Origin of the sequence: Robertmurraya kyonggiensis, assembly GCF_005116465.1 — a bacterium.
GTDB lineage: Bacteria > Bacillota > Bacilli > Bacillales > Cytobacillaceae > Robertmurraya > Robertmurraya kyonggiensis.
Genome location: NZ_SWBM01000004.1, coordinates 1 through 230,686, shown reverse-complemented (window position 1 = coordinate 230,686; position 230,686 = coordinate 1). Strand labels below are relative to the sequence as shown.

At 38.2% G+C, this 230,686-nt stretch carries 238 protein-coding genes, 1 tRNA gene, 2 pseudogenes, 1 riboswitch and 5 other annotated features (1 of these 247 cut by a window edge); of the genes and pseudogenes, 202 read left to right on the top strand and 39 right to left on the bottom strand.

Annotated features, from left to right (window positions below):
• From spoVAC to FA727_RS17050, 8 genes are all read left to right on the top strand, one after another.
• Positions 1-472, top strand: the 3' portion of a protein-coding gene (gene spoVAC, locus FA727_RS17085) for a stage V sporulation protein AC (RefSeq protein ID WP_136832776.1). It extends 8 nt beyond the left edge of the window; 472 of the gene's 480 nt are visible here — the last part of the coding sequence; its start codon lies beyond the left edge, outside the window; it ends in the stop codon at positions 470-472.
• On the top strand, positions 472-1,485 hold the full coding sequence (gene spoVAD / locus FA727_RS17080; RefSeq protein WP_136832775.1) for a stage V sporulation protein AD: 1,014 nt from the start codon (positions 472-474) through the stop codon (positions 1,483-1,485). Before spoVAC ends, spoVAD begins: the two co-directional genes overlap by 1 nt.
• Positions 1,486-1,487: 2 nt before the next feature.
• Positions 1,488-1,838 (top strand): stage V sporulation protein AE, encoded by a 351-nt coding sequence (gene spoVAE / locus FA727_RS17075; RefSeq protein ID WP_136832774.1) that lies wholly within the window; start codon positions 1,488-1,490, stop codon positions 1,836-1,838.
• A 13-nt stretch (positions 1,839-1,851) separates the two neighbouring features.
• The gene (locus FA727_RS17070; RefSeq protein WP_136832773.1) at positions 1,852-2,058 is read left to right on the top strand and encodes a DUF1657 domain-containing protein; all 207 of its coding nucleotides are present in this window, start codon (positions 1,852-1,854) and stop codon (positions 2,056-2,058) included.
• Positions 2,059-2,088: 30 nt separating this feature from the next.
• Positions 2,089-2,949: a DUF421 domain-containing protein gene (locus FA727_RS17065; protein ID WP_136832772.1), complete on the top strand. Its 861-nt coding sequence runs from the start codon at positions 2,089-2,091 to the stop codon at positions 2,947-2,949.
• A gap of 185 nt (positions 2,950-3,134) precedes the next feature.
• Entirely contained in the window at positions 3,135-3,806 is a 672-nt protein-coding gene (locus tag FA727_RS17060; RefSeq protein ID WP_136832771.1) for a DUF421 domain-containing protein, read from the top strand.
• 142 nt (positions 3,807-3,948) lie between these two features.
• The gene (locus tag FA727_RS17055) at positions 3,949-4,188 is read left to right on the top strand and encodes a hypothetical protein (RefSeq protein ID WP_136832770.1); all 240 of its coding nucleotides are present in this window, start codon (positions 3,949-3,951) and stop codon (positions 4,186-4,188) included.
• A 144-nt stretch (positions 4,189-4,332) separates the two neighbouring features.
• On the top strand, positions 4,333-4,599 hold the full coding sequence (locus FA727_RS17050) for a hypothetical protein (RefSeq protein WP_246041939.1): 267 nt from the start codon (positions 4,333-4,335) through the stop codon (positions 4,597-4,599).
• Positions 4,600-5,014: 415 nt separating this feature from the next.
• Here the strand turns inward: FA727_RS17050 and FA727_RS17045 are convergent, their stop codons facing one another.
• From FA727_RS17045 to FA727_RS17025, 4 genes are all read right to left on the bottom strand, one after another.
• Positions 5,015-6,520 carry a phospholipase D-like domain-containing protein gene (locus FA727_RS17045; protein ID WP_136832768.1) on the bottom strand — a complete coding sequence of 502 codons (1,506 nt, stop codon included), beginning with the start codon at positions 6,518-6,520 and terminating at the stop codon, positions 5,015-5,017.
• Between the two features lie 454 nt (positions 6,521-6,974).
• The gene (locus FA727_RS17040) at positions 6,975-7,523 is read right to left on the bottom strand and encodes a YkoP family protein (RefSeq protein WP_136832767.1); all 549 of its coding nucleotides are present in this window, start codon (positions 7,521-7,523) and stop codon (positions 6,975-6,977) included.
• Positions 7,524-7,970: 447 nt separating this feature from the next.
• Complete coding sequence (locus FA727_RS17030; protein WP_136832765.1) at positions 7,971-8,186, bottom strand: hypothetical protein; 216 nt, start codon at positions 8,184-8,186, stop codon at positions 7,971-7,973.
• 255 nt (positions 8,187-8,441) lie between these two features.
• Positions 8,442-8,735 carry a hypothetical protein gene (locus FA727_RS17025; protein ID WP_136832764.1) on the bottom strand — a complete coding sequence of 98 codons (294 nt, stop codon included), beginning with the start codon at positions 8,733-8,735 and terminating at the stop codon, positions 8,442-8,444.
• A gap of 396 nt (positions 8,736-9,131) precedes the next feature.
• On the opposite strand from FA727_RS17025, the gene FA727_RS17020 reads away from it, so the two are divergent.
• Both FA727_RS17020 and FA727_RS17015 read left to right on the top strand, forming a co-directional pair.
• Positions 9,132-9,698 (top strand): YitT family protein, encoded by a 567-nt coding sequence (locus tag FA727_RS17020; protein WP_136832864.1) that lies wholly within the window; start codon positions 9,132-9,134, stop codon positions 9,696-9,698.
• 238 nt (positions 9,699-9,936) lie between these two features.
• Positions 9,937-10,179 (top strand): hypothetical protein, encoded by a 243-nt coding sequence (locus tag FA727_RS17015; protein WP_246041938.1) that lies wholly within the window; start codon positions 9,937-9,939, stop codon positions 10,177-10,179.
• Between the two features lie 130 nt (positions 10,180-10,309).
• On the opposite strand, the gene FA727_RS24130 is transcribed toward FA727_RS17015, so the two are convergent.
• Both FA727_RS24130 and rpsD read right to left on the bottom strand, forming a co-directional pair.
• Positions 10,310-10,483: a hypothetical protein gene (locus FA727_RS24130; protein ID WP_158318905.1), complete on the bottom strand. Its 174-nt coding sequence runs from the start codon at positions 10,481-10,483 to the stop codon at positions 10,310-10,312.
• Positions 10,484-10,569: 86 nt separating this feature from the next.
• Entirely contained in the window at positions 10,570-11,172 is a 603-nt protein-coding gene (gene rpsD, locus FA727_RS17010) for a 30S ribosomal protein S4 (protein ID WP_126409568.1), read from the bottom strand.
• Between the two features lie 539 nt (positions 11,173-11,711).
• On the opposite strand from rpsD, the gene FA727_RS17005 reads away from it, so the two are divergent.
• Complete coding sequence (locus tag FA727_RS17005) at positions 11,712-13,577, top strand: sensor domain-containing diguanylate cyclase (protein WP_136832763.1); 1,866 nt, start codon at positions 11,712-11,714, stop codon at positions 13,575-13,577.
• 40 nt (positions 13,578-13,617) lie between these two features.
• Here FA727_RS17005 and FA727_RS17000 read toward each other — a convergent pair whose 3' ends face one another.
• Entirely contained in the window at positions 13,618-14,097 is a 480-nt protein-coding gene (locus tag FA727_RS17000; RefSeq protein ID WP_136832762.1) for a GAF domain-containing protein, read from the bottom strand.
• Positions 14,098-14,240: 143 nt separating this feature from the next.
• Between FA727_RS17000 and refZ the strand changes: the two genes are divergently transcribed.
• Positions 14,241-14,873, top strand: a complete 633-nt coding sequence (gene refZ / locus FA727_RS16995) for a forespore capture DNA-binding protein RefZ (RefSeq protein WP_136832761.1) — start codon at positions 14,241-14,243, stop codon at positions 14,871-14,873.
• A 38-nt stretch (positions 14,874-14,911) separates the two neighbouring features.
• Here refZ and hisJ read toward each other — a convergent pair whose 3' ends face one another.
• Positions 14,912-15,703, bottom strand: coding sequence for a histidinol-phosphatase HisJ (gene hisJ / locus FA727_RS16990; RefSeq protein ID WP_136832760.1), 792 nt, complete (start codon positions 15,701-15,703; stop codon positions 14,912-14,914).
• Between the two features lie 288 nt (positions 15,704-15,991).
• Here hisJ and ezrA point away from each other — a divergent pair, with 288 nt between their 5' ends.
• The 7 genes from ezrA (at position 15,992) to rarD (ending at position 25,147) form a co-directional block, all read left to right on the top strand.
• Positions 15,992-17,686: a septation ring formation regulator EzrA gene (gene ezrA, locus FA727_RS16985; protein ID WP_136832759.1), complete on the top strand. Its 1,695-nt coding sequence runs from the start codon at positions 15,992-15,994 to the stop codon at positions 17,684-17,686.
• A 124-nt stretch (positions 17,687-17,810) separates the two neighbouring features.
• Complete coding sequence (locus tag FA727_RS16980) at positions 17,811-18,947, top strand: cysteine desulfurase family protein (RefSeq protein WP_136832758.1); 1,137 nt, start codon at positions 17,811-17,813, stop codon at positions 18,945-18,947.
• 1 nt (position 18,948) lies between these two features.
• The gene (gene thiI / locus FA727_RS16975) at positions 18,949-20,151 is read left to right on the top strand and encodes a tRNA uracil 4-sulfurtransferase ThiI (protein WP_136832757.1); all 1,203 of its coding nucleotides are present in this window, start codon (positions 18,949-18,951) and stop codon (positions 20,149-20,151) included.
• 314 nt (positions 20,152-20,465) lie between these two features.
• Positions 20,466-20,669: an alpha/beta-type small acid-soluble spore protein gene (locus FA727_RS16970; RefSeq protein ID WP_136832756.1), complete on the top strand. Its 204-nt coding sequence runs from the start codon at positions 20,466-20,468 to the stop codon at positions 20,667-20,669.
• 184 nt (positions 20,670-20,853) lie between these two features.
• Positions 20,854-22,440 (top strand): acyl-CoA synthetase MbcS, encoded by a 1,587-nt coding sequence (mbcS, locus tag FA727_RS16965; RefSeq protein ID WP_136832755.1) that lies wholly within the window; start codon positions 20,854-20,856, stop codon positions 22,438-22,440.
• A 73-nt stretch (positions 22,441-22,513) separates the two neighbouring features.
• On the top strand, positions 22,514-24,103 hold the full coding sequence (locus FA727_RS16960) for an amidohydrolase (RefSeq protein WP_136832754.1): 1,590 nt from the start codon (positions 22,514-22,516) through the stop codon (positions 24,101-24,103).
• Between the two features lie 111 nt (positions 24,104-24,214).
• On the top strand, positions 24,215-25,147 hold the full coding sequence (rarD, locus tag FA727_RS16955; protein ID WP_136832753.1) for an EamA family transporter RarD: 933 nt from the start codon (positions 24,215-24,217) through the stop codon (positions 25,145-25,147).
• A 319-nt stretch (positions 25,148-25,466) separates the two neighbouring features.
• Here the strand turns inward: rarD and FA727_RS16950 are convergent, their stop codons facing one another.
• Positions 25,467-26,267 (bottom strand): NAD kinase, encoded by an 801-nt coding sequence (locus FA727_RS16950; RefSeq protein ID WP_136832752.1) that lies wholly within the window; start codon positions 26,265-26,267, stop codon positions 25,467-25,469.
• Between the two features lie 161 nt (positions 26,268-26,428).
• Between FA727_RS16950 and sppA the strand changes: the two genes are divergently transcribed.
• From sppA to FA727_RS16900, 10 genes are all read left to right on the top strand, one after another.
• Positions 26,429-27,439 (top strand): signal peptide peptidase SppA, encoded by a 1,011-nt coding sequence (gene sppA / locus FA727_RS16945; RefSeq protein WP_136832751.1) that lies wholly within the window; start codon positions 26,429-26,431, stop codon positions 27,437-27,439.
• Between the two features lie 13 nt (positions 27,440-27,452).
• The gene (locus FA727_RS16940; RefSeq protein WP_136832750.1) at positions 27,453-27,923 is read left to right on the top strand and encodes an RDD family protein; all 471 of its coding nucleotides are present in this window, start codon (positions 27,453-27,455) and stop codon (positions 27,921-27,923) included.
• An 84-nt stretch (positions 27,924-28,007) separates the two neighbouring features.
• On the top strand, positions 28,008-28,709 hold the full coding sequence (locus tag FA727_RS16935; protein ID WP_136832749.1) for a DUF2953 domain-containing protein: 702 nt from the start codon (positions 28,008-28,010) through the stop codon (positions 28,707-28,709).
• A gap of 14 nt (positions 28,710-28,723) precedes the next feature.
• Positions 28,724-29,221, top strand: coding sequence for a GerW family sporulation protein (gene ytfJ / locus FA727_RS16930; RefSeq protein WP_136832748.1), 498 nt, complete (start codon positions 28,724-28,726; stop codon positions 29,219-29,221).
• Positions 29,222-29,353: 132 nt separating this feature from the next.
• Positions 29,354-29,854, top strand: coding sequence for a thiol peroxidase (gene tpx / locus FA727_RS16925; protein WP_136832747.1), 501 nt, complete (start codon positions 29,354-29,356; stop codon positions 29,852-29,854).
• A gap of 146 nt (positions 29,855-30,000) precedes the next feature.
• On the top strand, positions 30,001-30,984 hold the full coding sequence (locus tag FA727_RS16920) for a class I SAM-dependent methyltransferase (RefSeq protein WP_136832746.1): 984 nt from the start codon (positions 30,001-30,003) through the stop codon (positions 30,982-30,984).
• Positions 30,985-31,237: 253 nt separating this feature from the next.
• Positions 31,238-32,425, top strand: coding sequence for an acetate kinase (locus FA727_RS16915; protein WP_136832745.1), 1,188 nt, complete (start codon positions 31,238-31,240; stop codon positions 32,423-32,425).
• Positions 32,426-32,565: 140 nt separating this feature from the next.
• On the top strand, positions 32,566-33,069 hold the full coding sequence (locus tag FA727_RS16910; protein ID WP_136832744.1) for a hypothetical protein: 504 nt from the start codon (positions 32,566-32,568) through the stop codon (positions 33,067-33,069).
• 103 nt (positions 33,070-33,172) lie between these two features.
• Positions 33,173-34,003 carry an EcsC family protein gene (locus FA727_RS16905; protein ID WP_136832743.1) on the top strand — a complete coding sequence of 277 codons (831 nt, stop codon included), beginning with the start codon at positions 33,173-33,175 and terminating at the stop codon, positions 34,001-34,003.
• 2 nt (positions 34,004-34,005) lie between these two features.
• Positions 34,006-34,518: a MogA/MoaB family molybdenum cofactor biosynthesis protein gene (locus tag FA727_RS16900; protein WP_136832742.1), complete on the top strand. Its 513-nt coding sequence runs from the start codon at positions 34,006-34,008 to the stop codon at positions 34,516-34,518.
• Between the two features lie 55 nt (positions 34,519-34,573).
• On the opposite strand, the gene FA727_RS16895 is transcribed toward FA727_RS16900, so the two are convergent.
• Positions 34,574-34,888 (bottom strand): hypothetical protein, encoded by a 315-nt coding sequence (locus tag FA727_RS16895; protein WP_136832741.1) that lies wholly within the window; start codon positions 34,886-34,888, stop codon positions 34,574-34,576.
• A 245-nt stretch (positions 34,889-35,133) separates the two neighbouring features.
• Here FA727_RS16895 and FA727_RS16890 point away from each other — a divergent pair, with 245 nt between their 5' ends.
• Together FA727_RS16890 and argH are read left to right on the top strand one after the other, a co-directional pair.
• Positions 35,134-36,339 (top strand): argininosuccinate synthase, encoded by a 1,206-nt coding sequence (locus FA727_RS16890; RefSeq protein WP_126409593.1) that lies wholly within the window; start codon positions 35,134-35,136, stop codon positions 36,337-36,339.
• Complete coding sequence (gene argH / locus FA727_RS16885) at positions 36,336-37,709, top strand: argininosuccinate lyase (RefSeq protein ID WP_136832740.1); 1,374 nt, start codon at positions 36,336-36,338, stop codon at positions 37,707-37,709. Before FA727_RS16890 ends, argH begins: the two co-directional genes overlap by 4 nt.
• 228 nt (positions 37,710-37,937) lie before the next feature.
• Here argH and FA727_RS16880 read toward each other — a convergent pair whose 3' ends face one another.
• Positions 37,938-38,387: a universal stress protein gene (locus FA727_RS16880; protein ID WP_136832739.1), complete on the bottom strand. Its 450-nt coding sequence runs from the start codon at positions 38,385-38,387 to the stop codon at positions 37,938-37,940.
• Between the two features lie 109 nt (positions 38,388-38,496).
• On the opposite strand from FA727_RS16880, the gene FA727_RS24445 reads away from it, so the two are divergent.
• Positions 38,497-38,658 carry a hypothetical protein gene (locus FA727_RS24445; protein WP_170209281.1) on the top strand — a complete coding sequence of 54 codons (162 nt, stop codon included), beginning with the start codon at positions 38,497-38,499 and terminating at the stop codon, positions 38,656-38,658.
• Between the two features lie 130 nt (positions 38,659-38,788).
• Positions 38,789-39,907 (top strand): alanine dehydrogenase, encoded by a 1,119-nt coding sequence (ald, locus tag FA727_RS16875; protein WP_136832738.1) that lies wholly within the window; start codon positions 38,789-38,791, stop codon positions 39,905-39,907.
• A gap of 48 nt (positions 39,908-39,955) precedes the next feature.
• Here ald and FA727_RS16870 read toward each other — a convergent pair whose 3' ends face one another.
• Positions 39,956-41,032: a M24 family metallopeptidase gene (locus FA727_RS16870; RefSeq protein ID WP_136832863.1), complete on the bottom strand. Its 1,077-nt coding sequence runs from the start codon at positions 41,030-41,032 to the stop codon at positions 39,956-39,958.
• A 385-nt stretch (positions 41,033-41,417) separates the two neighbouring features.
• On the opposite strand from FA727_RS16870, the gene FA727_RS16865 reads away from it, so the two are divergent.
• The 3 genes from FA727_RS16865 (at position 41,418) to FA727_RS16855 (ending at position 43,875) form a co-directional block, all read left to right on the top strand.
• On the top strand, positions 41,418-42,098 hold the full coding sequence (locus FA727_RS16865) for a metal-dependent hydrolase (protein ID WP_136832737.1): 681 nt from the start codon (positions 41,418-41,420) through the stop codon (positions 42,096-42,098).
• Between the two features lie 105 nt (positions 42,099-42,203).
• Positions 42,204-42,446: a hypothetical protein gene (locus FA727_RS16860; protein ID WP_136832736.1), complete on the top strand. Its 243-nt coding sequence runs from the start codon at positions 42,204-42,206 to the stop codon at positions 42,444-42,446.
• Positions 42,447-42,555: 109 nt separating this feature from the next.
• Entirely contained in the window at positions 42,556-43,875 is a 1,320-nt protein-coding gene (locus FA727_RS16855) for a CBS domain-containing protein (protein WP_136832735.1), read from the top strand.
• Between the two features lie 48 nt (positions 43,876-43,923).
• Here the strand turns inward: FA727_RS16855 and FA727_RS16850 are convergent, their stop codons facing one another.
• Positions 43,924-44,226, bottom strand: a complete 303-nt coding sequence (locus FA727_RS16850) for a YtpI family protein (protein ID WP_136832734.1) — start codon at positions 44,224-44,226, stop codon at positions 43,924-43,926.
• 225 nt (positions 44,227-44,451) lie between these two features.
• Between FA727_RS16850 and FA727_RS16845 the strand changes: the two genes are divergently transcribed.
• A complete protein-coding gene (locus tag FA727_RS16845) occupies positions 44,452-45,393 on the top strand; it encodes a DHH family phosphoesterase (protein WP_136832733.1) in 942 nt (313 codons plus the stop codon).
• A gap of 38 nt (positions 45,394-45,431) precedes the next feature.
• Here FA727_RS16845 and ytrI read toward each other — a convergent pair whose 3' ends face one another.
• Positions 45,432-45,932, bottom strand: coding sequence for a sporulation membrane protein YtrI (gene ytrI / locus FA727_RS16840; RefSeq protein ID WP_136832732.1), 501 nt, complete (start codon positions 45,930-45,932; stop codon positions 45,432-45,434).
• A complete protein-coding gene (ytrH, locus tag FA727_RS16835) occupies positions 45,929-46,267 on the bottom strand; it encodes a sporulation membrane protein YtrH (protein ID WP_126409603.1) in 339 nt (112 codons plus the stop codon). The genes ytrI and ytrH overlap by 4 nt, the downstream gene beginning before the upstream one ends.
• 287 nt (positions 46,268-46,554) lie before the next feature.
• Between ytrH and dnaE the strand changes: the two genes are divergently transcribed.
• The 8 genes from dnaE to FA727_RS16795 all read left to right on the top strand — a co-directional run bounded on the left by dnaE (position 46,555) and on the right by FA727_RS16795 (position 57,662).
• On the top strand, positions 46,555-49,923 hold the full coding sequence (dnaE, locus tag FA727_RS16830; RefSeq protein ID WP_136832731.1) for a DNA polymerase III subunit alpha: 3,369 nt from the start codon (positions 46,555-46,557) through the stop codon (positions 49,921-49,923).
• A 189-nt stretch (positions 49,924-50,112) separates the two neighbouring features.
• Positions 50,113-51,351 (top strand): NADP-dependent malic enzyme, encoded by a 1,239-nt coding sequence (gene ystJ, locus FA727_RS16825; protein ID WP_136832730.1) that lies wholly within the window; start codon positions 50,113-50,115, stop codon positions 51,349-51,351.
• Positions 51,352-51,360: 9 nt separating this feature from the next.
• Positions 51,361-51,978, top strand: a complete 618-nt coding sequence (locus tag FA727_RS16820; protein ID WP_136832729.1) for a FadR/GntR family transcriptional regulator — start codon at positions 51,361-51,363, stop codon at positions 51,976-51,978.
• 214 nt (positions 51,979-52,192) lie between these two features.
• Positions 52,193-53,071 (top strand): acetyl-CoA carboxylase, carboxyltransferase subunit beta, encoded by an 879-nt coding sequence (gene accD, locus FA727_RS16815; RefSeq protein WP_136832728.1) that lies wholly within the window; start codon positions 52,193-52,195, stop codon positions 53,069-53,071.
• Positions 53,056-54,033 carry an acetyl-CoA carboxylase carboxyl transferase subunit alpha gene (gene accA, locus FA727_RS16810; RefSeq protein ID WP_136832727.1) on the top strand — a complete coding sequence of 326 codons (978 nt, stop codon included), beginning with the start codon at positions 53,056-53,058 and terminating at the stop codon, positions 54,031-54,033. Before accD ends, accA begins: the two co-directional genes overlap by 16 nt.
• Positions 54,034-54,447: 414 nt before the next feature.
• On the top strand, positions 54,448-55,410 hold the full coding sequence (gene pfkA, locus FA727_RS16805; protein ID WP_136832726.1) for a 6-phosphofructokinase: 963 nt from the start codon (positions 54,448-54,450) through the stop codon (positions 55,408-55,410).
• A gap of 38 nt (positions 55,411-55,448) precedes the next feature.
• Positions 55,449-57,209, top strand: a complete 1,761-nt coding sequence (gene pyk / locus FA727_RS16800; protein ID WP_136832725.1) for a pyruvate kinase — start codon at positions 55,449-55,451, stop codon at positions 57,207-57,209.
• A 60-nt stretch (positions 57,210-57,269) separates the two neighbouring features.
• Positions 57,270-57,662 carry an FxsA family protein gene (locus FA727_RS16795; RefSeq protein ID WP_136832724.1) on the top strand — a complete coding sequence of 131 codons (393 nt, stop codon included), beginning with the start codon at positions 57,270-57,272 and terminating at the stop codon, positions 57,660-57,662.
• Positions 57,663-58,043: 381 nt separating this feature from the next.
• Here FA727_RS16795 and ytvI read toward each other — a convergent pair whose 3' ends face one another.
• A complete protein-coding gene (gene ytvI, locus FA727_RS16790; RefSeq protein WP_136832723.1) occupies positions 58,044-59,150 on the bottom strand; it encodes a sporulation integral membrane protein YtvI in 1,107 nt (368 codons plus the stop codon).
• A gap of 187 nt (positions 59,151-59,337) precedes the next feature.
• Between ytvI and FA727_RS16785 the strand changes: the two genes are divergently transcribed.
• The 24 genes from FA727_RS16785 (at position 59,338) to FA727_RS16670 (ending at position 85,075) form a co-directional block, all read left to right on the top strand.
• On the top strand, positions 59,338-59,781 hold the full coding sequence (locus FA727_RS16785) for a DUF441 domain-containing protein (RefSeq protein WP_438646632.1): 444 nt from the start codon (positions 59,338-59,340) through the stop codon (positions 59,779-59,781).
• A 385-nt stretch (positions 59,782-60,166) separates the two neighbouring features.
• On the top strand, positions 60,167-61,288 hold the full coding sequence (gene citZ / locus FA727_RS16780) for a citrate synthase (protein ID WP_136832721.1): 1,122 nt from the start codon (positions 60,167-60,169) through the stop codon (positions 61,286-61,288).
• A gap of 239 nt (positions 61,289-61,527) precedes the next feature.
• The gene (gene icd, locus FA727_RS16775) at positions 61,528-62,796 is read left to right on the top strand and encodes an NADP-dependent isocitrate dehydrogenase (RefSeq protein ID WP_194138546.1); all 1,269 of its coding nucleotides are present in this window, start codon (positions 61,528-61,530) and stop codon (positions 62,794-62,796) included.
• 89 nt (positions 62,797-62,885) lie between these two features.
• Entirely contained in the window at positions 62,886-63,824 is a 939-nt protein-coding gene (gene mdh / locus FA727_RS16770; RefSeq protein ID WP_136832719.1) for a malate dehydrogenase, read from the top strand.
• 117 nt (positions 63,825-63,941) lie between these two features.
• The gene (locus tag FA727_RS16765) at positions 63,942-64,418 is read left to right on the top strand and encodes a MaoC/PaaZ C-terminal domain-containing protein (RefSeq protein ID WP_136832718.1); all 477 of its coding nucleotides are present in this window, start codon (positions 63,942-63,944) and stop codon (positions 64,416-64,418) included.
• 199 nt (positions 64,419-64,617) lie between these two features.
• Positions 64,618-65,334, top strand: coding sequence for a response regulator transcription factor (locus FA727_RS16760; RefSeq protein WP_136832717.1), 717 nt, complete (start codon positions 64,618-64,620; stop codon positions 65,332-65,334).
• Positions 65,331-67,109: a two-component system histidine kinase PnpS gene (pnpS, locus tag FA727_RS16755; protein ID WP_136832716.1), complete on the top strand. Its 1,779-nt coding sequence runs from the start codon at positions 65,331-65,333 to the stop codon at positions 67,107-67,109. The genes FA727_RS16760 and pnpS overlap by 4 nt, the downstream gene beginning before the upstream one ends.
• 160 nt (positions 67,110-67,269) lie before the next feature.
• On the top strand, positions 67,270-68,238 hold the full coding sequence (hflK, locus tag FA727_RS16750) for an FtsH protease activity modulator HflK (RefSeq protein WP_136832715.1): 969 nt from the start codon (positions 67,270-67,272) through the stop codon (positions 68,236-68,238).
• Positions 68,231-69,166: a protease modulator HflC gene (gene hflC, locus FA727_RS16745; RefSeq protein WP_136832714.1), complete on the top strand. Its 936-nt coding sequence runs from the start codon at positions 68,231-68,233 to the stop codon at positions 69,164-69,166. Before hflK ends, hflC begins: the two co-directional genes overlap by 8 nt.
• Before the next feature lie 121 nt (positions 69,167-69,287).
• Positions 69,288-71,912: a DNA polymerase I gene (polA, locus tag FA727_RS16740; protein ID WP_136832713.1), complete on the top strand. Its 2,625-nt coding sequence runs from the start codon at positions 69,288-69,290 to the stop codon at positions 71,910-71,912.
• A 240-nt stretch (positions 71,913-72,152) separates the two neighbouring features.
• The gene (gene mutM, locus FA727_RS16735) at positions 72,153-72,998 is read left to right on the top strand and encodes a DNA-formamidopyrimidine glycosylase (protein ID WP_136832712.1); all 846 of its coding nucleotides are present in this window, start codon (positions 72,153-72,155) and stop codon (positions 72,996-72,998) included.
• A 67-nt stretch (positions 72,999-73,065) separates the two neighbouring features.
• Positions 73,066-73,698, top strand: a complete 633-nt coding sequence (ytaF, locus tag FA727_RS16730) for a sporulation membrane protein YtaF (protein ID WP_136832711.1) — start codon at positions 73,066-73,068, stop codon at positions 73,696-73,698.
• Positions 73,699-73,772: 74 nt separating this feature from the next.
• The gene (gene coaE, locus FA727_RS16725) at positions 73,773-74,369 is read left to right on the top strand and encodes a dephospho-CoA kinase (RefSeq protein ID WP_136832862.1); all 597 of its coding nucleotides are present in this window, start codon (positions 73,773-73,775) and stop codon (positions 74,367-74,369) included.
• A gap of 235 nt (positions 74,370-74,604) precedes the next feature.
• Positions 74,605-75,636 carry a glyceraldehyde-3-phosphate dehydrogenase gene (locus FA727_RS16720; RefSeq protein WP_136832710.1) on the top strand — a complete coding sequence of 344 codons (1,032 nt, stop codon included), beginning with the start codon at positions 74,605-74,607 and terminating at the stop codon, positions 75,634-75,636.
• A 316-nt stretch (positions 75,637-75,952) separates the two neighbouring features.
• Positions 75,953-76,411: a transcriptional regulator NrdR gene (gene nrdR / locus FA727_RS16715; RefSeq protein ID WP_126409629.1), complete on the top strand. Its 459-nt coding sequence runs from the start codon at positions 75,953-75,955 to the stop codon at positions 76,409-76,411.
• 115 nt (positions 76,412-76,526) lie between these two features.
• Positions 76,527-77,903, top strand: coding sequence for a replication initiation and membrane attachment family protein (locus FA727_RS16710; protein WP_136832709.1), 1,377 nt, complete (start codon positions 76,527-76,529; stop codon positions 77,901-77,903).
• Positions 77,904-77,908: 5 nt separating this feature from the next.
• Positions 77,909-78,841, top strand: coding sequence for a primosomal protein DnaI (gene dnaI / locus FA727_RS16705; protein WP_136832708.1), 933 nt, complete (start codon positions 77,909-77,911; stop codon positions 78,839-78,841).
• Between the two features lie 175 nt (positions 78,842-79,016).
• Positions 79,017-79,871 (top strand): putative sporulation protein YtxC, encoded by an 855-nt coding sequence (gene ytxC / locus FA727_RS16700; RefSeq protein WP_136832707.1) that lies wholly within the window; start codon positions 79,017-79,019, stop codon positions 79,869-79,871.
• A 70-nt stretch (positions 79,872-79,941) separates the two neighbouring features.
• Positions 79,942-80,179: a binding site (T-box leader), on the top strand.
• A 374-nt stretch (positions 80,180-80,553) separates the two neighbouring features.
• Complete coding sequence (gene thrS, locus FA727_RS16695) at positions 80,554-82,488, top strand: threonine--tRNA ligase (protein ID WP_136832706.1); 1,935 nt, start codon at positions 80,554-80,556, stop codon at positions 82,486-82,488.
• A 206-nt stretch (positions 82,489-82,694) separates the two neighbouring features.
• Positions 82,695-82,831: a sequence feature (ribosomal protein L20 leader region), on the top strand.
• A 117-nt stretch (positions 82,832-82,948) separates the two neighbouring features.
• Positions 82,949-83,452, top strand: a complete 504-nt coding sequence (gene infC, locus FA727_RS16690; RefSeq protein WP_136832705.1) for a translation initiation factor IF-3 — start codon at positions 82,949-82,951, stop codon at positions 83,450-83,452.
• 16 nt (positions 83,453-83,468) lie between these two features.
• Complete coding sequence (rpmI, locus tag FA727_RS16685; protein ID WP_019154796.1) at positions 83,469-83,669, top strand: 50S ribosomal protein L35; 201 nt, start codon at positions 83,469-83,471, stop codon at positions 83,667-83,669.
• 63 nt (positions 83,670-83,732) lie between these two features.
• Positions 83,733-84,092 (top strand): 50S ribosomal protein L20, encoded by a 360-nt coding sequence (gene rplT, locus FA727_RS16680; RefSeq protein WP_126409635.1) that lies wholly within the window; start codon positions 83,733-83,735, stop codon positions 84,090-84,092.
• Positions 84,093-84,168: 76 nt separating this feature from the next.
• A complete protein-coding gene (locus tag FA727_RS16675) occupies positions 84,169-84,426 on the top strand; it encodes a DUF1294 domain-containing protein (RefSeq protein ID WP_281280908.1) in 258 nt (85 codons plus the stop codon).
• Between the two features lie 76 nt (positions 84,427-84,502).
• Complete coding sequence (locus tag FA727_RS16670; protein WP_136832704.1) at positions 84,503-85,075, top strand: TVP38/TMEM64 family protein; 573 nt, start codon at positions 84,503-84,505, stop codon at positions 85,073-85,075.
• Between the two features lie 32 nt (positions 85,076-85,107).
• On the opposite strand, the gene FA727_RS16665 is transcribed toward FA727_RS16670, so the two are convergent.
• Positions 85,108-85,518 carry a sigma-w pathway protein ysdB gene (locus tag FA727_RS16665; RefSeq protein ID WP_136832703.1) on the bottom strand — a complete coding sequence of 137 codons (411 nt, stop codon included), beginning with the start codon at positions 85,516-85,518 and terminating at the stop codon, positions 85,108-85,110.
• Between the two features lie 129 nt (positions 85,519-85,647).
• Between FA727_RS16665 and FA727_RS16660 the strand changes: the two genes are divergently transcribed.
• The 9 genes from FA727_RS16660 to FA727_RS16615 all read left to right on the top strand — a co-directional run bounded on the left by FA727_RS16660 (position 85,648) and on the right by FA727_RS16615 (position 94,226).
• Positions 85,648-86,139: a dUTP diphosphatase gene (locus FA727_RS16660; RefSeq protein ID WP_136832702.1), complete on the top strand. Its 492-nt coding sequence runs from the start codon at positions 85,648-85,650 to the stop codon at positions 86,137-86,139.
• Positions 86,140-86,215: 76 nt separating this feature from the next.
• A complete protein-coding gene (locus FA727_RS16655) occupies positions 86,216-87,301 on the top strand; it encodes a M42 family metallopeptidase (RefSeq protein WP_136832701.1) in 1,086 nt (361 codons plus the stop codon).
• Between the two features lie 148 nt (positions 87,302-87,449).
• Positions 87,450-87,896 carry an NUDIX hydrolase gene (locus FA727_RS16650; RefSeq protein WP_136832700.1) on the top strand — a complete coding sequence of 149 codons (447 nt, stop codon included), beginning with the start codon at positions 87,450-87,452 and terminating at the stop codon, positions 87,894-87,896.
• Positions 87,897-87,956: 60 nt separating this feature from the next.
• Positions 87,957-88,487: an SF0329 family protein gene (locus FA727_RS16645; RefSeq protein WP_136832699.1), complete on the top strand. Its 531-nt coding sequence runs from the start codon at positions 87,957-87,959 to the stop codon at positions 88,485-88,487.
• A 281-nt stretch (positions 88,488-88,768) separates the two neighbouring features.
• Positions 88,769-89,437, top strand: coding sequence for a Type 1 glutamine amidotransferase-like domain-containing protein (locus tag FA727_RS16640; RefSeq protein WP_136832698.1), 669 nt, complete (start codon positions 88,769-88,771; stop codon positions 89,435-89,437).
• 450 nt (positions 89,438-89,887) lie between these two features.
• Positions 89,888-90,505, top strand: coding sequence for an HAD family hydrolase (locus FA727_RS16635; protein ID WP_136832697.1), 618 nt, complete (start codon positions 89,888-89,890; stop codon positions 90,503-90,505).
• A gap of 377 nt (positions 90,506-90,882) precedes the next feature.
• The gene (locus FA727_RS16630) at positions 90,883-91,815 is read left to right on the top strand and encodes a GNAT family N-acetyltransferase (protein WP_136832696.1); all 933 of its coding nucleotides are present in this window, start codon (positions 90,883-90,885) and stop codon (positions 91,813-91,815) included.
• A gap of 422 nt (positions 91,816-92,237) precedes the next feature.
• The gene (locus FA727_RS16625; protein ID WP_136832695.1) at positions 92,238-92,906 is read left to right on the top strand and encodes a DNA alkylation repair protein; all 669 of its coding nucleotides are present in this window, start codon (positions 92,238-92,240) and stop codon (positions 92,904-92,906) included.
• 528 nt (positions 92,907-93,434) lie between these two features.
• Positions 93,435-94,226: an alpha/beta hydrolase gene (locus FA727_RS16615; RefSeq protein WP_136832694.1), complete on the top strand. Its 792-nt coding sequence runs from the start codon at positions 93,435-93,437 to the stop codon at positions 94,224-94,226.
• A 170-nt stretch (positions 94,227-94,396) separates the two neighbouring features.
• Here FA727_RS16615 and FA727_RS16610 read toward each other — a convergent pair whose 3' ends face one another.
• Complete coding sequence (locus tag FA727_RS16610) at positions 94,397-95,485, bottom strand: citrate synthase/methylcitrate synthase (RefSeq protein ID WP_136832693.1); 1,089 nt, start codon at positions 95,483-95,485, stop codon at positions 94,397-94,399.
• A gap of 109 nt (positions 95,486-95,594) precedes the next feature.
• Between FA727_RS16610 and FA727_RS16605 the strand changes: the two genes are divergently transcribed.
• A complete protein-coding gene (locus tag FA727_RS16605) occupies positions 95,595-96,473 on the top strand; it encodes a LysR family transcriptional regulator (protein ID WP_136832692.1) in 879 nt (292 codons plus the stop codon).
• A gap of 31 nt (positions 96,474-96,504) precedes the next feature.
• Here FA727_RS16605 and sspI read toward each other — a convergent pair whose 3' ends face one another.
• Entirely contained in the window at positions 96,505-96,711 is a 207-nt protein-coding gene (gene sspI, locus FA727_RS16600; protein ID WP_136832691.1) for a small acid-soluble spore protein SspI, read from the bottom strand.
• A gap of 156 nt (positions 96,712-96,867) precedes the next feature.
• On the opposite strand from sspI, the gene FA727_RS16595 reads away from it, so the two are divergent.
• The 3 genes from FA727_RS16595 to pheT all read left to right on the top strand — a co-directional run bounded on the left by FA727_RS16595 (position 96,868) and on the right by pheT (position 101,480).
• Positions 96,868-97,617: a TrmH family RNA methyltransferase gene (locus FA727_RS16595; RefSeq protein ID WP_136832690.1), complete on the top strand. Its 750-nt coding sequence runs from the start codon at positions 96,868-96,870 to the stop codon at positions 97,615-97,617.
• Between the two features lie 49 nt (positions 97,618-97,666).
• Positions 97,667-97,923: a binding site (T-box leader), on the top strand.
• A gap of 90 nt (positions 97,924-98,013) precedes the next feature.
• Entirely contained in the window at positions 98,014-99,051 is a 1,038-nt protein-coding gene (gene pheS, locus FA727_RS16590; RefSeq protein WP_136832689.1) for a phenylalanine--tRNA ligase subunit alpha, read from the top strand.
• Positions 99,052-99,065: 14 nt separating this feature from the next.
• On the top strand, positions 99,066-101,480 hold the full coding sequence (gene pheT / locus FA727_RS16585) for a phenylalanine--tRNA ligase subunit beta (protein ID WP_136832688.1): 2,415 nt from the start codon (positions 99,066-99,068) through the stop codon (positions 101,478-101,480).
• A gap of 538 nt (positions 101,481-102,018) precedes the next feature.
• Here pheT and rnhC read toward each other — a convergent pair.
• Positions 102,019-102,948: a ribonuclease HIII gene (gene rnhC / locus FA727_RS16580; RefSeq protein ID WP_136832687.1), complete on the bottom strand. Its 930-nt coding sequence runs from the start codon at positions 102,946-102,948 to the stop codon at positions 102,019-102,021.
• Between the two features lie 134 nt (positions 102,949-103,082).
• On the opposite strand from rnhC, the gene zapA reads away from it, so the two are divergent.
• The 14 genes from zapA to FA727_RS16510 all read left to right on the top strand — a co-directional run bounded on the left by zapA (position 103,083) and on the right by FA727_RS16510 (position 119,534).
• Positions 103,083-103,343: a cell division protein ZapA gene (zapA, locus tag FA727_RS16575; RefSeq protein ID WP_136832686.1), complete on the top strand. Its 261-nt coding sequence runs from the start codon at positions 103,083-103,085 to the stop codon at positions 103,341-103,343.
• A gap of 7 nt (positions 103,344-103,350) precedes the next feature.
• Positions 103,351-103,890: a CvpA family protein gene (locus tag FA727_RS16570; RefSeq protein WP_136832685.1), complete on the top strand. Its 540-nt coding sequence runs from the start codon at positions 103,351-103,353 to the stop codon at positions 103,888-103,890.
• 427 nt (positions 103,891-104,317) lie between these two features.
• Positions 104,318-106,030 carry a DNA polymerase/3'-5' exonuclease PolX gene (gene polX, locus FA727_RS16565; protein WP_136832684.1) on the top strand — a complete coding sequence of 571 codons (1,713 nt, stop codon included), beginning with the start codon at positions 104,318-104,320 and terminating at the stop codon, positions 106,028-106,030.
• 48 nt (positions 106,031-106,078) lie between these two features.
• Positions 106,079-108,436, top strand: coding sequence for an endonuclease MutS2 (locus FA727_RS16560; protein WP_136832683.1), 2,358 nt, complete (start codon positions 106,079-106,081; stop codon positions 108,434-108,436).
• Between the two features lie 15 nt (positions 108,437-108,451).
• Positions 108,452-108,856: a DUF350 domain-containing protein gene (locus tag FA727_RS16555; RefSeq protein ID WP_136832682.1), complete on the top strand. Its 405-nt coding sequence runs from the start codon at positions 108,452-108,454 to the stop codon at positions 108,854-108,856.
• 407 nt (positions 108,857-109,263) lie between these two features.
• Positions 109,264-109,689: a hypothetical protein gene (locus tag FA727_RS16550; protein WP_136832681.1), complete on the top strand. Its 426-nt coding sequence runs from the start codon at positions 109,264-109,266 to the stop codon at positions 109,687-109,689.
• A gap of 184 nt (positions 109,690-109,873) precedes the next feature.
• Positions 109,874-111,574, top strand: a complete 1,701-nt coding sequence (locus FA727_RS16545; RefSeq protein WP_136832680.1) for a long-chain-fatty-acid--CoA ligase — start codon at positions 109,874-109,876, stop codon at positions 111,572-111,574.
• A 220-nt stretch (positions 111,575-111,794) separates the two neighbouring features.
• Positions 111,795-112,379 carry a fatty acid metabolism transcriptional regulator FadR gene (gene fadR, locus FA727_RS16540; RefSeq protein WP_136832679.1) on the top strand — a complete coding sequence of 195 codons (585 nt, stop codon included), beginning with the start codon at positions 111,795-111,797 and terminating at the stop codon, positions 112,377-112,379.
• A 15-nt stretch (positions 112,380-112,394) separates the two neighbouring features.
• The gene (locus FA727_RS16535) at positions 112,395-113,168 is read left to right on the top strand and encodes an enoyl-CoA hydratase (RefSeq protein WP_136832678.1); all 774 of its coding nucleotides are present in this window, start codon (positions 112,395-112,397) and stop codon (positions 113,166-113,168) included.
• Between the two features lie 162 nt (positions 113,169-113,330).
• Complete coding sequence (locus FA727_RS16530; RefSeq protein WP_126410450.1) at positions 113,331-114,104, top strand: electron transfer flavoprotein subunit beta/FixA family protein; 774 nt, start codon at positions 113,331-113,333, stop codon at positions 114,102-114,104.
• 42 nt (positions 114,105-114,146) lie between these two features.
• Complete coding sequence (locus FA727_RS16525; RefSeq protein WP_136832677.1) at positions 114,147-115,124, top strand: electron transfer flavoprotein subunit alpha/FixB family protein; 978 nt, start codon at positions 114,147-114,149, stop codon at positions 115,122-115,124.
• Between the two features lie 230 nt (positions 115,125-115,354).
• Positions 115,355-115,669, top strand: coding sequence for a thioredoxin (gene trxA / locus FA727_RS16520; RefSeq protein ID WP_126410448.1), 315 nt, complete (start codon positions 115,355-115,357; stop codon positions 115,667-115,669).
• A gap of 476 nt (positions 115,670-116,145) precedes the next feature.
• Positions 116,146-117,918 carry an excinuclease ABC subunit UvrC gene (gene uvrC / locus FA727_RS16515; RefSeq protein WP_136832676.1) on the top strand — a complete coding sequence of 591 codons (1,773 nt, stop codon included), beginning with the start codon at positions 116,146-116,148 and terminating at the stop codon, positions 117,916-117,918.
• A gap of 69 nt (positions 117,919-117,987) precedes the next feature.
• Positions 117,988-118,166, top strand: a riboswitch (Lysine riboswitch).
• A 138-nt stretch (positions 118,167-118,304) separates the two neighbouring features.
• Positions 118,305-119,534 (top strand): aspartate kinase, encoded by a 1,230-nt coding sequence (locus tag FA727_RS16510; RefSeq protein ID WP_136832675.1) that lies wholly within the window; start codon positions 118,305-118,307, stop codon positions 119,532-119,534.
• 58 nt (positions 119,535-119,592) lie between these two features.
• On the opposite strand, the gene FA727_RS16505 is transcribed toward FA727_RS16510, so the two are convergent.
• Entirely contained in the window at positions 119,593-120,045 is a 453-nt protein-coding gene (locus FA727_RS16505) for a YslB family protein (RefSeq protein ID WP_136832674.1), read from the bottom strand.
• 358 nt (positions 120,046-120,403) lie between these two features.
• Here FA727_RS16505 and FA727_RS16500 point away from each other — a divergent pair, with 358 nt between their 5' ends.
• From FA727_RS16500 to FA727_RS16440, 13 genes and pseudogenes are all read left to right on the top strand, one after another.
• On the top strand, positions 120,404-121,012 hold the full coding sequence (locus tag FA727_RS16500; RefSeq protein ID WP_136832673.1) for a succinate dehydrogenase cytochrome b558 subunit: 609 nt from the start codon (positions 120,404-120,406) through the stop codon (positions 121,010-121,012).
• A gap of 35 nt (positions 121,013-121,047) precedes the next feature.
• Positions 121,048-122,808: a succinate dehydrogenase flavoprotein subunit gene (gene sdhA, locus FA727_RS16495; RefSeq protein WP_136832672.1), complete on the top strand. Its 1,761-nt coding sequence runs from the start codon at positions 121,048-121,050 to the stop codon at positions 122,806-122,808.
• Between the two features lie 3 nt (positions 122,809-122,811).
• On the top strand, positions 122,812-123,573 hold the full coding sequence (sdhB, locus tag FA727_RS16490; protein WP_126410442.1) for a succinate dehydrogenase iron-sulfur subunit: 762 nt from the start codon (positions 122,812-122,814) through the stop codon (positions 123,571-123,573).
• Positions 123,574-123,620: 47 nt separating this feature from the next.
• Positions 123,621-123,902 (top strand): hypothetical protein, encoded by a 282-nt coding sequence (locus tag FA727_RS16485; protein ID WP_158318904.1) that lies wholly within the window; start codon positions 123,621-123,623, stop codon positions 123,900-123,902.
• Between the two features lie 148 nt (positions 123,903-124,050).
• Positions 124,051-124,511: pseudogene (locus tag FA727_RS16480) on the top strand (acyl-CoA thioesterase).
• 151 nt (positions 124,512-124,662) lie between these two features.
• A complete protein-coding gene (gene gerE, locus FA727_RS16475; RefSeq protein ID WP_019154738.1) occupies positions 124,663-124,887 on the top strand; it encodes a spore germination transcription factor GerE in 225 nt (74 codons plus the stop codon).
• Positions 124,888-125,045: 158 nt separating this feature from the next.
• Entirely contained in the window at positions 125,046-125,501 is a 456-nt protein-coding gene (locus FA727_RS16470; RefSeq protein ID WP_136832670.1) for a MarR family winged helix-turn-helix transcriptional regulator, read from the top strand.
• Positions 125,502-125,511: 10 nt separating this feature from the next.
• Positions 125,512-126,324 (top strand): glutamate racemase, encoded by an 813-nt coding sequence (racE, locus tag FA727_RS16465; RefSeq protein ID WP_136832669.1) that lies wholly within the window; start codon positions 125,512-125,514, stop codon positions 126,322-126,324.
• Between the two features lie 139 nt (positions 126,325-126,463).
• Positions 126,464-127,516, top strand: coding sequence for a GerMN domain-containing protein (locus FA727_RS16460; protein ID WP_136832668.1), 1,053 nt, complete (start codon positions 126,464-126,466; stop codon positions 127,514-127,516).
• A gap of 221 nt (positions 127,517-127,737) precedes the next feature.
• A complete protein-coding gene (rph, locus tag FA727_RS16455; protein ID WP_136832667.1) occupies positions 127,738-128,493 on the top strand; it encodes a ribonuclease PH in 756 nt (251 codons plus the stop codon).
• Positions 128,490-129,092 carry an XTP/dITP diphosphatase gene (locus FA727_RS16450; RefSeq protein WP_136832666.1) on the top strand — a complete coding sequence of 201 codons (603 nt, stop codon included), beginning with the start codon at positions 128,490-128,492 and terminating at the stop codon, positions 129,090-129,092. Before rph ends, FA727_RS16450 begins: the two co-directional genes overlap by 4 nt.
• Positions 129,093-129,106: 14 nt before the next feature.
• Positions 129,107-129,622 (top strand): metallophosphoesterase family protein, encoded by a 516-nt coding sequence (locus tag FA727_RS16445; protein WP_136832665.1) that lies wholly within the window; start codon positions 129,107-129,109, stop codon positions 129,620-129,622.
• A 146-nt stretch (positions 129,623-129,768) separates the two neighbouring features.
• Positions 129,769-129,845 (top strand) — tRNA-Arg (locus FA727_RS16440).
• A gap of 146 nt (positions 129,846-129,991) precedes the next feature.
• Here the strand turns inward: FA727_RS16440 and FA727_RS16435 are convergent.
• From FA727_RS16435 to FA727_RS16425, 3 genes are read right to left on the bottom strand one after another with little or no spacing between them, the layout of a single operon-like run.
• A complete protein-coding gene (locus FA727_RS16435; RefSeq protein WP_136832664.1) occupies positions 129,992-131,116 on the bottom strand; it encodes a site-specific integrase in 1,125 nt (374 codons plus the stop codon).
• Positions 131,117-131,155: 39 nt separating this feature from the next.
• Positions 131,156-131,581: an ImmA/IrrE family metallo-endopeptidase gene (locus tag FA727_RS16430; RefSeq protein WP_136832663.1), complete on the bottom strand. Its 426-nt coding sequence runs from the start codon at positions 131,579-131,581 to the stop codon at positions 131,156-131,158.
• A gap of 14 nt (positions 131,582-131,595) precedes the next feature.
• Entirely contained in the window at positions 131,596-132,048 is a 453-nt protein-coding gene (locus FA727_RS16425; protein ID WP_136832662.1) for a helix-turn-helix domain-containing protein, read from the bottom strand.
• Between the two features lie 178 nt (positions 132,049-132,226).
• Between FA727_RS16425 and FA727_RS16420 the strand changes: the two genes are divergently transcribed.
• From FA727_RS16420 to FA727_RS24100, 46 genes are all read left to right on the top strand, one after another.
• On the top strand, positions 132,227-132,472 hold the full coding sequence (locus tag FA727_RS16420; protein WP_136832661.1) for a helix-turn-helix domain-containing protein: 246 nt from the start codon (positions 132,227-132,229) through the stop codon (positions 132,470-132,472).
• Between the two features lie 19 nt (positions 132,473-132,491).
• Complete coding sequence (locus FA727_RS16415; protein ID WP_136832660.1) at positions 132,492-132,812, top strand: DUF771 domain-containing protein; 321 nt, start codon at positions 132,492-132,494, stop codon at positions 132,810-132,812.
• A gap of 71 nt (positions 132,813-132,883) precedes the next feature.
• A complete protein-coding gene (locus FA727_RS16410) occupies positions 132,884-133,339 on the top strand; it encodes a DUF5348 domain-containing protein (RefSeq protein WP_136832659.1) in 456 nt (151 codons plus the stop codon).
• 171 nt (positions 133,340-133,510) lie between these two features.
• Entirely contained in the window at positions 133,511-133,687 is a 177-nt protein-coding gene (locus tag FA727_RS24125) for a hypothetical protein (protein WP_158318903.1), read from the top strand.
• A gap of 31 nt (positions 133,688-133,718) precedes the next feature.
• Positions 133,719-133,883, top strand: a complete 165-nt coding sequence (locus FA727_RS24120; protein WP_158318902.1) for a hypothetical protein — start codon at positions 133,719-133,721, stop codon at positions 133,881-133,883.
• 21 nt (positions 133,884-133,904) lie between these two features.
• Entirely contained in the window at positions 133,905-134,171 is a 267-nt protein-coding gene (locus FA727_RS16405; protein ID WP_136832658.1) for an AbrB/MazE/SpoVT family DNA-binding domain-containing protein, read from the top strand.
• A gap of 86 nt (positions 134,172-134,257) precedes the next feature.
• Positions 134,258-134,410: a DUF6906 family protein gene (locus FA727_RS25450; protein ID WP_438646631.1), complete on the top strand. Its 153-nt coding sequence runs from the start codon at positions 134,258-134,260 to the stop codon at positions 134,408-134,410.
• A gap of 34 nt (positions 134,411-134,444) precedes the next feature.
• Positions 134,445-135,764, top strand: a complete 1,320-nt coding sequence (locus tag FA727_RS16400) for an AAA family ATPase (protein WP_136832657.1) — start codon at positions 134,445-134,447, stop codon at positions 135,762-135,764.
• Positions 135,764-136,852 carry an ATP-binding protein gene (locus FA727_RS16395; RefSeq protein ID WP_136832656.1) on the top strand — a complete coding sequence of 363 codons (1,089 nt, stop codon included), beginning with the start codon at positions 135,764-135,766 and terminating at the stop codon, positions 136,850-136,852. Before FA727_RS16400 ends, FA727_RS16395 begins: the two co-directional genes overlap by 1 nt.
• A 22-nt stretch (positions 136,853-136,874) precedes the next feature.
• Positions 136,875-137,438, top strand: coding sequence for a hypothetical protein (locus FA727_RS16390; RefSeq protein ID WP_136832655.1), 564 nt, complete (start codon positions 136,875-136,877; stop codon positions 137,436-137,438).
• Between the two features lie 10 nt (positions 137,439-137,448).
• Positions 137,449-139,029 carry a DEAD/DEAH box helicase gene (locus FA727_RS16385; protein ID WP_136832654.1) on the top strand — a complete coding sequence of 527 codons (1,581 nt, stop codon included), beginning with the start codon at positions 137,449-137,451 and terminating at the stop codon, positions 139,027-139,029.
• Between the two features lie 199 nt (positions 139,030-139,228).
• The gene (locus tag FA727_RS16380) at positions 139,229-139,444 is read left to right on the top strand and encodes a hypothetical protein (RefSeq protein ID WP_136832653.1); all 216 of its coding nucleotides are present in this window, start codon (positions 139,229-139,231) and stop codon (positions 139,442-139,444) included.
• A gap of 12 nt (positions 139,445-139,456) precedes the next feature.
• Positions 139,457-141,706 (top strand): AAA family ATPase, encoded by a 2,250-nt coding sequence (locus FA727_RS16375; protein WP_246041937.1) that lies wholly within the window; start codon positions 139,457-139,459, stop codon positions 141,704-141,706.
• 334 nt (positions 141,707-142,040) lie between these two features.
• Positions 142,041-142,343, top strand: coding sequence for a MazG-like family protein (locus tag FA727_RS16370; protein ID WP_136832652.1), 303 nt, complete (start codon positions 142,041-142,043; stop codon positions 142,341-142,343).
• Positions 142,340-142,813: a RusA family crossover junction endodeoxyribonuclease gene (locus tag FA727_RS16365; RefSeq protein WP_136832651.1), complete on the top strand. Its 474-nt coding sequence runs from the start codon at positions 142,340-142,342 to the stop codon at positions 142,811-142,813. Before FA727_RS16370 ends, FA727_RS16365 begins: the two co-directional genes overlap by 4 nt.
• On the top strand, positions 142,813-143,040 hold the full coding sequence (locus tag FA727_RS16360; protein ID WP_136832650.1) for a hypothetical protein: 228 nt from the start codon (positions 142,813-142,815) through the stop codon (positions 143,038-143,040). The genes FA727_RS16365 and FA727_RS16360 overlap by 1 nt, the downstream gene beginning before the upstream one ends.
• Positions 143,033-143,173: a hypothetical protein gene (locus FA727_RS24115; protein WP_158318901.1), complete on the top strand. Its 141-nt coding sequence runs from the start codon at positions 143,033-143,035 to the stop codon at positions 143,171-143,173. The genes FA727_RS16360 and FA727_RS24115 overlap by 8 nt, the downstream gene beginning before the upstream one ends.
• Positions 143,170-143,829: a hypothetical protein gene (locus tag FA727_RS16355; RefSeq protein WP_136832649.1), complete on the top strand. Its 660-nt coding sequence runs from the start codon at positions 143,170-143,172 to the stop codon at positions 143,827-143,829. Before FA727_RS24115 ends, FA727_RS16355 begins: the two co-directional genes overlap by 4 nt.
• A gap of 30 nt (positions 143,830-143,859) precedes the next feature.
• The gene (locus tag FA727_RS16350) at positions 143,860-144,144 is read left to right on the top strand and encodes a hypothetical protein (protein ID WP_158318900.1); all 285 of its coding nucleotides are present in this window, start codon (positions 143,860-143,862) and stop codon (positions 144,142-144,144) included.
• Between the two features lie 142 nt (positions 144,145-144,286).
• Positions 144,287-144,448 carry a hypothetical protein gene (locus FA727_RS24110; RefSeq protein WP_158318899.1) on the top strand — a complete coding sequence of 54 codons (162 nt, stop codon included), beginning with the start codon at positions 144,287-144,289 and terminating at the stop codon, positions 144,446-144,448.
• Positions 144,441-144,722, top strand: a complete 282-nt coding sequence (locus FA727_RS16345; RefSeq protein WP_136832647.1) for a hypothetical protein — start codon at positions 144,441-144,443, stop codon at positions 144,720-144,722. The genes FA727_RS24110 and FA727_RS16345 overlap by 8 nt, the downstream gene beginning before the upstream one ends.
• An 11-nt stretch (positions 144,723-144,733) precedes the next feature.
• A complete protein-coding gene (locus tag FA727_RS24105; RefSeq protein ID WP_158318898.1) occupies positions 144,734-144,904 on the top strand; it encodes a hypothetical protein in 171 nt (56 codons plus the stop codon).
• Positions 144,905-144,932: 28 nt separating this feature from the next.
• On the top strand, positions 144,933-145,454 hold the full coding sequence (locus FA727_RS16340; RefSeq protein ID WP_136832646.1) for a hypothetical protein: 522 nt from the start codon (positions 144,933-144,935) through the stop codon (positions 145,452-145,454).
• Between the two features lie 211 nt (positions 145,455-145,665).
• Positions 145,666-146,214: a hypothetical protein gene (locus FA727_RS16335; RefSeq protein WP_136832645.1), complete on the top strand. Its 549-nt coding sequence runs from the start codon at positions 145,666-145,668 to the stop codon at positions 146,212-146,214.
• A 55-nt stretch (positions 146,215-146,269) separates the two neighbouring features.
• Positions 146,270-146,740 carry a transposase gene (locus FA727_RS16330; protein WP_136832644.1) on the top strand — a complete coding sequence of 157 codons (471 nt, stop codon included), beginning with the start codon at positions 146,270-146,272 and terminating at the stop codon, positions 146,738-146,740.
• A gap of 163 nt (positions 146,741-146,903) precedes the next feature.
• Positions 146,904-148,124, top strand: coding sequence for a phage terminase large subunit (gene terL, locus FA727_RS16325; protein ID WP_246041936.1), 1,221 nt, complete (start codon positions 146,904-146,906; stop codon positions 148,122-148,124).
• On the top strand, positions 148,125-149,429 hold the full coding sequence (locus FA727_RS16320; RefSeq protein WP_136832642.1) for a phage portal protein: 1,305 nt from the start codon (positions 148,125-148,127) through the stop codon (positions 149,427-149,429).
• Positions 149,429-150,352 (top strand): minor capsid protein, encoded by a 924-nt coding sequence (locus FA727_RS16315; RefSeq protein ID WP_136832640.1) that lies wholly within the window; start codon positions 149,429-149,431, stop codon positions 150,350-150,352. The genes FA727_RS16320 and FA727_RS16315 overlap by 1 nt, the downstream gene beginning before the upstream one ends.
• An 11-nt stretch (positions 150,353-150,363) precedes the next feature.
• Positions 150,364-150,663 (top strand): hypothetical protein, encoded by a 300-nt coding sequence (locus FA727_RS16310; RefSeq protein ID WP_136832638.1) that lies wholly within the window; start codon positions 150,364-150,366, stop codon positions 150,661-150,663.
• Between the two features lies 1 nt (position 150,664).
• Complete coding sequence (locus tag FA727_RS16305; protein WP_136832636.1) at positions 150,665-150,970, top strand: ImmA/IrrE family metallo-endopeptidase; 306 nt, start codon at positions 150,665-150,667, stop codon at positions 150,968-150,970.
• Entirely contained in the window at positions 150,961-151,176 is a 216-nt protein-coding gene (locus tag FA727_RS16300) for a hypothetical protein (protein WP_136832634.1), read from the top strand. Before FA727_RS16305 ends, FA727_RS16300 begins: the two co-directional genes overlap by 10 nt.
• Positions 151,177-151,363: 187 nt before the next feature.
• Positions 151,364-152,029: a DUF4355 domain-containing protein gene (locus FA727_RS16295; RefSeq protein WP_136832632.1), complete on the top strand. Its 666-nt coding sequence runs from the start codon at positions 151,364-151,366 to the stop codon at positions 152,027-152,029.
• A 13-nt stretch (positions 152,030-152,042) separates the two neighbouring features.
• Positions 152,043-152,957, top strand: a complete 915-nt coding sequence (locus FA727_RS16290) for a hypothetical protein (protein ID WP_136832630.1) — start codon at positions 152,043-152,045, stop codon at positions 152,955-152,957.
• Between the two features lie 29 nt (positions 152,958-152,986).
• Positions 152,987-153,301: a hypothetical protein gene (locus tag FA727_RS16285; RefSeq protein ID WP_136832629.1), complete on the top strand. Its 315-nt coding sequence runs from the start codon at positions 152,987-152,989 to the stop codon at positions 153,299-153,301.
• A 1-nt stretch (position 153,302) separates the two neighbouring features.
• Entirely contained in the window at positions 153,303-153,635 is a 333-nt protein-coding gene (locus FA727_RS16280; protein ID WP_136832627.1) for a phage head-tail connector protein, read from the top strand.
• Positions 153,632-153,979 carry a hypothetical protein gene (locus FA727_RS16275; RefSeq protein WP_136832625.1) on the top strand — a complete coding sequence of 116 codons (348 nt, stop codon included), beginning with the start codon at positions 153,632-153,634 and terminating at the stop codon, positions 153,977-153,979. The genes FA727_RS16280 and FA727_RS16275 overlap by 4 nt, the downstream gene beginning before the upstream one ends.
• A complete protein-coding gene (locus tag FA727_RS16270) occupies positions 153,969-154,304 on the top strand; it encodes an HK97 gp10 family phage protein (protein ID WP_136832623.1) in 336 nt (111 codons plus the stop codon). Before FA727_RS16275 ends, FA727_RS16270 begins: the two co-directional genes overlap by 11 nt.
• Positions 154,305-154,309: 5 nt before the next feature.
• Complete coding sequence (gp17, locus tag FA727_RS16265; protein ID WP_136832621.1) at positions 154,310-154,717, top strand: tail completion protein gp17; 408 nt, start codon at positions 154,310-154,312, stop codon at positions 154,715-154,717.
• A gap of 11 nt (positions 154,718-154,728) precedes the next feature.
• Positions 154,729-155,205 (top strand): phage major tail protein, TP901-1 family, encoded by a 477-nt coding sequence (locus tag FA727_RS16260; RefSeq protein WP_136832619.1) that lies wholly within the window; start codon positions 154,729-154,731, stop codon positions 155,203-155,205.
• A 33-nt stretch (positions 155,206-155,238) separates the two neighbouring features.
• Complete coding sequence (locus tag FA727_RS16255) at positions 155,239-155,541, top strand: segregation and condensation protein B (protein WP_136832616.1); 303 nt, start codon at positions 155,239-155,241, stop codon at positions 155,539-155,541.
• 65 nt (positions 155,542-155,606) lie between these two features.
• A complete protein-coding gene (locus FA727_RS16250; protein WP_170209280.1) occupies positions 155,607-155,972 on the top strand; it encodes a phenylalanine racemase in 366 nt (121 codons plus the stop codon).
• A complete protein-coding gene (locus FA727_RS16245; RefSeq protein ID WP_136832614.1) occupies positions 155,973-159,008 on the top strand; it encodes a phage tail tape measure protein in 3,036 nt (1,011 codons plus the stop codon).
• Positions 159,009-159,010: 2 nt separating this feature from the next.
• Positions 159,011-159,862: a phage tail family protein gene (locus tag FA727_RS16240; RefSeq protein ID WP_246041934.1), complete on the top strand. Its 852-nt coding sequence runs from the start codon at positions 159,011-159,013 to the stop codon at positions 159,860-159,862.
• Between the two features lie 116 nt (positions 159,863-159,978).
• The gene (locus tag FA727_RS16235) at positions 159,979-162,114 is read left to right on the top strand and encodes a hypothetical protein (protein ID WP_136832610.1); all 2,136 of its coding nucleotides are present in this window, start codon (positions 159,979-159,981) and stop codon (positions 162,112-162,114) included.
• Positions 162,115-162,126: 12 nt separating this feature from the next.
• Positions 162,127-162,411, top strand: coding sequence for a hypothetical protein (locus FA727_RS16230; protein WP_136832608.1), 285 nt, complete (start codon positions 162,127-162,129; stop codon positions 162,409-162,411).
• Positions 162,408-162,578: a CD1375 family protein gene (locus FA727_RS24100; protein WP_158318897.1), complete on the top strand. Its 171-nt coding sequence runs from the start codon at positions 162,408-162,410 to the stop codon at positions 162,576-162,578. Before FA727_RS16230 ends, FA727_RS24100 begins: the two co-directional genes overlap by 4 nt.
• Positions 162,579-162,744: 166 nt before the next feature.
• Here FA727_RS24100 and FA727_RS16225 read toward each other — a convergent pair whose 3' ends face one another.
• Positions 162,745-163,140, bottom strand: coding sequence for a hypothetical protein (locus FA727_RS16225; RefSeq protein WP_136832606.1), 396 nt, complete (start codon positions 163,138-163,140; stop codon positions 162,745-162,747).
• Between the two features lie 70 nt (positions 163,141-163,210).
• Here FA727_RS16225 and FA727_RS16220 point away from each other — a divergent pair, with 70 nt between their 5' ends.
• The 3 genes from FA727_RS16220 to FA727_RS16210 all read left to right on the top strand — a co-directional run bounded on the left by FA727_RS16220 (position 163,211) and on the right by FA727_RS16210 (position 165,832).
• Positions 163,211-164,350 (top strand): siphovirus ReqiPepy6 Gp37-like family protein, encoded by a 1,140-nt coding sequence (locus FA727_RS16220; protein ID WP_136832604.1) that lies wholly within the window; start codon positions 163,211-163,213, stop codon positions 164,348-164,350.
• A 94-nt stretch (positions 164,351-164,444) separates the two neighbouring features.
• On the top strand, positions 164,445-164,852 hold the full coding sequence (locus FA727_RS16215; protein ID WP_158318896.1) for a phage holin family protein: 408 nt from the start codon (positions 164,445-164,447) through the stop codon (positions 164,850-164,852).
• Entirely contained in the window at positions 164,852-165,832 is a 981-nt protein-coding gene (locus tag FA727_RS16210; protein ID WP_136832600.1) for an N-acetylmuramoyl-L-alanine amidase, read from the top strand. The genes FA727_RS16215 and FA727_RS16210 overlap by 1 nt, the downstream gene beginning before the upstream one ends.
• Positions 165,833-165,871: 39 nt before the next feature.
• Here FA727_RS16210 and FA727_RS16205 read toward each other — a convergent pair whose 3' ends face one another.
• From FA727_RS16205 to FA727_RS24510, 6 genes are all read right to left on the bottom strand, one after another.
• Positions 165,872-166,114: a hypothetical protein gene (locus tag FA727_RS16205; RefSeq protein WP_136832598.1), complete on the bottom strand. Its 243-nt coding sequence runs from the start codon at positions 166,112-166,114 to the stop codon at positions 165,872-165,874.
• A gap of 94 nt (positions 166,115-166,208) precedes the next feature.
• Positions 166,209-166,379: a hypothetical protein gene (locus tag FA727_RS24095; protein ID WP_158318895.1), complete on the bottom strand. Its 171-nt coding sequence runs from the start codon at positions 166,377-166,379 to the stop codon at positions 166,209-166,211.
• A 42-nt stretch (positions 166,380-166,421) separates the two neighbouring features.
• Positions 166,422-166,805 carry a helix-turn-helix domain-containing protein gene (locus FA727_RS16200; protein ID WP_158318894.1) on the bottom strand — a complete coding sequence of 128 codons (384 nt, stop codon included), beginning with the start codon at positions 166,803-166,805 and terminating at the stop codon, positions 166,422-166,424.
• 39 nt (positions 166,806-166,844) lie between these two features.
• Positions 166,845-167,153 carry a helix-turn-helix domain-containing protein gene (locus FA727_RS16195; RefSeq protein WP_136832594.1) on the bottom strand — a complete coding sequence of 103 codons (309 nt, stop codon included), beginning with the start codon at positions 167,151-167,153 and terminating at the stop codon, positions 166,845-166,847.
• Positions 167,154-167,196: 43 nt separating this feature from the next.
• The gene (locus FA727_RS16190; RefSeq protein ID WP_136832592.1) at positions 167,197-167,472 is read right to left on the bottom strand and encodes a hypothetical protein; all 276 of its coding nucleotides are present in this window, start codon (positions 167,470-167,472) and stop codon (positions 167,197-167,199) included.
• 7 nt (positions 167,473-167,479) lie between these two features.
• Positions 167,480-167,989, bottom strand: coding sequence for a PH domain-containing protein (locus FA727_RS24510; RefSeq protein WP_136832858.1), 510 nt, complete (start codon positions 167,987-167,989; stop codon positions 167,480-167,482).
• A gap of 136 nt (positions 167,990-168,125) precedes the next feature.
• On the opposite strand from FA727_RS24510, the gene FA727_RS16180 reads away from it, so the two are divergent.
• The 3 genes from FA727_RS16180 (at position 168,126) to FA727_RS16170 (ending at position 168,960) form a co-directional block, all read left to right on the top strand.
• Positions 168,126-168,329 carry a hypothetical protein gene (locus FA727_RS16180; RefSeq protein ID WP_136832590.1) on the top strand — a complete coding sequence of 68 codons (204 nt, stop codon included), beginning with the start codon at positions 168,126-168,128 and terminating at the stop codon, positions 168,327-168,329.
• Between the two features lie 90 nt (positions 168,330-168,419).
• The gene (locus tag FA727_RS16175; protein ID WP_136832588.1) at positions 168,420-168,686 is read left to right on the top strand and encodes a hypothetical protein; all 267 of its coding nucleotides are present in this window, start codon (positions 168,420-168,422) and stop codon (positions 168,684-168,686) included.
• A gap of 10 nt (positions 168,687-168,696) precedes the next feature.
• Positions 168,697-168,960 (top strand): hypothetical protein, encoded by a 264-nt coding sequence (locus FA727_RS16170; RefSeq protein WP_136832587.1) that lies wholly within the window; start codon positions 168,697-168,699, stop codon positions 168,958-168,960.
• Between the two features lie 554 nt (positions 168,961-169,514).
• Here the strand turns inward: FA727_RS16170 and FA727_RS16165 are convergent.
• Positions 169,515-170,267: a DUF3888 domain-containing protein gene (locus FA727_RS16165; protein WP_136832585.1), complete on the bottom strand. Its 753-nt coding sequence runs from the start codon at positions 170,265-170,267 to the stop codon at positions 169,515-169,517.
• 211 nt (positions 170,268-170,478) lie between these two features.
• On the opposite strand from FA727_RS16165, the gene FA727_RS16160 reads away from it, so the two are divergent.
• The 14 genes from FA727_RS16160 to yihA all read left to right on the top strand — a co-directional run bounded on the left by FA727_RS16160 (position 170,479) and on the right by yihA (position 189,183).
• Positions 170,479-171,294 carry an alpha/beta fold hydrolase gene (locus FA727_RS16160; protein ID WP_136832583.1) on the top strand — a complete coding sequence of 272 codons (816 nt, stop codon included), beginning with the start codon at positions 170,479-170,481 and terminating at the stop codon, positions 171,292-171,294.
• A 487-nt stretch (positions 171,295-171,781) separates the two neighbouring features.
• Complete coding sequence (gene ilvE, locus FA727_RS16155) at positions 171,782-172,684, top strand: branched-chain-amino-acid transaminase (RefSeq protein ID WP_136832581.1); 903 nt, start codon at positions 171,782-171,784, stop codon at positions 172,682-172,684.
• 14 nt (positions 172,685-172,698) lie between these two features.
• Positions 172,699-172,954 (top strand) — a binding site (T-box leader).
• A gap of 95 nt (positions 172,955-173,049) precedes the next feature.
• Positions 173,050-174,768: an acetolactate synthase large subunit gene (gene ilvB / locus FA727_RS16150; RefSeq protein ID WP_136832579.1), complete on the top strand. Its 1,719-nt coding sequence runs from the start codon at positions 173,050-173,052 to the stop codon at positions 174,766-174,768.
• Positions 174,765-175,283, top strand: a complete 519-nt coding sequence (gene ilvN, locus FA727_RS16145) for an acetolactate synthase small subunit (RefSeq protein ID WP_126410432.1) — start codon at positions 174,765-174,767, stop codon at positions 175,281-175,283. Before ilvB ends, ilvN begins: the two co-directional genes overlap by 4 nt.
• 29 nt (positions 175,284-175,312) lie before the next feature.
• Positions 175,313-176,326: a ketol-acid reductoisomerase gene (gene ilvC, locus FA727_RS16140; RefSeq protein WP_136832578.1), complete on the top strand. Its 1,014-nt coding sequence runs from the start codon at positions 175,313-175,315 to the stop codon at positions 176,324-176,326.
• 19 nt (positions 176,327-176,345) lie between these two features.
• Positions 176,346-177,458 carry a 3-isopropylmalate dehydrogenase gene (leuB, locus tag FA727_RS16135; RefSeq protein WP_136832576.1) on the top strand — a complete coding sequence of 371 codons (1,113 nt, stop codon included), beginning with the start codon at positions 176,346-176,348 and terminating at the stop codon, positions 177,456-177,458.
• Between the two features lie 82 nt (positions 177,459-177,540).
• Positions 177,541-178,950 carry a 3-isopropylmalate dehydratase large subunit gene (gene leuC, locus FA727_RS16130; RefSeq protein WP_136832575.1) on the top strand — a complete coding sequence of 470 codons (1,410 nt, stop codon included), beginning with the start codon at positions 177,541-177,543 and terminating at the stop codon, positions 178,948-178,950.
• A gap of 13 nt (positions 178,951-178,963) precedes the next feature.
• Positions 178,964-179,563 (top strand): 3-isopropylmalate dehydratase small subunit, encoded by a 600-nt coding sequence (leuD, locus tag FA727_RS16125; RefSeq protein ID WP_136832573.1) that lies wholly within the window; start codon positions 178,964-178,966, stop codon positions 179,561-179,563.
• Between the two features lie 115 nt (positions 179,564-179,678).
• Complete coding sequence (locus FA727_RS16120; protein WP_136832572.1) at positions 179,679-180,707, top strand: tetratricopeptide repeat protein; 1,029 nt, start codon at positions 179,679-179,681, stop codon at positions 180,705-180,707.
• Positions 180,708-180,865: 158 nt separating this feature from the next.
• The gene (gene tig / locus FA727_RS16115) at positions 180,866-182,149 is read left to right on the top strand and encodes a trigger factor (protein ID WP_136832570.1); all 1,284 of its coding nucleotides are present in this window, start codon (positions 180,866-180,868) and stop codon (positions 182,147-182,149) included.
• 459 nt (positions 182,150-182,608) lie between these two features.
• Positions 182,609-183,874, top strand: a complete 1,266-nt coding sequence (gene clpX, locus FA727_RS16110) for an ATP-dependent protease ATP-binding subunit ClpX (RefSeq protein WP_136832569.1) — start codon at positions 182,609-182,611, stop codon at positions 183,872-183,874.
• 540 nt (positions 183,875-184,414) lie between these two features.
• Positions 184,415-186,082 (top strand): ATP-dependent protease LonB, encoded by a 1,668-nt coding sequence (gene lonB, locus FA727_RS16105; RefSeq protein WP_136832568.1) that lies wholly within the window; start codon positions 184,415-184,417, stop codon positions 186,080-186,082.
• A 195-nt stretch (positions 186,083-186,277) separates the two neighbouring features.
• Entirely contained in the window at positions 186,278-188,602 is a 2,325-nt protein-coding gene (lon, locus tag FA727_RS16100; protein WP_136832566.1) for an endopeptidase La, read from the top strand.
• A complete protein-coding gene (yihA, locus tag FA727_RS16095; RefSeq protein WP_136832565.1) occupies positions 188,602-189,183 on the top strand; it encodes a ribosome biogenesis GTP-binding protein YihA/YsxC in 582 nt (193 codons plus the stop codon). The genes lon and yihA overlap by 1 nt, the downstream gene beginning before the upstream one ends.
• A gap of 332 nt (positions 189,184-189,515) precedes the next feature.
• On the opposite strand, the gene FA727_RS16090 is transcribed toward yihA, so the two are convergent.
• The gene (locus FA727_RS16090; RefSeq protein WP_136832563.1) at positions 189,516-190,001 is read right to left on the bottom strand and encodes a LiaI-LiaF-like domain-containing protein; all 486 of its coding nucleotides are present in this window, start codon (positions 189,999-190,001) and stop codon (positions 189,516-189,518) included.
• Positions 190,002-190,244: 243 nt separating this feature from the next.
• On the opposite strand from FA727_RS16090, the gene hemA reads away from it, so the two are divergent.
• Genes hemA through hemL form a run of 6 tightly spaced genes read left to right on the top strand, consistent with a single transcriptional unit; the run spans position 190,245 to position 196,482 of the window.
• On the top strand, positions 190,245-191,594 hold the full coding sequence (gene hemA / locus FA727_RS16085) for a glutamyl-tRNA reductase (protein WP_136832562.1): 1,350 nt from the start codon (positions 190,245-190,247) through the stop codon (positions 191,592-191,594).
• A 15-nt stretch (positions 191,595-191,609) separates the two neighbouring features.
• Complete coding sequence (locus FA727_RS16080; RefSeq protein ID WP_136832561.1) at positions 191,610-192,443, top strand: cytochrome C assembly family protein; 834 nt, start codon at positions 191,610-191,612, stop codon at positions 192,441-192,443.
• A 27-nt stretch (positions 192,444-192,470) separates the two neighbouring features.
• A complete protein-coding gene (gene hemC, locus FA727_RS16075) occupies positions 192,471-193,403 on the top strand; it encodes a hydroxymethylbilane synthase (RefSeq protein ID WP_136832559.1) in 933 nt (310 codons plus the stop codon).
• Positions 193,403-194,167 (top strand): uroporphyrinogen-III synthase, encoded by a 765-nt coding sequence (locus FA727_RS16070; RefSeq protein ID WP_136832558.1) that lies wholly within the window; start codon positions 193,403-193,405, stop codon positions 194,165-194,167. Before hemC ends, FA727_RS16070 begins: the two co-directional genes overlap by 1 nt.
• 12 nt (positions 194,168-194,179) lie before the next feature.
• On the top strand, positions 194,180-195,157 hold the full coding sequence (hemB, locus tag FA727_RS16065; protein WP_136832556.1) for a porphobilinogen synthase: 978 nt from the start codon (positions 194,180-194,182) through the stop codon (positions 195,155-195,157).
• Between the two features lie 38 nt (positions 195,158-195,195).
• Positions 195,196-196,482, top strand: coding sequence for a glutamate-1-semialdehyde 2,1-aminomutase (gene hemL, locus FA727_RS16060; protein ID WP_136832554.1), 1,287 nt, complete (start codon positions 195,196-195,198; stop codon positions 196,480-196,482).
• Between the two features lie 480 nt (positions 196,483-196,962).
• Here hemL and FA727_RS16055 read toward each other — a convergent pair whose 3' ends face one another.
• Both FA727_RS16055 and FA727_RS16050 read right to left on the bottom strand, forming a co-directional pair.
• The gene (locus FA727_RS16055; RefSeq protein WP_136832552.1) at positions 196,963-197,724 is read right to left on the bottom strand and encodes an SDR family oxidoreductase; all 762 of its coding nucleotides are present in this window, start codon (positions 197,722-197,724) and stop codon (positions 196,963-196,965) included.
• A gap of 210 nt (positions 197,725-197,934) precedes the next feature.
• Entirely contained in the window at positions 197,935-199,119 is a 1,185-nt protein-coding gene (locus tag FA727_RS16050; RefSeq protein WP_136832857.1) for a YhgE/Pip domain-containing protein, read from the bottom strand.
• 252 nt (positions 199,120-199,371) lie between these two features.
• Between FA727_RS16050 and FA727_RS16045 the strand changes: the two genes are divergently transcribed.
• From FA727_RS16045 to ysxE, 3 genes are all read left to right on the top strand, one after another.
• Complete coding sequence (locus FA727_RS16045) at positions 199,372-199,977, top strand: TetR/AcrR family transcriptional regulator (protein ID WP_136832550.1); 606 nt, start codon at positions 199,372-199,374, stop codon at positions 199,975-199,977.
• Between the two features lie 167 nt (positions 199,978-200,144).
• Positions 200,145-201,233 (top strand): stage VI sporulation protein D, encoded by a 1,089-nt coding sequence (spoVID, locus tag FA727_RS16040; protein WP_136832548.1) that lies wholly within the window; start codon positions 200,145-200,147, stop codon positions 201,231-201,233.
• A gap of 301 nt (positions 201,234-201,534) precedes the next feature.
• Positions 201,535-202,596 carry a spore coat protein YsxE gene (ysxE, locus tag FA727_RS16035; protein ID WP_136832546.1) on the top strand — a complete coding sequence of 354 codons (1,062 nt, stop codon included), beginning with the start codon at positions 201,535-201,537 and terminating at the stop codon, positions 202,594-202,596.
• Positions 202,597-202,610: 14 nt separating this feature from the next.
• Here the strand turns inward: ysxE and FA727_RS16030 are convergent, their stop codons facing one another.
• Entirely contained in the window at positions 202,611-202,802 is a 192-nt protein-coding gene (locus tag FA727_RS16030) for a YszA family small membrane protein (RefSeq protein WP_136832544.1), read from the bottom strand.
• A gap of 186 nt (positions 202,803-202,988) precedes the next feature.
• Positions 202,989-203,221 (top strand) — a binding site (T-box leader).
• 53 nt (positions 203,222-203,274) lie between these two features.
• On the opposite strand from FA727_RS16030, the gene FA727_RS16025 reads away from it, so the two are divergent.
• The 4 genes from FA727_RS16025 to FA727_RS16010 all read left to right on the top strand — a co-directional run bounded on the left by FA727_RS16025 (position 203,275) and on the right by FA727_RS16010 (position 213,506).
• Positions 203,275-205,920, top strand: coding sequence for a valine--tRNA ligase (locus tag FA727_RS16025; RefSeq protein WP_136832542.1), 2,646 nt, complete (start codon positions 203,275-203,277; stop codon positions 205,918-205,920).
• Positions 205,921-206,032: 112 nt separating this feature from the next.
• Positions 206,033-207,328 (top strand): bifunctional folylpolyglutamate synthase/dihydrofolate synthase, encoded by a 1,296-nt coding sequence (locus FA727_RS16020; RefSeq protein ID WP_136832540.1) that lies wholly within the window; start codon positions 206,033-206,035, stop codon positions 207,326-207,328.
• A gap of 106 nt (positions 207,329-207,434) precedes the next feature.
• A complete protein-coding gene (locus FA727_RS16015; protein WP_136832538.1) occupies positions 207,435-209,150 on the top strand; it encodes a GGDEF domain-containing protein in 1,716 nt (571 codons plus the stop codon).
• Positions 209,151-209,369: 219 nt separating this feature from the next.
• Positions 209,370-213,506 (top strand): VWA domain-containing protein, encoded by a 4,137-nt coding sequence (locus FA727_RS16010; RefSeq protein WP_136832536.1) that lies wholly within the window; start codon positions 209,370-209,372, stop codon positions 213,504-213,506.
• Positions 213,507-213,541: 35 nt separating this feature from the next.
• On the opposite strand, the gene FA727_RS16005 is transcribed toward FA727_RS16010, so the two are convergent.
• Genes FA727_RS16005 through FA727_RS15995 form a run of 3 tightly spaced genes read right to left on the bottom strand, consistent with a single transcriptional unit; the run spans position 213,542 to position 216,280 of the window.
• Positions 213,542-215,116: a hypothetical protein gene (locus FA727_RS16005; RefSeq protein WP_136832534.1), complete on the bottom strand. Its 1,575-nt coding sequence runs from the start codon at positions 215,114-215,116 to the stop codon at positions 213,542-213,544.
• Between the two features lie 13 nt (positions 215,117-215,129).
• Entirely contained in the window at positions 215,130-215,765 is a 636-nt protein-coding gene (locus tag FA727_RS16000; RefSeq protein WP_136832532.1) for a type IV pilus modification PilV family protein, read from the bottom strand.
• Positions 215,762-216,280: a type II secretion system protein gene (locus tag FA727_RS15995; RefSeq protein WP_158318893.1), complete on the bottom strand. Its 519-nt coding sequence runs from the start codon at positions 216,278-216,280 to the stop codon at positions 215,762-215,764. Before FA727_RS15995 ends, FA727_RS16000 begins: the two co-directional genes overlap by 4 nt.
• A 188-nt stretch (positions 216,281-216,468) precedes the next feature.
• On the opposite strand from FA727_RS15995, the gene FA727_RS15990 reads away from it, so the two are divergent.
• The 14 genes and pseudogenes from FA727_RS15990 to radC all read left to right on the top strand — a co-directional run.
• Entirely contained in the window at positions 216,469-218,052 is a 1,584-nt protein-coding gene (locus FA727_RS15990) for a hypothetical protein (protein ID WP_136832528.1), read from the top strand.
• Between the two features lie 129 nt (positions 218,053-218,181).
• Complete coding sequence (locus FA727_RS15985; RefSeq protein WP_136832526.1) at positions 218,182-218,934, top strand: PRC-barrel domain-containing protein; 753 nt, start codon at positions 218,182-218,184, stop codon at positions 218,932-218,934.
• Between the two features lie 16 nt (positions 218,935-218,950).
• The gene (locus FA727_RS15980) at positions 218,951-220,273 is read left to right on the top strand and encodes a VanW family protein (RefSeq protein ID WP_158318892.1); all 1,323 of its coding nucleotides are present in this window, start codon (positions 218,951-218,953) and stop codon (positions 220,271-220,273) included.
• A gap of 24 nt (positions 220,274-220,297) precedes the next feature.
• Positions 220,298-221,962: a GspE/PulE family protein gene (locus tag FA727_RS15975; RefSeq protein ID WP_136832522.1), complete on the top strand. Its 1,665-nt coding sequence runs from the start codon at positions 220,298-220,300 to the stop codon at positions 221,960-221,962.
• Positions 221,963-221,982: 20 nt separating this feature from the next.
• Positions 221,983-223,014 (top strand): type IV pilus twitching motility protein PilT, encoded by a 1,032-nt coding sequence (locus FA727_RS15970; RefSeq protein WP_438646633.1) that lies wholly within the window; start codon positions 221,983-221,985, stop codon positions 223,012-223,014.
• A gap of 1 nt (position 223,015) precedes the next feature.
• Positions 223,016-224,221 (top strand): type II secretion system F family protein, encoded by a 1,206-nt coding sequence (locus tag FA727_RS15965; RefSeq protein ID WP_136832518.1) that lies wholly within the window; start codon positions 223,016-223,018, stop codon positions 224,219-224,221.
• A gap of 93 nt (positions 224,222-224,314) precedes the next feature.
• On the top strand, positions 224,315-224,758 hold the full coding sequence (locus tag FA727_RS15960; protein WP_136832516.1) for a prepilin-type N-terminal cleavage/methylation domain-containing protein: 444 nt from the start codon (positions 224,315-224,317) through the stop codon (positions 224,756-224,758).
• Between the two features lie 8 nt (positions 224,759-224,766).
• A complete protein-coding gene (locus FA727_RS15955) occupies positions 224,767-225,519 on the top strand; it encodes a prepilin peptidase (protein ID WP_136832514.1) in 753 nt (250 codons plus the stop codon).
• Between the two features lie 11 nt (positions 225,520-225,530).
• Positions 225,531-226,520: a type IV pilus biogenesis protein PilM gene (gene pilM / locus FA727_RS15950; protein WP_136832512.1), complete on the top strand. Its 990-nt coding sequence runs from the start codon at positions 225,531-225,533 to the stop codon at positions 226,518-226,520.
• Positions 226,521-226,523: 3 nt separating this feature from the next.
• A complete protein-coding gene (locus FA727_RS15945) occupies positions 226,524-227,174 on the top strand; it encodes a fimbrial protein (RefSeq protein ID WP_136832510.1) in 651 nt (216 codons plus the stop codon).
• Entirely contained in the window at positions 227,174-227,962 is a 789-nt protein-coding gene (locus FA727_RS15940; protein ID WP_136832508.1) for a hypothetical protein, read from the top strand. The genes FA727_RS15945 and FA727_RS15940 overlap by 1 nt, the downstream gene beginning before the upstream one ends.
• Before the next feature lie 153 nt (positions 227,963-228,115).
• Positions 228,116-229,186 (top strand): SPOR domain-containing protein, encoded by a 1,071-nt coding sequence (locus tag FA727_RS15935; protein WP_158318891.1) that lies wholly within the window; start codon positions 228,116-228,118, stop codon positions 229,184-229,186.
• Positions 229,187-229,470: 284 nt separating this feature from the next.
• Positions 229,471-230,043: a Maf family protein gene (locus FA727_RS15930; RefSeq protein WP_136832505.1), complete on the top strand. Its 573-nt coding sequence runs from the start codon at positions 229,471-229,473 to the stop codon at positions 230,041-230,043.
• A gap of 54 nt (positions 230,044-230,097) precedes the next feature.
• Positions 230,098-230,571, top strand: a pseudogene (gene radC, locus FA727_RS15925) (RadC family protein); the annotation flags it as partial.
• Positions 230,572-230,686 lie beyond the last annotated feature (115 nt).

The following is a 230,686-nucleotide window of genomic DNA, read 5'->3' as shown; positions in this document are numbered from 1 at the left end:
CAATCAAAAGAAACAACTCACTCCTGTGCAACAGGAATACCAGAAGTTGCAAAACCAACGAGAAATCAAAAGACCGGTTGTTAAAAATTGCATAAAGGCCTTTTTAACTGGTGGACTTATTTGTCTGATTGGTCAGTGTATTTCAGACTTTTACATTTATTATTTTAATTTTACTGAGCAAACTGCAGGAAATCCAACGGTGGGTACGTTAATTTTTATTACGATGCTTCTTACTGGTTTTGGCGTATATGATCGAATGGCCCAATTTGGAGGAGCTGGAACAGCTGTACCCGTAACGGGTTTTGGCAATGCTGTTATATCACCTGCCATTGAGCATCGAACCGAAGGATTTGTACTGGGCGTAGGCGGCAACATGTTTAAATTAGCAGGGGCGGTTATTTTATTTGGTGTTTTTTCTGCTTTTGTCATTGCCCTCATCAAAACCATTTTAATCCAGCGGGGTGGTTTATAATGCTTAAAGGTCATCGTACATGGATCTTCGAACAAAAGCCTGTCATTATTTCAACTGGAACCGTTGGTGGACCATTCGAAGCCAATGGTGCTATCCCAGATGATTTCGATATTCTTCATGCAGATTTATGGCTTGGACAAGATTCCTATGAAAAAGCACATAAAGTCCTTTTTGAAGAAGCTTGTCAAAAGGCAATGGAAAAGGGAGGCATCCAAAAGGACCAAGTTCAATTTGTCCTTGCAGGCGATCTGATTAACCAGATAACTCCGACAAGTTTTGCCAGCCGAACCATTGGAGCGCCTTATTTTGGATTGTTTGGCGCCTGTTCCACCTCTATGGAAGGATTGGCTCTAGGTGCCTATATCGTTAATACAAATGGGGCTAAATATTTGTTAACAGGAGCTTCCAGTCATGATACAGCTGTTGAAAAACAATTTCGGTATCCAACGGAGTATGGTGGACAAAAACCTCCTACGGCACAATGGACGGTTACTGGTGCTGGCGCCGCTCTTTTAAGCGATTCTGGGGATGGACCTCGTGTCACTTCTGCCACAATTGGCCGGGTGATTGATATGGGTCTGACTGATCCGTTTAATATGGGAGGGGCTATGGCACCTGCTGCAGTTGATACCATTGAAGCGCATTTAAAAGAAAGAAACGTCGAGCCATCTTATTACGATTTAATTGTAACCGGAGATCTTGGTCAGATTGGACAAGAAGTTTCCATCGATCTATTTAAAAAGCATGGAATCCCTATTCGTGAAGAGCAATACCAAGATTGTGGCCTTATGATTTATCGGGAGGGGCAACCGGTTCTAGCAGGAGCAAGTGGAGCAGGATGTTCAGCAACGGTAGTTTATGGTCATCTGCTAAATCGGATGAAAAAAGGTGAATTTAAAAGAATGTTAGTAGTAGCAACAGGAGCTTTATTATCCCCTCTTTCTTTTCAGCAAAATGAAACGATTCCCTGTATTGCACATGCGGTGTCGATTGAATATGTAGGTGAACAATAAATATGACCTATTTTTGGGCTTTTACAGTAGGTGGTTTGATATGTGTGATTGGGCAAATTATGTTTGATGTTTTCAAGCTTACACCGGGGCATACGTTAAGTACCCTTGTAGTAGTGGGAGCAATTTTAGATGGGTTTGGTTTATATGAACCCTTGATTGACTTTGCTGGAGCAGGAGCTACCGTTCCGATTACAAGTTTCGGAAATTCACTTGTTCATGGTGCCATGCAGGAAGCAGAAAAACATGGGTTAGTTGGTGTACTCACTGGGATGTTCGAAGTCACAAGTTCAGGTATTTCAGCAGCCATTATTTTTGGAATGCTCGGAGCCTTAATTTTTAAACCAAAAGGATAAGGAGAACGATTCAATGACTATAGCATCAGATGTAAAGCAGTCTCTTGCAAGCCTTAAAGGTGTAGAAGCCGATTTATCTAGCTTAGCACTCAGGACTCAAGACCATGAATCGAAGCGTACACTACATGAAACGATGATGATTGTGCATGAGGTAGTGACGGATTTAAAAAAGCGAATTGGAGAAATTGAACTAGAGGAATTTCAGTACAAAGGTTTCTAGTTAAATTATATTTGCAGGGGGTGTCAAGCAGTGCCTGAATGGTTAGATATTGCTGTACGGTCAGCAATCTTTGTTGCTGTTTTATTTGTCATTACAAAATGGTTAGGAAAAAAGCAAATTTCTGAACTATCTTTCTTTGAATATGTGACCGGTATTTCCATTGGAAGTATTGGTGCAGAAGTGTCTATGGGACTTGAACGAAACATTTTTCACGGAATTATTGGAATTGTCATCTTTGCAGCTATCCCCTTTATTGCTGGTTTAATTTCCTTGAAAAGCAAAGGTTTTCGCAATTTTATAGAAGGGAAAGCAACTGTATTTATAAAAGATGGAAAAATCATGGAAGATAATTTGAAAAAAGAAAGATACGCGACAGATGAATTGTTAGAATTACTTCGTAAGAAGGATGTTTATCAGGTAGCTGATGTAGAATTTGCTGTATTAGAGGCAACAGGAGATTTATCCGTCATGTTAAAAAAGGAGAACCAACCTTTAACAGCAAAGGATTTAAACTTATCCGTTCCTTCCATCAAAGAACCTCAGACTGTCATTATGGATGGTGTCATAATGGATGAACCACTAGCTACAATTGGACGAAATCGTGCTTGGTTACACACTGAGTTAGAAAAATTAGGGGTTACGGTTGAAAATATCTTTCTTGGACAGATTAATTCTTTTGGAGAATTAACGGTGGATCTTTTTGATGATAAGTTGCAAATTGCATCCCCTCAAGAAAGACCTTTAATTCTTTCAACTCTGAAAAAATGTCAAGCCGATTTAGAACTGTTTGCTCTTGGAACGGAATCAAAAGAGGCCAAACAAATGTATGGGTTAAATAGCGAAAAATTACAAAAAGCTATCGAAAAAGTAACCCCTATTTTAAAAGGATAATTTTTTTTTGTATTACGTTGTGATGTATGACAAAAAGGGGGGAGACCATTCTTTACACTCTTATTAGTCGAATCTTGAAATTATATAATCTTTGGAATTTGGTTGCAGAGTCAAAGAGATGAAAAAAGGTTAAAAACCTTAGTCCAATTTCGGACTAAGGTGAATTTTCCTAAGAGGTGTTAGAAGTGTCTATTTTTTTAGCCAAAGTTATTTTTATTTATATTGTATTTATTATCGCAGTAAAAATTTTAGGAAAATCAGCTCTAGCCCAACTTACCCCTCATGATTTTGGAGCGATTCTTTTTTTATCTTATTTAGCTTTTGGTTCTATTAAAGTAAACGGAGTGATGGAGGGGATTATTGGAATCAATGTAATAACATGCATTCATCTATTTATATCAAAGTTAAGTTTATTAAATAAGTTAAACCCTTTTATTGTCGGAAAACCGACTATTCTAATTAAACATGGTAAAATTATCTATCGAAATTTAAAGGAACGTAGATATCCTTTATCTGAGCTGTTGTCTAATTTAAGAACATCAGGATACCCGGATATTCAGGATATTGAATATGCGATTTTGGAAGCAACAGGTGAAATTAGCATTTTACCTAGAAAAGAATTAGTTCCGATTACTCCAAAGGATTTACATATGAAAGTGGAATACCGGGGATTACCCATAGCCGTTGTCATTGAAGGGAAAGTGCAAAAGCGTAATTTAAAATTATTCCACAAAAATGAAAAGTGGTTAAAGGAAGAACTAAAGGCAAAGGGATATCATCAAATCAAAGATATTTTTTATGCTGCTGTTAGAGATACCGACCATTCATTAACCATTAACAAGGATGTTAACGATTAATATTAAGACGATTCCCCTCCCTATATTTTAATTCTTAGATAGGTAAATATGGATTTTTAATGGTACAAACAACCAAAATCTTACCTTATCATAAGATACCATCAAGTTCTAAGTATTTTTGAGGAAGGATCTGAGAAACCAAATGCATAATTATACCCCTTTTCATACCCCAGTTTATATGTCCTATGGGGATTTAAAAAATGAAACTTTGCGTGCTGTAATACCTTTTGTAAACTATGGTTTTCAAGAAGCAGCATTTACATCCTATCATCACGCACTTACAGAAGTGGCAGCCATTGCTTATTTACTTGGAAAAGGATTTGATCCACGAACTGCTTATAAAACAGTTGAATCATGGGAAGTAAATGAAACATTTTATTGAGAACATATAAGATTCAGCCATTAATGATCTATCAAACATTACCAGCATATTTAAATATTTGAATGTAAATATTAGATTTGGAAGCGAGATTCATTTTACCTTCCAATTACTCGATTGAGGAAGTGTTTGATATTGAATAACCGGATGAATCTTATTAATATGGGCAAAAGACTAAACTTATTCAATATGTTTAACAGAAGAAGAAATAATAGGGGAATTTTATGGGCCTCTTTGATTGGTTTAGGAGCTAGTGCTGCTGTTTTTGGATTTAGAAGAAATGGAAACAGGAATATGTTGGCCCCTATCCAAAACCTTACTAATAATGTTCAAAATAATGGTCAAATGAAAAGAATGGTTACAGCTATAACAGAGTTTTCAAAAGAATTAGTCCCTAATCAATATCAAAAATAAATAAATAAATAAATAAATAAATTTCCTTAGAAAAAAGGGCTATCTCATAGGGATTATCCTGAGAAAGCCCTTTTCCATTTAATTAAACGTTACATAGTTAAGAATTTGTCATGCTCCAGTTAACAAGTTATTTATCGCATTAAAATATTAGCTATTATTGTTTTAGACGCCTCTTAATATCCAAAAGTTGATGGGAAAAGATGTCCAGAATCTGCTAGATACTTTGACCAAATACAAAGTAGGAGCTATCAATGCTGTGAAGATACATAGTAGGGGAAGATGGGGGTAAATAGAGAAATTTTTTTATATTTTTATTACAACCCATACCAGTAAACATAATTATTCAAAAAGCCCTCAGATTTTGATTATCTGATGGCTTTTGGAAATTATTTAATGATTAACATCAAATTTATGGCTACAACAGAGGAAAAAGGAGGCAGGCACCCTGCTGCATTAATCGCTCTGAAAGAGACCGTTGAACTAAATCTTCCATTCGCAATAAGACAGAATCCTTTAGGTCTCGCTCGAATTGTTCTGTAAGATCTGTCGCAACATCTTTACTGTAAAAAAATTCACTCACTTCGTAATTCAAACGAAAACTTCTCATATCGTAGTTTGCTGCTCCTACTTCTGCTACTTCCCCATCGATAACCATTGTCTTCGCGTGAAGCATTCCTTTGTTATATAAGTAGATTTGGACCCCTGCTTCCAATAACTCTCCATAATAAGTAAAGCTTGCACGTTCTACCATATTTTGATTTACTTGACGAGGAACCAGCAATCTTACACGTACTCCAAGTTGCACAGCCGTCTTAAGCCCCATAATAATATCCTGATCTGGTACAAAGTAGGGTGTGGTGATATCAACGGCCTTGGTGGCTTGTGTTAACCCTATAAAGTACGCTTGCCTAATAAAAGGTGTAGGAATACTTGGATTACCTTCTACTGTCTGAAAATAGGCTTGGTGCATTTTCTCATTAGTCGGAACTTTATTCGTCTTTGTTCGTTCAACAGTTCCCAACTCTGTGCTCCATTCTGTCATCATGGTAAGTGGTTTTAACCTGCTGGTTTTAGGAATGATTGAGGAACCATCTTTTACTGTTGTTGTTTTCATTCCAGATTTCCCCCTTATGTGTTCAGTTGAGGCAATCTTCCAATGGTTCTCGAAAATCATTTTCAAATCAGATGAAGCTTCACCAACTATTCTTACATGAGTGTCACGCCAGTAGCCTACATTTGGCTTTAATCCAGTATATTCATCCCCAATATTAATCCCACCGGTAAAAGCTTCTTTGCAGTCGATTAGGGTAATCTTACAATGATCCCGGTTATTCAATGTTGAAAATATCCAAGGGGGACGTAAAGGAAAAATAGTCCGACATTCTATTCCAGCATCCATCATCCGAAATACCTGATTTTTGGATAATTTCCTGCTCCCCCAACCGTCTCTTATAAACCGGATATGTACACCTTCCAATGACCGTTCAATCAGTAAGTCCGCAATACGCCTTCCGATTTCGTCGTCTCTATATATGTAATATTCAAGGTCAATCGTTTTTTTTGCGTTCTGTATAGATTCCATAAGTTTTTCATAAGTATTAATCCCATTTACAAGAACTTGTACTTGACCAGACTTTAATCCACTTCCGGTTAAATGTTTCAATGCTTTTGCTATTTGCTGAGCTGAGTTGCAAAAGGAATCAGGAAGCATGTCTGATTCAGAAGAAATAAAAGCTGGCTTTTTACTTCGATTCATACGTATTGGATTTGATGTAATAAGATAGAGCCCATAACCAATCACAGGGAAGATAAAACTAATGGTTATCCAATTTAAAGCCACTGCTGGTCGCCTTACCTCGCGAACCGCCATAATGATCATAAAAACAGTATTTAATAAATAGAGTCCAAAAATCCATACCAATATAAAGCGCCCTCCTTTCTCTTTTAAAATGTATAAATGGTAACACGTTTATAAGTATCTTTAAAATTTAGTTGCATAAGGAAAAGTTGTAACGGGTCGCTAAAACCTTGGAAAAATAGCAAAGTCCCACTTAAGGAATACATTATCCCCAAGAGGCTAAAATAATTAAGTAATATTAATATTCTCTACTGAGGTGGTTATTATAAGCACTCGCCATGAAAATATTGAGAAAGTCCGATTGTTGGAAGACAAGTTATTTGCGTTGGATGCCACGGGGTGGCTGGAGTATGAGTTTTTAACATGGAAATGGTGGAAGTCGACCTGAAATTACGATTCATGAACTAACATTATCCATTGCTCAAAAAGAAGTAGTACAAGCAGTATAATGAAGGAAAAAGCTGTTACGGCTTTTTCCTTTTTTAAAAAGTTTAAAGACGAATTATTCAGTTTTCACTTAATGTTTGTACATATTTGTTAGTTTTCTTGTGGATACTAATAAATAACTCGGCTTATGGGTATTTAAGTAAACTTTATACAGCGAAATTTTTACAGGATAAAATCCCAATTGGTAAGAATGCGATCGTTTAAACCATTTATATATGGGATGAGATATATCGAAAACCTCAAAGCCAAGCCTTTCACAGCCTTTATTTAATGTTGTAATACCGATAATCCCTTTAATATTGGTATTATCAATATGAATTTGAATATAAAGATCAATTTCGGGTAAAGACTTTTTAACGTAGTTATAAATTATCTTTGCTTTTCTTATTTCACTGTTTATGTTTTTAAACTCCTTTAACAACCTAACATTGTGAAGATGAATCTTAACTAATGTGTCATTTTTATTGATCCCATCTGAAAGGACGATATTCCTGCCTTTATATTTTGTCAGTCTAACCCGAAAAATATTACCATCATGACTGGAAAGGTATGTTAGTCTTGTGCAATGATAGTATATAGGATTAATTAACTCCCAAATAGAGATAAAATAATCTCTCATGTTTCCTTACTCCTTTTAAATTCATTTTGACATTTTATTTTTAATAGAATCGAAAAATTTATTTGTGGAAAATCTGGACTAAAAACTTAATTATTAGAAGAAGAGCATGAAAATTCAAGGTAACGTAACAAATGTATAAGTAAGGAAGGCTGACTTATGGAGGGAATTGCCTTCTAGCATACATTTGATGAATACTAACCATTTATAAGGCATATAAGTACAATTTAAAGGTATTAATCGATGATCAACAGAGTTAATAAACATAGCATTGCTATAAGAAGCTAATATCCTTTTTAAATAAACCAATTTAGAAAAAACGATGGTTTATAAAAATAAAAAAAGGACTTTGCATCTCGCAAAATCCTTAATATATCTAGTTCTATAAAACCGTGCTTTTGATGTGATTATTATATATTACCAAATGGTATCCATAAAAGAATGGATGATTTATTCTTCTAAAGTTGATTGAGTTTGGAGCTGCGATTGTACTTGACTAATTAATGTTTGTATTTGTGCAACTTCACTTGATGCTTGTTTTAATGCTTCTGAAGCAAGAGTGGTATTAGCGGCAGATTGTTCAATTGCAGAAGTTATCATATCTTTTACAATAGAAGAAGCTGCCTCTGCTTGCTTCAATTTATTTGTATCGATTTGATTAGCCATTATTAATTTCCTCCTATTTGTTTTAGTACAAAATATAGAATGCTTCAAAGAAATTTTTTTATCCTTATTTCTTTGCCATAATATACGATTTCATTTTTAAATTATTTATCAACAATATCGTTGAATAGAACCTACATTTATTAACAAATGATAAATAATATCCTAATGTTTACAGAGTACTAATTCATTAAAAAAGCTGATTTTCCTGTACTGTAAGGAGAACCAGCTTTTTCAAATTAGTATTTGGTAAAGCTATTACTCATCTTTGTTATCCCCATCACCTATATCTTCCGCATCTTCTACTGGTTCTTCTGGATCTGGGTCTTTATCATTTTCATCATCTTTAAACATGTTATCATTTTCATCAACGCCGGGTGCATTTTCAAGATCGCCATTATCATTTTGATTATTATTACCATTGTTATCACCGTTTTCAATAACATTATTGTTATCTTCTGGTGGCGGATCCTGATCATCATTGTTACAACCCACCATTAACATAGTAGATAAAAATGTACCTGCAAGAAATAGAAACCATTTTTTGTTCATGGTTGTTCTCCTTTCATAGTCTATGTAATTTAAACTCAGTTAGTATCGTTCCCGATAAAAGTAAGATTATGATTGTATTTGAAAACTAAAATCCAATATGATTATTCTTAATCCTATTAAATTTGCTTCCTGTTCACGGAACACAACGATACTAATGACGTTTTTTTGAAATACTAGTTTAAAATTTATTAATGGTTGAAAGTATTCTAATATTTCGAGGGAAAATCCGTTTTAAAAAGTGGAAATTTTATACGGAATAATGTTATTGTTTACACTAACTTTAAGTCATCTGTCCTTCCCATTTTTTCACAACTCTCAGTCTAATTCTAAAATATCCTGCTTGTACATAAATTTATAGTAAACAGAGGATAAAAGGTGATTTATATTTTTGAGAAAATGGCTGCTATTATTATAGGAAGTTTACTAATAGGTGTAGGAATAAACGGTTTTTTAATCCCTTATCATTTGTTAGATGGTGGAGTTACAGGTATTTCCCTCATCCTACATTATTATTTTGGCTTTCCAACAGGATTAGGTTTGTTTCTTTTAAGCCTTCCTTTTTTTATATTTGCATGGTTTTATAAACGAACCTATTTTTATAATAATTTTCTTGGTTTAATTGTTGCAGCAATATTTATTGATTGGTTAGAACCTTTAAGAACACAATTTTTATTTTCTATCTTTACTAGTGTGTTATTAGGTGGAGCGTTTATTGGTATAGGAGTAGGAGTCATGCTTCTAAATAACGTAAGTACTGGGGGTACAGATATGTTAGCCCAATTCATATCGGAAGCTTTCTCCTTAAATGTAGGGGTTATCATTTTCTTAATTGATGGTCTAATTATAACAGTAGCGTTTAATGTGTTAGGATTAAAAGCATTTCTTTTTTCTTGCTTGATAATTTGCATTATTGGAATGATTACTTCCTTGATTGTTAGTCATAGAATTACTAAGGATAACTAAAATACATAAACGATTAAAAATAAAAATGATACAGAATAAAGTGAAACTGACTCTATTCTATATCACTTTTTGTTTATTGCAAAATAGTAGTGCAGAGCTTTGCAAGAGAAAAATGCAGAGTCCTGCACTATTTTTATAGGCATGGAAAATAAAAAAAGACTTGCCAGTCACCCCAAGTCCCTCTACTGTAATTGGTGTCGAATCAACTTAGAGTGGAGGAAAAGAAAGGAAGCTAGCAATGTCTGATATTAATTGTATCAAACACTTAAGAAACAACAAAGGCTTATCTATTACCAAAATACAACAAACATTAAATATAAATTGGAGAACAGCAAAGGAGTATGCAGATGAGGAACAATTACCAACAACAAAATCCTTTCCAAGAAAAGGAAGGATATATGAGGAAAACTGGGGAGAGATTGTATCGGATTGGTTGTTTGAGGACTCGAGAGATACACCTAAGATTGAACCAAAAAGATAAATTTATTATGACAAAATAGCCTATTTCTCTAATTTCATTAATTGGGAGGATACCTCTAAACTTCGTAAACAAGTATGTAAAGGATAAGTATAGTAGTCCAAACCTAAAAGGCATCGGTAAGATTGTTGCTTTACCAATGCCCATTTTTTTCTCTTAAATTACCGCGATGAACCTTAACACAACAAGTCCAATTTACATCATTATCTTTTTTATTCCATGCTAGCAGTATTTTTCTTTCCATTCCTTCACCCATGCTATTATTTTTTTGGCCCAAATTAGTGCAGTATCTTGCTTTATTTTGCAAAATAAATAAAAATGAAAAAACCCCTGAAACGTTGATTTAACAACATTTCAAGGGTTTTATTAGCATTAAAATGCTTAATGCTAATATTAACGAGAATAGAATTCAACGATTAGAGATTCGTTAACTTCAGCAGGAAGTTCAGAACGCTCTGGAAGACGAGTGAATGTACCTTCTAGCTTATCAGCATCGAAAGTTAAGAAGTCAGGTACGAAATTGTTTACTTCGATAGCTTCTTTGATGATGTCAAGGTTACGTGATTTTTCGCGAACGCCGATTGTTTGACCAGCAGCTACGCGGTAAGATGGAATATCTACACGCTTACCATCAACTAGGATATGACCATGGTTTACAAGCTGACGTGCTTGACGACGAGTACGTGCTAAACCTAAACGGTAAACAACGTTATCTAAACGTGACTCAAGTAGAGCCATGAAGTTTTCACCATGTACACCAGACATTTTGCCTGCTTTGTCGAATAGGTTACGGAATTGACGCTCGTTTACACCATACATATGACGAAGCTTTTGCTTCTCTTGTAATTGTAAACCGTATTCTGATAATTTTTTACGTTGGTTTGGACCATGTTGTCCTGGAGCGTAAGGACGCTTCTCTAATTCTTTACCTGTACCGCTTAATGAAATACCAAGACGGCGAGATAATTTCCAGCTTGGACCTGTATAACGAGCCATTGATGACTCCTCCTTGTGTTTTTATTTGGGTAAAATAAAAACAGACGTGACAGCAACAATTATGATCATTTTGTTTTCATGTACCTTCGCCCTCGCAGCAGAGGGTTACGCAGTACCCCATCAAGTTGAGGAACAAAATGAAACACAAAAGGTGTTCACATAGGCTGCGATATTTTACACAAAGACTATTATAACTATATTGAAGAAATAAAGTCAAGAAATTCTATAAAAAAGAGAAAAATTAATGAAGCTTTATAAAAGGAATGTGATATAATAGACAATGGTTGTTTTAATGAGGTGTACGTTTGTTTGTGTCGAAAAAACACTGATTATACATAGTCTAAGGCAGAGTCAAATGGAAAAATGTCAGATAAATGGAATAAATGAAACTATTTGGATTAAACGTCTCTATTCGTAAACAAGTTTACATCTTTGAAACGAAAAATACAAAGTTTCGACAAATTTTAAAATACATTATTATATAATGAAAATATAATAACTCGTCTAAGAAAACGTGATGATAATAGGTGATGATAGCAATGGAAGTGCTCGAGAAACAATTAATAGCAAACCTCAAAAGTCACTTTTTTGATCTAATAGATACAGAGAAAGGCTTATTATATTATGAACAGTTTTTAAAGGAAATGCTCTACGCGGTGAAAAGCTTCATCGGAGTAGATGAATTGACTGCTTTCAATTGCAATCATTGGAGTAGAGAACTGTTTATAGAAGCTTCGACCAATGAGGAGCTTAATACGAACCAACAATTCACTTTGTTATATGACGAGTTTCAGGATTATGTTACAAGAAAGTCTATCATCCACCAGCCCATCCCATTTACGAACTTTGAACAGTATGAAATATTAATTCCTTTAAAAAGAAATCAAGAAGTCTTTGGTTATCTTGCTTTTAGAGGAATAGCCAATTGTGATTGTTCCGATGCTTTACTTGTGGAAATTGCTAAGGAGTGCTGCAGTTTTCTCCATAAGGCAAGAGGCTTATGTGATGTCATTTTTAAAGAAAAACGCTATAAACAATTATTTCGTGTCACGGAAAAATTTCATTCTTCGATGGACATGGACGCCGTCCTCGAAGAAATAATTGATACTTTGCAAGAAGTATATCCAACCTTTACCTATTATTTGATGCTATCGCATGATAATAATAGTCATAAAAATTTGCCGATCAAAGATTTGGAATACGACAGCGAGAATATTTCGGCCATGCAAGCTTACTTAACAGGAACGATTCAATTAGAGGATTCCATACAAGAGAAAAAATCGATGCTTTATGCCCCTTTAAAAGGAAAACAGGGTGTCTATGGTGTGCTTCAGGTAATTGCACCAAATGCCATGACCTTCCCTAACAGCGAAATAGAATTTATTACCTTACTGGCCAATACGGCTGGTACTGCAATGGAGAATGCTCAGTTATACCAACAATCGCGAAAGCTGATTTCTGATCTTCAATTGATCAATGAAACATCTCACCGGTTAAATTCAAATCTTCGTCTTTCAGATACGATTAGCTTTATGACAGAGCATTTTCAGTCTTCCTTCGATGCAGAAGAAGTAGGCTTTGTTCTTGTATCTGACGATTTTGAACAATGGAAGGTCATCAAAGGGAGCACTTCGTTCTTCTTTTCAGATGGAGCCTCAGCCTATTTAAAATATATTTCAAAGAAAATTAAAAATGAAAGAGACTCCATCTTTTTGGGTGATCTAAATATTGAATATCTTTTAACTAAGTTTAAATCAGTGATGGCTGTGCCAATGGTGCAATCGGAAAAAATCATGGGCTTTGCATTGGTCATGAACCGTTTGCCGTATCATTTTTCTTTCGAAACATTTAAATTGATGCAATCACTAATTCATCACTCTACATTAGCTTTTACGAATTCAATGCTACGAGAAGAATTGGAAAAAATGGTCATAACCGATCATTTAACAAAACTGCATTCACGTAATTTCCTCACCGAAAAAATTCAACGTTCCATGTCTGAAGATGCTTATGGAACGTTCATTTTAATTGATATTGATAATTTTAAACAAATTAATGATTCGTATGGTCATCAAGTAGGTGACGAGGTCCTTATTCAAGTATCTTCCGTTATTCAGGATAATATTCGTGATGGAGATATTGGAGCACGATGGGGTGGAGAAGAATTAGCATTATACCTTCCAAAAATTCAACTTGATGTTGCGGTGGTTATCGCAGAACGTTTGGTTCGAAAAGTGAGCGAATTAACACATCCGCCTATTACCATTTCGTGTGGGGTATCCAACTGGACGAAGGACCATGATGATGATAACTTCACGAAGCTATTCAAAAGAGCCGACCAGGCCCTTTACGTGGCGAAAGAAACAGGCAAAAACAAAGTAATCATTCAAGAAGTAATTGGTTGATAAAAAAGGCGTGAGATCAAAATCTCACGCCTTTCCTTATTTACATAAACCGAACTAATTCTCGAACAAATTTTTCTAAATTTTCTTGATCAATTTCATCAAAACGGTTTTTCTCTGGTGAATCGATATCAAGCACCCCGATAACTTCCCCGTTCTTTATTATTGGAACGACAATTTCAGATTGTGAAGCAGCATCACAGGCAATATGTCCAGGAAATTGATGAACATCTTCAACGCGAAGTGTTTTCTTTTCGCTAGCACTTGTTCCGCAGACCCCTTTTCCGTATGGAATTCTTACGCATGCAGGGAGTCCTTGGAAAGGTCCTAGAACAAGTTCATTTCCTTCTGTTAAATAAAATCCTACCCAGTTCACTCTATCGAAAAATTGATTCAATAATGCTGATGCATTACTTAAATTAGCGATTTGGTTTGTTTCATCTTCTAGCAACGCAACAAGCTGCTTACGAAGGAGATTGTATTGGTCTTGTCGATTTTTACCATATGATTCGACTTTAAACATGTTTTTTCACCTGACTTTTCTAAATTGTACTTAGTATTGTATCAAATTAAGAAGAAAAATAGGAGACTTTGTCTACTTTTTTATAGAGGAAAACGAAGGAATGAAAAGAAGTATAAAGGGAGAAAGAAAAAGGAGGTCCAATCATGGTGCAGAGTACAAAGGATGCAATAGTGGAAGCTGCAATTTTATTATTCAATGAACACGGTTTTAACGGTACCTCCATTAGAGATATTGCGAAGAAAGCGAATGTGAATGTCTCTAATATCGCGTATTATTTTGAAAATAAAAAAGGACTTCTCGAACATTGCTTTACAGAGTACTTTGAGGCCTATTTAAATCAAATTGAATCAGGCTTTAATTTTACGGAAGAAGGCGCTTTAGGCCGAATTAAGAAAATAACAGAGAAGATTCTTCAGTTTCAATGTGAGAATATCCATTTAACGAGGCTTGTTTTACGAGAAATCTCGATCGATTCACAGATGATTAGAGAGATTATGTCGACTTATTGTGTAAAAGAACGGTACTTCTTTAAGAGAGCTTTTGAAGAAGGGATTCGCACAAAGGAATTTCACTCATTTTCAATTAATTACATGATTATTCAATATAAAAGCTTGTTAGCAATGCCGTTCTTAAATACGTATTATTTAGCTGAAGTACTTCAAGTGTTCACGAATGAATCGTATTTTATTAAAAAGTATGTAAAGGAAGTAAATGTTTGGTTGGAGAATGTCGTTTGCAATCAAGAGCAACAAAAGCTAGCCCTTGTAAGTACTTAAGACAAGCTGTCCCAAGCACTCATGGGACAGCTTTTTTTCTATACAAAAAGAGCATTATATCCTTGCTTCAATTCTTTCACTTGATGCGCATCTGAGCCATATACAAGTGGAATTTGTAATTTGATGGCTTCTTCTGAAACCCATTTTGGAGGATAAGTCTCCCCGCATAATGGCTTTGATGTGCCAGCCCCATTATAATCAAGCTCATAACCTCGCTCTTTCATTGCTTGTAGAATCTGTAAAATTTCACTCCTATAGTCATGCGCCATAGGGAATTTTTTTTGAAACTTTCTTACTAAGGTTATGTGGCCGATTCTTTTTGGCTTAAAGGGTCCTAAATCAGATTGGATCGATTTTAGTAGAGTACGAAAATAGTTCTCATAGACATGTTGTATAGAACCGTATTGTCGGATCATTTTTTCAAATACGTTTGGACTGTAATCAAGGCAGTCATAAGTATCCCCATGCTTCAAAAAATGAACGGAGAGAACGGCGTCATCCAGCTTATGCCCATAATAATTGAGGAAATCCTTCGTTTGTGCTTCGAACCCTTCGACATAATCTACTTCTAGTCCACAGTTGATGCGAATCTTATCCTTATACATCGGCTTTAATTGGTTGATCTGTTCAAAATACGCCTCAAGTTCTTCAAGCTTCATGCCACTATCCTGATCTGGTGTTGTATCAATAAACCCTTCTGGTAAAGGAGCATGCTCAGTAAAGGATATTTCTGAAAATCCTAACTGAATTGCTTTTTCGATATATTCTTCAAAAGCATCCTTTGTTCCATGAGGACAAAATGGGGTATGGATATGCCCATCCTTTTTCATCTATGTTCCTCCTCGTACAGTCGAATTTCTGTTCGAAAAAAGAAAAAATACTGGTGGGAATACAAAAATTTTGAAATTAATAGTCAAAAAATGTCGTTTACATGGTATCATAAAAACATTGAAATGCACATCATAAAACGGTTTTAACATAGTGAAAAAGTATGAGAATTTATAATTGATATATTACTATAAAAAATGTATGTTCGGTTGAGGCCCAATAATGTAATTGCGAAGGCATTTAGTTCAATAAAAGACTAAAGTTATTGGAGCTGGACAGGGGGCTTAAAAATGGAATTTATTATCGTTGGATTAGTTTTAATTCTTATTTTATATATAACTGGTTACGTGATGAAGAAAAAATATTATAAAGAAATTGACCGGTTGGAAGCATGGAAAATTGATGTGATGAATCGTCCTGTATTGGATGAGATGTCTAAGGTCAAAAAATTAAATATGACTGGACAGACAGAAGAACTTTTTGAGAAATGGCGTAGAGAATGGGACGAGATTGTCACAACAGGTCTTCCAGATGTAGAAGAATTTCTTTTTGACTCAGAGGAATATATTGATAAATATCGCTTTAAGAAAGCAAAACAAATCTTAAACGCGATTGAAAAAGATTTGACTGAAACAGAAGAGAATATTCAAGCTTTAATTGATGAAATTAAAGACCTTGTGGGTAGTGAAGAAAAAAGCCGTAATGAAATTGAGGAATTAAAAGAGATATATCGTGTGAGTAAAAAGAAACTTCTCACTCATCATCGGAACTATGGCATTGCAGAGAAAAATTTGGAGTTACAGCTTGATGAAATCATTGTAAACTTCCAACAATTCGATGAGCTTACGAGCAATGGAAATTATTTTAATGCCAGAGAAATTGTCCTTTCGATTAAAACGAGGCTTGAAGAAATAAGCAATAAATTAGAAATTATCCCGGAACTGCTACTAGAGTGCCAGTCAAAAATTCCTTCGCAGCTTCAAGAGCTAAAAGAAGGATACGATGAAATGGTCAAGCAGGGCTACATTTTGGATCATATCCAATTAGATAAAGAAGTAGAGAGAATTGAAACTGTCCTTGATACATATAAACAATTCCTCGAAAAAACAGAAACAGAAGAAGTAGAGAACGGACTTGTGGAATTAAAGGAAGGCATCGAGCTTCTCTATGATTTATTAGAAGAGGAAGTCAATGCGAAGCAATTCCTGATAGAAAATCAGGAGCAAACAAAGCAATTGCTTGAGCTCACTCAACAAGCGGATGAAACACTTAAGTCTGAAATCGATGAAATCAAACATAGCTATCATTTATCGCAAGGCAAGCTAGAAGAGCAAAGTAAGCTGGAGAAGCTGTTGCACCAATTGATGAAGCGTTTTGAACTATTAGAAGCAAGAATTGAAAATGATGAGACGGCACATTCTCTTTTAAAAATTGAGTTAAGCAATATTAAAGCAGAGCTTGAACAGGTTAACGGTGAATTTGCAACATTCTTTGAGATGCTACAAATGTTAAGAAAAGATGAGCTTGCCGCTAGAGAAAAGGTTCAGGAGCTGGCTCGAAAAATGGCAGAAACGATTAAGCTTGCTTCTAAAAATAATATTCCTGGTGTACCGGAAGACTACATGGTAATGATCCAAGAATCAAAGGAAAGCATCAGTGAAGTCAAAGCAAGGTTGGAAGAAAAGCCGTTAGATATCCCAACTGTACAAAAGGCGCTTGAGCTAGCAGTAATAAATGTGGAAAAAACCTACGACATAACGAACGATATGATCGAAACAGTTATGTTGGTGGAAAAAGTCATCCAGTATGGAAATCGTTATCGTAGCCGCTACGCTACAGTAGATAGAGGCTTAAGAGAAGCGGAAAAATCCTTCAGAGGCTATGACTATCAGGCTGCACTAGAGCAAGCAGCTACCGCTATTGAAGAAATAGAACCAGGCTCTCTTAAACGAATTCAAGCTATGCTAGAAGAGCAAGTGTTATAAAGAAGAGGCTCGCAATCAATTTGCGGGCCTTTCCCTTTGCCAGAGGACACCTTCATTTTCAATTGAATCGATATATGTTAACATTTACTGTTAGCGAAAGTGATTTTCCTAGGGGGATTTTGAAATGATTTATTTCGATAACAGTGCAACCACCAAACCATATAAAGAAGTGGTTGATTCCTTTGTAAAAGTAAGCACCGATTTTTTCGGAAACCCCTCTTCCCTACATCGTATTGGTGGGGAAGCAGATAAACTACTGATTAAAGCTAGAAAACAAATTGCTGACCTTCTACATATCAAAGCGAATGAAATTATTTTTACTTCAGGTGGAACTGAGAGTAATAACCTAGCCGTTAAGGGTGCGGCTCTTATGTATAAAAATAGAGGTAAACATATTATTACGACAGAAATTGAGCATGCTTCAGTTCGGGAAACATTCGAGCAACTAGAGGAGTTAGGATTTGATGTTACTTATCTTCCTGTTGACGAGGAAGGAAGAATTAATGTTGCGGACATGGAGAAAGCTATTTCACAACATACGATCTTAGTTTCCGTGATGCATGTGAATAATGAAGTAGGAACCATTCAGCCAATTGAGGAAATTGGTCGCTTGCTAAAAAACTATCCAAAAATACTTTTCCATGTCGACCATGTCCAAGGAGTAGGAAAAGTTCCGTTAGATTTGAATCTTGTTGATTTATGTTCTTTTTCTGCTCATAAATTTCATGGCTTAAAAGGAACAGGCTTCTTGTATATTCGTGAAGGGATCCAAATTTCTCCTCTATTAACTGGGGGAGGACAGGAACGAAAATATCGGAGTGGAACAGAGAATGTAGCAGGCTTTGTGGCACTAGCAAAGGCACTGCGCATGACGCTAGAAAACGAGAAAAAGTCTCTTCAAAATATCGTTAAGACAAAAGAAACGGTTATTAAGGGCATCCAAGAAATAGAAGAGATTACGATTCATACACCAGCACAGGGGTCAGCTCCTCATATTATTAATTTTTCGATTAAAGGGTTTAAGGCAGAGGTCTTCCTACACGCCCTTGAGGAAAAGGGCATATACGTCTCTACGACCAGTGCTTGCTCTTCTAAAAAACATGCAACAAGCAGTACGTTACTCTCGATGGGCGTACCAGAAGATATCGCTAAAAGTGCGTTAAGAATTAGCCTATCGTATGAAAATACGATGGAGGAAGCACTATTTGTCGTGAAGACAATTAAAGAAACGGTAAATAAGTTGAAAGAGGTTATGAATTAAGATGAACTATGATCGGATTTTAATACGTTACGGTGAAATTTCCACAAAAGGAAGAAATCGCAATCTATTTGTTGATAAGTTGAAAAAAAGTATTCAACGGGCCATTAGTGATTTTCCAAATGCGAAGGTGCAAGGTCAACGTGAACGTATGTACATCGTTTTGAATGGTGAAAATGGTGCTGAAATTATTGAAAGAATTAGAGGGATATTTGGGATATCCTCATTCAGTCCAGCGGTAAAAACAAGCAAAGAGATTGAAGAAATGAAGGATGCTGCGCTTCAATTATTTCAAGAAGTGTATGAAGAGGGAAAAACCTTTAAGATTTCCGCTAGAAGAGCGGATAAAACGTATGCTCTAGATACAAATGAGTTGAATCATACCCTTGGTGCTCATTTGTTAAAAAATGTTCCGAATTTGAAAGTCGATGTGAAAAATCCTGATATCGATCTACGTGTGGAAGTTCGTGAAGAAGCGACCTATTTATCCTGCGAAAATATCACTGGAGCGGGCGGTCTTCCGATTGGTTCAAGTGGGAAGGCCATGCTTATGCTTTCAGGTGGAATTGATAGCCCGGTAGCTGGATTTTTAGCCATGAAGCGCGGATTAGAAATTGAAGCAGTTCATTTCTTTAGCCCGCCGTTTACAAGTGAACGTTCAAAACAAAAGGTTATTGAGCTAGCTGAAAAATTGGCGAAAGCAAACGGAGGTTATTTTACCCTTCATGTTGTTCCATTTACGGCGACACAGCAATTAATCCATAAGCAGGTGCCAGAAAATTACACAATGACGACAACAAGAAGGTTGATGCTGCGCATCACAGACGCTTTACGTGAAAGACATGAGGCGCTAGCAATAGTCACAGGGGAAAGCTTAGGACAGGTGGCTAGTCAGACGTTAGAAAGCATGTTTGCGATTAATGATGTGACGTCTACGCCGATTTTACGACCATTGATTATGATGGATAAAACGGACATCATCAAAATTGCTCGAGACATCGATACACATGATATTTCGATCCAACCATTTGAGGATTGCTGTACCGTGTTTGTTCCAGCTTCACCGAAAACGAAACCGAAAAAGGACAAAGTTGAGTATTACGAGAGCTTTGTTGATTTTGAACCACTTATTAAGGAAGCGGTTGAAGGAACAGAAACAATTCACATTAGTCCAAAGGTGAAAGAAGAGATTGACGATCTTTTTTAATTTTAATAGGAAATTATAGATTTCGCTTTTGTGGATTACTTTTTTATTAAGTGTGTCTACGTTTAGCTCCAGCGCCTAGCCCCTCTTTTGAAAAATAAAGTTCAATTTTTCATTGGTCGCTTCAGACCCACTGGGTCCGCAAGCAGCTGTCGGACACACTGGGTCCGCAAGCAGCTGTCGGGGCTGAGCAAGGCGCTTGTGCTTTTGTTCTTATGCATAAAATAAAAACCTTTTTTGTGAACAATTACCAACACTTAAATTGAATGAAGGTCATACGGATAACACATTCTATATTCACAAGGAGGTGATATCCTATGGCAAACAACAGCAGCTCAAACCAATTATTAGTTTCTGGTGCTCAACAAGCTCTTGACCAAATGAAGTATGAGATTGCTTCTGAATTTGGTGTAAATCTTGGAGCTGATACAACTTCTCGTGCTAACGGTTCAGTTGGGGGAGAAATTACAAAGCGTCTTGTTTCAATGGCTGAATCACAATTAGGTGGAGGCTTCAAATAATACAAATAAATAAAATGGCTACAAGAAGCGGGTTTTGGCCCGCTTCTTTTTTTAGTCCAATTAAATTCTGAAAATTAAATATAGAAATTATATTTGAAAAAATGTAAGATAGTATTACAACTAACTATTATGACTAGATAACAATTTTTAGCCGACTTAATTCAAAATGAACGGGGGAATCATGATGAAGAGAGAAGACCTTTTAGCACCAAGTAATTATAATCTCGTCTCAGAAATGGAAAAGTTTGCGGAGGATCCAAATCGACTTGCTCTAAAATGGGAATCTGAGGATGGCTCTACACAAGAAATAACTTACAAACAATTAATTGAGAATGCCAATCGAATTGGAAATGTCTTCTTAAATAGTGGACTAGAAAAAGGCGATGTCGTTTTAATTATTGTCCCTAGATTAATTGATGCTTACCAAGTATACATAGCAGCTTTGAAAAGTGGTCTTGTTGTTATTCCGAGCTCAGAAATGCTGCGGACAAAGGATCTCCAATATCGGGTCACACATGGCGATGTGAAAGCGATTATTAGCTATCATCTTTATGTCGATCAAATGAAGGATATTGTAGGGGGAGACCAGCTTTCCAAATTTGTTGTAGGGGAGAAAGCACCTGGATGGATTCATTTAGATAAAGAAATGGAACTGGCGTCACCTGAATTAGCACTGGCTACTACAGATAAAGAGGATATGGCGTTTCTTTCTTATACCTCAGGAACCACGGGGAATCCCAAAGGGGTTGTGCACACGCATGGATGGGCTTATGCCCATTTAAGAGCAGCTACTCCAAACTGGCTTTGTATTGAAGAAGGAGATACGGTTTGGGCAACAGCTGGTCCAGGCTGGCAAAAGTGGATTTGGAGTCCATTCTTATCGGTGCTTGGTTCGGGAGCAACTGGCTTTGTCTATCATGGAAAATTTGAACCGAATAAATATTTACAACTCCTTGAAAAATATTCGGTGAATGTCCTTTGTTGTACACCAACAGAATATCGTTTAATGGCAAAAGTTGAAAATCTAGAAGAATATACATTATCGAATCTCCGCAGTGCTGTATCTGCTGGGGAACCTTTAAACAGAAACGTTATTGATACATTCAAGAAATACTTCAATTTAGAGGTTCGAGATGGCTATGGCCAAACGGAAAATACACTGCTAGTCGGGATCACGAAAGGAATGGAACTAAAAGCTGGCTCAATGGGCAAACCAATCCCTGGAAATACTGTGGAAATAATCGACGAAACCGGAAAACCATGTGCTCCTGGTGAAGTAGGAGATATTGCTGTTCATATCGAGACTCCTGCACTATTTAAGCATTATTATAAGGATCCTGAGAGAACAGCCATGCAGTTCCGTGGCGACTACTATGTTACAGGTGATAGAGCGAAGAAGGATGAGGAAGGCTATTTCTGGTTTGAAGGGCGCGGCGATGATATTATTATAAGCTCTGGTTATACAATCGGACCGTTTGAGGTAGAAGATGCCCTTGTTAAACATCCGTCTGTTAAGGAATGCGCGGTTGTAGCGAGTCCAGATGAAACAAGAGGCAATGTAGTAAAAGCCTTTATCGTTTTAAAAGACGGTGTAGATGCGGAAAATCCAAATCTTGTTCAAGAGTTACAGGACCATGTTAAAGGATTAACAGCTCCTTACAAGTATCCTCGAAAAATAGAATTTGTCTCAGACTTACCGAAAACCACTTCAGGTAAAATTAGAAGAGTTGAATTAAGGCAGAAGGAATTAGAACTAGCCGAGCAGAATTAATATAGAAAACCTACATGCAGACGAGACCTTTCGTCTGCATTATTATTTTTATGTAAAAAGGAGGAATGTGATCATGGCTACACTTTGGTATGGTTGTTCTATTTATACACTTCAAGAAGAAGGGCATCTCGTTGAAGCGGTAGTAACCGAAGGAGATAAAATCATCGGACTTGGTTCTATTGAAGAGCTAGAGAATTCTTTTAATATCACAATCAAACATAACTTAAATGGGAGTACGATGTTCCCAGGTTTTGTCGACAGCCATATTCATTTAATAGGTCACGGTGAAAAGTTGGTTCGGCTAGATTTGTCTTCCTATCACTCCAAGCAGGAAGTCTTACAAGCGGTTAGAGAGTACGCTATGAAGTTAGAAGACGGTGAATGGGTCATTGGTGAAGGTTGGAACGAAAATCAATGGGACGAGCCAGTACCAATTGTCCGAAGTGAGCTTGATGAAGTGGTTCCCGATCATCCTGTTTTGTTAAAAAGGGTCTGCCGTCATGCGATGGTAGTCAACTCAGTGGCATTAAAGGAAGCTTCCATTAATAAGCATTCAGAATGTCCTCCTGGAGGAGTGTTTGGTAAGGATCTGGATGGCGAACTGAATGGAATCTTCAAGGAAAATGCTCAAGATTTAATTTTGAATGCTGTACCCAATCCTTCAGAGGACTATTTAAAAAAAGCATTGCGGACTGCCATTGCAGATGCTCATCAAAAAGGATTAACAGGAGTACATACGGAGGACCTCGCCTATTATAACGGATTTGAGGATACCTATAAACTTTTTCAAGAGGTAATTGAGAAAGAAGGGAATAAGCTTCGGGCTCATCTGTTAGTTAATCATGAGGTCATGAACGATTTCGAGTCTGCAGGTAGTTCTTTTTTAAAGGGGAGCAAATGGATTGAGTTTGGTGCTATCAAGATTTTCACAGATGGATCATTGGGTGGAAGAACGGCGTTGTTGAGCCACCCTTATGCAGATGACCCGACAACCAATGGAGTCGCGATATTTCCACAAAACGAACTTAATGAACTTGTAGCAAGAGCGAGAGAGTTAGATATGCCAGTAGCCATCCATGCGATTGGTGATTTAGCATTTGAAATGGTGCTTCAGGCGATTGAAGAACATCCTTTGAAAGGAGCAGGCATAGACCGCTTGATTCATGCTCAGATTCTAAGACTAGATCTTATTGAGCGAGCAAAAAAGCTTCCTGTGATCTTGGATATCCAACCGAGCTTTGTTGCCTCTGACTTTCCTTGGGTTATCGAGCGAGTCGGTGAAGACCATATGGAATATTGTTACGCCTGGAAAACCTTAAAGGAGCATCTTCATTGTGCAGGTGGTTCAGACGCACCTGTGGAAGAAATAGCTCCATTACTTGGCATACAGGCTGCTGTTACGAGGACAAATCCTTTTGACATGGAAAGGGTAGCCTATCAACCAAATGAGTCCCTATCTGTTTATGAGGCAGTTTGCTTATATACGAAAGGGAGTGCAATGGCTGCTTGTCATGAGGAAGACCGAGGAATGATCCAAAAAGGATTTTTAGCAGATTTCACGATTCTTGCTGAAAATATTTTTAATATTGATCCGCATGATATTTCTCGCATACAAGTCGATAGGACGGTTATCGGTGGAGAAGTCGTATTTGAGAGGGCTTAGAATTATGCCAAAAAATAGTTTGCCTTTTTCGAGCAAAAGGAATGGAGATATCTGCCTAGACTCGTTATAATGGATATATTTCGAGAATAGAAAGAATCGAGGCAAATGATAATGAAAGATAATGAAATTAAGTCCGGAGCGATACAAGCGGGGATTTCCTATGTACTTTGGGGACTTCTACCGATTTATTGGAAGTTCCTTAGTGATGTCGGTGCCGATGAAATTTTAGCAAGCAGAATTGTGTGGGCATTTATTTTAATGGTCTTACTACTTCTTATAACAAAAAAATGGACCCCATTCATGACTACCTTAAAAGGGTTAAAGGATAATCAAAAGCGACTATGGGCATTGGTGATTGCCTCTTTATTAATAAGTGGCAACTGGTTCGTCTATATTTGGGCAGTCAATCATGACCAAATGATTCAGGCTAGCCTAGGCTATTATATTAATCCTCTAGTCAGTGTTTTATTAGGAGTCTTATTCTTAAAAGAAAAGCTTTCTCCTGCTCAATATGTATCGTTTTTCATGGCGATAATCGGGGTAGTTATCCTAAGCATTTCTTATGGACAAATCCCGTGGATTTCACTCGCTTTAGCTTTTTCATTTGGGTTCTATGGCTTAGCGAAAAAATTAATCAAGGTAGACTCTTCAATTGGTTTAACTTTGGAAACGATGGCTGTTACGCCAATTGCGCTTGCATATATCATTTTCTTATTTGTGCAAGGAAACCAAGCCTTTTTATCTGTATCGATTTCGACCGATTTATTGTTAATGGGTTCTGGTTTAGCAACAGCTCTACCACTTTTGTATTTTGCAAAAGGCGCACAAAAGATTCCGTTATCAATGCTTGGATTCATCCAGTATATTGCCCCGACACTTACTTTAATACTAGGAGTATTTCTTTATAATGAGACGTTCTCAAAGGCTCATCTTCTAGCATTTATGTTTATTTGGGGTGCTTTAACCGTCTATTCCTTATCTAAAACGAAACTATTTGTGCACTTTGGTCTAAAATCCAAAAAAGGCAATGGGCTTGGCCTATAACTAACAAAAATCGAGTGATTCGCTCACTCGATTTTTTTGTTTATAGACTCTGTTATTGTTCAATTTTTGCTCTTCGACAGGTGATGAAACCACTTTAACCGGACAAATTCCGTCTATCTTGAAGAATTAATAGATATCAGATGAAATAGGCGGAGATTTTCCGTTAAAATGATCTAAAAAACCTTAAAATCATGAAAAATGTCTAGCTTTACCAGACAAATTCCGCTTATTTATAGAGAAATAGGTAGAGTTCTTAAGTCAGGCGGAATTTTTTCTCCTATTTTTCAATGTAAACAACACTCACCTTGACTGAGCTTATTTATAAAAACGTTCTCTTTACTTTTTCCCAGAAGGAGTTGTCTTTCAATTTAACGGTTTTGATTTTTTTATCGGTTAATTTAACGCGGATGTTTTCTACATGCTGGATGCTGAGGGCTTCGTTATCCATTCCCATTGTTGGATAGTCGTTTCCATCTTGGACAACTCTAATGATAAGCTCCCGTTCCCCACTAAGAAGAAATGGAGAGCCAAGTGTCCGATATTGATTATTGTTGTACGAGGCTAGTTCACTCACTTGGATGGATGGAAGTAGTGGATCAACGATAGCCCCATGAGCAGACTTATTGTATGCTGTGCTGCCCGTAGGAGTCGAAACGATGATTCCATCACCTCTGAAGGTTTCAAAAGGAAGTCCATCGATATATATTTCCAATACAATCGCCTTGATGATGGAAGAACGTACACTAAATTCACTTAGACATTGAAAGGAGAATTCATTGTCAATCGTCACCTCAATGGTTGGGTAGCGTCTTACCTCAATTAATTCATTGGACACGGCCTCGATAATTTTCCCTTTGTCACCAATATAGAAATCGCAATAAATGTTAAGTTTTTCTTCTGTTGAAATTCCAGCATACAACACATCTTCACGGAAGCCTGTTTTTCTTACAGCTTGCAAGAAGGTACTATCGCTACCAATACTCACGATGATATTCGCTTTGGTAAAATCATTGACGATTGTAAAACCATAGTATTCTGCACGATCGTATAAGGGTCGAACATGTTCAAGGATTTCAGGATCATTCTTATGAAATAAGTAGACATTTTTTCGATTTGGCATTCTGTACCTCCCGTTGATTTTGAAAGGAATGTTAACGCTAACAAAAGTTCTTATATTTATAGTGTATAAATATTTGAAACATTTTTAAAGATAAGCCGTAAATAATTTGTGTCTATTTTAAGTCAGGAATTGCCATTTTAGAGAAAAAGGAGGACGACTACTTGACTGGAAAACGCTGGGCCGCTTTAGGAATAGCAGCTGTATTATTATTCTTCTCCATTGCGGTGAATACATTTTCAATATTTGCATTTAGTGATTTAGAAAAATCTTTTGATGAAATGTTTGGTGCTACAGATGAGTTGTTTATGGAAGAAGTGATTGAGGAAGGAGACGCGTTTAATCGGATTGCCGTTTTAGATATAAATGGGACTATCCAAGATACAGGGAATGTGACTTCGTTATTTGCGAGTGAGGGATATAATCATCGTACCTTCATGGAGAAACTTGAACAGGTGAAAGAAGACGAGACGGTTAAGGCTGTTGTCATCCGTGTGAATACACCTGGTGGTGGAGTCGTGGAAAGTGCGGAAATCCATGACAAAATTGTTGAAATTCAAACAGAAGCGAAGAAACCAGTGTATATTTCAATGGGATCGATGGCAGCTTCAGGAGGTTATTATGTTTCTGCACCGGCTCATAAAATTTTCGCTAGCCCTGAAACATTAACCGGTTCTCTTGGCGTTATTATGCAGGGTTATAATTTTGCTGGTCTTGCGGAGAAATATGGAGTGGAGTTCGTCACAATTAAAAGCGGACCATACAAAGACATTATGAGCTCGACAAGAGACATGACAGAGGAAGAGAGAAACATACTTCAATCAATGATTTCAAACTCTTATGAAGGCTTTGTAGACGTTATTGCTGAAGGCAGAGATATGACAGAGGAACAAGTTAAAAAAATTGCCGATGGAAGGATTTATGATGGAAGACAAGCAAAGGAACTTGGTTTAATAGATGATTTTGGTTATTTTGTAGATGTTGTGGATGCGGTAAAGAAAGAGCAAAAAATCTCTGATGCTCAAGTGGTTAGCTACACAGAAAACTTTGGCATTGGTTCGTTCTTAAGTATGGGTGCACAAAAATTCATGGGTGGGGATCAAGAAATTTCGAGTTTAATTAACATACTATCTCAAACCCATTCTCCGCGCCTTATGTATATGTATGCGGAATAAGGAGGGAGCATAAATGGAAGATACAACTCAATTTGAACAAGAGACTTCATTAGAGCTGAGTCAGCAAGATGAGCTAAAATATGCTGGGTTTTGGATGAGATTTTGGGCTTATCTCCTAGATTTAGTTGTGATCGGAAGTGTTAATCGTCTCTTGATTAACCCGACTTTTCGTGCCTTAGACATTGATTTAAATGCCTTCAGTATTTTTGCGCCAGTAACGATTGCAACAGCCATTACGTTTTATGCCTACTTTGTTCTGATGACGAAGTACTTTGGGCAAACATTAGGGAAAATGGTATTTGGCTTAAAAGTGGTGCCTTTAAAAGGAAACAAATTATCTTGGGGCACAATCTTATTTAGGGAATGGATTGGCCGCTTTATTTCAACGACCGTGTGGATTTCTTATGCAGTTGTGGCATTTTTACCGAAAAAACAAGGAATACATGATTTATTCTCGGATACATCCGTGGTCCATGAAAGATAAATATAAACTTAAACCTGTCTGGTTGACAGGTTTATTTTTTTTGTCCTTCGTCGATAATGATAGGCTGAAAGGTAGTGAATTTAGATGATGTGGGTTGCAATCGCAGTAGTCGCGATAATTTTACTAATCATAGTGGTCTTGATTATGAAAATAAGCGTAATCATTGATTATTACCATGGAAATGATGATGACCATTTGAAGATTACATTGAAGGCATTATTTGGACTCCTTAGATATAAAATCAATATCCCCGTCATCAAAATGGATAAGGACTCCCCTGCCATTGTTGTGAAGGAAAATGTAGAAATGAAAGTTGGTCCACAAGAAAATGAGCAAAAAAAGGGAAAAGAGAAATTCACTGTAGATGAATTGTTAGCTAGTTTGAAGGATATGAAGTTGCTTTTAAAGCATGTTGCTGGATTACATAGAATTATTCGTTCGTTTCTCAAAAAAGTCACAGTCTCTAAAGTTGAATGGAATACGATTGTTGGTGTAGGAGATGCAGCGTATACAGGGATGCTAACGGGTGCGATTTGGACAGTAAAAGGAAGTATCATTGGTCTGATGTGTTCATTGATGAAAGTACAAGAAACTCCTCAAATCATGATCACTCCAGATTTTAACAGATCCATAAGTCAAACTTCATTAAAATGTATGATTCATTTTCGGATCGGGCATGCTATTTTTGCAGGAATTAAACTATTCAAATACTGGAAGGGCGACATCCCGCAATTCAAGACGAAGCCTCTATCTAGTATATTTGGCAATAAGACTAAATCCGTTTAAAGGGAGGAACCAAAGTGTCTGATCATCCAATACAAGGCTTAATGACGACTGCAATGGAAAATCTAAAAGAAATGATTGATGTGAACACGATCATTGGCGATCCAGTGGAGACCCCGGATGGCAGTGTTATCTTAACAGTTTCGAAAGTAGGTTTCGGCTTTGCGGCTGGAGGAAGTGAATTTATTTTAGATGGTAGCTCCAATAGTGGCTCTAGCTCCAAAGATGGTAGCAATCAGTCCAAGCACCCATTTGGTGGTGGTAGTGGTGGCGGAGTTTCCATCACTCCAATTGCATTTCTTATCGTGAACTCCAAAGAAGTAAAAATGGTTCATTTAGATGAAAGCACTCATCTATATGAAAAAATTCTAGACTTAGCACCGCAAGCTGTTGATAAAATTCAACAAATGCTGTCTAGCAAAAATGATCAAAACGGTCAAAGTAATGGCCAACAGAAGCAAAATCAGTACCAGAACCCAGAATATGGCGGTGCCAAAGAGGAACTTGATATGTAGCTCATCGAAGGTTAGCTCTCTTATCTCGAGGGCTAACTTTTTTGTGGTAAAAAAAGATTTAATATTTGCAATATAAGCTTTGAATGGTTATGATTTACACTGTACATATGATGTTAAGGAGGATGAGCTGAGATGGCATCAGTAACTTTTAAAGGAAACCCAGTTACCCTAATTGGAACAGAAGTGAAGGTTGGCGACAAAGCACCTAACTTCACAGTTTTAGCAAATGATTTATCTCCAGTAACGCTTGAAGATACAAAAGGTCAAGTACGTCTAATTAGTGTCGTACCTTCTGTTGACACAGGAGTGTGTGACGCTCAAACTCGTCGTTTCAACGAAGAAGCAGCGAAACTTGATAACGTAAAGGTACTAACTGTAAGTGTTGACTTACCGTTTGCACAAAAACGTTGGTGTGCGGCAGCTGGCATTGAAAATGTACAGACTGTATCCGATCATCGCGATTTATCATTTGGTGAAGCATACGGAGTTGTCATGCAAGAATTAAGATTATTAGCTCGTTCCGTATTTGTTGTAGATTCTACTGATACAGTTACATATGTTGAATATGTAAGTGAAGGTACAGATCATCCAAATTACGAAGCAGCTATTGAAGCGGCAAAAGCAGCGAAATAATAAAGGACAAGACCTTGGGAATACTCCCGGGGTCTTGCTTCTTTTTTAGATTCAACCGCTCTCATATTCCTCTAATCGATTCTCTCCACTTGTACAAGGTGAATAATCCCGCTAGAATATAAAAATAGAATGAGGAGGAATGTGTAGTGAAAATATCTCCAGTTGAAGATTTATTTTCAGTGATCAATGATACAGCAACTATTTTACAAGAAGAATTATCCATTACGTTTCTAGAAGCTTTAGCGGAAACAGGAGAAAATATATTTCAAAATTCGATCCTTCAAGAGGACCTAAGTGAATTAACAGAGAAAAGGCTGAAAAAAAGCTATGAGTCCCTTCAACTTAATTCGCATACTGCTGAAGAAATTCGTAAATCCTTTCAATTAGCGATTTTAAAAGGGATGAAGGAAAGTGCGCAACCTAACCACCAAATGACTCCAGACGCAGTGGGATTACTGGTAGGTTACTTAGTGAATAAATTTGTAACGAAGTCTACATATCGCTTGTTTGATCCAGCTGTCGGTACAGGAAACCTATTAACGACAGTGATGAACCAACAACTAGATAAAGAAGTTGAAGGTATGGGAATTGATATCGATGATTTGTTGATTAAACTGGCGTATGTAAACGCGAATTTACAACAGCATCCAGTGGAGTTGTATAATCAAGATAGTCTTGAGCCATTGTTTATCGAGCTTGCAGATGCAGTCGTTAGTGACTTGCCAGTCGGATATTATCCGAATGACATTCGAGCTAATGATTTTCAACTTAAATCTGAAAAGGGCCACGCCTATGCACATCATTTATTTATTGAACAAAGTATAAATTATACAAAGCCTGGTGGCTATTTATTCTTTGTAATTCCGAATGGGCTTTTTGAAAGTGAAGAAGCACCGAAGCTTCATCAGTATTTGAAAGAAACAGCTCATATTCAAGGGATCTTACAGCTTCCATTATCGATGTTCCGCCAGCAAAATGCTGCCAAGAGCATCTTGATTCTGCAAAAACAGGGAGAGGGCGTAAAAGCTCCTAAGCAGGTGCTACTCGTAAATCTTCCTAGCCTTTCAAATGGTGTACAGGTAGAAAGTATTCTCGGTAAAATTGATGTTTGGATGACTGAAAATAAATAGTTCATAAAATATATTCCGCTACTTCTACGTAGCGGTTTTTTTATTCTCAAGATTGTGATATTCTGAACATGTCTTTAAAAATCAGAAAATAATTACTTTATTGTGAAAACGGTAACAAAATATCCTTTGTCTTGAATTGTCGAAATGACAGTGATTAAATGAGAAATTGAGAGATAGAAATAGCCTTACCTGAACAAAATAAGTAAGGATTATCAATACATATTTTGAAGTTAGTCTAAAGGAGCTAAAAATCATGGCAAAAGTAATTGCAATCAACGCAGGAAGTTCATCTTTGAAATTCCAATTATTTGAAATGCCTTCTGAAGATGTTATTACAAAAGGTCTGATCGAAAGAATTGGCTTAAAGGATTCAATTTTCACTATTTCTGTGAACGGGGAAAAGAAAACAGAAACAACTGATATTCCGAATCATAGCGTAGCAGTTAAAATGCTACTTGATAAATTAACTAATGAAGGAATTATTAAATCCTTAGATGAAATCGAGGGTATTGGTCATCGTGTAGTTCACGGTGGAGAAGAATTTGCAGATTCTGTTTTAATTACAGAAGACGTTTTACAAAAGATTGAAGCTCTATCTGAATTAGCACCACTTCATAACCCAGCCAATTTAACTGGTATTAAAGCATTCCAAGAAGTACTTCCAAACGTGCCAGCAGTAGCTGTGTTTGATACTGCGTTCCACCAAACTATGCCAGCGAACTCTTACTTGTATAGCTTGCCATATGAATATTATGAGAAATACGGAATTCGTAAGTATGGCTTCCACGGAACTTCTCATAAATATGTTTCCCAACGTGCGGCAGAAATGCTTGGTCGTCCATTAGAGCAGTTACGTTTACTTTCTTGTCACCTAGGAAATGGTGCAAGTATCGCAGCTATTCAAGGCGGAAAATCAATCGACACATCTATGGGCTTCACGCCACTTGCAGGTGTGACAATGGGAACTCGTTCTGGAAATATTGACCCAGCGCTAATTCCTTATATCATGGAAAAAACAAATAAAACTGCAGATGAAGTTTTAGATGTATTGAATAAAGAAAGCGGTATGCTTGCGATTTCTGGATTTTCAAGCGATCTAAGAGATATTACGCAAGAAGCTGAAAAAGGAAATGAGCGTGCTGAATTAGCATTACAAGTATTCGGTGACCGTATTCATAAATACATCGGTTCTTATGCAGCTCGTATGTACGGAGTTGATGCGATTATCTTCACTGCTGGTATCGGTGAAAATAGCTCAGCTATCCGTGAAAGAGTCCTAAGAGGATTAGAATTCATGGGTGTTTATTTTGACCCAGCATTAAACGAAGTGCATGGAGAAGAAGCGTTTATTAGCTTCCCGCATTCACCAGTAAAAGTATTAGTCATTCCAACGAACGAAGAAGTTATGATTGCTCGTGACGTTGTAAGATTGACTCATTAATTCTTTAATTATTAAAGTAATCTTTTTTCTGTTAACGATTAGCAGGAAAAAGATTACTTTTTTTATTTGCAAATTTGGTATCATTTGTTATAATTAGTGTAAAATTACACTTTATTAAAAAAGAGGAGAAAAACAAGAAAATGAAAGTATATAATGTGATTTTTCCAATTTGGATGTTGCTGTTTTTTCCACCAGTGATTTTCATTGCCTTAGCAGGAAATTTTGTAATTGATTCATTAGTCATCATTGCTTGCTTCTTTTTGTTTAAACTAACCAATCAAGGTCTTGGCCTTAAAACTTTCTATAAGAAGAGCATTCTAAAAGTGTGGCTGTTCGGATTTTTGGCTGATATTATCGGCGCAGGGTTTTTGTTCTTGGTTTTGATGGTTGGGAGTGGCCTAGGACTTCCTTATGAGATCGAAGCAGGAATCGCCTACGATCCCTTTAGTTCTCCAGTGGCTGTAGTTATCATCATCATTTCCATGCTAATCTCGTCTTTCTTTATCTTTCTTTTTAATTATAAATTTACTTTTAGACGGTTAATTGTAGAAAAAGCATTGAGAATAAAAGTTGCACTTACTATTGCGATTGTTACAACTCCATGGACATTCTTATTACCCACGAAGTGGTTCTATAATTTTTAAAGATTTGGGGATGTGTTATTCAAGCACATCCCTCTTTTCTTTCTCAGGACCTTCATGTGCTATACTAAACAGTAGAGTATAGTCCTGTGAGGAGGATTGTTATATGTTTACGGATAGAGAAAACAAGTTGTATTTAGAGATTAAAGATTGGGAGCAAAGTCTATATAGCTACGAGCCCAATGATTTAGTTTTAACATATGAAAAATATTTAGAACGTGCTTTTGCACTCTTGCCTGAACAGACCCAGAAGGAGTTCTTTTCCGTCCTTGATACATGGCTCTTTCATCTTCATGCTTTAATTCAAGGAAGCAGCTTGCAACACGATGCCAAAGAGCGAATTCTGGCTGCTGGCCGAGTATTTCATGAAGACATTAGCCAACTAGACGATTTAAGAATACTATCCATTGATCAACTTCAATACATAGCTAAGCAACAAATAGCGCGCCATCGTTTATATTCATTTGCACAAGGAGGGCTTTCAGGAACTGGTGGAGCACTCGTACTTGGTGCAGATATTCCTGCCATCATTGTCATCAATCTTCGTGTCGTCCAATTGATTGCCATGACTTATGGATATGAAGTGAATAATCCATTTGAAATGATGACTTCATTGAAGGTTTTTCATGCTGCTACCCTTCCGAATAGATTGCTTGGTCAGGGATGGAATCAGCTAATGGACGAATTGCATTCAACGGATGAATTTTATTTTTATGACGGTGAAGATAAGCTGACAGATACTACCTGGCTTGAACAACCGTTAAAACAAATTTTAAAAGGGTGGACGATTCTTTTATTCAAAAATAAAAAGATTCAAGGAATCCCTGTTTTGAGCATGGCACTAGGTGCAGGAATGAATTATCAATTAACGAGAAAAGTAACGGAATTTGCCCATAATTATTATCAAATGAGATATTTGCTTGAAAAGGAGCAATAAAAGTGAGTACGACAGAACATAAAAAAGAGGCACCCCAGCAGGTTGCTTGTAAAGTGATTACAGTGAGTGATACGAGAACGAAGGAAACGGATAAAAGTGGTCAGACGATGATTTCATTATTGGAGGCTGCCGGTCATGTGATTCGTGAATATGTCATTGTGAAGGATGAGATAGAGGCGATTCGGGAGGCTGTCGTAAAAGGCTGTGAGAATCCTGCAATTGATGTTGTCTTAACCAATGGTGGAACTGGTATAGCAAAAAGAGACGTTACGATCGAAACGGTTCAAAGCTTGTTTGAAAAAGAGATTTCTGGCTTCGGTGAACTCTTTCGCATGCTAAGCTATCAAGAAGATATCGGTTCAGCCGCGATTCTTTCCCGTGCCATTGCAGGTGTTGTGAACGATAAAGCGGTGTTCTCCACACCGGGTTCAACTGGGGCTGTGAAGCTTGCAATGAATCGTTTAATCATCCCTGAAATCGGCCATGTTGTGAGAGAATTGAAAAAAGATTTATAAGATAAATACTACTGTTAAGGACAGAGAGCTTAATCTCTGTCCTTTTTATATTCCACTATTGATGGATCTTCCCAGAAATATCTTGATTAGTCCGATACCAAAGCCATAAATCATTAATAATTGATGCCAACTCGGCGATTTCACTATTTAGTTTGCAAGAGCGTACAAAATCAGCTTCATTTGAAAGCTCATCTTGCTTTTTGTTAATTGTTCCCTCTAACTCAGCAATTCGGTCAGGAATTTTCCCACGAATGATTTCCCATCGTAATAAAATCGATTGTTTTGTTTCCTCAGAGTACTCGTCCCAATCTAGGTGAAAGCTTGGGATGGCTATACCTAATCTCTTATCTTCGATAAAATGCTCACTCATAAAAAGGCCCCCAAAGGTAAGTCCCGATTAAACCGGTTGTATTTGCTTTTATTCTACTACACTTAGAAAATGCCTTCATCAATTAATTTTTATACAAAATAACGAATAAGTATTGAAAAATGAAAAGAATCTTGGTAAATTGGTAATCAAGGAAAAGAATAAAAATATATCATGATGAATATTTATTCATATTGAGAGGAATCTATAAAGCTACAAGTTTAGTACTTAAGGGAGGACATTTTAAAATGGCAAATCAAAAAATCGTGTTAGCATACTCTGGAGGTTTAGACACCTCTGTTGCAATTAAATGGTTACAGGAACAAGGATACGCAGTAGTCGCATGCTGTCTTGATGTGGGAGAAGGAAAGGACTTAGACTTCATTAAAGAAAAAGCATTACAAGTTGGAGCAGTTAGCTCATACGTGCTTGATGTAAAAGAAGAATTTGCTAATGATTATGCATTGGTTGCACTTCAAGCTCATGCACTTTACGAAGGGAAATATCCTTTAGTTTCAGCTTTATCTCGTCCGCTTATTGCGAAAAAGCTTGTAGAAGTGGCAGAGAAAGAAGGAGCAGTCGCAGTTGCTCACGGTTGTACAGGTAAAGGAAATGACCAAGTAAGATTTGAAGTTTCAATTAATGCATTAAATCCTGACTTAAAGGTGCTTGCTCCTGTACGTGAGTGGAGCTGGTCACGTGAAGAAGAAATCGAATATGCAAAAAATAACGGAATTCCAATTCCAATTAATTTAGATAGTCCATACTCAATTGACCAAAATTTATGGGGACGTAGCAATGAGTGTGGTGTGCTAGAAGATCCTTGGGCAGCTCCGCCAGAAGATGCTTATGACTTAACGACTAGCTTAGAATATACACCAGACACACCAGAGTTTGTGGAAATTGAATTTGAGCAAGGCGTTCCAGTTAAAATCAACGGAAAGTCTTACCCTCTTTCTGAATTAATTTTAGAAATGAATATTATTGCAGGGAAACATGGAGTAGGCCGTATCGACCACGTAGAAAATCGTTTAGTAGGGATTAAATCTCGAGAAGTCTATGAATGTCCTGGTGCAATGACTCTAATTAAAGCTCATAAAGAACTTGAGGATTTAACACTTGTGAAAGAAGTGGCTCATTTCAAACCTGTTATCGAAAAGAAAATTACAGAGGTTATTTATGAAGCTCTATGGTTTTCACCATTAACTTCTGCACTGCTTGCGTTCTTAAAGGATACGCAAAAATATGTAACTGGTACAGTGAGAGTGAAGTTCTTCAAGGGTCATGCGATTGTTGAAGGAAGAAAATCACCTTATTCTTTATATGATGAAAAATTAGCTACGTATACAAAAGAGGATGAGTTTGATCATAGTGCTGCTGTTGGCTTCATTCAATTATATGGATTACCAACAAAGGTTCAAAGTATGGTGCAAAACAAGAAGGTGACAGTGTGAAAAAACTTTGGGGAGGAAGATTCACCAAAACAGCAGAAGAATGGGTAGATGAATTCGGTGCTTCCATTTCCTTTGACCAAGAACTTGTACTAGAAGATTTAGAAGGTAGTATTGCCCATGTACAGATGCTTGGAAAATGTGGAATTATCTCGGAGGAAGATGCTGAATCCATTAAGAAGGGCTTGCAGGTTCTTCAAGAAAAGGCACATAATAATGAGCTCGAGTATTCTGTGAAGCTAGAGGACATTCATCTTAATTTAGAAAGCAAGTTAACAGACATGATTGGACCTGTGGGAGGGAAACTTCACACTGGTCGAAGTCGAAATGACCAGGTTGCAACAGATATGCATTTATATTTACGCAAACAAACGGTGCAGGTCATTCAGCTTATAAATGAGATGCAAAATGCGTTACTTACACAAGCGAAAGCTCATGTTGAGACGATAATGCCTGGATATACCCATTTACAAAGAGCACAACCGATTTCCTTCGCTCATCATCTTATGGCTTATTTTTGGATGCTGGAGCGGGATAAGGAAAGATTTCAAGAATCACAAAAGCGTATCAATGTATCACCTCTAGGTGCTGGGGCGTTGGCTGGTACAACATTCCCGATTGACCGTGAATTAACAGCAGAGCTTCTTGGTTTTCAAGGGATCTACGAGAATAGTCTGGATGCTGTCAGTGATCGGGATTTTATCTTGGAATTTTTATCTGCGAGCTCTATATTGATGATGCATTTGTCGCGCTTAGGTGAAGAAATCATTCTTTGGTCATCACAAGAATTCCGTTTTATTGAACTAGATGATGCATTTTCAACTGGTTCAAGTATTATGCCGCAAAAAAAGAATCCTGACATGGCTGAGTTAATCCGTGGAAAAACTGGCCGAGTGTACGGAAATTTGATGGGACTCCTTACCGTCTTAAAGGGGCTTCCTCTTGCTTACAATAAGGACATGCAGGAGGATAAGGAAGGTATGTTTGATACAGTGAAAACTGTAACAGGCTCTCTGAAAATTTTTGCTGGGATGATCGAGTCGATGAGAGTGAATACGGGCCAAATGGAAACTGCAACGAAAAATGATTTCTCAAATGCAACGGAGCTTGCAGACTATTTATCCGGGAAAGGGATTCCTTTCCGTGAAAGTCATGAGATTGTTGGCCAGCTAGTATTGACTTGCGTGAAGAAGCAATGCTATCTTGCAGACTTATCCATTGAGGAATTTAAAGAGGCACATCCTCTTTTCGAAAAGGATATTTACGAAGTATTAAATCCGGTGACTGCCGTTCAAAGAAGAAATAGTGCAGGTGGAACAGGATTTGAGCAAATTAAATTGGCTCTACAAAAAGCAGAAGCAAAAATGAACTAGAGAAAAAGCACACTGCAATGAAAAACGCAGTGTGCTTATTTATATTAAAATGACGGGATCTTGACTTCGAGAATTGTCTAGCTCCAGCGCCTATCGCCTAGCAAACTTCAGGGCCCCTCCCTACGATAAGTCAATCACGATTCGCTAAAGCTCATCGGATTTCCTTTATCTCAGTCGCGGCTCTTCCAGTTTGTACGGCGATGACCAAGGCGATTCCGCTTTTCAATGTCATTCATCTTTTTCTGTCCGTATTATCATAACATCACAGGATGCATAGCGAACGATATGCTCGGAAACGCTTCCAATTAGGAACCGTTCTACAGCATTAAGTCCAGTTGCTCCACAAATAATCAAATCAATATTTTGCTTTTTGGCAATATCCTTTGGAATTCTTACTTTTGGAGATCCATAATCCACAATATAAGTGACATCCTTCACTCCTGCTTCGAGTGCTAAGTGCTTATAATTCTCCAACAGCTCAGTAGCAAATTGGTCAGCTCTCTCGGCGATTGTTCGATCGTAAGCTTCCACTGCGGCAAATGTACGTGTGTCGATAATATGTGCAAGAAGAATTTTTGCGTCATTCCTTTTAGCAATTTCAATCGATTTCTTAAATGCCCATTCTGCTTCTGTAGAACCATCAACAGCAACTAGTATGTTTTTATACTTGAGACCCATGTTTATCTCCTCCTTTACCTTAATTATACAACTCCTTTTTATGAATATCTGTAACAAATTTTCGAAAAATAATGATGCAGATTAATTTTTCCTGAGGGGAGTTGGCAAAATGAAAAAGGATCCGACAAAGGATTTTGTTTATTATTATGATGAGCAAGGGACGGATCAAGTAAGCGAGCAAATCATGAATGCTTACAATAGTGGCGTAATTGATCAAGCTGATGGTCAGTTTGATATGTCTCAATTCCCTAGTGCTGAAGAAACAGAATAGGTTGTAGTGGAAATTTAAGAGGTGTGTAAAAGGCACCTCTTTTTTATATGCCAAAAAATTCTCTTTATTCTTTCTCCAATTAGGTGTTATAGTAGAATCGAATTTGACATTTTTTTTGGGAGGGGCAAACATGCGTATAGGGGTACCAAAAGAGATAAAAAATAATGAAAATCGTGTTGCTATGACACCAGCTGGTGTGCTTAATTTAGTGAATTTTGGACATGAAGTTTACATAGAAACGGACGCAGGTTTAGGTTCTGGATTTACAGATTCTGATTATATGAATGCAGGCGCAACCATTGTAAGCACAGCTGAAGAAGCTTGGACTAAGGAAATGGTTATGAAAGTAAAAGAACCACTTCCATCTGAATACGGTTATTTCCGTCAAGGCTTAATTTTATTTACATACTTGCATTTAGCTGCAGAGCCACATTTAACAGAGGCTCTATTAGAAAATAAGGTAGTCGCGATCGCATATGAAACGGTGCAGTTACCAAATCGTTCATTGCCACTTTTGACACCAATGAGTGAAGTTGCAGGTAGAATGGCTGCTCAGGTCGGTGCACAATATTTGGAAAAGGTGAACGGAGGAAAAGGAATATTATTATCCGGTGTTCCTGGGGTAAAACGTGCCAAAGTTACAGTTGTTGGCGGCGGAGTAGCAGGAACAAATGCAGCGAAGCTAGCAGTTGGATTAGGTGCAAATGTAACCATTATTGATTTAAACCCTGAACGTCTTCGTCAATTAGATGATATCTTTGGCAGCGATGTGACCACGTTAATGTCTAACCCTTATAACATTGCTGAAGCGGTTAAGGAATCAGATCTTGTCATTGGGGCAGTTCTTATTCCGGGAGCGAAGGCTCCAAAACTTGTTACGGAAGAAATGATTGAATCGATGTCTCCTGGTTCAGTTGTCGTCGATATTGCAATTGATCAAGGTGGTATTTTTGAAACAACGGATAGAATTACAACTCATGACAATCCAACCTATAATAAATATGATGTGGTACACTATGCTGTGGCTAATATGCCTGGAGCAGTTCCTCGTACTTCAACGATTGCTTTAACAAATGTGACAGTTCCGTATGCACTCGAAATTGCTAATAAAGGATATCGTCAAGCATGTTTGAAAAATGAAAGTCTATTAAAAGGAATCAATGCCCTTAATGGCGTTGTCACTTATGAAGCTGTTGCTTCTTCATTAGGTTTAGAATATACACCGGTGAAGAATTTACTTGAACAATAATCGCTCATTAAAAAATCCTCTAGGACAAGCCCTAGAGGATTTCTTTTATTAAATAGTTTGCAGTTCTTTTGGAAACTTCGTTAAAATTTCTACACCATTTTCAGTAACGTATACATCATCTTCAATGCGAACGCCAGCTACTCCTGGAACATAGATACCTGGTTCGATTGTATAAACCATTCCTTTTTCAAGAAGGAGGTCATTGGTTTCTGTTAACGAAGGGTACTCATGAACACTGATTCCTAATCCATGACCAAGACGATGTGGGAAGTATTCACCATATCCTGCGTCTGCAATAATTTTACGAGCCGTTAAATCAACTTCAGAGCAAGTAACACCTGGTTTGCTTGCTTCAACTGCAGCTAATTGGGCTTTTAAAACTGTGTCGTAAATTTCCCTTTGTTTATCACTAATATCGCCATATGCAACGGTTCTTGTGATATCAGAGCAATATCCGTCAACAACAACGCCTAAGTCAAAAAGAACAAGGTCTCCTTTTTGAATTTTCGTTTGCCCTGGATTTCCATGAGGAGAAGCTCCGTTTGCACCAGTTAAGACCATTGTGGAAAAGGACATAGCAGTAACGCCTTTTTTCTTTAAGGCAAATTCAATCGCTGCTAAAATTTCTAATTCCGTTTTACCTTCTTTAATTTCGGAGCAGCCAACCTCGATTGCATAGTCAGCTAAAGCACATGCTTCTTTGATTGTAGATAATTCCTTTTCATCCTTAACCATACGAAGCTTTCTTAGCTTTTCTTCTGCTGAGACAAAAGAAGTGCCTGGGAAAAGTTTGTTCAGTTCTTCGTATCTTTCAACATTCATATGTTCTTTTTCAATTCCAATTTGGGTAACTTTGTTCACACGCTTGGAAACAGCTTTTTGTACAATTTCCCATTGGTTTTCGATATCGCTGTAGCCAATGATTTCATAGGGCCAGCCAGCTTTCTTCGCATCTTCTTTTTCCATCGCTGGGCAAATAAGGAATGGTTCTTCCTCTTGGAAAACTGCAACTCCAAGGAGTCTTTCGTGTGGGTCACTGTAAAAACCGCTTAAATAAAAGACGCTTTCGGTTGAAGTAAGGAAGCTCATTTCGATATCTTTTTCTTTCATCCATTGGGAAAGCATATGTATTCTATCCACTCTAATTCCCCCTAATTATTTTCTACTTTTAAACTTATCAACTTCTTGGTTAAATGTAAACTTTTGAATACATTCATAATGTTAAAAGAATTATGTCCGTTGATTTCCGCTACAGGCACTTGCTTTCCGGGGGGCCTTCGCCGTGCCTCCTCGTCGCAAGCTCCTGCGGGGTCACGCCTGTAACGCTAATCCCCCAGGAGTCAAGCACCTTCCGCTCCAATCAACTCTGTGTTTTATATTAGGAATGAATTTCTACGAAGTCTACCTTATTATTCGTTAATTTTATCAATTGAAAGTAATATTAGGGAGGAATGTTGGATATTTTGTTGAAGTAAAGATATAAGAATAGAATTGAAAGGAGAATTAGAACATGAAAATTACTTATCATGGTCATTCGGTTTTGAGGATTGAAACAAATGGGAAGACGATTTTAATTGATCCGTTTATCACTGGCAATCCAAAGACAGATTTAAAGGCAGATGAGGTAAAAGTAGATTATATTTTATTAACACACGGACATGGGGATCATTTGGGAGATACGATTCCATTAGCAAAAGATAATGATGCCCTTATTATTGCGAGCCCAGAGCTTTCTTCTTACTTAACATGGAAAGGTGTTAAAACGCATGAGATGAATATTGGTGGTGCCCGTGATTTTGAATTTGGACGAGTAAAGTTTACACAAGCTTTCCACTCAACTGGATTTGAAACAGAGGATCAGCAAATCATTTATCTAGGTATGCCAGCTGGACTTCTCGTTACGATTGAAGGAAAAACAATCTATCATGCTGGAGACACGTCATTATTTTATGATATGAAGCTGATTGGAGAGAGACATCCGATTGATGTAGCTTTCCTACCAATTGGTGACAATTACACGATGGGACCGGAGGATGCTGCTTATGCTGCTGAACTTTTAGGTGCTAAGCAAGTCGTTCCAATCCATTATAGTACATTCCCTGTGATCGAACAGGATCCACATAAGTTTGTTGAATTGCTTCCAAATGGACAAGGAAAGGTACTAGAAGTAGGAGAATCAATAGAGTTATAAAGTGCAAGCGCAGTCGTAACAGGACTGCGCTTTTATCATGTGAAAAAAGACTTTTTTCTAACTTGTCCGCATACAAATATAATAAAAACAGTTTTGGAGGTAACTATGAATAAGAACCGTTACTTGCTTTGTCTACTTGTTTGTGGAGTGATGTTATACTATGCTCTACCAAAATTGTCAGTTACGGCAGATGGACTGGCGGGAATTTTCTCGATTTCCTGGCTTCTACTTTGTCTCTTTGTGATTGCTGGTAATTTATCTGCACTACTGTATGCTCCGAAAAAATCTAAAACGGCAAATAAGACAACTTCCATTAAATCACGGAAAAAACTTCGCCAATACAATTAAATCTTTGAATTAATATTCTGTCGATTGAATCTATAGTATGCTTCCCCTTATAATAGGATTATACATACGCACGAATCGGATGTTTAAATTTATTTTAAGGGTGAAGCGCTTGGCTACTAAGCATGAACAAATAATCGAATATATTGATCAGTTACCGATTGGGGAAAAAATTTCCGTAAGACAGATTGCCAAGGCATTAAATGTCAGCGAAGGTACTGCATATCGAGCGATTAAGGATGCAGAAAACAAAGGATATGTTAGTACGATTGAACGGGTCGGTACGATTCGCATAGAAAGAAAGAAAAAAGAAAATATCGAGAAGCTTACGTACGCAGAGGTTGTTAATATTGTAGAAGGGCAAGTTTTAGGGGGCCGTTCTGGATTACATAAAACCTTAAATAAATTTGTCATCGGTGCAATGAAGTTGGAAGCGATGATGCGTTACACGGGTGCGGGAAATTTATTGATTGTTGGAAACCGGACAAAAGCACACGAATATGCTTTAAATGCTGGAGCAGCTGTGTTGATAACAGGTGGTTTTGATACAGATGACGATGTAAAAAAACTAGCGGACGAGTTACAACTTCCGATTATTTCGACAAGCTATGATACATTCACTGTTGCGGCAATGATTAACCGTGCCATCTACGACCAATTAATTAAAAAAGAAATTATATTAGTGGAAGATATATTAACGCCTGTCACGGATACGATCTATCTTAAAACAGCGGATAAGGTGTCAAAATGGCATGAATACAATCGAGAAACGCTACATAGTCGTTATCCGGTAGTAGATGAGAATATGAGGGTTCAAGGTATGGTGACTTCGAAGGACGTTATTGGTGCCGAACCAGAGCAATTGATTGAAAAAATCATGACTAAAAACCCTATGACTGTTAGTGGACAGACAAGTGTTGCTTCATCTGCCCATATGATGGTTTGGGAAGGTATAGAGTTATTACCTGTTACCGATGGCAATAATAAGCTTCTAGGGATTATTAGTAGACAGGATGTCTTAAAGGCATTACAAATGATCCAACGTCAGCCTCAGGTTGGGGAAACGATTGATGATATTGTCACAAGCCAGATTACCTTGATAAAAGGAAAATTGAAAAACGAAGATTTATATCGATGTGAAGTTACTCCACAAATGACCAATCATTTAGGGACGATTTCATATGGGGTATTTACGACAATTGTGACAGAAGCAGCGAATCGAGTATTACGTAGCTTCAAAAAAGGAGATTTAGTTGTAGAAAATATGACAATCTATTTCCTTAAGCCAGTTCAAATTGATAGTATGTTAGAAATTAATCCTCGCGTCTTAGAGGTCGGGCGTAAGTTTGGAAAGGTAGACGTTGAGGTGTTTAATGAAGGTGTATTAGTGGGAAAAGCTATGATGATGTGCCAGCTGATTGATAGACATTAAATTACGAAAGCCGCTTTCTATTTGAGAAGGCGGCTTTCTAAATTCATACTATTTTTTTAGTTGCTCAGCCTCTTCGATGGCATGAGGGAGATAAAACTTATAGGATTTCAATCCAGCCCAAGCATTATAGGCTCCTAAAAGAATGAATATGCATCCGACAATATAGCCGACAGCTGTTTGGTTAATGAAAAATTGGTTAAGACCAAAAAGGGCAATAAAAAGGCCTAAAGCAATTCCTGATTTTGCAGAAATCCATTTTTTCTCCGCAGGTTTTTGCGAGCGGAAGTACTTTACTTTATAAAAAATGTAAAATGATAGAGAGAACACAAATAGAATAACAAGTACAGGCATCTGATTTTTTCCTCCAAGCTTGGACAGTTTCACTTCATTTTACCGATTATCGTGAAAAAATGCTACTGATGATGACGAGTTTGTGAGGGCAAATTAGATTTGTTTGAAATATTAACAAAAATTAAGAAAAGAGCCTTTTCTTTTAACTTTTTTATGGTAAAAATGAAGTAAGACTTTCTTAAATACGATCGAGAACCGAGCAAATTTGTTTGTGAAGGAGTTAATATGAAAGAGAAAATTTTAGAAACCATTAAACAATATGAAACCATTATTATTCATCGACATGTTCGTCCGGATCCAGATGCTTATGGTTCACAAGGAGGATTAGCTGAAATTCTAAAAGCATCCTTTCCAGAAAAAAATATCTACACGGTAGGAAAAGAAGAACAATCACTCAATTTCTTACGCCGACTTGATCAAATTCCAGACGAAATATATACAGGTGCTTTAGTTATCGTGACCGATACGGCAAATGAAGCAAGAATTTGTGATAGTCGTTATGGACTTGGAGATAAGTTAATTAAGATTGATCATCATCCGAATGAAGAGCCATATGGAGATATAGTTTGGGTCGACACGAATGCTAGCTCATGCAGTGAGATGATTTATGAATTCTATTTGGCAGGCGAAGAATCAGGTTTGAAGATGTCAGATGAAGCAGCAAGGCTTTTATACGCTGGAATTGTCGGAGATACTGGACGATTCCTTTATCCAAGCACGACTGAAAAGACCTTTACTTATGCAAGCGAGTTAATTAAGTATAAGTTTGATCGGACCGAGCTTTTTGATCGGATGTATGAGCTAGCCCCTAATCTTATTAAATTGAACGGTTATGTTCTGCAAAATTTTAACATGAACGAGAATGGCGTAGCTTCAATGGTGTTAAACAAGGAATTGTTAACGGAGTATCAAGCGAAACCTTCAGATGCCTCTCTCCTAGTGAGTACGTTAGGAAATGTTGTAGGGATTTTAGCTTGGGCTTTCTTTATTGAAGAAGACGACCAAATTCGTGTACGTCTACGTTCTAAGGGTCCAATCGTGAATACGATTGCTCGAAAATATTCAGGTGGTGGACATCCACTAGCATCAGGAGCGTCCATTTATTCATGGGACGAGATGGAGAACGTTATGAAGGATTTAGACGAGGCTTGTATTCATTACAAATAACAATGGGTAGCTTAGAGATAACTAACTTCTCTAAGCTACTATTCAAACTCTAGATTTAATTGAATGGATAAGGTTGTATAGTAAGCAATTTCCTTGATTTTGAGACGATAGCGTTTGTCATGTACTTTAAAGCTTCTATTTTCAATCGCTCTCCGTGTGAGTTCTCTACTTTTAAAAGCAGTCTCAATATCCTTTGATAAAAGGGTCTCTATATCCTCTTTCACAGCTTCCTCAATTTCATAGACACTAAGCTCATCTAGCTCATATTTTTCATAGTTTGTAATTTTCACCTCAATACTTTGGATCGTAAGTTTTTCCTCATTTTCTTTATTGAATTTCTCAACGTCTTCCTGCCAAATCTTTTTTTCTTTCTCTAGATCACGAATGGTTTCTTCTTGTTGTCGAATTTGTACACTATATTCCTCCTGCCATTCACCGTATATGTATAAAAAAATAAGCCAACTCAGAATAGCTCCAATCGCCATCCCAGCAAACAATCTTCTTACTTCCTGCAACCGATAATAAGGTGGAACTCTCATTCCGATACATGCTCCCCTGTAAGAAAAGTGATCAATAAAGAGCCTGTTTGTGCTCCTCCTACTGCTGCTAAGATGTGTAAAAAGGTTTTAAATATATCCTTCGTATCCCCGTCGAACAACCCTCTTTCAAAACTATAAACGGCATCAAACGTGCCACCAATGGCTGCAACAATTGCCCAAATTCGGATGGAGGATGAAATACGATATATTTCTGTCATTAACGGCTTCCCTGTTAAAAAAGCGCCAATACCACCAATTAATGCGCCTCCAAGTAAAACACCTAAAGCAATAAAATAGCTATCAATTAAATGGGTAAAAAAGGGTTGCTCCTTCATTTGCATTCATCCTAACTTCATAGAATAGCTTCCTATTACATTCATATGGACAAACCTTTTACATTATGTTTTCAAGGATGAAATAAACAAGTTTTTTCAGTTTGAAAAAACATCAATTCAATTTAAAAAGGAGAACATATTTTCTTTTTTTCGATAGTGGCTCTATAATAAAATTAGCAAATGAAATTTATGATAGAACGCTATCAAAATATACAACGAACTTTACATAAATTATTTATCAAATAAATCTAGTATTAATTTACGCAAACGAGAAAGGTGGGATATTTATGTCATTTGTTCACCTTCATGTATATAGTGCATACAGTCTATTATCGAGTACGGCAACCATTGAGGAACTCGTTCAAGATGCCAAAAGGAAGGGCTTTAAGGCGATTGCATTAACTGACCAGAATGTGATGTACGGAACGATTGCCTTTTATAAGGCTTGTTTAAAAGCTTCGATTAAACCAATTATCGGATTAACTGTTCAAGTTCAAAGTGAACGGAAGGAAGAACAATCATTTCCGCTGGTGTTACTAGCACAAAATCAACAAGGTTTTTATAATCTATTAAAAATATCAAGTGTTGTTCAAACGAACTCTCCATCTGGAATCCCAATGAAATGGCTCCGTGGTTATGCAAGTGGACTTATAGGAATAACGCCGGGAATAAAGGGTGAGGTGGAAGAGAGTCTTGCTGCAGGAGACATTGAAGATGCAACCCATTGTGTACATGCCTATCAGCGTATTTTTGGAAAAGAAAATTTCTATCTAGGTATTCAAAATCATGGTCTTCGCATAGAAGCATCGGTAAATGAACAACTAATCGAGTTATCACAACAACTGCAAATTCAACTTGTGGCCACAAATGAGGTTCATTATCTCGAGAAAGAAGACTCTTTTGCCCATGAATGCCTCCTCTCTATTAAAAATGGGGATAAACTCCAGGATGAATCGAGAGAACGGTTAGAGTCGGATCAATATTATTTAAAAACGTCACAAGAAATGGTCGAGATTTTTACAGTTCTACCAGATGCACTGGAAAATTCTCTAAAAATTGCTGAAGCATGTAATGTCATGATTGAGTTAAACCAAATGAATCTACCAAAGTATCCGACTACAGGTGAAAAAACTACAGCAGAACTGCTAGAGGAGCTATGTCTCAAGGGATTTAACGAAAGGTATACCAATCCTACAGAAGAACACAAAACAAGACTTTTCTATGAACTAGAGATCATTAAGAAAATGAAATTTGCCGACTATTTTTTAATTGTTTGGGATTTCATGAAGTTTTCGAGGGAGAATGGAATTTTAACAGGACCAGGAAGGGGTTCCGCTGCTGGTTCGATGGTAGCTTATGTTCTGTATATTACAGACGTTGATCCAATTGAATACAATCTATTATTTGAACGTTTCTTAAATCCAGAAAGAATTTCCATGCCAGATATTGATATAGATTTCCCTGATCACAGAAGAGATGAAGTGATCGAGTATGTTTCTGAAAAATATGGGAAGCTCCATGTGGCGCAAATCATCACTTTTGGAACACTTGCAACAAAGGCCGTAATGAGAGATGTAGGGAGAGTTTTCGGATTAAATCCAAAAGAGCTCGATCAAGTATCACGCTTAATCCCATCACGACCAGGAATTACATTAAAGAAAGCTATAGCAGAATCTCCAGAACTAAAGAAATTCACGGAAGACTCGTCGCTGAATCAACGATTATTTGAAGTGGCAACGAAATTAGAGGGGCTTCCTCGTCATACTTCTACACATGCTGCAGGGGTTGTATTAACAGAGAAACCATTAGTTGAATCCATTCCGATCCAAGGTGGCCATAACGATATTTATTTGACGCAATATACGATGGACCATTTAGAGGAAGTAGGATTATTAAAAATGGATTTTCTTGGATTGAGAAATCTATCTTTAATGGAATCAATCCTAGACTCGATTTATCGTAAAATAGGAAAAAAATTGCCTATTAAAGAACTGCCTTTTGATGATGAAGAGACGTTCAAGCTTCTGGCAAAAGGAGAAACAACAGGAGTCTTCCAATTAGAGTCTGATGGAATGAGAAGTGTCTTAAAAAGGCTAAAGCCGACTCATTTTGAGGATATTGTTGCCGTCAATGCTTTATATCGTCCAGGCCCAATGGAAAATATTCCTCTTTATATCGAGCGAAAGCATGGCAATGAACCGGTTAATTATCCTCATCCAGATTTAAAGCCGATTCTTGAAAACACATACGGGGTTATTGTCTACCAGGAGCAAATTATGCAGATTGCTGCAAAGATGGCGGGCTTTTCTCTGGGAGAAGCGGATTTACTGAGAAGGGCTGTATCGAAAAAGAAAAAGGAAGTTCTTGATAAGGAAAGAGAGCATTTTGTCCAAGGCGCCTTGAATAAAGGGTATGACCAAGTGACAGCAAATGATATCTATGATTTAATCGTTAAGTTTGCTAATTACGGTTTTAACAGAAGTCACGCAGTTGCGTATAGTGTCATCGCTTATCAGCTTGCTTATTTAAAGGTACATTATCCACTGTTTTTTATGGCAGCTCTATTATCCACAGTTAGTGGAAACGAAGGAAAGATTGTTCAATATGTTCGGGAAATTAAGGAGATGGACATTTCCTTACTTCCTCCTTCGATTAACCTGAGTGGATATTCATTTTTAGTTGAAAAAGAAGGAATTCGTTATAGCCTAGCAGGAATAAAAGGAGTCGGTGTTGCCGCCTTAAAAGAAATCTTTCAAGCACGTAAAAAGAGAAAGTTTTCCGATCTCTTTGATTTTTGCATGAGAGTTTCTTCGAGAGCGGTGAATCGAAAGGTGCTTGAAGCCCTCGTGCATTCTGGTAGCTTTGATGAATTTGGTGAGGACAGAGCGGTTTTATTAGCAAGCATAGATGTGGCAATTGAGCATGCAGAGCTTGTTAGTCCCGAAGAGTTAGGGGATACGGATCTGTTTGCAGATGAGGATGGATTTTTTCTTAAACCAAAGTATACGGAAGTCGACCCGATTGGAATTGAACAAAAGCTACAATATGAAAAAGAAGTGCTCGGATTTTATTTATCTGATCACCCCGTTTCCGTTTATGATGAATTCCTTGAGCCACTGGGCGCAACAGCACTTTTAGCGGTATCCCCACAACAAAAAATGGTCAAATCACTTGTTCACATTACAGATGTGAAAAAGATTCGCACGAAAAAAGGCGAAGAAATGGCTTTTCTTGCTCTCTCTGATCAAAGTGGAGATTTAGATGGTGTCGTGTTTCCTGTGGTATTTAAACGTTTCATGCTGCTTCTGCAAAAAGGGAATATCGTTTTTATTGAGGGAAAGATTGATTTTAGAGATGGGAAAAAACAATTTGTCATTCAAAATGTGCAAGATGTAAATACAGCAGTAGACAAAGTGAAAAATCAACAAGGTACTTTGTATGTGAGAATTGAAAAGGAACGTGAATCAAGTGATCTGTTAAATAGACTAAAAGAATTATTGAAGGATTATAAAGGGAATGTGAGTGTAGTACTTTTTTACGAGAAGAATGAGAGAACCATTCGTCTAGGAAAAGAAGACAGAATCACCCCTTCCGCTGAGTGTTTATCGAAGTTAAAAGCATTACTTGGAGATAGTAATGTCGTGTTAAAAGGATAAGGAAATTAAAGGTAGTTTAGTACTATGTTTGTCTAAGTGTCTTAACTTTGTAGGCACTATTATGCCAGTTATGTATCATATTCACCTCTTTACAACTACGGTGAATATGGTATATTGTTCTAATATACAGCGTGGTCAGACCACCGTCGGAATGAACAAGGTCAAATTAATTAGGGGAGTGAATTTTGCTTGACTTTACGTGAAGAAGCATTACACATGCATAAAGTGAATAAGGGGAAACTGGAATCAAAATCAAAGATACCAGTTCGAAATGCGAAGGATTTAAGTTTGGCCTATTCACCGGGAGTTGCTGAACCCTGTAAGGCGATCTATGACAAGCCGGAGACCGTCTACGATTATACAATGAAAGGCAATATGGTGGCTGTCGTCTCAGATGGAACAGCTGTGTTAGGTCTTGGAAATATTGGTCCACAAGCAGCATTGCCTGTTATGGAGGGGAAGGCTGTCTTATTTAAAAGCTTTGCCGGTGTAGATGCTTTTCCGATTTGTTTAAATACAACCGATGTTGAAAAGATCATTGAAACTGTAAAATTACTAGAACCAACATTTGGTGGCGTGAATCTAGAGGATATTGCAGCACCAAAATGCTTTGAGATTGAAGAAAGATTGAAGAAAGAAACCTCGATTCCAATTTTTCACGACGATCAGCATGGAACTGCGATTGTAACGGTAGCAGGTCTAGTCAACGCACTGAAAATTGTTGGCAAAAAAATAACCGATATAAAGGTCGTAGCAAGTGGAGCAGGCGCCGCTGGAATTGCCATTATCAAATTATTATATAATTACGGCGTTCGCGATATTATTATGTGTGATACCAAAGGTGCAATCTATGAAGGTCGTTCTTTCGGAATGAATGCGATTAAGGATGAAGTAGCCAAATTTACGAACCTTAATAATGAAGAAGGCAGCTTGGCTGATGTGATTAAAAATGCTGATGTCTTTATCGGTGTTTCAGCTGAGGGAGCTTTAACAAAAGAAATGATTCAAACCATGAATGCGGATCCGATTATTTTTGCGATGGCAAATCCGAATCCGGAGATTATGCCTGATGAGGCAAAGAGTGCTGGGGCGAAGGTAGTTGGAACAGGTCGTTCTGATTTTCCTAATCAAGTGAATAATGTCCTCGCGTTTCCTGGTATTTTCCGTGGCGCACTAGACGTTCGGGCAACGCATATCAATGAAGAAATGAAGGTAGCAGCGGTAGAAGCGATTGCGAGCCTCGTTTCAGCTGAGGAATTATCAGCAGATTATGTCATCCCGGCCCCATTCGATTCGCGAGTAGCACCTGAAGTTGCGGCAGCAGTAGCAAGGGCAGCAATGGAAACAGGAGTTGCTAGAATTAAAGTGGACCCTGAGGAAGTAAAATTGAAAACAAGCAGTCTTTCGATCATTGGAAAAAGTGAGTGATTTCTAAATTTGAATAAAGAAGCGAGCAATAAGGTTTATATTGAAATTGTTAAGAAAATCAGAACCATGATTGTAGAAGACGGACTTAAAATAGGGGATAAAATTCCTTCAGAACGTGAACTGTCGGAGCGCCTTCAAGTAGGGCGCTCTTCCGTTCGTGAAGCATTACGGGCGTTAGAGCTGTTGGGACTAATTGAGACAAGAAGAGGAGAAGGGACTTTTCTTCGAGATGCTCGTGGGAACCAGCTCGTTCAGTTAGTAAGTACATTTATTCTACAAGATGAAAAAGCAAAAGAAGATGTGAAAGACACTCTACAACTTATTGAAATGGATTGTTTAAGACTTGTTTTACAAAGAAATAATGTAGAACAGATTGTTTCATTTCGGAAATTATTAGAGTCAGTGAATGTAAGTGATGAAGAATTCTTTCTCAAGATGATTGAATTAGGAGATAACCATTTGATGTATCGTATCTGGATTATCTTAAGTAATTTTTATCGTTCCTTAAATTTTCCAGAAGAGCCATACTCGAAAGCTAAGTATCTTACCTTACTTGATGCACTTCTCCAAGGGGATGAGAATTTAGTTTTAGAAAAATATCTACTGTTAAGGAAATTGTCGACTTGAAACTGACAAATTTTTTAAGCAATTATTCGTATGTTGATTTATATTGAAAAGAAATACATTAGCCTGTACAAAAAAAGAACATTTTGCGTAGAATGTGGTATTACTGCCTTAAATTAGCCTACAGGAAAAACTCCTTAAGGCACTACTCTATCCACTAGTGGTCTGACCACTCAGGAAATTGTACAAAATGTATAGCAAGGGGAGGTTTGAGACCGTGATTAAGGATCTTTTTACAAAACCGAAGAAGAAAAAATATGCAACCATTCCTTCAGAGGCGGCAAAACAAGATGTCCCAGAAGGAATTATGACGAAATGTCCTAATTGCAAAAAAATCATGTACTCAAAAGAATTAACCAAAAATCTTAAAGTTTGTTTCCATTGTGATTACCACTACCCAATGAACTCACAAGAGAGACTTGCTAGTTTCTTAGATGAAGATAGCTTTCAAGAAATAGATCGAGAATTAGTATCGACGAATCCACTTGGTTTTCCTGAGTACCTAGAAAAACTTGAAAAGGATAAGGAAAAGACCAATTTAAATGAGGCAGTTGTCACTGGTATAGGGCGAGTAGACCAGCATGAAGTGGCTGTGGCTGTGATGGACTCGACTTTCCGAATGGGAAGCATGGGCTCTGTTGTTGGAGAAAAAATTACGCGCGCGATTGAAAAGGCAGACGAATTGTCAGTTCCTTTTATCATCTTTACAGCTTCCGGTGGGGCGAGAATGCAAGAAGGCGTATTAAGCTTGATGCAAATGGCAAAAACAAGTGTCGCTTTGAAACGATTCAGCGATAACGGCGGACTTATTATTTCTATAATGACTCATCCAACTACAGGTGGGGTATCAGCAAGCTTTGCATCCTTAGGTGATTATAATTTTGCAGAGCCTGGTGCCTTAATTGGATTTGCAGGTCGCCGTATTATTGAACAAACAATACGTGAAGAATTACCAGAAGATTTCCAGACAGCTGAATTCCTTTTAGAAAAAGGTCAGCTTGATGCAGTGATTGCAAGGGCCGAATTGAAGGAAAAGATTGCAACAATTTTAGACATTCATCAACCGGGAGGTGATCTAGTATGGTTGGAGAATTAGAATTTGAAAAGCCAGTGCTCGAATTAAGAAAGAAAATTGCTGAGTTAAAAGAGATTACAAAAGAAGCAGACGTTGATCTGACAGATGAAATTGAAAAACTGGAAGTGCGTCTAGAACGTTTAGAAAAAGAGATATACGAAAATATGAAGCCTTGGGATCGGGTTCAAATCGCTCGACACCCGAACCGACCAACTACATTAGATTATATTCCTCTCCTTTTTACTGACTTCATTGAAGTACATGGAGATCGTACATTTGGGGATGATGCGGCAATTGTTGCAGGAATTGGAAAATTTCAAGGTCTGCCTGTAACCATTATTGGTCATCAGCGCGGGAAGGACACGAAGGAGAATATTCGCAGAAATTTTGGGATGCCTCATCCAGAAGGATATCGCAAAGCATTGCGGATTATGAAGCAAGCCGATAAGTTTGGAAGACCGATTATATGTTTTATTGATACAAAAGGTGCTTTTCCAGGAAAGGCCGCTGAAGAACGTGGACAAAGCGAAGCGATCGCTCGTAATTTATTTGAGATGGCAGGCCTTAAGGTTCCGGTTATTTGTATCGTCATTGGGGAAGGCGGAAGTGGTGGTGCCCTTGCGTTAGGCGTTGGAAACCACCTTCATATGCTCGAGAATTCGACGTACTCTGTTATTTCTCCTGAGGGTGCTGCATCGATCCTTTGGAAGGATGCTTCTAAGGCGAAGCAGGCTGCTGAAAAAATGAAGATTACTGCTCCCGACTTGAAGGAATTAAATGTTATTGATGAAATAATTCCTGAGGTGAAAGGTGGGGCCCATAAGGATAAGGATTTACAAGCTCAAGCCATTCATGAAGTGATTTTGAAATCCCTTAAAGAACTGCTCAAGCTTTCTGAGCAGGAGCTTATTAATCAACGCTATGAAAAGTATAAAGCAATTGGCCAGTTTGATCTTCAAAATGAATACATCACGACAAATTAATGAAGCGAATTAAGGTAGAAACTCAAAACGCGCTTGATAAAAGTGCGTTTTTTGAGTTTAATAAGAGTGAACTAAAATTCTTTTTTAGAATATTATTAAACGCTTTCATTTAATAAATTATTCTGCCTATTTGCGAAAACGTTTCCGTTAGTTGAGTAAGCTATGTCATTCGTGGTATTTTAGAGATAAATAATACACTACATTCTGTCTATAATAAGAAAGTGAATTTAATCTCAGGTGTAGGAGGATCGATTTCATAATGTCCTAAGACCAATTAAAAAGCGAACTGAATGCATCAAAAGTAACATTTCGTGATTAGCTTATAAGACTTTCTAATGTTCGTTTTTTATGTGCCGTTGTGAAATTAATTCTATTAGATATTGAAATCAAGATAAATTTCTGAGGTGATTTTTTTTGAAGAAGATTGGCGTATTAACAAGTGGGGGCGACGCACCTGGAATGAATGCTGCAGTTCGTGCAGTAGTACGAAAAGGCATTTACCATGATTTAGAGGTTTACGGAATCTATGGAGGTTACGCTGGCTTAATTAGCGGTAACATCAAAAAATTAGAGTTAGGCTCAGTTGGGGACATTATACATAGAGGCGGTACTGTTCTATATTCTGCGCGTTGCGAGGAATTTAAGACAAAAGAAGGACAACAAAAAGGAATTGAGCAATTAAAGAAATTAGGTATTGAAGGACTTGTTGTTATCGGTGGAGATGGTTCTTACATGGGAGCTAAGAAGCTTACTGAGCAAGGATTCCCATGTGTAGGTGTACCAGGTACAATCGATAATGATATTCCAGGAACTGAATTTACAATTGGTTTTGATACAGCTTTAAATACAGTTATTGATGCAATCGATAAGATTCGTGATACAGCAACATCCCATGAAAGAACTTTTATTATTGAAGTAATGGGGCGTGATGCTGGTGATATCGCTTTATGGGCTGGACTAGCTGGTGGAGCAGAAACAATTCTTGTTCCTGAGGAGAACTTCTCAATGGACGATATTTGTGACCGTTTGAAAAAAGGTAGTGAACGTGGCAAAAAGCACAGTATCATTATCGTAGCTGAAGGTGTCGGTAGTGGTGTTGAAATTAGTCAAAAAATCAAAGAATTGACGAACTATGATACTCGTGTTTCCGTACTAGGACATATGCAACGCGGTGGTTCACCGACTGCAAGTGATAGAGTATTAGCTAGTCGTTTAGGAGCACGTGCGGTAGAACTACTAATTGAAGGTAGAGGCGGTCGTGCCGTTGGTATCGTAAAAAACGAACTTGTCGACTATGACATTATCGAAGCACTTGAAACGAAGAAGCATGAAATTGATATGGGTATGTTGAAGCTATCAAAAGAATTATCGATTTAATAATTTGTAGGAATTTATAATGGGGGTTGGCATTTTAAATGCGTAAAACAAAAATAGTTTGTACGATCGGACCAGCGAGTGAAAGTGTAGAAAAGCTTACACAGTTGATGGAAGCAGGAATGAATGTAGCACGATTGAACTTTTCTCATGGAGATTTTGAGGAACATGGCAATCGTATTAAAAATATCCGTGAAGCTTCACAAAAATTAAACAAAAACGTTGCGATTTTACTTGATACAAAAGGTCCTGAAATCCGTACTAATAATATGGTGAATGGTGCGATTGAATTAGAAGCAGGAAAGAACATCACTATTTCCATGACGGAAGTAGAAGGAACTGAAGATAAATTTTCTATTACATATGAAGGTTTAATCGATGATGTCGAAGCAGGCTCAAAGATTTTACTTGATGATGGACTAATTGGACTGGAAGTAATTGAAATCGATCGTTCTGCAAAGGAAATCCATACAAAGATTTTAAATAGTGGTACCCTGAAAAATAAAAAAGGGGTAAACGTTCCAGGTGTTTCTGTAAAACTTCCAGGAATTACTGAAAAAGACGCTAAGGATATTCTATTTGGAATTGAGCAAGGGGTTGATTTTATTGCAGCTTCTTTCGTTCGCCGTGCATCTGATGTGATGGAAATTCGCAAGCTTCTTGAAGAAAATAACGGAACACATATCAACATTATTCCGAAAATCGAAAACCAAGAGGGCGTTGATAACATCGACGAAATTCTTGAAGTTTCTGATGGTTTAATGGTTGCTCGTGGGGATCTTGGAGTTGAAATTCCTGCAGAAGAAGTACCATTAGTTCAGAAGAACTTGATTAAGAAATGTAATGATCTTGGAAAGCCTGTTATCACTGCTACGCAAATGCTTGATTCAATGCAAAGAAATCCACGTCCGACTCGTGCAGAGGCAAGTGACGTTGCGAACGCTATCTTTGATGGAACAGATGCAATCATGCTTTCTGGTGAAACAGCTGCAGGTATGTATCCAGTTGAAGCAGTGCAAACCATGCACAATATTGCTTCTCGTGCAGAAACTGCGCTTGATCATAAGCGTCTATTATCGAAGCGTACAAAAGAAAGTGATACAAATATTACGGATGCAATTGGTCAATCCGTTGCACATACGGCTTTGAATTTATCTGTAAGTGCGATTATCACACCTACAGAGAGCGGACATACAGCACGTATGATTTCTAAGTATCGTCCAAAGGCTCCGATTGTAGCTGTTACTTCACATCCTTCGGTTTACCGTCGTCTTGCACTTGTATGGGGTGTATATCCTCAGTTAGGAGTACAAGCAGACACGACTGACGATATGTTAGATACTGCAGTTCAAGCAAGCTTAAATTGCCAAATTGTAAAGCATGGAGACCTTGTTGTTATTACAGCAGGAGTACCAGTTGGAGAATCTGGCACAACGAACTTAATGAAAATTCATCTTGTTGGAGATGTGCTTGTAAAAGCGCAAGGAATCGGACGCAAGTCTTCTTACGGTAAAGTAGTCGTTGCTCGTGATGCAAAAGAAGCTATATCTAAAGTGACAGAAGGATCTGTCCTCGTGACAATTGGTTCTGATGCAGACATGGTTCCAGCCATCGAGAAAAGCAGTGCGTTAATTACAGAAGAAGGTGGCTTAACAAGCCATGCTGCTGTAGTAGGCTTAAGCTTAGGAATTCCAGTTATCGTTGGTGCAGAAAATGCTACATCGATTTTAAAAGATGGACAAGAAATTACTGTAGATGCAAACCGTGGTGTCGTTTATAACGGTCATGCAAGCGTACTTTAATAAGCTGTAAAAAGGAAGGGAGACTCCCTTCCTTTTTTTAGAATTAAAAGGGAGGGGAGCATGGTGAGGAATTTTCTCTTATTGTTATTTATCGTTATACCAGCTTGTGAGATTGGCGTATTACTCTTATCCGGGAATTTAATCGGTGTGTGGCCAACCGTTGGGCTTATCATCCTAACCGGTGTACTTGGAACGTATTTAGCGAAAAAACAAGGCTTAGAAACGTTAAGACGTGCGCAAACTGAAATGCAATATGGAAGACCACCTGGAGAATCGATAATCGATGGTGTTTGCATCCTAGTCGGAGGCGTATTGCTTCTTTCGCCGGGCTTCCTAACGGATATTGCGGGATTATTATTACTGATTCCACAAACGAGGAGACCTTTTAGAGGACTTATTAAAAGTGGATTAAGAAAATGGATGGAGCGAAATACATTTACGATCATTAGGTAGGTATACGTTTCTTGGGGGAGGAACCGGGCTAGGCACCGAACCGAGCACCGAAAAATAGACGGAGAAATTCCGCTAAACTAGTGGTTTTTATTTAAAAAATGCTTATATAGACGGAGAAATTCCCCTTATTGACTAGCAAACAGTGAAAATGAGGGGTATTTCTTTGCATAGTCGGAAAAACTCCGCTTATATATCCCGAAACAACCTTCATTCTATATTTAACCGGAAAAACTCCGTTTATTTTCCTTTTGATATTTACTCAATTAAGCACATGGCATCATATTTAAAAAAGAGTGAGTCCAAGAGTACCTGTTTTGGTTATTTTCCCCCTAAAAAGTAAAACTCACCAATCTTTGGCGAGTTTTACATTTTTTATAAGAATTATCCTTTAATATAGCCCCATAGATCCTTAAACACATTAGCTCGGTGCAACGTAGTAATGATAACTAAAGTTACTGGACCAACGATCAGGCCTAAAAAGCCAATCAGCTTAAATCCTACAAACAAGGCAATTAGTGTGGCTAGCGGGTCTAGTCCAATATTTGAGGAAAGGACCTTTGGCTCCATGACTTGTCTTTGCACGAGAACAATAATGTACAAAACCCCTAAACCTATCGCCAGAGGTATCTCGCCAATAAGCGCTTCATAGATAATCCAAGGTACAAATATTAATCCTGTTCCTAAATAAGGGATAATATCGACCAGTCCTGTTACAAGGGCTATCGTGATTGCATAATCTACTCGAAGAATCAGTAAACCGACTAGGATGATAATGGTTGTAATTGAAATTAACGTGAGCTGGGCTTTTCCAAATCCAAACAAGGCCTTTTTTAAATCGCTAAAAACAGTCTTTCCACTCGATTTTGCTTTTGCCGGAAGGAGCTTTCCGATTTTTGCTGATAATTGATACCAATCCTTGCTAATGAAAAATGTGGCAAGCAATGAAAAGATCACGACGGTTGCAGCATTAGGAAACCATGAAAAGATATTCGGAATCTTTTCAAAAAAGTTTTGAATGAAGTCACCTAAGGTTGTACCAATTGTTCTTCCGACGTTTTCGATATTCTCTAGTATCGTGTTTTGTTGGCCTGTCCCAAGATTGTCAAACATATTGGAGAGCTGATTATAAAGTGGAATGATTTGTGATGCAAACAGGTGCTCAATATAATCAATCAATGTCTCGAGATGTGTTGGAACAACTGTAGCTAAATAGTCAGCTCCTGAAACAATTTCAGCGACTAGTAACGTAATTAATCCTGCGAAAAAGGCAAAAATAATCAAAAGACTCAGGATTACCGCTAGCACTCTTGGCATTCTTGCTTTTGTATGAAAAAAATTGACCAAAGGATTCATCAAAAAAGCGATGAGAAAGCCTATGATAAAAGGATAGGTTACCTTTGAAAGGTAGAAAAGTGCTAGAAAACCAACAATAACGATGCTTATGACTAATATAAATCTAAGGGTACGATGTAGATACGTATAGTTCATAGGAACCTCCTTTTGCAAATTTTTTACCTGTGGTTCATACTTTGTTTAATACTACGTTTATTAACAGTAAAAGATTCTTTTAGGCATATTTTTTTTGAGAGCTTGTCTACTATTTATGACTAATTTCTATGTTGAGATAACAATACATCGAGAAAGGGTGGAGAAATCTGTGTTTTCCCAGTCACTTATGTTTTTACTTCTTTTGTTGGGGATTGGTTTGGTTGCTAAAAATAACTCACTCATTATTGCTATTGCTTTCCTTATTATTATGAAAGTTATTGGTGTAGATTCAAAGTATTTTGCATTCATTCAGTCTAAAGGTATCAATTGGGGAGTTATCGTCATCACAATCGCCGTTCTTGCACCGATTGCGAGTGGAGAAATTGGTTTTAAAGATTTATCAAGTGCATTTAAATCTCCATACGCATGGATCGCGTTGATTTCGGGGATGGTTGTCGCCTTATTAGCGAAAAACGGGATTACTTTATTAGCAAAGGATCCACATATCACATCGGCTCTTGTCCTTGGGACAATACTAGCGGTGTCTATCTTTAAAGGTGTGGCGGTTGGTCCCTTAATCGGTGCTGGAATTGCTTATATGGTCATGAGGGTCTTCGAATTTTTTAAGTAGAAGACTCTTAATCTTGCTTTATGAGTATTAAAAATGATAACCTTTTCATAAGCGGTGAAATTATTCTTTATTTTTCTAATAAAATATTAATTTTTTCACATTTTAGCCACTTTTCGTTCACAAAAGTCAGATAATTGTTTATAATAGGACTTGTAAGCGCATCCGTCTTATAATCCGCAACAAACAATAATTTGGTTCTATTAAAGAAAATGAAAGCATTTTCTTTTCGATGTTATTGAGCAAGCGCTCAACGAGTTTAAGGAATGGTCTGTGGTTCGGCATATGTTGCCGACTTATTGGTCTAACGAAGACCGCATAGATAGATGTTTGTATATGAACAGACAAAGGGTATGGGGAAATTTATTTGGTAAAGGAGAGAGTGAAGATGACTGTTACACGTGGTCTGGAAGGGGTAGTCGCAACAACATCCTCCATTAGTTCAATCATCGATGATACACTAACTTATGTAGGGTATGACATTGATGATTTAGCCGTAAACGCCACTTTTGAGGAAGTAATCTATCTTCTTTGGCACAGAAAGCTACCTACAAAATTAGAGCTAGAAGAGCTTACTAAGCAGCTAGCCGAAAATGCAGAATTACCGAAAGAAGTTATCGACCATTTTAAAATGTATCCAATTGACAAAGTACATCCTATGGGAGCTCTTCGTTCAGCAGTCTCACTACTAGGATTGTACGATGAAGAAGCGGATGCGATGGACCCAGAAGCTAATTATCGTAAAGCGATTCGTTTACAAGCGAAGCTTCCTACTATAGTGACGACATTTGCTCGCATTAGAAAAGGTTTAGAGCCTGTTGCTCCACGCACAGATTTAAGCTTTGCAGCGAACTTCCTTTATATGTTATCTGGTCAGGAACCTGAACCAATTGCGATTGAAGCTTTCAATAAGGCATTAGTGCTTCATGCAGATCATGAACTAAACGCTTCTACATTTACTGCTCGTGTTTGCGTAGCGACTTTATCAGATGTTTATTCTGGTATTACAGCCGCTATTGGAGCGCTAAAGGGGCCACTTCACGGTGGAGCAAACGAAGCAGTTATGAAGATGCTAACTGAAATTGGATCTGTTGATCAAGTAGATTCATATGTTCGTGAAAAACTTGAGAATAAGGAAAAAATCATGGGCTTTGGTCATCGTGTGTATAGAAAAGGGGATCCACGTGCCAAGCATTTAAAGGTTATGTCTGAGAAGTTAACGAACCTTACTGGCAAGCCTGAATACTACGAAATGTCCACACGTATTGAAAACATTGTAACTGGTGAGAAGAATTTGCCACCAAATGTGGATTTCTATTCAGCTTCCGTGTATGACAGCTTAGGTATTGATCATGATCTTTTCACACCGATTTTTGCTGTTAGCCGAGTGTCTGGCTGGCTAGCTCACATTCTAGAACAATATGAAAATAACCGCTTAATTCGTCCACGTGCCGATTACACAGGGCCTGGCATGCAAAAATACATTCCAGTTGAACAAAGAGGCTTATAAAAAATAGAAAGCGGCATTTTACTTTTATAGATTTTTTTCTCTGACTATTGCTACAATTTATGCTAGAATTAGTGAGGGGAAACTAGTTTATATTGGGATTTTTAGTAAAAATTGCTGTAGTGGAATGAGAAAAGGTTAGATGACACAGCCACCCTTTAGGTGGCAAGGTCGCTAACCTTTGATTTTCGTAACTAGATAGCAAAACATTTTAGAAAGTCATCGAATTTGGAGGGAGAATCATTATGTCAGGTCAAAAAATCACAGTAACAAATGGGGTATTAAACGTACCAAATAATCCAGTCGTTCCTTTTATTGAAGGAGACGGAATTGGTCCAGATATCTGGGCTTCTGCATCACGCGTGTTAGATGCTGCCGTTGATAAGGCATATAAAGGTGAACGTAAGATTGAATGGAAAGAAGTTTTAGCTGGGGAAAAAGCATTTAATCAAACAGGCGAATGGTTACCTCAAGAAACTCTTGATGTTATTAATGAATACTTAATCGCGATTAAAGGGCCACTTACGACTCCTATCGGTGGAGGAATCCGTTCCCTAAACGTAGCACTTCGTCAAGAGCTTGATCTTTTTGTATGTCTACGTCCTGTCCGCTGGTTTGAAGGAGTACCTTCTCCAGTTAAGCGTCCACAAGACACTGATATGGTAATCTTCCGTGAAAACACAGAAGATATCTATGCAGGTATTGAGTATGCAAAAGGTTCTGATGAAGTGAAGAAATTAATCAACTTCCTTCAAACTGAACTAGGTGTTAATAAAATTCGCTTCCCTGAAACTTCAGGTCTTGGTATTAAGCCAGTTTCTGAAGAAGGCACAAGCCGTTTAGTACGCGCTGCGATTGAGTATGCAATTAAAGAAGGCCGTAAATCTCTAACACTTGTTCATAAAGGAAACATCATGAAATTTACAGAAGGTGCTTTCAAGAACTGGGGATATGAGCTTGCAGAAAAAGAATACGGCGATAAAGTATTCACTTGGGCTCAATATGACAGAATCAAAGACGCAGAAGGTACTGAAGCTGCTAATAAAGCTCAAGCAGAAGCAGAAGCTGCTGGCAAAATCATCGTTAAAGATGCGATTGCTGATATTTTCTTACAACAAATCTTAACTCGTCCAAAAGAGTTCGATGTTGTGGCAACAATGAACTTAAATGGTGACTATATTTCTGACGCACTGGCTGCGCAGGTTGGTGGAATCGGTATCGCTCCTGGTGCCAACATTAACTATGAAACTGGACATGCTATTTTCGAAGCAACTCACGGTACAGCTCCGAAATATGCAGGTTTAGATAAAGTAAACCCATCATCTGTACTTCTTTCTGGAGTACTTTTATTAGAACACTTAGGATGGAATGAAGCTGCAGACCTTATCACCAAGTCTGTAGAAAAGACCATTGCTTCTAAAGTTGTAACTTACGACTTTGCTCGTCTAATGGACGGTGCTACAGAAGTGAAGTGCTCTGAATTTGGTGATGAGTTAATTAAAAATTTATAATAGGTACGGCATAAAAATAGACTGACTCATTTTTTTTGAGTCAGTCTCCTTTGCATAATAAATTTTAATCCTTGAGGAGGAAAAATATTATGTCATTAAAACGTAAAAAGGTATCTGTTATTGGTGGAGGATTTACTGGAGCAACAACTGCATTTTTACTAGCACAAAAGGAACTTGGAGATGTTGTATTAGTAGACATTCCACAAATGGAAAACCCAACTAAAGGAAAAGCGCTCGACATGCTTGAAGCTAGTCCAGTTCAAGGGTTTGATGCGAATATTACCGGTACATCAAACTACGAGGATACAAAGGATTCAGATATTGTCGTCATCACAGCTGGAATCGCACGTAAGCCTGGAATGAGTCGTGATGATTTAGTCCAAACCAATCAAAAAATCATGAAATCTGTCACACAGGAAATTGTTAAATATTCTCCAAACAGTACGATCATTGTTTTAACTAACCCCGTAGATGCTATGACTTATACCGTTTTTAAAGAATCTGGTTTCCCGAAAAATCGTGTCATCGGTCAATCCGGCGTTCTTGATACAGCGCGTTTCCGTACATTTATCTCACAAGAATTAAATTTATCGGTAAAAGATATCACTGGCTTTGTATTAGGAGGCCACGGTGATGATATGGTACCACTTGTTCGCTATTCGTACGCTGGTGGGATTCCGTTAGAAACATTAATTTCAAAGGATCGTTTAGATGCCATTGTCGAGCGTACACGTAAAGGTGGCGGTGAGATTGTTAACTTACTAGGAAACGGTAGTGCTTATTACGCCCCAGCGGCCTCACTAGTTGAAATGTGTGAAGCGATTCTTAAAGACCAACGCCGTGTGTTGCCATCGATTGCTTACTTAGAAGGTGAATTCGGCTATGAAGGAATTTATTTAGGTGTTCCGACGATTTTAGGCGCCAATGGAATTGAAAAGGTTATCGAGCTTGAACTAACGGCTGATGAAAAAGCAGCTCTAGACAAATCGGTAGAATCAGTTAGAAATGTTATGGCTGTGTTAGTGTAATAGGCGTCGCTATAGAAAAATCTAGGAATCAGTCCTGGATTTTTCTATTTTTAGCTTTTTATGGTAAGATTAAATAAAAAAATGAAACCGTTTACAAACATTGGAGGTGGAAATTCTATGTTGCTTGGAAGAAAAAGAAAGCAAGGGAGAAAAATAACTGAAATCACGATTGGTGAAAAGCTAACGCTGTCTGAAAAAATCGAGGATAAGGATTTATTATTGTATTTGGGTCTTACCGATGATGCTAACCCTCTTTATATTCAACATGACTATGCTGCGCAAACTTCTTATAAAAAGCCAGTAGTACCAACCATTATGTTGACTGGAATTATCAGCTCTACGATTTCAAAATATCTTCCTGGCCCAGGAAGCCATATTCACAAGCAAAATATTGATTTTCTCAAACCCGTTTATCATTATGGAATTATTCATCTATTATTTGAGGTAGTGGATGTGAATCCTGAAATGAATATGATTCAATTAAGTGTAAAAGGAACAAATGAGGAAGAAGAAGTTGTGATTCAAGGACTCATGCAAGTTTCCCCGCCTGAGCGTTTAGAAGGCATGGACGGAAAAGCATTAGAAAATTTTTAAGAAAAATTTTAGAAAATTTTTAAATAGACTTGGGGAGAAGATGTACAATTTTGTATATCTTTTTCTTTTTCTTCGCAATCTAGTACATTTAAAATTTCATGTCTACAATGTAAAAGAATTGTAAATTTACTTTAATGTAGAAAATTTATATTATAATGAAATTGTAAATGTAAGAAAAATTTCAAACCCGGAGGAGCTTATCGTGAAAAAAGTTCTTGTCGTTGATGATGAACAATCAATTGTAACGTTGCTACAATATAATTTACAGCAGTCAGGATACGAGGTTATAACTGCTATGGACGGAGAAGAAGGAAAAAATCTTGCCCTAAGCGAAAATCCGGATTTTATTATCCTCGATTTAATGCTGCCTAAATTAGATGGAATCGACGTGTGCAAACAGCTAAGACAGCAAAAAGTCTCAACTCCAATCTTAATGCTAACGGCAAAAGATGAAGAGTTTGATAAAGTTCTTGGTTTGGAATTAGGTGCGGACGATTATATGACAAAGCCTTTCAGTCCTAGAGAAGTAATTGCACGAGTGAAGGCGATTTTAAGAAGAATACAGGTTCAACCTGCTATGCCTGGACAACTTCCAGCAGATACAGAGTATATTAAAATTAGTAGCCTAAAAATATTTCCTGAGCATTATGAGGCCTATTTTGATGAAGAGTTGCTAGAGTTAACCCCAAAAGAGTTTGAGTTATTGCTATATTTAGCAAAACATAAAGGCAGAGTATTAACAAGAGACCAATTATTAAGCGCGGTTTGGAATTATGATTTCGCGGGTGATACGCGGATTGTGGATGTTCATATTAGTCACCTTCGTGAAAAAATTGAACAAGATTCAAAAAAACCAACCTTTATCAAGACGATTCGTGGGCTTGGATATAAAATGGAGGAGCCTAAAGGAGAATGAGGGGATATAGGACAAAGCTATTCGTTGGCTTAGTCACCCTCATTTTTGCCGTATTAATAGGGTTAGGGTTACTTTTAGGCCAATTATTTAAAAGTCATTATATGAGTACCTACGATTCTCGTCTAAATAAGGAAAGCAGTATACTAGCTGCCTTTTTGGAAGAATCGGGTGGATTGAATCATTTGGATCAAGAAAAACTCGAATGGTACAGCGAAACACTAGATAGCAGAATCACTATCGTCAATTCAGATGAAAAGATTGTTTTTGATAGTGGTAGCATCAATAATCTTGAACAAGCGCGTCATGAATCGATTATTCATGATATTATTGAAAACCGCATCGGAAATAAAAAACAAGAGAAAACCCTAGAGGTTGGTGGGGGCTATAATCTCCAATATTACTGGGGCCAAATTAAGCAGGATGATAAGGTAGAGGGATACCTTTTCCTAAGTGCAAAGCTCTCTGAGGTTCAAAAGGCTTATCAACAAATTTGGTGGCTCCTCATTGGATGCCTCGGTACAGCTCTTGTTGTGATATTAATTTTAGGAGCGCGGATTACCTCAAGGTATACGAAACCGATCGAATCGGCTACTAAAGTTGCGATCGAATTAGCAAAGGGAAATTACAGAGCTAGAACCTATGAAGATTCTTTAGAAGAAACAGGTATGTTAAGTACGTCTATTAATATACTAGCAAGAAATCTTCAAGCGATGGTAAAGGCAAATGAAAACCAACAAGGACGTTTAAGTGCCCTCATTGAAAATATGGGAAGTGGTCTGCTTCTCATTAATAGTAAGGGGCATATCAATTTAATTAATCGTACTTTTATTGAAGTATTCCATGTAGAAAAACAAGTGTACTTAAATAAGCTCTATTATGAAGTAATTAAGTATAAAGAAATATCCGAGATCATCGAAGAAATTTTTATGACCGAACATAAAGTAAGAAGGCAAGTGGTACTCCCGATTGGTATTGAAAGACGATACTTTGAGGTGTACGGTGTTCCAATTTTAGGGACGAATGAAGAGTGGAAGGGTATTCTCCTTGTTTTTCACGATATTACGGAAATTAAGAAGCTGGAACAGGTTAGAAAAGATTTCGTGGCTAATGTTTCGCATGAACTGAAGACTCCAATCACATCAATCAAAGGGTTTACGGAAACTTTATTAGATGGAGCAAAAGAGAATAAGGAAACATTAGAAAACTTTCTGCACATTATTTTAGAGGAAAGTAATCGAATCCAGTCGCTCATTTTAGATTTATTGGAGCTTTCAAAAATCGAACAGCAAGGCTATACTCTGTCGATTCAAAGTATTAACCTTGTTCGATTATTTGAAGAGATGCTGCCGATTTTAACACCGAAAGCGGAAGATAAAAACATTCAGGTTCTAATGGAAGGTTCTGTGGAAGCGATCGAAATCGAAGGAGATGCTTATCGCTTAAAGCAAATCTTTATCAACTTGATTAGTAATGCTATCTCATACACATTAAATGGTGGAGAAGTTTCTATTTCGATCGTGGAAAATGCAAAAACGGTTTCTGTTTCCATTAAGGATACGGGAATTGGGATTGAACAAGAGGAAATCCCACGTATTTTCGAAAGATTTTATCGCGTTGATAAAGCAAGAAGTCGAAATTCGGGTGGAACAGGACTCGGCCTTGCAATCGTCAAGCATCTAGTGGAAGCGCATAAAGGAAAAATCACTGTAGAAAGTGAAGTCGGAAAAGGAACAACTTTCACAATTCAACTGCATAAAAAATTTCCTGTTAAATAGGAAGACTGCACCTAAAGGTAGTGATGCTTACACCTAGGGTGTGGTCTTTTTTTTTTCAAAATAACATTGTAAATCTTCAGTATTTCAGAATTATGAAACCTTTTTGTAACAAAAACGTAAAGAAGAATAGACAAAAATCTGCAGGAGGAAAGGAGACTATATGGTAAGTCTTAAGCGAATTTATACGATACTTGGTTTGGTCATAGGAGTTTTGATACTCGGTCTTGTTGCTTTTACCACTTGGTATACGGTGGATGAATCAGAGCAAGCCGTTCTATTAACCTTTGGAAAAGTGGAAGAAGGGGTAGAAGAGCCGGGCTTGAATTTCAAATTGCCATGGCCAATCCAAAGTGTAGAAAAATTATCGAAAGAGACATTTAGTTTACAGTTTGGATATGAAGAAAACGAGGATGGGGTTATCAAGGAATTTCCCGAAGAAACAAAGATGATCACGGGAGATGAAAATATTGTCTTAGCTGATCTGGTTGTGCAGTGGAAAATAAATGAACCATCAAAATATCTGTTTAATGCAGATAATCCAGAAGAAATATTACGAGATGCTACTTCTGCCTCTTTAAGAAGTATAATCGGGAACTCCGCAATTGATGCTGCTTTAACATCTGGAAAAGCAGATATTGAAGCAGATGTACATGATTTGCTATCTCAATTAATTCAGAAATATGACATTGGGATTTCGATTCTGGCTGTAAAACTACAAGACGTAGAACTTCCGAATGATGAAGTACGTCAGGCATTTACTCAAGTGACGGATGCGCGTGAAACGATGAATACGAAATTAAATGAAGCAAATAAATACAAGAACCAAAAAGAAAATGAAGCGGTAGGGGAACAAAAGGCCATCATTTCTCGAGCACAAGGGGATAAGGCAGCTCGTGTACAAGCGGCTCGTGGTAGTGTTGCTGTCTTTAATGAATTGTACAAGGAATATAAGAATAATCCTGAAATCACGAAACAGCGTCTCGTTCTTGAAACATTAGAGCAAGTTCTTCCAGGAACGGAAATTTACATTATGAATGATGATGGGAATACACTGAAATACTTCCCGATACGTCCACTTGAAAGCGCGAAAGAAACAACTGAGGAAGGAGTGAAAAAGAAGGATGAGTGATCAAAATGTAATTGATATGAATGAACGTGGCGGAAATGGCTTCAAGGGGCGAGGCTATATTAAGCTCGGTATCTTTGCTGTCATTGTAATTGCGGTTATTATCCTGATTTTTACGAATCTCTTCGTTGTCAAAGAAGGGGAGTATAAAGTCATTCGTCAATTTGGTGAGGTTGTCAGAATTGATAACACACCAGGCATTACTTATAAAATTCCGTTCATCCAAACGGTTACTACATTACCAAAATATCAAATGACCTATGATGTGAAGGAAGCGGAAATCAATACAAAAGATAAAAAACGTGTTTTAATTGATAATTATGCGGTTTGGCGAATTGAAGATCCGAAAAAGATGATTTCAAATGCTAGAACAGTTGTCAATGTGGAAACTCGTATGCAAGAGTTTATTTATTCTGTTGTTCGTGCAGAATTAGGGCAACTAAACTATGAAGAAATTATCAATGATGAGAAGTCATCTAGAGGTTCCTTGAATGATCGAATTACCGAAAGAGTAAACGAACTATTAGCAAACGATAATTATGGGATTGTCGTAACCGATGTACGTATTAAACGGACGGATTTACCAGCTGAAAATGAACAGTCCGTCTTTACGAGAATGATATCTGAACGTCAATCTACTGCTCAAGGCTATCTGTCACAAGGTGACGCTGAAAAAAATCGTATTGAAGCAGACACAGATAAAAACGTGAAGGAAGTACTTGCGCAAGCATCGGCTGATGCTGAGATAATTCGAGCTGAAGGTGAGGCAGAAGCTGCAAAGATCTACAATGAGGCTTTTTCAAAGGATCCGGAATTCTATTCTTTATTTAGAACGCTCGAGTCCTATAAAAAGACAATTAATGATGAAACTGTCATTGTGCTTCCATCCGATTCTCCATATGCACGACTATTAATGGGGTACACGGAGTAACTTAGACATTGTGTACGAAAAGAACAAATCTAAAAGACCGTTGTTTTTCCTTCTCTACATTCTCATGATAGAATAAGGGGAGGAAAACAACGGTTATTTTTTTGAAGTGAGGGAGATGTAAATGTCGAAAAAACTTGTATTGATTGATGGAAATAGTATTGCATATCGCGCTTTTTTTGCGCTACCACTGCTTAATAATGATAAGGGTATACATACAAATGCTATTTATGGTTTTACGATGATGCTGATGAAAATACTCGAGGATGAGAAACCAACTCATATTATGGTTGCGTTTGATGCGGGGAAAACAACGATTCGTCATAGTACCTTTAGCGAATATAAAGGTGGAAGACAGAAGACGCCACCAGAATTATCGGAGCAGTTTCCTTATATTCGAGAACTGCTAGATGCCTATGGAATTTCTCGATATGAACTTGAGAACTATGAAGCAGATGATATTATCGGAACTTTATCTCTAGAAGCGGAAAAGGATGGCTTTGAGGTAAAAGTTATCTCAGGAGATAAGGATTTAACTCAGTTGAGTTCTGATAAAACAACTGTCTCGATAACGAAAAAAGGGATTACGGAAATTGAAGAGTATACCCCAGCGCATATTAAAGAAAAGTATGGCTTAATCCCAGAGCAGATTATTGAAATGAAGGGCCTAATGGGAGATGCATCAGATAATATTCCAGGTGTCCCAGGGGTTGGGGAAAAGACAGCAATTAAACTATTAAAAGAGTTCCAAACGGTTGAGAATCTAATTGCTTCCATTGATAAAGTAAGTGGAAACAAATTGAAGGAAAAGCTAGAAGAATTTAAGGACCAAGCTTTGATGAGTAAGGAGCTTGCGACGATTATTCGTGATGCGCCTGTTCAGATTGACCTTGAAGAAGTGGAGTATGAGGGCTTTGAACAGGACAAGCTGGTCAAATTCTTTAAGGAATTAGGCTTTAACTCCCTGTTAGAAAAAATGGATGTAGCTGAAGAGGCTAAGGCATTAGAAGAGATCGAATTCAAAATGGTAAAGGAAGTTACAGAAGACCTTTTTGCAGACGAGTCAGCCCTTTATGTAGAGATTTTAGAAGATAACTATCATTACGCACCGATTGTTGGATTTTCCATTGCCCATCAGGAGGGGAGCTATTTTATTCCTACAGAACTAGCCATTACGTCTGATGCTTTTAAAAAGTGGGCAGAGGATGAAAGTAAGAAGAAATGGGTCTATGATGCGAAACGAAGTGAGGTTGCGCTTCGCCACCATGATATTCATCTAAAGGGTGTAGAATTCGATCTGTTACTTGCTTCATACTTACTAAATCCATCTGAAACAATCGAAGACATTGCTTCTATAGGGAAATCGTATGGCCACGGAAATGTTGAATCAGATGATGTTTTCTATGGTAAAGGGGCAAAACGGAGAATCCCAGAAGAGGAAGCCTTGGCGGAGCATTTAGCGAGAAAATCGATTGTTTTATTCGATCTAAAACAATTGCTTGAAGATAAGTTAAATGAAAACGAGCAATATGAATTATTTTATGAGCTAGAAATGCCTTTATCTTTAATATTGGCTGATATGGAATCAACAGGTGTCAAAGTTGATTTGGACCGTTTGCGTAAAATGGGACATGACATTAATGAACAGCTGGTGCAAATTGAAAAACGAATTTATGAGCTGGCAGGTGAAGCGTTTAATATTAATTCACCGAAGCAACTAGGGATAATTTTGTTTGAAAAGCTTGGATTGCCTCCTGTGAAAAAAACGAAGACAGGCTATTCTACTTCGGCGGATGTTCTTGAAAAGTTGGCAGCCGATCACGCCATTATTAAAGAAATCCTTCATTATCGCCAGTTAGGTAAGCTTCAATCGACTTATATTGAAGGGATTTCGAAGGTAGTCAATCCCGAGAATGATAAGGTCCATACTCGATATAATCAGGCTCTCACACAAACAGGTCGTTTAAGTTCTACCGATCCAAACCTACAAAATATCCCGATTCGCTTAGAGGAAGGAAGAAAAATCCGTCAGGCGTTTATTCCTTCTGAAAAGGACTGGGTCATTTTTGCAGCCGACTATTCGCAAATTGAGCTCCGAGTTCTCGCTCATATTGCAGGTGATGATAAATTAATTGAGGCTTTTAAAGAAGGGCTAGATATCCATACGAAGACAGCAATGGAAGTATTCCGTGTGTCAAAGGATGAAGTGACATCCAACATGCGCCGCCACGCTAAAGCGGTTAATTTTGGAATCGTCTATGGAATTAGTGATTATGGTTTGTCACAAAGCTTGAATATTACGCGAAAAGAAGCTGGACAGTTCATTGAGAAGTATTTGGAGAGCTATCCTGGCGTAAAGGATTATATGGAAGATATCGTGAAGGATGCGAAACAAAAAGGGTTTGTATCGACCCTTCTGCAACGCAGACGCTACTTGCCTGAGATTACGAGCAGAAATTTCAATATTAGAAGCTTCGCGGAAAGAACAGCGATGAATACACCAATTCAAGGAAGTGCCGCTGACATCATTAAGAAAGCGATGATTGATATGGCAGATCGTCTTGAAAAAGAAGGATTAAAAACGAGACTTCTTCTTCAGGTTCACGATGAATTGATTTTTGAAGCACCACAGGACGAAATCAAGATATTAAAAGAGATTGTACCAGATGTGATGGAGAATGCGATTGAATTGAAGGTACCTCTAAAGGTTGATTTCTCTTATGGACCAACATGGTTTGATGCAAAATAAATGAACGCTGTTTTCATAATGAATGTGGTTTTTTTCGTAAATGTCCTAATTTTTTTCTTAGAAAAAAATCTAAACCCGACATTTACACTGTCTACCGAGTTCAGAGACACACATTGATATTGCGCAGCACTTTTCGCCTCCCATTTATTGTCTTATAGAGGCGGAATAGGTATTTATTATGCCAGCTATGATTCCAAAACAATCTTTGCGAAAAGAGCCTAAATGAAAGAAGGAAAGTGAATGCCTGAGCTACCAGAGGTGGAGACGGTCCGGAGAACACTGGTCGAGCTCGTGAGTGGGAAGACCATCGAGCGCGTCACGGTTACCTGGCCGAAAATCATCAAAAAACCAGTAGAAATTGAACAATTTAAGGATGCTCTTATTGGACAAACAATTGAGGAAGTTGGTCGAAGAGGAAAATTCCTTATAATTTATACATCGGATTTTGCACTCGTTTCTCATTTGCGTATGGAAGGTCGATACGGGCTTTTTACACCAGAGGATGAAATCGATAAACATACACATGTTATTTTCTATTTTACAGATGGCACGCAATTAAGATATCGAGATGTGCGAAAGTTTGGGACGATGCATCTTTTTAAAAAGGGAGAAGAATTAGCCGAGTTGCCATTATCTCAGCTTGGACCTGAGCCTTTTTCTGATGAGTTTGCAGTTGAGCGCATGGAGCGTATGCTCGCTCAAACAAATCGCAGTATAAAAACCGTGCTGCTTGATCAAAAGCTCGTTGTGGGACTCGGAAATATTTATGTGGACGAAGCTTTGTTTAAGGCAGGAATTCACCCTGAACGAAGTGCAAGCAGTCTTACGAAAAAGGAAATGAAAATACTTCATCATGAAATTATCCAAACGTTGACAGAAGCAGTTGCAAAAGGTGGAAGCACTGTACGTTCTTATGTGAACACTCAAGGTGAAATAGGAATGTTTCAATTAGAGCTATTTGTGTACGGACGAAATGGAGAGGCATGTAAAAATTGTTCTTCTGAGCTTGAACGCATTGTGGTAGGGGGAAGAGGGACGGTTTTCTGTCCAAAGTGTCAAAAGAGGAAAAGGTCTAAAAGTCGTTAACGATTAACATTAGAGAAGCTCCTTCCATATACTATCTTAGCTTTTTGTTAGGAAGGAGCTAACTTCAGTGTTCACATTTTCACTACTTCTACTTGCATTTGCAGTAAGCCTTGATAGTTTTAGTGTTGGATTTACTTATGGGCTAAGAAAAATGAAAATTCCCTTTAAGTCCATATTAGTTATTGCTGGTTGCTCGGCAATCTCATTAATTGGAGCAATGGCAGTCGGTCACATGATTGAAGCCTTTCTTTCTCCTGAAATGGCTGAAAAAATTGGAGGAGTAGTTCTAATCCTTTTAGGAGCATGGATTTTGTATCAATTTTTTCGCCCAGAGAAGTCGAAGGATACTCTCCCGCATGAAAAAATCATTGTAAACTTCGAAATTAAGTCTCTAGGAATCGTGATAAACATCTTGAAGAAACCGATGTCTGCTGATTTTGATAAATCTGGCACGATTACTGGTATTGAGGCATTTATGCTCGGATTAGCACTGTCGTTGGATGCGTTTGGAGCTGGAATTGGCGCGGCAATGCTTGGCTATTCACCTCATGTACTTGCTCTTACTGTGGCGATCATGAGTTCCATGTTTGTTTCTTTAGGAATGAAAATGGGCGTCATATTTTCAAAGAGTAACATGATGCAAAAATTTACTTTTATTCCTGGGATATTGTTGATCTTTATTGGAATTTGGAAAATGTAAAATATTTTTTCGCAAAAGCCGAATCAACGGCTTTTGCACTTACATATGGATTTTGGATGAAGGGAATTAAGATGATGGCATTAGTTGTAGGATTAACTGGTGGAATAGCTAGTGGAAAAAGTACGGTATCCAATTTATTACGAGAAAAGGGTCATCCAATTATTGATGCTGATCTAGAGGCGCGCCTTGCTGTTGAAATAGGGGAGCCGGCTTACAACGAGATTGTATTATATTTTGGTGAGGAAATTAAGCTTCCAAACGGCCAGATAGATCGAGCAAAGCTAGGGGAAATTATTTTTAACAATGAAGAAAAAAGATTGAAGCTAAACAGTATTGTGCATCCTGATGTCCGTAGACGTATGCTGGAAAAGCGAGAACAAGCAGTGAAAAATGGGGAAAGCCTTATTGTCATGGACATTCCTCTGTTGTTTGAGAGCCAACTAACAAGTATGGTAGATAAGGTTCTACTAGTCTATGTGGATGAGGATACTCAGCTTCAGCGGCTAATGGAACGGAACGGATTTTCTGAAGAAGAGGCTCTTGCTCGTATTAAGTCTCAAATGCCACTTAAAGATAAAGTTCAATTAAGCGATGCCGTTATTGATAACAATGGAACCATTGAAAATACCAAACAACAACTAAATATGATTCTTACAGAATGGAATATATAAAGAAGCGATTAGGCTTCTTTTTTTTATATTTTTGTGAAATTAATCATCACAAATTCATTTTAATATGTTATACTAATGACGAAAATAACGGATAAAAAGTATAACATTATTTTTAAAACGAGGATTATATCTCATACATGGGTGGGAGATAACCTCATTAAATTGTATTTCTTAATATAAGGGGCCATAGACCTCGATTGAATTAAGAATTACTTTATACGAAAGGGGCCGCATAATGAAGGCGAAGATAGCGATTAATGGATTTGGAAGGATAGGTAGAATGGTTTTTAGAAGGGCCATCCTTGAAGATAATTTAGATATCGTTGCGGTTAATGCAAGCTATCCTGCGGAAACATTAGCACATTTGATAAAGTATGACACAAATCATGGCCAATTCGTCGGAGAAGTCATTGCAGAAGATGATGCCCTTGTAGTAAACGGAAAAAGAGTGAAACTACTAAGCAATCGAAACCCTGAAGAACTTCCTTGGAAGGAATACGGAATTGATATTGTTATTGAGGCGACAGGAAAATTTAATTCTAGAGACAAAGCAAGCCTCCATTTAAAGGCAGGTGCGAAGAAAGTGATTTTAACAGCGCCTGGTAAAAATGAAGATGTGACCATTGTGATGGGGGTCAATGAACATGACCTAAATATAATTGAGCATGACGTCATTTCGAATGCTTCTTGTACGACTAATTGTCTAGCACCTGTTGTGAAGGTTTTAGATGAGCAGTTTGGCATTGAAAATGGACTCATGACAACGATTCATGCTTACACAAACGATCAAAGAAATATCGATAATCCACATAAAGACTTACGCCGTGCAAGAGCTTGCGGCCAATCGATTATTCCAACTTCTACCGGTGCTGCCAAGGCGTTAAGCTTGGTATTACCACATCTTAAAGGAAAACTTCATGGAATGGCTTTACGTGTGCCAACGCCTAACGTTTCGCTAGTGGATTTAGTTGTTGATTTGAAAAAAGATGTGACGATTGATGATATTAACCATGCGTATTATAAAGCTTCAAAGGGTTCCTTAAATGGTGTGTTAGATATTTCAGACGAACCATTAGTGTCTGTTGATTTTAATACAAATGAACATTCAGCGATCATTGATGGTCTATCGACGATGGTGATGGGCACAAATAAAGTGAAGGTGCTAGCTTGGTATGATAATGAATGGGGCTATTCTTGTCGTGTTGTTGATTTAGCGAATTATGTGGCAGAGTCTCTTCTTCAAACAACGAAAATTAAGGTTGGATAAGATAAATCTAGCAAGACTGTTCCAAAAAGCATTTTGGAGCAGTCTTTTTGTGTGTTTTAGATGAGTGTATTTGTGGATATCGGTCTTCCTCGGGATATATCGGTCTATAAAAAAATATATCGGTCTTTATTCGAATATATCGGTCGAAATGACTAATATATCGTTCTAACACAAAAACACCATCCTCCGTCCCACGCTCTAAAAAATATCCTTCTATATCAAAGCCCCCTATAAATAAACAGTCTTCACTTGTACATCTACCTTCTTTTTAATAAGATAGATCTATATAGATTTCTTATTCGGAGCTGATTGACGTATGAAGTGCCCCTCATGCCAAAATAGTAATACCAGAGTCCTTGATTCTCGCCCAGTCGATGACAGTCGCTCAATTCGACGGAGAAGAGAATGTGAAAGATGCTCATTTCGATTCACTACCTTTGAAAAGGTAGAGGAAATTCCTTTAATTGTTGTAAAAAAAGAAGGCACACGAGAAGAGTTCAGCCGTGATAAGATCTTACGTGGTCTTATTAAAGCATGTGAGAAGCGTCCTGTCGCTTTACAGACACTTGAGGACATAACTGGTGAAGTAGAAAAAGAACTTAGAAGCCAAGGTGTTTCTGAAATAAATAGTGAGATTATCGGAGAAATGGTGATGGAACGACTTGTGAAGGTTGATGATGTTGCCTATGTTCGTTTTGCCTCCGTTTATAGACAATTTAAGGATATTAACGTATTTATCGAAGAACTAAAAGAACTGATCAAAAAAGAAAAATAAGCTAAAATTAGACTATCGATTGTGCTGTTTGAAAAAGCATAGTCTGAAAAACTAGGCTAAAGGATGACTTTGGCTTTTTTTTCTTATTTTTGTAAAAGAAAGGTTTGAAGCAAAAATGGCCCAGCATTGGAAAGAAATGTTACCAATAGATCGATATACAGTGGCCAGTAACGGAATACTACATGAGTATGACCGAAAAATCATTACTTTGCTGTACCAGCCTTTAATTGGACCGATTGCGATGAGCATGTATATGACACTATGGGCTCTAGTAGAGGAAAATCGACTGTGGTCTGGGGAGCAATCCCATCATGGTTTGATGACCTCGATGGACCTTAATTTAAAGTCCATTCATGAAGCACGATTAAAGCTTGAGGGAATTGGTTTACTGAAAACCTATGTAAAAGCGATGGAAGAGTCACGTTCATTTATATATGAGGTACAGCCTCCTCTACAACCCGATCAATTTTTCCTAGATGGAATGTTAAATATTTATTTATATCAAAAGATCGGAAAGAATCAATTTGTGAAATTAAAACAATTCTTTTCTGATAAATCGATTCCAACAGACGATTATAAAAACGTTACAAGATCGTTCCAGGACGTGTATGATTCTTCTGTACCATCCTCACAAACTGAGGATCTAGAGCAAGAGAGTGATCAAAACTATGTTGGAAGAGCTACTCAAAAGGGAATCCAAGTTGATGCTACTGCCGGATTTGATTTTGAATTACTTCAGGCTGGATTGTCTGAATCGTTGGTTCCGAAAAAAGCATTGAATCAAAAGGTTCGAGATGCCATTAGCAATCTTGCTTATTTGTACGGAATTGACCCGATTCAAATGAAAAATCTTGTGATTTCGGCGATGGATGATATTGCAAACAAAGTAAACTTGGAAGAGCTGCGAAAAGCTGCGAGAGACTGGTATCAGCTTGAACATCAGGACAAGCTCCCGCAATTGGTGGATAAAGTTCAACCCGTCATGAAACAAACCGGAGCAAGTGAACCGAAAACGCAGGAAGAAAAACTTGTGCATTATTTAGAGACCACTTCACCACGGCAGCTGCTGAGTGATATTTCAGGAGGAGCAGATCCTTCTAAGGCGGACTTGCAAATCGTTGAGGATGTTATGTTTAAACAAAAGCTCCTACCTGGGGTTGTGAATGTCTTAATTCAGTATGTATTGTTAAAAACCGATATGAAACTAACAAAGGGTTATGTTGATAAAATTGCCTCTCACTGGACGAGAAAGAAAATTTCTACGGTGAAAGAAGCAATGGACTTAGCGATAAAAGAGCATCGACAATATATGGAGTGGGCTGAAAATAAAAAGAGTCCAAAGGCTTCTTCACGAAAGCAGCCAATTCGAACTGAAGCACTTCCAGCATGGTTTGATGAGAAAGAAAATGAAGGAAACCAAAATCAACAAGTTGTTGTTGATGATAAGAGTGAAATAGAAGAACTGCTTAGAGAGTTCAAAAATAGGGGGTGACAAATGTGGAAAGGATTAATGATACCTTGAAAAAATTGGGGAACAATTCTGGCTTCCAAGCACGCTATCAGAAAATGAGACAAGATATTTTACAAAATCCATCCGTGCGTGCTTTCTTAGTGAAGCATGAGGCTGAAATTACAGATGAAATGCTTGAAAGAAGTTTAATGACACTCTTTGATTATGCCAACCAGAGCAAAAATTGTCAGGAGTGTCCGAGTTTAGGGGAATGCAAGAACTTGATGCAAGGGTATCATCCACAGCTTGTAATCGGCAGAGGTACGATTGATATTTCTTATGATCGTTGTCCGCTTAAGGTAATGGACGATGAAAAGAGAAAGAGCGAAAAATTAATTCAGAGCATGTACGTGCCAAAGGATATCTACCAAGCATCATTCACAGATTTATATGATGATGAATTAGGAAGAAGAGACGCGATTAAGAAGGCGGTTCTTTTTGTGAAAAACTATGAGCCTGGTGGTAAGCAAAAGGGTCTCTATTTTTACGGGAAATTTGGAGTAGGGAAATCATTCTTGCTTGGTGCGATTGCAAATGAATTGGCGCGCAAGAATGTCCCGTCCATGATTGTCTACTTCCCAGAGCTATTAAGAGAGTTAAAGAACTCGATTGGCGATTCAACCTTAAATGAAAAAATCGAAAACATTAAGAACCAGCCAGTTCTGATGATTGATGATATTGGAGCGGAGACGATGTCAAGCTGGACAAGGGATGAAGTTCTTGGTCCGATTCTGCAATATCGTATGCAAGAGTACTTGCCAACCTTCTTCAGTACGAATTTTGACTATGAGGGTCTTGAACACCATCTTACTTATAGCCAAAGAGGCGAAGAAGAGAAGATGAAAGCTCGCCGCATTTTAGAGAGAATTCGTTACCTGACTGAACCCGTTCTTGTGGATGGTCAAAACTTAAGAAGATAAAAAAGCTAGCTATCGAATCTTTTCGGTAGCTAGTTTTTTTGTATGAATTAATAGTTTTAGTAGATTTGTTTGTGTGCTTCTAATTTAATCAAAATCCCCATATACATGGAATACAGAGTTTGGACTAGTCCCTGATGGATTAGCACCAATGAGACCGTATAGAGGGGGGATTTGGTTGGCTGAAATTACGTTCCAAAATAAAGAGGATGCTAACCAGTTTCACAATTACATACAAAAGCAATTGCATTCCATTTCTTTTGATAAAAAAATGATCCTTCTTTTCGAAGATGAAAATAAAGCAAAGGTGAAAATTGACAAAGCAGTTAAGGAAATTTTAGAAGCATGTAAGAAGGCCTTTTTACAATTTGTTATTAAAATTAAATTAAACGATTGGTTTAAGCTGATTTTAAAAGAGCAGTATTTTTATGAAGATGAGGATGAACAACAACAAATTTTAGATATAATTCAATCGATTCTAGATGGCAATCGAGCTGATTTAGAGTCTCTTATTCACGATTTAAATATGAACAAACAAATTGAAACCGCCATCTCACAAATGTTTGAGGAGCAACGAACTTTTTCCTTTGATTCCTTTGTCCGCTTTCGTATGAGACCGTTTATGGAGAAGCTTGAAAAGTTTGTGGAAATTTCAATTGATGAGTACAAAATGGAGCAGGAATACCAGATGTATATTCAAACCTTAAGGCAGTTTTTAGCAAAGCGAGCGCCGAAAATCAATCACTTGCATTTATTGATGGAGGATGGGGTTACTTTTTATGATGAGCAATACTATGAGATAAGACGAGCGGAACTCGTTCGTATGATTGATCGGAGGCTAATATCCAATCACCCTGTTTATATTGATTCGGTCACGATTGCTCCACTACTCTCAATTGCTCCGTCCACTATTTACTTGTACACAGATGATTATGAACAGCCGCTTGTTCGAACGATCCAAAATATTTTTGAAGAGCGTGTGCAATTAAAGGAAATGGCCGATTTTTATCAAAATCGAACAGCTTTCTTTTAGGTGCAAAAAATTAATGTGAATGCTTGATTTTACGAAATTAAACTACTATAATACATAATAATTGAACGTAGCAAAAGTATCGATGAGGACAAGAGTATTCGATCACCGGTTTCTAGAGAGGGAAGACATTGGCTGGAATCTTCCTAACACGAATGGAATGCTTACCACCTCTAAACTTCAACCAGGAAGTAGTAGTATTGGTTGACGGTTCAAACCGTTATATTTGTCACTAAAGTCACTTCTTCGTTTTTTGGATAAGTGAAAATTAGGGTGGAACCACGTGTTAATAACAATAACTCGTCCCTTTCTATAGGGACGGGTTTTTTTATTTTTTTTAGGCTCTGTTATTGTTCATTGTTGTTTTTTGATTTTCAACAGGTGTACATGTGTACCCCGCTTAACCGGAGAAATTCCGTTTATTTCGAAAAATTAATGGTTATTAGATGAAATAGGAGGAGATTTTCCGCTAATTGACCTAAAATGCCTTAGAATCATGAGAAATGTATAGTTTAACCGGACAAATTCCGCCTATTTATAGGGAAATAAGTAAATTTTTTAATTTAGCCGGAATTTTTCCACCTATTTTTTTCAATGTAAGGAATTCAACACCCACATTTAACAGAGCTATTTTTAAGCAAAGCCCCTCATAAGGCTTTTGCTATATCATTAAGGAGGAATTTTTATGTCAAACGTAGTTAAGTTATCGTTCCCAGATGGTGCAGTGAAGGAGTTTCCATTTGGGACGACTACAGAGGATGTTGCTGCATCCATTAGTCCCGGTCTTAAGAAAAAAGCGATAGCGGGTAAATTAAACGGCGCAATTTATGATCTTCGTCGTCCAATTGAAGAAGACGGAGCGGTTGAAATCGTGACAGCTGGTAGTGATGAAGCACTTGAGGTGTTACGTCACAGTACAGCTCATTTAATGGCACAAGCAATTAAACGTTTATATAAAAATGTAAAGCTTGGGGTAGGTCCAGTTATTGAAGGTGGATTTTACTATGATATCGATCTAGAAGAATCTATTACACCAGAAGACCTTCCATTAATCGAAAAAGAAATGAAGAAGATCATCAACGAAAACATCGAGGTTGTTCGTAAAGAAGTTAGCCGTGATGAAGCAATTCAGCTTTATAAGGAAATTGGCGACGAGTATAAATTAGAATTGATCGATGCCATTCCGGCTGATGAGAAGGTAACAATCTATGAACAAGGTGATTTCTTCGACCTATGTCGTGGTGTTCATGTTCCTTCAACTGGAAAAATTAAAGAGTTCAAGCTATTAAGTATTGCTGGAGCTTATTGGCGTGGAGATAGCAAAAATAAAATGTTACAACGTATTTACGGAACTGCTTTCTTCCAAAAGGCTGATTTAGATGAGCATTTACGTTTATTAGAAGAAGCAAAAGAGCGCGATCACCGCAAAATTGGGAAAGAGCTGAAGCTTTTTACAAATAATCAATTGGTTGGTCAAGGCTTGCCGCTATGGCTTCCAAAAGGTGCAACAATTCGTCGTATCATCGAGCGTTACATTGTCGATAAAGAAGTTCGTTTAGGTTATGACCATGTTTACACTCCAATTATGGGAAGTGTGGATCTATATAAAACTTCTGGCCACTGGGATCATTACCATGAAGATATGTTCCCACCAATGGAAATGGATAATGAACAGCTTGTTCTTCGTCCAATGAACTGTCCGCATCATATGATGGTGTACAAACAAGGAATCCACAGCTATCGTGAATTACCAATTCGTATTGCTGAGCTTGGTACAATGCACCGTTATGAAATGTCAGGAGCACTTTCTGGCCTACAGCGTGTACGCGGAATGACTCTAAATGATGCTCACGTATTTGTTCGTCCTGACCAAATCAAAGATGAATTTAAACGTGTCGTGAATTTAACATTAGAAGTATATAAGGACTTCAATATTACTGATTACACTTTCCGTTTATCCTACCGTGACCCTCAAGATACTGAAAAATATTTTGATGATGATGCAATGTGGGAAAAGGCACAAACTATGCTAAAAGAAGCAATGGATGAATTAGGTCTTGATTATTACGAGGCAGAAGGCGAAGCGGCATTCTACGGTCCGAAGCTTGATGTTCAAGTAAAGACTGCACTTGGTAAAGACGAGACTTTATCCACTGTTCAATTAGACTTCTTATTACCAGAGCGATTTGACTTAACTTATGTTGGAGAAGACGGCAAGCAGCATCGTCCAGTCGTTATCCACCGTGGTGTAGTATCAACTATGGAACGCTTTGTTGCCTTCTTAATTGAAGAATACAAAGGGGCATTCCCAACTTGGTTAGCACCAGTTCAAGTACAAGTGATTCCAGTATCTCCAGATGTTCATTTTGATTATGCAAAACAAGTTGTTGAACAGCTTAAGGCACAAGGCTTCCGTGTTGAGTTAGACGATCGTAATGAAAAAATGGGTTACAAGATCAGAGAAGCACAAATTCAGAAGATCCCTTACATGCTAGTAGTTGGTGACAACGAAGTAGCAGAAAATGCCGTTAACGTTCGTAAATACGGAGAGCAAAAATCAGAAACAATCTCATTCAACGACTTTATTGCAGGAATTAAAACTGAAGTAGAACGGTTTTAATGTTAGTTGATTAGAGCAGAAGGCAATGTCTGAAGCTCTAATCAACACATCTGAAAAAAACTATTGCCAAGCATAAATTATTCTGATACAATTCATTTTGTTGCAATAGAGATGGCGTTCCGATTGAACGCTAGACAATAAAGTGTGTTACATTGACAACAAACGCGCCTTTGTTGTAAAATAGTTAGGTAACTGAATACGAGTTTAGGGAAAAGAAGAAGCACCCGCTTCTCACCTGATTGACGCAATGAGCAGTTAACAGGTATTACGAGCAATTTTTGATTCGTTTACGTTTGTTTTCGTAAAGTGTGGGTGTATTATTCATCCACACTTTTTTAATTGCAAAATTACTGCAATTTTAGCTTAGAATCAAGTGATGATTTGGGTTTGGTAATGTGATTCTTGACCCAAAGGCTGTGTTCGTAAATTTATTTGGAGGTGTCTAACTATTAGCAAAGACATGTTGTTAAACGAGGGTATTCGTGCCCGTGAAGTTCGTCTAATTGACCAAAATGGCGAGCAACTAGGGATTAAGTCAAAGAACGAAGCACTTGAGATTGCTGCACGTGTGAATTTGGACGTTGTACTTGTTGCTCCGAATGCTAAACCACCAGTAGCTCGTATTATGGACTATGGTAAGTTTAAATTCGAACAACAGAAAAAAGAAAAAGAAGCACGTAAAAATCAAAAGATTATCAATATCAAAGAAGTTCGTCTTAGTCCAACAATTGATGAGCATGACTTTAATACAAAGTTACGTAATGCCATTAAGTTCTTAGAAAAAGGCGATAAAGTAAAAGCATCGATTCGCTTTAAAGGTCGTGCAATTACACATAAAGAAATTGGTCAACGAGTTTTAGTTCGATTTGCTGAAAGCTGCAACGAAGTAGCAACAGTTGAATCACATCCAAAAATGGATGGAAGAAGCATGTTTATGATGCTTGCCCCTAAAAACGATAAGTAATGAGGAGGAATCCCAAATGCCAAAAATGAAAACTCACCGTGGCGCTGCAAAGCGTTTCAAGAGAACAGGATCTGGTAAACTGAAGCGTTCACATGCGTACAGAAGCCATATGTTCGCTAACAAATCTCAAAAACAAAAGCGTAAACTTCGTAAAGGTGCTCTTGTGTCTTCTGGAGACTTCAAGCGTATCCGTAACTTATTAGTAAATCTTAAGTAATAGCTATTTTCAGTATAATTCTTAACTGAAAAAGCGTTATTCCGAAATCAGGAGGGAAATAGAATGCCACGTGTAAAAGGCGGTACAGTTACTCGCAGACGTCGTAAAAAAGTTTTAAAATTAGCTAAAGGTTATTTCGGTTCAAAACATACATTATATAAAGTTGCTAACCAACAGGTTATGAAATCATTAATGTATGCTTACCGTGACCGTCGCCAAAAGAAGCGCGACTTCCGTAAGCTTTGGATTACTCGTATCAATGCAGCTGCTCGTATGAACGGACTTTCTTATAGCCGTTTAATGTTCGGTTTAAAGCAAGCTGGTATCGAAGTAAACCGCAAAATGCTTGCTGACTTAGCTGTAGCTGACGAAAAAGCATTTGCAGAATTAGCATCAGTTGCTAAGCAAAACTTAAGCAAATAATATTTGCTCATCAAAAGCCATTCTCTTCAAGGAGGATGGCTTTTATGCATTTTACTTACATAAAGGAGGAAAAAAGGTGGAGTATTTACTTTATTACATCATACTCATCAATCTGATTGGTGTTATTGTTATGTACGTCGATAAACAGAAGGCGCGAAAACACGAATATCGAATTCCTGAAAAAACATTATGGCTTGTAGCTGTTTTAGGGGGAGCGATTGGCACGACAATCGGGATGAAATGGTTTCGTCATAAAACAAAACATGCTTCTTTTAAATGGGGATTTCCTGCATTAGCTATAATCTGGCTTGGTCTATTATTATACTTATCCTAATTTTTTTGTCATAAAAATCATCTATCCTCGATAAGCTTTAATAACATCAGGGAATTTTACAAAAGAAGGTGAGAGCGTGGAAGACCAAATGACAATGCTTTTGGTAATGGTGGAAACCGGGGGAATCTTAGCTCCAATCGTCTTTGTTTTATTTCACTGTGTTCGGCAATTCTTCTTTTTCCCCGTCGCAGTTATTTGTATAGCAGGGGGAGTATTGTTTGGCACTGTCGCTGGAACCTTTTATTCCATGGTGGGACTATTTTTAAGCAGCATCCTTTTTTATGTACTTATCAAACGAATGCCAAAAACGCATCAAAAATTATCGCTGATTAAGAAAAAGTGGTTTGGTGAATATCGCAATTTAACAACCGGCCAAGTAGCGATTTTGCGGCTCATCCCGTTCATTCATTATCATCTACTAAGCTTTTGTCTAATGGAAAGACATCGAGGCTTCAGAGGCTATATGAAAGCCTCGTTCCTTACAAATATACCACTAGCACTTTTTTATACTGTGTTCGGGGAGTTCATTAGTAGATTTACCCCAACGATGATCCTCGTTATTTTATTCTCGCTTTCGATTCTTGTCTATCTTCTTCGTGAGAGGATGACGATAATTAAATGGCGCGAATTTTTTAAAGAAACTGCTTAAAAGAAAAACCGGATGTTCTGGCTAGAATCCGGTCAATTTTTTGTAAAAGGTGTTTGTGAACTATGACTCTTTTTCATAAATTCATGGATTGGACTTTTCCAATCGATTTTAGCATGCGGGTACTGTTCCTTCACCTTTGTCTCAATAAACTCAAAATCTTCACGGACAAGTCCGTTTAATGCAGACACTCGATGTGGCCAGATGAAGACATCGACCACGACGAAAGCATCGTCAGTTGTCCCTAAATACTTCTCTCCTTCAAACAATACCCCTTTAAAAGTAATCAAAAAGTTTTTTCGCACATTGTTTGAATTATCAAGGAAGAAAAACTTTTTTTGATCATGGGCGAGCTCAAGCTTCCGTTTTGGATTTAACAAATACTTAATCGTGCTATATATCAAAAAAATAATAAGTGCAAACAATAGAAACCGGATTAACCACACAGCAATTGCCCTCCAATCATTTTCCCATGTATACGAATGAGCGTTAAAAAAGTTTCATTCTCGTTTATTTATTTTTTCACCTTTTTTCTTTATGATTAAGCTAGAAAGAAGAAATGTAGGTGAAACATGATGCAATTACGAGAAATTTTTGCAATGCAGAAAGAATTAGATAGTCATATCGAAAAAAAGCATGGTTTAGAGAATGATGATTTATTTGATCGTAAAGTATTGGCTTTGCTCGTTGAACTAGGGGAATTGGCGAATGAAACTAGATGCTTTAAATTTTGGAGCTTAAAGCCAGCTTCCGATCAAGCAACTATATTAGAAGAATTCGTAGATGGAGTTCATTTTATGGCGTCACTTGGAATCGAATGTTCCTTTGATACACTTGAAGAAGTGGAAAGTGAGAAAGATGATAAGGTAACGATAAATGAGCAATTTTTAAAGGTATATGAGGCTGTTCATGCCTTTCGTGTAACTCGTTCTAAAGAGACGTACATATTGATGCTTCAAGCATATCTATTATTAGCAAATTTGCTCGGTTTTAAGGATGAAGACATAAAACGAGCATACATTTCTAAAAACGAAGTAAATTATAAGAGGCAGCAAACAGGATATTAGTAGAATTTTTGTACATTTTCAAAGATTTTCGTTATAATGAATCCTATATTACTTATTGAGGGAGTCGAAATAATTAATGGCTAAATTAGATGAAACATTAACAATGCTTAAAGAGCTAACTGACGCCAAGGGTATCCCTGGCAACGAACGTGAGCCTAGAGAAGTCATGAAAAAATACATAGAGCCTTTAGCGGATGAAGTAACAACAGATGGACTTGGTAGCTTAATTGCTAAAAAAGTCGGTAAAGAAGGTGGACCGAAAGTTTTAGTTGCTGGGCACCTAGATGAAGTAGGGTTCATGGTCACTCAAATCGATGATAAAGGATTCTTACGTTTCCAAACAGTTGGTGGCTGGTGGTCACAGGTTATGCTTGCACAACGCGTGACAATCGTAACAAGCAAAGGCGATGTGACAGGAGTAATCGGTTCAAAGCCGCCACATATCTTACCTCCAGAAGCTCGTAAAAAGCCTGTTGAAATCAAGGATATGTTCATTGATATCGGTGCTTCTAGCCGTGAAGAAGTAGAAGAGTGGGGCGTTCGCCCAGGAGATATGGTTGTCCCATACTTTGAATTTACCGTCATGAATAATGAAAAAATGCTTCTTGCGAAAGCTTGGGATAACCGTATTGGTTGTGCAATCGCAATCGATGTCTTGAAGCAATTAAAAGGTGAAAAGCACGAAAATGAAGTATACAGTGTTGGTAACGTTCAAGAAGAGGTTGGTTTAAGAGGAGCGAAAACTTCTGCTAATAAGATTAACCCAGATATCGGTTTTGCAGTGGATGTAGGAATTGCAGGAGATACACCTGGAATTACAGAAAAAGAAGCAATGAGTAAAATGGGAAAAGGTCCTCAAATTTTGCTATACGATGCTTCGATGGTATCTCACAAAGGACTTCGCGATTTCGTAACTGGTGTTGCAGATGAATTAAACATTCCTTATCAGTTTGATACAGTAGCTGGCGGTGGAACAGATGCAGGTTCTATTCACCTTTCAAACCATGGCGTTCCATCATTAGCAATCGGAATCGCAACTCGTTATATTCATTCTCATGCAGCAATGCTTCATCGTGATGACTATGAAAATGCAGTGAAATTACTTGTTGAAGTAATTAAGCGATTAGACCAGGATACAGTGAATAAGATTACGTTTGAATAATGAGCAGTTCATGTTCGACCAAATAAAATAATTGATGAAATAGCATACCAGTTGCAGGTTGATTGGTATGCTATTTTTTTGATCCAAAAAGGAGAATACCTCTAACTTGTGGAAATAAGTACTAACATAATTGGTAGGGGGGAGAAATATGACTGGCTATACAAAAGAAAAAAGAGATTTGATAGGAACCAGACCTTTCATTTTGGTTGGTGCAACTATCATTGTTAAGAATGAAAGAAACGAAATTCTTTTTCAACATCGTTCTGATACATTTGAATGGGGTTTGCCAGGTGGAGCAATGGAACCTGGAGAAAGTTTAGTGGAAACTGCAGAACGTGAACTTTATGAAGAAACAGGTTTGAAAGCAAAGAGTTTTAAGTTTGTTGATGTTTTGTCGGGAAAAGATCTTTATTTCAAGTATCCGAATGGCGATGAAGTTTATAACGTTATTTGTGTATACATAGCAGAAAATATAAATGGTGAACTAGCTATTAATGATGATGAAAGTATAGAATTGAAATATTTCCCCATTAATGAGTTACCTTCTAAACTTGATGAAAGAGCTAGGATAGTGCTTGAAAAATATTTCTTGTAAATAAGTTCATAAATTTGGTGAAATCTGTTTAGGGACTTATGCGAGAGTGAGGTTAAGAAAATGTATAGTCCAAAATGGAGCAAAGTAAAAAAACAATTAAAAAGTTTTACATGTGATTCATTAAAAGACCGAATCGATTTTCATATTATTAATTATCGTAAAGCTCATGACCAACTAGGTAGAGCAGTTATTACTGTTGATAAGCAAGAAATATTAAGTATGTGTACAATCACAGCTGAAAGAGAAATGTATAGAAAAGAATGGGATATTCGAGAAGAGCAAAATATAGAATATGATATCCATAATCAACCAAGAAATTTAGAAATTGGAATACAAGCTCATGAAATGATTAAGATAAAAGGGATTTTGGCGCAGTATGATTTTTTTGATGCAGTAGAAGAATATCTTAGTTCGCCAATAAAAACGTCTTTAAAATCCACTGACATTATTATAAAAATTCTTGCTTTAATCGATAAACGAGTAGGAAAAAGAACATTGCAAAAACTCAGTGAATCTATTGAAACCGAACATGAGAATATTAGATATTTTTTCAAATTAAGATGTGATGTTGAGGGGATACGAGTTAGTTAATTAAATCTTGGTTATTCCAGTAAAGGGGCGATGGTGGAATAACCGACCCTTTTTGTATTTAACTAACGGTGCAACTGTTGAACAAGGATTTATATAAGTTTGGTGGAATTGTAAAGTATAGGACCAAATTGAGTGTCACCAGGTATTCGAATAGACAAAAAAGCTAAACATCTGATTAACAATGATTCAATTGAAGTGTTCTAATCATTCATAAATCTAGAGATACAATCTTAGAAATACGAACAAACTTGTTAGTACCAAACTAAGAAAGGAGTGAAGTTATGAAATTTCTGCTTACATCTGGAGGCGTCAATAACAAAAGCATACACGATGCGCTGGTTGACATGCTGGGCAAGCCGATTGCTGATTCCAACGCCCTGTGCATCCCCACTGCGATGTATGGACATCCTTGGGTTGGTCCTGGGGTCAAAGCTTGGGAGTTCATCTGTGGGAAAGAAGAGAATCCTATGGTCAACCTTGGTTGGAAGTCTGTCGGCGTATTGGAGCTCACAGCGCTTCCGAGCATCGACGAAAACTGCTGGATACCACTGGTTCAAGAGACAGATGTACTGCTAGTGTCAGGCGGTGACGCGCTTTACCTGTGCCATTGGATGCGTCAATCCGGGCTGGCAGAGCTTTTACCGTCACTTAACGCTGTCTTTGTGGGAATGAGTGCTGGAAGCATGGTGATGACACCTAACATAGGGGAATACTTCGTAGGCTGGACTCCACCAAGTGGTGGTGACGAAACCCTGGGACTGGTTGATTTTTCAATTTTTCCGCACCTGGATCATGAGATGCTACCGGGGAACACCATGGCTGCTGCAGAGAGATGGGCAGCAGGGATGCATGGACCTGCCTATGCGATTGACGATCAAACTGCAATCAAAGTAATTGAAGGTGAGGTAGAAGTTTTATCCGAAGGAAATTGGAAACTGTTTACAGATTGAGCAAACTATACGCCTGTTTCTTGGTATAATTGGATCGTTTGAAAATTAATAGAAACTTAATGGGGAGATTCTTCAATATAGAAGAATCTATTTTTCTTACTCCATTAAAGGGTGCTTTCGTTTAAGAAGAATTGCCCTATTTTATTGAAGTTATTGAACTAACTCGTTGAATAAGTATTATTTCAAGCATTGCTCCAAAAAGGATTAATGCTATTTTTATTGCACACTTTTAATTAAGCTATGCTACTGTTTTATTATATATGGCCCGTAAAAATTAATGACAATTTCTTATATATTCTCACATAGAGATGAGGTACTAATTAGGAATCAAACGTACAGTTATTATTAATTTAAGGAGAAGCGAATAGTTGAATACTAATTATCTTGCTGTAAAAACAGTAAAAAACAAAATGAGTGATAAAAACTACTTTGAAGGGAAATGAGGATAAAATGGATAGTATAATTTTTGATTTAGATGGAACCATCTGGGATTCAATAGACACAGTACTTTTGGCTTGGAATAGCGTTATAAGAAAAAATAATCAAATAAAACGTGAAATAATGAGGCAAGACTTTGAATGTACAATGGGTTTACAGATGAATGAAATAAGTACGAAACTTTTTCCTACCTTGAGTTATAAGGAACAACAACAACTAGTAAAGGATTGTTCTGAATTAGAACTTTCTTTTATTGAAAAACATGGTGGTGTTCTTTATCCAAATGTAGAAAATGTCCTAAGTGAGCTTTATCAGAAATATAAACTATACATAGTTAGCAACTGCCAAGAAGGATATATAGAAGCTTTTTATAAGTACCATAAACTCGAAAAGTATTTTTTAGATTTTGAAAATCCAGGGAGAACATCCTTATCAAAAGGGGAAAATATTAAATTAATTATTGATAGAAATAAATTATCAGATCCAGTTTATGTAGGAGATACACACGGTGATTTAGAAGCAGCTAGATTTGCTAATATCCCTTTCATATATGCTAAATACGGATTTGGGAAAGTAAATAACTATGATGAAGTGATTGAAAGTTTTGAAGAGCTTTTAAATGTTTTCTAGTGGGGCATTAACTATTTAAGGGAAATTAATGGAAAAAAATAAAATAATGAATAGATTGAATATATTTGCATACAGTGATATAGTTTTTTTTGAATAAAACAAAGGAGGGGGTACCGATATGAAAAAAAGATCATTGAATTCTTTATCTAAAGGTGTGGGGTACTCAACTGCCGTTTTTTTCGTGTTCGCTAATCATGGGAGAAGTCTGTCTAATTTTAGAAATAAACGACTAAAATCCTTTGATTAGATTCTCTAATTAAAGTAGTGGGATATTAACCACAGGTCGTTTCCTGTGGAGGTTATTTATACATTCATGTTATTTAAAACCACAGGAAAATTTTCCTGTGGTTTTTGTATTTTCAGAGGGAGGAAAGAACATGGAGAAAACACAAGAGCTATTTATTAGGCAATTGGAAATAACAGATGCGGAGGATTTACTAAAGTTAGAGATTGAAAATAGAGATTTTTTCCAACTCTATGCACCACTAAAAGATGAAAAGTTTTATACTCTTGATGGGCAAGTTGAGCGAATAAAAAATTGGGTTTTACTAGCTGAGCAGGACTCAGTTTATGCTTTTGGAATATTTCTTACTGACAGCAAACAGCTTATTGGGAATGTAACACTATCTGAGGTTGCAAGAGGTAACTATCAGAGTTGTTGGATTGGATATTCTCTAGACCGCAAGCAAAATGGGAAGGGATACATGACAAAGGCCGTAAAATTAGTTGTAGACTATGGATTTAATGAATTAAAATTACATCGAATTGAAGCTGGAGTAATGCCTCATAATATAGGTTCCATGAAGGTACTAGAGAAAGCGGGGTTTCATAAAGAGGGTATTGCGATAGAAAATGTTAAAATTAATGGGAAGTGGGAAAATCATCAAACTCTTGCGATTGTCAATAATGAAAAGGACAAACCGAAAGTAATTAGAAAAAACCCACTAGGCATTGCATCGCCAATTGGAGATTACAGTCACCTAACGATTGTACCAAAAGGAGCGGAATTAATTACGCTATCAGGTCAAGTAGGAGTAGATAGAGAAGGGAATATTCCTGTTTCAGTTGAAGAACAATTTCAAATTGCATTAGAGAACACTATAACACTTCTTAATAGTGAGAATATAAATGCTGATGGAATTATTAAAGTGAATATTTGGTTAACCGAAACAGTAGATAGGGAAGTATTTGTAGATATTTATAAAAAATTTCACAATGGTTCCTCACCTTCTATGACACTTGCGTATATTTCGGCTCTAGGAACTCCCGACCTTAAAGTAGAAATAGAGGTTTGGGCTGCTCGTTTGTAGTGTAGTCTAACTTAACAATTCCTATTAATAATATTCTAATAAAAAAAACGTTGATCTAAATGGATTAACGCCTTTTTACAACAAGATGCTCTTTCTATTAATATTTCATTAAGAATCCTTTTTGTAAAAAACTGCACTTTTACTGCTTCGTTAGTTGAAGTAGAATTATGTGATTTTAGGGATTGAGATCATATTTTAGTTATTTGTTTAAAGGGCGCAATTCTGGAGCAAGAATTGTGCTTTTTCTATATGTATAGGACTAGTATGTGGAGTATTTATGAATCCTTTGGTTAAGCTTTCCGTATTAAGAATAAAAGATACTATAGGAGTTTATAGATGTTCAAGGAAAATAATAGATTATGCAAATGGGAATGCATTGATATATCCCGTCAAGGACAATTATGATAAAGGAGTTGTATAAAGTGAATGAAAATAAAGGTACAGAATTAAAACGCTTTTCAAAAGCAGAAAACATACTACCTCAGATCAATAGTAAAACTAAGCTAGGCGACTTACGAAAAATCGCGAAGGACATTAAGAAAGATCACGAACTAGCAATGGAACTTTGGTCAACCGAAGAGTTTTTGCCCAGACTATTAGCAATCTTAATTATGGACAAAAAACTTCTTTCACAAGATGTACTAAATAGGCTTGATAAGGATATGCAGACTCACACTTTCGATGAGCGAAATAACTTAATGGATTGGTTAATGGCTAATCAGCTCACCAAAGATAAGAAAAATATTGGATTGATGGAGTCATGGGAAAATAGTCCTTCTGCGCTTCAAAGACGAGCTTTCTGGTATTATCAAGGGCGATTGAGATGGACTGGACAAACACCACCTGATAACACTGAATACTTGCTATCTGTAATGGAAGCTAATATTACGCAGGAAGAACCGGAAGTTCAATGGGCTATGAATTTCACCGCAGGCTGGATAGGCGTTTATGATGAAAAGAATCGAGCACGTTGTATTAAACTTGGTGAGAAAACGGGTCTTTACAAAGATGAAAAAGTAGCAAAAGGATGTACTCCCAGCTATTTGCCGGAGTTCATTACAATTGAAGTTAACAAACGACATAATAATTAGTTACTTCTGAAAAATCTTTTAGGGTTTAATGCAAAAAATAAAGGAATTCAAAGAATCAATATGAAAGTTTTAATAGGCTTTGGATCGAAACATAAAGAAAACAACACTTTATGGCAGCTAGTTAGTGAAATATGCAAGGAAGTTGGAAGGGATTAACCCACTATGTTTGCGTTGCTGTTGAAGATATTGAAGCTATTGTTGCAAACTTGAAAAAGAAGGGCACAGAAATCTTTAGTGAGTAGAGCAATATGAAGAAAGTTATAAGTTACGCTACGTCGTGGTCCAGATGGAATTATTTTAGAGTTGGCAGAGAAAATAAGATAAATATTGAATAGAACATTAAATGGTTTAGAGCTCCGACTTTAAAGATTTCTTCATAAACTATCAGGTGTTTTCCTTATAAGAAGGAGAAGTGCCATTTTTGTTGAATTTATTGAACTAACGGAACGTTTTGGTAATAAAAGGGATTTGTAATGAGGTTAACGAAATATATCTTTTATACTAAATTTCTGAAAAGAGGCGTTTTTTATGAATGTCCAATTTGATTTTTCCGTAAATGAAAAAACATATGGAGTTATTGGGGAAAGAAATTTAAAATTGTACATATTTCAGCCAGTAACGCAAAAAAAAGATAGAACTGCTATTCTTTTTTTTAATGGTGGTAGTTTTAATAAAGGAAAATACACAGCAGCACAGTTTCAACATCAAGCAAATTATTTTTCTTCAATAGGTATTGTTTCAATATGTGTTGACTATCGAAATGCTAATGACGAAGAATTCAGTCCTATCCAAGCTATTTCTGACGCTAAAACTGCCGTTAGATGGGTTCGGCAAAATAGTAATGATTTAGGTGTAGACCCAGAAAAAATTGTAATGTGTGCAGCCTCTTCAGGTGGTTATACCGCTGTTTCGTCCATTATGTTTGAAAATATAAATAATGAAAATGATGATATTTATATAAGCAATATACCTAACGCTTTAGTCATTTTTGCTGCTGGTATGAATGGCTTGGATATTACTGAAAGGTTGTTCCCTGAATTGAAAGCAATGGCACACCAAATATCTCCTATGCACAATATCAAAAAGTGTTTACCACCAACAATTTGGTTTTGTGGAACAGCAGATATAGCTTTCGAACAGAATAAAAAATTTTGTAATGAGATGGTCAAAGTTGGAAATACCTGTATGTTTATACCTTATGAGGGAATGGAACACGGCTTTTTCAATTATGGGTTACACCAAAACATTCCTTACAATGATACAAATCAGCAGATAGAAATATTTTTGAGGTCATTGGGTTTTGTTAATCGTAGTATTTAATTGTGAATAGTTTCACTTAAACTAACGAGTTCAATAAGAAATATAACTAAATAGAATAACTGCACTCCAATTGTTGACTTTGTCTATCAATTGGAGTGCAGTTCAATTTATCTATACGATTTTATGTTTTTTAGTATGTTAAAACTACTTAGATTTAACTGCATTTTTTTCTAAAAAATCTCCCCAACATATCTAGATTCTGGCCGATAAATGGTATTATCTTCTGCTTGTTCTAGGATGTGCGCAGTCCAACCAACCACGCGACTTGCTGTGAATGTCGGGGTAAAAAGTTCAGGCTCCAAATCGATTGCCTTCATAATCGCAGCCGCGTAAAATTCTACATTTGTGTATAAAGCCCGACCTGGTTTGAATTTTTCTAATAAAGTGATGGCGATATTTTCGACCTCCATCGCTAAATCCAACCAATCATCTTGGCCACCTAATTCTTTTATCTTAGTCTTTAATGCAACGGCACGAGGATCATGGGTTTTATAGACTCGGTGGCCAAATCCCATTAATTTTTCGCCTCTTGTTAGCTTCTCTCTTATAACTTTTTCAGCATTCTTTGCAGAAGAAATATCATCTAATAATTCAATGACTCCAGATGGAGCACCACCGTGAAGTGGGCCCTTCATTGTGCCAATAGCGGAAGTAACAGCAGATACGATGTCTGATTCAGTTGATGCTGTCACACGGGCTGAAAAGGTTGAGGCATTCATGCCGTGTTCTAATGTTAAAATCATATAGGATTCTAAGGCTTTAGCATGTGCATATTGAGGGACTTCCCCCGTTAGCATATATAAATAATTCTCTACATGAGCTAGATCAGAACGAGGAGAAACATCTTCCACGCCTTCTAACGCTCTTTTACGAAACGCAATGATAGTTGGGATAATGGCGGTCAATTTAATAGCTTGAGAGATCGTTGGTGGAAAATGGTATTCCCCATAGCCGCTTTCAGCAGAAATGGCTGTTCGAAGCACGCTCATTACATCCATCGACCTTGGCAATAAAGTAATAATCGTCTTCATTTCTTCTGATAAAAATCGGTTTTTTCTAAGCTCTTCGTTCAACCACAAAAGTTCATCTTTATCTGGCAAATGTCCGTACCACAGTAAATAGGCAACTTCCTCAAAAGTACACTTCCCAGCAAGTACCTTAGCATCATAACCCCGATAAATTAGCTGTCCTTTCTCTCCGTCAATATGAGAAATTCTTGTTTCAGTAGCTACAACCCCTTTTAATCCTTTATGCATCATAAAAAATTTCCCCTTTCCCTCTTTTATATTATTCTATAAAATAATCATTATTAAGAAAATTAAATAATTTCAAATAAAATGATTAAGATATTTAATAAGGAGAAAGCAGATGGATTTTCAATGGTTAAATACGTTCGTCATGGCTGTCAGGTGTGAAAACTTTCGTAGAGCGGCAGAACTACTTTATATTTCTCAGCCGTCGGTAACCGTTCATATCAAACTGTTAGAACAAAGTTTAGGAGTGCAATTATTTCAGCGAGAGGGGAAAAAGATCAAACTAACGGAAGCGGGACTGAGATACTATGTTCATACAGAAAAATTGCTAGAGTTATATAGAACAGGATTAGAAGATTTGAATTCTTTTAGCCAAGGGTATTGCACAAAACTTTCACTTGGGATTTCTCCCTTAATTGCGGACACGATTTTACCATTCGTCATTAAAAGCTATACAGACAAACATCCTGAAGTGGAAATCTCCATTAAGGTGCTTGACTCCGTTGATATTGAGGAAGCTGTATTAAAAGAGGATGTCGACTTAGGCCTTTCCTGCCTGAATAGTCAGCATTCAAAATTGACCTGTGAACTATTATATAAAGATCGAATATTGTTTATTGCTCCTCATGATGGGCGGGATGCAGAAACGGCTCCACCTGTAGACGAGGAAGAACTTTTTTCTCAGTATTATTTATTTACGCATAACCATCCTGGCTATTGGAATGAATTGTGTACCACTGTTAAGAACAAATATCCCAAAATAAAAATGATGAAGGTCTCACAAACTCATATCACGAAAAGATTTATCGTAGAAGGGTTAGGTGTATCCTTTTTGCCAGAATCCACAGTAAGGAGAGAATTGTTGGAAGGAAGATTGTTAGAGGTACATGACCACTCTTTCAACTTACCAGAGGCCAATACTTATGCCATCATGAAGTACAAGCACTCTCAGCAAAAGGAATTTCTTGAATTTCTTTCAAATTATCGAATATAAAAATCGGTGGAGAAATTCCCACCGATAATGTCTATTTTAAGCCAGACTCTAGAGCTTGCAGCATTTCTTGTCGTTCTTCCTCAGAGGCATTGTTCCAAATGATTTCAAAAAGGACCCCAAGGCCAGGAAGCATTTTTTCCTCACCGTTTTGAATCGCATCAACGATTGTATCTCTTAATTCATCCTGCGAATTTCCTGAAACATTGTGAATGATCGCATTGCGCAAATTTAAGTTCATATGTACACACTCCCTCGTTTTAATGTACTTCTTTATTTATGTTTTCTTCTTTTTCAAAGAATATGTATGATAATGGAAAGAACCTTTGAAGATTCACATATGTACGCTATAATGAGGAAACTAAAGTAGTCTAAGGTAAAAGGAGATACAATCGCTTTGAAATATATTCAATCCGCTCAAAATCCACAATTTAAACAGTGGAAAAAACTTTTAACAAAAAAGGAACGAGATAAGACAGGAACTTTTTTAGTAGAAGGATTTCATCTTGTTGAAGAGGCGCTCAAGGCTAATGCAATACTTGAAATCATTATTAGCGAAGGAATTGAAATACCACAACGAATGGATTATGGTTCCACTTCGATTACGACGGTATCTAATGAAATCTTTCGTGAATTGAGTGATACAGAAACACCTCAAGGGGTACTTGCGGTTTGTGAGGCACCAAAAAAAGACGCACAGCCTGAGGGAAAACAATTTTTACTTATTGATGCTGTTCAAGATCCAGGGAACTTAGGTACGATGATCCGCACAGCTGATGCAGCTGGAATGGATGCTGTGATCGTTGGAAATGGAAGTGTTGACACTTATAATCCGAAGGTGATTCGCTCAGCGCAAGGAAGCCATTTTCATCTTCCAGTCGTACGAGGCAATCTAACGGAATGGATCCAGAAGTTAAAGGGCCAGGATATTGAGGTTTTTGGAACGTCTTTAGAAAATGGACATATATATACGGAAACGAAAGCCACAGACTCGTTTGCTCTACTTGTTGGTAATGAAGGAAACGGTGTGAATAAGGATTTACTAGCTATGACTTCAAGGAATTTGTTTATTCCGATCTATGGAAAAAGCGAGTCACTAAATGTTGCTGTTGCAGCAGGGATTCTTTTATATTATTTGAAAGGTTGAATCCTTAGCTTGTATGTACTATAATTAACAGCGATATTATTTTTACATAAAAAAAACATTGACGGAGAAAAGTAGCTTACCTCTACTATTTAGGGAGAAAATGCCTTAGACTGAAAGCATTTTTATAGAAAAAGTAAGTGAAGTTCACCTCCTGAGTTGGCATCGGGACCAGAGAAAATGCTAAGCAAGCCGCTTCCGCATTTCAATGTAAAGATGCATCGGCGCTGAGCCGTTATCCGAATGAAGTGAGCCATATTTATATGGCTAATTAGGGTGGTACCGCGAATAATAAACCTCGTCCCTTTCTATAGGGATAGAGGTTTTTTTGTATTGTTTGGAACCGTTCATCTTTATTTGCGACACTTAATTACATACGAATATAAAGGAGGATTTACGATGCAAGAAAGATTAAAAGAGCTTCAACAGGAAGCATTAGAAGCGATTCAACAAGCTACAGACTTAAAAGCATTAAATGAAATTCGTGTCTCTTACTTAGGAAAGAAAGGCCCAATTACAGAAGTATTAAAAGGAATGGGAAAGCTTTCAGCAGAAGAACGTCCGAAAATGGGTGCTTTAGCAAATGAAGTTAGAGATATCATCTCTGCCAACATTGAAGAAAAACAACAAGGATTAGAAGCAGCAGCAGTAGAAGCACAGCTTGCATCTGAAACAATTGATGTGACTCTTCCTGGAAGACCTGTTCAGACGGGAAATCACCATCCATTAACTCGCATTGTGGAAGAAATTGAAGACTTATTTATTGGGATGGGCTATACAGTTGCAGAAGGTCCAGAAGTTGAAAAGGACTATTATAACTTTGAAGCATTGAACTTACCAAAGAGTCATCCGGCTCGTGATGCCCAGGATTCCTTCTATATTACAGAAGAGGTACTACTTCGTACGCAAACATCTCCAGTTCAAGCAAGAACAATGGAGAAGCATGATGGGAAAGGTCCAGTAAAAATTATTTGTCCTGGTAAAGTATACAGACGTGATAGCGACGATGCGACTCACTCTCACCAGTTCATGCAAATTGAAGGACTAGTAGTAGCTGAAAACATTCGCATGAGTGACTTAAAAGGGACACTTGAATTATTTGCGAAAAAACTTTTCGGCGAAGACAGAGAAATCCGTTTACGTCCAAGCTTTTTCCCATTCACAGAGCCTTCCGTAGAGGTTGACGTTTCATGCTTTAAATGTGGTGGACACGGATGTAATATCTGTAAGCAAACAGGCTGGATTGAAGTATTAGGTTCAGGAATGGTTCATCCGAATGTACTAGAAATGTCTGGCTTTGATTCAAAGAAATACTCTGGATTTGCTTTTGGTATGGGTGTAGAACGTATTGCGATGTTGAAATACGGCATTGACGATATTCGTCATTTCTATACAAATGATGTTCGTTTCTTAAAGCAATTTCAGGTGAAGGAATAAAGGGGGAGTTAGACATGTTCGTTTCTTATAAATGGCTACAAGAATATGTAGATTTATCAGGCATTACACCTGATGAACTAGCAGAAAAAATTACTCGTAGTGGAATTGAAGTTGAAGGCGTAGAGGTGTTAAATGAAGGACTAAAAGGCATCGTCATCGGTCATGTCCTTGAACGTGAACAACATCCAGACGCAGATAAATTAAGCAAGTGTTTAGTTGATATTGGAGAAGAGAACCCAGTTCAAATTATTTGTGGTGCTCCAAACGTTGATAAGGGGCAGAAGGTTGCAGTTGCTACAGTAGGAGCAGTTCTTCCTGGAAACTTCAAAATCAAAAAGGCAAAACTTCGTGGGGAAGAATCAAACGGAATGATCTGTTCCCTTTCTGAATTAGGAATTGAAGGAAAATTGATCGCAAAGGAATTCTCTGAAGGCATTTTTGTTTTTCCGAATGACGTAACAGTTGGTGAAGACGCGCTAGAAAAATTACAGCGTGATGATCAAATTCTAGAGCTTGGCTTAACGGCAAATCGTGGAGACTGCCTAAGCATGCTGGGAGTGGCTTATGAAGTAGGAGCTATTTTAAACAGAGAAGTGAAGCTTCCAAATCCGGCAGTGAAGACTATTTCTGAAAAGGCTACAGACTATGTTCAAATCAAGGTAGAAGCTAAGGAAGATAATCCATTATACGTTGCGAAAGTAATCAAAAACGTTACAGTTACTCCTTCTCCATTATGGATGCAAGGAAGATTAATGGCAGAAGGTATCCGTCCGCATAACAATGTTGTCGACATTACGAACTATATTCTTCTTGAATACGGTCAACCTCTTCACGCATTTGATTACGACCGTCTTGGTTCAAAAGAAATCTTAGTGCGTCGTGCAAAAGTTGGGGAGAAAATGGTTACCCTTGATGATGCTGAAAGAACGTTAACAGCAGACCATCTTGTGATCACGAATGGCAGTGAACCAGTGGCACTTGCTGGGGTTATGGGTGGAGCTAATTCAGAAGTGAAGGCAGATACAACAACAGTATTACTTGAATCTGCTTATTTCGTTGGTCCAACAGTTAGAAAAGCATCAAAAGACCATGGACTTAGAAGTGAAGCAAGTTCACGCTTTGAAAAAGGTGTAGATCCAAATCGTGTTCGTGCAGCAGCAGAACGAGCAGTTGAGCTTTTAGCGCTATATGCTGGTGGAGAAGTATTAGATGGTGAAGCAGTCGTTGATACACTTCAGGTTGAACCAGTTGTTATCTCGATCACTTTAGAAAAAATTAATCGAGTTCTTGGAACTAATATTTCTATTGAAGAAGTTGCAAACATTTTTACACGCCTTCAATTTGAAACAAGTGTTGATAATGAAACAATCACAGTAACAGTACCAACTCGCCGTGGTGATATTACGATTGAAGAGGATTTAATTGAAGAAGTGGCTCGTTTGTACGGCTATGATAATATTCCATCCACATTGCCGATGGGTTCTTCAACACCAGGTTACTTAACGACTTATCAACAAAAAAGACGTACGGTTCGTCATTATTTAGAGGGAGCAGGACTTTACCAAGCTGTTACTTACTCTTTAACTAGCGAAGCGAAAGCAACGCAATATGCGCTTGAAACACGTGAGCCAATTAAGCTTGCTATGCCAATGAGTGAAGACCGTAGTCAGCTTCGTTTAAGTATCATTCCTCAGTTGTTAGAGGTAGTAAAATATAATGTTGCTCGCCAAATTGACAGTGTGGCTGTTTATGAAACAGGTCCTGTTTTCTTATCGAATGGAACAGATGCACTTCCAGATGAGCGTGAGCACTTAGCTGGTGCGATTACTGGTTTGCGTGAGCAGCATCAATGGCAAGGAGAAAAGAAGGAAGTAGACTTCTTTGTCCTTAAAGGAATTTTAGAAGGTTTATTTGCGAAGCTGGGCCTTGAGCAAAAGGTTGAGTATCGCCAAGCTGCTGTAGAGGGCATGCACCCAGGAAGAACTGCTCAAATTTATTTAGCAGGACAGAAAATCGGGTTCATTGGTCAGGTACATCCAACTGTTCAAAAGGATCTTGATTTGAAAGAAACGTATGTATTTGAACTAAGCTTAGAAACTGTATTTGCAGAGGAAGTTGCGCCATTGCAATACGAATCCATCCCTCGTTTCCCATCGATCACAAGAGATATCGCTCTTGTCGTTGGAAAGGAAAAGGTAGCGGGTGAAATCGAGAGCATTATCGTTGAAGCTGGTGGAAAGCTATTGAAGGACGTTCATGTGTTTGACCTATATGAAGGTGAACATATGGAGCCTGGTAAAAAATCACTTGCGTTCTCACTAAAATATTTCGATCCAGAAAAAACATTAACAGATGAAGAAGTAACAAAGGTTCACGAAAAAGTATTAGCGGCAGTGAAGGAAAAGTCTGGAGCTGTGTTAAGAGGATAGTAAGAAAAGCGCAAGCGCCTTGCTCATCGCCGTACAAACTGGAGGGGCATCGACTGAGATAAAGGAAACTTGAATTGCGTGAGCAATTCATAGTTGACTTATCGTAGGGAGGTGACCCGAAGTTTGCTAGGCGATAGGCGCTGGAGCTAGACATTTCTCAAAGTTGAGAATTATACATTCTTATATTGTGAATAAAACGAGTATAGCGTGGATGCTATACTCGTTTTTTCTTCATTCCTAACTCACTATTAGTCATTTTTACTTTTTGGCTCTGTTATTGTTTATTTTTTGATTTTCGATAGGTGTACTCACTTAACCGGAAAAATTCCGCTTATTTTGAAAAATTAACGGTTATTAGGTGAAATAGGAGAAAATTTTCCGTTAAAGGGGCTCAAAAAGCCTTAAAATCTTGAAAAGTGACTAGCTTAACCGGAAAAATTCCGCTTATTTATTGAGAAATAGGTGAATTTCTTGATTTAGCCGAAATTTTCCGCCTATTTTTCAATCTAATAAATTCAACACCCATCTTTAACAGAGCCTACTTTTTTAGCAAATTTATCGCTTTTTGGGTATTGGCAAAATGAAGTTTTACAAACTGAGGCAAGACAGTTTGTCCTTTTGATTTTATTAGTCGTGCGGCAGCCTTGTCTACACCAGGACCTGCGCCTTTAGGAATCGTAAAACCAGCCTGTTTAGATAAATTTTCAAAATGCTGAACAAAGGCATAACGAGCTAAGATTGAAGCGGCTGCCACAGCAAGATGAAGTCCCTCCGCCTTCGTGCTAAAATAAACATCCTCTTTATGGATGACCTGCTGCCCCTTTAAGTGTTGATAATACACATCTTTTTTGGCAAATTCGTCAATAAGAATGCCTTCTGGTTTAACAGGTGCAATTTTCGATAAAACGTGCCCAATTGCTTGATTATGAAGCAAGGCTTTCATTTTACCTTGAGACATGCCTTTTTGCTGAAGTTGGTTGTATTTTTCATTATGTAAAATTAGCAAACTATGAGGAACGATATTCTTGATTTGCTTGGCAATTTCGATGATTTTATCATCCTTCAGATTTTTCGAATCCTTTACTCCGAGCTCTTTTAACAGCGGAATTTGCTTTTTATCCACATAAGCAGCGACAACCGTGATTGGGCCAAAGTAGTCCCCAGTACCAACCTCATCAGAGCCAATGACCGACCAGGATTCAAAATTTGGCGGCAGCACAGTAGACGACTTAGGCGCGGTAGGTTTCGTGCTTAGTTTCTGCTCGGATTTTCCCCACCTGCTTGCTTCGCTTTCACTCCCGTTTCCTTGAAAAAGAACCTTCCCGCTCTTATAGGCTGTGATCGAACAGTTGGCTGTCTTGGCACTGAATACACTCCCAGGAGGAAGTTTGTCTGTTAATTGTGATTCATAGTGTTGCTTCATTTTTACTATATCAGGCATGCTTAATTTTAAAACAACTTGACTCATTTATACGCAACTCCAATCTATAAAGATACAAGAATTCCCATAAATCGCTTTCTTTAGACATACTTAGACTTTTCACTAATAATAGGTTCATGTTATCATAGTGAATAGGATTCAATGAATGGGGGGCATTTCGCTTGTCAGATGCACAGAAATCACGCACAACTGTTGATATTTTTGGACAGCAATATATAATCGTTGGAACGGAAAATCCGCACCATGTTAAACTAGTAGCTTCAATGGTTGATGAGAAAATGCGTGAAATAAGCTCCAAGAATCCCTCTCTCGATTCAAGCAAATTAGCCGTTTTGACAGCTGTGAATGCAGTCAATGATTATATTAAAATTAAGAATGAGCTTGAACGACTCGAACGAGAATTAAAAAGAGAAAAGGACTGAAAAAGTCATGCTAAGTCTCGCGATTTTGATTATATTAATAATTGGTTTTTTAATAGGTTTGAAAAGAGGGTTTATTCTCCAGTTTATCCACCTTATTGGATTTATTGTCGCCTTTATCGTGGCATATGTATACTATGCGGATTTAGCCCCGAAGCTTACCCTATGGATTCCATATCCAAGCTTCAGTCATTCAGCGTTCCAATTGCTGTTAGATAATGGCCATTTAGAAACTGCCTATTATAATGCAATTGCGTTTGTAGGTATATTTTTAGTGACTAAAATTGCTCTGCAAATCCTTGGCAGTATGCTGGATTTTGTTGCAAACCTCCCAATTTTAAAAACAGTCAATGTTTGGGCAGGTGGGTTATTAGGCTTCATAGAAGTATATCTTGTACTATTTATTTTGTTATACATAGCAGCTCTTTTACCAATCGGTTCGATTCAGGATGCTCTAGGAAATTCAATGCTAGCGAATATCATGGTTGAGCATACTCCATATTTTTCGAGCCAGATTAAGGAGTTATGGATAGATCATATTGCCTCTTAAACTTCTCTCCTATAGAGAAGTTTTTTTTCGAAGAAGCTCTACAGGTGGTTGTTGAGTTTTATAGATTGAAAAATAGGCGGAAGAATTCCGGCTAAATCAAGAAAATCACCTATTTATATATAAATAAGCGGAATTTCTCCGGTTAAGGGATACATTTTTCATGATTTTAAGGCTGTTTAGGTCATTTAGCGGAAAATTTCCGCTTAAATCACCTAATATCCATTAATTCTTCAAAATAAACGGAATTTCTCCGGTTAAGTGGATGCACCTGTCGGAAATCAACAATGAACAATAACAGAGCCTGTCGAAAAAGACATACTATAAAACCTTTTTCAATGTAGTACGTATAGAGAATAAGGTAACAATAATTGTATCGGATTGAATGGGGCTTGTAAAACGATCGTGTATGGGAAGAGGGTTATTTGGGATGGTAGATAAAAAGGATGTTATTCGTTTACTTGAAACGATTGCCACATATTTAGAATTAAAAGGGGAAAATCCCTTCAAGGTATCGGCATTTCGGAAGGCAGCGGCAGCGCTTGAAGTCGATGAACGCTCATTAACGGAAATAGATGATTTTACTCAACTTCAAGGAGTTGGGAAAGGGACCGCTTCCGTCATCGAGGAGTTTATCCAAACAGGGCAATCAACTGTTCTAAAGGAACTCCAAGCAGAAGTGCCAACTGGACTGATTCTTCTTCTCCAGATCCCTGGATTAGGTGGAAAAAAGATTGCAAAGCTTCATAAAGAGCTTGGGATTGAAAATGTCGATGATTTAAAACAGGCGTGTCTCGAAGGAAAAGTAAGTGCTCTCACTGGTTTTGGGAAGAAAACAGAAGAGAAGCTACTTGCATCAATTGAGAGTGTCGGAAGTCAACCGGACCGTCTCCCGCTTGCATATATGCTTCCGATTGCTAGTCAAATTGAAGAGAGTTTGAGCGGAATGGATTTTGTTCAACAATTTTCGAGAGCAGGCAGTATACGTAGAGTAAGAGAAACGGTTAAGGATTTAGACTTTATTATCGCTACGACCGAACCGCTAAAAGTTAAGGAACAGCTACTAGGACTTAAAAAAATTAAAGAAGTGATTGCTGCTGGAGATACAAAGGTTTCGGTCATCCTTGAATATAGTTATGATGTATCTGTAGATTTTCGTCTTGTGAAACCAGCAGAGTTTGCAACGACCTTGCATCATTTTACTGGCTCAAAGGATCATAATGTGAAAATGAGACAGCTGGCAAAAGAGCGTGGCGAAAAGATTAGTGAGTATGGTGTTGAGAATGTGGAAACAGGTGAAGTTCTGACATTCGCCTCTGAACAGGAATTTTATCAGCATTTTGGACTCCCGCTTATCCCACCAGAGATGCGTGAAGATGGCAGTGAGGTCGAGAATTATTCACTGGAGCAAGAGATAATTTCCCTAGAACATATTCAAGGGGATTTGCATATGCACTCTACGTGGAGTGATGGAGCTCATACGATTGAACAAATGGTTGAAGCCTGTCGAAAACTAGGCTACAAGTATATGGCGATTACGGACCACTCTCAATTTCTAAAAGTAGCGAATGGCTTAACAGTAGAACGATTAAGAAAGCAACGTGAAGAAATAAGACGATTAAATGAAAAATATGATGATATTACGATTTTAGCTGGCGTAGAAATGGACATTCTTCCAGATGGTTCGTTAGACTATGAGGATGAGTTCTTGGAGGAAATGGATCTTGTTATTGCGTCTATCCATTCTGGATTCTCCCAACCTAGAGAAAAAATTATGGAACGTCTAACAAATGCCTTAAAGAATAAGCATGTTGATATTATTGCTCATCCCACGGGAAGAAAAATTGGCGTACGCGAAGGCTACGATGTTGATATCGATTTATTAATCGAGCTTGCGAAAGAAACAAATACAGCGCTCGAATTGAACTCCAATCCAAATCGCTTAGATTTAAATTCAGAGAATATTCGAAAGGCTGCAGAGGCTGGCGTAAAGATTGTCATTAACACGGATGCTCATAAAATGGAGACCCTCCCTCATATGGAAATCGGTGTGTCGCAAGCGAAAAAAGGCTGGGTCAAACGTTCAAGCGTTATAAACGCAGCAGGCTTAGAAGAATTTCTTAGCTTCTTGCAAAAAAAATAATTGGTGTGCACATAGATTTGTGCGTTAGAGAAAAGGAGGTTCCTCTCCATGCAACAAAGAGTTCTAAAGGTATTAGAATTTGACAAAATCAAGGAGCAGGTGCTCGAACATGCTTCGTCTTCCTTAGGAAGATCATTAGTACAAGAACTTTTGCCTTCTACAAACCTTGAGGAAGTTGTAAAAAGACAGGAAGAGACCGATGAGGCTTCAAATATTTTACGATTAAAAGGAAATGTTCCACTAGGTGGGATATTTGATATACGTCAACATATTAAACGGGCAGAAATTGGCGGGATGTTAAGCCCACATGAACTTATGCAAATCTCAAGTACGATTCATGCGAGCCGTATGATTAGAAAATTTGTGGAAGATTTGATTGAAGAAGAGATTCAGCTTCCACATCTATCGGAATTGACAAATAAAATCGTCGTTTTAGCGGAATTAGAAGAAGCCATCCGTAATGCGGTTGATGATAATGGGGCAGTACTTGATAGTGCGAGTGAAGTATTACGTTCGCTCCGAAATCAATTGCGTGCAAAAGAGGGCAGAGTGAGAGAACGTCTTGAAAGTATGATTCGCTCTTCCAATGCGCAAAAAATGCTATCGGATGCGATTGTGACGATCCGAAATGATCGCTTTGTTATCCCGGTGAAACAAGAATATAGAGGACATTACGGCGGGATTATTCATGACCAAAGCTCATCGGGGCAAACATTGTTTATTGAACCACAATCGATTGTGCAGTTAAACAATGAATTACAGGAAATCCGTGTAAAAGAACAGCAGGAAATTGAACGAATTTTGATTGAATTGTCTGGTTTAGTAGCTGGGTATACGAATGAACTAAGAACGATCGTTTATGTGCTCGCACAGGTAGATTTTATGTTCGCCAAGGCTCGCTATGGCAAGAAAATTAAAGCATCTAAACCAAAGATGAATGATGAAGGTAGGATTTCGTTAGTAAAAGCAAGGCATCCATTAATTCCAACGAATGTGGTCGTGGCAAATGATATTTATCTTGGTAAAGACTTTTCAACGATTGTCATTACTGGACCAAATACAGGTGGTAAAACCGTGACCTTGAAAACGGTCGGACTTTGTACATTAATGGCTCAAGCCGGCCTACAAATTCCAGCCTTAGATGGGTCAGAAATGGCGGTATTTGGCTCTATTTTTGCTGATATTGGGGATGAACAATCGATTGAGCAAAGCTTAAGTACTTTCTCCTCTCATATGGTCAACATCGTTGAAATTTTAAATGAAGTAGACTTCCAGAGCTTAGTCCTGTTCGATGAGTTAGGTGCAGGGACTGATCCACAAGAAGGGGCTGCCCTTGCAATTTCGATTTTAGATGAGGTCTATAAAACGGGGGCACGTGTCATTGCTACTACCCACTATCCTGAGTTAAAAGCGTATGGATATAACCGAGAAGGGGTTATCAATGCGAGTGTCGAATTTGATGTTGAGACGCTCAGTCCTACGTATAAGCTGTTAATCGGAGTTCCGGGACGAAGCAACGCCTTTGAAATCTCCAAACGATTAGGTTTAAAGGAAAGCGTCATCGAAACAGCAAGGTCTCATGTGAGTGCCGATACGAATCAAGTCGAAAGCATGATTGCTGCGTTAGAGGAAAATAGACGTCAAGCAGAAAGAGAACGAGAAGAAGCGCATAGCTTAATGCGAGACGCTGAAAAGCTCCATGCGGACCTTCAGAAACAAATGGCTGAGTACTACAATCGCAAGGAAACCTTAGATGAAAAAGCGAAGGAAAAGGCTCAGCAGATTGTCGAAAAGGCCAAAGCAGAAGCTGAAGAAATCATTCGTGATTTAAGAAAAATGCAATTTGAAAAACATGCTGAAGTGAAAGAACATGAATTGATTGAAGCAAAACGACGTCTAGAAGAAGCTGTGCCAAAAACGAAGCAATCTAAAAAAGCAGCAGCAACAGCAAATCAGAAGCATAACTTCAAACCTGGAGATGAGGTTAAAGTATTAAGCTTTGGTCAAAACGGCCAATTGATTAAGCAGTCTTCAGACAATGAGTGGCATGTTCAAATTGGTATTTTAAAAATGAAGGTCGAAGAAAAGGACCTGCAATTTATTAAAAGTGAAAAAGTAAAAGAGACAAAACCTCTCTCTACAATTAAAGGCAAAGATTTTCACGTGAATCTTGAACTCGACCTAAGAGGTGAGCGGTTTGAAGACGCTTTGGTAAGGGTAGAAAAGTACATTGATGATGCCTTACTCGCTGGTTATCCACGGGTCTCGATTATTCATGGAAAAGGAACCGGCGCCTTGAGACAAGGTGTTCAGGAATATTTACGTAATCATCGCTCTGTCAAAAAAATCCGCTTCGGTGATGCTGGCGAAGGTGGAACTGGTGTTACAGTGGTTGAATTTAAATAATGGGGAGAGTTTAACATGAGTTTTTGGGAGAATGCTTTTGTCCAGACAGCTGGGTATTTCAGTATCGTGATTCTATGTTTAGTTGTCTTTTTAGCGATTTTTGAGCTGGTAACGAAGTATAGGAACTGGGAACAAATTAAAAATGGCAATATCTCGGTAGCTATGGCTACTGGGGGGAAAATCTTTGGTATCGGAAACGTATTTCGTCATTCTATCTCTCAACATGATAGTTTGTTTACGATGATCGGTTGGGGAGTATTTGGATTTTTCTTATTGTTGTTGGGCTACTTTATTTTTGAATTTTTTACACCAAAATTTAATATTGATGTAGAGATTGAGAACGATAATCGTGCTGTAGGTTTCATTTCAATGATGATATCCATAAGTTTATCTTACGTAATCGGTGCTAGCATTGCATAAGGAGCGAGTGCAAGTTGGAGAAATTAGCTAAAATCTTATTTGTTGTATGTGCCATCTTCTTTGTTGTTGGCGTGATTTACTTATTATAGTGAGGGCTGTTGATTTCCGCTGCAGTCATTTGCTTTCCGTTGGAGGTCCACAGGAAGCTCCATTGAGGCATTACGCGAGACCACTGTTGCAATAATCTCTGTATGAAGCGCTCATGAAGACAACTATTGCAAGAATCCGGTGAAAGCTGTCCGCATGAAGTGTTCATAAAGACAACTATTACAAGAAACCAGAGAAAGATGTCCGCATGACAGAAAAGTTCGGTATTCTAGGTACCACAGGATTAGTCTGTGGTATCTTTCATTTATTAGACACTATTTTTTAATATCAGCCTCAACATGTTTAAGGAGAAAAATGAAATGTACTATGTGTTGCTAACATTGGGTTTCGTGTTTTGTGTATTTGGAATCGTCGGTTTTATTTATATGTGGATTGCAAAAAGGTTTTCTTTTTTTGATAAATTTAAGGCACTTGTTGGAGTTGTTCTAGGGGGCTTATTACTTTGGATAACTCTTCCTAGCCTGAAATACATGATATTTAAGGAGTATGATGTTGTAAAAGGGAGCTGTACCATCGAAATTGATTCATCTGGACGTTCTAGTGAAGCAATATTTAGAATGCCGGATACGGACGAAGTATTTTCTTTTTCAGATATTCCGGAATTGGATGCCTATGGGAAAGCTATTCCTTATTATTGTGAGGTAACCGTTTCAAAAGATCACATGTTTGAAGTGGATTATAAGATTTATGACGCGGAATCGAAAGAACTGATAACTAATAAGTAAATAGGGTATTTAATCAGAAGGATGTGCCGAACTTTGCAAGGTAGAATTGCAGAGTTCGGTACTTTTTTTGAGATTGGCCATTTCCTCTAGGACAAATGTGAATTGTCACAATATGTTTACTATATTATAATTGAGAAAGAACAATTCGAATGTTCTAAATTTTATAAGAACAGGGGGCCCGAATATGTCAGAGCTGAAGCCTTGGCTCAAGCACTATCCAGAAGAAATTCCACACACCTTGTCCTACACCGATGAACCCGTCCAAAACTATTTGAAAAATACAGCTGAAGAATTCCCTAACAAGATTGCTATTCATTTTATGGGTAAGGAAATAAGCTATAAGGAAGTTTACGAACGGTCGCTCAAGTTTGCAGCATATCTACAGGATTTGGGAATAGAAAAAGGGGATCGAGTAGCGATTATGCTACCGAACTGTCCGCAAGCCGTCATTAGTTATTATGGAATATTGTTTGCAGGTGGAATAGTCGTTCAAACCAATCCACTGTATGTAGAACGAGAACTTCAATATCAAATGCAGGACTCGGGAACAAAGATCATTGTGTCTCTAGATATTCTTTATCCACGCATTATGAAGGTGATGCCACAAACGGATTTAGAACATGTTATTGTAACCGCTATCAAAGACTATCTTCCATTCCCGAAAAATTTAATCTATCCATTTATCCAGAAAAAGCAATATGGCTTTTCAGTTGAGGTTAAACATGAAGGGAATCAACATCTTTTTACTGAAATACTAAATCAACCGCAAAAGTCATTGAAAGAGCTTGAATTTGATTTTGAAGAAGACCTAGCATTACTACAATATACCGGAGGAACAACTGGTTTTCCGAAAGGTGTCATGCTAACTCATAAAAATCTCGTTTCTAATGCAGCGATGTGTGAGGCTTGGCTTTATAAGTGTAAAAAAGGAGAAGAAGTGGTCCTCGGATTCCTGCCATTTTTCCATGTGTATGGAATGACAACCGTCCTAATTCTTTCAGTCATGCAAGGAAACAAAATGGTTCTTCTTCCGAAGTTTGATATGGAGACCGCTCTTAAAACAATACAAAAGCAGCGCCCGACATTATTTCCCGGGGCACCAACGATGTACATTGGCTTGTTAAATCATCCTGACTTACACAAATATGATCTCTCATCCATTGATTCTTGTATTTCTGGATCCGCCCCATTACCGGTAGAGGTTCAACAGAAATTTGAAGAGGTAACTGGAGGAAAGTTAGTAGAGGGTTATGGATTAACCGAGTCTTCACCTGTTACTCATGCAAACTTTCTATGGGATCGTCCACGTGTGAAGGGGAGTATTGGAGTACCTTGGCCAGACACAGATGCGGGGATATTTTCCTTAGAGACCGGCGAACGTTTACCAGCAGGTGAAATGGGAGAAATATGTGTGAAAGGTCCCCAAGTAATGAAAGGCTATTGGAATCGTCCTGAAGAAACTGCTCAAACCCTCCGTGATGGTTGGCTTTTAACAGGTGATTTAGGGTATATGGATGAAGATGGGTACTTCTATGTTGTGGACCGGAAAAAGGATATGATCATTGCGGGTGGGTATAATATTTATCCTCGTGAAATAGAAGAAGTGTTATATGAGCATCCAGATATTGTCGAAGTTGTTGTGGCTGGTGTACCTGATCCTTATCGAGGAGAAACGGTCAAAGCATATGTTGTTTTAAAAGAAGGAGCAACTGTAACAGAGAAAGAGCTGAATGAATTTGCACGTAAATCGCTCGCAGCTTACAAAGCACCAAGAATCTATGAGTTTAGAAAAGAATTGCCAAAGACAGCAGTAGGAAAAATTTTAAGAAGAACTTTGGTCGATGAAGAAAAGAAAAAACTAGAACAAGAAGAGAAAAAAGCTTAAATCCAATTATTTTTTTTGAACTGTAAGGCTTGTACACAAATTTTATCAGAAGGATTCATATTTTCTTGACATTCAATAAAATGGCTACTATCATAAAATTATGAATGACCATTCATTCATAATTTTATTTTTTATTTTTGGAATTATTTTAGTAAAATGGAATAGATACGAAAATTAACATAGATTTTTGCTTAGAGGTTTTTTGGAAGGAGTAAGTTGATTGAAAAAAGACAGACCAAAGTATATGCAAATTATTGATGCAGCCGTGATTGTGATTGCTGAAAATGGCTACCACCAAGCACAGGTATCAAAAATAGCAAAACAGGCAGGAGTTGCAGACGGAACCATTTATTTATATTTCAAAAATAAAGAGGATATCCTTATCTCTCTTTTTCAAGAAAAAATGGGTAATTTTGTAGAAAAAATTGAGGAAAAGATAGCAGGAAAACAAGTTGCGGCAGAGAAGTTATTAAAGATGGTCGAAACCCACTTTAAAATCCTTTCAGAAGATCCACAACTAGCTATCGTTACTCAATTAGAATTAAGACAATCCAATAAGGAACTTCGTTTAAGAATTAATAATGTACTTAAAGGGTACTTAAAGGTGATTGACCAAATTTTAATCGAGGGTATGGAAAGTGGAGAATTTGCTAGTGATTTAGATGTCAGACTAGCAAGACAAATGATTTTCGGTACGATGGACGAAACAGCGACAACTTGGGTCATGAGTGATTTAAAATATGACTTACAGGCATTAGCAGCTCCGGTTCATAAATTGCTCTTACATGGATGTAGCACGAAATAAAAAGGAGGAATTTAAGTGGAATACTTAAATTGGTCTTACGAAGATAGAATTGCAACGATTACCATTAATCGCCCACCAGCAAATGCTTTATCTTCAGGCTTAATCAGAGAACTTTCGGGTGTCCTGGATGAAATTGAGCCAAACAACGAAATACGAGTTGTTCTCATTCATGGAAAAGGGAGATTCTTCTCAGCTGGAGCCGATATTAAAGAATTCACAGAGGTTCAGACAGGCGATGCTTTTGCAAATTTAGGTCGGAACGGTCAAGACTTATTTGAGCGAATTGAAAATTTTCCGAAGCCTGTTATCGCAGCAATTCATGGAGCTGCACTAGGTGGCGGATTAGAGCTTGCAATGGCATGCCATTTTAGACTTGTAACTGAGAAGGCGAAGCTAGGATTGCCTGAATTGCAGCTAGGGCTTATCCCAGGGTTTGCAGGTACTCAGAGACTTCCTCGCTATGTGGGTGTTGCAAGAGCGGCAGAAATGTTATTTACCAGTGACCCAATTTTAGGCACTGAAGCCGTACAGTATGGACTTGCTAATCATGCTTATCCAGAAGAAGAATTATTGGATCAGGCTTATGCAATCGCGAAAAAGATTGCTAAGAAAAGCCCTGCTTCACTCAAGGCTGCTATTGAACTATTAAACTATGGGAAAACAAAAGAGTTTTATAGTGGTGTAGAAAAGGAAGCTGAATTATTCGGTGAAGTCTTTGCCTCTGAGGATGCAAAAGAAGGCATCTCAGCCTTCATTGAAAAAAGGGGGCCACAATTCAAAGGGAGATAATCCCTTTGAATTTTTCTGAAAATTGATAGCGTTAACATCCAATTGAGTTTAGGAGCTTGTATCTCGCAAGTCTCTTTAACATATTTTTGCGGTTCTGCATTACATTTGTGATGCGTATCGTTAGCAAGAGATTGATTTTGAAAAATATTAGGAGGGAAAAACATGAACATCTTTGTATTAATGAAAAGAACATTTGATACGGAAGAGAAGATCTCAATTTCTGGCGGAAAGATTAACGAGGATGGTGCAGAATTCATCATCAATCCTTACGATGAATATGCAATTGAAGAGGCGATACAAGTTCGCGATGCCCAAGGTGGAGAAGTTACCGTTATTACAGTAGGAAGCGAAGAAGCAGAAAAGCAACTTCGTACAGCACTTGCGATGGGAGCAGATAAGGCTGTCTTAATCAATACAGAAGATGACCTTGAATATAGTGACCAATTTACAACTGCAAAAATTTTAGCTGAATATTTAAAGGATAAAGACGCTGATTTAATTATTGGCGGAAACGTAGCTATCGACGGTGGTTCTGGTCAAGTTGGTCCACGTGTTGCTGAGCTATTGAATATTCCATATGTAACGACCATTACGAATCTAGAAATCAATGGTTCAACAGTAACCGTTGTTCGTGATGTTGAAGGTGACTCTGAAGTAATTGAAACTAGCTTGCCTTTACTTGTGACTGCTCAACAAGGTTTAAATGAACCGCGCTATCCTTCTTTACCAGGAATCATGAAAGCGAAAAAGAAACCGCTTGATGAATTAGAGCTAGACGATCTAGATCTAGAAGAGGATGACGTGGAAGCCAAAACAAAAACGATTGAAATTTACCTACCAGCTCAAAAACAAGCAGGAAAAGTGCTTGAAGGAGAGTTAGCTGATCAAGTAAAAGAATTAGTGAGCCTGCTTCATAATGAAGCAAAAGTAGTTTAAGACTGGGAGAAAACTTGAAAATATCACACAGGGGGAATCGAAATGGCTAGAAAAGTATTAGTGTTAGGTGAAGTCCGTGATGGACAATTACGTAACGTATCATACGAAGCAGTCGGTGCAGCAAAAACCATTGCTGAAGGTGGAGAAGTAGTTGGGGTACTCCTTGGCGCTTCTGTCAGTAGCTTAGCTGAAGAATTAATTCAGTACGGTGCAGACCGTGTTGTAGTTGTTGAAGATGAAAAATTAGCTCAATATACATCAGATGGCTATGCTCAAGGTTTAATCGCAGTGATTGAATCAGAGCAACCAGAAGGTTTAGTATTTGGCCATACTTCACTTGGAAAGGACCTATCTCCAAGAGTTGCAGGCAAATTGAGCTCTGGATTAATTTCTGATGTAACATACATTGAAGTTGAAGGTGGCAATATTGTCTTTACTCGTCCAATCTATTCAGGTAAAGCTTTTGAGAAAAAGATTGTGACCGACGGATTAATTTTCGCGACTGTTCGTCCGAACAATATTGCTCCGTTAGAAAAAGATGAGTCTAGAACAGGCGATGTATCAACACTATCTGTCGATATTAAAGATTTACGTACGATTATCAAAGAAGTTGTACGTAAGGCAACTGAAGGGGTTGACCTTTCAGAAGCAAAAGTGGTTATAGCAGGTGGCCGTGGTGTTAAGAGTGAGGAAGGCTTTGAGCCTTTGAAAGAGCTTGCTCAAGTACTGGGTGGAGCAGTAGGTGCATCTCGTGGAGCTTGTGACGCTGAGTATTGTGACTATTCTTTACAGATTGGTCAAACAGGTAAGGTTGTAACGCCTGACCTTTACATTGCTTGTGGTATTTCTGGAGCAATTCAGCACTTAGCTGGTATGTCAAATTCTAAAGTCATTGTAGCGATTAATAAAGATCCAGAAGCGAATATCTTTAACGTAGCTGATTACGGCATCGTTGGTGACCTTTTCGAAGTCGTACCAATGCTAACAGAAGAATTTAAGAAATTGAAAGTAAATGCTTAAAAGTAGTTTTGATATTGGACGGGCGGCGAAATCCGCTCGTTCTTTATTTTTAGCTGTTTTCGTGTCGTGAATAGAAGCCTTTTTTCAGGGAAAATTAGTTTCGAACAAATTATTAGCATCGCGTAATAATCGATGTTATACTGACCTTAGTATTTAATTACAATATTGGGCTATATAGGATTCAAGCTTATTTTCCTATTAATAGCTAGTTTATTTTAGGAGGCAAAACAATGGCGATTACAAATGTTACTGACCAAACTTTCGATACGGAAACTGGTTCTGGCGTAGTTCTAGCTGATTTCTGGGCACCATGGTGTGGCCCTTGTAAAATGATTGCTCCAGTACTTGAAGAATTGGATGCAGAAATTGGAGATAAGTTAAAAATCGTCAAGCTTGATGTAGATGATAACCAAGAAACAGCAGCTAAATTTGGTGTTATGAGTATCCCTACATTGCTTGTATTCAAAGATGGAGAAGTGGTTGATAAAGTAGTAGGCTTCCAACCAAAAGAAGCATTAGCAGAGCGCTTAAACTCCCATCTATAAAAGCTCTTTTCGCAAAGATTATTTTTTTGAATCATAGCTGGTATAATAAATTCCTATTTCGCCTCTAAAAGACAATAAGTGGGAGGCGAAAAGTGCTACGCAAAATCAATGTGTGTTTCTGAACTCAGTAGACGGTGTAAATGTCGGGTTTTGGACATTTACGAAAAAAACCACATTCATTACGAAAACAGCGTCTATAAAATGTACAAAAATCTCCTGACAAGATGTTGTCAGGGGATTTTTTTGTTAATATATAAGAAGGTATAAATCTCGACTTTGAGAATTGTCTAGCTCCAGGCGCCAACGGCTCGAGTGAAAAAGATAATACGCTTTTTCCTTGGTCATAAGCCAATCCGTCGAGAAGGTTAAAGAACAACCTTCTCGACGGCTCGTCTTATGCTTGTCGCCGTTAGGCGGGCGCCTTGCGCTTTTCTTATAGTTAACATAAATAGAGTCGTGTAGGTGGGGAAATCAAGATGAATGACACAATTAAAAATAAATTAGCGCTACTCCCTGATCAGCCTGGATGCTACTTGATGAAGGACAGACAAGGAACAATTATTTATGTAGGAAAAGCGAAGGTATTGAAAAATCGTGTGCGCTCCTACTTTACTGGTTCTCATGATGGAAAGACACAAAGACTAGTAAGTGAAATCGAAGACTTCGAATATATTGTCACTTCTTCTAATATTGAAGCACTGCTTTTAGAGCTTAATCTGATAAAAAAGCATGATCCGAAATACAATGTTATGTTGAAGGATGATAAAACGTATCCATTTATAAAATTGACGGCAGAACGGCACCCACGTCTCATCACGACACGAAAAGTGAAAAAGGATAAAGGGAAGTACTTCGGTCCTTATCCAAACGTTGGGGCAGCCAATGAAACAAAGAAATTATTAGACCGAATTTATCCTTTAAGAAAGTGTTCCACTCTTCCTGACCGAGTATGTCTTTATTACCATTTGGGGCAATGCTTGGCTCCATGTGTGAATGAAGTCCCAGAAGCAACCTATCAGGAAATGGTGGAGGAAATTACGAAATTCTTGAATGGTGGCTATAAAGAAATCAAAAATGATTTGACAGAAAAAATGCTGAAAGCTTCTGAAGAGTTGGATTTTGAAAGAGCGAAAGAGTTTCGCGATCAGATTGCTCATATTGAGTCAACGATGGAAAAGCAAAAGATGACATCTACTGACTTCACAGACCGAGATGTATTTGCCTATGCTGTGGACAAAGGCTGGATGTGTGTACAGGTCTTTTTCGTGAGACAAGGAAAGTTGATTGAGCGAGATGTATCCATGTTCCCGATTTATAGTGAGCCCGAAGAGGAGTTTTTAACATTTCTCGGACGCTTCTACGATCAAGCAAGCCATTTTAAGCCAAAAGAAATTCTTTTACCAGAGAAGGTGGATGAGCAACTTGCAAGTGCACTTCTAAATGTTAAAATCATTCAACCAAAGAGGGGCCAAAAGAAGGATTTATTGATGCTAGCGAAAAAAAATGCAAAGATTGCCCTAAAGGAAAAATTCTCGCTTGTTGAACGTGATGAACAAAGAACGATCAAGGCTGTAGAACAGTTAGGAGCTCAACTAGGCATTGCCACGCCTCATCGTATTGAGGCATTTGACAATTCGAATATTCAAGGGACGGACCCTGTTTCTGCGATGGTTGTGTTTATTGATGGGAAGCCATCAAAGCGCGACTATCGAAAATATAAAATCAAGACGGTAACGGGACCAGATGATTATGATTCGATGCGTGAAGTTGTTCGCAGACGCTATTCAAGAGCATTAAAGGAAGCTCTTCCCCTTCCAGATCTCATAATGATCGATGGAGGAAAAGGACATGTGGAGGCTGTTCGAGACGTACTTGAAAACGAATTAGGTCTTGATATTCCTCTTTCAGGATTAGTGAAGGATGATAAGCATCGCACATCTCAGCTTTTATTCGGAAATCCTCTTGAAATGATTCCATTAGCAAGGAATAGTCAGGAGTTTTATCTGCTTCAACGAATTCAGGATGAAGTCCATCGCTTTGCGATTACATTCCATCGTCAGCTGCGAGGAAAGACTGCTTTTCAATCCATTTTGGATGACATTCCAGGAATCGGTGAGAAGCGAAAGAAACAGCTTTTAAAAGCTTTCGGCTCGGTCAAAAAAATGAAAGAGGCGACTCTTCAAGAATTTCGGGATTTAGGAATACCACCGAATACAGCCGAGTTATTGTTTAGAAAATTGCAAGAATAGCATTGTTTTCAAAAAATGGCTATGCTATAATGAGAACAATTTCATAACGCTATCACTTTATTTTGTTAAAGTGAAGATAGAGGTGCGGACATTAAGAGTAAAAGCTCGGAGAAAGATGAGTTTCTGCGAGGGGCTTTGAAAGGGATGAACCGCCGAAGTGAGGGAAGACTCATATCTTCCTTAGCTGGTTCTGTATTGAATAAATGCAGGATTGTCAAGATGTTATGTCTTGGAGAGCTATCTTTTGGTGCGCACGTATTAATATTTTTTTACGTTATATAACGCAGCAATGAGATAGAATCTCATTGCTTTTTTTATTGTCTTTTAAGTAAAGACTATGAGAAAAGCAAAAAAGATTCTTGGGGAAGAAGAAAGAAGGGACAAAAGTGGGATTAATCGTACAAAAATTTGGTGGTACTTCAGTAGGAAGTCCAGAAAGAATCATGAATGTCGCAAATCGTGTCATTGAAGAAAAGCAAAGGGGTAACAACGTAGTAGTAGTCGTTTCAGCAATGGGAAAAACTACGGACCAGCTTGTTTCTTTAGCACAAGAAATCTCAAAGCAACCTAGTAAAAGGGAAATGGATATGCTTCTTACGACAGGAGAGCAAATTACGATTTCCTTATTAACGATGGCATTACATACAAAAGGGTTTGATGCAGTCTCGTTCACAGGTTGGCAAGCAGGTATAGAAACGGAGCCCGTTTTTGGAAATGCACGCATTCTTAATATTGATACAAGCAGAATCAATAAAGAGCTTGATGAAGGTAAAATTGTTGTTGTCGCCGGTTTCCAAGGAGCGACAATTGATGGTGAGATTGTGACACTTGGACGTGGGGGCTCCGATACAACAGCCGTTGCTCTTGCAGCTGCATTAAAAGGGGATAAATGTGATATTTATACCGATGTTACAGGCGTATTCACAACGGATCCTCGATATGTGAAGGATGCAAGAAAATTATTGTCCATTTCATATGACGAAATGCTTGAATTAGCTAATCTAGGGGCTGGCGTACTTCATCCACGAGCTGTTGAATTTGCAAAAAATTATCAAGTCCCACTAGAGGTTCGCTCAAGTATGGAAAAAGAATCAGGAACGATCATTGAGGAGGAAAGCAGAATGGAACAAAATTTAGTCGTCAGAGGAGTTGCTTTTGAAGATGAAATCACGAAAGTAACCGTATTAGGACTTTCAAATACATTAAAGAGCCTGTCTACGATTTTTACAACATTGGCTAAACATCATATTAATGTGGATATCATTATTCAAAGTACAACAAATAAGAATACAACTGACGTTTCTTTTTCCATTCAATCACAGGACATTAAGGATACGCTTCAAGTCTTTGTTGACCATAAAGAGGTACTCCAATACGAAAATATTCAGTTTGAGGAAGAATTAGCGAAAGTTTCCATCGTAGGCTCAGGCATGGTTTCAAATCCAGGAGTGGCCGCTACGATGTTTGAAGTATTAGCAGCGAATGATATCGAAGTGAAAATGGTTAGTACATCTGAAATCAAGGTCTCAACTGTAGTTGAAGAAAAAAATATGCTAAAGGCTGTAGAAGCCCTACATCAAGCTTTTGAATTAGCAGGTACAGTTGTGAAGCAATAGGTCAAAAAAATAGCCAAACGCGTTCGAGCGCATTTGGCTTATTTTTGTGAGAATAAATTTAATCAATCGGGTCCTTACGATCCCATTTGATCGTGAAGATGATTTTTTTCGCACGTTTTTTCGGATGCTCATAACATTCTGCGATTACGTTTTTCTGGAATTCGATTTGCTGGGCGAGAAACCCTGCTTCGAGCTGAAAAGTTGAAGTATCTTTTTTCTGTGATTTTTCTGAAGTAAGGATGCTTGTCAGTTCAACTTCTAATTCATTTTTTGCTTCGTTCGTAATTGTTAAGTGGCCCCATCCTGCTTTTTGGAAAAAATCAACCAGTTCGTTCATGGATTGCAGTGGGAATTTTCGAGCTAGGTCTTTTCCAGCCCAATAAAGGATGGCTGAGGTTTCTTTGCCAAGAATTCCTGGTAAAAGTATTTCACGAATGAGTTCATATCCAAACACTGGAACAGAGTCGGACTCTGTTGGAATGACGATTTCAGAAGTATTTAGTTCGGTCAATATTCTTCCCCTCTTTCTATGATTCTATTATATACAATTTATTCGATTTTACGCGTAAAAAATAAAAAAAGAATAGTTGTACAATTAGTAATAATTGCTATTTTAATATATAGAAAAAAGGGAATAAACAAGGAAAAGTTCATTGTTTGTAATATCAAAAGATTTTGTTTATATAGGGAATTTTGTGTATCCGTTTTCTTGACGCTCTCCATAGTAGAGAGTAAAATGAACATGTCACACAATTGTAAAAAATGTCGAACTATTTTTTACATAGTGAGTATGATTGAAATTCCTATTAAAGGGGAATAGGGAAGAAACGAAAAGCTTCATGGCTTAAATTCAAAAAGGGGGTAAATTCATGGCGAGTAATCGAGAGTTTTTTAATCGCAGATTGCATTCACTACTTGGTGTTATTCCAGTTGGGCTTTTCCTTGTACAGCATCTAGTGGTCAATCATTTTGCTACTGGAGGAGAGGAATCCTTCAACAAAGCTGCACATTTTATGGAATCTTTACCTTTTAGAACTTTCTTAGAAATTTTTGTTATTTTCTTACCATTGTTGTTTCATGCAATTTATGGAATTTATATTGCATTCACAGCAAAAAATAATGTGAGCCGATATAATTTTTTCCGCAACTGGATGTTCTTACTCCAACGTGTAACTGGCGTAATTACACTCATCTTTCTTGCGTGGCATGTATGGGAAACGAGAATTGCTGCCGCTTTTGGTGCCGACGTTAACTTCGATATGATGGAGAGTATTTTGTCTAATCCATTCATGGTTACGTTCTACATAATCGGGGTTGTTTCTGCGATTTTCCATTTTGCGAATGGACTATGGTCCTTTGCAGTGAGCTGGGGGATTACTGTTACTCCGAGATCACAATTGATTTCCACATATGTAACGATGGTAATTTTCATTGCCCTATCAATTGTAGGGATTCGTGCAATATTCGCGTTCGTTTAATAGATTGCTAGAGATATAAGATTGGAGTGATACGCGTGGCTAAAGGAAAAGTTATTGTAGTCGGTGGTGGATTAGCCGGCTTAATGGCAACGATCAAAGCTGCTGAAACAGGAACATCAGTTGAATTATTTTCATTAGTGCCGGTAAAACGTTCTCACTCTGTTTGTGCCCAAGGTGGTATTAATGGAGCAGTAAATACAAAAGGTGAAGGAGACTCACCTTATATTCATTTTGACGATACCATTTATGGTGGAGACTTTTTAGCAAACCAAGCGCCTGTTAAGGCAATGTGTGAAGCTGCGCCTGGAATTATCCATTTATTTGACCGTATGGGTGTAATGTTCAACCGTACTCCAGAAGGATTGCTAGATTTCAGACGTTTTGGAGGTACACAGCATCACCGTACGGCCTTTGCTGGAGCGACAACAGGACAACAGCTTCTATATGCATTAGATGAACAGGTTCGTCGTCATGAGGTTGCTGGGTTAGTTTCAAAATTCGAAGGTTGGGAATTTTTAGGGGTAATCGTTGATGATGAAGGAATTTGTCGTGGAATCATGGCTCAAAACCTTACATCAATGGAAATTAAATCATTCCCTGCAGATGCAGTAATTCTAGCATCTGGTGGCCCAGGAATTATCTTTGGAAAATCTACTAACTCTGTTATTAACACTGGTTCCGCTGCGTCGATTGTATATCAGCAAGGAGCCTATTATGCAAATGGTGAGTTTATTCAAATCCACCCTACAGCGATTCCTGGGGATGACAAGCTTCGTCTAATGAGTGAATCAGCTCGTGGAGAAGGCGGACGAGTTTGGACTTATAAAGATGGGAAGCCTTGGTATTTCTTAGAGGAAAAATATCCAGCGTACGGAAACTTAGTTCCTCGTGATATTGCGACTCGTGAAATTTTTGATGTGTGTGTGAATCAAAAATTAGGTATTAACGGGGAAAACATGGTGTACCTTGATCTTTCTCATAAGGATCCAAAAGAGCTTGATATTAAGCTTGGTGGAATTATTGAAATTTATGAGAAGTTCACTGGTGAGGATCCACGTAAATTACCAATGAAAATCTTCCCAGCTGTTCACTATTCAATGGGTGGTCTATGGGTTGATAATGATCAAATGACGAACATCCCTGGATTATTTGCAGCAGGTGAATGTGATTATTCTCAGCACGGTGCGAACCGTCTCGGAGCAAACTCCTTACTATCTGCTATCTACGGTGGTATGGTTGCTGGTCCAAATGCTGTGAAATATGTGAATGGTCTTGAAAAGAGTGTTGATTCCCTTTCTTCTTCTTTATTTGAGCAGCATGTTCAACAAGAACAAGAGAAATGGAACAACATCATGTCCATGGATGGAACTGAAAATGCTTATGTTCTTCATAAAGAGCTTGGTGAATGGATGACAGACAATGTTACTGTTGTTCGTTACAATGATAAATTATTGAAAACAGACGAGAAATTACAAGAGCTGCTTGAGCGTTATGAAAACATTAATATTCACGACACAGCAAAATGGAGCAACCAAGGGGCTGCGTTCACGCGTCAGCTACAAAACATGCTTCAGTTGGCTCGTGTTATTACGATTGGAGCTTACAATCGTAATGAAAGTCGTGGAGCTCACTACAAGCCAGACTTCCCTGAAAGAAATGATGAGGAATTCTTAAAAACAACAATGGCTAAATTTGTAGATGCTAAACAAGCACCTGCATTCCACTACGAAGAAGTAGACACTTCCTTAATCGCGCCGCGTAAGCGTGATTATTCTAAGAAAAAGGAGGAGAACTAAGCCATGTCTGAAACTAGAACTGTTCGATTTATTATTTCAAGACAAGATTCACCTGAAGCTGAACCATATCAGGAAGAATTTGAAGTACCTTATCGTCCGAATATGAACGTTATTTCTGCATTAATGGAGATTCGTCGTAATCCAGTTAACGCGAAGGGACAAGAAAGTTCTCCAATTACTTGGGATATGAACTGTCTAGAAGAAGTATGTGGAGCTTGTTCCATGGTCATCAACGGAAAGCCACGTCAATCTTGTTCGGCGATTGTTGATCAGCTTGAGCAACCAATTCGCTTAGAGCCAATGCGTACATTCCCTGTTATTAGGGACTTACAAGTGGATAGAAGCCGTATGTTTGATTCCTTGAAAAAGGTAAAGGCTTGGATTCCAATCGATGGTACATACGATTTAGGTCCTGGACCTCGTATGCCGGAGAAAAAACGCCAATGGGCTTATGAGCTTTCAAAATGTATGACTTGTGGTGTTTGTCTAGAAGCGTGTCCAAATGTAAATAGCAACTCCAACTTTATCGGTCCTGCACCGCTTTCACAGGTTCGTCTATTTAACTCTCATCCTACTGGAGAGATGCATAAAGCAGAACGCTTAGATGCTATTATGGGAGACGGTGGACTTGCTAACTGTGGGAACTCACAAAACTGCGTTCAGTCTTGTCCAAAGGGAATTCCTTTGACAACTTCGATTGCAGCATTAAATAGAGACACAGCAATTCAATCATTCAAGAACTTCTTCGGAAGCGATCAAGTTTAATAATTTAATATTGTGGAAAGCTGTCCCGATAGGTCATTTGGTGTCCTTTGGGGCAGCTTTTTTATTTTGCCGGTCAGGATTGGTCATTTTGTGAGGTTCTTGGCGTGCAAATAGGATTTGTCGGTCAGGATGTAGTGTTTTCAGAGGAACATGGCGTGCAAATGGGATTTGTCGGTCAGGATGGAGTGTTCTCGGAGAATCTTGGCGAGCAAATGGGATTTGTCGGTCAGGATGTTGCTTTTTCAGAAGAACATGGCGTGCAAATGGGATTCGTCAGACAGAATAGGGTATTTTCAAAAGATGATGTAGTAAAAGATTTCCAGTGCTAAAATTACCTCCTTCAGAAAGCCACCCTATACAAATCAAACGTATATGTAATGCTACCTAATGCCATCCAACCATCCTAAATTATTCCCAATTATCCGAAAATGTTTTATAATGAATGAATAATCATTCATAAAATCAGGAGGGATTTAGATGAGCAGAATTAGCTATATTGATGATTTAGCCACGTGGCAGAAGGATTTTGATTTTTATTATCCGGTAAGAGTAAGATTTTCTGAGACGGATATGTTTGGACATTTAAACAATACGGTCCCTTTTACATATTATGAAGAGGCGCGGATTGAATTTTTTAAGAGTAAAGGATTCATGGCGGATTGGTTAAATGAAAAAAGCGAAGCCATTATTGTTGTGGCTGACCTGCAATGTGATTTTCTAAAACAAGTATTTTTCGATGAAAGATTAAGGATCTATGTGAAGGCCAATAGTGTTGGAATTTCCTCAGTTGATATCCACTACATGGGAAAAAATGAAAACGGAATATTAGTTTTGTGGGCCGTGGAACGATTGTTCAGATTTCTAAAAAGACGGGTAAGAGTCTTCCATGGACAGAAAATATGAAAAAAGAGTTAAATCTAAAAGAGGGAGCTATTTAGTAAACTCCGCATTCGCACATTTTCTTATAAAACACGAACTCCTTTAAAGGTTTGTAGTCACTCTCATTGAATAATTCACATATGATATCGTGACTAAATATATACCCACCCCGCTGTTCATAGCTGGCGAAGGCAAGGAGGGTTACAATACTTGAAGGAGAATGAATATACTCACAAGCCATTACTCACCAAACGTGAAAGAGAAGTATTTGAGTTATTAGTACAAGATAAAACTACGAAAGAAATCGCTAGTGAACTGTTTATCAGCGAAAAAACGGTTCGGAATCATATTTCGAATGCCATGCAGAAGTTAGGCGTTAAGGGGCGTTCACAAGCCGTTGTAGAGCTCCTTCGAATGGGAGAGCTAGAACTTTAAATGAAAACCGGCAATCCAATTTGGGTGCCGGTTTACACATTTTCGACAGTATCCGACGACCTCGTTCTATTTCTTCTTGAAATTTCAAGGAAAAAGGTAGAAAATAAAAGAAAAATTATGTGATTGGTACGGATTCGGAATAGGGGAGTGGTCATGGGATGGAGCAAGAGAAGACGAAAGAACTGAAAGATTTATCGATTGTTGCGGACATAGAAAAGGATTTAAGATACATATCAGGAATTGTGAAACAAAAAGGAAGAGAAATCCTTAGCAATTATACAATTACGCCTCCTCAGTTTGTCGCGTTACAGTGGCTTTTTGAAGAAGGAGACATGACAATTGGTGAGTTATCGAATAAAATGTATTTAGCCTTTAGCACAACAACTGACCTTGTCGACCGAATGGAACGCAACGAATTAGTGAAGCGTGTAAAGGACCCAAAGGATCGACGTGTCGTCAGGATTCATCTTTTAGCAGAAGGGGAAAGAATTATTGACGAAGTAATTAAGAAGCGTCAAGTTTACCTTCAGGAAGTGCTAAAAAATCACTCTGATGAAGAGGTTGTCACGCTAAAGGACAACTTAATGCGATTACATCAAGATATGCGAGAATGAGGCGAGATGTTTGGAACAACCAATTGGAGTTATTGATTCTGGTGTAGGTGGTCTAACGGTAGCAAAGGAAATCATGCGTCAACTACCGTATGAACGGATTGTGTATTTAGGCGATACAGCAAGATGTCCATATGGCCCCCGCTCCGGTGAAGAAGTAAAAAAGTTTACATGGCAGCTTACAGATTTTTTATTAGATAAGAATATTAAAATGCTTGTTATTGCTTGTAATACAGCTACTGCTGTTGCTCTAGAAGAAATTAAAAGAACTTTACCGATACCCGTAATTGGTGTGATTTACCCAGGAGCGATAACAGCTTTAAAGGTGACAAAGAATTATCATATAGGTGTTATAGGAACCGTGGGTACGATTAAGAGCAATGCATACGAAATTGCCTTAAAATCGATTAATGGCTCAACTAAAGTGAATAGCTTAGCTTGTCCGAAATTTGTACCATTAGTGGAGAGTGGAGATTATGATGGTCCAGTCGCACGGAAAGTTGTGGCAGAAACCCTCATTCCTCTACAAAACAAGGGATTAGATACCCTTATATTAGGTTGTACCCATTACCCACTTTTAGAACCGATCATTAAAGCGACGATGGGAACTGGAATTAATGTCATCAGTTCTGGGGAAGAAACGGCTAGAGAAGTAAGTAGTATCTTAAATTATAAGGGTCTACTTACGAATAATAGTGAGATTCCTGAACATGAATATTTCACAACAGGTTCAAGTCGTATTTTTTCAAAAATCGCTTCGAGCTGGTTAGGGAAAGATATAACTAACGTACAAAAAATTAAAATTGGCAGTAAAAGTCTCCGTTAAGGGGGCTTATTTTTTTTGAAATCATTTGTAAAAATTAAATATTTTCATGCATGTTGTCCATTTTTTTTATCAGTTGCGGTCTAATTTGAAAATAGGGCTCGTATATATGTTAGTACAAACTGTCTTTGGAGGGATATGCATGTCCATTAATAAGAGAACTACTATATTCACATCAGTGATTATTTCATCCGTTCTATTATCTGGCTGTGGATTACTAGGAAGTGAAAAGAAAGAGGAAATAGATCCACCTAAAACGGTAACGTATACGGATGACGGAACAGTTACGGAGGAAAGTGTAGCTGAAGAAGGTGTGGATCAAGAGGTAGCAGAAGAAACAATTGGAACAGAGCTTTATTTGTTTGATAAAAATGGTTATGTGGTACCTCAGACATTGGAGTTGCCAAAAACCGAATCTGTTGCAAAACAAGCGATTGAATATTTAGTCCAAGACGGGCCAGTTTCAGAAATACTTCCAAATGGATTTGCAGCTGTTTTACCTGCTGACACAGAAGTGAATATTAATGTAAAAGATAAGACGGCTACGGTCAATTTCTCGAATGAATTTAAGAATTATAAGCCAGAGGATGAATTGAAAATTTTACAGGCAGTCACTTGGACACTAACTCAATTTGATTCGATCGAGAATGTGAAGCTGCAATTAAATGGTCATGATTTAAATGAAATGCCAGTAGCTGGTACACCAATTGGAGCATCAATTAGTCGAGTAAATGGAATCAATATTGATACTTCAGAGGTTGTTGATATTACGAATACAAAGGCGGCAACAGTTTATTATGTAGCTGGTGATGAAGGGGCTTACTACTATGTTCCTGTCACTCGTCGCGTTGAGGAAAATAATATTGAAGGCCTTGTAGCAGAACTTGTAAAAGGTCCGAGCTATAATTCACCTCTAATCAATGATTTTGCTCATGACGTTCAATTATTAGATGAGCCAAAAATTAAAGATGGTAAGGTTACATTGAATTTCAATGAGTCCATTTACGGCAGCTTTGAAGAAAAAGTTATCTCTGAGCATGTCTTGAACTCACTTGTTCTTTCTCTAACTGAACAGAAGGGCATCGAAAGTGTTGAAGTGATGGTAAATGGAAAAGCAGATCTTGTAAGAGAAAATGGGGAGAAGCTAGCAGAACCAGTGACTCGACCTGAAAATGTCAACACAGGTAGTTTTTAAAAAATCTTTTTTGATATACTATATAAAGGACGAAAGAAAGAGGTTGGCTAAATGCCGCCTCTTCTTTCATTTAAGTTTTTTCGACGCAAGGAGAAAATAACTATCCACTATTTTTTCGACTTAAGGATTACGAGTTCAAAAATACGTCAACGTTAATGCAGAAATTGTGATTAAATCATTGTAAAATAGACTCTAGTGTATGGAGAAGGAGGAAATGACAAATGCGTGCTGATGAAAGACAATCTTTTCAATTGCGACCAATCCAAATTGATACGGATTATTTAATACATCCAGAAGGCTCTGTACTCATTACAGTAGGGAATACGAAAGTAATTTGTACAGCAACGATTGAAGAAAAGGTGCCACCTTTTATGAGAGGGCAAGGAAAAGGGTGGGTAACTGCAGAGTATTCGATGCTACCTCGTGCTACAGGACAAAGAAATATTCGAGAATCTGCTAAAGGGAAAATCACTGGGCGTACAATGGAAATTCAACGTTTAATTGGCCGAGCACTTCGGGCAGTTGTTGATTTAGAGGCGCTTGGAGAAAGAACGGTATGGGTGGATTGTGATGTTATCCAAGCAGATGGAGGAACAAGAACGGCTTCCATTACAGGTGCTTTTGTGGCGATGACGCAAGCCTTACATAAGGTATATAAGGACCGCAAGCTTTCCAAATATCCGGTAAAAGATTTTCTTGCGGCCACAAGTGTTGGAATTTTAGAAGATAATGAGGTTGTATTAGATTTAAATTACATAGAAGATTCACAAGCAAATGTGGATATGAATATTGTTATGACAGGAAATGGCGAGTTCGTAGAGGTGCAAGGAACAGGGGAAGAAGCTACTTTTTCCTACGAGCAATTACAGCAGTTGTTAAAAGCAGCGCAGGAAGGTATTTCTGAACTATTTGAACATCAACGTATCGCGATTGGTGAAGAAGCGGCGGCGAAAATTGAGGAGAAGAAATCGAAATGAAAACAGTAATTATCGCGACAAAAAATAAAGGCAAGGCAAAGGAATTTGAAAGAATGTTCCTGCCTTTAGATTACGAAGTAAAAACACTATTGGATTTTGATGATATCGAGGACATTGAAGAGACAGGTAAGACATTTGAAGAAAATGCACTGCTGAAGGCTGAAGCTGTAAGTAAAATAACCGGACAGGTTGTCATTTCTGACGATTCTGGGTTAATTGTGGATGCTTTGGATGGTGCACCAGGGATTTATTCGGCACGTTATGCAGGTCTTGAAAAAAGTGATCAGGCTAATATGGATAAGGTTTTAAAAGAACTTGAAGAGGTTCCAGATGAAGAGAGAACTGCTCGTTTTTACTGTGCGTTAGCTGTTGCATTTCCAGATGGAGAATCCCTAACGGTACACGGTACATGTGAAGGGATGATTTTAAGAGAGAGAAGAGGTAGTCATGGCTTCGGCTACGACCCAATCTTTTTTGTGAAGGAATTTGGAAAAGCAATGGCTGAGTTAGAACCTGAAGTAAAAAGCCAAATCAGTCATCGTGCTAAGGCTTTAAAAAATCTTGAAAGCATATTGAATTCAAGTAAATTTAGTAAGTAGAAGGTGCGATTTTTATGGCAAAGGTGCTAGTTGTAAGTGATAGTCATGGCTGGCGTGCAGAACTAGAGGAGTTAAAGAAACGCCATGGACGGGAAGTAGAGCTCATGATTCACTGTGGTGATTCAGAGCTTGAAAAAGACGATGAGGAAATTCAAGGATTTACTGTGGTGCGGGGAAACTGTGATTTTACAGGCGATTTTGAAAATGAAATCTTGGCAGAATCCAGTGGTTTTCGTTTTTTCGTCACACATGGGCATCTTTTTGATGTGAAATCTTCGTTGATGAAGCTACTTTATCGTGCTGATGAGGTCAATGCCCAAATTGTTTGCTTTGGACATTCTCACCTATTGGGAGCGGAATTAGTTCGAGGAAAGCTGTTTCTTAACCCAGGTAGCCTTCGTTTGCCAAGAGGAAGACAAGAACGTACTTATGTCATCCTAGATATCCAAGGGAATAAAGTTGAACTTGAGGTTCATGATTTCGATAGCGGGGAAATGGTGGAATTGCGACAAACATTTAATCTTGGGTGATTGTGTGAAATATTCAAGGGGTGTGGAGGCCCCTTGATTTTCACAGTAAAAAAATGAATTTTTCTATTGACTTTTAAATGTTAGCCTAATATAATAAAAAATGTCCTCGAAAAAAGCAAAGTGATTTCGAGTCATCAAACTTTTATGTCCCAGTAGCTCAGCCGGATAGAGCATACGCCTTCTAAGCGTACGGTCGGGAGTTCGAATCTCTCCTGGGACGCCATTTAATTTAATTATGTTCATTTGAGCACCAGGAGGAAACTCTTAAGAATGTTGTTGCACCAACGTTTTTGAGAGTTTTTTTATTTTTATCGCTCCTTTTAGAAACCGTTTAGAAGAGATACGTTTTGAAACTTTTTTACACATTTTTTACACCGCAACCTCCTCAAATATCGCAACAGCTGCTTCTTCATCTTCTTCTCGCAACTCTTTCAGAACATGCGCGTAAGTGCTTAGTGTTGTGTTGATATCTTTATGGCCAGCTCGTTCCGAAACGTATGTGATGGATAACCTTTTATAAAGCAGCACACTGATATGGGTATGACGTAGACCGTGAACGGTAATCTGGTCAATATTTAATTCATTCAGAATGCTCTTCAGAACCTTGTTCACACCGTTATTAGTAATCACTCCGTACTTAGACAAAGTGCTGTGAAATACTAAACCATGTGGCTTGTCAGGTGTCTCTTTAAATAGCTCTTTGAAGATTCGCATAGTGGTCTTATCTACCTTGATTACTCGAACAGATTGCTCGTTTTTCGTAGGTCCGAAACCCTTTTTCATTTTGTTGTTGTAGCCCCAAACTTTATCAACATTAAGTCTGTTCTTTTTGAAATCAAAGTCTGTCCGGGTAAGTCCAACAAGCTCCCCAAATCGTAAGCCTGTAGTTAAACCAAGAAGAATTAAGTAATTCATCATATTCTTAGGATCTAAGTTCTTCAGTAGATATTTTTGCAGTCGTTTGCTTTCGAAAAAATTTAAGTGCTTCTCTTCAGTTTTTTTCGGTTTTTCTCCGGTAAGCTTCACACCTCTCGTGAAATCGACACTAATGAGTCCTTCGTCAATTGCTTCCTTCACACATGCTCTGATATGTGAATTCAATTTCTTTGAAGTTGCTAGCCCGTGAGATTCACCATACTTATTCAAAACAGACTGATATGAGCGTTTTGATATGTCTTGAACATAAGTTCCTGGGAACTCAGCTTTAATCGTTTCCAACGTTGTTAAGTATCGTGCTCGAGTGTTGTCGCTGATACCAGGTTTGAATATGTTGAGCCAGGACTCAAAATACTCTTCGAGTGTTACTTTTCGAACTTTTGTTGGAGCTACTCCTTTGTTCAACTTCTCCTCTATTTCTGTAGCTGCTACTTGAGCCTCCTTCTTTGATTTGAACCCACCTTTACGTATGGGATCTGATTTTCCATTCACCATCCTACTTACTGTATACTGCCAAGATGGTTTCGTCTTCGTTCCGCGGTTTGTAAAACTTGCCAAACTTGCTCCCTCCTTTGGAACGTGTGTTCTGTTTTGAGGTTAAAAAAATATATTAGAATCCCTAAGCAACTTTTGAGGAATGCCGTACTTATTTAAGGCAGTCTCGATGGAATATTGCTCATGTAATTCTTTTTCAAGGAATAGTAGATTTAGGGCAAAAACATTCGCCTCTTGTTCAATCTTTTCAGTCGAGAACAATGTGTGTTTTTTTAGAAAGGGCGTATTAGCATCTGGATGATGGATAGCGTGTCCTAACTCATGAGCACATACAAACTCTTTTTCTTCAGTATCTAGTTTTTCATTTAAATGAATTATTTTGATACGAAAATGCTTGCTGTAATATCCCATTGTGTTGCCAAGTTGTTCATGTACGACCTGAATGCCTAACAACTTGGCCAACTTAAATGGGCAGTTCGTTTGAAATTGACTCACTAATGACCGGACTTTTCTCTCTATATGTTCCATGGCCTGCTGCTCTCCTAATCTCTGTGTTTTTTAGGTGTGAATTTCTGCTTAGCCAAGCGCTTAGCCAAGCGTAAGGAGTTTTCTAGTGAAGAAATAAGTAGTTCCTTATCTTCCTCGTCAAGCCCTTCTAATGTATTCCCATCAAAAGCAGCATATCCATTTTTACCTTCTAGTCCGTCGATCATTTTTTGCAATTCCTTTTGAATGTCCTTCTCATCCTTTTCATTTAGCTGAGGGTTAAAAGGAACAACTTTGTCATTGTTAATACCAAGTAAGTAATCAGCTGTCACCTTAAAATAGTCTGCGATAACTCTAACATTCTCCATTTTAGGGTCTGCGCCATTTTCATATCTGGAAAGCATGCTCTTACTAATATTAGTTTCGTATTTACTATTAAGTTTGTTTGCTAGATCCTCCAAACTAAGATTTCCCCTTAACTCTTTAAGCCTTTCCCCAAACACGTTCATTCTCTGTTCTCTCCTATCCAATATTCCTTGTATGGGAATATTCTACAATGTTTGTTCCTATAATGCAACAATTTGTCAAAAAATAATTCCACAAAAGGAATTTTTGTTGTTGACATGGGAATAAATCTGTTTTATATTTGAGTTGTTCCACAAACGGAACGAACGGAGGTGAAAGATAGTGGACTCAAGAAACAGGCAACCTTATTACAAAGTCAAAGCGTTTCTAGTGGAAAAGAATATTTCGCATAAGGATGTAGCTGAATTACTGGGAGTAAAGCCTAATACCGTAAGCAAAAAGCTGAATGGTTTTGGAGCAGACTTCTCATTAAGTGATGTGAATCTATTGCACTCAAAATACGGCGTACCGATCGCCTATTTTTTTGAACCTATCGTTCCGATAAAGGAACGTAGATTAATTTCATAAGGGAGGTGGCTATTATTCAATGCAACAATTAACAGTCAATTTAACCATCCCGGTACCAGCAGACCAAGTCCTCATATCCAAAGTTGAGCTACAGGAACTGAAAGAACAACAGCTCAAAGGTGTGTATTGGAACATGAAGGACTTGGAGAGTCGTACTAATAAAAAGTCTGAATGGATTAAAGAAAACATTCTTTATCCGTCGAGGTTTCGAAAAAAGCTTGATGTTGATCATGGTGGCTTTGTTTATTATCCAAAATCAAAAGGTCAGACATGGGCGTTCCAAGCCACAAAGATGGCTGATTTTTTGGATAAATACTTTCAACAAATCTTTACCCAGTAAGGAAATTAATTGTTGGTCTTGATAGCTGATAAGACGGTAGCGACGTCAATAGAAAATAGGGAGGAAGATAAATGTATTTCAACAAAAGTTCAAAGGATATTTCTTTGGAAGATGCTAAATATCACTTCTTAAAAGTGAAAAGTGAAATTAAAGACTTGCTTTATGAATTAGGTGACGATTGTGAAAATCTGAGGGTCAATCGAGAAAATTTAGACCAGGAATTTATGAAGGACCAATACAGAATTCTCACTGAATCACTAGAAGACATTTATTACAGACTAGAATATCTAACTAAGCCAGTTGTCGAACAGGGTTACATCAAACATAACGATGCAAAGAGATATGCCCTCCCGAGTGGCACATATTTCACTTCTGGAAGTACTTGCGAAATCTTATATAACGACACGAAATACGACGAGCAATATTGGCTTTACACATCAATTGAACATAATGGTTCCGACTATTACGCAAAGGCTCTAGGTCCAGATGTTTCAATTAATGGGATGATGGTACGCGTTAGAAAATAATTAATTACGAAATACCGAGGTGAATAACCTCACTTTTTTTGGCGAATGTTGCGAAAAATGCTGTGGAAATAACTTGAATGCTGATAACTGCCGTCATCACTAGTTGAAGTGAAAGTTATCCAGTTGTAAATGTTGTCGATTACACACGAAACGTCGAAGGGTGGTGAAAGGATGAAAACAGGGGAAATGCTTGTACTTACTAATCGTTTGAAAGAGATTTTAGAGACTCCTTCTACAGAACTTAAAACGGTTCGTCTAGGAATTTTATTGGACGATGTCGAGGACGCTTATGTGGGAGATGAATACGCAGCTCAACTTTATTCAACGGTTCATGAACACCTGAATTAATCATTCTGTTACTTGAAAGGAGGCGAGAAGAATGAATGCAACTACTGTACTGAAAAGAGTAGAACTACAGCGTGAAGATGCTGAAAAGGCTCAGTTGCTTAGAGGACTTGATGCACTTCTGCAGACTACTCCAGTTAATCGTAAGACAACTAGAAAGTACCTACAAAATGCAATCAATTATATCGAAAAAAATTAACCTTGAGAGGAGGGGAAATGCATGAAACTTAAAGGTTTAGGGATTGTTAGAAAGATAGATGAGCTTGGTCGTATTGTCATTCCTAAAGAAGTAAGAGACGTGAATGCTTGGGGACCAGGTACATCAATGGAAATGTTCAGCACAGAGGATGGCCTTGTTATTAAAAAGTATAAACGCGATGAAGAAAAGGCTTCGGTAGTTACTAACTTAAAAGCTGCACTTAATGGGGAGCAACTATTAAACTCCGAGGACCTCAGAAAAGCTATCGCATTTATTGAACAAAAATAGACCCGTTGCTGGAACAACGAGTCAAAAATCTAAATATCCAACACCATTGTAGCACACCTAGATCAGCGATGGAATAGGAGAGGGTTATGAAACACGGTAAACGGCCAAGTCTTAATCAGAAAATTATCATGAAGAATGTTGGTCTTAATCCTGAAAATTGGTTAGTCGTGAAAAACTTGCCGGACGAGTTGTGGATCGTTCACAGGGTATCTGGCAGACAAAAATCTATTAAATATTAAGTCTATCAATGTCACTTAATAAAGGAGAATCGCGATGATAAAAATTAACAAGCTTGAAATAGAAAATGTCAAACGTGTCAAAGCCGTTAAGATTGAGCCTTCAGCAAACGGCCTAACCATAGTTGGCGGTAAAAATAAACAAGGGAAAACAAGTGTCTTGGATTCTATTGCTTGGGCATTAGGTGGAAATAAGTATCGTCCTTCCCAGGCGACGCGAGAAGGATCTGTCGTTCCACCACATCTTCATTTAGTTCTTTCAAACGGGCTTATTGTGGAGCGCAAAGGAAAAAACTCAGATTTAAAAGTCATTGACCCGAATGGCGAGAAAGGAGGGCAACAACTACTGGATAGTTTCGTCAATGAATTGGCTATCGACTTACCAAAATTCATGGCATCCAGTAGCAAAGAAAAGGCGAATACTTTACTGCAAATTATCGGTGTAGGACACAAGCTTTTCGAACTTGAGCAAAAAGAAACGGAGATTTACAACAGCCGTCGAGCAATCGGACAAATTGCTGACCAAAAATCGAAGTTTGCCAAAGAGCAGCCGTATTATCCTGATGCACCGAAGGAGCCTATTTCTGCATCTGACTTAATTCAACAGCAACAAGCCATTCTCGCTCGCAACGGTGAGAATCAACGTAAACGTAACCAGTTAACGCAAATTCAACAACAATTTTCTGTTCAAACACAAGAAGTAGAACGCTTAACGAATCTACTTAACGAAGCTAAATCTAAACTCAAACAGTTATCTGCAGACTTAGAAATCGCTCAAAAAGATGCACTCGATCTGATGGATGAATCGACTGAAGAATTAGCACGCAACATTCAGCAAATCGATGAAATCAATCGTAAGGTTCGTGCAAATCTTGATAAAGATAAGGCTGAAACAGATGCCAATGAATACAGAATGCAATATGACCAACTCACAACTCAGATTGAAGCAGTTCGTAAGGAAAAGAGCGACCTATTGACCAATGCAGACTTACCGCTTGAAGGCTTAAGTGTGGATGATGGGGAACTCGTCTATGAAGGTCAGAAGTGGGATAACATGTCTGGTTCGGACCAACTAAAAGTATCAGCTGCTATCGTCCGAAAGTTAAAGCCTAATTGTGGTTTCATTCTACTGGATAAGCTTGAGCAAATGGATTTAGATAGTTTACAAGAATTTGGTCAATGGTTAGAGCAAGAAGGTCTGCAAGCAATCGCTACAAGAGTTTCTACTGGAGAAGAGTGCTCCATCATTATCGAAGATGGCTATGTAGCTGGACAAGCTGAAGAAGATCAACAAGCTCCGGTTCCAGTCCAGGAGCCAGTGGCATCAACTCCAACTTGGAAGGCAGGTGAATTTTAATGCAAGTAATTAGTGGGAAAATCGAAAAAGCTAAAAAGGTAGTTTTGTATGGTCCAGAGGGGATTGGAAAATCCTCTCTTGCAGCACAATTTCCGAATCCTATTTTCATAGATACAGAGGGTTCGACAACTGAGTTGGATGTTAACCGACTTCCGAAACCTAGTAGTTGGACGATGCTTCAGCAGCAAGTTGAATGGGTCAAACACCAAGGAGGTCTATATAAAACTCTCATCATTGATACAGTTGATTGGGCAGAAATGCTTTGTACTGAATTTGTTTGTGCCGAACACAATAAAAAGGGTGTAGAGGACTTTGGTTATGGCAATGGATACGTCTATGTGAAAGAGGAACTAGGACGTTTCCTTAATAAGCTAAGTGATCTGATTGAGGTAGGAATTAATGTCGTCCTCACTGCTCATTCTCAAATCGTTAAATTTGAGCAACCTGATGAAATGGGATCTTATGACCGCTATCAGCTGAAGCTCGGGAAAAAGACAAGCTCACAGACTGCTCCATTGGTTAAGGAATGGGCTGACATGGTTTTGTTCATTAACTACAAAACGTATAGCGTTGCGGTGGATGATAAAGCAAAAAACAAAAAGCATAAAGGACAAGGTGGCGTTCGTACTGTTTTCGCTACTCATCATCCTGCTTGGGACGCAAAAAACCGCCACGGTTTGCCAGATGAATTTCCATTAGACTATGGCCAGATTGCTCATATTTTTAACAACCAAGCACAAACGCAGCCAGTTGTACCGCCACAAACAACAACGCAAACTGCACCTGTGCAAGAGCAACCAGTTTCACAATCCATTGCACCACCGCCACAGGAACCAGTGACGCAACCAGTAACGAATAATGCTACTTCCTTGGATCCATCGATTCCACAGTCACTGAGGGATTTAATGTCTCAAAATGGTGTGTCTGAGGAAGAGATTCAAGTCGTGGTCAGTCAAAAAGGCTATTATCCGATGGGAACACCTATTGCGAATTACGACCCAGGCTTTGTAAATGGCGTATTGGTTGGTGCGTGGGTGCAAGTATTTGGTATGGTTCAAGACTTTAGAAAAAACTTACCGTTTAACTAATTAATTACTGGAGGGATTCATGATGACAACAGAAAGAGAATTAGGTTGGGATGACGAGATAGAAAAGGACGGTAGTGACTTTATATTACTGCCTGAAGGTGATTACTTCTTTACAGTTACGAAATTTGAACGCGCAAGATTTCAAGGCAGTGCAAAGATGCCAGCTTGTAATCAAGCGAAGCTAGAATTAGCAGTTCACACACAAGAACACGGAGACGTAGTGATTTTCCATAACTTATTCTTGCACACGAAAACAGAAGGATTGCTCTCCGCATTTTTCTCAGCTATTGGGCAAAAGAAAAAAGGCGAAAAGTTACGCATGAACTGGAATGCAGTCATTGGCTCCAAAGGGAAATTGAAGTTAGAAATCAATAAGTTTACAGGTAATGATGGAACAGAACGCACTAATAATCAGGTGAAAAAATTCTATCCGTATGAGGAAGCGTTCCCTCAAGGTCAACAACAGGGATATCAGCCACCAGTGCAACAACAGCCAACATATCAACAGCAACAACCAGTTCAGCAACAAACGCCTTTTCCGACAGGAACGCAACAAGGTGGAGGATTCACACCAGGACAATTTTAGGAGGTAAGCTATGAAACTTCGAGACTACCAACAAGAAGCTCGTGTATCGATTCAAAACGAGTGGGAAAAAGGGATTCAGAAGACATTGCTTGTCCTTCCAACTGGATGCGGTAAAACGATTGTATTCTCCAAAGTGATTGAGGATAGAGTCATAAAGGGCGAGAGAGTTCTCGTCCTTGCCCACCGGGGCGAATTATTGGATCAAGCAGCTGACAAATTAGGCAAAAGCACAGGGTTAAAATGCGCGACTGAAAAAGCAGAACAAACTTCTATCGGTAGTTGGTTCCGCGTAGTCGTGGGAAGTGTTCAAACGATGATGCGAGAAAAGAGATTGGAACGCTTCGATAAGAATTTCTTCGATACGATTATTATCGATGAGGCTCATCATTGTTTGTCCGACAGTTATCAGAGAGTATTAAGCTATTTTGAAAATGCAAACGTGCTGGGTGTAACGGCTACACCAGACCGTGGAGATATGCGGAATTTGGGCTCGTTTTTTGAGTCATTAGCATACGAATATACATTACCAAAAGCTATTAAAGCAGGATACTTAAGCCCAATTAAAGCTTTGACTATTCCCTTAAAATTGGATTTATCCACAGTTAGTCAACAGGCAGGGGATTTTAAAGCAAGTGAAATTGGGACAGCCTTGGATCCTTATTTAGAATCCATCGCAGATGAAATGGTAAGAACAGCAAAGGATCGTAAAATTGTTGTCTTTCTTCCGTTAGTAAAGACAAGTCAAAAGTTCACTGAGATTCTTAATCGAAAAGGCTTCCGAGCAGCAGAAGTCAACGGGGATTCAAAAGACCGCGCTGAGATTTTGGAAGATTTCGAGAATGATAAATACAACGTGCTTTGCAACTCTATGCTTTTAACAGAAGGTTGGGATTGTCCAAGTGTCGATTGCGTCGTAGTGTTACGGCCGACAAAAGTACGTTCTTTATACTCGCAGATGGTTGGGCGTGGTACCCGACTTCATCCTGGTAAAACTGAATTATTGTTACTAGATTTTCTCTGGCATACTGATCGTCACGAATTATGTCATCCAGCTCACTTAATTGCAGAGAATGAAGAAGTAGCCAAAGTGATGACCCAACAAATTGAAGCTGCAGGTGTTCCACTAGATTTGGAAGCTGTCGAGAAAACAGCTGCTGAAGATGTTGTTGCTCAACGTGAAGAAGCACTCGCAAAGCAATTAGCTGAAATGAAGAAACGCAAACGTAGGCTAGTGGATCCGTTGCAATTTGAAATGAGCATCCAAGCTGAAGACTTAGCTAGTTATGTTCCTTCATTTGGATGGGAAATGGGGCCGCCAAGTGAAAAACAAGTGGCTACTCTAGAAAAGCTTGGGATTCTTCCAGACGAGATTGATAACGCAGGGAAAGCGACAAAACTACTCGAGCGTTTAGAAAATCGTAGAGAACAAGGGTTAACGACTCCTAAACAAATCCGTTTTCTTGAACAACGAGGGTTCGAGCATGTCGGTACCTGGTCTTTCGATAATGCTAAAAAGCTAATCGATCGCATTGCGGCCAATGGTTGGAGAACGCCAGAAGGGATTGTTCCTAGTGAGTATCGTGGGGAGTAATCTAACTAAATCATTGAAAAACTGGCATTGTGATTCATGCCATAGAGATATTGAAGTAACTGAAGATTATGAACCAGAGTTATGTTGTAGTGGTTATGAATGTGGGTGTTACGGAAAACCAATCAATCCTGTATTTTGTGATTCGTGCGAACAGCAAATATTCGGGAAACCAATAGATTAAATTACTCGAGGTGAAGTAATGGGAATTTTATATGATTCTGTTAAAAATGCAAGTCTTCACCAAGAAATGAAGCGAAATATGATTATTGAAAGACTGGAAGCACTCAAAGTTACTCAAAATCAATTCAAAGAATCTATTTACACACTTGATTACGAGGAACTTAAGACACTTTTAGTCCTTTCTGAGATGCGACAGGTTGATATAGATCATCCAAGCCATAAATGGTTTAGATGATGGAGGAAGCTGGTGAATCGTTTGGAGACAAAACTAGATTTAATTACTTTACTAGATTACATTGATCCTTCCTTTTTGGATTACCAAGAATGGCTCAATGTCGGAATGGCATTGAAGCATGAAGGTTATACAGCAAGTGACTGGGATGAGTGGAGCAGAAGAGATGTTCAAAGATATCGTCCTGGTGAATGCTTTAAGAAATGGACTTCTTTCGAAGGTAGTGGCATCACTGGTGCAACTATTACGCAGATGGCCAAAGACAACGGCTGGACTTCTCCCCGTAGCCAAGAGTCCCATGAGCTCGACTGGAACGATGAGATTAGCGTGGACGAGGATTATCGAATTATCGATAAGAACTGGATTGAAGGGAAGGAAATCATTGAGCCTTCCAATTGGAATCCAGTACGCGAAATCACTCGTTACTTAGAAACACTTTTTCAATCGACCGAGCATGTTGGCTATGTCACTGAGACCTATCAGTTAGTTGATGATAAGACAGGAGACACTATCTATAAGCCGACATCAGGAGCTTACGATCGTACAGCTGGTCAATTAATTGAAGCTTTGAATAAGTGTGATGGAGATATCGGCTCAGTCCTGGGCGATTACAAAGAGGAAGCAGGCGCATGGATTCGATTCAATCCTTTAGATGGGAAAGGCGTCAAAAATGACAATGTTTCCGAGTATCGTTATGCCTTAGTCGAATCCGACAACATGGAAATTGAAAAGCAAAATGCCATTCTTCGTGAATTGGAATTGCCTATCGCGATCCTCGTTCATAGTGGCAAAAGAAGTCTTCATGCCATCGTTCGAGTAGATGCAGCTAACTACGATGAGTATAGAAAGCGCGTTGATTACTTATATAACATCTGTAAGAAGAACGGTCTGAACGTAGATAACCAAAACAGAAATCCGTCTCGATTAAGTCGCTTGCCTGGTATCGTTCGAAATGGCAAAAAGCAGTTCATCATTGATACGAACATCGGTAAAACCGATTGGGATGAATGGCATGAGTGGATTGAGGATCTAAATGATGATCTTCCGGACATGGAAAGTCTAGAGGATTTCTACGACAACCTTCCTGATATGGCACCGCCTTTAATAGAAGGAATCCTTAGACAAGGCCATAAAATGTTGATGGCTGGTCCTTCGAAGGCCGGTAAATCTTTCGCATTAATTGAGTTGGCTATTGGAATTGCTGAAGGCGCTAAGTGGTTAGGTTGGCAATGTACGCAAGGTCATGTTTTATACGTCAACTTAGAGTTGGATAGAGCCAGTGCGCTTCATCGTTTCAAAGATGTTTATGCAGCACTCGGACTTCAACCGAATAACATCAAGAATATTGATATCTGGAATCTGAGAGGGAAGTCCGTTCCAATGGACAAGCTCGCTCCTAAGTTAATCCGACGAGCTCATAAAAAGGGGTACATCGCCGTTATTATCGACCCAATTTACAAGGTCCTCACAGGGGACGAAAACAGCGCGGACCAGATGGCCCACTTTACGAATCAGTTCGATAAGATTGCCACAGAATTAGGCTCTAGTGTCATCTACTGTCACCATCACTCGAAAGGTACACAAGGAAATAAGAAGTCGATGGACCGTGCTTCTGGTTCCGGAGTATTCGCCCGTGACCCTGACGCATTAATCGACTTAGTAGAGTTAGAGATTACTGAGGATTTGATTAAGCAGCAAGAGGGTGCAATCGCTTCTAGTATTTATGCTAACGCAATCAAACAAGTTAACTATGACTACTTCGATGAGCATGTGGGCATCGATGATCAACAGAGCATTTCCCAAATGAATACGCATGCTAAGCGAGTTTTAACACCTGACATTCTTCAGCAAGTAGAAGACGAGATTAATAGAGCTATTCAGAGTGTGCGTATCCGTTCTGCATGGCGCGTTGAAGGAACATTACGTGAGTATCCGAAGTTTGCGCCAGTTAACATGTGGTTCCAGTATCCTGTTCACAGAGTCGATGATGTGGGAGTTTTAACGGATATCAAGCCAGAAGGGGAAAATCCACCGTGGAAAAAGAACTTTGAAAAAAAGAAAAAGAGCCCTGCAGAAATCAAGAAAGAGCAAAACGATTCTCTCGAAACAGCCTTTGAAGCCTGCACAATCGACGGGAAAGTAACGCTAGATTCTCTTGCCGAATACATGGGCAAAACAGACAGAACGGTTCGAAACCGCATTAAAAATCATGGTGGTTTTTGGATTGTGAATGGAGAAGTTGGAAGAGTACCAGAAAAACAGTGAAGTGAAATTCTCGATAGTGAAACATTTCATTTCGCATTTCAAATCGTGAAATTCTCGAGGTTTTTCATTTCTTCATTTTGTGAAATTCTCGGTAAATTTCATTTCATTTCAAATCGTGAAATTCTCGATATTTCTCGAAGATTTCAGAGTGAAATGAAACGGTATATATAAATATATAACATTTCCGTTTCACTCCCTGTCCGTCATAGAGAAAAAAGTGGTGGGCTTACGCTCTGCCCGCCACACACTTTTCTCTTTTCCATGACAAAGCAAAATTTCAATAAGCCAAGAAAAAGTAAAAGTAAAAAAATGTAAAACGGAAGTAGGTTGAAAAATGAGAGACCTAATAATCAAAATTGAAGGTTGGGCCGTTAAAAGAAATTTGCACATGGCTGATCCATCGAAGCAGACTTTAAAGCTAGGTGAAGAATTTGGGGAACTATGCGAGGGTCTTGCAAAAGGGAAACCAGAACAAGTGAAGGACTCTATCGGAGATATGGTGGTGGTCCTAACAATTTTATCTATGCAGCTAGGGACGTCATTAGAAGAATGTGCCGAAGGTGCCTACGACGAAATCAAGAATCGAAAAGGTAAAACGATTAATGGCATGTTCGTGAAAGAGGCTGATTTGGAATGAGTTATCCTGAGCATTTACATGAAATTATTGCCGTCGACACTGGTGAAGATATTTACGAGGATTACAACAATCCGGTTACGATTGAGTTTTTCATGCCTATGAAACCACCGACGGTGACCCATCAGCAAAAGAAGGTACATATTACGACTGGGAAACCAGTCTTTTATGAACCGACAGAATTAAAGGTAGCTCGTGCAAAATTGGTGGGTCATTTAGCGCAGCACGTTCCAGAGAAGAAAATCACAAAGACAGTCAGGCTCATTACGAAATGGTGTTTTCCCATTACGGGTAAGCACGAAGATGGAGAATATAAGTACACCAAGCCAGATACAGACAATCTTCAAAAAATGCTAAAAGACTGCCTAACGGATTGTGGTTACTGGAAAGACGATGCTTTGGTTGCATCAGAAATCATTGAGAAGTTTTGGGCTCAGGTACCAGGTATTTATATCCGAATCGAGGAGATTTGATGGACTATAAAGCGTTTTATGCAGAAGTAGCAGAGTGGATTATGCAAGCGAATCAAGTGGCTACGACTTACGGAATGAACAGTGATCCTTTTTGGAAATGGGTTATGGATTCAACGGCTGCCATTTGTGAAAAATACGAAAATAACAAACTCGTAAAAAATCAAATGGTGATGTTGTTCTTCTGGTTAGAAGATTTCTACATGGAAGGACTGAAGCAAAATGTCTGACGAAGAAAGACAGTCAATTATGGCGCAGCTGGCACTTATTCAAGGTGTAAATCCTTCAGTGTTTGAAAGATACTCTGATGAGCAGCTGCAAGCTGAAATGAAAAAATTGTATGGGGAGGATGAAACGTTATGAACAAAACTTTCGAATTTGAATTCGTCCATAAAGATTTATACGGAGTTGCTATCGATGTAGTAAAGAAGTTTGTTGCTAAGGAACTGACTCGACCGATTTTAACTTATGCGTTACATGATAAAAATGGGGACATTCTTGCGACAAATTCACACAAGGCAATTCACATCAAGGATATTCATGGATTCAAAGAACAATGTCTGGTTAATCCGAAAACTCACATGCTTGCTAGAGGTGATTTTCCAGACCTTTATAAGGTAATCGGCAGTGATAAACATAAAAAAGCCATAACTTTAAATAAAGAGCAGCTGAAACTATGGCTACAAATCTTTAAATCTATTAATAATACTCTCAAAATGATGAAAAGTGGCACTAGGAATAAAGCAGTGAAAATGATTCTTTCTGATGATTCTGTGGCAATAGAGGTCACTGTTGATGATGAAAATAGCTTTAAAACTGTTTTGCCAACCACAGAGTTAATTAAGCCTGAGTTCGATAAGATTACATTCTCAGCAGAAATTATGAGGGACGCTTTAGAAGCTCATTTCAAATTAAACTCTGAACAGCTTAACATTTATTTTAATGGACAAATGCGACCAATTATTTTGAACGATGATGTTCAAGTCAAAACAGTAGTTTTACCGTTGCGAGTTTATTAAATACAAGAGTAAAGGAATTTCCTAAGGAGGGTGAGTAAAGTGAAAAAGCTAGATTGGAAAACACTTGATATTAAACCGCATCATATACTGGTCGCTTTTACTACAGAACCAGATTACGAAATGAGCCGGTATATTTTGTTAAAGAAAGATTATGACACTTATATAGTTTTAGAAGGTCATCATTGTAGCTGTTACGATTTTGACGAAACAGAATGGGAAGCTATTGAATACTCACGAGATGAAATAGGGAAATTAGCAACTGCTACTTACTATGGTGAATCTGAATTTTGGAAGCAAGTAGCCCTTCAAATTTAAAGGAGTGAGCTGCATGCGAAAAGCACCTCGAAACCCAAATAAACGTCCGTGTGTGGCTAGAAATATTACTTTTGCTATTGAGAAAGAGAACAGGGATTTGTTACGTGTTCTCTCTAAAAAGAGGTGAAATGAATTGGCTCGGGTGTCTACGAGTTACAAATCAAAATATGATTATCCTCGTGTGTCAGGTGAGTTTAAATGTACTGGGTGCAAACGGACGAATAGTTTACCTGCTAATTACTGTGGTGATTGTGGCAAGGAACTAGAAGAGGCTCAAAAGAAAGGTCTGAAAAAATATGAGTGAATCATTCAGATATTACAAGGTTGTGGAAACTGATGGAATGGATGCTGCACAGCTTCAGAAGGTTCTGAACGATGCAACTGATGGCTTTCCAGAAATGCAAATTGACCATGTGATTGGTACTAAAATCATTCTAGGTTTTGAATCTATGCTTAATGCACAAGGGAGAGCTCAGGCAAGGGCAGAAGAATTAAAGAAACAAAGGCTTGCAAAAGAGCTTGCGAAAGGTCTCTTTAATATCGGGATGATAGCTCCTACTTTAGGAAGTTCACGTTAGGAGGGGAAAGTTTGGAAGTTAAAACTTATCCGGAAATGGATGCAAAGATAAAAGATATTCTTCGTATTGGCGGTTCCCGTAGTGGCTTGTATGCAGCTCAACGGATTGAGGATTTAGAGAAGGAAGTTGAACGGCTAAGAATTGTCGAACAGGCCTATGAAGCTCTAAAAACAGCAATATAGTTTTTTACTACAAAAGTGGGTGAATAGCGTGAAACTTAGTGAGAAGGATTTAGAAGTGATTTCAAAGGCGACCGCCCAGGTAGTGATTGAGCACTTCGAAAATCAGAGTAAAAGGCTTGAAAAAATAAAACACGATCGTCGCTTACGTAATATTAAATTACTCCTAAGCAATTATCGAGGCTTAGTCTTGCATTGTGATGAGATTGTCGAGGAACTCTCTGATTTCGAATCGATGTCCATTCAAGATTTAGACGTCAGTACTATTAGTCTGGAGTCGATTGAATCGATAAAGAAAAGCAAACAGAAATCCTTGGCTATGGTCTGGTTTATCCGTAGTAAAATGGACGCGTATAAGAACAGCTGCACACAGGATGATTTAAGATATTTTAGGGTTCTCGAAAAAAAATATCTCACACCTATAAAGTGGAGCATCAAGCAAATTGCAGAAAGTGAAAACATTGATAAGACTACGGTATATCGATATTTGGATAAGGTAATAGCTGATTTACCTGTCGTATTTTTCGGTGTGGATGCTATTCATTTTGAGTAATTCTGCGACAAAACTGCAACCAAAGTGCCACTATTAATGTGCTAGAATGATAGTGTGAAAAAATTATCAGTTGCGGAAACAGCTGATACTGAAAAAATAATAGAAACCAGGAAAAGCGCTTATCTGTTACGGATAGGTGCTTTTTTTGTCAAAAGTTATAGAAGGAAAATATCTCCTTTTGTCGAATTTGTTGTATAAAGGGAGAGTGTTTATGAGAAAAGTAGTCTTTGTTTTAGTTGTATTATTTTTTATTTTACTTACAGTTGGTATAGTTACCATGTATATTACGTCTGAAGAAGCAATTGCATCTGGAATTATTTCAGGGGCAATATCAGGCATAGGAGCTATAATAGGTGGATCATTAACATTAATCGGTGTTATGTGGACGATTAAAAGGCAAGAAAAGGTGGAACGATTAAACAAACTGCCAAGTGACATAATAAATTCATGGAAAATACAAAAACAATTCGCCTTTCCTTTTGCTCTTTATCATGAACTACCAGAAGATCCTTATAAAAAGAATGTAGAAATTATAGAAGAATTCTATAATGATAACGAAGAATGGGTTACGGAATTGTCAGCTCAAATTAGTGCTGAAGTTTACAATTTGGTAAATTCCTTTTTTACCCACATTTCAGATTTTTCTTCCTTTGAGGGAAGAAACGAACTTGATAAATGGTTTGAAAAAGCTTTTCAGTATCAAGATAAACTTGGGAAAATAATTGATTCGTATGAAAAAGATTATGAACAACTAAGATAGTAAAGCATTCCTTCGGGAGTGCTTTTTTTATTACATAAATTTGGAGGTGAGGTCGTTGGCTAAGGGTAAGTACCTGGATTGGATTTCTGATGAAGGGATTTTAAAAATTGAGGGCTGGGCGCGTGATGGCCTCACCGATGAACAGATTGCTAAAAATATGGGAGTCAGACGAGAAACACTTTACGCCTGGATAAAAAAGTTTCCTAACATTTCTAACGCCTTAAAAAGAGGCAAGGAAGTTGTTGACCGTGAAGTTGAAAATGCTTTACTAAAACGAGCTTTAGGTTATACGTATGATGAAGTTACCGTAGAAAAATCTAGCGATGGTATTAAACGAAAAGTCGTAAAAAAAGAAGTCGTTCCAGACGTGACAGCTCAAATATTCTGGCTTAAGAATCGTAAGCCTGATGTATGGCGTGATAAGAAAGAGACTGAGCTTTCTGGTGGCTTAGAAGTTTCGAACCCTTACGAAGGGCTCACAACCGAGGAACTTCGAAAGCTAGCAAGAAGTGAGAAGCATGAATAACGTACAGCTGGGGGCAAAGATAGAGCTCGCAAAAAGAGACTTTTTTGAATACTGCCATCTAAAGTCCCCTGATTTTTATAAATACAACCGCAAGTATTTGATTGAGGTTGCAGACGACCTTCAGGCGTTCTCAGCGTCTGACGACGACGTTCTGATTTTCAATATGCCTCCTCGTCATGGCAAGTCCAGGACAGCAGGTAATTTTGTTGAGTGGCTACTAGGGAATGATCCTCAGCTAGCGATTATGACAGGCTCTTACAACGAGACACTTTCAACCACTTTCTCTAAGTCAGTGAGGAACACGATTCAAGAGATAAAGGCTGATCCGAATAAGGCTGTTTACAGTGACGTTTTTCCAGGCATCACGATTAAACGGGGAGATGGGGCCATGAATTTATGGTCCTTAAGTGACAGCCATTTTAGTTATTTAGCAACGTCCCCTACTGGAACCGCAACAGGTTTCGGAGCTGACTATATCATCATTGATGACTTGATCAAAAACTCCCAAGAAGCCTACAACGTGAACACACTTAACGGTCATTGGGATTGGTTTTCGAATACGATGCTTTCTCGTTTGGAAAGTGGAGGTAAGATTATTCTCATCATGACGAGGTGGCACTCCTTAGACCTTGCTGGAAGGGCTCTAAAAGAATTGCCTGAGCTTGGATACAAAGTGAAGCATGTGAACTTGAAAGCTTTGCAAGACAATGGCAGCATGCTTTGTGATGAAGTTTTAAGCCGTAAAGAATATGACCGAAAGACCAAGACAATGGGTGAAGATATCGCTTCTGCTAACTATCAGCAGGAGCCTATTGACGTTAAAGGGAAGCTTTACCCATCTTTCAAGACTTACACAGAGCTTCCAACATTCAGACGTATCGCTTCATACACGGATACAGCTGACCAGGGCTCCGATTACCTGGCATCTTACATTTACGGTGAGACTTTTGACGGTGAGGCTTACATATTGGACATTATTTACACCAAAGATGGCATGGAAGTTACTGAGCCATTGCTTGCTAAGAAGCTCTACGAGAACAAGGTTAATCTTGTTTGGATAGAGTCCAACAATGGTGGTCGAGGGTATGCCCGCAGCGTAGAACGAATCCTGAAGGAGAAATACAACTCCAATAAGACTAAGGTCAACTGGTTCCACCAGAGCAAAAACAAGATTGCTAGAATCTTGTCTAATGCCACTTGGGTAATGGAACATGTTTATTTTCCAGAGGGTTGGCGTAACAAGTGGCCAGAATTATATTCGGCTCTGACGACGTACCAAAAAGAAGGGAAGAATGCCCACGATGATGCCCAGGATGCTTTGACAGGTATTTCGGAGAAGATGGGCGCTAGTGTTCAAGTCAAAACATTCAAAGGAGGGTTATAGATGGCCGTTTTTATTTTCCCAGCAGAAGAAGAGATCACACCAGAAGTGGTCAACGAATTTATAAAAAAGCACCAGGCAGAATTGCCACGATATCAGCGTTTAAAAAATCTATATGAAAGCCAGGCGCCGATTTTAAGCCAGGACGATAAGGCAGAATATAAGCCTGATAATCGCCTGGTCGTAAATTTTGCCAAGTACATTACGGACACCTTTAATGGCTACTTTATCGGGATTCCGAGAAAAGTTTCACACGATGATGAGGGTGTGAATCAGCGAGTGGATGAGTTTCAAACTCGAAATGACATGGCTGATAATGAGGCAGAACTTAGCAAGATTATGTCTATTTATGGTCATGGATTCGAAATCCTTTATCAGAATGAGGAGTCGGAAACATGCTGTACGTACAACTCACCTTTGGATATGTTTATTGTTTATGATGATACGATTGCTCAAAGGCCTTTATTTGCTGTTAGGTACCAAAAGACAGACGATGGCATAAAAGGGCAGCTCTATCAAACTGATAATATAGTGGCTATTTTAGAAGGGAAAGATGGGCTGATTTTCTCGGAGAGTGAAGCAAATTATTACGGTGATGTTCCTGTTATTGAATACATCGAAAACGAGGAAAGACAGTCAATTTTTGAATCTGTTGAAACTTTGGTTAATGCTTTCGATAAATCTATTTCGGAAAAGGCAAATGATGTAGATTATTTTGCTGATGCCTACCTTGCCATTCTTGGCGCTGAATTAGACGAAGAAGGTATTCCAAGAATCCGTGACAATCGGATTATTAATTTATTCGGTACGGACGATGCGAGTAAACTTGTAGTTAAATTCTTGGATAAACCCGATGGAGACGCCACGCAAGAACATCTACTTGATCGTCTCGAAAGGCTCATATATCAGATTAGCATGGTTGCGAATATTAATGATGAGTCATTCGGAAGTGCTACGGGGGTTGCACTTGAATTCAAGTTGCAGCCTATGAAAAATCTCGCAGCTATGAAAGAGCGAAAGTTTACTTCTGGAACAAACCGACGTTTCAAAATGGTATTCAACTTGCCTACCAATATGGAAGCCAGCAAGAAGGACGAGTGGCGTAACTTGAACTATAAATACACTCGGAACATTCCTCGGAACGTTGCGGATGAGGCTACGACAGCTAAGAACCTTCAGGGCGTTGTTTCGAAAGAGACTCAGCTTTCTGTTCTTTCCATCGTGGATAATCCGAAGCAAGAGATTGATAGAATCGCAGCTGAAAAAGAAGCAGCTGCTGGTCCTGATTTTGTTACTGGTGATGAGTAATGGCCAAGGAAAAGGTTAAGAAGAAAAAAGAAGAATTCACCTACTGGGAACAACGTATGGATCAGCTGTTCAAATCCCAGGACAAAAAGAATGCGAAGCTTGATAAGAGCATGCGTAAAGAGTATCTACGTGTGGAAGAGCAGCTAAAAAAAGAGATTGCTAGTTATTACGGAAAATACGGCAAAGATGGAGTCATCGAGTACCGTAAGCTAGTGCAGTCTCTCACTGAGAAGGAACGAGATTTACTTTACCAGGACTATGACGAATTTGCCCGTAGGAATCCGAAGTACAAGTACCTTATGCCTGTTCGTGAGTCCATTTACAAGCTTAATAGACTCGAAGGACTTCAACTTAACATCCGGATGAAGTTGGTTGAGCTCGGTACCTTCGAAGAAGAGGGCATGCAAAAACTTCTTCAGGAAGCATACGAGAGTGGGTACCTTTCAACGATGGAAAGCTTGCCGAACGCTCCTACTTTTTTCTCCGTTAACAGTACGGCCATGCAACTGACACTCTCTGACAAGTGGATAAAGGGAAAGAATTTTTCTGATCGCATTTGGGGCAACAAAGAGAGACTCATCAACCTTTTAAATACGGAGATTCGAGACGCTGTGATTCGAGGAGATGACTACAAGCAGATGTCTAATGCTCTTCGTCACCGTTTCGGAGTTGGTGAGTATGAATCCAGAAGGCTAGTCGTAACAGAAAGTGCCTTTGTTCTGAATCAGTCCAATAAACAGGCTTTCATGGACGCTGGCATTAAACGTTATGAGATTACGGCTGTATTGGATAGCCGAACAAGCCCAACCTGCAGAAATATGGACGGGGAAAAATTCAGTTTTGAAGATGCGAAGGTGAGTATTAACTATCCACCTTTTCATGCTTTTTGCAGATCCACAGTAGTTCCAATTGAAAATGATTAGAGGTGACTGTTTTGAACGTTATTTGTGACGAATGCCAAAAAGAGTATGAAATCGAAATGAAAATTGAGCAGATAGACGGCATCGAAAAGAACTATTTCACTTGCCCAAACTGTAACAAAGAGTACATCGCCTTTTGCACGAATCAGAGCGTAAGAGTGAAACAAGCAGAAATGAAAATGCTCTATCGAAAATTAAATGGTGCCAGAACAAAAAGCCAGTTTCGTAGCATTCAAGACAAATTGGACAAGCTTGAAAAAACTATCAAGGCTGAAATGGAGATTCTTAAAAAGTCTCTTAACAAGGAGGGCTAACATGGTTCCGAATAAAGTTAATATTGCTGGTATTGAATACATGGTGAATCAGGTTGAGGGGTTAGCTGAAGAGCAAGAAGTACAAGGACAAGTTTTTTACCACAAAGGTCTCATTAAAATTGACGCTAATATGACCGAGGATAAAAAAGAACAAACCTTTGTTCATGAAATGTTTCACGCAATCATGGAAGAAGCAGGGTTTCAAGAACAGGAGGAAGAAACTGTAAGCCGATTATCGAACGTCTTGTATCAGGTTTTGAAAGATAACTCTTTTGCTTTTGGAAAGGAGCCAGGAGAATGTCTGTAAAAAACTTAGTATCAAATGATGTAGCGTGGGCATTAGAAGAAATCAATAGCCTATACAGAGACGGAAAGCTTAAAGGGTTCACGATTCAAGCTATGCAGCAAGATGGCGAGTTTATCACTGGCTCCTGTGGTGACATATCCTTTTTAGAAAAGTTAGGCATGATTGAATGTGCAAAAAATGACATTTTCTTAAGTGTAAATGAATAATCTTTTGTCTTTAGCCAATAGACGCTATAAACAGGGCTAAAAAAATATGAATCGTGCACGGGTATTCTAGTAATCTATAGGATTCGCCATTATTAAGTCGTGAATGGGCTATTAAGCGTGTTTGGGACTTTTTTTAATGCCTTGAAATAGAGTCGAAAATACGTGTGTGGGATAGGAGGAACCAATAATGACTTTAAATGTTTTTGACCAGGCTAACCGTTTGAAAAACCTTGAGGCTGTGAAGAAGTTACCGAGATTTGATTTACAGTTCTTTGCTGATCCCGATCCGGATCCTAATCCAGATCCAAACCCGAATCCAGACCCACCAAAGAAAGTAGAGCTGACCGAAGAGGAGCTACAAAAGAAAATTGAGGCGGAGGCAGACCGAAAACTTGCTAGCGCTCTTGCAAAGAAGGAAAAAGAGTGGGAAGCAAAGGTTGAGGCCGAGAAGAAAGAGGCGGAGCGCCTTGCTAAGCTATCCGAAAAGGAACGCAAGGACGCAGAGTTGAAGAAACGTGAAGATGACCTTGCAAAACGTATAGCTGAGTTGGATCGCAAAGAGCTAAAGGCTGACGCTATTACTGTCCTTGGGAAAGAAAGTCTACCTGTTGAATTTGCTGATTTCCTTTTAGCAGAGAACGCAGAAAAGACTTTGGAGAATATCAACAGTTTCAAAAAGACGTTTGATGAGGCGGTAGCTGCAAAAGTGAAGGAAGCATTAGCCGGTAAACCTCCGAAGGTAAACACGAATCCTGGTGGTACTTTAACCAAGGATGAAATCATGAAAGAAAAGGATCCATTGAAGCGTCAAAAATTAATCAGTGAGAACATGCATTTGTTCGAGAAAAAATAGGAGGAATTTATTCATGAAAACTAATAAAAAAGCATTACCTTTACGTTTTGATTTACAGTTTTTTGCTGAAACCAATCTAACTAAAACGGGAGATTTTGCGAAAGCGCAAGCCATCGACTTTGTAGAGCGTTTTGGCTCTAACCTTTCAAAATTAATTGAGGCTCTTGGGGTTACTCGTAAAATGCCACTCACAAACGGTATGACGATTAAAACCTACAAATCTACTGTAACAATGGCAGCTGATGCAGCCGTAGCAGAGGGAGAAGTTATCCCACTTTCTAAGGTACAAACAGAAGTTGATAAAACTATTGAATTGACATTTAAGAAGTTTCGTAAGGCTGCTTCTGTGGAGTCTATTCAAAAGCATGGTTATGACCAAGCGATCGTTGAATCAGACGAAAAGTTACTCCGTGAAATTCAAAAAGGCGTTCGTACTGACTTTTTTGGATTCTTGGCTACTGGAACTGGAGTTGCAAGCGCTGAAAATTTACAAGGTGCCTTTGCAAAAGCTTGGGGTCAGATTCAAGTCCTATTTGAAGATGACGCGGCTCAAACGGTTGTTTTCGTTAACCCACTTGATATTGCTGATCATCTAGCGAAAGCTGAAATTACTGTTCAAACTTCATTTGGCTTACAATACATTCAGAATTTCTTAGGCGCTGATGTAGTCATCATTAACACTTCCGTTCCACAAGGTACTGTTTATGCAACTGCTCCAGAAAACATCGTACTTGCTTATGTGGAAATCGGTGGTGGAGAAATTGGTAAAGCTTTCGATTTCACAACTGAGGAGTTGGGCTTAATCGGTGTTACTCACGATATCCAGAAACAAAACCTAACCGCTGAAACTATCGCTCTGTCTGGTGTGAAGTTATTCGCAGAACGTCTTGACGGAGTAGTGAAAGTTTCTATAGTACCAGCTGTTTAATAAATGATTTTTAGAGAGGAATGGTTGTAATGCCTTATCAAGTAGTTAAATCGTTTTTTGATTTAAAGGATAATAAGCGCCTTTGCGAAGTAGGCGAAGCTTACCCGCGTGAAGGATTAGAGGTCGACGAAGCTCGTTTTACTGAGCTTTCTACGCTTAGCAATCCACGAAGAGAAATCTTCATCGAGAAAATTGAAAGTGAAGAGGAACCAGGCATCGATGGTGAAGGCGGAGAAGAATTCCCTAAACCTACTGGTGGCGGTTGGTTCTTATTAAGCAACGGTGAAAAGGTACAGGGAGAAGACAAAGCTTTAGCAGCTGAAGAAGCCCTTAAGGGTGAGTAATATGGCTGTTAAAGAAAGGGTTTTAATTCGAAAGCCCGAAATTAGTACGGCTCTTCTGGATGAGTTGGTGAAGACTGCTTCTGACCGAATTAATATTCGAATAGGAGAGTCTTCACTTCCAGTTGAGCTTGAATCTGTGGCAGTTGAAGTCGTTTGTGCGATGTGGAATAAATCGCAAGCCAATAACGAGGGAATCAAGTCTGAGAATGTGGATACCTTTAGCGTGACTTTTGTGGACGATCTTTTGAAAGAATATCAGCCTGATTTTGATGGCTATTTAGCTACAAAAGCGAAACAGGAAAATGCTAATAGAGGGAAGTTGAGATTCCTATGAGATTTTTCCCACTCCTTTTATTTGCGATCCGAAAAATTGGAAGCGACCCATTAAATAATCCGATCTATGAGCTTGAACAGATTGGAGAGTCCGAGGGTCGCTTTTCTAGTTGGACGAATAAAGAGCTTTCTGCAGATAGCATTAACCTTGCTTCTGACAAAAGAGCCGTGACGGTTGAAAATCGAAAAATCATCACAAAAGCTCTACGTTCAGAATTAAGCCTTGCTGAAAAGGTTAAGTTCGACGGAAAGTACCACAGCATCACAGAAATAAAAGGTGATGACACTTCGCGTTGGCGAATTCTAGTAGTCAATCGATATGGAAGTGAGCGAATTGAGGATTGAGTTTGAAGGAACTGAAAGGCTAGCTAGAAAGCTACTCGAAAAAAGCACAACAGATTTCCAAGAAGTCTCGGAAAAAAATATTCGAGATATTTACACACGATCACAGCGCGCAGGTGGGACGCCAGTAGCCTCAAACGAATTAAGGATGTCTGCTCAATATCGGGGGGATGAATTTGGGTATCTCAAACATTATGCTCCTCACGTTGAGTTTGGACATCGTTTAGTAAACGGTGGGTACGTTCCTGGTCAGTATTATTTGAAAAACAATGTCGACACCCAGCGTCCCATCTATAAGCAAGATTTAAAAGACAAGATGAAGGAGTAGTTAAAGTGCTACAAAAATTATCTTTTATCGCTGTTTTAGCAGCTGTCATAAATAAGATTGAGACGAACACTGGTTTGAAGTGTTATGATGCTGTGCCTGCCAATGAGGAAATGCCTTACTACCATGCTGAAATGATGGGTACTATTCCCGAAAAAAGTAAGACGATGCAAAAAGATAGGTACCAGGTGATTATCCATGTGCATGCTGAAGGTGGCGGATCCGTTAAGGTATTCGAAGCTATTCAGAAGCTTGAAGAGGCATTAACTGAGGACATTGTGCTTCCAGATGATTACGAGGTTACTCTTCAGGTACCAACTGGGGTTTCTCAAATCTTGGATGAAGCAGACGGCACGAAACACGCTGTTATTGGTTATGATTTTGTCGTGTTCTCAGGCTATAAAATGAAAATTTAGGAGGGCTATAAATGAGCCAAGCTTTACTTACAGAACTTACTGGCAAATTGAATAAAGCCATCGCGGGGAAAGATATTTTACTTTCTTTATGGGACGTGACGGGTAATACGCTGATTGCTATTGCAGGTCAGCAAGGTCTTACGATTAACCGTGATAAAGACACAATTGAGGTTACCTCAAAAGATACACAAGGCGGCTGGAAAGAGAATGTAGTCGGTATGAAAGAATGGTCCATCGATAATGATGGTGTTTACGTGCGTGACCATGACTCTCATAAACTATTAGCTACTCTTTTTGACGGTGACGATCCTGTTTTAATCAAAGTCACTAATCAGAAGACACAAACGGATATGTTCGGTGGCCTGGCGCTTCTAACCTCTTACCCGATTGAAGCTCCCTATGATGATGCAGTGACCTACTCTATCAGCTTGACTGGTACCGGAGCTTTAGTTGATTTAGAAGACGCACCTATTCCGCCTGTAGCTTAAAAAATAAATAGAAAAAGTAGGAGTGGACAGTAAATGTTTACCGTAAATGACACAGTATACACGTTGAAATTTAACACTCAGAAGGTGAAGGTCATTGAGACTGTTACCAAGCAAAGTATTGTAGGCGAAGTAACGAAGAACAATGGCATTATGCCTTATCAGACACTTGAATCACTCTTTTCATTTGGGTTAGTAGACGCGAAGACAAACACACCTGTGAAGCAGAGTGAAGCTACAGCGATGTTTGATAAGGTTGTCCAGGAGAATGGATTAATCACAACGAACATGGCGATTGTTGAAAAACTACAAGAAGACTTGGGGTTTATGTTCCGTTAGAGCTGGTCGAAAGTGACCTGCCTAACGACTACACTCCTACCCATGACGATATACGTAAAGCTGAATTGGCTAAGGACTTTTCTTACGAAAGGGACTTAGCTTTTTTTGTTGTTCGACTTGGCATGTCGCGATCTGATTTTGATTTGCTCACCGAAACAGAAAAAATGTTCATCCGGAAAGAGCATGAAAACAAGTTCATTTCAGACACGACTTGGATGCGTAATGCGGTACTTAATGCCGAGGCAAATATCAACCGCAAAAAGAACAAGCGTTTTATCGAGTTGTTTCCTAAGACGCACAAAGCAGATAAGGAATTTAACGAAAATGCCATTCAAACCATTCTTGAAATGGAAGAGAAGAACGGCAAGTCATGGGTGGATCGAGTCTACAAAGCAAACGGCATGAAAACTCCTCAGAAGGGAGGTAAATAGATGGCAGATTATACACTTAGTGCCAAGATTACTGGGGACGCTAGTGGCTTTACTCGGGCGTTCCAATCGGCAAATGAGGCACTGAATAATTTATCGGATCGTGTTAAGTCTGCAGGTGAAAAGATTAATCAGCTTGGTCAGAAGACAGCTATTGCAGGAGGAGCAATTACTGCAGGCATCACCACTCCTGTTTTAGCTGCCATTAAAACAACTGCTGATTTTGACACGGCCATGCGTAAAGCAGGTGCTATTGCTGGTGCTAGTGCAAAAGAGTTAGATACTATGACACAATCAGCATTGGACTTAGGGGCAAGTACATCTCTATCTAGTAGTGAGGTTGCAACTGCTATGTCTGAAATGGCTGCCAAAGGTTTTGATGCTATGCAGACGGTTGCCGCGATGCCTGGTGTAATTTCTGCAGCTGAAGCTTCAGGTGAAGACTTAGCGCTAACTGCTGATGTTGTGGCAAGCGCACTAAATGGATTCCGAATGGAAGCTGATCAATCAGGAAAAGTCGCGGATATCTTGGCGATGACCGCGAACAAGACTGCAGCAGGAATTGGCGATATGGGCTATGCTCTGAAATATGCAGCCCCTGCAGCAGCCAGCTTGGGAATCAGTATAGAAGAGTTGTCAGCTGCAACAGGTATCATGACGAACGCTGGTATGGATGGCTCACAAGCAGGTACCACACTTCGTATGGCATTTAATAGATTGGCAGCTCCTACTAATCTAGCTACCAAGGCAATGGATAAGCTAGGCTTTAGCGCGATTGATGCGAAAGGGAATTTCAAACCGATGCATCAGATTGTTGGTGAGTTAACCAAGTCGATGGACGGTATGACAGAAGCTCAGAAGCTTGCGAACCTTTCTACTATTTTTGGTACCGAGGCAGCGAGTGGAATGCTAATCCTCTTAAACGAAGGACAAGCAGGACTTCAAGGGTTAACTAAGGAATTAGAGAATTCTGCAGGTGCAAGTGCCGATGCTGCAGCTCAAATGAAAGCAGGTATCGGTGGAGCTCTTGATAACCTTTCTGGTGCGATTGAGTCAGCAACGATTTCTGTTATGAGTCAGTTAACTCCATTGATTACGGACTTGGCTAGATGGACGACTAGTATCGTTGAAAAGTTTAATAGTCTCGATGATGGCACCAAGAAAATGATCGCAATGGCAGCAGGAATTGCAGCTGCTTCTGGTCCTGTTTTAGTCCTATTAGGACTTATGACAATGGGACTCGGAGGGCTAGTTTCCGCAATAGGCTTTTTGATTAGTCCAGTAGGATTGGTTATTGCTTCAATATTAGCTCTATCAGGTGCTTTTGCTTATTTAATGCTAACCAATGAGACCTTCCGAAACAACGTGATGACGGTCTTTGATTTTGTTCGAGATAAGATACTGAGCGTTGTTCAGATGGTCATTCCGATCCTTCAGAACTTGTGGTCAACTGCGCAACCGGTTCTTTCACAAATGGGAAGCGCGATTGCGAGTGCGTTTAGTAATGCGGGTCCAGCAATTGTCTCAGCGTTAGGAACTATCGGTTCACAGATTGCTGCAGTCTTTACAACGATTTGGGGCATTGTCCAAACAGTCATCCCGATTTTTACGACTTTCTTCTCTAGTCTAGTTGAGGGTTTCCAGTCTGCAGGAGGAGTAGGAAGTGGATTCGGCATTCAGTTGGTTTCCATGCTACTGGGACTTAACCCAATCGTAAAAGGGATCATCTTACTGTTTCAAAACTTCGGCCCACAAATAACTGAAGCATTTCAGATGATTGTTTCGATGGTGCTTCCAGTAGTAGCAACGCTGGGGACAGCATTAGGACAATTGGCAAGTGCGGTAATTCCAATAATCATGCAAGCTATATCGACGCTCATTCCGATTGTTATGCAGATGGGTATGACCTTTATGGCCATCATAAGTTCAGTGTTGCCAGTTGTGATTGATCTGTTTAATCAGTTGGTTCCTATCATTATGGAAGTGGTCATGATTGTGGCTGATATCATCGCTCAGGTCGTTCCATTAGTCGGTGTCTTGATTAGTTCATTGCTTCCGGTGATTCAAAGTTTGATAGCCTCCTTTATGAATATCGTGCAAACGGCAGCTCCTGCATTCATCGCCATTATTCAAGCGATTATGGAAGTCATCAAGACTTTGTTGCCGATTATCATGAGCATTGTCACCATCGTGGTTCATGTGGTAGCAAACATCATTTCAGCGATCAGTCCTGTCATTGCTTTTATCGCAGGAATTATTAACGCAGTAATGGCGGTGATTGCGCCTATCATTGCCTATGTAGCTGGGGTAATAGCAGCTATTGTAAGCGCAATTCGTCCGATTATCGTGATAGTGACGGGGATATTTAATACGGTGTTTTCTGTGGTCAGTGGAGTCTTTCGAAACATATCTACTTTTATTGGCTCAGCGATTAATGGAATTAGTTCAATAATCAGTGGATTGAGCTCCATCGTATCACGAGTCTTCAACTCTATCTTTAATACGATTTCTAGCATTATGGGAAGCGTATCGAAGAAGATTTCAGGAGTGTTTAGTTCCATTCAAGGTGCTTGGAATGGACTTACCGGATTTGTGAACGGGGTCTTCGGTGGTATATCTTCTGCAGTATCGCAATTGGTTAGCCAGGTAAAAGGGTTCACCAATAAAGTAATCGGTGGAATTAATGGGGCTATTGGTCTCATCAACAAAATACCAGGAGTTAGCATTAGTAAAATCCCAATGCTTGCCCGAGGAACTGACGATTGGCAAGGTGGTTTTGCTCGAATGAACGAAGGTGGACGCGGTGAGCTTGTAAGTTTACCAGATGGTAGCCAGGTCATTCCACACGATGTGTCGATGAAATATGCAAGGGAAGCAGGACTTGCAAGTGCAAGACAGACACAGGATATGGGAGATGGTTCTAATGGAGCTAGATCCATTACACAACATATTACGATTAATAGTCCTGAGCCTTTAAATCCTAGTGACGTAGCAAGAAAGAATCTCCAAGTCAGCAGACAGTTAGCGATGGAGTGGTGAGCATGATTACATTTTTAAACAGACGAAACGAATTTATTGAATTTGCTAGTGAGCTTCCTTTTAGGATTACGAAAATTGAGGGGCTAGGCGGAGCTGAAGCTGATGTGCAAACACAAAAGTCCCCTTATCAGGATGGAGAAACACACATAGATAGCCCACTTAAGCCCCGTCCTATCTCGATAGAGTTTGCCATTCATGCAGACAATCGATTGCAGCTGTATGAGTATAGAAAACAGATGACTAGGATTTTCAACGCTAGACTTGGAGAAGGGCTGTTAACCTATAATTTCGGAGGTGTAGGGAAAGAGATTAAAGCAGCTGTTGAATCTGGACCTATTTTCCCTGATGGAAAAGGTAACGAAACTGAAAGGTATCAGAGGGGCTTGTTAAATCTCATCTGCCCTAACCCATACTGGAAATCGCCACAAATTGAAGAGGAACCGACGTTTGAAGCATTGTTTGAATTTCCGTTTGAAGGTGAGTTTGAGATGGGTATTCAGCGTGATACGAGAATCATAGACAACGATGGTGACTCTCCAACTCCTATCCAAGTGGAGTTTTATGGACCTGCAGTAAATCCGATCATTAGGAACTTAACCACAGGTGAATTTATCAAAGTGAATCAGACACTTGGAGAGAATGAGTTAATGAAGATAGACACGACTCCTGGTATCAAGTCGGTTTACTTTGTGGGAGCTGACGGGGCTGAACGAAACGTCTTTAACTGGATTGATTTGGACAGTACCTTCTTCCAGTTACAAATAGGTGAGAACGAAATTGAATATAGTGCCGATAGTGACATACAGGGTGCGATCGTAAATATTTACTATCAGAAGCTTTACGTCGGAGTTTAAAGGAAGGTGAGAATATGGAATTAAGTAAGTTTTTTAACAGTGCCCCGGGTGATCCGAGGAAACATCAAGCAGCCGATTTCGCTGAGTACTTTGGTAATGTACTTTCGACAGGACTCTTGCACATAGATAATCAGCCAGAATTGTCTGTGACTGTGGGAAATGGATTAACAACGATTGTTGGTCCCGGTAAAGCTCTAATGCAAGGTTACGCATATGAGAATACGAGCGATTTAATATTGGAACATGCTCTTCCAGAAGCTACGCTAGACCGAATCGATCGTCTTGTTTTGCGTTTAGACAAAAGGAATCAATCCAGGTTCATTAGGTTATTTGTAATCCAAGGCGAAGCATCTGCTAACCCGGTACCACCCGAATTGACTCGAGACGAATTTATCTATGAGTTGTCATTGGCACGCATAAGAGTGAGGGCAAATACTGCTTCACTTGAGACTACTGACTTATTTGATGAACGTCTCAACGAGGATTTGTGTGGCCTTGTTTACTCACTTATAAGTATTCCTACGTCACAGTTTCAGCAACAATGGGACGCTTGGTTTGCTAAGACTGCGGAGTATGAACAGCGTTTTGAAGATTGGTTTGAAGGTCAACAAAGAGAGGGTTTTGTGACTCAAGCAGATTATGACGATGAGCTCAAAAATGAGGACGTTCAAACTGCTACTCTTGTACAGGGCGAAAACACCATTCATAGTTCTATAAAGGCTCCGATCAATGTGGTAAGCGTGCAGGGGTTGACTGAAATAATAGATGGCCAAGGTTTCCATGGTATCGTCAACCCTACAATCGAAGTAGGCGACACAAGGGAAGTTATCGAAACAACACTACATGGAATGAATGGCGTTTATGATGAAATCATTCGTGTGAGTGGAGTTTTGAAGAAGGTTGAACAGTTTAGAGAAATGGCGTTTGACGATAAACTAGCATATGCGTTCAGTGGAGACTTCGCGGGGTTTAAGCGAGTAAATATACCTTTATTTACTGCTAATAGCGACCAATCAGTATTAGCTTCACAACTTGAAGTTGAAAGTCCATTAGTGAAATATGACGGAAAAACATTAATCAAAAATAGTAGTGTTACAATGCCGTCACAGGACTGTTTTAAAATCGATTCTACTAATGGAAATTTGTACATCACTATTTCCGATACCGATAGCGGATGGGGCGAATCTTACACTCCAACAGCAGACGAAATTAAAGCGTATTTCTTGGGTTGGAAAATGTATACGGATGGTCAAGGCTTTACTTCTCTTTACAACGGTACTGGAACAAAAGCATGGACTCCAATCGAAACGCTAGGAAGTTCGGGTTGTTGGTATTTGGGGTCAATCGCACCAACAGTTAAAGCAAGTCCAAAATCAATAACAGGCGGTACTTATACAGTTGTGAATGCTTGGCAACCATACCGCCTACTCTATCAACTAGCAACACCACAAATAATAACCGTATCAACAAAAGGAACGGCAATGTTAGAAGAGGGCGAAAATACAGTTAAGTTGCGTCAAGGGGTTGTTGTGAGGGAAAGGGTTAACCCTTCAAGAAGTAGCGACGCGGGGTTTTATACTATAAATGTAGTAAATAACGGCGCATATGTGGATTCCCCTTTGAAACATAAAGCCAATAAATTTTTAGGTGTTTATAAGAACAAGGATTTAGATACTCAATGGTATCCTGTTTACACTCAAGCATATGGAAACGAGCGAATGAGTATCGAGTCGGGGAAATTCGATCCAAACGCAATATACTATGCCACTTACGAAATTCTACCCGAATTAACAGTCAAAGCCGACAACGCAGAGATTGAGTACAGACAAAACGTAAAGGCGAGTTTAAACGAGCATACGGAGAAATTAGCGGCACATGAAGAGCGTTTGGACGAACTAGAAAAAACTTCCGTAAGTAAAGATAGAATTATTCCAAAAATCAAAGCTACTCTATTGAACGGTTTTAATCATCAGTATCAGGGTTTGAATTATTGGAAAGACGAAGAAGGGTACACAAATGTTGAGGGAATTGTAGGCGGCGGACCTACTGCGACAAATACAGTAGTATTCAACCTTCCCGACGATTTTAGGACGGATAACTTTGCAGCATTAACCGCGAATAACTATGTATCGTCTACAGCATACGAAGTTATTCCATGCAGCACGAATACAAGCGGAGATATTTCTCTTACAAGATCTAGAACGGCAGCGACTTATCTAATTATTACGGGACGATTTAAAGCTAAAAGGTAAAGGGGTAAAACTATGAAAAAAATCTTAGTTTTTGACGAAAACGGAGATTACACTAAAGATAAAATTGTGAATGATGACTATATTCCGTTAGAAAACGAAGTTTTGGTTGAAATCGACAAACCCTTATCATTTTACTCTCCTAAACTCGTAAATGGTGAAGTAGTAGAAGGGAAGTTGCAAGCAGACATAGAGGCAGAGGAACTGTTGAAATCACTCGAACCCTCAGAAGATGAAGTGAAACAAGCTGAATTACAAATCGCTATTCTAAATACAATGATGGAGGTTGGCTTACTATGAACAAAGTCCAAGAAATGTTAGTAAACTCTTATGCTACTTTGGTGATGGCTAATAAAATGGCCATTACGGATGTTCCAGAAACGAAGGTGATTAGTGGGATAGAAATGCCGATTCGCTCAGAGGTTGAAATCGAAATTGCAGAAAGAACAATTGAAGCTTTAGGATAATAAACACCTGAAAGGAGGGTGTATTTTTTTATGTTTTGAAAAGAGGTGAATAAATTGGATGTTGAACAAAAAATTACAAATATAGAAAACCGAGTATCTCAACTTGAAAAAAAAGTCACCGTAGGAACGGTGACTGAAATCAATATTCACATCGATGAAGGATTACTTAATCAAGATTTCCAAGAGTTATCCCAACAATGCTATCAGAAAATAAAATCATTATCGGAACATTGGTAGTATTTCCATCAAGAGATTTGATTTTAACATTTTTTAAGATGAAACTAGTGTTTTCTTCAAGTAATTTCTCGTTGTCATGTTCTCTTAACATTTTATCTCTATTTTTCAGAGCGGATCGAATCAACTTGTCCGAGGTTTCAAGGTCAGTTGTCCGCTCTTCGATCTTATTAGGAAGCATTTCCTCTGCCTGAATCATGCCAGAAGCAGTAAAGAAAATAATACTATTTTTCTTTTCAAAGTTTTCATCTTGGATAGCTACTATACTATAAAGTGATAAAGTCGTAATCCCTTTAAAGTCATTCTTTTCAAAAAAGTTTTTAGCCATATTATCACCTCCTTCCAATCTACAACATTCGACATCGAAGGAGGTGTTTCCTTTAATTGGGAGGTGAACTATGCAACCAATCCGAATTATCTCACCTGATTTTGAGTTACTTGGTGAAATCGATAACTATGAATCAATGCTCCCGGTGTTCTCTTTTCACGGGATGGGGAGCATTGAGCTCCGTATCAATCGTTACAAAAAATATGTTGAGCACCTAATCAAAAACAACATTATCATGATAAATCCTAGAAAAGCATTTATCATAAAACATCGTGAAATCGAGCTCGATGAAAACGGGAAAATCACAGAAAACTGGCTCATTAAAGGATTAGCATTAAAGGTTGTGATTGGCCAGAGAATCACCGTACCGCCGTCCACCACTGCCTATGATAATAAACAGGGTAACGCTGAGACTGTTATGAAGCACTTTATCGACACAAACGTTGTTAATCCTGTAGATCCAAAGCGTAAGATTGATAACATCATAATTGCACCTAACCAAAATAGAGGGTCTTCTATCAGCTGGCAGTCACGTTTCAAAAACCTTGCTGAAGAGATATCCTCTATTTCTTTAAATACTGGATTAGGATGGGACATTCATATTGACACCCAAGTTAAGAAATGGGTATTTGATGTTGCGGAAGGAAAGGACTTAACCGCGAATCAGTCCGAAAATCCTCCTGTTATTTTTAGTCCACAATTTGACTCGCTTAAGCAGTTGGCATACACCGAAAGCGAACTCAATTATAAGAACGCTGCTTATGTAGGTGGGCAAGGAGAAGGTGCAGAAAGGCGAATTGTAGAGTTTGGAACCAATACCGACTTGGAACGTCATGAGGTCTTTATCGATGCACGTGACGTAGAAGAAAAGGACGAGGATGACCAACCACTCCCAGAACAGACTATCGTTCAAAATCTGACCGATAGAGGGCAACAGCAGTTGAATGAATTACTGAACGAGGAATATTTAGAAGGGCAGATCCTCACAAAGAGTCCTTTTAAGTATGAGGTGGACTACAATTTAGGGGATATTGTAACGGTTCAAAATAAAGATTGGCTCGTGACGATGGATACCAGGATTACAGAGATTAAAGAAATCTATGAATCTACTGGGTACCGTATCGAGGCGGTCTTTGGTAATGACAGACCGACACTCATAAAGAAAATTAAACAAGAATTATCACAAATCAGCAATGAAGTTAGAAGGTAGAGTCCTATTTTTAGGGCTCTTTTATTTTTTCATCAAGATTCAAGTCGCCTCGAACCGATCGTGGCCATTCATATTAGAGAGAAGGTCGTTCAAATTGGAAAAGCAACACGTATTAAGTTTAGGAATTGGTGCAATAGCTGCTTTTTGGTCAGCGTTGGTAGGTAGTTTCGGATTAGCGGTTTCGGTGTTATTAGTGGTCATGCTCGCAGATTATATTACGGGATTACTATGTGCGACTGTTAATAAAGAATTAAATAGCTCAAAAGGATGGAGGGGCTTCATTAAGAAACTCATTGTTCTTATTTTAATTGGATTGCTTTATCTTATTGAGCTTTCCTTAAATGGAACGGCAACTGGTGGGGAAGGAGCTGCATGGGCTTATATCGCAATCGAGTTTATTAGTATCACTGAAAACGCTGGAAAAATCGGTGTACCTCTTGGACCTTTGACAAATATTATTGCTGTTTTAAAAGAAAAAGTAAATGGGAAGGGTGAGAAGTAATGGTTAAATTCTTTATTGACCCAGGACACGGAGGAACGGACCCAGGTGCAACTGCTAACGGTTTATTTGAAAAATACCTTTCACTTGCAATTGCCCTAAAAATTAAGTCTTTGCTCTTAAACTATGAAAACACTCAAGTCAAATTAAGCCGTGAAACTGATGTGTTTATTCCACTGGGAGAGCGTGCCGACATGGCCAATGGATGGGGGGCAGACTACTTTATGTCAATTCACATCAACGCAGGTCGGGGAACAGGCTTTGAGACGTTCGTGTACACAAGCGCAAGTGCTGCTTCAATCGCTCACCAAAATGTCATTCATCCAGAGATATTAAATCCTTCTGGACTTAAGGACAGAGGGGAAAAGCGTGCAAATTATCAAGTGCTTCGACAAACAAACATGCCGGCTATCTTGACTGAGAATGGTTTTATCGATAACGCTAGTGATGCAGCTAAACTTAAGCAAGACTCTTATTTAGATGAAATTGCTCAAGGTCACGTCAATGGTCTAGTTAAAGCATTTGGACTGAAAAAGAAGGAAGTAAAGCCTGTGTCCAAACCAACAGTTCAAACTAAACCTGCAGAAGCGAAAAAGAATCAAATCTCTGTGTTCCAGTCCTGGTTAAACAAGAATTACAATTCTGGATTAGTAGTTGATGGTAAATGTGGTCCTAAAACTCGAACTGCTGTTATTAAAGCATTACAGACAGAACTTAATAAGCAATTCAATGCTCGTCTTGTTGTTGATGGTAAATGGGGACCTAAAACGAAAGCAGCTGTTCAGTCAATTAGAAAAGGGGCAAAAGGTAATCTTGTATATATCCTTCAAGGCTTGCTACATTGCGCTGGTTATAATCCTGGTAAGATTGACGGTGAATATGGTGATAACACTGCGAAGGCTGTGCTAGACCTTCAAAAGGATCGCAAAATTACTCAGGATGCCATCGCGGGTAAGAATACTTTCGAGAAATTACTTGCATAATAAATTTACACCTAGTTCTTACCGAAAAAGCCCTTACTCTTATTGAGTAGGGGCTTCATCTTTTTTGTATAATCCCATTTTATAAAACTTAATTACGAATTCTTGAAAATACGCAAAGTTTCTTCCAGCTACTTCAAAAAATATCCCCTTATCAATTTTTCCGTAAGAATTCTCTTCTGAACAATCTTCATGAATGACATTGTACAATTTAGTAAGAATAACAGCATCCTCTGGTAGAATTTCATGCATACACAATTGACAACGTATGTTACTTTCCCTCACAATAATCCTCTCCTTTTAGTACATATTATCCAAAAGAGTAGGATCTCCTTGTGTACATTTAGTGAAATAAAAAAGCCCTAAGTGAAATTAGTTATTACATTTTCTCATATACACGCTTTATTAGTATCTGATCACTGCTCATGTCTTTTTCATCATCGGTTAAATTTGGAATATATTTGCCTTCGTTAATCCAATTTGCAATCAATTGGTAAATTTTTTGCATGTTTTCTTTTGTATGTTTACCTTCAATTACTGTGACATTCATTTAGATATCTCCTTTGAAGTGAAGGTGATTGATTATTGAAGACTACCTAACACTAATTAAATCTAATAAGTACTTTCTCCACTGTCTTAATTCGTCTGATTTTGCGACAATAAATTGTTCTAAATCTTCTACGGTGAAACTTCCATTCGATTTGAATTGACTTATCTCATTCATCTTATCAAGATAGTCTTTTTTAAATGCAAATTTCACAATATCTTCAGGATTGATTCCATTCGCAAATGCGAAAATGATATCTCTTCTATTTGCTTTATCAAACCATCCAATCGCCCTTGTCGTTGACAAAGACAAACTATCTGATTCTAATTTGCTTACTACACTTCTACTGCAAAATAATTGTTCTGCAATTTCCTCTTGGGTAAGATTAGCTTCGATTCTTGTCTTCTTTAGTAATGATCCGAAATGCAAAATATCAACTCCTTCACAATACTCTACAAAATTAAAATTCTATTTGCCTAATTTCTCTATAGCCTTTATAAAATTTAACATTTGGTCTGGTGTAACTCCCTTTTCTTCAAATACTCTAATCACTTCTTTCCATTTCATGTATAAATCATCATCTTGATCGGAGTGTTCAAAAAAGTTAATTCCTAATATTTCTCCTATTTCTAACAATCTAGTTATACTAATTGTTTTCTGCCCATTTTCAATTTTTGACAAAAAACTTGGCGCAACTCCTAATCTGTCTGCTAATTCATTTTGTGGGATATCTCGTTTTAATCTCTGTTCTTTGATTACCTGTCCGATGTCCTTCAATTTCTATGCTCCTTCGAAATAAAGTAACCCCTCAAAAGAGGGGCTAAAATGGTAAATTATCTTCAGGTATTATTGGTCTTATCTTCTTTACTTCTTCAGTGATATCCTCATCTTCCCATAAAACTTTATCTATGTTGAGGCCCATGTATTTGGCGTCTCTATGAATTTGTTCGATAAATTTGTAAGCTTCAACAGATGCAGTAAATAAGGGGTCCTTATTATAGTCCCTATCATTAACCTTAAATAGTCCTCTTCGCATACCTCTGTTAGGTCCTACTGGTGTGAATGTCGTAAGGTGTATCTCTAAAAGTATTTCCATAAAACTTTTAAATCTCCTGTCTGTAGCTGATATTCATGCTGTCCTTTCGGCTCATAACAGCTTTTCTAATTGCTTCCTTTACATCGTAAGGGTTCTTAATTCTCTTCAGGGTTAGAGTAGGTAAAGAGCTATCTGAGCTCAATACTTCAATATCTCCCACACCAGCAATTTTATCCTTCAATCCCTGGCTAACCACAATATCGTTTACTTTATATAGCTCAATTTCATCACGCTTCTTGGACATAACGCCTACTTTTTCGATAAGAAGTCTTTGGCTAGTCAGTATGTATTTGAACTGAGGGACTGACAATTCAAATTTCCCGATAGAGCTTTTCTTATTCTCCATACCAAACATATAGGTCTGATATTCAGCGATGGTCTGTTCTTCGTTTTGTGTAGGTTGAACAGTTTCTACTGGAACCGTAGCAGCTGCAGCAACCTCACCTAATTTATATCCACACTCAGGACAAAACTTCATTCCTTCGGCTTTTGTTCCACACTCTGGACAAAACTTCATGATAATTACCTCCAAATATTAAATATAAACCCATAATTATACATTCTACACCTATTTCAAAAGTCCTCTAAAAACTTGGTCTATATCGCTGATAGCGCTCATATCGTTTACTAATATCAGACAAGGAGGTGAATCGATGGGTGGCAACCGGTTCTCGAAGCCAGTCGCATTTAATTATACGAATCTGCAAGACCAACGTATTTTAAAACACGTAGAGGGGAGGAATTTCAGCGGATATGTGAAGGAACTTATCTTAGCTGATATCCAGAAGCAGGACCAAGCACTCAGGATTGTAAAAAAGAGTGAGGGAGGGGGCATTAAGATAGTTGTCGGGAGGTAATACCCCTCCTCCCTTTTGAGAAAATTTGTTACTCAGTTACACGGTTGACATTGGTAATTGTCATGACAATTGGATGGGAGGTTGCCAAAAATGATAGAAGGGAAAGGCTTAGGGAACAAGAAAGTTAATCGGGTGAATCTATCCATGAGCAACGAGTATGAGTCGAAGCTTAGAAGACTAGCCACAGCATGTAATATGAAGCCAACTCCTTTTGCTTGTATGTTGATCGAGCTTTGTCTTGATGACCAGGAGCTCGTGAGGAACCTGCAACGTGAGCTTGGAATTCACAGCGCCTACAAAGTGGAGCCAGTGAGAAATTATAAAGGAAAGATAATTTACGCACTCAACGAGAGGTGAACATGAGCATATGGACTGGATAAGTTTTTTGACTGGAGGAACTTGTGTAGCTTTGGCATTTGCACTATTTACCAGTAGTCATGACGACGAAGAGGATGATATTATAATTGACGAGGAAACAGAAAGCGAACTTGTAGTTAATGGTCATGCTGAACGAAACGTGATCATGTCATGCCAGACCTGTAGAAAATTAAAAAAACATAGAGAGATAAAACCAAATCTTTTTCAGTGCATAAAATGTAAAAGGCATGTTGATTTAAGAAGAGCTTCATAATAAAAAGAGCTACTCATAAATGAGCAACTCAATATTTACACAGAGATTATTTTTTACACATATTTTACACATGAAATATCGGAAACGTTGAAAAATAGACGTTTACCTACTATATTATTATGTCCTCCTGGGACGCCATTTATACACACCATATACATACCCGTTAAGTTGAAGAAACTTAACGGTTTTTTTTATGCAACGGATCTTTTCGCAAAGATTGTTGCTTTTAGATAGCTCTGTTATTGTTCATTATTGATTTTTTTGATTTTCGAAAGGTTACCCACTTAACCGGAGAAATTCCGTTTATTCTGAAAAATGAATAGTTATTAGGTGAAATAGGCGGAGATTTTCCGCTAAATGACCTAGAAAGCCTTAAAATCATGAAAAATGTATAGATTAACCGGAAAATTTCCGTTTATTTATCGGAAAATAGTTGAGTTTCTTGATTTAGCCGGAATTTTTCCGCCTATTTTTCAATGTAATAAATTCAACAACCCAGCTTTAACAGAGCTGCATGCTCTTTGCCTCTTTGTCTAAATGGTTACTTTTAAATGTTACATATACCAAATCAATTCTTTCTTCATCTTTTTCCCTTGCTTAATTTTCTTATCCATGACTTGCCAATTACCATCTATCTTTTCCAATGTATAAACCTCATTTGTGCCATCGGCTCTTTTAAGCAGAATATATCCTTTATTATCTTTAATAAAAGTAATTGGTTTAATGACATTTTTTAATGGTGGTTTAATTTCATCATATGGAATGTCAGCAATTATTTTTTCAACAATTTCTGAGAGAGATTTGTACTCTTTTTGTTTTTCTGATTCATATAACAATTGGTTATAGGTATAAGGCGCATAAGAATCTAAATTTAGATTGAAGGATTTTTTTATATCTGTAATTGTATCCTGATAGAATTTCTTAACTCTTTCCGCTTCTTTATCTCCCTTATGCCTGAAGTCAATAGCCTTTACCCCAGCAGGATTTATTTTAAATATTATTGTTTCTTTCCCATAAGGTGGGTTGTGAGCATGTTCAAAAGTCTCAACCTGTACATTTATTTTAAAGCTATAGCTCCCTTCACTTTCCCTGTTAATACTTAAAATTTGTGCATCATATAAACCAAATTGTTTATATTCACCATAATAGTTATTCACTTGTTCTGTTATATGAGGTGAGAGTAAAGTGAGTAAAGTATCATGCAATACCTTATTATCTATGTTTAATGGACTTGCCTCTATTTGATAGGGTTTTATAAGTAAGACAAGGATACTGCTTGTAATGAATAAATTAAATATCTTTCTCATATTATCTGCCTTTCATGTGTTAGTTAAGTTTACTGTCACCATTATTAAATGCATATAATTTAGTAAATTATTACAGTTAATATTATGTAGATATTTTGCAGCAGCTTCTCTCCCTCTATTGCGTCTGAGATAGTTCCATTTTGAGCCAAATGTAGATTTAGTATAAGATTAATATAGTTGTAGACAAGCAAATAGAAAGAAGGGTGGAAAAATGGCATACTGTAGGGTTTCCAACGCGGAGATTTATTATGAAGAGGTTGGAGAGGGTACACCAATATTAATGATACATGGCTTTGCACCCGACCACAGACTAATGAGTGGGTGTATGGAGCCAGTGTTTACTGAAAGAAATGGCTTTAGACGTATTTATATAGACCTTCCGGGAATGGGATTAACAAAAGATTATAATGAAATCAGCAGTTCTGACAATATGTTAAATGCCGTATTGGAATTTATTGAAGCTGTCCTGCCAAACCAAAAATTCTTAATTGCTGGGGAATCATATGGTGGTTACATAGCCAGAGGAATAATTGAAAAATGTAGGGAACAAATTTTAGGAACGGCTTTCATTTGCCCAGTTATTATCCCTAATAAAGAAGAAAGAACAGTCGATAAACATAAAATTATGAGAACGGATGAACAATTTATTTCAAGTTTGACTAAAAAGGAATTAGAAGATTTCAAAAGTAATCAAGTGATTCTAGATGAATATAATTGGCTAAGATACAATGAAGAAGTTTTAAACGGATGTAAAATTGCAGATGAAAAATTATTAGATAGGGTTATGGCTAATTATGAATTCTCTTTTAAGGTTGATCAATTGGAATTTGAAAAACCTAGCGTTTTCCTTTTAGGGAGACAGGATTCTGTTGTTGGTTTTAAGGATGCACTAGATGTAATAAATAAGTATCCAAGAAGTACCTTTGCTGTATTGGATACTGCTGGTCATAATTTGCAAATTGAACAGCCCCAGATTTTTAATACGCTTCTAAATGAGTGGTTAGACAGAATTGAAGTAGCCCTTTGAAATTTTTGAGAACAGTATGGTAAGTGGAAATAAGCTGCGTTAAAAGAGGCTCATCAAAAGTTAGGCTACTTTTGGAAAGCCTCTTTTTTAGGTCATAGAGCTTGTCCCCCCTTCAAAATTGATAAAGCGCTTTCTTGTATGTTAGAAAAGCTAACATCAATTCCGTGTTTCTTCTATTAATATATTCATGAAAAAATGGGCTCAAAATTATTAAAAAAGAATCATCAAAAAATTTTTCTTTTTGCAATGATTGACGTACCAATAGTGTAAGCGGATTCAAATTGGCGGATTTATTTAAATTATCGCACAATTCTTAAAAATACTGTTGACGAAGGGGAAAAATGCGAGTAAGATAGTCCTCAAATAAAAGATCTTGGATAAGGACGCCACGCACGGTTAATTTTCGGAATCTTTAAATATATCTTTTTTTTACACATTATTTCAGTCGTTTAAAGCGGCTTAATATTAAAGCAAAGAGGTGAGTTTCGTGCCAGAGCAATGGATATTCCTAAATGATGAATATGTCACGAAAGAAAACGCTAAGGTTTCTGTCTACGACCATGGCTTCCTCTACGGCGACGGTGTGTTTGAGGGAATTCGAGTTTATGGCGGAAATATTTTTCGTATGAAGGAACATATGGAACGCTTATATAACTCAGCGAAATCAATTCTTTTAAATATTCCTTATTCAGAAGATGAACTGACAAAGATCATTGCCAATACCATTGAAAAAAATAATGTAGAAGATGCTTATATCAGGGTTGTTGTTTCAAGAGGGATTGGTGACCTGGGATTGGATCCTTACAAATGTCCAAAAGCCAGCGTTGTGGTCATTGTCGAACCGCTATCCATTTTTCCAAAAGAATTATACGAGTCTGGTTTAGAAATCGTAACAGTAGCTACGAGAAGAAATCGGCCAGATGTATTGAGCCCGAAGGTTAAATCTTTGAACTATTTAAACAATGTTCTTGTGAAAATTGAGGCTCATCTAGCAAATGTAAGTGAAGCTCTAATGTTAAATGACCAAGGCTATGTAGCAGAGGGCTCTGCTGACAATGTCTTTATTTTAAAAAATGGTTGTTTCTATACACCACCAGGATATGTTGGTGCACTTGATGGCATTACAAGAAACGCAGTTATCGATATTGCTCAAGAACTTGGCTACGAAGTAAAAGAAGAACCGTTCACTCGACATGATGTTTATACCGCAGATGAAGTATTTCTTACTGGTACAGCAGCAGAAGTCATCGCGGTTGTAAAAGTTGATGGTAGAACGATAGGGGATGGGGTTCCTGGCATCCATACGAAAAAACTTTTAGCAAAGTTTCGCGAACGGGTTGTTCTCGAAGGTGTGAAGGTTTATACCGAAAGTACTCCAAACGTAAGCTAAGGATTTCTTCATAATGTAAAGCGACGAAGAGGATAAGTAGTTTTATTGATAGTTGATTAACAGAGAGCCGGAGATGCTGAGAACCGGTAGTCACTACATAAAATGAACTCACCTCAGAGTGCTGTCTTGAAAGTTTTATCGAGTAGAGACAGTCGAGTGGTAGACACTCGTTATCAAAAAGGTCAGATTGTTGGCCATAAGTGCACGCAAAGCTATTGCGTGAACAAGGGTGGTACCGTGGAAAAGCTATAAAGCCTTTTCATCCCTTTCGCCTTATTTTTTTAGGCATACGAGGGATGGGAGGGTTTTTTATATTGTTTAAATCTTGGTTTAAAAAATTTTAAAGGATAAGAGGAGGGCAAGGAATGTTACAGGAAACTGCCTTTACAAACATAAAGGCTGAAAACAAACCGATGAGTGGTTCGGAACTGTTGCTGCAAGCTTTAGAGAAGGAGAAAGTTGAAGTAATTTTTGGGTATCCAGGTGGGGCAGTCTTACCTATTTATGACAAAATCTACGATTCTAAAATTCTGCATGTTTTACCGCGTCATGAACAAGGAGGAATTCATGCTGCTGAAGGCTATGCGCGAATTTCTGGAAAACCAGGTGTCGTGATTGTAACATCAGGGCCCGGTGCAACGAATATTGTCACTGGATTAACAGATGCGATGATTGACTCTCTACCACTCGTTGTCTTTACTGGGCAAGTTGCGACTGGTGTGATTGGGACAGATGCCTTCCAAGAGGCAGATGTTTTAGGGATCACAACTCCGATTACGAAATATAACTATCAGATTCGAAATGTTGAGGATATCCCTCATGTGATTAAAGAAGCTTTTTATATAGCAACTTCAGGTAGACCAGGTCCTGTTCTTATTGATTTTCCCAAGGATATTGCGATTGGGACTGCAGAGGTACCAGAAGAAAAGGAAATTGAGTTACCTGGCTATCAACCGACGCTAAAACCAAATTATTTGCAAATTCGCAAGTTAACAGAGGCAGTAAGCAGAGCGAAAAAACCAGTCATTTTAGCAGGGGCAGGGGTACTACATGCCAATGCTGCAGCTGATTTAAAAGCATATGTTGAGCAACAGAAAATTCCAGTTGTTCATACGTTGCTTGGTCTCGGTGGATTTCCTGCAGAACATGAGTTGTTCCTAGGTATGGGTGGAATGCATGGCTGTTATGCAGCAAATATGGCCCTATATGAGGCTGACCTTCTTATCAACATTGGTGCTAGATTTGATGACCGATTAACAGGGAACTTAAGCTGCTTTGCTCCGAATGCAACGGTTGCACATGTAGATATTGATCCAGCAGAAATCGGTAAAAATGTACCGACTGAAATCCCAGTGGTAGCCGATGCCAAAGAAGCGTTGGTTCAAATGATTGCTCAAGAAGGAAAGCCACCTTCTAATGAAGAATGGCTACAGACGTTAGCGAGTTGGAAAGAAGAATATCCTTACGTTTATGAAAATGATCATGCACTTAAGCCACAAAAGGTTTTAGAAATGCTCTATGAAAAAACAAATGGTGAAGCGATTGTCGTAACTGATGTAGGACAGCACCAAATGTGGGCAGCTCAGTTTTATAAATTCTCTAAGGCGAACCGTTGGGTAACGTCTGGTGGATTAGGAACAATGGGATTCGGATTGCCGGCAAGTATTGGTGCCTCTTTCGCAGATAAGGATGCTTGTGTATTAGCTGTTCTCGGAGATGGTGGATTCCAAATGAGTACACAGGAGTTAGCGGTTATTCGAGAATTCAATTTACCAGTCAAGATTGTCATTATGAACAATGAATCACTTGGAATGGTGCGGCAGTGGCAGGAGCTCTTTTACGAGGAACGTTATTCACACAGTAAAAATCCAATCCAACCTTCTTTCGTGAAGCTTGCGGATGCTTACGATATTAAAGGATACGTAATTCAAACAGAGGAAGAAGCAGAGAAAATTTTTACAGAAGTCCTAAGCAACAAAGACCCAGTGCTGCTTGATGTCCGCATTGACCCGAAGGAAAACGTGTATCCGATGATTGCACCAGGAAAGGGCTTGAATGAAATGGTAGGTGTGAAAAAACAATGAAGCGAATCATTACATTAACCGTAAACAATCGGCCAGGGGTGTTAAATCGAATTACGAACCTCTTTTCGAAAAGAAATTACAACATTGAAAGCATTACGGTTGGACATTCAGAAGTTGAAGGAGTTTCACGAATTACCTGTGTCGTTAATGTGGAAAACGACAGTGTCATTGAACAAATTACGAAGCAATTAAACAAGCAAATTGATGTTCTCAAGGTGTCAGACCTTAGTGACCAAGCGATTGTGTCAAGAGAGCTGGCATTGATTAAAGTTCTTTCCACACCTAATACACGAAGTGAATTGAATGCATTAATCGAACCTTTTAGAGCTTCTGTAGTCGATATTGGCAAGGATACTCTTGTTATTCAAATTACTGGAGAATCCGATAAGATTGAAGCTTTCATCGAACTCATTAAGCCTTATGGAATTAAAGAATTAGCAAGAACAGGTACAACAGCCTTCTTAAGAGGTACTCAACGAGGCAATAATCCAGTGAAAAATATATCAATCGTATAAAAAAACATATCTAGAGAGGGAGATTACAAATGGCAAAAATGTATTATAACGGAGATGCAAACGAGCAATATTTAAATGGAAAAAAGGTAGCTGTTATTGGATATGGTTCACAAGGGCATGCCCATGCATTGAATATGAGAGACAGTGGAGTAAACGTTGTTGTTGGATTACGTCAAGGAAAGTCTTGGGATAAGGCAGTAGAAGATGGATTGGAAGTATATTCTGTTGGAGAAGCAACTGCACAAGCAGATGTTGTTATGATTCTTTTACCAGATGAATTACAACCGAAAGTATACAAGGAAGAAATTGAACCAAATCTGACGCACCAAGCGCTAATGTTCGCTCATGGTTTCAATATTCATTTCCATCAAATCGTTCCACCAAAAACTTGCGATGTTCTATTAGTGGCTCCAAAAGGTCCAGGACATCTCGTCAGAAGAACGTATCAAGAGGATGCTGGTGTGCCTGCATTGTTTGCCATCTATCAAGATGTTTCTGGAGAAGCTAGAGAATTGGCACTTGCATACGCAAGAGCAATTGGGGCTTTAAGAGCTGGAGCACTTGAAACAACATTCAAAGAAGAAACTGAAACGGATCTTTTTGGTGAACAAGCTGTACTTTGCGGCGGTACGACTGCCCTCGTTAAAGCAGGATTTGAAACTCTTGTAGAAGCGGGGTATCAGCCAGAATTAGCGTATTTTGAAACATTACATGAATTAAAGCTAATCGTAGACTTAATGTATGAAGGCGGTTTAGCTGGAATGCGCTATTCCATCTCTGATACAGCACAATGGGGTGATTTTGTCACAGGACCTCGTATTGTAACAGATGAAGTGAAGAAAGAAATGAAAGCAGTTCTAAAGGATATCCAAGATGGGCATTTTGCAAAGAGCTGGATTCTTGAAAACCAAGCAAACCGTCCTGTATTCAATGCCATCAATGAAAGCGAAAATGAGCATCTAATCGAAAAGGTTGGTAAAGAGCTTCGTGCGATGATGCCGTTTGTGAATAAAAATCGTAAAAAGGAAGTTGTATCAAAATAAATTTAATGGAGGGGTAATGGTGAAAAAACGAATCGCTATTTTACCAGGAGACGGTATTGGAAAAGAGGTTACTAGAGGTGCAGTTGAGGTCCTCCAAGCAATTGGAGAACGATTTGGACACCAGTTTTCCTTCTCCTATGGGAAAATTGGTGGTGGCGCAGTAGATGAGATGGGTACACCATTACCAGATGAAACAACCCGGCTATGCAAAGATAGCGATGCGGTTCTATTAGGTGCAGTTGGTGGTCCGAAGTGGGATCAAATACCTGTCCATCTACGTCCGGAAAGAGGTCTACTAAAAATTCGTAAAGAACTCGACCTTTATGCAAATTTACGTCCCACACTCTATTATTCTAGTCTTGCAGATGCTTCACCATTGAAAAAAGAAGTGATTGAGGATGTCGATCTATTAATGGTGCGAGAGCTAACTGGTGGCCTTTATTTTGGAAAGCCAAGTGAGCGTTCTACGCAGGATGGTCGTGATGTCGTAGTTGATACGTTGTTTTATCAAAAAGAGGAAATGACTCGAGTGATCAAGCTTGCGTTTGAGTTAGCCCAAAATCGTGGTGGCAAAGTCACTTCTGTTGATAAGGCCAATGTCTTGGAATCTAGTCGAATGTGGAGAGAAGTTGCGGAGGAAGTGGCGAAGGATTTCCCAGAAGTAACCCTTGAGCATATGCTTGTAGACAATGCAGCGATGCAGATGGTGCGGAACCCAAAGCAATTCGACGTTGTTGTAACAGAGAATATGTTTGGAGATATTTTGAGCGATGAGGCTTCTGTTTTAACTGGTTCCCTTGGGATGCTACCATCGGCTAGTATTTCAGAAAAAGGTCCATACCTGTATGAACCAATTCATGGCTCGGCACCAGATATTGAAGGGCAAAACATTGCGAATCCACTTGCTACAATTTTATCGGTTGCGATGATGCTAAGACTTTCCTTTGGGCTAGAGGAAGAGGCTCAAGCGGTAGAGGCGTCTGTAAATGAAGTGTTAAATAATGGCTTCCGTACGAAAGATATTGCATCACCAGGGAAAAAGCTAGTCTCAACAACGGAAATGGTGGAAGAAGTAAAGGCGACAATTCTTGATAATGAAGCCACTCAGAGCATTATGAGTTGTTACGTCTGATTTTTGAGTTTTGCTTAGTCACTCTCAAACACGACCCTAGAGGTCGTGTTTGACTATAAAGTAATTTCAGGAGGGGATAAAGATGGGGAAATCAATCGTTGATAAGATTTGGGCAGAGCATGTAGTCCACAGAGAAGAAGGAAAACCAGATTTGCTCTATATCGATTTACATCTTGTTCACGAAGTTACCTCACCACAGGCATTTTCAGGCTTAAGGATGAAAAATCGGAAGGTTCGTAGGCCGGATAAAACATTTGCTACCATGGATCACAATGTTCCGACCATTAATCGTACGCAAATCGATGACCAGGTCGCCTTAAATCAAATGACAACCCTTGAAAAGAACTGTCTCGAATTTGGAGTGGAGCTTGCGGGCATTGATAGTCCAGAGCAAGGAATTGTCCACGTTATTGGTCCTGAGTTAGGTCTTACACAGCCAGGAAAAACGATTGTTTGTGGAGATAGCCACACCTCTACTCACGGTGCCTTTGGGGCATTGGCCTTTGGAATTGGAACGAGTGAGGTCGAGCATGTTTTGGCAACACAAACCCTATGGCAAACAAAGCCCAAAACATTGAAGCTTGAAATTAATGGAGAGCTGGCAAAGGGTGTAACAGCAAAGGATGTTATTTTGTACGTTCTTGCTACTTATGGGATTCGATTTGGTACAGGGTATGTCATTGAGTACTGTGGGGATGTCATCAAGAACCTGTCGATGGAAGAGAGAATGACAATTTGTAATATGTCAATTGAGGGTGGAGCTCGAGCTGGATTAGTAAGTCCTGATGAGACAACCTTTGAATATTTACGAGGACGCAAGAATGTACCAACAGGTGAACAATTTGACCAAGTTGTCCAGCAATGGAAAGCAATTGCCTCTGATTCGGATGCTGAATATGACAAGGTTATCGTTGTTGATGGAAGTGATATTGCTCCAATGGTCAGCTGGGGAACAAATCCATCGATGACAGCAAAGGTAGATGCTAGCATCCCTCGTCAAAATGATTATCAGACTGAACTAGAGAAAGACTCTCTTGTGAGAGCTCTCTCATATATGGGATTATCAGAAGGTCAAAGAATCGAAGATATTAAGATTCAACATGTGTTTATTGGTTCTTGTACAAACTCGAGAATTGAGGATATTCGTGCAGCCGCCGAGGTTGTAAAAGGAAAACAAGTACATCCTCAGGTCCGAGCATTAGTTGTACCTGGTTCTCAACAGGTTAAAAAAATTGCCGAAGCAGAAGGCTTAGATAAAATTTTTGTTGATGCAGGATTTGAATGGCGCGATGCAGGTTGTAGTATGTGCCTAAGCATGAATGCGGATGTCGTTCCAAATGGCGAACATTGTGCTTCTACCTCGAACCGGAATTTTGAAGGTCGTCAAGGTGCGGGAGCAAGAACGCATCTCGTAAGTCCACAAATGGCTGCAGCTGCAGCTTTAAATGGTCATTTTGTTGATATCCGCAAGGTTACCGTAGGGGCAGTTTAAAGGAGGGATTACAATGAGTGGAATCAAAGAATTCGAAGGCAAAGCCGTAGCGCTTGATCGAGCCAATGTCGATACGGATCAAATCATTCCAAAGCAATTTCTAAAAAGAATTGAAAAAACAGGGTTTGGTAGATTCTTATTTTATGACTGGCGTTATCAAGCTGAAGGAGTACTTAATGAAGAGTTCGAATTAAATAAGCCGGAAAATCAAGGGGCAACGATCTTGATCGCCAATGAAAACTTTGGTTGTGGTTCTTCAAGAGAACATGCGCCGTGGGCACTCCTTGATTACGGATTTAAGGCTGTTATCGCACCTTCTTTTGCTGATATTTTTCATCAAAATTGTTTAAAAAATGGAATCGTTCCTATAGTTTTAACAGAAGAGGAAGTCGGATTCTTACTAGCAAAAGGGAAGGAGAACTCCTTTACCCTTTCGATCGATTTAGAAAAGCAGAGTGTTACCGACCATGAAGGTTTTTCAGCACAGTTCCCAATCTCACAATATTGGAAAGCGATGCTTGTGAATGGATGGGATGAGATTGAAATCACCCTTCAGCTCGATGATAAAATTTCAGCTTTTGAGCAACAACGGGAAACTGCGCTACAGATTTGATGGATATGATCATTTGCAATAGAAGCAAACGGCAAAACTTCCGCTTGCTTCTATTTTTGTTTTTTTTATTCGTACATGCTAAACTAACCTCATTAAAATTTAAGGCGGTACAATTATGAAAAAAAAGGGACGAAAGAGAATAGATGGCAATGTTATTCTATTTCCAAACCTTGAAAAGAGGTTACTAGACCGAGGGCTAGAACAACTTCAAGAGAAAAATTTTTCAGAGGCTATTCAACTGTTTGAAGAGGCTAAAGCACTCGCCCCTGAGGATTCGGATATTTATATTGGTCTTGTCTTAGCCTATTATGAAGCAGGAGCTTTGCAAAATGCGAAACAGCTTGCGAAAGAAATGCTGAAGGAAGATATCGGTGATTATTTTCAAACCGTTGACTTATATCTAATGATTCTTGTTCAACTCCATGAATATGATGAAATCATCATGACGATTGAAATTCTGGAGGAAGAAAGGGAGATTCCCCTTGATAAGCAAGAGCATTTTTCAAAGTTACTCGCCTTTAGTAAACGAATGGCAGAAGCTAGAACCTTTTCGGATTATGAGGAAGAAGATGAGGATTTATTCGATTCCGACCAACCTGTGAATTTATCCTTAGATGTGGACCCTAATAAACAGGTCCTAGCGATTGCAGAACTTGCACATAAAAATGTAAGACCATACATAGATGAAGTGAAGGATTATTTGAAAAGTAAAGAAGGTCATCCTTTTCTTAAAACAATGCTATTAAATATTTTACAAGAGCAAGAGTATGAGAAAGAGATTCTTATTGAGAAATTCGGTTCGGAGAAAACCGTGATTCCAACAAACATTCTTCCGATTCGGGAGAGTGAGCAATTTCTTGAGATAAAAGAGATACTAAATCCGATTGAGGATAAGGATCCGATTTTGTTTCAACAGGTACTAAGTCTCTTAGAAAGACACATGTTTCTAATCTCTCCATTTGAATTAGAACCTAAGGATCAGCACGTATGGGCAGCTTCATATCATCTCATTGGCTTAGAATTTAATGGAGTGGAGATGCTGATAGAGGATATGGCTTTTCGGTATAAGGTAGAGCTAGTAGAAATGGAAAAGGCATGTTCTTTCATAAGAAAATTAGAAAAAATTTCTTATCCGATAATCTAGCTTCTGTAGTTGAAACGGACAAATCGTATGTTATAATGTAGTGGTTGTAATGTGTAATTTTTGTATTTACATATTAATTGGATATGGATTTCACGATACATATTCATCATTTAATCAGTAAATGAAAATGATAATAGATTTTTGGAGGGAATTTTAGTATGTCTGCAAAATGGGAAAAACAAGAAGGGAACCAAGGGGTTCTTACATTTGAAGTAGATGCAGAAAAGTTTAACGAAGGTTTAGACGCTGCATTCAAAAAAGTAGTACAAAAGGTTAGCGTACCTGGCTTCCGTAAAGGGAAAATGCCTCGTGCAATGTTTGAAAAGCGTTTCGGAGTAGAATCTTTATACCAAGATGCTATCGATATTTTACTTCCTGAAGCATATACAAAGGCAATCGACGAAGCTGGAATTGAGCCAGTAGATCGCCCTGAAATCGATGTAGAGCAAGTTGAACAAGGCAAGAGCTTAATTTTCAAAGCTACTGTAACTGTTAAGCCAGAAGTTAAGCTTGGCGAATACAAAGGCCTAGAAGTTGAAAAGGTTGATACAGAAGTAACAGCTGAAGATGTAGAAGCAGAATTAAAGTCTCTTCAAGAGCGTCATGCTGAGCTTGTTGTTAAAGAAAACGAAAAAGCTGTAGATGGCGACACAGTTGTTATGGACTTTGAAGGTTTCGTTGATGGAGAAGCTTTCGAAGGCGGACAAGCTGATAACTATTCATTAGTTCTTGGTTCTGGTCAATTCATTCCTGGCTTCGAAGAGCAATTAGTTGGTACTGCTGCTGGAGAAGAAAAGGAAGTTGAAGTAACATTCCCTGAAGATTACCATGCTGCTGAGCTTGCTGGTAAGAAAGCAGTATTTAAAGTAAAGCTTCATGAAGTAAAAGGTAAAGTACTTCCTGAACTTGATGATGAATTTGCTAAAGATGCAGATGATGAAGTTGAAACTTTAGATGCATTAAAAGAAAAAATCAAAACACGTTTAGAAGATAACAAGAAGCATGAAGCTGAACATAGTGTTCGTGATGCAGTTGTTGAAAAAGCAGCTGAAAATGCTGAAATCGACGTACCTGAAGTATTGGTTGAAAACGAAGTGGACCGTATGTTACAAGAATTCGAGCAACGCATCCAAATGCAAGGTTTAAATCTTGATCTTTACTACCAATTCTCAGGACAAGATGAAGCTGCTCTTCGTGCACAAATGAAGGAAGAAGCTGCTACACGTGTACGCATTAACTTAACTCTTGAAGCAGTTGCAAAAGCAGAAAACATCGAAGTAACTCCTGAAGAAGTTGATGCAGAGCTTAACAAAATGGCTGAAATGTACAACATGACTGTTGAAAACATTACAACTGCACTTGGAAACTTAGAAGGACTAAAAGCGGACATTCAGGTTCGTAAAGCCGTTAACTTCCTAGTTGAAAACAGCAAAACAATCTAATTCAATTACCTAAATAAGAAAAATTTTAATAAACAAGGCGCGATTTTATCGTGCCTTGTTTTATACAATAATCTTCATACATATACTATTTAATAAGCCTTAAGCAAAAGGCAAAGCGAAAAGTCAGGTAATTGCAAAAATATCTTTAGCAAAAACTACCGACTTAAGTTAGTCCATTTTGGTTAAGCTTAACTGTACACGAGTAAATTCCACATCACGCAAGAAAAGTTAAATCGATCTCAAACCTTCAAGGGTTATTGTTTCCTGTCCTTACATAAAATGTGGTACAATGCAATACATAACTACGGAATATTTGAAGCTTGACCTAGGGTTTTTGGAGGGATTTTTTTGCTCCTTTTACCCACGTAAAATGGAATTGAGTAAAGATAGTTTAGATAGAAGACAGATTAGATCTGCAGGGCCTGAGATGGTTTAGAAGTTTTTCAAGGGGTGAAGAAATTGTTTAAATTTAATGATGAAAAAGGACAATTAAAGTGTTCCTTCTGTGGCAAGACGCAGGATCAGGTTCGAAAGCTTGTAGCTGGACCAGGTGTATATATATGTGATGAATGTATTGAACTTTGCACAGAGATCGTGGAAGAAGAGCTAGGTACTGAAGAAGAAGTTGAGTTTAAGGATGTACCGAAGCCGAAAGAAATTCGTGATATTTTAGACGAATACGTTATTGGTCAGGACCAAGCGAAGAAGAATTTAGCTGTAGCTGTTTATAACCATTACAAGCGTATTAATTCTAACAGTAAAATTGATGATGTGGAGTTATCAAAAAGTAATATTGCGATGATTGGTCCAACAGGTAGTGGTAAGACATTACTTGCACAGACACTTGCTCGTATTCTAAATGTTCCATTTGCGATTGCGGATGCAACATCACTTACGGAGGCTGGTTACGTTGGTGAAGATGTTGAAAACATTTTATTAAAGCTGATTCAAGCGGCTGATTATGATGTTGAAAAAGCGGAAAAAGGAATTATTTATATCGATGAGATCGATAAGGTTGCTCGTAAGTCAGAGAACCCGTCTATTACAAGAGACGTATCTGGTGAAGGTGTACAGCAAGCATTATTAAAAATTCTTGAAGGTACGGTAGCGAGTGTACCACCACAAGGTGGAAGAAAGCATCCTCATCAAGAATTCATTCAAATTGATACAACGAATATCTTGTTTATCTGTGGTGGAGCATTTGACGGAATTGAACCGATTATTAAGCGTCGCCTTGGCCAAAAGGTAATTGGATTTGGTTCAGATGTGAAAAAGCATGAGATTGAAGATAAGGACTTATTATCAAAAGTTTTACCTGAGGACTTATTAAGATTTGGTCTAATTCCGGAGTTCATTGGTCGTTTACCGGTCATTGCGAGTCTAACTCCTCTTGATGAAGACGCATTAATTGAGATCTTAACAAAGCCAAAGAATGCATTGGTGAAACAATATCAAAAAATGCTTGAGCTTGATGATGTAGAGCTTGATTTTGAAGAAGACGCTCTTAAGGAAATTGCGAAAAAGGCAATTGAACGTAAGACAGGAGCTCGTGGACTTCGTTCTATCATTGAAGCAATTATGCTTGATGTGATGTACGATTTACCATCTCGTGATGATATCACAAAATGTATTATTACGAAGGAAACCGTTACGGACAATAGCGCGCCAAAGCTTTTATTAAACGATGGCACTTTAATTGAAAAAGAAACAAAAACATCTGCGTAAGCGATGTTAACTTGAAGAACTGCCCCTTAAGGTCATTTAGATGATCTTCTGGGGCAGTTTTTTGTTTTTGCTGTAAACGGGAGAAGTCGTATCATCATCTTTAATCGAGTTACCAGCAAACATAAAATAATTAGCGGAAATTTTCCGGTTATATACAATACGGAGCTCGTTACGCGGGAATTAGACGGAGATTTTCCGCTTATACAAAGCAAAATCTCCTATTTTCACGTTTTTCGAATCGATAGACGGAATACCTCCGTCTAATTGAACTTTTTTTTATGATATTTGCTAATTAAGCGGAATTTTTCCTTCTATTTATCAGCCTGGGGGCTAAACCTGTGTTACTAATTGCGGGCGTCTGGCTCTTAGATGCGGAAATCAGACTCTTTTTATCAGCCAGCGTATAAAATTCAATAAAAATAGGTACTCAAAAGGACCTATGTTGAAGGAAGTTTTCTCAAAAAATCTTGTTTATTCCAAACTTTTGAAGGAGATACTAGCAAGTATACAAACAAGCTAGAGATACAGGAGGGAAAACCAATGAGTTGGACAGCGATAGCCTTATTTATCCAGCTTTTTTTCGGGATTGTCATAGGGCTTTATTTTTGGAATTTACTAAGGAATCAGCGTACCCAAAAAGTATCGATAGATAGGGAATCGAGAAAGGAAATGGACCAATTAAGAAAAATGAGGTCCATTTCTTTAACTGAACCGCTCTCAGAACGGGTTCGCCCATCTACCTTCTCAGACATCGTTGGACAAGAGGACGGCATTAAAGCACTAAAGGCTGCATTATGTGGACCTAATCCACAGCACGTCATCATTTATGGGCCGCCTGGAGTTGGAAAAACAGCTGCTGCTCGCCTTGTTTTAGAAGAAGCAAAAAAGAATCCGAAATCTCCATTTAAGAATTCCTCTGTGTTCGTTGAATTAGATGCAACAACTGCCCGATTTGATGAAAGAGGAATTGCCGACCCGCTAATCGGCTCCGTTCATGATCCGATTTATCAAGGTGCAGGTGCCATGGGGCAGGCTGGAATTCCACAGCCAAAACAGGGAGCTGTGACGAATGCTCATGGCGGGGTCTTGTTTATTGATGAAATTGGTGAATTGCATCCGATTCAAATGAATAAGCTTTTAAAGGTATTAGAGGATCGAAAGGTTTTTCTAGAAAGTGCTTATTATAATGAAGAAAATACCCAAATCCCTACTCATATCCATGATATTTTTAAAAATGGTTTGCCTGCTGATTTTCGTCTCATTGGTGCTACAACGAGGACACCAAGTGAAATTCCTCCTGCGATCCGGTCAAGATGTATGGAAGTCTTTTTCCGTGAACTAACAGATGAAGAAATTGAAAAGGTTGGAAGAAAAGCAGCAGAGAAAGTAAGATTGAAAATTAGTGAAACAGGGTTAGCTACACTTGCGAACTATGCACGAAATGGTCGTGAAGCAGTTAATTTAATTCAAACCTCTGCTGGAATTGCGATTCAGGAAGATCGTGATTTTATCAAGGATGAAGATATTGAATGGGTCGTTCATTCTAGTCAACTGACACCTCGTATGGAAAGAAAAATAATGAATTTTTCCTCAATAGGTTTAGTAAATGGGCTGGCGGTGTACGGGCCGAATACAGGCTCTTTATTAGAAATTGAAGTTATGGCTATTCCGGCTAAAATTAAGGGTTCGATTAATATTACAGGTATCGTTGAGGAAGAAAGTATTGGAGATAGAAGTAAATCGATCAAAAGAAAGAGTATGGCAAGAGGGTCGATCGAAAATGTAATTACCGTACTTCGTTCAATGGGTGTACCAGCTGATGAATTTGATATCCATGTAAATTTCCCTGGTGGAGTACCAATAGATGGGCCATCTGCAGGGATTGCGATGGCGACGGGCATCTATTCTGCAATTTACAAACGGCCAATTGACCACACTGTGGCGATGACTGGTGAAATAAGTATTCACGGCAATGTGAAACCAATTGGCGGCGTCTATCCAAAAATCAAGGCGGCAAAAAAGGCTGGTGCGACGACTGTCATTATTCCAAAAGAAAACCTCCAAACCATCTTGAATGAAATTGACGGAATAAATATTGTACCGGTTACTCACTTATCAGAAGTATTTGATGTTGCCTTATTAAAAGAAAACCCAACACAACAAGCGATTACAGCATCAATCGAACTGAAGAAAAAAGAAAGTATTTAGGTTAAATAAAAACTTCGGTTGCCTTAGAAAACCGAGGTTTTTGTTTGTCTTTTAGTATAATCAACCAATCGGAATACAGATAATAAAAATACTTCATGTGCCTTAAAATAGACTATTGGTAGCAAATACGATAGAATTGTACAATGAATTATCCTTAAATTTTGAAGATACATATGCATTTGGAGGTGCTAGAGAATGGCGAAAAAGAAAGACATTATCGTCCCCCTCCTGCCGCTTCGTGGCTTACTAGTATATCCTACAATGGTCTTGCATCTTGATGTGGGCCGGGATAAATCTGTGCAAGCTTTAGAAAAGGCAATGGTTGATGACAGTCTCATTTTTTTAACTACTCAAAAAGATATATCCATAGATGAACCTCTCGAAGAGGATTTATACACAATGGGGACCTTAACAAAGGTTAAACAAATGCTCAAGCTTCCAAACGGGACGATTCGTGTTTTAGTTGAAGGGTTAAAAAGAGCCGAAATCATCAAGTTTTTTGATGAAAAGGATCATTATGCAGTTAGCCTGAAAACATACGTTGATGGGGCAGAAAAAGATGTTGAAGATGAAGCATTCATGAGAACGCTCCTTGAATATTTTGAGCAATACATAAAAATGTCGAAAAAGATTTCGGCTGAAACCTATTCTAGCTTAGTGGATATCGAAGAACCGGGAAGATTAGCAGATATCGTTGCTTCTCATCTTCCGTTGAAGCTGAAGGAAAAGCAGGAAATCCTTGAAACGATTAATGTAAAAGAAAGAGTTAATCGTTTAATCGAAATCATTCATAACGAAAAAGAAGTGCTTAATTTAGAAAAAAAAATTGGTCAACGAGTTAAGAAATCGATGGAAAGAACGCAAAAAGAGTATTATTTGCGTGAACAAATGAAGGCGATTCAGAAAGAGCTTGGCGATAAAGAAGGCAAGACGGGTGAAATCGCTGAATTAACGGAGAAAATTGAAAAGGCGAATATGACGGAGAACGTCAAGAAAGTTGCTTTGAAGGAATTAGACCGTTATGAAAAGGTTCCATCGACTTCTGCTGAAAGCTCTGTGATTCGTAATTATCTAGATTGGCTCATCTCATTGCCTTGGACAAATGCAACAGATGATGATCTCGATATTAATAAGGCAGAAAAAATATTGAACGATGACCATTATGGGCTTGAAAAGGTAAAGGAACGGGTCTTAGAATATTTAGCTGTGCAACAGATGACGAATTCGCTAAAGGGACCAATTTTATGCTTAGCTGGACCTCCTGGAGTAGGTAAAACAAGCCTTGCTCGTTCCATTGCTCGTTCCTTAAATCGTAATTTTGTTCGTATTTCCCTTGGTGGAGTACGGGATGAATCAGAAATTCGTGGCCATAGAAGAACCTATGTAGGTGCGATGCCTGGACGAATTATTCAAGGGATGAAAAAAGCTGGTACGATTAATCCTGTTTTCTTGTTAGATGAAATCGATAAAATGTCTAGTGATTTTAGAGGAGACCCTTCTGCAGCAATGTTAGAGGTTTTAGACCCAGAACAAAACCATAATTTTAGCGATCACTATATTGAAGAAACATATGATTTGTCTAAAGTTATGTTCATTGCTACGGCAAATGATTTATCATCAATCCCAGGTCCTTTAAGAGATCGTATGGAAATTATCACAATTGCCGGATACACTGAATTGGAAAAGATTCATATTGCCAAGGATCACTTGCTACCAAAGCAGATTAAAGATCATGGCATGACCAAATCTCAGCTCCAAGTACGTGAGGATGGCATTCAAAAAATTGTCCGTTATTATACAAGAGAAGCTGGTGTACGTAGTTTAGAGCGTCAATTAGCAGCTATTTGTAGAAAAACGGCTCGGATCATTGTTTCCAATGAGAAGAAGAAAGTAATCGTTTCAGAGAAAAATGTGGAAGAGTTTTTAGGTAAAACGATTTTCCGCTATGGTCAAGCTGAACTAGAAGACCAAGTTGGAGTAGCGACTGGTCTTGCTTATACAACAGTCGGTGGAGACACATTACAAATTGAGGTTTCCTTATCTCCAGGAAAAGGAAAGCTTATTTTAACAGGAAAATTAGGCGATGTGATGAAGGAATCTGCTCAAGCGGCGTTTAGTTACATCCGCTCGAAAGCGGAGGAACTTGGAATCGATCCTGATTTTCATGAGAAACATGATATTCATATACACGTTCCTGAGGGAGCGGTGCCAAAGGATGGCCCTTCAGCTGGAATTACGATGGCAACCGCACTTGTATCAGCTTTAACAGGAAAGCCAATTAGAAAAGAAGTTGGTATGACAGGTGAAATTACCCTTAGAGGCCGTGTCCTTCCAATCGGTGGTTTGAAGGAAAAAACGTTAAGTGCCCATCGTGCGGGACTTACGAAAATTATTTTACCGAAAGACAATGAAAAAGACATAGAAGATATTCCAGAAAGTGTGCGCAATGATCTCGTGTTTGTACCTGTTACTCATGTGGATGAAGTGTTAAAGCATGCTTTGAGTGGTGGTGCAGAGTAATGAAAGTTGTTAGTTCAGAGATAGTAATTAGTGCAGTAAAACCGGATCAATATCCAGAAACCGAATTACCAGAGTTCGCGTTAGCAGGTCGTTCAAACGTAGGTAAATCCTCTTTTATTAATAAGATGCTGAATCGAAAAGGTTTGGCGAGGATTTCATCAAAGCCAGGTAAGACTCAGACGTTAAATTTCTATTTGATTAATGAGATTTTACATTTTGTCGATGTCCCTGGATATGGATATGCAAAGGTTTCGAAAAAGGAAAGAGAAGCTTGGGGAAAAATGATTGAGACGTATTTAACGAAGAGAGAGCAGCTAAAAGCGGTCATCTTAATCGTTGATTTACGACATCCCCCAACACAAGATGATGTGATGATGTATGACTTTTTGAAGCATTATGGTATTCCGTGTATCATTATTGCCACAAAAGCAGATAAAATCTCAAAATCACAATGGCAGAAACATTTTAAAGTGACAAAAGAAACATTAGATTTAGACCCAGATGATCATATCGTGCTCTTCTCTTCCGAAACAGGACATGGAAAAGACGAAGCTTGGTCAATTATTAAAAGCTATATGTAATAAAGAAAAGGCGGTACAAAAGGTCGATTATAAGACCTTTTGTACCGCCTTTCTATTTTCTTCGATTAGGAGTTTGCGTGTGGACAAAGATTTCTGATTACACGTGAATTACAACCGCATGAAGACACTAATTAGGGAAATCCTGTGAATAGTGACCGCATGGAGCGTTCATAAAGACACTAGTTAGTGGAAACGAGTGAATAGTGTCCGCATGAAGCGTTCATAAAGACACTAATTAGTGGAACCGGGTGAATAGTGTCCGCATGGAGTGTTCATAAAGACAACTATTTCAGAAAACCCGATAAAGATGTCCCCATGATTCCATCCACCATCTATTTCTTCTTAATAAACAACAAATATACCCCGAAAACAACTAGGATAATTGGCCAAAATTCCCATACGGCCGCCGTTCCGTTTTCAATTAATCCTAACCATCCGGTAATTTTGTCATAAAACAGCAATACAATTGATAATACTAAGAATAAAATTCCTTGAATGAGCCCGTCTCCGACCTTTTGATAGCGGAGAAGGAAGCCTAATGCAATTATGAGAATGAAAGCTCCAATCGAATTTGGCCAAATTGAGAATCTCTCAATAACATGAAAATGTAGGCCAAATCCAGCTAAAATAACGCCGGGTAAAATCGCTTCGTGGTCCTTTGCCATATATCCCTGAAATAAAAAGGCAATTCCAACGATGAGCAGGATTGTTGGCCAAGTATCAAATCCTTGAAACAGAGTAATTTGTGATTGCTGTAAATAAAAAAAGATCCCGAATCCTAAAAGGATAATTCCTGGGAAAATACGTTGATTTTTCATTGTTTCACTTCCAATATTGTTTACTTGAATAGGCAAGCTATTTTTGTTATGGTACTAGAGGACGAACTTTGTCGTAAACTTGCGAATCCTCTTGTAGGATAATTTTAATATTTTGGTGTTTACGCATTATATAATATCACAGCTATTCACCATATGTTCACATTTATAAAATCTTTCTGCATTATTTCATGTTATAATTATTATTAAGTAATTGTGATTATCAAGTGGGGGTGCGAAAAAAGCATGCATATACTAACTGTCGGTCTAAATTACAAAACTGCCCCTGTAGAAATTCGAGAAAAACTTACGTTTGACCCTTCTGTTCTTGCGGAAGCCATGCAGAAATTGAGCGTGAAAAAAAGCATACTCGAAAACGTTATAGTATCAACATGTAATCGTACGGAGATCTATGCTGTTGTCGACCAGCTCCATACTGGCCGTTATTATATAAAAGAATTTCTGTCAGAGTGGTTTGATATTCCACAACAAGAATTTTCACCATATTTATTTGCTTATGAACAAGATGGGGCACTAGACCATCTATTTAATGTTGCCTGCGGCTTAGATTCTATGGTACTAGGCGAAACACAAATCCTAGGTCAAGTTCGCACAAGCTTTTTCCAGGCACAAGAAATCAAAAGCACGGGTACGGTATTTAATCACTTATTTAAACAAGTCATTACACTTTCGAAACGTGCGCACTCTGAAACAGAGATTGGTGCAAACGCAGTCTCCATTAGTTACGCAGCTGTTGAATTAGCGAAAAAGATATTTGGTTCATTAGAAGATAAGCATGTTCTCATTGTTGGTGCTGGTAAAATGGGTGAACTGGCTATTCAGAACCTCTATGCAAACGGTGTTAGCGAGGTAACGGTTATTAATAGAACATTTGAAAAAGCACAAAGCTTAGCGGAGCGTTTTTCCGGACAAGCAAAATCTTTGAATGAACTTCAATGTGCACTTTTAGAAGCTGATATTTTAATTAGCTCAACAGGTGCAAAGGATTTTGTGATTACAAAAGATATGATGGAAGACGTAGAAAAGATGCGTAAAGGCAAGCCATTGTTTATGGTGGACATCGCTGTTCCTCGTGATCTTGATCCGAAGCTTGCAGAGCTAGAGGGTGTTTTCTTATATGATATCGACGATCTAGAAGGAATTGTTGAAGCAAACTTACAAGAACGTCAACATGAAGCAAATAAAGTTATGCTGATGATTGAAGCTGAAATTGTTGAGTTTAAACAATGGTTAAATACGCTTGGTGTTGTACCTGTTATTGCTGCTTTAAGAGAAAAAGCTCAGGGCATCCAAGCTGAAACGATGAACAGCATTGAACGTAAACTACCGCACTTATCTGAACGGGATATTAAGGTACTAAATAAGCATACGAAGAGCATTATCAATCAGATGTTAAAGGATCCAATCCTGCAGGTAAAAGAATTATCTGGATGTAAAGATGCCGATGAATCATTAGCGTTATTTATGAAAATCTTCAACATTGAAGAACTTGTAAAAGAACAGCAGGAATCGAAAGAAGTAGGCGATTTTAAGAAAGCTGTTGTTGCTACACCACAGGCTTCCTTTCAATCATAAAAAGGGGTCCTAACTATGATTGAAGAATATATGACTCGGCTTCATGAACTTACGATTATTGTGTATGCATTGAGCATTTTATTATATTTCATTGATTTTCTTTACAGTAACCGGAAAGCAAATAAAGTTGCCTTCTGGTTACTTGCGTTTGTATGGATTTTACAGACGATATTTTTATTGCTATTCATGGTAGATACAGGTAGATTTCCTGTGCTCACGATTTTTGAGGGATTATATTTTTATGTCTGGGTCCTAGTTACATTATCACTGGGTATCAACCGATTAATGAAGGTCGATTTCATCGTATTTTTTACAAATGTCGTCGGCTTTGCGATTATGGTTATCCATACCTTTGCCCCAATTCAATATGAATCCGAGGTTATGGTCGGACAGCTCGCATCGGAGCTACTTTTCATACATATTACGATGGCGATTCTTTCTTACGGTGCATTCTCTATCTCTTCTGTATTTTCGTTGTTGTATGTCATTCAGTACGATTTATTGAAAAGGAAGAAGTGGGGGAAAAAGCTGATCCGTATCGCGGATTTGGCAAAGCTGGAGCATATGTCTCACGTATTAAATGTGATTGGTGTGCCAATGCTTTTATTGGCACTTATTCTAGGGTTACAATGGGCATATATCAAGCTTCCAGATGTTGTTTGGTACGATGCAAAAGTAATCGGTTCCTTTATTGTCCTCACGGTCTATGGTGTTTATTTGTATTTACGTGTTGGCAAAGGAATTCAAGGGAAAAACCTGGCCCTATGGAATTTAGCGTCATTTCTTATCGTTTTAATTAATTTTTTTCTATCAGGACAATTATCGTCCTTCCATATTTGGAATTCATAGACTCTATATATGAAGCAGGAGGCTCTCATGAGAAAATTTATTGTTGGTTCTAGACGAAGTAAGCTAGCTTTAACCCAAACGAACTGGGTAATTGAGCAATTAAAGAAAATCGACCCTTCTTATGATTTTGAAGTGAAGGAAATCGTGACAAAAGGGGACAGAATTCTTGATGTGACCCTTTCAAAAGTTGGGGGAAAAGGTCTTTTTGTTAAAGAAATTGAGCAAGCCATGTTAGATGGAGAAATCGATCTTGCTATCCATAGTATGAAAGACATGCCAGCAGTACTTCCTGAAGGTTTAACGATTGGTGCAATTCCTGTAAGGGAAGACCATCGTGATGTGTTAATTTCAAAGGGACATATACCTTTAAAAGATCTTAAAGGAGGTGCTGTTATCGGAACGAGCAGTCTGCGCCGTGCAGCACAGCTTCTTGCGGTTCGTCCTGATTTAGAAATTAAATGGATTCGTGGAAATATTGATACGCGTTTAGAAAAGCTGAATACAGAAGATTACGATGCGATTATTTTGGCAGCAGCTGGCCTTTCTCGCATGGGCTGGGCAAGTGATGTGATCACAGAATTCCTTGAACCAGAAGTGTGTCTTCCTGCTGTAGGACAAGGAGCTTTATCCATTGAGTGCAGAGAAAACGATACGGAGCTACGTTCTCTTTTAGAAAAATTTACTTGTGCCAAGACGGATCAAACAGTAAGAGCAGAGCGTGCTTTCCTTAATAAAATGGAGGGCGGATGCCAGGTTCCGATTGCAGGGTATGCTTTTATCGATGAAAACGAGAAAATCGTCTTCACTGGATTGGTTGCATCTCCAGATGGGAAAACGATCTACAAAGAACGTTTAGAAGGAACAAATCCTGAAGAATTGGGCAATGCAGCTGCTAAGTATTTGACAGATAAGGGAGCTAAAGCTCTTATTGATGAGGTGAAAAAGGAGTTAGAGGGATAATGAGCTCCGCCACTTTACGTGGAAAAAAGGTTCTTGTACCAAGAGGGAAAAAGAATGCTAAATCCTTTTCGACTATTGTAGAAGAGCTTGGGGGAGTTCCTATTGAGATTCCCCTTCTCGCATTCCGTCCGGTCGAAAATCAAAAAATACCTAGCTTGCATACATATGACTGGCTTATTTTTACGAGTAATGTAACGGTAGAAACATTTTTTTCACTAGTAGGAACAGAAGACAATATTCAGCTTCCGAAGATAGCAGTCATCGGTGAAAAGACGGAACAGGCACTGCTGAGACGTAATGTCCAAGTGGACTTTAAGCCGCATGAATATGTCGCTGAAAGCTTTGTTCAAGAGTTTTCACAGTTTGTGAAAAAAGGAGACAAGCTATTACTTCCGAAAGGTAATTTAGCGAGAGATTTGATTGCGCAATTTTTCAAAGATAAGGGTCATATCGTGGATGAAATGGTGATTTATGAAACTTATTTTCCTGAAGAAAGTAAGGAAAAACTAGTTCAATTGCTAAAGTCTAAGGAATTAGATGTTCTTCCTTTTACGAGTCCATCTACGATTGATCATTTTATGAGCGTTGTGAGAGAATTGGATCTTCTAGAGTGCATAGAGGATTGTATTGTAGCAGCGATTGGTCCAGTCTCAAAACGTAGGTGTGAGGAGCACGGCTTGACCGTCCATGTCATGCCAGAAAACTATACATCTTTTGAAATGCTTAAAGCAGTTGTAGCTTTTTTAGAAATACATAAAAATTAGGAGGAACTAATTATGAGTTTATCATTTAGTCGTCATCGTCGTTTAAGACAATCTGCAGCGATGCGTTCTCTTGTTCGTGAAAATCATCTTCATGTAGAAGATTTAATTTATCCACTCTTTGTTGTAGAAGGAAATAATGTTCGTAATGAGATTTCTTCTATGCCAGACGTGTACCAGTTATCTCTAGATAAATTATTAGCAGAAATCGATGAGGTTGTTTCTTTAGGAATTAAATCGGTTCTATTGTTTGGGGTTCCAGATGAAAAGGACGAATGCGGAACGGGTGCTTTCCATGATCACGGGATTGTTCAGGAAGCTACTCGCTTAATCAAACAGCATTACCCAGAATTAATCGTGGTAGCTGATACTTGTCTATGTGAATATACAAGCCACGGTCATTGTGGAATGGTTGAAAACGGGAAAGTTTTAAATGACCCATCATTAAAATTATTGGTGGATACAGCAGTCAGTCAAGCAAAAGCAGGAGCGGATATTATTGCCCCTTCTAATATGATGGACGGTTTTGTGGCCGCTATCCGTGCTGGCTTAGATGAAGCTGGTTTTGAAGAAGTACCTATCATGTCTTACGCTGTAAAATATTCTTCTGCATTCTACGGTCCGTTTAGAGAGGCTGCAGAAAGTACACCTCAATTTGGCGACAGAAAAACGTATCAAATGGACCCAGCAAATCGTCTAGAAGCATTTAGAGAGGCTGAGTCTGATGTGGCTGAAGGCGCAGATTTTCTTATCGTGAAGCCAGGAATGCCATATTTGGATATCGTCCGCGATGTGAAAAATAATTTTACCATACCTGTAGTGATTTATAATGTAAGTGGTGAGTATTCAATGGTCAAAGCAGCTGCTCAGAACGGCTGGATTGATGAAAAAGGCGTCGTTATGGAAATGCTACTGGGTATGAAACGCGCTGGTGCAGACATCATCATTACATACCATGCTAAAGATGTCGCGAAATGGTTAAGAGAAGCTTAAGAGAAAATAAGTAAATGCAATGGAAATGAGGGAATATGATGCGCTCTTATGAAAAATCGATTGCTGCTTTTAAAGAAGCAAAAAAACTAATGCCTGGTGGAGTAAATAGTCCAGTTCGTGCGTTTAAATCAGTCCAAATGGACCCGATTTTCATGGAACGAGGAAAAGGCTCAAAGATTTATGATATTGATGGCAATGAATATATTGACTACGTCCTTTCATGGGGTCCACTCATTCTTGGTCATACAAACGATCAAGTGGTGGAAGCTCTTAAAAAAGTGGCGGAAATGGGTACAAGCTTTGGTGCTCCAACTGTAAAGGAAAATGAATTAGCAAAGCTCGTTCAAGAGAGAGTTCCTTCAATTGAAATCGTCCGTATGGTTTCATCCGGTACAGAAGCGACAATGAGTGCGCTTCGTCTTGCACGTGGGTATACGAATCGAAACAAGATTTTAAAATTTGAAGGGTGCTATCATGGTCATGGTGACTCTCTGTTAATTAAAGCAGGTTCAGGTGTAGCGACATTAGGTTTACCTGACAGTCCTGGAGTTCCAGAAGGAGTCGCAATTAACACGATTACAGTTCCTTATAATGATCTAGAAGGCGTCAAGCTTGCTTTTGAACAATTCGGCGATGATATCGCAGGGGTAATCGTAGAACCTGTAGCTGGAAACATGGGTGTTGTTCCACCATTACCAGGATTCTTAGAAGGCCTTCGTGAAATTACGAAGCAATATGGCGCACTTCTTATCTTTGATGAAGTCATGACAGGCTTCCGTGTAGGCTATAATTGTGCTCAAGGTTACTTTGGTATTACTCCAGACCTAACTTGTCTTGGAAAAGTAATCGGTGGTGGTCTACCGGTTGGTGCATACGGTGGTCGTGCGGAAATCATGGAGCAAATTGCCCCAAGTGGTCCGATTTATCAAGCTGGAACATTATCTGGTAATCCACTTGCGATGACTGCTGGTTATGAAACACTTAGCCAGTTAACTCCTGAATCTTACGATGAGTTCATTCGTAAAGGGGATATGTTAGAGGCTGGTCTTAAAAAAGCAGCTGAAAAACATGATATTCCAATCACAGTGAACCGTGCTGGTTCAATGATTGGCTTCTTCTTTACAAATGAAAATGTCATCAATTATGAAACTGCAAAATCCTCGAATTTAGACTACTTTGCTGCTTATTACCGTGAGATGGCGAACCAAGGTGTGTTCTTACCACCATCTCAATTTGAAGGATTGTTCTTGTCCACTGCTCACAGTGATGAGGACATTGAAAAAACAATTGCAGCTGCTGAAATTGCATTTTCAAAGCTAAAATAAATTTATTTGAAAAGCAGGGTTTAATCACTTTTGTGATTTTCCCGGCTTTTTTTGTCTCTGGAAGTATGCTTTTTATCAAAATGATTTCTTGGAATAAAAAGTAATTCTAAGTAGGATTGGGGCGGAAGGTATGAGACTTCTGGAGATTTGTTAAAAGTTTAATCACTTAATACAAAGTTCGATTATTTAAGATAAAGATTGATCAATAATCATAATAATTTTACCTCCATTAATATCTGAAAGTTGAGGTGATTTTTTGTCAAATAATTATGTTAGTCTTAGTATTAAGATTGTGAGAAAATCTACTTCCACTAACAAGGCCAGTTAGTTGAAGAAGGAATGGATAACTTTAAAATGAAAACTCGCCAAAATGACTTCGGCGAGTTATGTTTTTTTTTTCACAATATGAACAATTTAAAAAACTGTTATCTTGATATTTTGGAAATGTACCTAAACAATTTAGTAACTTTTTGCAAGTAGTTATTCCATCATGTTTTTCGATAATTGGTACGCTTTCTCTACCCATTCGTCGATTTCATCCCTTGACATACGTAAGGCATTCACAGAAGTTCCATACCCGATTTCCTTTTTACCCTCTTCTAATCCTTTAAAAATACCATCTGCGAATGCATCTAATGGTTCTCCAAACGTGTGTAAACCGGCTCCACCTAAATCTGTATTCACAGCCGGAGGAGCAACTTCAATGACTTCTACAGACGTATCAGAAAGTTGGTGTCTGAGACTCAGTGTAAAGGAATGAAGCGCTGCTTTTGTTGCTGAATATACAGGAGCAATCACAGCTGGAGTAAAAGCTAACCCAGATGTCACGTTAATAATAGTTGCCTCTTCTTTTGTTGCAAAAAATGGAGCGAATAACATAGAGAGCTGGAACGGTGCTTCTATATTGGTTGCGATTTCTTTACTGAAATGACTCCAATTGTTCTTCGAGTCCGTATTTAACACGTGAAAACGTTGTTGGATACCTGCATTGTTAATTAACACATTCACATCCGGATAGATGGATGTTACCCAATCAAACAATGCTACACGCTCTGATTCAATAGCCACATCACTTACACGAGTAATCAGGCTCGGGAATTTTTCTTTCGCGTTTTGGAGTACCTTTTCACGTCGTCCACAAACAATGACTTTATTTCCAGCCTTTATAAAGCGTTCCGCGAAAGCCAATCCTATTCCTGCACTTCCGCCTGTAATCAATATTGTATTTCCTGAAAGTTTCATTTTAGTTCCTCTTTTCCATGATTTTCTCGAACTAAATAAAAACATATCGCAGTAAAACTCGTTGGATTGGACCGAACACGCGTTGAATTTTCTTGCCTGAATCTGTTTTGTGTAACGTTCAATTATAAAGCCAATCCCCTTTAGGATTCAGTCATTAATGAAATTTCAGCTAACGCAGCTTGCTTGTGCTGCCTTTTGAATTACCATATCTTAGGCATTCGAGTGAGATTTTTCTTCACGTACTGATTTAAGTTTTAATGAAGAAGCAAGTATTACTAGGATACTCACTACTCCAATCCATACTAGGGTAGACACAGATGAACTCCAAGTTAATCCTTTACCGAAGAAGAACAGCTCTCGTAGACCCTGTACCATGAATCGCATTGGTAACCAAGGATTAACCCAATCTCGATAAAATGGAGACATCATTTCCGGAGCCATTGCAAGTAATGGTGCACCAAAGAAAAGCATTAAGATAAATATAGGCATACCTTTAAGCCCCAATAGTGTAAGTACAGCTGATATCATTAGGAAAAAGCTAAAGGCAGTAATGGATAAAAATAATGCTGTATCTGTGAATTCTGGGATGTGTAATCCTAGCATTCCATCTGCCAGCCAAGTTATTCCAAATCCAACGACAAGACCAACAATTGCTCCCAATAGAATTTGAACGATCTTTACGACAAAATTCTCTTTGCGATTAGCAATCGATAATTTACTAACAGCCATAAAGATAATAGCGGCACCCACTAGACTTGCCATCCATAGTGGCTGGAATAAGGAAACAGGAGCATTACCGTTTGCACTTTTTGTGCCAATTTCATTAACATTAGTGACCTTTTTTGTAATAGGAGTTGCAAGACTTGCAGCTTGTTCTGTTGTTAATGTTGCACCTTGTTTTTCAAAACCTTGAAGTAGTTGGGTACGAACATTGTTGTTCATATTATCCACAATTCCGTTTAATACCTGTCCTGCCATCGTGGATGCCGCAGTATTCATCCCCTGATTTATATAGATTTGTACTTCTGGTGAAGAAGGCGTTGTTGTCTGTAATGATGCTTGTTTAGCACTGAAATCTTTCGGAATTACCAATGCCGCATAATATTTTTGATTATCCATTCCTTTTTGTGCTTCATCTGCAGTCTTTACTTCAACCCATTTCACAGCCGGGTCTTCGTCCGTTGTTGTTGCTGTTTTTTGTATCATTTCAACGATTGTGTCACCCATATTCATCTTTGGTTGATTCGGAATTTGCACTCCTTGGTCTTCGTTAACAATCGCTATCGGCAAATTTTTCGGTTGGGGTTGGACAGATGGAAAAAGTGTTAGTGAAAAAATAAATATGACTACTAAAGCAAAGATCGGTGATAATAACACCAATTTGTTTTTTAAAATATTCATTAGTTTAAAAACTCCCTTATAGTAATAAAGTAAAAAAGAGCGAACTTGGTTTCAAAAAACGGTGTGACATCCCTCCTTATATTCTAATCCCAATTAATGAACAACAAGTTGACTATTGTTACAAAGAAATATTACAATGAATTTAAAATAAGCTCAATAATCAATAAAAACGAATGTGTTCATTGATAAACAGATTATAACTTACTGTTCATTCAGAACGATTAACTTATAAAGGAAGAAATAAAAATGGTTCAATCACTAAGAGAAATGAAAGTAGCAAAAACGAAGGAATTATTAAGAAATACCCTTATAGATTTAATCGAAGAAAAAGGGTTTGATGCTATTTCAGTAAGAGATATAACGTTAAAGGCTGGATTAAACAGAGGTACATTTTATCTTCATTACCGTGATAAACATGACTTAATGGAAAAAAATCAAAATGAACTGTTGAAAGGACTACATGAAAAACTAAAGCAATTAAAACCATACGAATTTGATAGATATTATTCAAAAGACATGATGTATCCGCCAATTCTTCAACTCTTTTATTATTTGATGGAAAACAAACGCTTCATTAAAATTATGATTAGTTCAAATGGAGATCCAGCTTTTCCTAAAAAAATGAAAGAATATATAAAAGAATCTTTTTATGAAAAATTAAATATTATTAAAGACCAGAATATTATCGATGTCCCACATGAATATACTACAGCATTTATTTCATCTGCATTTTTTGGTCTAATTGAGCAATGGATAGAAAAAGATGAACAAAATACACCAGAGGAAATGGCATTAATGCATATGAGAATGTTGAATTTTATGAAACAATCAATAAGACAAAATTTGAAATAGCAGATGATGATCGTTGAAAGCGAGTACCTGTGTGGAAATCAAAGATAATAATAGTCACCTTTTCTGGTGGCTTTTTTTATGGCTAAAGTTATCATAAAAGACTTCTCCCACTCATAAATTGTTAATGACATGGTGATTAATGAGAGGATACGAAAGGAGGAGTCGCTTTGTCTGAAGGAAATGAGTCATTCTTACGTTTTTCCTTGGAAGAATCGGTATGGTTTCAAAAAGGACAGGAAGTAGCGGAGTTAATCACAATTTCGCTTGACCCAAATATAACCATTCATGAAAATGAGCAGTACGTAACGATCGAAGGGGCATTGCAATTAACAGGAGAGTACAAACGCCACTCCGTAGATGTGGAAGAGGAAGAATTTCCAGCATCACCTAAATTTATTCAACAGGTAGAAGAAAGAGGAGAAGGGGTTACGGAATTTTCTCATCGGTTCCCGGTGGATATTACAATCCCGCAACATCGGATTGCTAGTATCTATGATCTGGATGTTGAAATTGAATCCTTTGATTATGCATTTCCTGAACGAAGCTGCATGAAACTTACTGCGGATTTAACGATTACTGGCTTAAAAGGCGATGATCAGAAGGAAGAAGTAGAGGTTGAAGAAGAAGTGCAAGTTCAAGAGTTTGCCTTCCGTGGACCTGAGGTGAACCAACCAGAAAGCGTGGCGGAAGAGGTACAGGAATTCGAAGAAACAGTTCCTCCGACTGCACAACTATTCAAACCATTCGAGGTTGAAGCACGAAAAACTTCTGGAGAGCCTGAAGAAGAGTCTACACCTATTGAATTTGAACAAGACAGTATTCCGACGCTACAAGTCTTTCAATCAGAAAAACCGGACTATCCAGATATCTCTTTCTCAGCTCAGAGAAGCGAATACGGTACGAATGCTGAGGCTAATTTGAACCAGCCTGCCGTGGAAGAAGCAGAGATAGAATACGAAGAGCCATCCTTTGAAGAAGAAGCTCCTGCCGCAGAGGAAGTTGAAACTAAGAAAAAGAAGAAGAAATCGAAAAAGCAAGGTATTTCTATTACTGAATTTTTGGCTCGAAAAGAAATTGAGGAAGATGTGGCAAAGCTAAGGGTATGCATTGTTCAAAATGGAGATACACTTGATGTATTGGCTGAGAGATATGACATTTCTGTTCAACAACTCTTGAAGGTGAATCATTTAGAGGTTAATCAAGATGTTTATGAGGGGCAGGTTTTGTATATTCCAGCTACCGTTGCTCACAATTAATGGAGTGAATGGGTCTTAATATACACATGATGAAAACTGGCTGGGTGGGGAGGAAAAACCTGCTCGGCTATTTTATTTGGCGTTAGGCTTTGTTATTGTCGTTGTTGATTTTTTGATTTTCGACTGGTGTACAAACTAACCGGAAAAATTCCGCTTAATTATAGTGAAATAGGTGAATTTCTTAATTTAGCCGGAATTTTTCCTTCTATTTTTCAATGTTATAAATTCAATAACCAACCTTTAACAGAGCTTTGCGTTAAGAAAAGAGCTACTATTTTGCTGAGGGAAGAAGTGGTTTTGGGTGAGTAAATCGAATCAATTGAAGGAAGTTTCCCCGATTCTGAAACATTTTGGGGTCACACCTCACTTTGTTGAAAATTTCGGGAAGGTAAGCAGAATCTATGGAGATAAAGGTGTCTTTGCCTTGAAAAAAATTCCTCCAACACATGGGACCCATTTTATCAAAAACGTTCAGTACCTTTATCAAAAGGGCTACAATCGTATTGTCCCAATTTACCCCACGTTAGATGGACGCTATGCAATTATCCATAACAATCATTTGTATTATTTAATGCCATGGCTACCGAATGAAGTAAAAGAAGAACAGGATGAGCGGCATAAGCAAATGTTCAGGGAATTAGCTAGGCTTCATATCTTATCGGTTCGAGAGGTGTCGATTAATAAAGAGGAGAAACAGGAGCATTATGAGGCGACCATTCATGAATGGGAAACGGAAAATGAATTTGTTGAGGGGTTCCTAGAGCATTGTGAAAATCAGTGGTATATGTCTCCGTTCGAGCTGCTCTTTTGTCTCTATTACAATGATATTAGTCAGGCCCTTCGCTATTCAACGAATCAATTTAAGGAATGGTTTGAGAAGACAAAGGATGACAATAAAGCACGAATAGTCATTTCTCATGGAAAGTTATCGACGGAGCATTTTATCTATGATGATAGAGGATATGGCTTTTTTGCCAACTTCGAGGATAGTAGACAGGGTTCTCCAATGCATGATTTGTTGCCGTTTTTATCAAGAGCTTTGAAGACCTATCCAAAGAATAATGAGGATTGTGTAGACTGGCTCTACACATACTTTAAGTATTTTCCTTTAAAAGAAGCCGAATTGCATCTTCTCTTAAGCTATTTTGCACAGCCAGGACCTTTTATTAGAATTGTAGAAGATTATTATAAATCCCCAAATAAAAATGAGCGAAAGTTTGTTCAAAGACTGCAAAGACAATATTGGCAGTTGAAAAATATTGAATATATTGTCATGCGCATCGATGAAATTGAAAGGCAGAAGAAATTAGCACAAGAAGCGGCACAGGCTGAAGCTGAGGGACAGGATGGAGCCCAAGGTTGATATAAAATGGGCTCCTAAATTAAGTCCAATTTGAAAGCAAAAGCAATTAAAATAAGAGCGATCAAGAATAGCACATCAAAAGCGGTTGGGAATAGGAGTGTTCGTACTCCTTGAAAGATACAAAATGGGATAATAAATTGCCCGAGTACCCCTCGCGACTTTCGCAGCCAAGGCGGAAGCGAATACGGATTATATCTTCTTCTCATCATTTTCCCTCCATTTCTACTAGTAAAAGAGCCTTAATTTAATTTATGTCCACTGTTTCTGGATTGTGTCTAAAACTTTTTCTGAATGGAACAATGATCAGAAACGTGTATATAATATAAAAAAATCGGATATCCTTATTGACGTTACCCTTCGTTTTTAGGTAGTATAATGAATATATAAATAAGGAATAGGCTTTGATAGGGAAGAGTACTATGGACACTTGCTTTTAGAGAGGAAAACCATTAGCTGAAAGGTTTTCTAAGTAATTCCAAAGGAAGTCACCCTTGAGCATCTTTTATGAAAGAATTTTCGAGTAGTAAAAGACGGGAAAACCGTTATCGATTTAAGTGCCAACCAAGTACTTTATTTTTGGTTGGAAAAAAGGTGGTACCGCGAAGCAACTCCATTCGTCCTTTTCTAAGGCGAATGGAGTTTTTTGTTTGTTTAGTAATCAGGAAAGGAAGATAGAATATGGAATCAAATGAATTAGCAATGCCAACAAAGTATGATCCCAATTCGATTGAAAAGGGTCGTTATGATTGGTGGTTAAAGGGAAAATTTTTCGAAGCCCAAAGTGACGAAAAGAAAGAGCCTTACACGATCGTAATCCCACCTCCGAACGTAACTGGGAAGCTTCACTTAGGACATGCATGGGATACAACGCTTCAAGATATTCTGACTCGTATGAAACGCATGCAAGGCTACGACGTTTTATGGTTACCTGGAATGGACCATGCCGGAATTGCAACACAGGCAAAGGTTGAAGAAAAACTTCGTAACGACGGAATTAGTCGTTATGACTTAGGTCGCGAAAAGTTCGTGGAAGAAACTTGGAAATGGAAAGAAGAATATGCGGAACATATTCGTCAGCAGTGGTCTAAGGTCGGTCTAGGCCTTGATTATAGCCGCGAAAGATTTACGCTTGACGAAGGATTGTCAAAGGCTGTTCGTGAAGTATTTGTATCGTTGTACAAAAAGGATCTTATTTACCGCGGTGAATATATCATCAACTGGGATCCTTCTACAAAAACGGCTCTATCCGATATTGAGGTTATCTACAAGGATGTTCAAGGTGCATTCTATCATATGAAATACCCACTTGCAGATGGTTCAGGCCATATTGAAGTAGCAACAACTCGTCCTGAGACAATGCTTGGTGATACGGCTGTAGCTGTTCATCCAGAAGATGACCGTTACAAACATCTAATTGGAAAAAAAGCTATTTTACCAATCGTAGGTCGTGAAATTGCCATTGTCGGTGATGATTATGTGGATATGGAATTTGGTTCAGGTGCTGTTAAAATTACGCCTGCTCACGATCCGAACGACTTTGAAGTTGGAAACCGTCATAATTTAGAACGTATCCTTGTTATGAACGAGGACGGTACCATGAATGATCGTGCTGGTAAGTACAAAGGAATGGACCGTTTTGAATGTCGTAAGCAAATTGTGAAGGATCTCCAAGAAGAAGGCATCCTCTTCAAAATTGAAGAACATATGCATTCAGTTGGTCACTCTGAGCGAAGTGGAGCGGTAGTTGAACCATATTTATCTACGCAATGGTTTGTTAAAATGCAGCCACTTGCTGATGAGGCAATTGCTCTTCAAGAAAAAGAAGAGAAAGTTAATTTTGTACCAGATCGATTTGAAAAAACATATTTACGCTGGATGGAGAATATCCGTGATTGGTGTATTTCCCGTCAATTATGGTGGGGACACCGTATTCCTGCTTGGTACCATAAGGAAACTGGTGAAGTCTATGTTGATCATGAGCCACCAGCAGATATTGAAAACTGGGAGCAAGATACAGACGTATTGGATACTTGGTTCAGTTCCGCTTTATGGCCGTTTTCTACAATGGGTTGGCCAGATACGGACGCAGTTGACTATAAGCGCTTCTATCCAACTGCAGCACTTGTAACTGGATATGATATTATCTTTTTCTGGGTATCTAGAATGATTTTCCAAGGGCTTGAATTCACGGGAGAGCGTCCATTTAAAGATGTTTTAATTCATGGCTTAGTAAGAGATGAGCAAGGTCGTAAGATGAGTAAATCTCTTGGAAATGGTGTTGACCCAATGGATGTAATCGATAAATATGGCGCAGATTCTTTACGTTACTTCTTATCAACTGGAAGCTCACCAGGTCAAGATTTACGTTTTAGCATCGAAAAGGTTGAAGCAACTTGGAATTTTGCCAACAAGATTTGGAATGCTTCTCGTTTCGCGCTTATGAATATGGAAGGTTTAACTTTCGATGAAATCGACTTAAGTGGCGAAAAATCTGTTGCAGATAAATGGATTCTTACACGCTTAAACGAAACGATTGATACAGTTACAAGATTGTCAGACCGCTATGAGTTTGGTGAAGTTGGTCGTGTTCTATACAACTTCATTTGGGATGATTTCTGTGATTGGTACATCGAAATGGCGAAATTACCATTGTACGCAGATGATGAAGCAGCGAAAAAGACAACTCGCTCGATCTTAGCTTATGTTCTTGATAATACGATGCGTTTACTTCACCCATTCATGCCATTCATTACAGAAGAAATTTGGCAGAACCTCCCTCATCATGGAGAGTCCATTACGGTTGCTAAATGGCCAGAAGTGAATGCAGAACTAACAGACAGTGAAGCGTCTGCTGAAATGAAGTTGTTAGTGGAAATGATTCGTTCTGTTCGAAACATTCGTGCTGAAGTGAACACACCTTTAAGCAAAAAGATTAAAATGATTGTTAAGGCGAAAGATGCCGGGGTTCTGGGTACATTAGAAAAGAACCGTTCCTATATTGAGCGTTTCTGTAACCCTGAAGAGCTTGTTCTAGGCATTGATGTCCCAACTCCTGATAAAGCAATGTCTGCAGTTGTAACAGGAGCAGAAATCATTTTACCACTTGAAGGGCTCATCAATATTGACGAAGAAATTGCTCGTCTTGAGAAGGAACTTGATAAGTGGAATAAAGAAGTGGAGCGCGTTCAAAAGAAATTGAGCAATGAAGGCTTTGTGAAAAAAGCACCTGAGAAGGTTATTGAAGAAGAACGTGCGAAAGAAAACGATTATCTTGAAAAGAAATCAATTGTAGAACTTCGTATTAAAGAATTAAGAGGCGAATAAGCAAATACGTTAAGAGAAGACGAATCCACCCTAGTTGGATTCGTCTTCCGTGTATAATAAATTTTTTAAAATCTAGTTGTTTGAACCTTATAGAAAAAGGGTGGATACATTTATGTTTCAGACATATGAGGAAGCTTTAAATTGGATTCATGCCCGCTTAAGATTGGGGATAAAACCCGGTTTGAAGAGAATGGAATGGATGATGGAACGACTTGATCATCCTGAAAAAAAGCTGAAAACCGTTCATATTGGTGGTACAAATGGGAAAGGCTCGACCGTTACGTTTTTGCGTTCGATTTTAGAGGAATCTGGACTAAACGTAGGTACCTTTACTTCACCTTATTTTGAGCACTTCAACGAACGGATCTCTATCAATGGTTTGCCAATGAGCAATGAGGAGCTAGTCGAGTTGACCAATCTGATTAAACCATTGAGTGACGAGCTGGAAAAGACAGATCTTGGAGCACCAACTGAATTTGAAGTCATCACAGCGATGTCCTTCTATTATTTTGCTCAAATTCAGCCTGTGGATATTGTGTTGTATGAGGTTGGACTTGGAGGTCGATTTGATTCTACGAATATTATCGAACCGATGTTATCCATTATTACGAGCATTGGGTTAGATCATACGAGTATCTTAGGGGAAACCCATGAGAAGATTGCTTTTGAAAAAGCAGGGATTATTAAGAGAAACGCTCCGATTTTAACGGCCGTAAAGCAGCCGGAGGCGTACAGAGTAATCGAGGAAAAAGCAGTGGAGCTAGCTGCTCCTATTTATAAGCTCGGGGAACAGTTTTCCATTGAAAATCATGTGTCGATTGAAAAAGGAGAACGTTTTACGGTCCGGACACCTGACAAAACCATTGAAAATATCGAAATCTCGATGTATGGACAACATCAAACAGAGAACGCTGCGCTAGCTGTTATGGCAGCATTTCTTTTAAAAGATGTCTTTGCTATTGATGAAGCACATTTTTATTGTGGATTAAAAAGGGCCTACTGGCCGGGGCGATTTGAAATTGTTTCCCATTATCCTTTAATCGTCCTTGATGGTGCGCATAACGAAGAGGGAATTACGACTCTTGTAAACGAACTCAGAAGGCGCTACAAAGATATGAAAAAGAGAGTGATTTTTGCGGCCCTAGGGGATAAGAAATTGAACAAAATGATCGGAAAACTAGATTCCATTGCCGATTCTATTACGTTTGTCGATTTTGATTATCCTCGTGCAGCTAATGCTGAACAGCTATTTGCGATTAGTTCTTCAACTCAGAAAAGGATTCAATCTGATTGGAAACAGGCGATTATGGAAGAAATTCAGCTACTAAATAAGGAAGAGATGCTTATTATCACGGGTTCTCTCTACTTTTTATCAGAGGTCAAACCGTATGTTGAAAAAAGTCTTTAATTCACTGCGGTAGAATATTAAAATATGTGACAAAAGTTAGAAAATTTGATAAACTAATAATTGGAAACCGTGACTATTTTACTAAATAACAGGGGAGGGGATTCAATTGATACAGCCGCATGTGAAAAGGAATATTTGGCTTCTATGGCTTTTTGTAGTACCGGTTGGAATTTGGCTTACTTATCATTACTATCCCCCTGTAGAAAGTTTACTGAATATAGATATTTTGGGCTTTTTATTGCTAACGTTCTTCGTGGCAAGCACACCGATGATTATTAACAACACCCCAGTATTTTATATTCAATGGGTATCCCTTACAGTGTTTTTGACTTATGGGCTTTTTGCAGAAGTAATCTTAATGCAGTTAGCACTTGTCGTAGTCTTGATGCGCATTAGATTGCCAAAGGAACATATCTATCGATTTCCGTTAAACTGGTTCATGTTCTTTATCGTATCAGTCGCAAGTGGTCTCATTTATTATGCGATTGGTGGAACTCATGGAATCGATATCATGAGTAGTCCTAAAAATCTCGTTTTGGCTTTTGTTTATGCATTTAGCTATTTCTTTTTGAATCATTTTACATTAACTTTATTTGCCTATCTTGTTCAGAAGCGAAGAAGGGAAATATTCGACCAAGATTTTATCTGGGAAGCTGTCACTACGACACTCACGCTTCCTATCGGTTTAGTACTATACATTCTTTATCATGAAGTTGGTTTAGTTTCAATTTTCTTTGTGGGGGTTCCTTTTGCTAGTTTAGCAGTAATTTTAAATCTCTATCATTCTAGCGATAAGGTCAATCATTACCTGCAAAATGCTGCTGAAATCGGACATGAGCTGGCCGAACGTTTACATGTTGAAGAAGTAATTGATTTGTACATTCAAAAGCTTACAGGGATGCTCCCTGTTGATTATGCTTACATATTAGATGTTGTAGATGACGAGCTGCAATTAATCAGAAGGGTCGAAAAAGACACGGATGAATTTATGGATGTTCTGCCCTTAAAAAAGAATGAGGGCATCAGTGGGCATGTCTGGAAATCTGGCAAGGCGGTTCTATACCATTCTCAAAAGGAATGGAAAGATATTGTAGAAGGGTACATGCCAAAGTCAGTGGAAAGTATTATTTGTGTTCCGATTGTCCGCAGTAATGAAGTGATCGGAATTCTTCTTTTAGCATCCCAACAGAAACGTGCCTATGAAAAGTCTCAGCTAATGATTGTTGATATTCTTTGTTCCTATTTTGCTGTTGCAATTGAAAATGCGAAGCATTATGAACGAACAAAAGAAGATAGTGAACGCTGTGCCTTAACGAAGCTATATAATTACCGTTTCATCGAAAGAAAGTTGAATGAAGAATATAATTTGCTCGTGAGTGGTAAAAGAACGAGTCTATCAGTAATCATGCTGGACATCGATCATTTTAAATCTGTGAATGATACATATGGGCATCAAAGCGGAAATGAAATTCTCCAACAGATTGGGAATCGTCTAGCGGGTTATATCGAAGAAGAGACTGGAATAGTTGCAAGATATGGTGGGGAAGAGTTTCTTATCGTCCTGCCTGATGTTGATAAATATGCTGCACTCCAAATGGCGGAGATTATTAGACAAATCATTGCAAATCGACCATTTGTTTTAACAGAACATATTCAAGAAGACCAACCAGAAATCACGGTTCAAATTACAGCTTCAATAGGAGTAGCCTGTGCCCCAATCGATGCAGATGACGCCATGTCACTCATTAGGCATGCCGATAGAGCCCTTTATGTTGGCGCAAAACAGAACGGAAGAAATAAGGTTGCGGAATACGTAAAATAAGAGCAAGCTGATTTGATATCGGCTTGCTTCTTTTTATGTTGTCATTAGATGCGGATACTCACATAGTAGATTTAGTCAATTTATAATAGTAAAAAATTAATAGATAATTATACAAATAGTTAACAATATTACTATTGATTACGTTTAGCAATTGGTATAATAGTAGTTATAAAGACTCAGATCAATCGATTGATCAAAATTCGGTAAGGGAGGTTAAACATGAGGAATAGATTTAGATATATATCAGTTGGTATTATTATTCTTATTTTAGTTTCTACTATTATTCAGCCTCTACCTACAAGTGCAACGACACAGCTTGATGTGAATTTCTCAGTTATTCCATCATCAACTGATCTAACATTAGATGCAGATGGTTTAGCTAAAGGAAGTTTTAATATAAATATTACTCCAGAGGGAACGGCTAATCAGAAAGATAGAGAGCCCATTGATGTGGCATTTGTCTATGATACGTCAGGCTCGATGGACGATTATTTAGAGTCTAAAAAGAAATCTACCAGTGCCAAAAATGCTTTGGCTAGTGCACTAACTTATTTTGGTGCTAGCAATAATCAGATATCTGGAGACCATTTTTACTTTATCCCATTTAACGATGATGTACGCACAAGTGGACAAGTAAAAGTAGTAGAAGGATTAAAGAATATAGAAGGGCTACTTAACAAACTAGAATCGAATAATATAGGTGGCACTAACTATACCCAGACTCTTGAGTATGCTAAAAACAAGTTGAACCAAAGCGGTAACAAAAATAAATATATTGTGTTCTTGACGGATGGGGAGCCAACTGTCTTAAACTACAATAAAAATAAATATATTTTATATACAAATGGTACGGCCTTATATAATGGCAGGACATCTAAAGGAAACTATCAAATTACAAGAAATTTAATCCATCAAGTAGCGAAAGAGACTAGTGTAAGCTTAGCTGAAAATAATATTACAATGTATAGTATTGGATTCGCAAAAGAAGAGGATATCGATTTCCAATTGTTGGAAAATATGGCGTCAATTACTGGTGGTACGGCTGTACGTGCGACTACCAGCAATCTAACTAGTATATTCCAAGGGATTTCAAAGAAGATCGATAGTTATACAATAAGTGGAGAAGTCACAGTTAATTTACAAAAATTCAATGGAGATGTAGTTGTCGATCCGAACACGACTGCCACAATTGATAGCAATCAAGTGGCACATATCCCATTTAAATTTACTTTCCCTGTTGGGAAACAACCGGATCCTAATAGTATAGTTACATCGTTACCGCTAATATTTAAAAAAGCGGGTACGTACTCATTTGACAATATCAAATTACAGTACGATGGGCTTCAAACACCTAAAACTCATTCAGTTATTACAATCAATGTGAAAAAAAATATGAATTCAGTCCCAGGAGCAAGCTTTGAGGTGAAACCTTCTTCAGAGGAATTTATTAAGCCTCCGAATGAGAATGCCAAGGGGAAAATTGATATTACGATTACTCCAAAAGGTATGGCGCCAAGAGATGAAAGATTACCGATTGATGTGGTTTTTGTTCACGACACATCTGGATCAATGGCAGATACGTTCGATGGAGCAAGAAAGGATACAACAGCAAAGAATGCTTTACAGTCAGCAATAAATTATTTTGAAGCTAGTTCAAAAATAGGGGATAACTTTTATTTTGTCCCATTTGATGGGGAAGTTAGTAACAAGACGACTGCCTATTCAAGTTGCTTTTTGGGATTCTGTTGGGGAGAAAAAAGAATTAATATCAAACCGCTTGCAGGTTTAAATAATATTAAAACCGCGATTGTCGATTTAGACTCAGGTGGTGTTTCTAACGGAGGTACCAATTATAATGCTGCATTAAATGAAGCGATGAATAAATTTAGCAAGGTTACGAATAGCAGTAAATACATCATTTTTCTCACAGATGGTGAGCCGACCAGTCTTACCTACAATAATGATAAGTATGAAATATTTACGAATAACACTGCAAAGAAAAATGGGGTAAATGCTTCATTAACTGATGTGAAGAAAATTATAAGTGAGCAGGCATTAAATATTTCAGACACATTGGGGAAAAGCGGAATTATCATGTATAGCATTGGCTTTGCCAAAGAAGGAGAAGTGGATTTCGAATTATTAAGAAAGATGTCCGCAAAAACAGGTGGATATGCTGTACAGGGGAAATCTAATAATCTGACTAGCATTTTTGATGATATTTCTAAAAAAGTAAATGCAACAAGTATTTCAGGGAATGTAACAATTGATCTCAAGAAATTTAATGGAGACGTTATTGTTGATCCAAACTCAAACTTTAAGGCGAATAGTGATCAGGTTGTCCAAATTCCATATAATATTACATTTCCTGTGGGAGAACCGCCAGATCCTAATTTGATTCAACAATCACTACCATTGCAATTTAAAAAAGCTGGTATCTATGAATTTGTAGATAATATTGAGATGAGCTATACCGATAATAACGGAGTTAGACAGACATTTAAACATAATTCGTTTACGGTTGTTGTAAATGAAGAGACTGCTCCATATTTTTTAAACGAAGTCGATATAGTCGGAAATCAATATTATTCACCAGATGGCTTAGTGAAGATAGGAGATACCGATACTGAGAGAAACGAATTTACAGTAGAGTACAAGCTAAAGCCTGAAACGGTATTTACTGAGATTACAAGTGGAAAGATCAGCAATATGAAGATTACTCAGCCTTTGTTTGATGGGATAACTCTAGCGAATCATGAGCAAATCTTATTATATAAAAACGGTGAACCTATTCCAGGTGTTTCAGTAAGGCCAATTAATAATGGAAGAGACATCGAAATTAATCTGAACAATAATGAGATTACCTATAATACAGGGGAATTTTCTGTAGAAGAATATGTGATTAAATTAAGACTTAAAGCCGATTGGGCTTTACCATACACGTTATTGCCACAGGCAAATTTACAATTCTATGATTCTCGATTTAAGGAACAAACACAGTCCTTAAATACAGATGAACAACATATCTCTATGAGAGTACAGCTTAATGGAATAGATTACACATTCTCAGGAGATTATCAAGGTTCGATTGAAAAAGTTTATAACAAGTATGGAACGATAGTCGCAGAGACGCAACTTTCAAATGGGAACGAGCTTATACAAAAACCAGTAAAGGCAATGAACCTAGTTAATGAAGGTACAGCAATTGAAGTGACATATAACGATGATACTAGTGCTATCCTGTACTTGAAAACGAATTTCAAACTGAAAAATCTTTCGCTAAGTGAAGATCTTCAATCTGGAGCGACAACGAAAGGGAAAATTGGCTTTAAGGTCACAGATTTCGTTGCTGGTGATAATGTTACTTATGAGTACCAATATCACAACAATGGTTCTGATTCAGAGTGGAGAGAATTTGATCCAATGGCAACGATAGAATTACCTAAAGAAATAGAAGGAAAAGTTGAAATCCATGTCAGAACAAAGGGTGGTTTTACCCTAGATGAGAATCCGATTGTAAAAACCTTAACCGTTATTAAAGAGTCTATTTCTGTTGAACCGAATCCAATCGAAATGAATGTAGGACAATCGGTAGATGTAGAGATTAAGATAACTCCTGATGATGGTACTGTTAGAGAGTTTGGGGTTTCAACCACGGATCCATCAATTGCCATATTCGAAGATGGAAAAGTTACAGGTGTAAAAGCTGGAGATACCAAACTTGAAGTAACCACTACGGATATTGCTGGAAATGAGATAACCGAGGAAATTACAATCAAGGTAAATCCAGTATTGATCAAAAATATTACGGTAACTCCAAATCCGTTATACATCGGAAAATTCTTGGAATTTAAAGACTTTATCGTAGATATTGAACCGAAAAATGCCTCTAATCAAAACTTAATTTGGCAATCTTTGAATCCTTCGATTGTGGAGATTCAGGGACTAGGCTGGATTTATGGAAAATCAACAGGAAAAGCAGAAATTGAAATTAGAGCGGATGATGGTAGTAATGTATCCACGACCATTATTGTACATGTAGGTTCTCCATTAACTGGTATTGATGTTGATGATGGAGTAGTCATCGAGAAAGGTGCAACAGATAAAAATGTAAATGATTATTTCAGTTACTTACCTTCTGATGCTACAAATATTAAAGGAGATCCATCCTTTAATTCAACGAATGAAAACATTCTAGAAGTGGAACCGAGTGGAGAGATAATACCTAAGAGAATAGGGGATGCAGGTATTGAAATTACTGTTCAGGATGAGAGTAACAATACCTTTACTGCAGAACTGAAAGTAAAAGTTGTTGAAAAAGGTACAAATGATCGTAATCAAGGCGATAAATACTAAGAAGTGAATAGGAAAAGCCGATAAGCATTCAATGCTCATCGGCTTTTCTTCATTAAATCTGTCACAACTTCTAATCTATCGATCTTTGGTAGTCCTTGAGATTGATTTAAAAACAACTTTTTGTTGTTCTTTATGATCAAACGTGATGCGGTTGCATCATTATCTGAGCCTTTATTAAACTCAATATGTGTTTCTTTATCAGTTGCTGCCCCTCGATAGGCATTTATTTCCAAATTCCCTTTTGAAAAAATTCCGCCTTCAACGTGAAGATACGAGCCCATGGCGTATACTTCCGCATCTTCATTCGTATACAAATAAGCTTTGATGGAGTTAACTTCATTGCTATCTCTAAATTTATTTATGCGAGCAATTTCAAGCTGTCCCTGTGTCAGTAAGATCAGTTCACCTTCATTGTATCCTGTGATGTTGACATTATTGATAGTCGTGTCCCCGAGAACATAAATAGTGGAATCAAAGGCAATATCTCCTCGAATCGTTAAATCCCCAGTAATTAGGATATTTGCAGAAACTTCCATTAATTGATTACCTATATTTTCGATTACAGCATTGCCATCAACAATTATCCATTTGGATTTATCATCCATAATTAAACTATTCGTATCGATATATACCTCTTGCTCACCATGAGTGGGGTACAAATAACCATTTATCGAAGGTGATTGACCTATATTATCAAAGGAATTAACGATTTCCACTGAGGGAGATGCCATTCCCTGTGAGATGATCTCGTCAATTTCTAATACATAGGGGTCAACATGACTTGCAAGAAATCCCGCTAATTTGAGCTTTTCTTTAAATGTCTTTTCAATATCGACTGCAACATATTCATTTTCTTCCCTCATAAAAGTAGGTGCAGTAGGTTGAAAAGCACGACTAAGTTCATTGATCGGAAGAGAGTCAAAGTGATTTTCGACTTTTTCATGTTCATTCTTTTCATTTACGCGATAGCAGTTATTACTACAGTAATCAATCTGTTCATTTTCAATAAACAATAAATTTTCATTTTCACTGTACACAGAAGGGTAAGTTGTATTTTCAACGAGACTTTCTCCATTGTAAATATACTTTGCTTGGTTACTAATGACGAGTTTTTCATTAGCGTATATATTCCCTTTCTCAACAAAGGTTGAGCCATTGAAGGTCAATATCCCTCTTGAGCCAACAGCGTATTTCAAGAAGCTAGGTATTCCTGTTATATACACTATTTGCTTGTACTTTCCACTTGTTACTTGTAGCACTCTTGTAAAATCTTCATTTTCATTAATGGAACTATACTCACCTGTGATGTTTTCAATTTGATAACCAAAGCTATTTCCTAAAATTGAATCGCTTATCAGATTATCGTACTGACTAATCGACATATCGGGATTTTTCGAATTGTATTCTGAACTAATCATTTCTTTTATGAATGCAACAGCTTCACCCAAGGTTCGAATAGAATCTAGATCATTTGTGACTTGCTCCTCTCTGGACTCCGTTCTTTTCGCTCCTCCAATGCTAGTAGAGAGGATTGAAAGGCCAAGGACGGTGAAGACGAGCATCATTACTAAAACAACGAGAAGCGTTGAACCATTTTCATTTTTAAGCATTATAACACCATCCTTAAAATCCAAAGGAGCTTTCCAATAATAAAGGCTTTGTTTTTAACAAATTGGATAGCCTATCATTGTCGTCTTCGATAACAATATTAAGAGTTATTCTTCCATGTTCGCATTTTCCTGCCAATCCTTCCTTTGTACAGGCATATGTGATTGAAGAACTCTGTGGACGTCCGTCTACATCAATATTAGTGAATTTGGAGCTTTCCGAAGAAATCTGATTTTTCTCCAATGAGATGATTTTTTCAACGCCATCTTCCATCACTCTTTGAATTCTTTCGCTGTAAAAGTGATCCGATTCGAAATAGATGAGTAAATCCTGTTCGACTTCATTGGAGTCCTCTACCAAATAACCATCTACATTCTTGGGCTTAAATCTAACTAATTCAATTCCCTTCGAAGTGGAAGTTTCATAGTCTGTAATGTAGTTTGGTGGATTGTTGTACATCTCATTCAAAATCATCGTTGCAACATAATCGGCATCATCTCGTAACTGGGCTTCAATTCCTATTTTTTGATAGAGCTTTAGTCCTGTTACAAATATGCTATATATTACACCTGAAACGATGGACATGATTACTAGTGTTATTAAAACTTCTATTAAAGTAAGTCCAGATTCGGACTTTAGATGCTTCTTCATTTTTTTATCAAGCCCCTTACGACGGCAGACTGCTTATTCCACTCAACGGTAATCTCGACACCTACAAGATATGCTTCTAAATTTGGGGCTGTTTCCTGAGATTGCTCATCATTCAGGATATCTCTTGTGAACTTCACCTCTGCCTCATAGTTGACATTATTAATTTTTGTCGAAAAAAAACTTTGACACACGTTAGGATCATCAAAGACCGTCTCGGAAGGATTGTTTATTACTGTATCAGTGCAATTAGCAGCGCTAATATCTTTTTCCATATCCGTATCAAAGTTAAAATAGGTTTCTTTGACTTTATCAAAATCTTGTTGTTCAAAATAATTTAAAACATTTCGTGCTACATTTATACCAACTGTTTTGTCTTCGTTTTTCTTTGTATATGAGTATGCTTGGTTAAAGAAGGACAAAAATGTGGTAGCGATTATTCCTAAAATGGTTATAGAAAGCAGGACCTCTATCAATGTAAGTCCTTTTTCACTACTACGAATAACTCTTTCTTTCAACAATCTTAGCTCTCCCATCTCATAGTAAATTCCCCTACATATTTACTATTCTCCTTCTTTCAAAATACCTAACTTTATTATACAATATTTAAGAGTCTAAAAATGTAGTGTTTGATCGAAAAATGTAGGAATTTGTATGAGAAATACTGGATTAGTACGATGACTTTTATATAAAAAGGGGTGAGCATATGGAAGAGTTGGTGCTCTCGATAATATCTTTAATTATTCTAATCCCAATTATCTATTTTCTTCCGCTTGGACTATCCAATAAGGGAAAAGGAATACTGATCATCATAGCACTTGTTTTTGCAAATGCAGGACTACTGGCCAATAGCAATTTTCCTATATGGCAAACAGGATTAATCCTGCTAGTGTTATGTATTCTTGCTGTATACGTTTTGGATAAAAGATTTAAAAACTTTTTATTTGCAAATTCGAATGATGATACGCAATTTGAGCCTTCTTTGGAAGAAGAGACAAAAGGCAAGAGCGAAGCCGTCATTAGTGAGCAGATTTTTGCTAATAATGATGCTAAGGGAGATATAGGGGAATATTCTCTTAATGAAACCAACGAAGGTAATGACATTTCTCCTATCAGCACAGATGAACAGCCTGAAATTGAGGAATTACCTATTTCAAGGCATGAGCCGGAGTTAGAAGGAATAGCAGGAACTCTTCTACAGGAAACTGAGGAGTTATCAGAAATAGATACCTTCCAAAATGAAGGGGATGTTGATCACGAATCAGATGAAGAAACAGCCTTCCTTACAAGTAGAGAAACTGCAATGGACGAAGAAGAACTTCTTTCCGAGAAAGACAATGTGCAAGAGCTGAACTATATGTCAGAAATTGAGTTATTGTTAGAAAACGATCATTTAGAAGATTATCAAGAGAACAAAGATAATGACATCGGTGAAAATCACGTCAATAATGATCCAGAGTCTTATGAATTAAAGTTTAGCATAAATGCAGAAGAAAATTCTAATGGCGCTTCTATAGAAGAGCAGGATGAAGAACTCGAAGTATTCAATTTTGAACATATGGATGATGCAACTCAAGAATCTGATGAACAAGATGAAAGTCCATTAGAAATGGTTGAAGATGAGCTTGAACCGACTGAGATTGAAGAGCAAGATACAGAGATGCTTGAACTAGAATTACTCAAAGAAGATGTGTTAAGCCAAATAGATGAAGCCCAAAGCGAAGTAGCTGCTTCTATTGTACTGGATTCAATTGCAAATAATGGGTCTATTACTGGTGATTCTGACGAAAGTGATTCGCTAGATGAAATTACTGAATTGGCTTATGAAGATTCTTCAGAAGTAGAAAAAGAAGATGAATTAATAGCAGAAGATTATTCCATGGAAGAAGAACTCGAAACAAAAGAAGATGAAGAACTTGATGTAAGTGCCATAGATTCGACTATCCAGGAGGTCACGGACGAATCTGCTGTAGAAGTGGAGCCGATTATTCAAAAAACGGTCTTACAACAGCGATTGTTCCATACGATGGTGTCACAAATCCAATTTGCTAGAAAGCAGATGTCGGCTAATAGTTATGAGGCGTACATTAAAGAATATTTGCATCCTGACTTACCAGTACAGGAATACTATACTTTCGCTAGTTTGTTGATTGAGCATTATATTAGTCGAAAAGAGTTAGGAAAATTGAATGAACTTTTAACAATTTTAAGTGATAAATTCACTAATTATCCAATTTTGGATATGGAAATTCAGTATTTATTTAAACAATATTGTGAAAAAACACGATGATTTTCCTAATTACATGTTAAAATAGTGTAATATATGAATGAATTTTATAGAAGTATGTCGATTCTTGACAAATAAGGTTTATTCAAAAATTAGTTTCGTGAACTTATAGATTAGGTGTGGTGAAATTTAATGAAAAAAAGTACTCAAATCAACGGTTTACCAATTATTAGCATTTCGGATGGGAATCAGGTAGGAAAAGTAAAATCATTAGTAATCAATCCGGATAAAGGTTCAGTAGATTTCCTTACTATTGAACATGAAGATTTTCAAGTAAGTGTGAAAGCAATCCCGTTCAAAAAGGTTGTTGGGATTGGAGAATATGCTGTAACTGTAGACAGTGAAAATGCAGTGATTGATTTAAATGAAATTCCAATTGCAAATCAGCTCGTAAATAAGAAAATTAAGATTACAAACACAAAGGTTATGACGCGAAAAGGCGAGTTAATTGGAGAAGTAACGGAATTCTATGTAGATCAAGATAGTGGCCATATTTTAGGGATGCAATTAAAGCTTGCTGATAAAGAAGTCGCCCTTTCTTCAGAGTCTGTTGTAACATTTGGAAAAGATATCATTATTGTGAAAGAAGATGTTGCATCTTATTTCTTGAGCTCTGTAGAAGAACTCGAAAAAGGCGAAGTTGACTTAGATGAAATTCTGCCTGCTGAAGAAGTTGTTAACCCAAGAGAAGATGAAGAAGTAAGAGCACTAAAAGAAAAACAAATTGAATTATTAGCTGGAAAAACATTAACAAAAGACGTTTACGATAAAAATGGAGTTCTCCTTTTTCACGCAGGAACCATTTTAAATTCAGAACAAATTGAAAATGCCCAAGAAGAGGGTCCGAGTATTGTAGTCGAATTATCTATGAATGTGGAAGCATAATAGGGGGCAGGTAAATGTGAGGAATCAGCAGATTTTAAAGCTGTTTCTTGTCTTAATCATTAGTATTACGTATATTATGAGTTTCTCACATTTCGGTGCCCTAGCTTATGGTTCTATAATGAGTGAACATGATGAATTCGCTGAAGGCACATCAATTGGTTCAATTTCTGTTGCTGGTCAAACTCCTAACACAGCCCTTCAATTAATTGATGAGCAATTAACAAAATGGCTGAATGAAACTGAGATTACTTTGAAATATATGGAAAATAGTACTCGGTTAGATCTAAGTTATTTTACATTTGATCTGGAAGATACGATCTCTCAAGCAAAGAATGGTCAACCGAATTTTGCTAAAGTTGAATTGGAGCCAATTGATGAGATACTTTACTCGCTTTCTCCATCCTTAACGGAGAACGACTTTCATTGGGATGAATTGATAGCTGAAATTATCCGAAGTGCAGCTTCTGTTGAGATTGGGAGCTATGAAATTCGCTTAGAATCCTATTTAAAGGATGCAAGTAAAAGTGAGCCTCATACGATTGCTGAGTATAAGCTACAAGCAGAATATGTAGAAGCTGAGCTTGAACTCTTTGTTGGGAAGTCCATTGAAATAGAGCCAACATCTCAATTTTCATTGTTGGAATTTGTGGATGATGAAATTGGTGCAGTTTCCCCATTAACATTGAGCAAAATAGCTACAGGAATCTATAATGTATTCCTTCCGACAAATTTTGATTTTATCGAAAGACATATTAGCAATGAGCTTCCTGAATATGCAGAACTAGGATTTGAGGCAAAAGCAGACCAAGATCTTAAACTTGACCTTGTTTTTTCAAATCCGAATGAGTTTAGTTATTTACTAGAGTTCGAGAAGAAGAATGATGATATTTTTATTTCATTAAAAGGTCCCGAGCTTTTGAATAAATATGTCATTCTTCCTGAAGATAAGGAAACATTTAAACCAAAAATTATTCGTCAATTTAATCCTAATTTAGGTCCAACCGAGATAAAGGTTAAAGTAGAAGGAAAAGAAGGACAATTAATCAAAGTATTTCGCGAGCATCGTGATGAAAAAGGAGCAGTTCTAAAAAAAGAACTTGTGGCGGAAGATTTCTATCCACCTATTCATCGCGTGGAGGTTCAAGGCTTAATTATCAAAGAAGGAGATTCCACGATTATTCCTGAAACGGATACAACCGCTGGAAATAATGGAGAGGATAGTTCTAATTCTACTGATGATGAGGAATCATCCACTGAAAATCCGACAGAAAACTCCGATCAGTCAAATTCTACGAATGAAGACGACTTATGGGGCAACGAAAATGAATTACCAAAATAATCACCAAAAAGCGGGGAGTATAGTATGAAACAACAAACCCGAAAACGCCTTGGAGATTTACTTGTTGAAGCTGGTCTACTTACAGAAGATCAGCTTCAATCTACATTAAATGAGAAAAGTCCAGGTCAAAAGCTAGGGGATGCTTTGCTACAAAGAGGATATATTACAGAGCAACAGCTTATTGAAGTGTTAGAATTCCAGCTTGGTATTCCACATATCAGTTTGTACCGCTATCCCTTTGATACAAAGCTTTTTTATTTAATTCCTAAGGATATCGCAAAAAGAAACCGGCTCATTCCTCTTAAGAAAGACGGGGACAAGCTCTTTGTTGCCATGGCTGACCCAATGGATTATTTTGCTATAGATGATTTACGTCTATCTACTGGCTTTCAAATTGAAACGGCGATAGCAACGAAAGATGATATTCTACGAGCTATTAATAAATATTACGAAATTGATGAGGGCTTTGAAGAATTAATAGGGGACCATCCTGTTAGTGAAGTTGTCCAAGAAGAAAAAATGAATGCAGAGGATTCTCCGGTTGTACGTCTTGTCAATCAGCTCTTATCCAATGCGGTTGCAATGAAGGCTAGTGATATTCACATTGATCCTCAGGAAACAAAGGTCATCATTCGATACCGAATTGACGGCGTGCTTAGGACGGAAAGAGTTCTTCCCAAGCATATGCAAAGCTTGTTAACTGCTCGAATAAAAATAATGGCGAATCTGGATATAACAGAACATCGTATTCCTCAAGATGGAAGAATTAAGGTGAATCTAGAATTTCATCCTATTGACCTTCGTGTTTCCACATTACCTACAGTTTTTGGAGAGAAAATCGTACTAAGGATACTTGATTTAGCTAGCTCTCTTAATGATATTTCCAAACTAGGCTTCAACAAACTCAATTTTAAGAGATTCACAGATATGATAGAAAAACCTACAGGGATTGTCCTGATTACGGGGCCAACGGGTTCAGGTAAATCTTCTACACTATATGCAGCATTAAATAAGCTCAATAGTGAGGAAGTTAACATTATTACGGTTGAGGATCCAGTTGAATATCAACTTGAGGGAATCAATCAAATCCAAGTTAATCCAAATGTAGGAATGACTTTTGCGAAAGGATTGCGCTCTATCCTTCGTCAGGACCCGAACATTATCATGGTTGGGGAGATTCGTGATAAGGAAACAGTAGAGGTTGCAATTCGAGCTTCTTTAACAGGACATTTAGTGTTAAGTACAATTCACACGAATGATTCATTAGGTACAATCACACGACTACTTGATATGGGAGTTGAACCATTTTTAGTAGCTTCTTCATTAAGTGGGATTGTGGCACAGCGGTTAGTGCGAAAAGTATGTAGAGACTGTGCAGAAGAACAAGTGCCGTCAAAGAGGGAAATAGAGATCTTTGCAAAGCGTGGCATGATGATTGATAAAATCGTTCGTGGTCGCGGTTGTTCTTCCTGTAACATGACTGGATATAAAGGAAGGATTGCTATTCATGAAGTGCTTGTCATTAATGATGAGATGAGGAAAGTGATCATGAATGGAGAGTCTTTTACAAAATTAAGAGAATATGCCATCAAAAGCAAGACCATTTTCTTAATTGATGATGGGTTGTTAAAGGTGAAGCAAGGTTTGACAACAACAGAAGAAATCTTGAGAGTAGCAATACCTGAATAGAGGTGCACAATGTGAAAGAAATGATCGAACATTTACTTAGAGCAGGTTTTGAATTGAAAGCATCTGATATTCATTTAACGGTTGGGGTTCCACCTATTATGAGAATTAATGGAGAGCTGAAAAAATACGGGAAGGATGAACTGAAGCCTTTTGATACAGAAGGAATGGCAAAAGCAATCATTCCTGAAAATATGTGGCAGTTGTTCAAAGAAAAGGGGGAGCTTGACTTTTCCTATGGAATCCCTGGCGTATCTCGGTTCCGTATCAATACGTATTTTCAACGCTCTTGTGTGGCCTTAGCCATTCGAATTGTCCCAACAAAAATTCCTACTATTGAAGAGCTAGAGCTACCTGGGGTATTGAAAAAGATTGTTAATAAGCCACAAGGTCTTGTACTTGTAACAGGTCCGACTGGTAGTGGGAAATCAACAACTTTAGCCTCGATGATCCAATATATGAATCATCATATGCGTAAGCATATCATTACGTTGGAGGACCCGATTGAGTATTTGCATAAGCATGGTAACTCAATTATTGATCAAAGGGAAGTTGGATTTGATACGAATAATTTTGCGAATGGACTACGTGCATCATTAAGACAGGATCCAGATGTTATTTTGGTTGGGGAAATGCGAGATTTAGAGACGATTCAAACTGCGATTACGGCAGCTGAAACGGGGCATCTTGTATTTGGAACTCTTCATACGTCTAGCGCTCCAGCGACGATAAATCGAATTATTGATGTATTTCCACCATCTCAGCAACCACAGGTACGTATACAGTTGGCTTCCGTTCTTGTTTCCGTTATTTCTCAACGTCTATTTAAAACAATCGATAACAAAGGACGCAGAGTAGCGACAGAAATACTCATTAATAATGCGGCAGTAGCAAACCTAATTCGAAATGAAAAAATCCATCAAATTGTCAATATTATGCAGACATCTCGTGTTTCCGGTATGCAAACCTTGGAATCGAGTATTAAGGAACTTGTTCAGGCGGGTATTATTTCGAAGGAAGCTGCTGAACCATTTTTACAGGAGAAAGTGATTTAAGATGGCACGCTTTAAATATTCAGGAAGAGAACGTAAGGGGAAAACTCAAGGATTTATCAATGCTTCCTCAAAGCGAGAAGCGATGCAAAAGTTGAGAACAGATGGCATCAGAGTGTTAGAAATATCGGAAGTGCCGGAGTCATTCTTGACGAAGGATATTTCCATTGGCTCACCCGTAAAGCTCCAGCATATGGTGATCTATTTAAGACAATTTGCAACACTACTAAAAGCGGGTGTATCGGTAGTTGACTCGACAAATATTCTTGCAGAACAAACGGAAAGTAAAGTGCTTAAGCGTGCTCTCCTCGATGTCGAACAGGAATTAAGAGAAGGACATCCTTTATCAGAGGCAGCAGCCAAGCATAAGAAAATATTTACTTCCATGTTTGTAAATATGATTCGTGCTGGAGAAGCGGGTGGAAACATGGATGATACCCTTGAGCGGCTCGCGGTCCATTTTGAGAAACAACATAACACGCAAGCGAAAATCAAATCAGCCCTCGCATATCCAGCAGTTGTTGGAATTCTTGCGGTTGCCGTAGTGATTTTTCTACTTGTTTCCGTTGTCCCAACTTTTGTCGATATGTTTGCGGACTTTGGCGGAGAGTTACCGGCTATCACAAAATTTGTCTTAAACGCGAGTGAGTTTATGCAGAAATTTTGGTGGTTAATCCTTTTAATCGTTTTTATGTTTATTGGACTCATCGTTTTTATTCGTCAAAATAAGAATACAAAGTATTATTTGGATTACTTTTTATTAAGAATTCCTGTATTTGGGAAGATGATGCAAAAGGCCGTGCTGGCTCGTATGACAAGGACTCTTAGTTCGTTGTTCACAAGTTCGGTTCCGATTTTACAGGCGATGACGATTGTCGAAAATGTCGTTGAAAATGAAGTCATTGCCAAAGTCATACACGAGTCACGTGATGCTCTTGAAAGAGGACAATCATTGACTGGACCAATGAAGAAACACTGGGCATTTCCACCATTAATTACACAAATGATCGCGGTTGGTGAGGAAACTGGTGCGTTAGATGCTATGCTAGGCAAAGTGGCAGACTTCTATGAAAAGGAAGTAGAGAACAGCACAGAGCAAATGAAGTCTCTCATTGAGCCTCTTATGATTGTAGTTTTAGCTGGGCTTGTTGGTACGATCGTGACTTCGATCATGGTCCCGATGTTTGAAATCTTCAATCATGTAGGATAATGTAAAAAGTTTTTAAATCTATTGGAAGAGTCTATCATTTCCTATATAATCTGATATAGGTATAAACTACTAGAAAACAAGGGAGAGAAAGAAATGTTGAAAAATATTAAAAAAAGTTTAAAAGATCAAAGAGGGTTAACTTTGATTGAATTGCTAGCTGTAATCGTTATTTTGGGGATTATTGCAGCGATTGCGATTCCTAGTATCGGTGGGATTATTAATAATTCTAGAGAAGATGCTATAAAAGCGGATGCAATGCAAATTCTAAATGCAGCTAAGCTTTATAAAGCTGGTGGTGGAGTAGTTGATGCAAACGGAATTACAAGTGTGGAATTAGGAGAATACTTGGATGGTGTAACTACGTTTGGTACATCTGGGTACACATATACAGTAACCGAAACATCTGAAAATGTATTTGAAATAACAGGAACTGGAGAAAAAGATGGTATAACAGTACAATTTACTAATGCATCTATTGCAGAAATTGATGCTGATAATGATGAAACAGTAGTAAAACCGGGTAAAGTAAAACAATAACGATTATTATGTTAATAATTATTATATTAATTTATGGCCTATTACTCGGTTCCTTCTACAACGTAGTAGGCCTTCGAGTCCCATTAAAACAATCAATCGTGACACCGCGCTCAGCTTGCCCAAATTGTCAACATCAGTTGAAAGCACATGAGCTGATCCCGGTGCTCTCTTATGTCTTTCAAGGGGGGAAATGCCGTCAATGTAAGACGGGGATTTCCCCTATTTATCCAATCATCGAATTGACGACTGGATTGTTATTTGTATCTGCTCCACTCGTTTTAGGCTGGACGACTGAGTTATTTGTCGCGTGGACATTGATTTCCTTATTTATGATTATCTTTGTCTCAGACATTACGTATATGTTAATCCCTGATAAGATTTTGATCGTGTTTGCGGGGATTTTTTTATTGGAACGGATTTTTATTCCCCGAACTCCGTGGTGGGATTCCATCTTAGGAGCAGCCATTGGATTTGCACTCCTACTCCTTATAGCCATAATCAGTAAAGGTGGAATGGGTGGCGGAGATATCAAACTTTTTGCCGTTGTTGGATTTGTCGTTGGAACAAAGGTTTTACTTTTATCTTTTTTCCTTGCTACACTCCTTGGTGCAGTAATCGGTGGAATAGGTCTTCTTTTAAAGATTGTTAAAAAAGGTAAACCAATTCCATTTGGGCCATTTATTGCGGCAGGAACACTGTTAGCCTATTATTTTTATGAAGAAATAATTTCATTGTATCTTCAATACTTAGTTGGATTTTAAGGGGTCATCATATGGATTTATCCTTTTTTTCGCGAAAAAATCGTGTTGTAAATATTGTTATTAACGATCATTCGATTCGCTACTTAGAATTAAAGCAAACGAAGCCTCTTATCCCATTGAAGTGGGGAGAAAGACTACTCCCAAATGGGCTCATCACAAATGGGAAAATCAATGATTATGAAACATTGGTCAATATATTTGAAGAATGTGTAATGGACTGGAAGCTTCGTAATCGTCAGGTTCGCTTTTTGATTCCTGAATCTTTCGTGATCATCCGTAAAGTCTCAATTCCGGCAGATGTGAAGGACGACGAAATAAAAGGATATCTGTATTTAGAATTAGGTACGAGCATCCATCTTCCATTTGATGAGCCAGTTTTTGATGCAGTGGTACTTTCAACGGACAAAGATAAAAAGGAGATTTTGATCTTTGCGGCCCAGGAAGACTTTGTGATGGAGTATGTGGAGTTATTTTCTGAAGTAAAGCTGGAAGCTGTAGCAGCTGAAGTCTCTCCCTTAGCAATATATCGTCTATATCATCATTTAACTCATCCAATTGATGATGAAGACCTACTAATTGTACAATTCGGGTTAACGGATGTGAATATTTGTATATTCGAAAATACCATTCCATTCTTTATGCATCACTTACCAATCGACATGGATGAGGGAATGTGGGAAAAGAAATTGAATGGTTCTGGTGTATATGATTTAAACTTTATAGGAGAAAAATCCTATTTATCTTTACAGTTAGAAGATGTGTATAAAGAGATTAATCGTTTAATGGACTTCTATCGTTATTCCTTACATCTAGGTAGAAAACAAGTAGGTAAAATATTAGTAAACGGTGATCATCCAATGCTCCCTCAAATCAAGGAAAAGCTTGATGGGCGATTTGATATACCGTTAGAAATGATTTCTTATAGTGAATATGAGCAATTTGAACAGGATTTTTCGTATAAATACTATCTAGCGCTAGGGCTTGCATTAAAAGGGGTGTAACACATGCTTGTAGAAATTAATCTATTACCTCAAAAAGAAGCAAAGAATAAATCCCTTTTATTGCTTGCTATTGTTGCGAGTGCCATCCTCCTTATTGGTGGATTATTTGTCTATTTGCTAAATCGTTCCTATGAAAATAATCTAGCAAGTCTAGAAGAGCAGATCGCAACTACGGAACAGTTAGTAGCAACTGAACAGCAAAAGATTAATAACTATGAAGCTTCAAGTTCATTATCTGAATTAGAAAACACTGTACAATGGGCATCAGATTACCCATTGAAAACAGTTCCTGTTCTAGAGAAGATGACGTCTCTCCTTCCTGAAAGAGGATTTATTCAGAGTTTTACTTATGAGGAAATTGGGACAGTGAAATTTAGTGTTCAGTTTGAAACAAGTCGAGAGGCGGCTTTCTATCTAAATTCACTGCTTGAAGCAAAATGGGTAATGGAAGCAAAGTTAAATAATCTTGATGCTGTTACAGGCTTTTATGACCGGACTTTTGGAGAATCTGATGACGGTCCCGATGAAAGTGATTTAAAAAATGAAAAATATATTCCTCGTTATCTGGCAGAATATGAAGTGGGATTAGATATAGATACTTTAAAAGATGAAGAATCGATGAATTCCTCCGAAGAGCAAGGAGGAGGCGAATAATGAACTTAAAATTACCGAATAACAAAGTAACGATTCTAATAGCAGGTTTATTATTAATCGCCCTTTTTTCATCTATTTACTTCTTGGTTCTTTATCCAAAGATGAAAGAAATACCCTTAAAGGAATCAGAACTATCCTCTCAGGAGCAATTGCTATCTGTGCTCCAAGGGAAAGTGACCAAAACGAATACGAACACGTTTCAAAGTACGGTTGCTCTGCAAAAAGTGGTCCCTGTAAAACCATTGACGCAACAACTTCTACTTGAAATCGAGAAGGCAGAAGTTGTTTCCGGAAGCTTTGTTGTAAATATGCAATTTGAAGACGGGGAAGTGACAGCGGAAACAAGTAAAGTGGAAGAAAATAAGTTAGAAGAACGAATCGAAGAAGATTTAGATCCAGAATCAAACTCAGAGTCGGTTGAGGTTGAAAAAGAAGAAGTTATGACGCCACTTCCAACTGGAGTAAAGAAGATTTCTGTTACATTAAATGTCGAATCACCTAGCTATTTTGAATTTGAAGAGTTTATTAGAATTCTTGAAAATGCAGAGCGTATTACGGTAATCGAAGCAATAGATTTTACAGCGGGTGAAGAGATTATCGAGTATGAACAAACCGATAAACCTTTAAGTTATCAAGTGACTCTTTCTTCCTTCTATATGCCGGGCTTGTCTGACCTAGTTAAAGATCTACCAAAAATGGAGACTCCAAAGCCTGCTGATAAGAAAAATCCATTAAGTAAATTTAGCGATTATACGAAATCAGAGTCTGGTACTGTAACTGATGATTGATAAGGGGAATGAATCTCGATTTAAAATCACAGTGGCCCTATGAAAAATTTGACGAAAATCTCTATAACAAGACGACAAAAGTCTTGTTATTTTTTTTGTCCTTTATGTTATGTTTGATGCAAACCTGCATTCGACATGGAAGGAGGACAAACATTGGACAAGCCAGGAGATTTTAAAACTATCACGATCAAAATAAATGGAAAAGTGAGTCCCATAAAAGAAGAACATAATCAAACTCCAAAAAAAAATGAGGAGAATGACATACCAGTTATAGGCAAATCATCTCTTCATGCTGTGGAAAAGGCTACGGAGCAAGAAACAGCAGCTGCCCAAGAAGCACAGGAAGAAGATGAATTTGAATGGATTCTTCCAGAAATTGAGGATGACGATGAACTAAAAGAATATACCATTGTGACCCAATCAAAAGCGAAAAAAGGTAAAGGGTATAAAGGAAAAGGAAGTGCCTTGAAAGGACCTAGAAAGAAAGGTGTCCTTCCCTCCATCCTATTATCGATTTTTCTCGCTGTCCTATTAGGGGGAAGTCTTGGTATTTTGATGTTAAAAATGGTCATATCTGACTCAGCAAGTGAGCCAAGTACAGGAGCTATAACCGAAGAAGCACCAAGTGAGGAACCAGCCGAAACTGGACAAGCTTCAATCGAACTCCCTTCAATCACAGGCTATATGGTCCAGGCAGGTGTCTTTTCTACTCCTGAAAATGCTGAGGGTGAGGCGCAAACAATGGCAGCAAAAGGAGTGCCGACGAAAGTTATTGGAATTGAAAATAACTCCTATATATATGTGGGACTTGCGGATAACCTAGAGGATGCAAAATTATTAAAAACTCAAGTACAAAGCAAGGGAATTGAGACATTCGCGAAGGAAGTTGCCTTTGGGGGTGCCACATTATCTGGGCTACAAGAGTCAGAAAAAAGCATATTAGAACTGGCTTCGCCACTCTATCAGCTTCTTACAGAAATAATAACAACCGCCAGTCTATCAAATTCGATTTCATCCGATCGACTAGATTCTTTAAATGGGCAATTAGAACAATGGAACGGCATGAAGGCAGCTGAAAACGAACAGGTTAAACAAATAAAGACTGAGCTTGATGAAGCGAGCGAAAATATCAAAAGCTATGCAGAAAAAAGTGAAGCCAAACTGTTGATAAATGCTCAACAACATTTGCTCAATTTTTTAGGAGTTTATAACCAATTGAAGTAACAAATTTCGAGTTCATTCGATTATTTTCTGGGAAATAGTGATGAGTAGATAGTCCGAATTGTAAAAAATAAGGAGCTTATCCATTTGGAATAGGCTCCTTTTTGGTGTAAACTTATTTATATTGAAACTTAATGGCTACTTAATTCGTCATATTATTTGGCGGGCTACATAAAAAAAAAATTTAATTGTAGAAATTTTTGAATTAATCCAATAGAAAATATCAGAAATATTTGGTACGATTATCTTGTATCTCCCTTTCTGATAAGGTAAGGTTAGGTGATCAAATGCAAACCCTCATTTTAGCCTCTTCTTCTCCACGGCGAAAAGAACTTCTTGAAAGTTTACAACTAAACTTTGAAATCGCAAGCTCGGATGTTGATGAGTCCTACAATCCAGAAAATACCCCTGAAGAAATTGTAATGGATTTGGCTGAACGAAAAGCCAAACATGTTTCACAGGTACACCCTGATGCTTTTGTTATCGGTTCTGACACGATTGTCGTTGCTGATGGACAAGTCTTGGGAAAGCCAGGCAATAGCGAAGAAGCAGTAGACATGCTCAAGCTGTTGTCGGGAAAGACACACGCTGTTTACACAGGGGTGTCGATTATCGCACCAACCAAAAGTACAACATTTTACGAAAAAACCGATGTCGAGTTCTGGAACTTATCAGATGATGATATCAAAAGCTATGTGAGCACCGGAGAACCATTAGATAAGGCAGGAGCTTACGGAATCCAAGGCTTTGGAAGACTGCTTGTAAAGAAAATCAACGGCGATTATTATTCGGTGGTCGGATTGCCTCTATCTCGAACAATCAGAGAATTAAAAGAGCTTGGGTATCCTCTTCCCTATTAATGTTCTAGAGCGACTAGGACACAAGGAGGAATAAGCTTGCAAGCGGAAACTTTAATGATTAGAGATTTCCCAGAGAACGAACGCCCAAGAGAACGATTTGAACAGAGTGGACCTGAGAGTCTCTCTAATCACGAATTAATTGCGATTTTACTTAGAACGGGAACGAAGGATGAATCTGTTCTACAACTTTCGAATCGTCTATTGACAAGCTTTGATGGTCTGCGTTTATTAAAAGATTCCACCTTAGCTGAAATTACTGCTATAAAAGGAATTGGAAAAGCGAAAGCTATACAAGTATTAGCTGCTGTTGAAATCGGGAGAAGAATTTCTAACCTTGCCTATGATGACCGTTATGTCATCCGTTCTCCTGAAGATGGCGCGAATTATGTCATGAATGATATGCGATTTTTATCGCAGGAGCATTTTGTTTGTTTGTATTTAAATACGAAAAATCAAGTGCTTCACAAGCAAACCATATTTATTGGGAGCCTGAATGCCTCGATAGTACACCCTAGGGAGGTGGTGCGCCCATAAGGGCATTTAGGAAATCTGCTTTAGCAAAGCAGTAGGGAGATATCACAATCTTTACCCTATCATCAGCCAACTTATCCGTAAGGGAAACCGAGCGGGGAGTGTAGCATGT

What these genes read in the sequence shown, in the direction of transcription:
- spoVAD (WP_136832775.1), top strand. Translation starts at nt 472, where the DNA reads ATGCTTAAAGGTCATCGTACATGGATCTTCGAACAAAAGCCTGTCATT.
- spoVAE (WP_136832774.1), top strand. Translation starts at nt 1,488, where the DNA reads ATGACCTATTTTTGGGCTTTTACAGTAGGTGGTTTGATATGTGTGATT.
- FA727_RS17070 (WP_136832773.1), top strand. Translation starts at nt 1,852, where the DNA reads ATGACTATAGCATCAGATGTAAAGCAGTCTCTTGCAAGCCTTAAAGGT.
- FA727_RS17055 (WP_136832770.1), top strand. Translation starts at nt 3,949, where the DNA reads ATGCATAATTATACCCCTTTTCATACCCCAGTTTATATGTCCTATGGG.
- FA727_RS17050 (WP_246041939.1), top strand. Translation starts at nt 4,333, where the DNA reads ATGAATCTTATTAATATGGGCAAAAGACTAAACTTATTCAATATGTTT.
- FA727_RS17040 (WP_136832767.1), bottom strand. Translation starts at nt 7,523, where the DNA reads ATGAGAGATTATTTTATCTCTATTTGGGAGTTAATTAATCCTATATAC.
- FA727_RS17030 (WP_136832765.1), bottom strand. Translation starts at nt 8,186, where the DNA reads ATGGCTAATCAAATCGATACAAATAAATTGAAGCAAGCAGAGGCAGCT.
- FA727_RS17025 (WP_136832764.1), bottom strand. Translation starts at nt 8,735, where the DNA reads ATGAACAAAAAATGGTTTCTATTTCTTGCAGGTACATTTTTATCTACT.
- FA727_RS17020 (WP_136832864.1), top strand. Translation starts at nt 9,132, where the DNA reads ATGGCTGCTATTATTATAGGAAGTTTACTAATAGGTGTAGGAATAAAC.
- FA727_RS17015 (WP_246041938.1), top strand. Translation starts at nt 9,937, where the DNA reads ATGTCTGATATTAATTGTATCAAACACTTAAGAAACAACAAAGGCTTA.
- rpsD (WP_126409568.1), bottom strand. Translation starts at nt 11,172, where the DNA reads ATGGCTCGTTATACAGGTCCAAGCTGGAAATTATCTCGCCGTCTTGGT.
- FA727_RS17005 (WP_136832763.1), top strand. Translation starts at nt 11,712, where the DNA reads ATGGAAGTGCTCGAGAAACAATTAATAGCAAACCTCAAAAGTCACTTT.
- FA727_RS17000 (WP_136832762.1), bottom strand. Translation starts at nt 14,097, where the DNA reads ATGTTTAAAGTCGAATCATATGGTAAAAATCGACAAGACCAATACAAT.
- refZ (WP_136832761.1), top strand. Translation starts at nt 14,241, where the DNA reads ATGGTGCAGAGTACAAAGGATGCAATAGTGGAAGCTGCAATTTTATTA.
- hisJ (WP_136832760.1), bottom strand. Translation starts at nt 15,703, where the DNA reads ATGAAAAAGGATGGGCATATCCATACCCCATTTTGTCCTCATGGAACA.
- ezrA (WP_136832759.1), top strand. Translation starts at nt 15,992, where the DNA reads ATGGAATTTATTATCGTTGGATTAGTTTTAATTCTTATTTTATATATA.
- FA727_RS16980 (WP_136832758.1), top strand. Translation starts at nt 17,811, where the DNA reads ATGATTTATTTCGATAACAGTGCAACCACCAAACCATATAAAGAAGTG.
- thiI (WP_136832757.1), top strand. Translation starts at nt 18,949, where the DNA reads ATGAACTATGATCGGATTTTAATACGTTACGGTGAAATTTCCACAAAA.
- FA727_RS16970 (WP_136832756.1), top strand. Translation starts at nt 20,466, where the DNA reads ATGGCAAACAACAGCAGCTCAAACCAATTATTAGTTTCTGGTGCTCAA.
- mbcS (WP_136832755.1), top strand. Translation starts at nt 20,854, where the DNA reads ATGAAGAGAGAAGACCTTTTAGCACCAAGTAATTATAATCTCGTCTCA.
- FA727_RS16960 (WP_136832754.1), top strand. Translation starts at nt 22,514, where the DNA reads ATGGCTACACTTTGGTATGGTTGTTCTATTTATACACTTCAAGAAGAA.
- rarD (WP_136832753.1), top strand. Translation starts at nt 24,215, where the DNA reads ATGAAAGATAATGAAATTAAGTCCGGAGCGATACAAGCGGGGATTTCC.
- FA727_RS16950 (WP_136832752.1), bottom strand. Translation starts at nt 26,267, where the DNA reads ATGCCAAATCGAAAAAATGTCTACTTATTTCATAAGAATGATCCTGAA.
- FA727_RS16940 (WP_136832750.1), top strand. Translation starts at nt 27,453, where the DNA reads ATGGAAGATACAACTCAATTTGAACAAGAGACTTCATTAGAGCTGAGT.
- FA727_RS16935 (WP_136832749.1), top strand. Translation starts at nt 28,008, where the DNA reads ATGATGTGGGTTGCAATCGCAGTAGTCGCGATAATTTTACTAATCATA.
- tpx (WP_136832747.1), top strand. Translation starts at nt 29,354, where the DNA reads ATGGCATCAGTAACTTTTAAAGGAAACCCAGTTACCCTAATTGGAACA.
- FA727_RS16915 (WP_136832745.1), top strand. Translation starts at nt 31,238, where the DNA reads ATGGCAAAAGTAATTGCAATCAACGCAGGAAGTTCATCTTTGAAATTC.
- FA727_RS16910 (WP_136832744.1), top strand. Translation starts at nt 32,566, where the DNA reads ATGAAAGTATATAATGTGATTTTTCCAATTTGGATGTTGCTGTTTTTT.
- FA727_RS16905 (WP_136832743.1), top strand. Translation starts at nt 33,173, where the DNA reads ATGTTTACGGATAGAGAAAACAAGTTGTATTTAGAGATTAAAGATTGG.
- FA727_RS16895 (WP_136832741.1), bottom strand. Translation starts at nt 34,888, where the DNA reads ATGAGTGAGCATTTTATCGAAGATAAGAGATTAGGTATAGCCATCCCA.
- FA727_RS16890 (WP_126409593.1), top strand. Translation starts at nt 35,134, where the DNA reads ATGGCAAATCAAAAAATCGTGTTAGCATACTCTGGAGGTTTAGACACC.
- FA727_RS16880 (WP_136832739.1), bottom strand. Translation starts at nt 38,387, where the DNA reads ATGGGTCTCAAGTATAAAAACATACTAGTTGCTGTTGATGGTTCTACA.
- FA727_RS24445 (WP_170209281.1), top strand. Translation starts at nt 38,497, where the DNA reads ATGAAAAAGGATCCGACAAAGGATTTTGTTTATTATTATGATGAGCAA.
- ald (WP_136832738.1), top strand. Translation starts at nt 38,789, where the DNA reads ATGCGTATAGGGGTACCAAAAGAGATAAAAAATAATGAAAATCGTGTT.
- FA727_RS16870 (WP_136832863.1), bottom strand. Translation starts at nt 41,032, where the DNA reads ATGCTTTCCCAATGGATGAAAGAAAAAGATATCGAAATGAGCTTCCTT.
- FA727_RS16865 (WP_136832737.1), top strand. Translation starts at nt 41,418, where the DNA reads ATGAAAATTACTTATCATGGTCATTCGGTTTTGAGGATTGAAACAAAT.
- FA727_RS16860 (WP_136832736.1), top strand. Translation starts at nt 42,204, where the DNA reads ATGAATAAGAACCGTTACTTGCTTTGTCTACTTGTTTGTGGAGTGATG.
- FA727_RS16850 (WP_136832734.1), bottom strand. Translation starts at nt 44,226, where the DNA reads ATGCCTGTACTTGTTATTCTATTTGTGTTCTCTCTATCATTTTACATT.
- FA727_RS16845 (WP_136832733.1), top strand. Translation starts at nt 44,452, where the DNA reads ATGAAAGAGAAAATTTTAGAAACCATTAAACAATATGAAACCATTATT.
- ytrI (WP_136832732.1), bottom strand. Translation starts at nt 45,932, where the DNA reads ATGAGAGTTCCACCTTATTATCGGTTGCAGGAAGTAAGAAGATTGTTT.
- ytrH (WP_126409603.1), bottom strand. Translation starts at nt 46,267, where the DNA reads ATGAAGGAGCAACCCTTTTTTACCCATTTAATTGATAGCTATTTTATT.
- dnaE (WP_136832731.1), top strand. Translation starts at nt 46,555, where the DNA reads ATGTCATTTGTTCACCTTCATGTATATAGTGCATACAGTCTATTATCG.
- accA (WP_136832727.1), top strand. Translation starts at nt 53,056, where the DNA reads ATGGTTGGAGAATTAGAATTTGAAAAGCCAGTGCTCGAATTAAGAAAG.
- pyk (WP_136832725.1), top strand. Translation starts at nt 55,449, where the DNA reads ATGCGTAAAACAAAAATAGTTTGTACGATCGGACCAGCGAGTGAAAGT.
- FA727_RS16795 (WP_136832724.1), top strand. Translation starts at nt 57,270, where the DNA reads ATGGTGAGGAATTTTCTCTTATTGTTATTTATCGTTATACCAGCTTGT.
- ytvI (WP_136832723.1), bottom strand. Translation starts at nt 59,150, where the DNA reads ATGAACTATACGTATCTACATCGTACCCTTAGATTTATATTAGTCATA.
- FA727_RS16785 (WP_438646632.1), top strand. Translation starts at nt 59,338, where the DNA reads ATGTTTTTACTTCTTTTGTTGGGGATTGGTTTGGTTGCTAAAAATAAC.
- citZ (WP_136832721.1), top strand. Translation starts at nt 60,167, where the DNA reads ATGACTGTTACACGTGGTCTGGAAGGGGTAGTCGCAACAACATCCTCC.
- mdh (WP_136832719.1), top strand. Translation starts at nt 62,886, where the DNA reads ATGTCATTAAAACGTAAAAAGGTATCTGTTATTGGTGGAGGATTTACT.
- FA727_RS16765 (WP_136832718.1), top strand. Translation starts at nt 63,942, where the DNA reads ATGTTGCTTGGAAGAAAAAGAAAGCAAGGGAGAAAAATAACTGAAATC.
- pnpS (WP_136832716.1), top strand. Translation starts at nt 65,331, where the DNA reads ATGAGGGGATATAGGACAAAGCTATTCGTTGGCTTAGTCACCCTCATT.
- hflK (WP_136832715.1), top strand. Translation starts at nt 67,270, where the DNA reads ATGGTAAGTCTTAAGCGAATTTATACGATACTTGGTTTGGTCATAGGA.
- hflC (WP_136832714.1), top strand. Translation starts at nt 68,231, where the DNA reads ATGAGTGATCAAAATGTAATTGATATGAATGAACGTGGCGGAAATGGC.
- polA (WP_136832713.1), top strand. Translation starts at nt 69,288, where the DNA reads ATGTCGAAAAAACTTGTATTGATTGATGGAAATAGTATTGCATATCGC.
- mutM (WP_136832712.1), top strand. Translation starts at nt 72,153, where the DNA reads ATGCCTGAGCTACCAGAGGTGGAGACGGTCCGGAGAACACTGGTCGAG.
- coaE (WP_136832862.1), top strand. Translation starts at nt 73,773, where the DNA reads ATGGCATTAGTTGTAGGATTAACTGGTGGAATAGCTAGTGGAAAAAGT.
- FA727_RS16720 (WP_136832710.1), top strand. Translation starts at nt 74,605, where the DNA reads ATGAAGGCGAAGATAGCGATTAATGGATTTGGAAGGATAGGTAGAATG.
- nrdR (WP_126409629.1), top strand. Translation starts at nt 75,953, where the DNA reads ATGAAGTGCCCCTCATGCCAAAATAGTAATACCAGAGTCCTTGATTCT.
- FA727_RS16710 (WP_136832709.1), top strand. Translation starts at nt 76,527, where the DNA reads ATGGCCCAGCATTGGAAAGAAATGTTACCAATAGATCGATATACAGTG.
- thrS (WP_136832706.1), top strand. Translation starts at nt 80,554, where the DNA reads ATGTCAAACGTAGTTAAGTTATCGTTCCCAGATGGTGCAGTGAAGGAG.
- infC (WP_136832705.1), top strand. Translation starts at nt 82,949, where the DNA reads ATGTTGTTAAACGAGGGTATTCGTGCCCGTGAAGTTCGTCTAATTGAC.
- rpmI (WP_019154796.1), top strand. Translation starts at nt 83,469, where the DNA reads ATGCCAAAAATGAAAACTCACCGTGGCGCTGCAAAGCGTTTCAAGAGA.
- rplT (WP_126409635.1), top strand. Translation starts at nt 83,733, where the DNA reads ATGCCACGTGTAAAAGGCGGTACAGTTACTCGCAGACGTCGTAAAAAA.
- FA727_RS16660 (WP_136832702.1), top strand. Translation starts at nt 85,648, where the DNA reads ATGCAATTACGAGAAATTTTTGCAATGCAGAAAGAATTAGATAGTCAT.
- FA727_RS16655 (WP_136832701.1), top strand. Translation starts at nt 86,216, where the DNA reads ATGGCTAAATTAGATGAAACATTAACAATGCTTAAAGAGCTAACTGAC.
- FA727_RS16650 (WP_136832700.1), top strand. Translation starts at nt 87,450, where the DNA reads ATGACTGGCTATACAAAAGAAAAAAGAGATTTGATAGGAACCAGACCT.
- FA727_RS16645 (WP_136832699.1), top strand. Translation starts at nt 87,957, where the DNA reads ATGTATAGTCCAAAATGGAGCAAAGTAAAAAAACAATTAAAAAGTTTT.
- FA727_RS16640 (WP_136832698.1), top strand. Translation starts at nt 88,769, where the DNA reads ATGAAATTTCTGCTTACATCTGGAGGCGTCAATAACAAAAGCATACAC.
- FA727_RS16635 (WP_136832697.1), top strand. Translation starts at nt 89,888, where the DNA reads ATGGATAGTATAATTTTTGATTTAGATGGAACCATCTGGGATTCAATA.
- FA727_RS16630 (WP_136832696.1), top strand. Translation starts at nt 90,883, where the DNA reads ATGGAGAAAACACAAGAGCTATTTATTAGGCAATTGGAAATAACAGAT.
- FA727_RS16615 (WP_136832694.1), top strand. Translation starts at nt 93,435, where the DNA reads ATGAATGTCCAATTTGATTTTTCCGTAAATGAAAAAACATATGGAGTT.
- FA727_RS16610 (WP_136832693.1), bottom strand. Translation starts at nt 95,485, where the DNA reads ATGATGCATAAAGGATTAAAAGGGGTTGTAGCTACTGAAACAAGAATT.
- FA727_RS16605 (WP_136832692.1), top strand. Translation starts at nt 95,595, where the DNA reads ATGGATTTTCAATGGTTAAATACGTTCGTCATGGCTGTCAGGTGTGAA.
- sspI (WP_136832691.1), bottom strand. Translation starts at nt 96,711, where the DNA reads ATGAACTTAAATTTGCGCAATGCGATCATTCACAATGTTTCAGGAAAT.
- pheS (WP_136832689.1), top strand. Translation starts at nt 98,014, where the DNA reads ATGCAAGAAAGATTAAAAGAGCTTCAACAGGAAGCATTAGAAGCGATT.
- pheT (WP_136832688.1), top strand. Translation starts at nt 99,066, where the DNA reads ATGTTCGTTTCTTATAAATGGCTACAAGAATATGTAGATTTATCAGGC.
- rnhC (WP_136832687.1), bottom strand. Translation starts at nt 102,948, where the DNA reads ATGAGTCAAGTTGTTTTAAAATTAAGCATGCCTGATATAGTAAAAATG.
- FA727_RS16570 (WP_136832685.1), top strand. Translation starts at nt 103,351, where the DNA reads ATGCTAAGTCTCGCGATTTTGATTATATTAATAATTGGTTTTTTAATA.
- polX (WP_136832684.1), top strand. Translation starts at nt 104,318, where the DNA reads ATGGTAGATAAAAAGGATGTTATTCGTTTACTTGAAACGATTGCCACA.
- FA727_RS16560 (WP_136832683.1), top strand. Translation starts at nt 106,079, where the DNA reads ATGCAACAAAGAGTTCTAAAGGTATTAGAATTTGACAAAATCAAGGAG.
- FA727_RS16555 (WP_136832682.1), top strand. Translation starts at nt 108,452, where the DNA reads ATGAGTTTTTGGGAGAATGCTTTTGTCCAGACAGCTGGGTATTTCAGT.
- FA727_RS16550 (WP_136832681.1), top strand. Translation starts at nt 109,264, where the DNA reads ATGTACTATGTGTTGCTAACATTGGGTTTCGTGTTTTGTGTATTTGGA.
- FA727_RS16545 (WP_136832680.1), top strand. Translation starts at nt 109,874, where the DNA reads ATGTCAGAGCTGAAGCCTTGGCTCAAGCACTATCCAGAAGAAATTCCA.
- FA727_RS16530 (WP_126410450.1), top strand. Translation starts at nt 113,331, where the DNA reads ATGAACATCTTTGTATTAATGAAAAGAACATTTGATACGGAAGAGAAG.
- FA727_RS16525 (WP_136832677.1), top strand. Translation starts at nt 114,147, where the DNA reads ATGGCTAGAAAAGTATTAGTGTTAGGTGAAGTCCGTGATGGACAATTA.
- trxA (WP_126410448.1), top strand. Translation starts at nt 115,355, where the DNA reads ATGGCGATTACAAATGTTACTGACCAAACTTTCGATACGGAAACTGGT.
- uvrC (WP_136832676.1), top strand. Translation starts at nt 116,146, where the DNA reads ATGAATGACACAATTAAAAATAAATTAGCGCTACTCCCTGATCAGCCT.
- FA727_RS16500 (WP_136832673.1), top strand. Translation starts at nt 120,404, where the DNA reads ATGGCGAGTAATCGAGAGTTTTTTAATCGCAGATTGCATTCACTACTT.
- sdhB (WP_126410442.1), top strand. Translation starts at nt 122,812, where the DNA reads ATGTCTGAAACTAGAACTGTTCGATTTATTATTTCAAGACAAGATTCA.
- FA727_RS16470 (WP_136832670.1), top strand. Translation starts at nt 125,046, where the DNA reads ATGGAGCAAGAGAAGACGAAAGAACTGAAAGATTTATCGATTGTTGCG.
- FA727_RS16460 (WP_136832668.1), top strand. Translation starts at nt 126,464, where the DNA reads ATGTCCATTAATAAGAGAACTACTATATTCACATCAGTGATTATTTCA.
- rph (WP_136832667.1), top strand. Translation starts at nt 127,738, where the DNA reads ATGCGTGCTGATGAAAGACAATCTTTTCAATTGCGACCAATCCAAATT.
- FA727_RS16450 (WP_136832666.1), top strand. Translation starts at nt 128,490, where the DNA reads ATGAAAACAGTAATTATCGCGACAAAAAATAAAGGCAAGGCAAAGGAA.
- FA727_RS16445 (WP_136832665.1), top strand. Translation starts at nt 129,107, where the DNA reads ATGGCAAAGGTGCTAGTTGTAAGTGATAGTCATGGCTGGCGTGCAGAA.
- FA727_RS16430 (WP_136832663.1), bottom strand. Translation starts at nt 131,581, where the DNA reads ATGGAACATATAGAGAGAAAAGTCCGGTCATTAGTGAGTCAATTTCAA.
- FA727_RS16425 (WP_136832662.1), bottom strand. Translation starts at nt 132,048, where the DNA reads ATGAACGTGTTTGGGGAAAGGCTTAAAGAGTTAAGGGGAAATCTTAGT.
- FA727_RS16415 (WP_136832660.1), top strand. Translation starts at nt 132,492, where the DNA reads ATGCAACAATTAACAGTCAATTTAACCATCCCGGTACCAGCAGACCAA.
- FA727_RS16410 (WP_136832659.1), top strand. Translation starts at nt 132,884, where the DNA reads ATGTATTTCAACAAAAGTTCAAAGGATATTTCTTTGGAAGATGCTAAA.
- FA727_RS24125 (WP_158318903.1), top strand. Translation starts at nt 133,511, where the DNA reads ATGAAAACAGGGGAAATGCTTGTACTTACTAATCGTTTGAAAGAGATT.
- FA727_RS24120 (WP_158318902.1), top strand. Translation starts at nt 133,719, where the DNA reads ATGAATGCAACTACTGTACTGAAAAGAGTAGAACTACAGCGTGAAGAT.
- FA727_RS16405 (WP_136832658.1), top strand. Translation starts at nt 133,905, where the DNA reads ATGAAACTTAAAGGTTTAGGGATTGTTAGAAAGATAGATGAGCTTGGT.
- FA727_RS25450 (WP_438646631.1), top strand. Translation starts at nt 134,258, where the DNA reads ATGAAACACGGTAAACGGCCAAGTCTTAATCAGAAAATTATCATGAAG.
- FA727_RS16400 (WP_136832657.1), top strand. Translation starts at nt 134,445, where the DNA reads ATGATAAAAATTAACAAGCTTGAAATAGAAAATGTCAAACGTGTCAAA.
- FA727_RS16395 (WP_136832656.1), top strand. Translation starts at nt 135,764, where the DNA reads ATGCAAGTAATTAGTGGGAAAATCGAAAAAGCTAAAAAGGTAGTTTTG.
- FA727_RS16390 (WP_136832655.1), top strand. Translation starts at nt 136,875, where the DNA reads ATGACAACAGAAAGAGAATTAGGTTGGGATGACGAGATAGAAAAGGAC.
- FA727_RS16385 (WP_136832654.1), top strand. Translation starts at nt 137,449, where the DNA reads ATGAAACTTCGAGACTACCAACAAGAAGCTCGTGTATCGATTCAAAAC.
- FA727_RS16380 (WP_136832653.1), top strand. Translation starts at nt 139,229, where the DNA reads ATGGGAATTTTATATGATTCTGTTAAAAATGCAAGTCTTCACCAAGAA.
- FA727_RS16370 (WP_136832652.1), top strand. Translation starts at nt 142,041, where the DNA reads ATGAGAGACCTAATAATCAAAATTGAAGGTTGGGCCGTTAAAAGAAAT.
- FA727_RS16365 (WP_136832651.1), top strand. Translation starts at nt 142,340, where the DNA reads ATGAGTTATCCTGAGCATTTACATGAAATTATTGCCGTCGACACTGGT.
- FA727_RS16360 (WP_136832650.1), top strand. Translation starts at nt 142,813, where the DNA reads ATGGACTATAAAGCGTTTTATGCAGAAGTAGCAGAGTGGATTATGCAA.
- FA727_RS24115 (WP_158318901.1), top strand. Translation starts at nt 143,033, where the DNA reads ATGTCTGACGAAGAAAGACAGTCAATTATGGCGCAGCTGGCACTTATT.
- FA727_RS16355 (WP_136832649.1), top strand. Translation starts at nt 143,170, where the DNA reads ATGAACAAAACTTTCGAATTTGAATTCGTCCATAAAGATTTATACGGA.
- FA727_RS16345 (WP_136832647.1), top strand. Translation starts at nt 144,441, where the DNA reads ATGAGTGAATCATTCAGATATTACAAGGTTGTGGAAACTGATGGAATG.
- FA727_RS16335 (WP_136832645.1), top strand. Translation starts at nt 145,666, where the DNA reads ATGAGAAAAGTAGTCTTTGTTTTAGTTGTATTATTTTTTATTTTACTT.
- terL (WP_246041936.1), top strand. Translation starts at nt 146,904, where the DNA reads ATGCCTCCTCGTCATGGCAAGTCCAGGACAGCAGGTAATTTTGTTGAG.
- FA727_RS16320 (WP_136832642.1), top strand. Translation starts at nt 148,125, where the DNA reads ATGGCCGTTTTTATTTTCCCAGCAGAAGAAGAGATCACACCAGAAGTG.
- FA727_RS16315 (WP_136832640.1), top strand. Translation starts at nt 149,429, where the DNA reads ATGGCCAAGGAAAAGGTTAAGAAGAAAAAAGAAGAATTCACCTACTGG.
- FA727_RS16305 (WP_136832636.1), top strand. Translation starts at nt 150,665, where the DNA reads ATGGTTCCGAATAAAGTTAATATTGCTGGTATTGAATACATGGTGAAT.
- FA727_RS16300 (WP_136832634.1), top strand. Translation starts at nt 150,961, where the DNA reads ATGTCTGTAAAAAACTTAGTATCAAATGATGTAGCGTGGGCATTAGAA.
- FA727_RS16295 (WP_136832632.1), top strand. Translation starts at nt 151,364, where the DNA reads ATGACTTTAAATGTTTTTGACCAGGCTAACCGTTTGAAAAACCTTGAG.
- FA727_RS16290 (WP_136832630.1), top strand. Translation starts at nt 152,043, where the DNA reads ATGAAAACTAATAAAAAAGCATTACCTTTACGTTTTGATTTACAGTTT.
- FA727_RS16285 (WP_136832629.1), top strand. Translation starts at nt 152,987, where the DNA reads ATGCCTTATCAAGTAGTTAAATCGTTTTTTGATTTAAAGGATAATAAG.
- FA727_RS16280 (WP_136832627.1), top strand. Translation starts at nt 153,303, where the DNA reads ATGGCTGTTAAAGAAAGGGTTTTAATTCGAAAGCCCGAAATTAGTACG.
- FA727_RS16275 (WP_136832625.1), top strand. Translation starts at nt 153,632, where the DNA reads ATGAGATTTTTCCCACTCCTTTTATTTGCGATCCGAAAAATTGGAAGC.
- FA727_RS16260 (WP_136832619.1), top strand. Translation starts at nt 154,729, where the DNA reads ATGAGCCAAGCTTTACTTACAGAACTTACTGGCAAATTGAATAAAGCC.
- FA727_RS16255 (WP_136832616.1), top strand. Translation starts at nt 155,239, where the DNA reads ATGTTTACCGTAAATGACACAGTATACACGTTGAAATTTAACACTCAG.
- FA727_RS16245 (WP_136832614.1), top strand. Translation starts at nt 155,973, where the DNA reads ATGGCAGATTATACACTTAGTGCCAAGATTACTGGGGACGCTAGTGGC.
- FA727_RS16240 (WP_246041934.1), top strand. Translation starts at nt 159,011, where the DNA reads ATGATTACATTTTTAAACAGACGAAACGAATTTATTGAATTTGCTAGT.
- FA727_RS16230 (WP_136832608.1), top strand. Translation starts at nt 162,127, where the DNA reads ATGAAAAAAATCTTAGTTTTTGACGAAAACGGAGATTACACTAAAGAT.
- FA727_RS24100 (WP_158318897.1), top strand. Translation starts at nt 162,408, where the DNA reads ATGAACAAAGTCCAAGAAATGTTAGTAAACTCTTATGCTACTTTGGTG.
- FA727_RS16225 (WP_136832606.1), bottom strand. Translation starts at nt 163,140, where the DNA reads ATGGCTAAAAACTTTTTTGAAAAGAATGACTTTAAAGGGATTACGACT.
- FA727_RS16220 (WP_136832604.1), top strand. Translation starts at nt 163,211, where the DNA reads ATGCAACCAATCCGAATTATCTCACCTGATTTTGAGTTACTTGGTGAA.
- FA727_RS16210 (WP_136832600.1), top strand. Translation starts at nt 164,852, where the DNA reads ATGGTTAAATTCTTTATTGACCCAGGACACGGAGGAACGGACCCAGGT.
- FA727_RS24095 (WP_158318895.1), bottom strand. Translation starts at nt 166,379, where the DNA reads ATGAATGTCACAGTAATTGAAGGTAAACATACAAAAGAAAACATGCAA.
- FA727_RS16190 (WP_136832592.1), bottom strand. Translation starts at nt 167,472, where the DNA reads ATGGAAATACTTTTAGAGATACACCTTACGACATTCACACCAGTAGGA.
- FA727_RS24510 (WP_136832858.1), bottom strand. Translation starts at nt 167,989, where the DNA reads ATGAAGTTTTGTCCAGAGTGTGGAACAAAAGCCGAAGGAATGAAGTTT.
- FA727_RS16180 (WP_136832590.1), top strand. Translation starts at nt 168,126, where the DNA reads ATGGGTGGCAACCGGTTCTCGAAGCCAGTCGCATTTAATTATACGAAT.
- FA727_RS16175 (WP_136832588.1), top strand. Translation starts at nt 168,420, where the DNA reads ATGATAGAAGGGAAAGGCTTAGGGAACAAGAAAGTTAATCGGGTGAAT.
- FA727_RS16170 (WP_136832587.1), top strand. Translation starts at nt 168,697, where the DNA reads ATGGACTGGATAAGTTTTTTGACTGGAGGAACTTGTGTAGCTTTGGCA.
- FA727_RS16165 (WP_136832585.1), bottom strand. Translation starts at nt 170,267, where the DNA reads ATGAGAAAGATATTTAATTTATTCATTACAAGCAGTATCCTTGTCTTA.
- FA727_RS16160 (WP_136832583.1), top strand. Translation starts at nt 170,479, where the DNA reads ATGGCATACTGTAGGGTTTCCAACGCGGAGATTTATTATGAAGAGGTT.
- ilvB (WP_136832579.1), top strand. Translation starts at nt 173,050, where the DNA reads ATGTTACAGGAAACTGCCTTTACAAACATAAAGGCTGAAAACAAACCG.
- ilvN (WP_126410432.1), top strand. Translation starts at nt 174,765, where the DNA reads ATGAAGCGAATCATTACATTAACCGTAAACAATCGGCCAGGGGTGTTA.
- ilvC (WP_136832578.1), top strand. Translation starts at nt 175,313, where the DNA reads ATGGCAAAAATGTATTATAACGGAGATGCAAACGAGCAATATTTAAAT.
- leuC (WP_136832575.1), top strand. Translation starts at nt 177,541, where the DNA reads ATGGGGAAATCAATCGTTGATAAGATTTGGGCAGAGCATGTAGTCCAC.
- leuD (WP_136832573.1), top strand. Translation starts at nt 178,964, where the DNA reads ATGAGTGGAATCAAAGAATTCGAAGGCAAAGCCGTAGCGCTTGATCGA.
- FA727_RS16120 (WP_136832572.1), top strand. Translation starts at nt 179,679, where the DNA reads ATGAAAAAAAAGGGACGAAAGAGAATAGATGGCAATGTTATTCTATTT.
- tig (WP_136832570.1), top strand. Translation starts at nt 180,866, where the DNA reads ATGTCTGCAAAATGGGAAAAACAAGAAGGGAACCAAGGGGTTCTTACA.
- lonB (WP_136832568.1), top strand. Translation starts at nt 184,415, where the DNA reads ATGAGTTGGACAGCGATAGCCTTATTTATCCAGCTTTTTTTCGGGATT.
- lon (WP_136832566.1), top strand. Translation starts at nt 186,278, where the DNA reads ATGGCGAAAAAGAAAGACATTATCGTCCCCCTCCTGCCGCTTCGTGGC.
- yihA (WP_136832565.1), top strand. Translation starts at nt 188,602, where the DNA reads ATGAAAGTTGTTAGTTCAGAGATAGTAATTAGTGCAGTAAAACCGGAT.
- FA727_RS16090 (WP_136832563.1), bottom strand. Translation starts at nt 190,001, where the DNA reads ATGAAAAATCAACGTATTTTCCCAGGAATTATCCTTTTAGGATTCGGG.
- hemA (WP_136832562.1), top strand. Translation starts at nt 190,245, where the DNA reads ATGCATATACTAACTGTCGGTCTAAATTACAAAACTGCCCCTGTAGAA.
- FA727_RS16080 (WP_136832561.1), top strand. Translation starts at nt 191,610, where the DNA reads ATGATTGAAGAATATATGACTCGGCTTCATGAACTTACGATTATTGTG.
- hemC (WP_136832559.1), top strand. Translation starts at nt 192,471, where the DNA reads ATGAGAAAATTTATTGTTGGTTCTAGACGAAGTAAGCTAGCTTTAACC.
- FA727_RS16070 (WP_136832558.1), top strand. Translation starts at nt 193,403, where the DNA reads ATGAGCTCCGCCACTTTACGTGGAAAAAAGGTTCTTGTACCAAGAGGG.
- hemB (WP_136832556.1), top strand. Translation starts at nt 194,180, where the DNA reads ATGAGTTTATCATTTAGTCGTCATCGTCGTTTAAGACAATCTGCAGCG.
- hemL (WP_136832554.1), top strand. Translation starts at nt 195,196, where the DNA reads ATGCGCTCTTATGAAAAATCGATTGCTGCTTTTAAAGAAGCAAAAAAA.
- FA727_RS16055 (WP_136832552.1), bottom strand. Translation starts at nt 197,724, where the DNA reads ATGAAACTTTCAGGAAATACAATATTGATTACAGGCGGAAGTGCAGGA.
- FA727_RS16045 (WP_136832550.1), top strand. Translation starts at nt 199,372, where the DNA reads ATGGTTCAATCACTAAGAGAAATGAAAGTAGCAAAAACGAAGGAATTA.
- FA727_RS16030 (WP_136832544.1), bottom strand. Translation starts at nt 202,802, where the DNA reads ATGAGAAGAAGATATAATCCGTATTCGCTTCCGCCTTGGCTGCGAAAG.
- FA727_RS16025 (WP_136832542.1), top strand. Translation starts at nt 203,275, where the DNA reads ATGGAATCAAATGAATTAGCAATGCCAACAAAGTATGATCCCAATTCG.
- FA727_RS16020 (WP_136832540.1), top strand. Translation starts at nt 206,033, where the DNA reads ATGTTTCAGACATATGAGGAAGCTTTAAATTGGATTCATGCCCGCTTA.
- FA727_RS16010 (WP_136832536.1), top strand. Translation starts at nt 209,370, where the DNA reads ATGAGGAATAGATTTAGATATATATCAGTTGGTATTATTATTCTTATT.
- FA727_RS16005 (WP_136832534.1), bottom strand. Translation starts at nt 215,116, where the DNA reads ATGCTTAAAAATGAAAATGGTTCAACGCTTCTCGTTGTTTTAGTAATG.
- FA727_RS16000 (WP_136832532.1), bottom strand. Translation starts at nt 215,765, where the DNA reads ATGAAGAAGCATCTAAAGTCCGAATCTGGACTTACTTTAATAGAAGTT.
- FA727_RS15990 (WP_136832528.1), top strand. Translation starts at nt 216,469, where the DNA reads ATGGAAGAGTTGGTGCTCTCGATAATATCTTTAATTATTCTAATCCCA.
- FA727_RS15985 (WP_136832526.1), top strand. Translation starts at nt 218,182, where the DNA reads ATGAAAAAAAGTACTCAAATCAACGGTTTACCAATTATTAGCATTTCG.
- FA727_RS15975 (WP_136832522.1), top strand. Translation starts at nt 220,298, where the DNA reads ATGAAACAACAAACCCGAAAACGCCTTGGAGATTTACTTGTTGAAGCT.
- FA727_RS15970 (WP_438646633.1), top strand. Translation starts at nt 221,983, where the DNA reads ATGATCGAACATTTACTTAGAGCAGGTTTTGAATTGAAAGCATCTGAT.
- FA727_RS15965 (WP_136832518.1), top strand. Translation starts at nt 223,016, where the DNA reads ATGGCACGCTTTAAATATTCAGGAAGAGAACGTAAGGGGAAAACTCAA.
- FA727_RS15960 (WP_136832516.1), top strand. Translation starts at nt 224,315, where the DNA reads ATGTTGAAAAATATTAAAAAAAGTTTAAAAGATCAAAGAGGGTTAACT.
- FA727_RS15955 (WP_136832514.1), top strand. Translation starts at nt 224,767, where the DNA reads ATGTTAATAATTATTATATTAATTTATGGCCTATTACTCGGTTCCTTC.
- pilM (WP_136832512.1), top strand. Translation starts at nt 225,531, where the DNA reads ATGGATTTATCCTTTTTTTCGCGAAAAAATCGTGTTGTAAATATTGTT.
- FA727_RS15945 (WP_136832510.1), top strand. Translation starts at nt 226,524, where the DNA reads ATGCTTGTAGAAATTAATCTATTACCTCAAAAAGAAGCAAAGAATAAA.
- FA727_RS15940 (WP_136832508.1), top strand. Translation starts at nt 227,174, where the DNA reads ATGAACTTAAAATTACCGAATAACAAAGTAACGATTCTAATAGCAGGT.
- FA727_RS15930 (WP_136832505.1), top strand. Translation starts at nt 229,471, where the DNA reads ATGCAAACCCTCATTTTAGCCTCTTCTTCTCCACGGCGAAAAGAACTT.